The sequence below is a fragment of the Neobacillus sp. B24 genome (assembly GCF_055381825.1).
Genome location: NZ_AP035777.1, coordinates 1,816,685 through 2,047,370 on the forward strand (window position 1 = coordinate 1,816,685; position 230,686 = coordinate 2,047,370).

Annotated in this window: 230 protein-coding genes, 1 pseudogene and 1 other annotated feature (1 of these 232 only partly in view); of the genes and pseudogenes, 205 read left to right on the plus strand and 26 right to left on the minus strand. The window is 41.7% G+C overall.

Going from position 1 to position 230,686, the window contains the following annotated elements; all coding sequences use genetic code 11:
• The first annotated feature begins 60 nt into the window (after positions 1–60).
• From ACZ43M_RS09085 to ACZ43M_RS09100, 4 genes are read left to right on the plus strand one after another with little or no spacing between them, the layout of a single operon-like run.
• Positions 61–888 carry an electron transfer flavoprotein subunit beta/FixA family protein gene (locus ACZ43M_RS09085; RefSeq protein ID WP_464507084.1) on the plus strand — a complete coding sequence of 276 codons (828 nt, stop codon included), beginning with the start codon at positions 61–63 and terminating at the stop codon, positions 886–888.
• Between the two features lie 33 nt (positions 889–921).
• Positions 922–1,953 (plus strand): electron transfer flavoprotein subunit alpha/FixB family protein, encoded by a 1,032-nt coding sequence (locus tag ACZ43M_RS09090; RefSeq protein WP_464507085.1) that lies wholly within the window; start codon positions 922–924, stop codon positions 1,951–1,953.
• Entirely contained in the window at positions 1,946–3,241 is a 1,296-nt protein-coding gene (locus tag ACZ43M_RS09095) for an FAD-dependent oxidoreductase (RefSeq protein WP_464507086.1), read from the plus strand. Before ACZ43M_RS09090 ends, ACZ43M_RS09095 begins: the two co-directional genes overlap by 8 nt.
• Entirely contained in the window at positions 3,241–3,525 is a 285-nt protein-coding gene (locus tag ACZ43M_RS09100) for a ferredoxin family protein (RefSeq protein WP_098526926.1), read from the plus strand. The genes ACZ43M_RS09095 and ACZ43M_RS09100 overlap by 1 nt, the downstream gene beginning before the upstream one ends.
• Positions 3,526–3,646: 121 nt before the next feature.
• Here ACZ43M_RS09100 and ACZ43M_RS09105 read toward each other — a convergent pair whose 3' ends face one another.
• On the minus strand, positions 3,647–3,994 hold the full coding sequence (locus ACZ43M_RS09105; RefSeq protein ID WP_464507087.1) for a hypothetical protein: 348 nt from the start codon (positions 3,992–3,994) through the stop codon (positions 3,647–3,649).
• A 253-nt stretch (positions 3,995–4,247) separates the two neighbouring features.
• Here ACZ43M_RS09105 and ACZ43M_RS09110 point away from each other — a divergent pair, with 253 nt between their 5' ends.
• Both ACZ43M_RS09110 and ACZ43M_RS09115 read left to right on the plus strand, forming a co-directional pair.
• A complete protein-coding gene (locus ACZ43M_RS09110) occupies positions 4,248–4,682 on the plus strand; it encodes a MarR family winged helix-turn-helix transcriptional regulator (protein WP_464507088.1) in 435 nt (144 codons plus the stop codon).
• Between the two features lie 97 nt (positions 4,683–4,779).
• Positions 4,780–6,474, plus strand: a complete 1,695-nt coding sequence (locus ACZ43M_RS09115) for a M3 family oligoendopeptidase (RefSeq protein WP_464507089.1) — start codon at positions 4,780–4,782, stop codon at positions 6,472–6,474.
• A gap of 40 nt (positions 6,475–6,514) precedes the next feature.
• On the opposite strand, the gene ACZ43M_RS09120 is transcribed toward ACZ43M_RS09115, so the two are convergent.
• A complete protein-coding gene (locus ACZ43M_RS09120; RefSeq protein WP_464507090.1) occupies positions 6,515–8,674 on the minus strand; it encodes an ATP-dependent Clp protease ATP-binding subunit in 2,160 nt (719 codons plus the stop codon).
• A 179-nt stretch (positions 8,675–8,853) separates the two neighbouring features.
• Between ACZ43M_RS09120 and ACZ43M_RS09125 the strand changes: the two genes are divergently transcribed.
• Complete coding sequence (locus ACZ43M_RS09125) at positions 8,854–9,906, plus strand: YkvI family membrane protein (RefSeq protein ID WP_464507091.1); 1,053 nt, start codon at positions 8,854–8,856, stop codon at positions 9,904–9,906.
• Between the two features lie 27 nt (positions 9,907–9,933).
• Here ACZ43M_RS09125 and ACZ43M_RS09130 read toward each other — a convergent pair whose 3' ends face one another.
• A complete protein-coding gene (locus tag ACZ43M_RS09130; RefSeq protein ID WP_464507092.1) occupies positions 9,934–10,545 on the minus strand; it encodes a lysostaphin resistance A-like protein in 612 nt (203 codons plus the stop codon).
• A gap of 121 nt (positions 10,546–10,666) precedes the next feature.
• Between ACZ43M_RS09130 and ACZ43M_RS09135 the strand changes: the two genes are divergently transcribed.
• A complete protein-coding gene (locus ACZ43M_RS09135; RefSeq protein WP_464507093.1) occupies positions 10,667–10,786 on the plus strand; it encodes a DUF6254 family protein in 120 nt (39 codons plus the stop codon).
• A 44-nt stretch (positions 10,787–10,830) separates the two neighbouring features.
• On the opposite strand, the gene ACZ43M_RS09140 is transcribed toward ACZ43M_RS09135, so the two are convergent.
• Positions 10,831–11,016, minus strand: coding sequence for a YkvS family protein (locus ACZ43M_RS09140; RefSeq protein ID WP_464507094.1), 186 nt, complete (start codon positions 11,014–11,016; stop codon positions 10,831–10,833).
• Positions 11,017–11,243: 227 nt separating this feature from the next.
• On the opposite strand from ACZ43M_RS09140, the gene ACZ43M_RS09145 reads away from it, so the two are divergent.
• The 12 genes and pseudogenes from ACZ43M_RS09145 to ACZ43M_RS09200 all read left to right on the plus strand — a co-directional run bounded on the left by ACZ43M_RS09145 (position 11,244) and on the right by ACZ43M_RS09200 (position 20,111).
• Positions 11,244–11,438, plus strand: a complete 195-nt coding sequence (locus tag ACZ43M_RS09145) for a hypothetical protein (protein WP_464507095.1) — start codon at positions 11,244–11,246, stop codon at positions 11,436–11,438.
• 103 nt (positions 11,439–11,541) lie between these two features.
• Positions 11,542–12,489: an AAA family ATPase gene (locus ACZ43M_RS09150; protein WP_464507096.1), complete on the plus strand. Its 948-nt coding sequence runs from the start codon at positions 11,542–11,544 to the stop codon at positions 12,487–12,489.
• Entirely contained in the window at positions 12,486–13,682 is a 1,197-nt protein-coding gene (locus ACZ43M_RS09155) for a DUF58 domain-containing protein (protein WP_464507097.1), read from the plus strand. The genes ACZ43M_RS09150 and ACZ43M_RS09155 overlap by 4 nt, the downstream gene beginning before the upstream one ends.
• On the plus strand, positions 13,679–14,905 hold the full coding sequence (locus ACZ43M_RS09160; protein ID WP_464507098.1) for a hypothetical protein: 1,227 nt from the start codon (positions 13,679–13,681) through the stop codon (positions 14,903–14,905). Before ACZ43M_RS09155 ends, ACZ43M_RS09160 begins: the two co-directional genes overlap by 4 nt.
• A gap of 14 nt (positions 14,906–14,919) precedes the next feature.
• A pseudogene (locus ACZ43M_RS09165) lies at positions 14,920–15,036 on the plus strand (FGGY family carbohydrate kinase); the annotation flags it as partial.
• Between the two features lie 162 nt (positions 15,037–15,198).
• Positions 15,199–15,462: a phosphocarrier protein HPr gene (locus ACZ43M_RS09170; RefSeq protein WP_464507099.1), complete on the plus strand. Its 264-nt coding sequence runs from the start codon at positions 15,199–15,201 to the stop codon at positions 15,460–15,462.
• 3 nt (positions 15,463–15,465) lie between these two features.
• Positions 15,466–17,178, plus strand: a complete 1,713-nt coding sequence (gene ptsP / locus ACZ43M_RS09175) for a phosphoenolpyruvate--protein phosphotransferase (protein WP_464507100.1) — start codon at positions 15,466–15,468, stop codon at positions 17,176–17,178.
• Positions 17,179–17,389: 211 nt separating this feature from the next.
• Positions 17,390–17,536 (plus strand): hypothetical protein, encoded by a 147-nt coding sequence (locus ACZ43M_RS09180; RefSeq protein ID WP_464507101.1) that lies wholly within the window; start codon positions 17,390–17,392, stop codon positions 17,534–17,536.
• A 121-nt stretch (positions 17,537–17,657) separates the two neighbouring features.
• Positions 17,658–18,293, plus strand: coding sequence for an FMN-dependent NADH-azoreductase (locus ACZ43M_RS09185; protein ID WP_464507102.1), 636 nt, complete (start codon positions 17,658–17,660; stop codon positions 18,291–18,293).
• A gap of 108 nt (positions 18,294–18,401) precedes the next feature.
• Positions 18,402–18,872, plus strand: a complete 471-nt coding sequence (locus tag ACZ43M_RS09190) for a hypothetical protein (RefSeq protein ID WP_464507103.1) — start codon at positions 18,402–18,404, stop codon at positions 18,870–18,872.
• Between the two features lie 91 nt (positions 18,873–18,963).
• Positions 18,964–19,842, plus strand: coding sequence for an NAD(P)-dependent oxidoreductase (locus ACZ43M_RS09195; protein WP_464507104.1), 879 nt, complete (start codon positions 18,964–18,966; stop codon positions 19,840–19,842).
• 83 nt (positions 19,843–19,925) lie between these two features.
• The gene (locus ACZ43M_RS09200) at positions 19,926–20,111 is read left to right on the plus strand and encodes a hypothetical protein (RefSeq protein ID WP_464507105.1); all 186 of its coding nucleotides are present in this window, start codon (positions 19,926–19,928) and stop codon (positions 20,109–20,111) included.
• A gap of 21 nt (positions 20,112–20,132) precedes the next feature.
• On the opposite strand, the gene ACZ43M_RS09205 is transcribed toward ACZ43M_RS09200, so the two are convergent.
• The 3 genes from ACZ43M_RS09205 to ACZ43M_RS09215 form a co-directional block, all read right to left on the minus strand.
• A complete protein-coding gene (locus ACZ43M_RS09205; protein ID WP_464507106.1) occupies positions 20,133–21,296 on the minus strand; it encodes an aminotransferase A in 1,164 nt (387 codons plus the stop codon).
• A 62-nt stretch (positions 21,297–21,358) separates the two neighbouring features.
• Positions 21,359–21,862 carry a YkyB family protein gene (locus ACZ43M_RS09210; RefSeq protein ID WP_464507107.1) on the minus strand — a complete coding sequence of 168 codons (504 nt, stop codon included), beginning with the start codon at positions 21,860–21,862 and terminating at the stop codon, positions 21,359–21,361.
• Between the two features lie 130 nt (positions 21,863–21,992).
• Complete coding sequence (locus ACZ43M_RS09215) at positions 21,993–22,859, minus strand: metallophosphoesterase (RefSeq protein WP_464507108.1); 867 nt, start codon at positions 22,857–22,859, stop codon at positions 21,993–21,995.
• Positions 22,860–23,124: 265 nt separating this feature from the next.
• On the opposite strand from ACZ43M_RS09215, the gene ACZ43M_RS09220 reads away from it, so the two are divergent.
• From ACZ43M_RS09220 to ACZ43M_RS09265, 10 genes are all read left to right on the plus strand, one after another.
• Positions 23,125–24,336: an EAL-associated domain-containing protein gene (locus ACZ43M_RS09220; protein WP_464507109.1), complete on the plus strand. Its 1,212-nt coding sequence runs from the start codon at positions 23,125–23,127 to the stop codon at positions 24,334–24,336.
• Between the two features lie 234 nt (positions 24,337–24,570).
• A complete protein-coding gene (locus tag ACZ43M_RS09225; protein ID WP_213116496.1) occupies positions 24,571–24,807 on the plus strand; it encodes a YkuJ family protein in 237 nt (78 codons plus the stop codon).
• A gap of 104 nt (positions 24,808–24,911) precedes the next feature.
• On the plus strand, positions 24,912–25,355 hold the full coding sequence (gene cbpB, locus ACZ43M_RS09230) for a cyclic-di-AMP-binding protein CbpB (RefSeq protein ID WP_464507110.1): 444 nt from the start codon (positions 24,912–24,914) through the stop codon (positions 25,353–25,355).
• Between the two features lie 61 nt (positions 25,356–25,416).
• Positions 25,417–26,910, plus strand: coding sequence for an MDR family MFS transporter (locus ACZ43M_RS09235; RefSeq protein WP_464507111.1), 1,494 nt, complete (start codon positions 25,417–25,419; stop codon positions 26,908–26,910).
• A 34-nt stretch (positions 26,911–26,944) separates the two neighbouring features.
• Positions 26,945–27,823, plus strand: coding sequence for a LysR family transcriptional regulator (locus ACZ43M_RS09240; RefSeq protein WP_464507112.1), 879 nt, complete (start codon positions 26,945–26,947; stop codon positions 27,821–27,823).
• Between the two features lie 77 nt (positions 27,824–27,900).
• Positions 27,901–28,611 carry a 2,3,4,5-tetrahydropyridine-2,6-dicarboxylate N-acetyltransferase gene (gene dapD, locus ACZ43M_RS09245; protein WP_464507113.1) on the plus strand — a complete coding sequence of 237 codons (711 nt, stop codon included), beginning with the start codon at positions 27,901–27,903 and terminating at the stop codon, positions 28,609–28,611.
• A gap of 135 nt (positions 28,612–28,746) precedes the next feature.
• Positions 28,747–29,871, plus strand: a complete 1,125-nt coding sequence (locus tag ACZ43M_RS09250) for an N-acetyldiaminopimelate deacetylase (protein WP_464507114.1) — start codon at positions 28,747–28,749, stop codon at positions 29,869–29,871.
• Positions 29,872–29,902: 31 nt separating this feature from the next.
• Positions 29,903–30,358, plus strand: coding sequence for a TlpA family protein disulfide reductase (locus ACZ43M_RS09255; protein WP_464507115.1), 456 nt, complete (start codon positions 29,903–29,905; stop codon positions 30,356–30,358).
• Positions 30,359–30,510: 152 nt separating this feature from the next.
• Complete coding sequence (locus ACZ43M_RS09260; protein ID WP_464507116.1) at positions 30,511–31,416, plus strand: DUF4349 domain-containing protein; 906 nt, start codon at positions 30,511–30,513, stop codon at positions 31,414–31,416.
• Between the two features lie 82 nt (positions 31,417–31,498).
• Complete coding sequence (locus ACZ43M_RS09265; RefSeq protein WP_464507992.1) at positions 31,499–32,161, plus strand: potassium channel family protein; 663 nt, start codon at positions 31,499–31,501, stop codon at positions 32,159–32,161.
• A 33-nt stretch (positions 32,162–32,194) separates the two neighbouring features.
• Here the strand turns inward: ACZ43M_RS09265 and rnjA are convergent, their stop codons facing one another.
• The 3 genes from rnjA to def (ACZ43M_RS09280) all read right to left on the minus strand — a co-directional run bounded on the left by rnjA (position 32,195) and on the right by def (ACZ43M_RS09280) (position 35,079).
• Complete coding sequence (gene rnjA, locus ACZ43M_RS09270; protein WP_464507117.1) at positions 32,195–33,862, minus strand: ribonuclease J1; 1,668 nt, start codon at positions 33,860–33,862, stop codon at positions 32,195–32,197.
• Between the two features lie 6 nt (positions 33,863–33,868).
• Entirely contained in the window at positions 33,869–34,078 is a 210-nt protein-coding gene (locus ACZ43M_RS09275; RefSeq protein ID WP_464507118.1) for a DNA-dependent RNA polymerase subunit epsilon, read from the minus strand.
• A 446-nt stretch (positions 34,079–34,524) separates the two neighbouring features.
• Entirely contained in the window at positions 34,525–35,079 is a 555-nt protein-coding gene (gene def / locus ACZ43M_RS09280; RefSeq protein ID WP_464507993.1) for a peptide deformylase, read from the minus strand.
• Positions 35,080–35,209: 130 nt separating this feature from the next.
• Here def (ACZ43M_RS09280) and ACZ43M_RS09285 point away from each other — a divergent pair, with 130 nt between their 5' ends.
• From ACZ43M_RS09285 to ACZ43M_RS09310, 6 genes are all read left to right on the plus strand, one after another.
• Entirely contained in the window at positions 35,210–35,872 is a 663-nt protein-coding gene (locus ACZ43M_RS09285) for a YkyA family protein (RefSeq protein ID WP_464507119.1), read from the plus strand.
• A 370-nt stretch (positions 35,873–36,242) separates the two neighbouring features.
• Complete coding sequence (gene pdhA / locus ACZ43M_RS09290; RefSeq protein WP_464507120.1) at positions 36,243–37,358, plus strand: pyruvate dehydrogenase (acetyl-transferring) E1 component subunit alpha; 1,116 nt, start codon at positions 36,243–36,245, stop codon at positions 37,356–37,358.
• Positions 37,359–37,361: 3 nt separating this feature from the next.
• The gene (locus ACZ43M_RS09295; RefSeq protein WP_464507121.1) at positions 37,362–38,339 is read left to right on the plus strand and encodes an alpha-ketoacid dehydrogenase subunit beta; all 978 of its coding nucleotides are present in this window, start codon (positions 37,362–37,364) and stop codon (positions 38,337–38,339) included.
• Between the two features lie 69 nt (positions 38,340–38,408).
• Positions 38,409–39,719: a dihydrolipoamide acetyltransferase family protein gene (locus ACZ43M_RS09300; protein ID WP_464507122.1), complete on the plus strand. Its 1,311-nt coding sequence runs from the start codon at positions 38,409–38,411 to the stop codon at positions 39,717–39,719.
• A gap of 4 nt (positions 39,720–39,723) precedes the next feature.
• A complete protein-coding gene (gene lpdA / locus ACZ43M_RS09305; protein ID WP_464507123.1) occupies positions 39,724–41,139 on the plus strand; it encodes a dihydrolipoyl dehydrogenase in 1,416 nt (471 codons plus the stop codon).
• A 137-nt stretch (positions 41,140–41,276) separates the two neighbouring features.
• Positions 41,277–41,519 carry a hypothetical protein gene (locus ACZ43M_RS09310; protein ID WP_464507124.1) on the plus strand — a complete coding sequence of 81 codons (243 nt, stop codon included), beginning with the start codon at positions 41,277–41,279 and terminating at the stop codon, positions 41,517–41,519.
• A 21-nt stretch (positions 41,520–41,540) separates the two neighbouring features.
• Here the strand turns inward: ACZ43M_RS09310 and ACZ43M_RS09315 are convergent, their stop codons facing one another.
• The gene (locus ACZ43M_RS09315; RefSeq protein WP_464507125.1) at positions 41,541–41,975 is read right to left on the minus strand and encodes a DUF1885 family protein; all 435 of its coding nucleotides are present in this window, start codon (positions 41,973–41,975) and stop codon (positions 41,541–41,543) included.
• Between the two features lie 264 nt (positions 41,976–42,239).
• Here ACZ43M_RS09315 and ACZ43M_RS09320 point away from each other — a divergent pair, with 264 nt between their 5' ends.
• Positions 42,240–42,362 (plus strand): GapA-binding peptide SR1P, encoded by a 123-nt coding sequence (locus tag ACZ43M_RS09320; protein ID WP_464507126.1) that lies wholly within the window; start codon positions 42,240–42,242, stop codon positions 42,360–42,362.
• A gap of 59 nt (positions 42,363–42,421) precedes the next feature.
• Here the strand turns inward: ACZ43M_RS09320 and ACZ43M_RS09325 are convergent, their stop codons facing one another.
• Positions 42,422–43,894, minus strand: coding sequence for an aminotransferase class I/II-fold pyridoxal phosphate-dependent enzyme (locus tag ACZ43M_RS09325; RefSeq protein ID WP_464507127.1), 1,473 nt, complete (start codon positions 43,892–43,894; stop codon positions 42,422–42,424).
• A gap of 194 nt (positions 43,895–44,088) precedes the next feature.
• Here ACZ43M_RS09325 and ACZ43M_RS09330 point away from each other — a divergent pair, with 194 nt between their 5' ends.
• On the plus strand, positions 44,089–45,048 hold the full coding sequence (locus ACZ43M_RS09330) for an NAD(P)H-dependent flavin oxidoreductase (protein WP_464507128.1): 960 nt from the start codon (positions 44,089–44,091) through the stop codon (positions 45,046–45,048).
• Positions 45,049–45,273: 225 nt separating this feature from the next.
• Positions 45,274–45,549: a UPF0223 family protein gene (locus ACZ43M_RS09335; protein ID WP_464507129.1), complete on the plus strand. Its 276-nt coding sequence runs from the start codon at positions 45,274–45,276 to the stop codon at positions 45,547–45,549.
• Positions 45,550–46,505: 956 nt separating this feature from the next.
• Here the strand turns inward: ACZ43M_RS09335 and ACZ43M_RS09340 are convergent.
• On the minus strand, positions 46,506–47,138 hold the full coding sequence (locus ACZ43M_RS09340) for a YktB family protein (protein ID WP_464507130.1): 633 nt from the start codon (positions 47,136–47,138) through the stop codon (positions 46,506–46,508).
• Positions 47,139–47,306: 168 nt separating this feature from the next.
• On the opposite strand from ACZ43M_RS09340, the gene ACZ43M_RS09345 reads away from it, so the two are divergent.
• Together ACZ43M_RS09345 and ACZ43M_RS09350 are read left to right on the plus strand one after the other, a co-directional pair.
• Positions 47,307–47,501 (plus strand): hypothetical protein, encoded by a 195-nt coding sequence (locus ACZ43M_RS09345; RefSeq protein ID WP_464507131.1) that lies wholly within the window; start codon positions 47,307–47,309, stop codon positions 47,499–47,501.
• A gap of 265 nt (positions 47,502–47,766) precedes the next feature.
• Positions 47,767–48,564, plus strand: a complete 798-nt coding sequence (locus ACZ43M_RS09350; protein WP_464507132.1) for an inositol monophosphatase family protein — start codon at positions 47,767–47,769, stop codon at positions 48,562–48,564.
• Positions 48,565–48,592: 28 nt separating this feature from the next.
• Here the strand turns inward: ACZ43M_RS09350 and ACZ43M_RS09355 are convergent, their stop codons facing one another.
• Positions 48,593–48,778, minus strand: coding sequence for a YlaF family protein (locus tag ACZ43M_RS09355; RefSeq protein ID WP_464507133.1), 186 nt, complete (start codon positions 48,776–48,778; stop codon positions 48,593–48,595).
• Positions 48,779–48,914: 136 nt separating this feature from the next.
• On the opposite strand from ACZ43M_RS09355, the gene typA reads away from it, so the two are divergent.
• The 3 genes from typA to ACZ43M_RS09370 are packed head-to-tail and all read left to right on the plus strand — an operon-like array spanning position 48,915 to position 51,412.
• Positions 48,915–50,750 (plus strand): translational GTPase TypA, encoded by a 1,836-nt coding sequence (gene typA, locus ACZ43M_RS09360; protein WP_464507134.1) that lies wholly within the window; start codon positions 48,915–48,917, stop codon positions 50,748–50,750.
• 39 nt (positions 50,751–50,789) lie between these two features.
• Positions 50,790–51,104 carry a YlaH-like family protein gene (locus ACZ43M_RS09365; protein ID WP_464507135.1) on the plus strand — a complete coding sequence of 105 codons (315 nt, stop codon included), beginning with the start codon at positions 50,790–50,792 and terminating at the stop codon, positions 51,102–51,104.
• 14 nt (positions 51,105–51,118) lie between these two features.
• Positions 51,119–51,412, plus strand: a complete 294-nt coding sequence (locus tag ACZ43M_RS09370) for a hypothetical protein (protein WP_464507136.1) — start codon at positions 51,119–51,121, stop codon at positions 51,410–51,412.
• A 59-nt stretch (positions 51,413–51,471) separates the two neighbouring features.
• Here ACZ43M_RS09370 and ACZ43M_RS09375 read toward each other — a convergent pair whose 3' ends face one another.
• Positions 51,472–51,672 (minus strand): YlaI family protein, encoded by a 201-nt coding sequence (locus ACZ43M_RS09375; RefSeq protein ID WP_464507137.1) that lies wholly within the window; start codon positions 51,670–51,672, stop codon positions 51,472–51,474.
• A gap of 166 nt (positions 51,673–51,838) precedes the next feature.
• Between ACZ43M_RS09375 and ACZ43M_RS09380 the strand changes: the two genes are divergently transcribed.
• A complete protein-coding gene (locus ACZ43M_RS09380) occupies positions 51,839–52,294 on the plus strand; it encodes a pyridoxamine 5'-phosphate oxidase family protein (RefSeq protein WP_464507138.1) in 456 nt (151 codons plus the stop codon).
• A gap of 18 nt (positions 52,295–52,312) precedes the next feature.
• On the opposite strand, the gene ACZ43M_RS09385 is transcribed toward ACZ43M_RS09380, so the two are convergent.
• Complete coding sequence (locus ACZ43M_RS09385; protein WP_464507139.1) at positions 52,313–52,903, minus strand: YhcN/YlaJ family sporulation lipoprotein; 591 nt, start codon at positions 52,901–52,903, stop codon at positions 52,313–52,315.
• Between the two features lie 195 nt (positions 52,904–53,098).
• On the opposite strand from ACZ43M_RS09385, the gene ACZ43M_RS09390 reads away from it, so the two are divergent.
• Positions 53,099–54,427 (plus strand): PhoH family protein, encoded by a 1,329-nt coding sequence (locus ACZ43M_RS09390; RefSeq protein ID WP_464507140.1) that lies wholly within the window; start codon positions 53,099–53,101, stop codon positions 54,425–54,427.
• A gap of 52 nt (positions 54,428–54,479) precedes the next feature.
• Here the strand turns inward: ACZ43M_RS09390 and ACZ43M_RS09395 are convergent, their stop codons facing one another.
• The gene (locus ACZ43M_RS09395; protein ID WP_464507141.1) at positions 54,480–54,977 is read right to left on the minus strand and encodes a peptidyl-prolyl cis-trans isomerase; all 498 of its coding nucleotides are present in this window, start codon (positions 54,975–54,977) and stop codon (positions 54,480–54,482) included.
• 168 nt (positions 54,978–55,145) lie between these two features.
• Here ACZ43M_RS09395 and ACZ43M_RS09400 point away from each other — a divergent pair, with 168 nt between their 5' ends.
• The 3 genes from ACZ43M_RS09400 (at position 55,146) to pyc (ending at position 60,339) form a co-directional block, all read left to right on the plus strand.
• Positions 55,146–55,427 (plus strand): Fpa/YlaN family protein, encoded by a 282-nt coding sequence (locus ACZ43M_RS09400; RefSeq protein WP_464507994.1) that lies wholly within the window; start codon positions 55,146–55,148, stop codon positions 55,425–55,427.
• A gap of 195 nt (positions 55,428–55,622) precedes the next feature.
• Positions 55,623–56,828 (plus strand): FtsW/RodA/SpoVE family cell cycle protein, encoded by a 1,206-nt coding sequence (locus tag ACZ43M_RS09405; RefSeq protein WP_464507142.1) that lies wholly within the window; start codon positions 55,623–55,625, stop codon positions 56,826–56,828.
• Between the two features lie 67 nt (positions 56,829–56,895).
• Complete coding sequence (gene pyc / locus ACZ43M_RS09410; protein ID WP_464507143.1) at positions 56,896–60,339, plus strand: pyruvate carboxylase; 3,444 nt, start codon at positions 56,896–56,898, stop codon at positions 60,337–60,339.
• 39 nt (positions 60,340–60,378) lie between these two features.
• Here pyc and ACZ43M_RS09415 read toward each other — a convergent pair whose 3' ends face one another.
• Positions 60,379–61,290, minus strand: coding sequence for a COX15/CtaA family protein (locus tag ACZ43M_RS09415; protein ID WP_464507144.1), 912 nt, complete (start codon positions 61,288–61,290; stop codon positions 60,379–60,381).
• 559 nt (positions 61,291–61,849) lie between these two features.
• On the opposite strand from ACZ43M_RS09415, the gene cyoE reads away from it, so the two are divergent.
• The 7 genes from cyoE to ACZ43M_RS09450 all read left to right on the plus strand — a co-directional run bounded on the left by cyoE (position 61,850) and on the right by ACZ43M_RS09450 (position 68,440).
• Positions 61,850–62,776 carry a heme o synthase gene (gene cyoE / locus ACZ43M_RS09420; RefSeq protein ID WP_464507145.1) on the plus strand — a complete coding sequence of 309 codons (927 nt, stop codon included), beginning with the start codon at positions 61,850–61,852 and terminating at the stop codon, positions 62,774–62,776.
• Between the two features lie 97 nt (positions 62,777–62,873).
• Positions 62,874–63,932, plus strand: coding sequence for a cytochrome c oxidase subunit II (gene coxB / locus ACZ43M_RS09425; RefSeq protein WP_464507146.1), 1,059 nt, complete (start codon positions 62,874–62,876; stop codon positions 63,930–63,932).
• 31 nt (positions 63,933–63,963) lie between these two features.
• On the plus strand, positions 63,964–65,832 hold the full coding sequence (gene ctaD, locus ACZ43M_RS09430) for a cytochrome c oxidase subunit I (protein ID WP_464507147.1): 1,869 nt from the start codon (positions 63,964–63,966) through the stop codon (positions 65,830–65,832).
• Entirely contained in the window at positions 65,832–66,464 is a 633-nt protein-coding gene (locus ACZ43M_RS09435) for a cytochrome (ubi)quinol oxidase subunit III (protein ID WP_464507148.1), read from the plus strand. The genes ctaD and ACZ43M_RS09435 overlap by 1 nt, the downstream gene beginning before the upstream one ends.
• Positions 66,465–66,467: 3 nt before the next feature.
• Complete coding sequence (gene ctaF, locus ACZ43M_RS09440; protein WP_464507149.1) at positions 66,468–66,803, plus strand: cytochrome c oxidase subunit IVB; 336 nt, start codon at positions 66,468–66,470, stop codon at positions 66,801–66,803.
• Positions 66,804–66,969: 166 nt separating this feature from the next.
• Entirely contained in the window at positions 66,970–67,875 is a 906-nt protein-coding gene (gene ctaG / locus ACZ43M_RS09445) for a cytochrome c oxidase assembly factor CtaG (RefSeq protein ID WP_464507150.1), read from the plus strand.
• Between the two features lie 100 nt (positions 67,876–67,975).
• Positions 67,976–68,440, plus strand: a complete 465-nt coding sequence (locus ACZ43M_RS09450; protein WP_464507151.1) for a DUF420 domain-containing protein — start codon at positions 67,976–67,978, stop codon at positions 68,438–68,440.
• 51 nt (positions 68,441–68,491) lie between these two features.
• Here the strand turns inward: ACZ43M_RS09450 and ACZ43M_RS09455 are convergent, their stop codons facing one another.
• The gene (locus tag ACZ43M_RS09455; RefSeq protein WP_464507152.1) at positions 68,492–68,851 is read right to left on the minus strand and encodes a YugN family protein; all 360 of its coding nucleotides are present in this window, start codon (positions 68,849–68,851) and stop codon (positions 68,492–68,494) included.
• Between the two features lie 183 nt (positions 68,852–69,034).
• Here ACZ43M_RS09455 and ACZ43M_RS09460 point away from each other — a divergent pair, with 183 nt between their 5' ends.
• Both ACZ43M_RS09460 and ACZ43M_RS09465 read left to right on the plus strand, forming a co-directional pair.
• Complete coding sequence (locus ACZ43M_RS09460; protein WP_464507153.1) at positions 69,035–69,469, plus strand: CBS domain-containing protein; 435 nt, start codon at positions 69,035–69,037, stop codon at positions 69,467–69,469.
• 303 nt (positions 69,470–69,772) lie between these two features.
• Entirely contained in the window at positions 69,773–70,723 is a 951-nt protein-coding gene (locus tag ACZ43M_RS09465; RefSeq protein ID WP_464507154.1) for a CAP domain-containing protein, read from the plus strand.
• 30 nt (positions 70,724–70,753) lie between these two features.
• On the opposite strand, the gene ACZ43M_RS09470 is transcribed toward ACZ43M_RS09465, so the two are convergent.
• Entirely contained in the window at positions 70,754–71,116 is a 363-nt protein-coding gene (locus ACZ43M_RS09470) for a hypothetical protein (RefSeq protein WP_464507155.1), read from the minus strand.
• Between the two features lie 18 nt (positions 71,117–71,134).
• Positions 71,135–71,617: a PaaI family thioesterase gene (locus ACZ43M_RS09475; protein WP_464507156.1), complete on the minus strand. Its 483-nt coding sequence runs from the start codon at positions 71,615–71,617 to the stop codon at positions 71,135–71,137.
• A gap of 148 nt (positions 71,618–71,765) precedes the next feature.
• On the opposite strand from ACZ43M_RS09475, the gene ACZ43M_RS09480 reads away from it, so the two are divergent.
• The 7 genes from ACZ43M_RS09480 (at position 71,766) to coaD (ending at position 75,181) form a co-directional block, all read left to right on the plus strand.
• Entirely contained in the window at positions 71,766–72,170 is a 405-nt protein-coding gene (locus ACZ43M_RS09480) for a YlbD family protein (protein WP_464507157.1), read from the plus strand.
• A gap of 18 nt (positions 72,171–72,188) precedes the next feature.
• Positions 72,189–72,443 (plus strand): YlbE-like family protein, encoded by a 255-nt coding sequence (locus ACZ43M_RS09485; RefSeq protein ID WP_464507158.1) that lies wholly within the window; start codon positions 72,189–72,191, stop codon positions 72,441–72,443.
• A gap of 74 nt (positions 72,444–72,517) precedes the next feature.
• A complete protein-coding gene (locus tag ACZ43M_RS09490; RefSeq protein ID WP_464507159.1) occupies positions 72,518–72,889 on the plus strand; it encodes a hypothetical protein in 372 nt (123 codons plus the stop codon).
• A gap of 59 nt (positions 72,890–72,948) precedes the next feature.
• On the plus strand, positions 72,949–73,386 hold the full coding sequence (locus ACZ43M_RS09495; RefSeq protein WP_464507160.1) for a YlbF/YmcA family competence regulator: 438 nt from the start codon (positions 72,949–72,951) through the stop codon (positions 73,384–73,386).
• 116 nt (positions 73,387–73,502) lie between these two features.
• The gene (locus tag ACZ43M_RS09500; protein ID WP_464507161.1) at positions 73,503–73,778 is read left to right on the plus strand and encodes a YlbG family protein; all 276 of its coding nucleotides are present in this window, start codon (positions 73,503–73,505) and stop codon (positions 73,776–73,778) included.
• A 351-nt stretch (positions 73,779–74,129) separates the two neighbouring features.
• Positions 74,130–74,690 (plus strand): 16S rRNA (guanine(966)-N(2))-methyltransferase RsmD, encoded by a 561-nt coding sequence (gene rsmD, locus ACZ43M_RS09505; RefSeq protein ID WP_464507162.1) that lies wholly within the window; start codon positions 74,130–74,132, stop codon positions 74,688–74,690.
• A gap of 11 nt (positions 74,691–74,701) precedes the next feature.
• Positions 74,702–75,181 carry a pantetheine-phosphate adenylyltransferase gene (coaD, locus tag ACZ43M_RS09510; protein WP_464507163.1) on the plus strand — a complete coding sequence of 160 codons (480 nt, stop codon included), beginning with the start codon at positions 74,702–74,704 and terminating at the stop codon, positions 75,179–75,181.
• 30 nt (positions 75,182–75,211) lie between these two features.
• On the opposite strand, the gene ylbJ is transcribed toward coaD, so the two are convergent.
• Positions 75,212–76,435: a sporulation integral membrane protein YlbJ gene (ylbJ, locus tag ACZ43M_RS09515; RefSeq protein ID WP_464507164.1), complete on the minus strand. Its 1,224-nt coding sequence runs from the start codon at positions 76,433–76,435 to the stop codon at positions 75,212–75,214.
• Positions 76,436–76,629: 194 nt separating this feature from the next.
• Between ylbJ and ACZ43M_RS09520 the strand changes: the two genes are divergently transcribed.
• Positions 76,630–77,409, plus strand: coding sequence for a patatin-like phospholipase family protein (locus ACZ43M_RS09520; protein WP_464507165.1), 780 nt, complete (start codon positions 76,630–76,632; stop codon positions 77,407–77,409).
• Positions 77,410–77,415: 6 nt separating this feature from the next.
• Complete coding sequence (locus ACZ43M_RS09525) at positions 77,416–78,444, plus strand: SepM family pheromone-processing serine protease (RefSeq protein WP_464507166.1); 1,029 nt, start codon at positions 77,416–77,418, stop codon at positions 78,442–78,444.
• 20 nt (positions 78,445–78,464) lie between these two features.
• On the opposite strand, the gene ACZ43M_RS09530 is transcribed toward ACZ43M_RS09525, so the two are convergent.
• Positions 78,465–79,682, minus strand: coding sequence for a nucleotidyltransferase (locus tag ACZ43M_RS09530; protein ID WP_464507167.1), 1,218 nt, complete (start codon positions 79,680–79,682; stop codon positions 78,465–78,467).
• Between the two features lie 235 nt (positions 79,683–79,917).
• Here ACZ43M_RS09530 and ACZ43M_RS09535 point away from each other — a divergent pair, with 235 nt between their 5' ends.
• The 4 genes from ACZ43M_RS09535 to ACZ43M_RS09550 all read left to right on the plus strand — a co-directional run bounded on the left by ACZ43M_RS09535 (position 79,918) and on the right by ACZ43M_RS09550 (position 82,263).
• Positions 79,918–80,445, plus strand: coding sequence for a YceD family protein (locus ACZ43M_RS09535; RefSeq protein ID WP_464507168.1), 528 nt, complete (start codon positions 79,918–79,920; stop codon positions 80,443–80,445).
• A gap of 89 nt (positions 80,446–80,534) precedes the next feature.
• On the plus strand, positions 80,535–80,708 hold the full coding sequence (gene rpmF / locus ACZ43M_RS09540) for a 50S ribosomal protein L32 (RefSeq protein WP_066318102.1): 174 nt from the start codon (positions 80,535–80,537) through the stop codon (positions 80,706–80,708).
• A 77-nt stretch (positions 80,709–80,785) separates the two neighbouring features.
• Positions 80,786–81,553: an enoyl-CoA hydratase/isomerase family protein gene (locus ACZ43M_RS09545; RefSeq protein WP_464507169.1), complete on the plus strand. Its 768-nt coding sequence runs from the start codon at positions 80,786–80,788 to the stop codon at positions 81,551–81,553.
• A gap of 77 nt (positions 81,554–81,630) precedes the next feature.
• The gene (locus ACZ43M_RS09550) at positions 81,631–82,263 is read left to right on the plus strand and encodes an RsfA family transcriptional regulator (protein WP_464507170.1); all 633 of its coding nucleotides are present in this window, start codon (positions 81,631–81,633) and stop codon (positions 82,261–82,263) included.
• 45 nt (positions 82,264–82,308) lie between these two features.
• Here the strand turns inward: ACZ43M_RS09550 and ACZ43M_RS09555 are convergent, their stop codons facing one another.
• A complete protein-coding gene (locus ACZ43M_RS09555) occupies positions 82,309–82,782 on the minus strand; it encodes an N-acetyltransferase (RefSeq protein ID WP_464507171.1) in 474 nt (157 codons plus the stop codon).
• Between the two features lie 221 nt (positions 82,783–83,003).
• Between ACZ43M_RS09555 and ACZ43M_RS09560 the strand changes: the two genes are divergently transcribed.
• The 48 genes from ACZ43M_RS09560 (at position 83,004) to pyrE (ending at position 133,736) form a co-directional block, all read left to right on the plus strand.
• Positions 83,004–84,341 (plus strand): acetyl-CoA carboxylase biotin carboxylase subunit, encoded by a 1,338-nt coding sequence (locus ACZ43M_RS09560; protein WP_464507172.1) that lies wholly within the window; start codon positions 83,004–83,006, stop codon positions 84,339–84,341.
• 13 nt (positions 84,342–84,354) lie between these two features.
• A complete protein-coding gene (locus tag ACZ43M_RS09565) occupies positions 84,355–84,567 on the plus strand; it encodes a biotin/lipoyl-containing protein (RefSeq protein ID WP_464507995.1) in 213 nt (70 codons plus the stop codon).
• 11 nt (positions 84,568–84,578) lie between these two features.
• The gene (locus ACZ43M_RS09570) at positions 84,579–86,120 is read left to right on the plus strand and encodes an acyl-CoA carboxylase subunit beta (RefSeq protein ID WP_464507173.1); all 1,542 of its coding nucleotides are present in this window, start codon (positions 84,579–84,581) and stop codon (positions 86,118–86,120) included.
• A gap of 120 nt (positions 86,121–86,240) precedes the next feature.
• Complete coding sequence (locus ACZ43M_RS09575) at positions 86,241–87,146, plus strand: 2-dehydropantoate 2-reductase (RefSeq protein WP_464507174.1); 906 nt, start codon at positions 86,241–86,243, stop codon at positions 87,144–87,146.
• On the plus strand, positions 87,143–87,535 hold the full coding sequence (locus ACZ43M_RS09580; protein WP_464507175.1) for a DUF3397 domain-containing protein: 393 nt from the start codon (positions 87,143–87,145) through the stop codon (positions 87,533–87,535). Before ACZ43M_RS09575 ends, ACZ43M_RS09580 begins: the two co-directional genes overlap by 4 nt.
• Positions 87,536–87,621: 86 nt before the next feature.
• Entirely contained in the window at positions 87,622–89,256 is a 1,635-nt protein-coding gene (gene bshC / locus ACZ43M_RS09585) for a bacillithiol biosynthesis cysteine-adding enzyme BshC (protein WP_464507176.1), read from the plus strand.
• Positions 89,257–89,411: 155 nt separating this feature from the next.
• Positions 89,412–89,843, plus strand: coding sequence for a division/cell wall cluster transcriptional repressor MraZ (gene mraZ, locus ACZ43M_RS09590; RefSeq protein ID WP_464507177.1), 432 nt, complete (start codon positions 89,412–89,414; stop codon positions 89,841–89,843).
• Positions 89,844–89,912: 69 nt separating this feature from the next.
• Positions 89,913–90,845: a 16S rRNA (cytosine(1402)-N(4))-methyltransferase RsmH gene (gene rsmH / locus ACZ43M_RS09595; RefSeq protein ID WP_464507178.1), complete on the plus strand. Its 933-nt coding sequence runs from the start codon at positions 89,913–89,915 to the stop codon at positions 90,843–90,845.
• A gap of 33 nt (positions 90,846–90,878) precedes the next feature.
• Positions 90,879–91,238, plus strand: a complete 360-nt coding sequence (gene ftsL / locus ACZ43M_RS09600) for a cell division protein FtsL (protein ID WP_464507179.1) — start codon at positions 90,879–90,881, stop codon at positions 91,236–91,238.
• A complete protein-coding gene (locus ACZ43M_RS09605; RefSeq protein WP_464507180.1) occupies positions 91,235–93,469 on the plus strand; it encodes a penicillin-binding protein in 2,235 nt (744 codons plus the stop codon). Before ftsL ends, ACZ43M_RS09605 begins: the two co-directional genes overlap by 4 nt.
• Before the next feature lie 111 nt (positions 93,470–93,580).
• The gene (locus ACZ43M_RS09610; RefSeq protein WP_464507181.1) at positions 93,581–95,500 is read left to right on the plus strand and encodes a stage V sporulation protein D; all 1,920 of its coding nucleotides are present in this window, start codon (positions 93,581–93,583) and stop codon (positions 95,498–95,500) included.
• A gap of 176 nt (positions 95,501–95,676) precedes the next feature.
• Positions 95,677–97,137, plus strand: a complete 1,461-nt coding sequence (locus ACZ43M_RS09615) for a UDP-N-acetylmuramoyl-L-alanyl-D-glutamate--2,6-diaminopimelate ligase (protein WP_464507182.1) — start codon at positions 95,677–95,679, stop codon at positions 97,135–97,137.
• A 2-nt stretch (positions 97,138–97,139) separates the two neighbouring features.
• The gene (locus ACZ43M_RS09620) at positions 97,140–97,589 is read left to right on the plus strand and encodes a hypothetical protein (RefSeq protein WP_464507183.1); all 450 of its coding nucleotides are present in this window, start codon (positions 97,140–97,142) and stop codon (positions 97,587–97,589) included.
• Position 97,590: 1 nt separating this feature from the next.
• The gene (mraY, locus tag ACZ43M_RS09625) at positions 97,591–98,565 is read left to right on the plus strand and encodes a phospho-N-acetylmuramoyl-pentapeptide-transferase (RefSeq protein WP_464507184.1); all 975 of its coding nucleotides are present in this window, start codon (positions 97,591–97,593) and stop codon (positions 98,563–98,565) included.
• Positions 98,566–99,918 carry a UDP-N-acetylmuramoyl-L-alanine--D-glutamate ligase gene (murD, locus tag ACZ43M_RS09630; RefSeq protein WP_464507185.1) on the plus strand — a complete coding sequence of 451 codons (1,353 nt, stop codon included), beginning with the start codon at positions 98,566–98,568 and terminating at the stop codon, positions 99,916–99,918.
• Between the two features lie 73 nt (positions 99,919–99,991).
• Positions 99,992–101,092, plus strand: a complete 1,101-nt coding sequence (gene spoVE / locus ACZ43M_RS09635) for a stage V sporulation protein E (protein ID WP_464507186.1) — start codon at positions 99,992–99,994, stop codon at positions 101,090–101,092.
• Positions 101,093–101,248: 156 nt separating this feature from the next.
• Positions 101,249–102,352 carry an undecaprenyldiphospho-muramoylpentapeptide beta-N-acetylglucosaminyltransferase gene (murG, locus tag ACZ43M_RS09640; RefSeq protein ID WP_464507187.1) on the plus strand — a complete coding sequence of 368 codons (1,104 nt, stop codon included), beginning with the start codon at positions 101,249–101,251 and terminating at the stop codon, positions 102,350–102,352.
• 63 nt (positions 102,353–102,415) lie between these two features.
• Positions 102,416–103,324, plus strand: a complete 909-nt coding sequence (gene murB, locus ACZ43M_RS09645) for a UDP-N-acetylmuramate dehydrogenase (protein ID WP_464507188.1) — start codon at positions 102,416–102,418, stop codon at positions 103,322–103,324.
• Between the two features lie 243 nt (positions 103,325–103,567).
• Positions 103,568–104,359 (plus strand): cell division protein FtsQ/DivIB, encoded by a 792-nt coding sequence (locus ACZ43M_RS09650; protein WP_464507189.1) that lies wholly within the window; start codon positions 103,568–103,570, stop codon positions 104,357–104,359.
• Positions 104,334–105,044 carry a DUF881 domain-containing protein gene (locus ACZ43M_RS09655; RefSeq protein ID WP_464507190.1) on the plus strand — a complete coding sequence of 237 codons (711 nt, stop codon included), beginning with the start codon at positions 104,334–104,336 and terminating at the stop codon, positions 105,042–105,044. Before ACZ43M_RS09650 ends, ACZ43M_RS09655 begins: the two co-directional genes overlap by 26 nt.
• Before the next feature lie 40 nt (positions 105,045–105,084).
• A complete protein-coding gene (locus ACZ43M_RS09660) occupies positions 105,085–105,816 on the plus strand; it encodes a DUF881 domain-containing protein (protein WP_464507191.1) in 732 nt (243 codons plus the stop codon).
• Positions 105,816–106,178, plus strand: a complete 363-nt coding sequence (locus ACZ43M_RS09665) for a small basic family protein (RefSeq protein WP_464507192.1) — start codon at positions 105,816–105,818, stop codon at positions 106,176–106,178. Before ACZ43M_RS09660 ends, ACZ43M_RS09665 begins: the two co-directional genes overlap by 1 nt.
• Before the next feature lie 123 nt (positions 106,179–106,301).
• Positions 106,302–107,597, plus strand: a complete 1,296-nt coding sequence (gene ftsA, locus ACZ43M_RS09670) for a cell division protein FtsA (RefSeq protein WP_464507193.1) — start codon at positions 106,302–106,304, stop codon at positions 107,595–107,597.
• A gap of 42 nt (positions 107,598–107,639) precedes the next feature.
• Positions 107,640–108,788: a cell division protein FtsZ gene (gene ftsZ, locus ACZ43M_RS09675; protein ID WP_464507194.1), complete on the plus strand. Its 1,149-nt coding sequence runs from the start codon at positions 107,640–107,642 to the stop codon at positions 108,786–108,788.
• Between the two features lie 1,253 nt (positions 108,789–110,041).
• On the plus strand, positions 110,042–110,980 hold the full coding sequence (spoIIGA, locus tag ACZ43M_RS09680; protein WP_464507195.1) for a sigma-E processing peptidase SpoIIGA: 939 nt from the start codon (positions 110,042–110,044) through the stop codon (positions 110,978–110,980).
• Positions 110,981–111,025: 45 nt separating this feature from the next.
• The gene (gene sigE, locus ACZ43M_RS09685; protein WP_464507196.1) at positions 111,026–111,745 is read left to right on the plus strand and encodes an RNA polymerase sporulation sigma factor SigE; all 720 of its coding nucleotides are present in this window, start codon (positions 111,026–111,028) and stop codon (positions 111,743–111,745) included.
• Between the two features lie 168 nt (positions 111,746–111,913).
• On the plus strand, positions 111,914–112,693 hold the full coding sequence (gene sigG / locus ACZ43M_RS09690; protein WP_464507197.1) for an RNA polymerase sporulation sigma factor SigG: 780 nt from the start codon (positions 111,914–111,916) through the stop codon (positions 112,691–112,693).
• A 140-nt stretch (positions 112,694–112,833) separates the two neighbouring features.
• Positions 112,834–113,094 carry a YlmC/YmxH family sporulation protein gene (locus tag ACZ43M_RS09695; RefSeq protein WP_464507198.1) on the plus strand — a complete coding sequence of 87 codons (261 nt, stop codon included), beginning with the start codon at positions 112,834–112,836 and terminating at the stop codon, positions 113,092–113,094.
• A gap of 79 nt (positions 113,095–113,173) precedes the next feature.
• Positions 113,174–113,989: a peptidoglycan editing factor PgeF gene (gene pgeF / locus ACZ43M_RS09700; RefSeq protein ID WP_464507199.1), complete on the plus strand. Its 816-nt coding sequence runs from the start codon at positions 113,174–113,176 to the stop codon at positions 113,987–113,989.
• Between the two features lie 8 nt (positions 113,990–113,997).
• Entirely contained in the window at positions 113,998–114,675 is a 678-nt protein-coding gene (locus ACZ43M_RS09705; RefSeq protein WP_464507996.1) for a YggS family pyridoxal phosphate-dependent enzyme, read from the plus strand.
• An 11-nt stretch (positions 114,676–114,686) separates the two neighbouring features.
• Positions 114,687–115,142: a cell division protein SepF gene (locus tag ACZ43M_RS09710; protein WP_464507200.1), complete on the plus strand. Its 456-nt coding sequence runs from the start codon at positions 114,687–114,689 to the stop codon at positions 115,140–115,142.
• A gap of 29 nt (positions 115,143–115,171) precedes the next feature.
• Positions 115,172–115,435, plus strand: coding sequence for a YggT family protein (locus ACZ43M_RS09715; protein WP_464507201.1), 264 nt, complete (start codon positions 115,172–115,174; stop codon positions 115,433–115,435).
• Between the two features lie 29 nt (positions 115,436–115,464).
• Positions 115,465–116,238 carry a YlmH family RNA-binding protein gene (locus ACZ43M_RS09720; RefSeq protein WP_464507202.1) on the plus strand — a complete coding sequence of 258 codons (774 nt, stop codon included), beginning with the start codon at positions 115,465–115,467 and terminating at the stop codon, positions 116,236–116,238.
• A gap of 81 nt (positions 116,239–116,319) precedes the next feature.
• On the plus strand, positions 116,320–116,835 hold the full coding sequence (locus ACZ43M_RS09725) for a DivIVA domain-containing protein (RefSeq protein WP_464507203.1): 516 nt from the start codon (positions 116,320–116,322) through the stop codon (positions 116,833–116,835).
• 49 nt (positions 116,836–116,884) lie between these two features.
• Positions 116,885–117,129, plus strand: a binding site (T-box leader).
• Positions 117,130–117,202: 73 nt separating this feature from the next.
• Positions 117,203–119,974 carry an isoleucine--tRNA ligase gene (ileS, locus tag ACZ43M_RS09730; protein ID WP_464507204.1) on the plus strand — a complete coding sequence of 924 codons (2,772 nt, stop codon included), beginning with the start codon at positions 117,203–117,205 and terminating at the stop codon, positions 119,972–119,974.
• Positions 119,975–120,120: 146 nt separating this feature from the next.
• Positions 120,121–120,417 (plus strand): TraR/DksA C4-type zinc finger protein, encoded by a 297-nt coding sequence (locus ACZ43M_RS09735; RefSeq protein WP_464507205.1) that lies wholly within the window; start codon positions 120,121–120,123, stop codon positions 120,415–120,417.
• A gap of 76 nt (positions 120,418–120,493) precedes the next feature.
• Positions 120,494–120,985, plus strand: a complete 492-nt coding sequence (gene lspA, locus ACZ43M_RS09740; RefSeq protein ID WP_464507206.1) for a signal peptidase II — start codon at positions 120,494–120,496, stop codon at positions 120,983–120,985.
• Positions 120,957–121,868 carry an RluA family pseudouridine synthase gene (locus ACZ43M_RS09745; protein WP_464507207.1) on the plus strand — a complete coding sequence of 304 codons (912 nt, stop codon included), beginning with the start codon at positions 120,957–120,959 and terminating at the stop codon, positions 121,866–121,868. The genes lspA and ACZ43M_RS09745 overlap by 29 nt, the downstream gene beginning before the upstream one ends.
• A 161-nt stretch (positions 121,869–122,029) precedes the next feature.
• A complete protein-coding gene (pyrR, locus tag ACZ43M_RS09750; RefSeq protein WP_464507208.1) occupies positions 122,030–122,572 on the plus strand; it encodes a bifunctional pyr operon transcriptional regulator/uracil phosphoribosyltransferase PyrR in 543 nt (180 codons plus the stop codon).
• A 166-nt stretch (positions 122,573–122,738) separates the two neighbouring features.
• Positions 122,739–124,052 (plus strand): solute carrier family 23 protein, encoded by a 1,314-nt coding sequence (locus ACZ43M_RS09755; protein WP_464507209.1) that lies wholly within the window; start codon positions 122,739–122,741, stop codon positions 124,050–124,052.
• A 175-nt stretch (positions 124,053–124,227) separates the two neighbouring features.
• Positions 124,228–125,169, plus strand: a complete 942-nt coding sequence (locus ACZ43M_RS09760; protein WP_464507997.1) for an aspartate carbamoyltransferase catalytic subunit — start codon at positions 124,228–124,230, stop codon at positions 125,167–125,169.
• The gene (locus tag ACZ43M_RS09765; protein WP_464507210.1) at positions 125,129–126,415 is read left to right on the plus strand and encodes a dihydroorotase; all 1,287 of its coding nucleotides are present in this window, start codon (positions 125,129–125,131) and stop codon (positions 126,413–126,415) included. The genes ACZ43M_RS09760 and ACZ43M_RS09765 overlap by 41 nt, the downstream gene beginning before the upstream one ends.
• Positions 126,412–127,503: a carbamoyl phosphate synthase small subunit gene (locus ACZ43M_RS09770; RefSeq protein ID WP_464507211.1), complete on the plus strand. Its 1,092-nt coding sequence runs from the start codon at positions 126,412–126,414 to the stop codon at positions 127,501–127,503. Before ACZ43M_RS09765 ends, ACZ43M_RS09770 begins: the two co-directional genes overlap by 4 nt.
• Complete coding sequence (gene carB / locus ACZ43M_RS09775) at positions 127,496–130,702, plus strand: carbamoyl-phosphate synthase large subunit (protein WP_464507212.1); 3,207 nt, start codon at positions 127,496–127,498, stop codon at positions 130,700–130,702. Before ACZ43M_RS09770 ends, carB begins: the two co-directional genes overlap by 8 nt.
• A complete protein-coding gene (locus ACZ43M_RS09780) occupies positions 130,699–131,472 on the plus strand; it encodes a dihydroorotate dehydrogenase electron transfer subunit (protein ID WP_464507213.1) in 774 nt (257 codons plus the stop codon). The genes carB and ACZ43M_RS09780 overlap by 4 nt, the downstream gene beginning before the upstream one ends.
• A complete protein-coding gene (locus ACZ43M_RS09785; RefSeq protein WP_464507214.1) occupies positions 131,469–132,410 on the plus strand; it encodes a dihydroorotate dehydrogenase in 942 nt (313 codons plus the stop codon). Before ACZ43M_RS09780 ends, ACZ43M_RS09785 begins: the two co-directional genes overlap by 4 nt.
• Entirely contained in the window at positions 132,382–133,098 is a 717-nt protein-coding gene (gene pyrF, locus ACZ43M_RS09790) for an orotidine-5'-phosphate decarboxylase (RefSeq protein ID WP_464507215.1), read from the plus strand. Before ACZ43M_RS09785 ends, pyrF begins: the two co-directional genes overlap by 29 nt.
• Positions 133,095–133,736, plus strand: a complete 642-nt coding sequence (pyrE, locus tag ACZ43M_RS09795; RefSeq protein ID WP_464507216.1) for an orotate phosphoribosyltransferase — start codon at positions 133,095–133,097, stop codon at positions 133,734–133,736. Before pyrF ends, pyrE begins: the two co-directional genes overlap by 4 nt.
• Positions 133,737–133,937: 201 nt before the next feature.
• On the opposite strand, the gene ACZ43M_RS09800 is transcribed toward pyrE, so the two are convergent.
• Entirely contained in the window at positions 133,938–135,653 is a 1,716-nt protein-coding gene (locus ACZ43M_RS09800) for an Rqc2 family fibronectin-binding protein (protein ID WP_464507217.1), read from the minus strand.
• A gap of 170 nt (positions 135,654–135,823) precedes the next feature.
• Between ACZ43M_RS09800 and ACZ43M_RS09805 the strand changes: the two genes are divergently transcribed.
• From ACZ43M_RS09805 to spoVM, 17 genes are all read left to right on the plus strand, one after another.
• Positions 135,824–138,502 carry a calcium-translocating P-type ATPase, SERCA-type gene (locus ACZ43M_RS09805; RefSeq protein ID WP_464507218.1) on the plus strand — a complete coding sequence of 893 codons (2,679 nt, stop codon included), beginning with the start codon at positions 135,824–135,826 and terminating at the stop codon, positions 138,500–138,502.
• Between the two features lie 222 nt (positions 138,503–138,724).
• The gene (locus tag ACZ43M_RS09810) at positions 138,725–139,600 is read left to right on the plus strand and encodes a YicC/YloC family endoribonuclease (protein ID WP_464507219.1); all 876 of its coding nucleotides are present in this window, start codon (positions 138,725–138,727) and stop codon (positions 139,598–139,600) included.
• Positions 139,601–139,660: 60 nt separating this feature from the next.
• Positions 139,661–139,924, plus strand: a complete 264-nt coding sequence (gene remA / locus ACZ43M_RS09815) for an extracellular matrix/biofilm regulator RemA (protein ID WP_464507221.1) — start codon at positions 139,661–139,663, stop codon at positions 139,922–139,924.
• Positions 139,925–139,936: 12 nt separating this feature from the next.
• Positions 139,937–140,551 (plus strand): guanylate kinase, encoded by a 615-nt coding sequence (gene gmk / locus ACZ43M_RS09820; RefSeq protein WP_464507222.1) that lies wholly within the window; start codon positions 139,937–139,939, stop codon positions 140,549–140,551.
• A gap of 1 nt (position 140,552) precedes the next feature.
• Positions 140,553–140,771: a DNA-directed RNA polymerase subunit omega gene (gene rpoZ / locus ACZ43M_RS09825; protein ID WP_464507223.1), complete on the plus strand. Its 219-nt coding sequence runs from the start codon at positions 140,553–140,555 to the stop codon at positions 140,769–140,771.
• Between the two features lie 145 nt (positions 140,772–140,916).
• Positions 140,917–142,131, plus strand: a complete 1,215-nt coding sequence (gene coaBC / locus ACZ43M_RS09830) for a bifunctional phosphopantothenoylcysteine decarboxylase/phosphopantothenate--cysteine ligase CoaBC (protein WP_464507224.1) — start codon at positions 140,917–140,919, stop codon at positions 142,129–142,131.
• Positions 142,128–144,539, plus strand: coding sequence for a primosomal protein N' (gene priA, locus ACZ43M_RS09835; RefSeq protein ID WP_464507225.1), 2,412 nt, complete (start codon positions 142,128–142,130; stop codon positions 144,537–144,539). Before coaBC ends, priA begins: the two co-directional genes overlap by 4 nt.
• Positions 144,540–144,598: 59 nt before the next feature.
• Positions 144,599–145,081, plus strand: coding sequence for a peptide deformylase (gene def, locus ACZ43M_RS09840; protein ID WP_464507226.1), 483 nt, complete (start codon positions 144,599–144,601; stop codon positions 145,079–145,081).
• Positions 145,082–146,026, plus strand: coding sequence for a methionyl-tRNA formyltransferase (gene fmt / locus ACZ43M_RS09845; protein WP_464507227.1), 945 nt, complete (start codon positions 145,082–145,084; stop codon positions 146,024–146,026).
• Position 146,027: 1 nt separating this feature from the next.
• The gene (rsmB, locus tag ACZ43M_RS09850) at positions 146,028–147,392 is read left to right on the plus strand and encodes a 16S rRNA (cytosine(967)-C(5))-methyltransferase RsmB (protein ID WP_464507228.1); all 1,365 of its coding nucleotides are present in this window, start codon (positions 146,028–146,030) and stop codon (positions 147,390–147,392) included.
• A gap of 55 nt (positions 147,393–147,447) precedes the next feature.
• Complete coding sequence (rlmN, locus tag ACZ43M_RS09855) at positions 147,448–148,536, plus strand: dual-specificity RNA methyltransferase RlmN (RefSeq protein ID WP_464507229.1); 1,089 nt, start codon at positions 147,448–147,450, stop codon at positions 148,534–148,536.
• Between the two features lie 4 nt (positions 148,537–148,540).
• Complete coding sequence (locus ACZ43M_RS09860) at positions 148,541–149,293, plus strand: Stp1/IreP family PP2C-type Ser/Thr phosphatase (RefSeq protein ID WP_464507230.1); 753 nt, start codon at positions 148,541–148,543, stop codon at positions 149,291–149,293.
• A complete protein-coding gene (gene pknB, locus ACZ43M_RS09865) occupies positions 149,294–151,267 on the plus strand; it encodes a Stk1 family PASTA domain-containing Ser/Thr kinase (RefSeq protein WP_464507231.1) in 1,974 nt (657 codons plus the stop codon).
• A gap of 50 nt (positions 151,268–151,317) precedes the next feature.
• The gene (gene rsgA / locus ACZ43M_RS09870) at positions 151,318–152,199 is read left to right on the plus strand and encodes a ribosome small subunit-dependent GTPase A (RefSeq protein ID WP_464507232.1); all 882 of its coding nucleotides are present in this window, start codon (positions 151,318–151,320) and stop codon (positions 152,197–152,199) included.
• A 2-nt stretch (positions 152,200–152,201) separates the two neighbouring features.
• Positions 152,202–152,846 (plus strand): ribulose-phosphate 3-epimerase, encoded by a 645-nt coding sequence (gene rpe / locus ACZ43M_RS09875; RefSeq protein ID WP_464507998.1) that lies wholly within the window; start codon positions 152,202–152,204, stop codon positions 152,844–152,846.
• Between the two features lie 59 nt (positions 152,847–152,905).
• Positions 152,906–153,553, plus strand: a complete 648-nt coding sequence (locus ACZ43M_RS09880) for a thiamine diphosphokinase (RefSeq protein WP_464507233.1) — start codon at positions 152,906–152,908, stop codon at positions 153,551–153,553.
• Positions 153,554–153,663: 110 nt separating this feature from the next.
• Positions 153,664–153,747 carry a stage V sporulation protein SpoVM gene (gene spoVM / locus ACZ43M_RS09885; RefSeq protein WP_248733748.1) on the plus strand — a complete coding sequence of 28 codons (84 nt, stop codon included), beginning with the start codon at positions 153,664–153,666 and terminating at the stop codon, positions 153,745–153,747.
• A gap of 120 nt (positions 153,748–153,867) precedes the next feature.
• Here the strand turns inward: spoVM and rpmB are convergent, their stop codons facing one another.
• Positions 153,868–154,056 carry a 50S ribosomal protein L28 gene (gene rpmB, locus ACZ43M_RS09890; protein ID WP_007087786.1) on the minus strand — a complete coding sequence of 63 codons (189 nt, stop codon included), beginning with the start codon at positions 154,054–154,056 and terminating at the stop codon, positions 153,868–153,870.
• A gap of 291 nt (positions 154,057–154,347) precedes the next feature.
• Here rpmB and ACZ43M_RS09895 point away from each other — a divergent pair, with 291 nt between their 5' ends.
• The 69 genes from ACZ43M_RS09895 to ACZ43M_RS10235 form a co-directional block, all read left to right on the plus strand.
• A complete protein-coding gene (locus ACZ43M_RS09895; RefSeq protein WP_464507234.1) occupies positions 154,348–154,710 on the plus strand; it encodes an Asp23/Gls24 family envelope stress response protein in 363 nt (120 codons plus the stop codon).
• Positions 154,711–154,725: 15 nt separating this feature from the next.
• Complete coding sequence (locus ACZ43M_RS09900; RefSeq protein WP_464507235.1) at positions 154,726–156,405, plus strand: DAK2 domain-containing protein; 1,680 nt, start codon at positions 154,726–154,728, stop codon at positions 156,403–156,405.
• Positions 156,406–156,520: 115 nt separating this feature from the next.
• Positions 156,521–157,183, plus strand: coding sequence for an L-serine ammonia-lyase, iron-sulfur-dependent subunit beta (gene sdaAB, locus ACZ43M_RS09905; protein ID WP_464507236.1), 663 nt, complete (start codon positions 156,521–156,523; stop codon positions 157,181–157,183).
• 27 nt (positions 157,184–157,210) lie between these two features.
• Positions 157,211–158,095 carry an L-serine ammonia-lyase, iron-sulfur-dependent, subunit alpha gene (sdaAA, locus tag ACZ43M_RS09910; protein WP_464507237.1) on the plus strand — a complete coding sequence of 295 codons (885 nt, stop codon included), beginning with the start codon at positions 157,211–157,213 and terminating at the stop codon, positions 158,093–158,095.
• On the plus strand, positions 158,092–160,140 hold the full coding sequence (gene recG, locus ACZ43M_RS09915; RefSeq protein WP_464507238.1) for an ATP-dependent DNA helicase RecG: 2,049 nt from the start codon (positions 158,092–158,094) through the stop codon (positions 160,138–160,140). The genes sdaAA and recG overlap by 4 nt, the downstream gene beginning before the upstream one ends.
• Positions 160,141–160,245: 105 nt before the next feature.
• Positions 160,246–160,818: a transcription factor FapR gene (gene fapR / locus ACZ43M_RS09920; protein ID WP_464507239.1), complete on the plus strand. Its 573-nt coding sequence runs from the start codon at positions 160,246–160,248 to the stop codon at positions 160,816–160,818.
• A 7-nt stretch (positions 160,819–160,825) separates the two neighbouring features.
• Positions 160,826–161,830 (plus strand): phosphate acyltransferase PlsX, encoded by a 1,005-nt coding sequence (gene plsX, locus ACZ43M_RS09925; RefSeq protein ID WP_464507240.1) that lies wholly within the window; start codon positions 160,826–160,828, stop codon positions 161,828–161,830.
• Positions 161,831–161,842: 12 nt separating this feature from the next.
• A complete protein-coding gene (gene fabD / locus ACZ43M_RS09930) occupies positions 161,843–162,790 on the plus strand; it encodes an ACP S-malonyltransferase (protein ID WP_464507241.1) in 948 nt (315 codons plus the stop codon).
• A complete protein-coding gene (gene fabG / locus ACZ43M_RS09935; RefSeq protein WP_464507242.1) occupies positions 162,787–163,530 on the plus strand; it encodes a 3-oxoacyl-[acyl-carrier-protein] reductase in 744 nt (247 codons plus the stop codon). Before fabD ends, fabG begins: the two co-directional genes overlap by 4 nt.
• A 104-nt stretch (positions 163,531–163,634) precedes the next feature.
• A complete protein-coding gene (gene acpP, locus ACZ43M_RS09940; protein ID WP_464507243.1) occupies positions 163,635–163,868 on the plus strand; it encodes an acyl carrier protein in 234 nt (77 codons plus the stop codon).
• A 153-nt stretch (positions 163,869–164,021) separates the two neighbouring features.
• Complete coding sequence (gene rnc / locus ACZ43M_RS09945; protein ID WP_464507244.1) at positions 164,022–164,768, plus strand: ribonuclease III; 747 nt, start codon at positions 164,022–164,024, stop codon at positions 164,766–164,768.
• Between the two features lie 45 nt (positions 164,769–164,813).
• On the plus strand, positions 164,814–168,380 hold the full coding sequence (smc, locus tag ACZ43M_RS09950; protein ID WP_464507245.1) for a chromosome segregation protein SMC: 3,567 nt from the start codon (positions 164,814–164,816) through the stop codon (positions 168,378–168,380).
• 17 nt (positions 168,381–168,397) lie between these two features.
• Positions 168,398–169,384, plus strand: coding sequence for a signal recognition particle-docking protein FtsY (ftsY, locus tag ACZ43M_RS09955; RefSeq protein WP_464507246.1), 987 nt, complete (start codon positions 168,398–168,400; stop codon positions 169,382–169,384).
• Between the two features lie 190 nt (positions 169,385–169,574).
• Positions 169,575–171,944, plus strand: a complete 2,370-nt coding sequence (locus ACZ43M_RS09960; protein WP_464507247.1) for a hypothetical protein — start codon at positions 169,575–169,577, stop codon at positions 171,942–171,944.
• The gene (locus ACZ43M_RS09965; protein WP_464507248.1) at positions 171,941–172,876 is read left to right on the plus strand and encodes an ABC transporter ATP-binding protein; all 936 of its coding nucleotides are present in this window, start codon (positions 171,941–171,943) and stop codon (positions 172,874–172,876) included. Before ACZ43M_RS09960 ends, ACZ43M_RS09965 begins: the two co-directional genes overlap by 4 nt.
• Complete coding sequence (locus ACZ43M_RS09970; RefSeq protein WP_464507249.1) at positions 172,873–173,733, plus strand: ABC transporter permease; 861 nt, start codon at positions 172,873–172,875, stop codon at positions 173,731–173,733. Before ACZ43M_RS09965 ends, ACZ43M_RS09970 begins: the two co-directional genes overlap by 4 nt.
• Positions 173,734–173,738: 5 nt before the next feature.
• Positions 173,739–175,310 (plus strand): hypothetical protein, encoded by a 1,572-nt coding sequence (locus ACZ43M_RS09975; RefSeq protein WP_464507250.1) that lies wholly within the window; start codon positions 173,739–173,741, stop codon positions 175,308–175,310.
• Positions 175,311–175,315: 5 nt separating this feature from the next.
• Complete coding sequence (locus ACZ43M_RS09980; protein WP_464507251.1) at positions 175,316–176,323, plus strand: AAA family ATPase; 1,008 nt, start codon at positions 175,316–175,318, stop codon at positions 176,321–176,323.
• Positions 176,320–177,189, plus strand: a complete 870-nt coding sequence (locus ACZ43M_RS09985; protein ID WP_464507252.1) for a DUF58 domain-containing protein — start codon at positions 176,320–176,322, stop codon at positions 177,187–177,189. The genes ACZ43M_RS09980 and ACZ43M_RS09985 overlap by 4 nt, the downstream gene beginning before the upstream one ends.
• A 12-nt stretch (positions 177,190–177,201) precedes the next feature.
• Positions 177,202–178,983 carry a vWA domain-containing protein gene (locus ACZ43M_RS09990; RefSeq protein ID WP_464507253.1) on the plus strand — a complete coding sequence of 594 codons (1,782 nt, stop codon included), beginning with the start codon at positions 177,202–177,204 and terminating at the stop codon, positions 178,981–178,983.
• Positions 178,967–181,759, plus strand: coding sequence for a VWA domain-containing protein (locus ACZ43M_RS09995; RefSeq protein WP_464507254.1), 2,793 nt, complete (start codon positions 178,967–178,969; stop codon positions 181,757–181,759). The genes ACZ43M_RS09990 and ACZ43M_RS09995 overlap by 17 nt, the downstream gene beginning before the upstream one ends.
• Positions 181,760–181,897: 138 nt before the next feature.
• Positions 181,898–182,230 (plus strand): putative DNA-binding protein, encoded by a 333-nt coding sequence (locus ACZ43M_RS10000; protein WP_464507999.1) that lies wholly within the window; start codon positions 181,898–181,900, stop codon positions 182,228–182,230.
• Between the two features lie 12 nt (positions 182,231–182,242).
• Positions 182,243–183,595 carry a signal recognition particle protein gene (gene ffh, locus ACZ43M_RS10005; protein ID WP_464507255.1) on the plus strand — a complete coding sequence of 451 codons (1,353 nt, stop codon included), beginning with the start codon at positions 182,243–182,245 and terminating at the stop codon, positions 183,593–183,595.
• Positions 183,596–183,713: 118 nt separating this feature from the next.
• Positions 183,714–183,986: a 30S ribosomal protein S16 gene (gene rpsP, locus ACZ43M_RS10010; RefSeq protein ID WP_464507256.1), complete on the plus strand. Its 273-nt coding sequence runs from the start codon at positions 183,714–183,716 to the stop codon at positions 183,984–183,986.
• Between the two features lie 14 nt (positions 183,987–184,000).
• Positions 184,001–184,231, plus strand: coding sequence for a KH domain-containing protein (locus ACZ43M_RS10015; RefSeq protein ID WP_464507257.1), 231 nt, complete (start codon positions 184,001–184,003; stop codon positions 184,229–184,231).
• A gap of 128 nt (positions 184,232–184,359) precedes the next feature.
• A complete protein-coding gene (locus tag ACZ43M_RS10020) occupies positions 184,360–184,743 on the plus strand; it encodes a YlqD family protein (RefSeq protein ID WP_464507258.1) in 384 nt (127 codons plus the stop codon).
• Positions 184,744–184,754: 11 nt separating this feature from the next.
• Complete coding sequence (rimM, locus tag ACZ43M_RS10025) at positions 184,755–185,273, plus strand: ribosome maturation factor RimM (protein WP_464507259.1); 519 nt, start codon at positions 184,755–184,757, stop codon at positions 185,271–185,273.
• On the plus strand, positions 185,273–186,013 hold the full coding sequence (gene trmD / locus ACZ43M_RS10030; protein ID WP_464508000.1) for a tRNA (guanosine(37)-N1)-methyltransferase TrmD: 741 nt from the start codon (positions 185,273–185,275) through the stop codon (positions 186,011–186,013). Before rimM ends, trmD begins: the two co-directional genes overlap by 1 nt.
• Positions 186,014–186,155: 142 nt before the next feature.
• Complete coding sequence (gene rplS / locus ACZ43M_RS10035; protein ID WP_464507260.1) at positions 186,156–186,500, plus strand: 50S ribosomal protein L19; 345 nt, start codon at positions 186,156–186,158, stop codon at positions 186,498–186,500.
• A gap of 206 nt (positions 186,501–186,706) precedes the next feature.
• On the plus strand, positions 186,707–187,264 hold the full coding sequence (lepB, locus tag ACZ43M_RS10040) for a signal peptidase I (RefSeq protein WP_464507261.1): 558 nt from the start codon (positions 186,707–186,709) through the stop codon (positions 187,262–187,264).
• A gap of 64 nt (positions 187,265–187,328) precedes the next feature.
• A complete protein-coding gene (gene ylqF, locus ACZ43M_RS10045; RefSeq protein WP_464507262.1) occupies positions 187,329–188,201 on the plus strand; it encodes a ribosome biogenesis GTPase YlqF in 873 nt (290 codons plus the stop codon).
• 59 nt (positions 188,202–188,260) lie between these two features.
• A complete protein-coding gene (locus tag ACZ43M_RS10050) occupies positions 188,261–189,055 on the plus strand; it encodes a ribonuclease HII (RefSeq protein ID WP_464507263.1) in 795 nt (264 codons plus the stop codon).
• A 225-nt stretch (positions 189,056–189,280) separates the two neighbouring features.
• Positions 189,281–190,441, plus strand: coding sequence for an ADP-forming succinate--CoA ligase subunit beta (gene sucC, locus ACZ43M_RS10055; RefSeq protein WP_464507264.1), 1,161 nt, complete (start codon positions 189,281–189,283; stop codon positions 190,439–190,441).
• Positions 190,442–190,465: 24 nt separating this feature from the next.
• The gene (sucD, locus tag ACZ43M_RS10060) at positions 190,466–191,368 is read left to right on the plus strand and encodes a succinate--CoA ligase subunit alpha (RefSeq protein WP_464507265.1); all 903 of its coding nucleotides are present in this window, start codon (positions 190,466–190,468) and stop codon (positions 191,366–191,368) included.
• Between the two features lie 89 nt (positions 191,369–191,457).
• Complete coding sequence (gene dprA / locus ACZ43M_RS10065) at positions 191,458–192,336, plus strand: DNA-processing protein DprA (protein ID WP_464507266.1); 879 nt, start codon at positions 191,458–191,460, stop codon at positions 192,334–192,336.
• A gap of 328 nt (positions 192,337–192,664) precedes the next feature.
• Positions 192,665–194,743 (plus strand): type I DNA topoisomerase, encoded by a 2,079-nt coding sequence (topA, locus tag ACZ43M_RS10070; protein ID WP_464507267.1) that lies wholly within the window; start codon positions 192,665–192,667, stop codon positions 194,741–194,743.
• Positions 194,744–194,927: 184 nt separating this feature from the next.
• Positions 194,928–196,235 (plus strand): FADH(2)-oxidizing methylenetetrahydrofolate--tRNA-(uracil(54)-C(5))-methyltransferase TrmFO, encoded by a 1,308-nt coding sequence (gene trmFO / locus ACZ43M_RS10075; RefSeq protein WP_464507268.1) that lies wholly within the window; start codon positions 194,928–194,930, stop codon positions 196,233–196,235.
• Between the two features lie 320 nt (positions 196,236–196,555).
• Positions 196,556–197,098, plus strand: coding sequence for an ATP-dependent protease subunit HslV (gene hslV / locus ACZ43M_RS10080; RefSeq protein WP_464507269.1), 543 nt, complete (start codon positions 196,556–196,558; stop codon positions 197,096–197,098).
• Between the two features lie 14 nt (positions 197,099–197,112).
• Positions 197,113–198,516, plus strand: coding sequence for an HslU--HslV peptidase ATPase subunit (gene hslU / locus ACZ43M_RS10085; protein ID WP_464507270.1), 1,404 nt, complete (start codon positions 197,113–197,115; stop codon positions 198,514–198,516).
• 72 nt (positions 198,517–198,588) lie between these two features.
• Positions 198,589–199,368: a GTP-sensing pleiotropic transcriptional regulator CodY gene (gene codY, locus ACZ43M_RS10090; RefSeq protein ID WP_464507271.1), complete on the plus strand. Its 780-nt coding sequence runs from the start codon at positions 198,589–198,591 to the stop codon at positions 199,366–199,368.
• 196 nt (positions 199,369–199,564) lie between these two features.
• The gene (gene rpsB / locus ACZ43M_RS10095; RefSeq protein ID WP_464507272.1) at positions 199,565–200,269 is read left to right on the plus strand and encodes a 30S ribosomal protein S2; all 705 of its coding nucleotides are present in this window, start codon (positions 199,565–199,567) and stop codon (positions 200,267–200,269) included.
• 130 nt (positions 200,270–200,399) lie between these two features.
• On the plus strand, positions 200,400–201,284 hold the full coding sequence (gene tsf, locus ACZ43M_RS10100) for a translation elongation factor Ts (RefSeq protein WP_464507273.1): 885 nt from the start codon (positions 200,400–200,402) through the stop codon (positions 201,282–201,284).
• 115 nt (positions 201,285–201,399) lie between these two features.
• Positions 201,400–202,125: a UMP kinase gene (gene pyrH, locus ACZ43M_RS10105; protein WP_464507274.1), complete on the plus strand. Its 726-nt coding sequence runs from the start codon at positions 201,400–201,402 to the stop codon at positions 202,123–202,125.
• Positions 202,125–202,682: a ribosome recycling factor gene (gene frr / locus ACZ43M_RS10110; protein WP_464507275.1), complete on the plus strand. Its 558-nt coding sequence runs from the start codon at positions 202,125–202,127 to the stop codon at positions 202,680–202,682. Before pyrH ends, frr begins: the two co-directional genes overlap by 1 nt.
• A 259-nt stretch (positions 202,683–202,941) precedes the next feature.
• Positions 202,942–203,718 (plus strand): isoprenyl transferase, encoded by a 777-nt coding sequence (locus ACZ43M_RS10115; protein ID WP_464507276.1) that lies wholly within the window; start codon positions 202,942–202,944, stop codon positions 203,716–203,718.
• 33 nt (positions 203,719–203,751) lie between these two features.
• Positions 203,752–204,534: a phosphatidate cytidylyltransferase gene (locus ACZ43M_RS10120; protein WP_464507277.1), complete on the plus strand. Its 783-nt coding sequence runs from the start codon at positions 203,752–203,754 to the stop codon at positions 204,532–204,534.
• 31 nt (positions 204,535–204,565) lie between these two features.
• Complete coding sequence (gene dxr, locus ACZ43M_RS10125) at positions 204,566–205,708, plus strand: 1-deoxy-D-xylulose-5-phosphate reductoisomerase (RefSeq protein WP_464507278.1); 1,143 nt, start codon at positions 204,566–204,568, stop codon at positions 205,706–205,708.
• A 91-nt stretch (positions 205,709–205,799) separates the two neighbouring features.
• Positions 205,800–207,062 carry an RIP metalloprotease RseP gene (gene rseP, locus ACZ43M_RS10130; RefSeq protein ID WP_464507279.1) on the plus strand — a complete coding sequence of 421 codons (1,263 nt, stop codon included), beginning with the start codon at positions 205,800–205,802 and terminating at the stop codon, positions 207,060–207,062.
• A 280-nt stretch (positions 207,063–207,342) separates the two neighbouring features.
• A complete protein-coding gene (locus tag ACZ43M_RS10135) occupies positions 207,343–211,668 on the plus strand; it encodes a PolC-type DNA polymerase III (RefSeq protein WP_464507280.1) in 4,326 nt (1,441 codons plus the stop codon).
• Between the two features lie 195 nt (positions 211,669–211,863).
• Complete coding sequence (gene rimP / locus ACZ43M_RS10140) at positions 211,864–212,334, plus strand: ribosome maturation factor RimP (RefSeq protein ID WP_464507281.1); 471 nt, start codon at positions 211,864–211,866, stop codon at positions 212,332–212,334.
• Between the two features lie 31 nt (positions 212,335–212,365).
• Positions 212,366–213,487, plus strand: a complete 1,122-nt coding sequence (nusA, locus tag ACZ43M_RS10145) for a transcription termination factor NusA (RefSeq protein WP_464507282.1) — start codon at positions 212,366–212,368, stop codon at positions 213,485–213,487.
• 17 nt (positions 213,488–213,504) lie between these two features.
• Positions 213,505–213,789: an RNase P modulator RnpM gene (gene rnpM, locus ACZ43M_RS10150; protein WP_464507283.1), complete on the plus strand. Its 285-nt coding sequence runs from the start codon at positions 213,505–213,507 to the stop codon at positions 213,787–213,789.
• Entirely contained in the window at positions 213,786–214,088 is a 303-nt protein-coding gene (locus ACZ43M_RS10155) for a YlxQ family RNA-binding protein (protein WP_464507284.1), read from the plus strand. Before rnpM ends, ACZ43M_RS10155 begins: the two co-directional genes overlap by 4 nt.
• Positions 214,089–214,107: 19 nt before the next feature.
• Positions 214,108–216,420, plus strand: a complete 2,313-nt coding sequence (infB, locus tag ACZ43M_RS10160) for a translation initiation factor IF-2 (protein ID WP_464507285.1) — start codon at positions 214,108–214,110, stop codon at positions 216,418–216,420.
• Positions 216,417–216,698 carry a DUF503 domain-containing protein gene (locus tag ACZ43M_RS10165; protein WP_464507286.1) on the plus strand — a complete coding sequence of 94 codons (282 nt, stop codon included), beginning with the start codon at positions 216,417–216,419 and terminating at the stop codon, positions 216,696–216,698. Before infB ends, ACZ43M_RS10165 begins: the two co-directional genes overlap by 4 nt.
• A 15-nt stretch (positions 216,699–216,713) precedes the next feature.
• The gene (gene rbfA / locus ACZ43M_RS10170; RefSeq protein ID WP_464507287.1) at positions 216,714–217,085 is read left to right on the plus strand and encodes a 30S ribosome-binding factor RbfA; all 372 of its coding nucleotides are present in this window, start codon (positions 216,714–216,716) and stop codon (positions 217,083–217,085) included.
• 85 nt (positions 217,086–217,170) lie between these two features.
• Positions 217,171–218,091 (plus strand): tRNA pseudouridine(55) synthase TruB, encoded by a 921-nt coding sequence (gene truB / locus ACZ43M_RS10175; protein ID WP_464508001.1) that lies wholly within the window; start codon positions 217,171–217,173, stop codon positions 218,089–218,091.
• Positions 218,092–218,120: 29 nt separating this feature from the next.
• On the plus strand, positions 218,121–219,071 hold the full coding sequence (gene ribF, locus ACZ43M_RS10180) for a bifunctional riboflavin kinase/FAD synthetase (RefSeq protein ID WP_464507288.1): 951 nt from the start codon (positions 218,121–218,123) through the stop codon (positions 219,069–219,071).
• 170 nt (positions 219,072–219,241) lie between these two features.
• A complete protein-coding gene (gene rpsO, locus ACZ43M_RS10185) occupies positions 219,242–219,511 on the plus strand; it encodes a 30S ribosomal protein S15 (RefSeq protein ID WP_464507289.1) in 270 nt (89 codons plus the stop codon).
• A gap of 233 nt (positions 219,512–219,744) precedes the next feature.
• On the plus strand, positions 219,745–221,862 hold the full coding sequence (pnp, locus tag ACZ43M_RS10190) for a polyribonucleotide nucleotidyltransferase (RefSeq protein WP_464507290.1): 2,118 nt from the start codon (positions 219,745–219,747) through the stop codon (positions 221,860–221,862).
• A 247-nt stretch (positions 221,863–222,109) separates the two neighbouring features.
• Positions 222,110–223,057 (plus strand): polysaccharide deacetylase family protein, encoded by a 948-nt coding sequence (locus tag ACZ43M_RS10195; RefSeq protein ID WP_464507291.1) that lies wholly within the window; start codon positions 222,110–222,112, stop codon positions 223,055–223,057.
• A gap of 95 nt (positions 223,058–223,152) precedes the next feature.
• Positions 223,153–224,391 carry a M16 family metallopeptidase gene (locus ACZ43M_RS10200; RefSeq protein WP_464507292.1) on the plus strand — a complete coding sequence of 413 codons (1,239 nt, stop codon included), beginning with the start codon at positions 223,153–223,155 and terminating at the stop codon, positions 224,389–224,391.
• Positions 224,392–224,481: 90 nt separating this feature from the next.
• The gene (locus ACZ43M_RS10205; RefSeq protein WP_464507293.1) at positions 224,482–224,724 is read left to right on the plus strand and encodes a YlmC/YmxH family sporulation protein; all 243 of its coding nucleotides are present in this window, start codon (positions 224,482–224,484) and stop codon (positions 224,722–224,724) included.
• 157 nt (positions 224,725–224,881) lie between these two features.
• Positions 224,882–225,781 (plus strand): dipicolinic acid synthetase subunit A, encoded by a 900-nt coding sequence (gene dpaA, locus ACZ43M_RS10210; RefSeq protein ID WP_464507294.1) that lies wholly within the window; start codon positions 224,882–224,884, stop codon positions 225,779–225,781.
• Positions 225,781–226,380: a dipicolinate synthase subunit B gene (dpaB, locus tag ACZ43M_RS10215; protein WP_464507295.1), complete on the plus strand. Its 600-nt coding sequence runs from the start codon at positions 225,781–225,783 to the stop codon at positions 226,378–226,380. Before dpaA ends, dpaB begins: the two co-directional genes overlap by 1 nt.
• Before the next feature lie 184 nt (positions 226,381–226,564).
• Positions 226,565–227,614, plus strand: coding sequence for an aspartate-semialdehyde dehydrogenase (asd, locus tag ACZ43M_RS10220; RefSeq protein ID WP_464507296.1), 1,050 nt, complete (start codon positions 226,565–226,567; stop codon positions 227,612–227,614).
• Between the two features lie 30 nt (positions 227,615–227,644).
• Positions 227,645–228,889, plus strand: coding sequence for an aspartate kinase (gene dapG, locus ACZ43M_RS10225; protein WP_464507297.1), 1,245 nt, complete (start codon positions 227,645–227,647; stop codon positions 228,887–228,889).
• A gap of 57 nt (positions 228,890–228,946) precedes the next feature.
• The gene (gene dapA / locus ACZ43M_RS10230; protein ID WP_464507298.1) at positions 228,947–229,819 is read left to right on the plus strand and encodes a 4-hydroxy-tetrahydrodipicolinate synthase; all 873 of its coding nucleotides are present in this window, start codon (positions 228,947–228,949) and stop codon (positions 229,817–229,819) included.
• 159 nt (positions 229,820–229,978) lie between these two features.
• Positions 229,979–230,686 carry the 5' end (the start) of a ribonuclease J gene (locus tag ACZ43M_RS10235; protein WP_464507299.1) on the plus strand. 960 nt of this gene lie beyond the right edge of the window, so only the first 708 of its 1,668 coding nucleotides appear in the window; the start codon lies at positions 229,979–229,981; its stop codon lies beyond the right edge, outside the window.

The window sequence follows — 230,686 nt, forward strand, 5'->3', positions numbered from 1 at the left end:
TAAACCACTTAAGGCAAACGCTTACACTGTTCTTACATTATTGGAGGAGGGAAGTCCTACATGCACATTGTCGTATGTGTCAAGCAAGTTCCTGACACAAAAATCATTAAAATTAATCCAAAAACAAACACACTTGACCGCAGGAGTGCTCCAGCCATTTTAAATCCATATGACGCCCATGCTGTTCAGGAAGCTGTGAAAATTAAGGAAAAAACGGGTGGGACCATATCTGTGTTGTCCATGGGACCGCCGCAGGCAACCGCTGTTATTAAGAAGAGCATTGAAATTGGTGCGGACCGAGGCTATCTGATTACAGATCGTGCCTTTGCTGGAGCGGATACATTGGCTACAAGCTACGCCCTATCGAAGGCTTTGGAAAGAATCAATAAGGAAGAGCCAATCGATATGGTGATCTGCGGAAAACATGCTATTGATGGTGACACCGGACAAGTAGGGCCTGGAATTGCCAGAAGAATGGATATTCCTCCGGTTACAAACGTCATTGAGGTAACCGAAGTAGATGAGCAGGAGAGAACCGTGTTAATCAAGAGGAAGCTGACAAATGGTCATGAAATGATTCAATCAGAAATACCTTGTTTATTAACGGTAGAAAAAGAAATCAATGATATTGAATATTCACCGATGCCGAACATGATTAAAGCAGCAAAGTACGAACCGATTATATGGGCAGTCAGTGACCTAGAAGACGTAGACCGGAGTCAGCTTGGTCTCAAAGGTTCCCCAACTATTGTCGGGAAAATGTTTACACCGCCCCGCCCTGAAGGCGGCAAAAAGCTTGAAGGCTCCACCGATGATCAAGTCACTCAATTAATGGATATTTTGATGGAGAAAAAAGACCTATTTACATTACAGTCATCTACTAAATAACTACTTTATTCTTTGAAGCAGGGAGGGGCTTACGTGAATCTCGACGATTACCGTGGAGTTTGGGTATTTATTGAACAAAATGATGGGAAAATTGAAGGTGTATCACTTGAATTGCTCGGTGCAGGGAGAAAGCTTGCTGATAAGCTGCAGGTTCCGCTGGCAGGATTTTTACTTGGAAATGAAATTAAACCGTTAGCTAAACAGGTGATATCGTATGGTGCTAACGAAGTGTATGTAATCGATCATCCTGTACTTAAATTTTATCGGACAGAATCGTATATGAAGGGTGTTATGCTTCTGGCCCAAAAATACAAGCCGGAGATTATTCTTTATGGAGCAACCCCGAACGGAAAGGACTTAGCAAGTGCTGTCGCGACTGATCTGAACACAGGTTTAACTGCTGATACAACCATGCTTGATGTCGATTTCGAAAATAGATTGCTAGAGGCAAGCAGGCCAGCGTTCGGCGGCAATATTATGGCGACGATTCTCTGTAAAAAGCATCGCCCGCAAATGGCAACGGTACGGCCAAAGGTTATGAAGGCACTACAGCCGGAATCCGACAGATTAGGAAAAGTTATTGAAGAGACAATTTCGCTGCAGGAAGAAAATATGCGTACAAAAGTGCTTCAAATTGTGAACGACGTAACAAAAAAGGCCAACTTGGCCGATGCTCACGTCATTGTCTGTGGCGGAAAAGGAATGGGCGATTTGCAAGGCTTCCAGCTCATTCATGAACTCGCTGAAACAATTGGAGCAAGTGTTGGCGGTACGCGTGACGTGGTGGAAGCAGGCTGGCTGCCACATGAACAGCAGGTTGGCCAAACAGGGGAAACCGTTACGCCAAAGATTTACTTTGCCATTGGGATTTCGGGGGCGATCCAACACGTTGTCGGCATGAAAAACTCTGAATTAATTATCGCAATTAATAAAGATGCAACTGCACCAATTTTCGATGTGGCCACATATGGGATTGTCGGGGATGCTCAGGAAATACTTCCGAAACTAATCCAGCAATTCAACAAGCAAAAAGCTGAAAAAGGCGGTGAATTGAGCTATGCCTGAGAAATTTGATGTCATTGTGGTTGGGGCAGGACCTGCTGGTACATCTTGTGCGTATTCATGTGCTAAGGCTGGACTGGATGTTTTGCTCATTGAACGTGGAGAATACCCGGGAGCAAAAAACGTAATGGGTGGCGTTCTGTACCGTCAACAAATGGAAGAACTGATTCCTGAATTTTGGAAAGAAGCACCATTAGAGCGCCCGGTTGTGGAACAGCGGTTTTGGATGATGGATAAAGAATCTGTCGTTTCCTTCGGTTATAAAGGCCTTGAGTGGGCAGCGGAACCATACAATAACTTTACCGTCTTAAGAGCGCAGTTTGACCAGTGGTTTGCAAAGAAAGCGGTCGAAGCAGGGGCGCTTCTAATTAACGAAACGGTCGTTACGGAGTGTATCGTAGAAAATGGCAAGGTTGTCGGCGTTCGCACCGACAGACCGGATGGTGAGGTTTATGCAGATGTTGTCGTCCTCGCAGACGGGGTCAACTCACTGCTTTCCAAGCAACTTGGTTTTCATAAGGAATTCCGTCCTGATGAGGTAGCGTTAACAGTTATGGAAGTTATTAATCTGCCAAAAGAAAAGATTAATGACCGCTTTAATTTGCAGGATAATCATGGCTGTACAATTGAAATTTTTGGTGACTCCACCAAAGGTAACCTTGGAACCGCGTTTTTATATACAAACAAGGAAAGCTTAAATATCGGGGTGGGTACTACCCTTTCGAGCATGATCAAAGCGAAATTAAAGCCGTATGATTTATTGGACTACCTAAAAACACATCCGATGGTAAAACCATATTTGGAAGGCGGTGAATCTGCCGAGTATTTGGCTCACTTGATACCAGAGGGCGGGTATCACTCCGTACCAAAGGTAGCAGGAAATGGAGTACTCGTTATTGGAGACGCAGCACAGCTTGTTAATGCCATCCATCGTGAAGGGTCGAACATGGCAATGCACTCCGGCCTGCTCGCGGCTGAAACGGTAATCGAGGCGAAGAATCGCGGCGATTATAGCGAATCTAGTTTAAACAATTACCGTGAGGCACTTTACAACAGCTTCATTATTAAAGATTTGGAAAAATATAAAGATGCAGCACACACTTTTGAGAAATATCCGCAATACTTTAAGGAGTATCTCCCAATGATGAACCAGGCGGCCAGCAAATTCTTTACCGTTGATGGCACGCCTAAGCGGGATAAACAAAAGCAGATTATTAAGAGTATGACGTCACAAAGAGGCACACTTCGTGTGTTGCAAGATATTTATCGAGCTTGGAAGGCGGTGAAATAATGTCAACGAAGAATATTGAAGAAAAGCAGTATCTTCTAAGGTTCAAGTGTGATACGAAGTCCCATTTAACTGTTCTTGACCATGACATTTGCATGACGAAATGCCCGGATAAAATCTGTACCGTCTTTTGCCCGGCCGAGGTATATAAATGGGAAGGGACACGGATGCAGGTAGGCTACGAAGGGTGCCATGAATGCGGCAGCTGCCGGATCGGCTGTCCGTATCAAAATATTAAATGGGAATACCCTAAGGGAGGACACGGAATCGTCTTCCGGCTTGCTTAATATGAAAAGTGCTGTTCGCCAAATGGCAACAGCACTTTTTTTGTCTGGTTTAACCTATATGTATGTTTTTTCACAAGGGAATTTAAAAAAAGGTGAAGCAAGAAGGTAGTATTGAAGAGGTTTAACTGATTTTCTCTATTAAAGCAGCGGAGGAGAGTTCATCTACTTTGCTTGATGATGTTAACGAGGAGGCTAATTTCAACGCATGTTCCATTACCTCCATGTTGGCAGAGCAATAATAAGGCTTTCTCCAATTGAAATCACCTTCAACATCAGACGGGTAGATACTTACTTTCCAGTGGTAATAAATCTTTGCTTGCGGGAGTTGCACCCCTTCAACGGCAATCAGCCAGTGGGTTGATTTTGAACCAGGGTAATAAGCGTCTGTTTCCCTCAATGATTTCTGATCGTTACTGCCAATTGGTACTAAGGCGACTTGGTAAAAATCATGATAATTAGGGGTTTTCAATTTTTTCCCTCCCTTTTGTTTTCTATCTTTATTATATGAAACTTTGTCATCATATTTGAGTGATAAATGTTATAATTTTTCGAAAAAATGAGGCATCTTCATAGAATTGTCAAATTAAGAATTCAATTAATATAAAAAGGATGGGGGCTGCCCATCCTTTTTATGTGGAAAATTGACAGAATAACGATATTTTTTTATAATAATTTTGAAATCGAGATATTTAAGTACACAAAATATAAAAGGATGCGTTACTATGGATTCAACTGCAAAATCATTAAAGCTGTTTATTGTTCTTTCACGTGCCTTCAAAGCCATTAATGAGCATGTCAATAAAGTGATTCAGGCCAATGGATTAAATCCGACTGAATTTGCTGTTCTTGAGCTTCTCTATCATAAAGGTGACCAGCCGCTGCAGCAAATTGGCGCGAAAATTTTGCTGGCGAGCGGAAGCATTACCTATGTGGTTGATAAACTGGAACAAAAGGGATTACTGCAAAGAGTTGCCTGTCCCACCGATAGACGGGTAATCTATGCCTCCATTTCGGATGAGGGAAAAAAATTGATACAGGAAATCTTCCCTGAGCATGCTGAACAAATCGACAAGCTCATGTCAAGCCTTAACGATTCGGAGAAAGATACAGCAATAGATTTGCTAAAAAAGTTAGGATTACCTGCGGGAAAATTTTAAGAACGGCCAGTTGGCCGTTTTTTGTTTTTTGAATCAGGCTTGATAGTATATAATGAAATAGATTGAAATATTTGAAAAGCGAAGAGGGGGTTTATTAATGGGCTTTCAAGACTATACATATGTTCGTCCCAATCTAGAGGACGTGAAAGAAAAATTTGCATCTGCACTCCAACGCTTTAACAATGCCTCAACAGTTGAAGACCAGAGTAAGGCTATGGATGAGGTTAACCAGCTTCGAAATGACCTTGGTACGATGTTCAATCTTTGTCATATCCGTCATTCGATCGACACGAATGATGAATTTTATAAGAAAGAGCAGGATTACATGGATGACCTGGGACCGGAGGTTGAAGGGCTAGTGTCCCAATATTATCAAGCACTAGTGGATTCCAAGTTTCGCCCCCAATTAGAAGAAAAGTGGGGAACGCAACTATTTGCACTTGCTGAGGGACAGTTGAAAACCTTTAAACCGGAAATTGTACCTTTGCTGCAAAAAGAAAACAAATTAGTGACTGAATATACCAAGCTGATTGCCTCGGCAAAAATAAACTTTGAAGGGGAGGAGCGAACCCTTGCCCAAATCGATCCATTCATTGAATCACAAGATCGAGGAATACGGAAGGAGGCAGCACAGGCGAAATTTGGATTCTTTTCACAGCATGAAGCAGAGCTTGACCGAATCTATGATGATCTTGTCAAGGTTAGAACACAGATTGCCGCCAAGCTAGGCCTTAAGAATTTCGTTGAGCTTGCCTATTATCGGATGATGCGGACTGATTACAATGCAGAAATGGTCGCCAATTTCCGTCAGCAGGTAAAGGACTTTATTGTTCCAATCGCTTCGAAACTAAAAGAGCGTCAGCGGGAACGTCTGGGCCTGCAACAATTGAAGTATTATGATGAAAGCTTTGCGTTTCAAACTGGAAATGCCGTTCCAAAAGGAAGCCCAGAATGGATTATCGAGAACGGCCAAAAAATGTATCAGGATTTATCGGAGGAGACGGGAGAATTTTTCAACTTCATGCAGAAAAATAACCTGATGGACCTTGTGGCCAAAAAAGGGAAAGCAAGCGGAGGCTATTGCACATATATTGAAAACTACAAAGCTCCATTTATCTTTTCCAACTTTAATGGGACTTCCGGTGATATTGATGTGTTGACACATGAGGCTGGCCATGCCTTCCAGGTATACTCAAGCCGTCACTTTGAAATTCCGGAATATTATTGGCCTACCTATGAAGCGGCTGAAATTCACTCGATGAGTATGGAATTCTTTACCTGGCCATGGATGGAGCTCTTCTTTAAGGAAGATTCCGATAAATATAAGTTCTCCCACCTTAGCGAAGCGCTATTGTTCTTGCCTTATGGTGTCTCGGTCGATGAGTTCCAGCACTGGGTTTACGAAAATCCGGAGGCAACACCTACGGAAAGGAAAGCCAAGTGGCGGGATATTGAGAAAAAGTATCAGCCGCATAAGGACTATGATGGCTTTACCTATCTTGAAAACGGCGGCTTCTGGCAGCGACAAGGCCATATTTATAATTCACCGTTTTATTATATTGATTATACTTTGGCGCAAATTTGTGCATTTCAGTTCTGGAAACGGTCACGAGAAAACCGTGAAGAGGCTTGGGCGGATTATGTAAAACTTTGCAAGCTTGGCGGCAGCATGTCCTTTACAAAGCTTGCTAAAGAGGCAAATTTGATTTCGCCATTCGAAGACGGCTGCGTCGAATCAGTTGTTGGTGTAATTGAGGATTGGTTAAATTCAGTAAACGACAAGGATTTATAAAAAAGAGGCGAAGCCACGATATAACTGGCTTCGCTTTTTTTTACTTCACCGCTGCAGTTTCCGAGATCACTTTCAATTCGCCATCGATAACAGTGGCTGTTAATTTTTTGGCTTCTGGCTGCTCGAGGATATAATCAGTGATTTTATCTTCAAGCTGTTCCTGAATCATTCGGCGCAGCGGGCGCGCACCAAATGCAGGATGGTAGCCGAGCTGTGCCAATTTTTCTTTGGCAGGTTGTTCAATTGTTAATTCAATGTTTTGATCAGCCAATGTATCTTGAAGTTCACTAATCATCAAATCAACAATGGTCAAAATATGGTCTTTATCAAGTGAATTAAACTCAATTATACTATCAAAGCGGTTTAAGAATTCAGGCTTGAAGAAGCTTCCTAATGATTCAAGTATAGATGCTTCCTCGATGGCTTCGCTCGTATTAAATCCTACATGGATTGGCTTAAAGCCGATACCGGCATTGCTCGTCATGATGATGACAGTATCTTTAAAGCTTACTACTCTGCCTTGGCTGTCAGTCAGGCGGCCATCCTCTAGAATTTGCAGGAACATATGTGAAACGTCAGGATGGGCTTTTTCAATCTCATCTAATAAAATGATGCTATAAGGATTGCGGCGGACTTTTTCGGTTAATTGTCCTGCTTCTTCGTGGCCGACATAGCCTGGAGGTGAGCCAATCAATTTAGACACGCTGTGTTTTTCCATATATTCGCTCATATCTAGGCGAATCATCGACTCTTTTGTACCAAACAGTTCCTCTGCAAGTGTCTTCGTTAATTCTGTCTTACCAACACCGGTCGGACCAACAAACAGGAAGGATCCGATTGGGCGGTTTTTTGGTTTTAACCCCGCACGACTGCGACGGATTGCTTTTGCCACCTTGGCCACGGCTTTCTCTTGACCAATTACCTTTTTATTCAGGTTTTCTTCCAAGTGTTTCATTTTAAGCTGCTCATCTTCTTGCAGTTTGCCGACAGGAATACCTGTTTTTTGTTCAATAATCTCCTGAATGAGTGAAACAGTAACAATCGGTCTTTCGGCAGTTGATGCATTGTTTAATGATTTTTCAAGGTGTACTTCCTCATCACGAAGCTTTGCAGCCAGTTCATACTGCTCGCTTTTTAGGGCAGCCTCTTTTTCAGAAGCTATTTCCTTTAGACGAGTTTCAATTTGATCATTGGTCTTGTAGTCGGTAGCTAAATTTAATTTTGAACCCGCTTCATCCAGCAGATCAATCGCTTTATCGGGCAGAAAACGGTCTTGAATGTACCGCTGTGACAAGTTTACACATGCGCTGATAGCTTCATCTGAATAAACAACCTGATGGTAATCTTCATATTTCTTTTGAATTCCCTTCAAGATTGCAAGTGCAGCATCCATATCAGGTTCTTGAACCTGTACAGGCTGGAAGCGGCGTTCGAGTGCCGAATCCTTTTCGATTTGGCGATATTCCTTAAGGGTTGTGGCACCAACTACTTGAAGTTCGCCGCGGGCAAGCGCAGGCTTTAGAATATTCCCTGCATCCATTGAGCCTTCTGCTGAACCAGCCCCAACAAGCAGATGAATTTCGTCAATAAACAGGATGACGTTTTTACGTTCCTGTAATTCGGAAATCAATTGTTTCATTCTTTCCTCAAATTGGCCGCGAATACCGGTATTGGCTACGAGTGAGGCGACATCAAGAAGATAAACCTCTCTATTCAGCAGCTTTCCTGGCACATCACCCTCGGCAATTTTTAATGCCAGCCCCTCGACAATTGCTGTTTTCCCGACACCGGGTTCACCGATTAACACCGGATTATTTTTATTGCGGCGATTTAAAATTTCTATGACTCGTTTCACTTCTTCATCGCGGCCAATGACTGGGTCGATTAACCCGGCTTTGGCCATTTGGGTCAAGTTGCGGCCGAATTGGTCGATGAACCCGCCATGACCAGAGTTTGAATATTGTTGTTGCTGTGTAAAGGGTGCTTTTCCTGTTTGATCAAAAGAAGCATTTTTATTTGCAAACAAATCCTCGAAGTTGAAACCTTGAAATGGGTTCATATTCATTCCAAAGCTTGTTCCTAGTGCTTGTTTTTCTACTGAATAGCATTCATGGCAGAGGATTAAATCCGTACGTTGTCCATTAACATTCATTGATAGTTTTATATTGCCTTGATTTTGATTGCATCGTTGACAAAGCATAAATGAAAACCTCCTTGTTTTTTACTTTGACTTTGACTAACTTTGACCTTATGAGCATAGTATACTCTGACCTTCTTTGACTTTCAAGCCTTTTGCATGTAGAAATACTTTCCTTGACTGGTAAATGCTCGTCATTGTTTGTCCCTTTGCTCATATATTGATGATAAGGGGGAGATGATGTGAAAAAAAGCTGGAGTCAAGCCTTTCAAATTGCAGCGGTCTATGTTGGCACCGTTGTCGGGGCAGGATTTGCCACGGGAAAAGAAATCGTTGAATTTTTTTCGCGATTTGGTTTCTTTGGCTTCATTAGCATATTAATGAGCGGTTACATGTTTGTCATGATTGGTTCCAAATTGATGAGAATGGCCGCACAAATAAATGCAAAATCATATCAGGAATTTAATGAATACTTATTTGGAAAATGGGCTGGAAATGTCATAAATACGTTCATGTTGTTTATGCTGCTTGGGGTCAGTGCGGTTATGCTGTCCGGGGCCGGAGCGGTGTTCGAGGAGCAGCTTGGATTGCCGAAAAATGTAGGGGTATTCCTGACGATCTTCCTTTCCTTCATAGTGATGCTTGTTGGAACAAAAGGGCTTTTTGCCGTAAATACATTCGTTGTCCCGTTAATGATTGCTTTTAGTCTGATATTAATGTTTCTATCAGTCAAAATGCCGAACTTTTTGGAGCAATTTTTGTATATTCCTCATGCAAACGATGGTTGGAAAAGTGTCATCGCACCGTTCTCTTATGCGGCTCTTAATTTGGGACTGGCACAGGCTGTTTTGGTTCCAATTGCAACCGAGGTTAATGATGATTGGACGATTAAATGGGGGGGGATAATCGGCGGTCTGGCTCTGACGCTCATTCTGCTAGCCAGTCATTTTACTTTGATTATGCTGCCCAACCTTGAGTTATATGAAATACCGATGGCGATTATTATGAAGAACCTGGCTCCATTTTTTTACTGGTTTTTTGTTCTCATTATTTATGGGGAAATCTTCACATCGGTTATAGGCAATGTTTTTGGTCTTGATAGACAACTGAAGCAGTTTTGGCCATTGCCAACGGTTATTACGGTGACGGCAATCTTTGTTGTATCCTACTTAATAAGTTTGGTGAATTACAGCACATTACTTTCTTACTTATACCCATTATTTGGCTATATTTGTATGAGCTTTTTTATTTTACTTTGGATGAAACCCTTCACGCCCGGAGATAAAATAAAATAAGCAGCTGCTCTGAAGAGACACTGCTGCTTACCTAAATGGAGCGATAACAAAAATCATCAGATCAAAAATAATATGGGAAACAATGGCCAGCGGCATACTTTTCTTCCAATAATAAAGAGTCCCCCATACCAACCCTGACACAAGCGCGGCCAAAACTAATAGGAATGAACCGGAATAAATATGAACGGTGGCATAAAGAAGAGCTGCTGCTGCAATACTAACGGCAGGCTTGAAATAGTTCATTAATTTTTTTTGAATAAATCCGCGCCAGAACAGCTCTTCTCCCGGTGCCGCTACCAGAATAAGTGCGATATAGTGCCAAAATAAATGTGGGGCAAACCATTTATATAGACGATTAATGTCCTTTTGATGCGGTATGTTGAAAAGTTCAAAGCCTTTTATCCCTAGCCAAAAAAGGAAATATAGCAGGAAACCGGATATAGCTCCAATCAGGATATATTGACCAAAGGATGCTTCATCATCTACATCTCCCTGGAATTTGGAATATGCGATTAACGCAAGGATTGAACCAGTAAAGATATACCAAAATATTGCCCTATCGTGAAAGGAAAAGTAGATGAGAGCATGTGCGCATACCACCCCGAGTATCAGGCGGTAGTCTTTTACCAGGTTTTTCATGAGTTAACTCCTTTAAAAATATATAGCTAAAAAGGAAAAGAATACAATCTTCATTTTATCCAATTCCATCATAAGAATATCTAGTTTTGAAAAAAATAATCTCGAGAAAGGAGTGAAGGACATGACCAGGTCGAAAAGTCAAAAAGAGCGGCAATGGACTGTCAGGAAACAAGATCAAAATCCGCATGGTAAAGTGAAATCATTGAAACAGTTAGCGAAAGAAACGGATCAGGGCGAATAAATGAAAGAAAAGGCAGCGGAAAGCCTGCCTTTTCTTTCAGTCTATTAAACGCTTTCTTTTATGACCTTATAGTTTTTATGATTGACGACTGTCCGCTGATCCAGTTCCAAATCACGATAATTGTCCATATATGTCAGATCGACGATAACCGAATTTTCATTTACCTTTTCCACAATTCCTTGCAGTCCGCCGCGGAATTCGATGACATTTCCTACCTCTGCTTTTTTCAATCAGCCTCTCTCCTTTAGCTAGTAAACTAATAAAAAACTATTTAAGTAACAGTTTGCACTACTTTTCCAAATTCGTAAAGGATTTTATTTGACAATTTTGTTAACTTACTATCATTATATGAATACTGTCAAATAAAAGTAATGAAACCGCATACAAAAATAGAATTAAAAAGTTGACGTCTGAAATAACAAATACTTAAATAGTAAATGTAAAGGTGGTTACGGATATGATTGAAGAACACATTACTGAAATATTAGACAAGTTAATGACAGGCGAGCTTTCGGAATATTATGTACCGAAGGAAAATTTTATGGATTTTCGACAGGTCCTTGTTAAAAGAGAGGACTTTAAACATTTTCGCGGAATTGCCCAGCGTGATGGCAACGTTTTGTATCAGTATTTAGCAGAACCGCGAAGTTAACGCAAGAAACCCGAAAAGGGTTTCTTCTTTTTAATTTTGAAAAATGGTAATTTTTGATAAAATAGAAAAGGCTATAAAAAGAGAGAGACTGGGGGAAAGCAATATGGTAACAGAAAGTATTACAAAACTAAAACAAGAGATTAATAAAGTGATTGTCGGAAAGGAAATGGAAGTGGAATTAATGGCAATCGCTTTATTATTTAACGGACATATTTTGCTTGAAAGTGTGCCAGGAACCGGGAAAACAATGCTCGCAAAAAGTTTTGCCTCTGCTATCGGAGGGGTTTTTTCGAGAATTCAATTCACCCCTGACGTACTTCCTAGCGATGTGACCGGAATACAATTTTTCAATCCGAAAGTACAGGAATTCGAGCTTCGCCCAGGACCGATTATGGCTAATATTGTTTTGGCGGATGAAATAAATCGGGCAACTCCAAGGACACAGTCGAGTCTTTTGGAGGTAATGGAGGAACGCCAAGTAACCATAGACGGGATTACAGTACCATTAAAAGAGCCGTTCATGGTCATTGCTACGCAAAATCCCGTTGAATCACAGCAAGGTACGTTTTCATTGCCTGTTGCCCAAATGGACCGGTTTTTTATAAAACTTAAAGTGGGGTATCCAGTATTACAGGATGAAAAAAAAATCATGCAAATTCATCGTGGGGCAGGGCAGGTAAAACCCTTAACGAGAGTGTTTTCCCTTGAAGACGTTGAACAATTAAAATCCTCTGTAACCAGTACAACTATTTCGGATGATGTTGAGGATTATATCTTGGCCCTAGTTAGGAATACCCGAGAACATTCCAGCATTGAATTGGGTGTCAGCCCGCGAGGGACATTAGCGCTGATGAGAGCGTCTCAGGGCAAGGCTTTCCTGAACGGACGTACATATGTTACCCCGGACGATGTAAAAGCTGTCGCACCTTTTGTGCTCGGTCATCGACTTCTGCTGTCAATCGAAGGGGCTTTAACGAAAACGCCTGAATCCATTGTAGAAGAAATCCTCACAACGCTTCCAGTCCCGGTTGAAGCGGGGGCGCATGGATGATTTGGAATAAATATTGGGCAGAAGAGCGAAAATTACCGGGGATAAGTGTTCTTGCCATTGTCATGATTATCATCAGTCTTTATGTTCAATCAAAATTATTGTTCTTCCTGGGAATTTTATTTTTGATTATTGCCACTGCTAATCAGTTTTATTTTAAAAAAACGGGAGAACTTCTGTTTTTGGATTATCGACATGAAAAAGCCAGGTTTTTTATGGGTGAAATGGGGAAATGGACATTTAGTGTTCGTAATCAGGGATTTCCGATTTTAAGAGCCCAATTGCGTGTTTCCTTTGATCAATTTGTGGCACCGGATAGCAGTGAGAATGAATCAAGTCTTGGTTTGCATGAAATTTCAATTCCGATTTCAATCTATACGGGGCAAACGAAGGATATCAAAATTCCGTTTATAGCACAGCAACGGGGAATTGCCAAAATTCGCAGGTTGGAATTACTTATACCAAGCCTTATTGGATTTGGGGAAGTATCGCTGGAATACAAATATCCCATAAACCAGCAGGCGCTTGTCTACCCGAAGCCAATCCCTGTAAAAGGATTAATCCAGCAATTTTCCATGCTTCAAGGAAATAATACGGTATCATATTCTGTTTATGATAACCGTCTTGGCCCATTGGGAACAAGGGACTATGTTGCTTCCGACAGTTTTAACAGTATTCATTGGAAGGCCAGCGCCAGAAAACAAACTTTGCAGACAAAACTATATGAAAAAATTGCTGAAGCAGGTTGGATAGTTGCCCTGAACATTTCAAATGGCCATTCTATTTCTGGCAATCTTGAAAGTTTAATCAGCAGCATAACACAGTTTGCCTATTATGCGTTTCATAAGCATATTCCCTATGCGTTGTGTATTAATGTTCGCACTGCCGGAGTGACTCCATTTGTTTATTTGCCAAAAGGAGAAGGACAGGAACATTTGCAAAAGGTCTTGGAAACGTTGGCTTCGATAAACAAGCTAAACACCAGCATCCCGTATCACCAAATGTTGTCCTTCTTTAATCGGCATCTGGAAACCCAGCCTTTTTTCATTCATGCCGGGATTAGGACGAAGGAAACGAATCAGATGCTGGCCATTCAATACCAAAAAGGTGTCAATCTGTTCGAACTAAGGCTTGAAGATGATTATGGGGTACTGTCTAATTTGGGTATTCAAGATGAAAGAAGGAAGCTTCTATGACAAAACGTGTTGTTTCAGCCACATATCGTTTTATCTTGGAACTATTGGCCGGGGATCTATTACTATTTTTATTTTATATTCGTGGTGATACATTCCCGCCGATATTCCTGTTGACCCTGGTAGGTTCGGCGGGCTTTATCGTTTATTCTTTCCTGCTTGGCAGCCTTTCTAACAAAGGAAAATGGCTTTATTTGGTCATCGTTCTCCCACTGCTGATTTTTATTGGTAGTTGGGCCGGTCTGTCTGTCGCTTTGATATTCATATTGGGGTTGTATATATTTTGGCGGGGAATCTCCCTGAGCGAAGACCTCCCAACGGGATCACCAACATTATTATTGTTGTGGTCTTTTTCAATAGGAATCATCGCAATCATTTATTCAACGATGACCAAGTATACCTACCAGAATCAAATGATGACCATGTTGATCCTGTTAGTGTTTCTCACAATTGCCAAAGGTTATTTTAGTAATTGGGGTACGCTGGGAACTGATAAAAAAATTTTTTCGTTATTTTTCATAAAAGCCATCGTCGCATTAATCGGAATTGGAGCTATTCTTGCCTTTACATTAAAATACATCGGAGCCGCCTTTTTTGGTTTATTACAATTGACTGCCAAGCTTTTTTCCAGCTTGGCCCTGCCGGTTTTCAAGGTCATTGAATATTTGCTAGGCTTGATAGGGACGAGTGCCGTTGATATCAAATATGAGCCAGTGGAGCCCTTGAAAGGGGATAACAGTTACCAGGCCCCTTCTCATGGGTTTGGAGAATATATTTTTTGTCTTCTAATCGGATTGGCAGTGGCAGGATTTATTTATTACGTGATTAAACAGAAATTTAAACAGCATCAGATTGTCATCAATAACGCCAAGACAGCAGTAGAAATAACAACAGGAATGACAAACCAAAATCCTTCCACGTTCTATAAAAACTGGGGAAAACCACCAGAGGATCTCATTAGAAAAGAAATCTTCCAGTTGGAAAAGTATGCCCATAAATTGAAATTGGGGCGGCTTCCTAATGAGACCTTGGGGGAATGGGCGCACCGGGCTGGACTGTCCTTATCAGATGATAGTATAGGAATCTACCATAGGGTTCGCTATGGTGATGAAATCGGTTCAGGCGAGGAAATTTCGAAGATTAAAACAGAAATCGTCTTGGTGAAAAAGCAATTAAGGGAAATGAAACACAATCAGAAAAAAATCAGGAAAAATCAAAAACAATAAATGGGGGACCTTTTATGGAAAAATATATTTTATCCTTGGATCAAGGAACCACAAGTTCCCGGGCGATTATTTTTAATAAAAACGGTGAAATGGTGCACACCGCTCAAAAGGAGTTTACGCAAAAACCACCATTGTTTGGGACATGGAAACAGGCGAGCCCGTTTATAACGCGGTAATTCCCATTGATGAGGAGAATTTGTGAATATCAGCACAAAACATTTGATTAGAATTGCAGAAAATGCTATTCTACGGTTTGTATAATTATTTTTTTACCAGCAAAGGAGAAGAAAACAATGGCAGAAAAGCAATTTACAGTTATTGCAGATACAGGAATCCACGCAAGACCCGCAACACTACTCGTTCAAACAGCAAGCAGATTTGATGCTGATATTAATTTGGAATATAAAGGTAAAATTGTTAATTTAAAGTCTATTATGGGCGTTATGTCCCTAGGTATCGGTAAAGGGGCAGATATCAAAATTACTGCTGAGGGCGGAGATGCAGATGCTGCACTAAACAGCCTCGAAGAACTTATGAAAAAAGAAGGTTTGGCATAAATTATGACGTTTTTACATGGTATTGCGGCATCTAATGGAATAGCGATTGCAAAAGCATATCGCCTTGTGGAACCGGATTTATCATTTGAACAAAAAAAAGTGGAGGATTCCGCCGCTGAAGTTGCACGATTCCGCAGTGCAATGGAAAAAGCGAAATCTGAATTGGAAGTAATCCGCGATAGCGCCCAGGTTGAGCTGGGAGCAGATAAAGCCGCTATTTTTGAAGCGCATTTGCTCGTGTTAAGCGATCCAGAATTAAATAATCCGATTGAAGATAAAATTAAATCGGAGAATGTTAACGCAGAAGCTGCCCTTAAAGAAACAACTGATATGTTTGTCATGATGTTTGAGCAAATGGATAACGAATATATGAAAGAACGTGCTGCTGACATTCGTGATGTCACCAAACGTGTCTTGTCTCATTTATTAGGTGTACAGCTGCCAAACCCAAGCATGATTAGTGAAGAAGTGGTTATTGTTGCCGAAGACTTAACACCATCTGATACAGCGCAGTTAAACCGGGAATTCGTTAAAGGGTTTACAACAAATATTGGCGGTCGTACTTCACATTCAGCGATCATGGCTCGTTCCCTCGAAATTCCGGCAGTAGTTGGAACAAAGTCTGCTACTGAAGAAATTAACAACGGCGATTTGATCATCGTGGATGGACTTAAGGGTGAAGTACATATTAACCCAACTCCCGAGTTAGTAGCGGAGTATCGCAAAGTCCACGAACAATATGAACAACAAAAAGCAGAATGGGCCAAGCTTGTCAATGAACCAACGGTTTCAGCTGATGGTGTACATGTCGAACTGGCCGCCAACATTGGAACACCTAATGACCTAAAGGGTGTAACTGAAAACGGTGGCGAAGGCGTTGGACTTTACCGTACAGAATTCCTTTATATGGGCCGTGACCAACTGCCGACTGAAGACGAACAATTTGAAGCATACAAAGCGGTATTGGAAGGAATGGCCGGCAAACCTGTGGTCGTTCGGACACTTGATATTGGTGGAGATAAGGAACTACCATACCTTGACCTGCCAAAAGAAATGAATCCATTCCTAGGATTCAGAGCAATTCGCTTATGTTTGGAAGAACAAGATATTTTCCGGACCCAGCTTCGTGCCTTATTGCGTGCAAGCAGCTACGGAAATCTAAAAATCATGTTTCCAATGATTGCTACTTTGGATGAATTCAGAGCTGCAAAGGCCATTTTAGAAGAGGAAAAGCAAAAGCTAGTTTCTGAAGGCCAAACTGTGGCAGAAAAAATTGAACTCGGAATCATGGTAGAAATCCCATCAACCGCGATTCTTGCTGACCAATTTGCCAAAGAAGTAGATTTCTTCAGCATTGGAACAAATGATTTGATTCAATATACAATGGCAGCTGACCGGATGAACCAACGTGTTTCCTACCTCTATCAGCCATACAGCCCATCTATTCTTCGATTGGTGAAAATGGTCATCGATGCAGCACATGCAGAAGGAAAGTGGGCAGGCATGTGTGGTGAAATGGCCGGCGATGAAACGGCTATTCCAGTACTACTGGGCCTTGGCCTCGATGAGTTTTCAATGAGTGCCACGTCTATTTTGAAAGCACGTTCCTTAATCAAAGGCTTAAATAAAGCCGATATGGAAAAGCTGGCTCAGGAAGTTCTTAATATGCAAACAACCGATCAGGTAGTACAAGCAGTAAATACAGCGATTAAATAATCAACCATTAAACGAAAACCGACCAGTTCATCTGGCCGGTTTTTTTCTATTGAGAATTTTAAAAATATTGTTTTTCTTCTGGGTATTATGGATTATAATACTAGTAATAAGGAACTTGTCTATTAGGTAAAACTTAATAGCAGGTTCAGTAAGTAATTAGGTAATTTGTTGCATATACTAAAGGTGTTATTACAGCGGAGGAGGAAGGTTCATGGAGCAAAAACCAGTACATTACGACGGCAGTTCTCATCTTCAACAGGTGGAATCTCAAACAGAAAGTAATGAACCATTCTTAATGACAGACGAAATGAGACAAAATATCGGTAAAAATCCATATGCAATGGAACTAACAGAATAGTTAACACATTCAAATCACCTAGGGTTGTCGCCATGACAGCCCTTTTTTTATTGCTGGCGAGTAAATTATCTGTCGCTGAATCAAACTATAATGAAAACCAACTACAAGAAAGGTGATTGAATTGGCACAAGTATTGTATATTACTGCACACCCGCATGATGAAACGCAATCATATAGCATGGCTGTCTCCAAGGAATTTATCGAAACCTATAAACAAACCAATCCGAATGATGAAGTTATTCATTTGGACCTATACTCCGAAAATATCCCGCAAATTGATGCCGATGTATTCAGTGGATGGGGAAAGCTGCGATCCGGACAGGGATTTGATGAACTTTCATCAGAAGAAAAGGCAAAGGTCTCCCGGTTAAATGAACTAAGCGATCAATTTATCGCTGCTGATAAGTATGTATTTGTTACTCCATTATGGAATTTCTCCTTCCCGCCTGTAATGAAAGCGTACCTTGATGCGGTAGCTGTAGCAGGGAAAACATTTAGGTATACTGAACAAGGGCCAATTGGGCTTCTAACCAATAAAAAAGCATTACACATCCAGGCTCGGGGTGGATTCTATTCCGAAGGTCCTGCTGCCCAAATGGAAATGGGACATCGCTATATCGGCATTATGATGAGTTTCTTTGGGGTTCCGGCTTTTGAGGGGTTGTTTATAGAGGGACATAACGCTATGCCTGATAAAGCGGAAGAAATTAAAGAAAATGCAATTGCGCGGGCTAAAGATTTGGCACATACTTTTTAATCAATCAAAAGAGGCAAACCGCGTTTGCCTCTTTTAAATTCGTACATTCTTTTATGTTTACACCGCTTCATTTTGGGCAATGGTGGAAAATATAAAGGGGTGATGACGATGCAAAAGAAAATAAAGGTATTGGTTTTGATTATCGGATTGATTGGCGCAATTAGTACAACTGGATGCAGTATGCTGTTTTCCAATGAGTTAATTGCTAACCGCTATGCCGATGCGCTGTTAACGAAAAATAATGAAATCCAATTTCGTTTCCGGATTAACAATGAAATTCTTGATGGACGCCAGCTTTATAAGGTAAAGGTTACGATTCATGATGAGCGCCTGGCAACAGCAATCGGAAAACGGGAAATTGTCTATGGTGAAGAGCAAGTGCTAAATGGAGAATATTTGGACGTAAAAGGGAGAAAAGAAAAATTCATTTATATGGACCCCATCCCATTACTTCAGGATTTACACACCTACGAGATTGAAAAAATGATAGAGGAGAACAATGCAGTCTCCGTGGAAGTATTTAATAATAAAGAAGTATTCGGGCGAGCCTATTTAACGAATTTTTCTTCTGAGCTATAATCCGGGACAAAATATGTTCCGGTCTTTTTATTGTCAAAATAATAAATGACAGTGATAGAATAAAATTAACACATTAAAGGAGGAAATGAACTTGCTAACTTCAGAATCAACACTTATCGGGTTTATTGGAACCGGGGTAATGGGCAAAAGCATGGCTCGGCATTTGTTAAACGCTGGCTACCCTTTGGTTGTATATTCGAGGACAAAAGAAAAGGCAGCAGATTTATTGGCACAAGGAGCAGAATGGGCTGCGACTCCAATGGAAGTTGCCCGGAAGGCAAACGTTGTTTTCACAATGGTTGGCTATCCATCAGATGTTGTGGAAGTGTACCTGGGTGATAGCGGGTTGATTCAAAATGGAAAACCTGGAAGTTATTTTATTGATATGACTACCTCTTCACCGTCACTCGCGTCGAAAATCTACCAGGCTGCTAAAGAAAGAGGTATTTATGCCCTTGATGCGCCCGTTTCAGGCGGAGATATCGGCGCCAGGGAAGCGAAGCTTTCCATCATGGCTGGTGGTGACCATGAAGCATTCAATGCCGTTCTTCCGCTCTTGGAGCGGTTAGGAACAAATATCGTTTATCAGGGCAATGCTGGTGCCGGGCAGCATACTAAAATGAGTAATCAAATTGCCATTGCCTCCAATATGATTGGTGTGTGTGAGGCCATTATTTATGCCCAAAAAGCAGAGTTAAATCCGGAGACTGTTTTAAAAAGCATTACAACTGGGGCCGCAGGCAGCTGGTCACTCAGCAATCTAGCGCCAAGGATGCTGCAGGGTAACTTTGAACCTGGATTTTACATAAAGCATTTTATTAAGGACATGAAAATTGCCTTGGACGAAGCTCAACAGATGGGGATGGATGTACCTGGTCTTGCATTGGCGAAATCTCTTTATGAACGCTTGGCAGAACAAGGCGAGGAAAATAGCGGCACACAGGCACTATATAAATATTGGAAAAGCTGAGTGGATTACGCCACATACTGGCAGGCATAAATTCATTCCTTCTACCTTAAACTATTAGCGAATTATCTGTAGGAGGAATGTTTATGGCGAAACGAAACAAGAAAAATGATCCGCAGCAGAGAAACAAAAAAGGGTTTGATTCTGCTGTTATCGATTCTGAGTTCGCTCATGAAATGGGAGCGGCCGATACCAATAAAATTCACCATGATAAAGCCAAAAAGGTAAAGGCAGCAAAAAATAATGGAAAATATAAAGGTATGAACCCGTAAGTTAGAAAACCTCGCTTGTAATCAGCGAGGTTTTCGATATTGTACGAGAAATTGTTCGATACGGTCCATCCCTAATCTCAGGATGTCCATGGAACAAGCAAAGGATAATCGAACAAAGCCTTCGCCATATTCTGAAAATGCACTTCCTGGAACAACCGCAACCTTCGCTTCTGAAACTAGCTTTAGTGCGAAGTCAAAGCTGTTTAATGGTATGTCATGGGGTATTGGGACGAAGAAATAAAAGGCTCCATCCGGCATGATAACATCAAAACCCATTGCTTTCAAACGATCGTAGACAAAATCTCTTCTAGACTCATATTCTTTTTTCATAACAAGGGCATCGTCTATTCCTGTGGTTAAGGCCTCATAAGCGGCTTTTTGCGCAATCGAATTAGCACAGGACACATTGTATTGGTGTACCTTTAAAATGTGCTTGGCAACCGCTTCTGGTGCGAATAAGAAACCAATCCTCCAGCCAGTCATGGAATGGGATTTGGAAAGGCCGTTTATGACAATGGTTTTTTCCTTAAGAAAACTGGCAATAGATGTATGAACTCCATGATAGGTAAGTTCGCTATATATTTCATCTGCAAGGACAAAGATGTCTTTATCCTTTAAAAACTCTGCTATTTCTTTTAACTCATCCTCGGTAAGACTGACGCCGGTAGGATTTGATGGGTATGGCAAAACAATGCAGCGCGTTTTCTCTGTGATATACGGTTTAATTACATCCAAGGTAAATCGAAATCGATTGCCGCGAATATCAATATGTATCGGTTTTGCTCCCATCATCGTGATAATGGGCTCATAACCAGGGTAAATGGGCCCGGGCAGAAGGACTTCCACTCCTTCACTCAAGATGGTTCGAAAGGTGATGTCAATAGCCTCACTTGCCCCCATGGTCACAATCACTTCAGATTCAGGATGATAATGTAAATCATACTTTTTAGCCGCAAACTCACAGGCCGCCTTCCTTAATTCCAATGTACCTGCGTTATGGGTGTAGGTGGTGAAATCTGACTCAATGGCTGCGATGCCTGCTTGTTTTACATGTTCAGGGGTAGGGAAATCAGGTTGACCGATTGTCAGTGAAATTAGGTCTTTCACATCAGCAACCATATTAAAAAATTTTCGAATGCCAGAAATCTCAATTTCTTTGACACGTTGATTAAGAAGATGCTCCAATCAAATTCTTCCTTCCATAAATTTTTAAAAGCCAGGCAGCCCACCTGGCTTTGTTTTTTGTACTAAGAATAGCGTTCCCCTAGCCTTTTAAAGACTGGTTTTTGATAAGCCTGATGTTTTCTATGCTGGTTGTTAGGAGGGGCTCCTCCATCGGTTTCGGTAATACCAGTATAGGATTGCAGCAGCGATTTGGCTGCATTAAGGGGCATTGAGGTCTTGGGATTTCTGACTTTGCCATCCAATTTGCCTAAGTGTGGAAGAGTAGTAAAGTCGGTTTTAGTAGGAGGAATGTGAAAAAGATAGTCCCCGCATTTTACTAGGACATCCGATTGCTGTTGGCTGTTCCTAGGGTTTTGGGAAAAATGAAGACCTATTTTCTCGGCTTTTCCTTCATGAATCAATTTTTTTAAGGACTCTTGCTTTAATCTGTACAAAAATTTGGGATTAATTGCTGTCTTCGCATGGCGATTTACGATAAAGACAGCTTGTGCGAGGTTTTCGATGGTCAGGCTAGTTTTTTTAAGAGGGTAGTTCTGCTCGGGATTCAAAATAGGTTCTCCTTTCATTCCTTAAAAGACACTTTTATTATACCTTTTTTTTAGTAAAATAGAAATAATTCTCAAGTTTTTATTTATTATTTGGATAAAAGAGTATTTTATAAAACAAACTCCTTATCAGTTGATGGATAAGGAGTTTTTAACTTGATAAAGTAAAAACCGTCAGTTCTGGCTTGGAAAAAAACCGAAAGGGCAGTCCGGTTGTACCAATTCCTCGATTGACATACAGTATTAGCTCGTTATCGCCGCCAATGGTATAAAGTCCTTCCTGATAAATTTCTGCAAAGGGAGGGAGAATCAACGCCCCCATAAAAGGAAGCTTCACTTGGCCTCCATGACTGTGCCCGCTTAGCTGCCAATGTATCGGATATTGCAAGGCTGTTTGGGCGAAATCTGGTTCATGTGCCAAAAGAATACAGAATTGATTATCTGGAACGTTTTTTAATGCTGCGGACAAATCAGGCTTGCCTAGCATTAAGTCATCGATACCTGCAATAAAAATCCTGCTTCCGTCAGCTAATTTAGTGAAGGATGCGTTATTTAACAAGACTGTAAAGCCGGCGGCCTCCATAATATTTCGATATATTTCGGTCCCGTATCCTCCGTGGTCATGATTCCCATAAATGCAGTATTTGCCTAGTGGGGCGTGCAGGTTTTTGATTATTCCGGTCAAGTTGTTAATCTCTTTATACATGTTTGGTTCATCCATTAAATCTCCGGTAAATAGAATCATATCAGGCTGCTCAGCATTGATTATATCGACCAATTTTTTAAATTGATTAAGATTGTATTGAAAACCTAGATGGGTATCGCTGAATTGAATAATTTTCTTATTGTGAAACCCGGCCGGAATTAATGGATGCCGGATTTCCTGCCTGGTAATCCCCAGTAACGACGGCTCGATGCGGTTTGCATAAACATAGCCTCCTGCTCCTAACCCAAGAATGGTAAGGATTGAACCTGTTATTCGTTTTAAAAACGTCCTCCGGGTTTGATTTTTTAACATCCGCTTCTACCAACCTATTTATTATTAATTGAGTCGCATTTGTATTTTCATGAAAAATGGTCCATATTGCAAGCAAACAAGCTTTAATAAGTTTTTATTCAAGGAAAATAAATAAATGCCTAAAAATGTTTACAACTTAATTTAATACGGTGTAGGTGTGGTTAATTGTTTATGTGCACATATCATGGTATTCTATTGGCAAAGAACGAGCGGCAGCTTTATGGCGTATGGTATTATCAGAAAACATTTTATTGGGAGGTACTTGATGGATGCCTTGGAAATTCTTTCGAATTTAACAAACGTGTTTCCGTATTTCCAGCCTATTTTTAGTGCCGATGAACAGCGGATAATTGCCTATGAGGTATTGGGAAGATATAAAACAGACGAGGAGGTCATTAGTCTCGGACCTTTCTTTCATGATGACCAAATACCTGATGAATATAAATTTGAGGTCGATTTATTAATCGTGCAAAAAGCATTGGAAAAAGTATTGGAACTTGATGGAAAAATCAGTATTTTTTTTAATCGGAATGCCGAACTGCTCATGTACGAACATGGCGAACCATTTCTACAGGAACTGCTTGCCTTTGAAAAAAAAGGCATAGAGCTGAACCGAATTGTCCTTGAAGTTTCCGATCAACATTATAAAGGCGACATCGACCAATTTGATAATTTGCTGCAATATTATCGTACCTACGGGATTAAAATTGCAATTTCCAAGTTGGATAGTGAAAGCCCTTTTTTTGAACGTTTTGCTCAGCTAGAACCTGATATTTTGAAAATTAATTTAGAAGCTCTAAAGTCTACGGCAAAGGGTGTTAATTTTAATGACGTCCTATTTTCACTGTCTGTGTTGGCTAGAAAAATTGGCGCAACGCTTTTATTTGAAAACATTGAAATGAGCTATCAGCTGCAGTTTGCTTGGAAAAATGGCGGCCGCTATTATCAGGGCTACTACTTGCATCCCCCAGCTAGTGAATTTATCGATGCTGATTTTTTAAAGTATCGGCTGAAGGAAAAGTTTCATGATTTTATTTCCTACGAAAAACGAAAATTAGAAGCAGTTTTTACCACTGCTGAATATTTTCATGTCAAGGTACAGGAAATCATCCATAAAAACAAAAAGCTTGGCCTTGAGGAGCTGTTGAAGATAATTGGAAAGGAAATGGATGAGGCTGCGTTTCGGATATATGTATGCGATGAAAATGGGTTCCAAATATCGGCCAATCTGTTCAAAGTCGGTAATGACTGGGCAACTCAACCCGAATACTTACATAAAAATTGGAGTTGGCGCCCATATTTTTTAGAAAATATAATTAAGATGAGAAATGAGCGCAAAGGGATCTTGTCTGATTTGTATCGCGATATCGAAACAGGGGAGAATATTCGGACCTTTTCAATACCGATGAATAACAGCGATTATTTATTTATTGATATTTCTTATAAATATTTGTTTGAACATGACCAATTATTATAAGAGAACACCAGGATGGTCCCGAGTTATCGGGATAACTAAATTATCCGGGTAAAAATTTTAGCGTTTTTAAATTTTTGCTTGGACAAATATGGTTGATTATTTTATTCTTTTAATATTGGCATATAAAATATAGTTAAAATTTGTTCATATGGAAAAATCCATCCGGATAGAAACATGCCAAATGCGAAACCTAACAAATAGAAGTTGTTTGTGTTGGAAAGGAGAAAAAAGCTTATGTCACAGCTTCAAGGTATATTAACACGTTTAAAAAACCTTCAAGAACAATCGGCGAGTGGTGAGCCAGCTCAGCGTTATTTCGAGGTAAACGGAGAAAGAAAGTGTCAAGTCACTTTCCATCCAAAAACTGAAACGTTTGAACTAGAAGTATATTTCGAAAAGGAAAAGCCAAAACGGTATCAATTTGATAATATTGATATGATTACAATTGAGATTTTTGATTTGATTCAATAGGACCGTGTATGGTCCTTTTTTTTATGAACCGCCCCAAAATTTATCCAGCCCTGCAAAAACTATGATAGAATAGGGATGAGAAAAACATACAAGGGGTTTTCGTGATGATTAATCTTCCCAGTGGGGAATTTTTAGAGTTAACAATAAAAGATTTTATGATTCCATCAGAACGGGTTGCCCATGTGCAAGTCGGCAACAGTCTCGAACATGCCTTATTGGTTCTTACTAAAAGCGGTTATACAGCGATACCTGTACTCGATCCTTTATACAAGCTCCATGGGTTAATCAGTACCCCGATTATAATGGATTCGATTCTTGGACTTGAACGAATTGAATTTGAAAAGCTGGAAGAAAAACGGGTAGAAGAGGTTATGAAAAGATCCATTCCGCGAGTTAAGCTTTCTACGTCTTTCCCGGATTGTCTTGAGTTATTGGTCAACCATCCATTTCTTTGCGTTGAAACCGAGGATGGGTACTTTGCCGGAATATTGCCAAGAAGCACGATATTAAGCCAATTAAATATGGTGGTTAAAAGGTTTAAGCGATAACAAAACAGGAGCTCCCGTCAAGGGGGCTGTATTTTTTGATAACGATAAAGGGGCTAAAGAAATGGGCGAAGCAAACTCCTTCGGGATGAGGCAGACAAAAAAACCGCTAGTGTTAGCCTCTGTCATGTTAGCCATGTTTATGGGAGCAATCGAGGCTACAATTGTTTCCACAGCGATGCCGGCGATTGTGGCTGATTTGGGCGGATTCACCTTATACAGCTGGGTATTTTCCGCATATTTGCTCATGAATTCGGTAACTGTGTTAATCTACGGAAAATTATCGGATCTATTTGGACGAAAGCCAATCCTGACGATTGGCATTATCTTCTTTCTCATCGGTTCCATTCTATGCGGATTTGCAACCTCAATGAAAATGCTGATTATTTTTCGCCTGATTCAGGGATTTGGCGCAGGTGCAGTTACCCCAATCGCAACCACAATTGTCGGTGATATTTATACAGCCGAAGAAAGGGCAAAGATCCAAGGCTACCTTTCAAGTGTATGGGGAATTTCTGCAATAACCGGACCGGCAGTCGGCGGTCTGCTTGTTCAGTATGCCAGCTGGAAATATGTTTTTTGGATTAATGTACCCTTGGGTATTTTATCGCTGGCAGGTTTATGGTTTTTCTTGCATGAAAACGTAACAAAAAAGAAACACAGTATCGATTACATAGGAGCAGTTCTATTAACGATTACGATTTCTTTGTTCATGTACGTTTTAGTAGAAGGCGGCATCGGCTGGCCTTGGGGCTCTTGGCAGTTAAATTCGATGATTGCTGTGGCTATATTTACCTTGATTGCCTTTGTACTGCAAGAAGGCCGTGCTGCTGAACCGATGATGCCATTTTCGATTTGGAAAGAACGGTCCATTTTCATAGCGAATATTACTTCATTGACAACTGGAATTATGCTGATTGGCATATCGAGCTTTCTGCCTACTTTTGTCCAGGGCGTAATGGAGCAAACACCTATTGTAGCCGGATTTAGTTTGACAACGATGTCGATTGGCTGGCCAATTGCCTCCACACTCGCCGGCAGAATGCTGATTACGATTGGCTATCGAAGAACATCAATGATTGGCGGACTATTTCTAATTTTGGGCAGTATTACCTTTGTCACGATGCAGGCTTCCTCCGGACCAATCTGGGCGGCCGTTGGCTCATTTTTAGTCGGGGCAGGGATGGGGCTGACATCGACCGCGTTTATCGTATCGATTCAAAGTACGGTCAGCTGGGAACAGCGAGGGATTGCTACAGCAGCGAATATGTTTATGCGAAATCTCGGTAACACGATCGGAGCGGCCCTGCTGGGCGGAATTTTGAATAATCGCCTGAATCATTATTTGCGTGAAAGATCACAATCGCTAACGGCGGACGATGCTAATATGCTATTAAAGCCTGATGAACGTAAAGAGCTGCTAGAGTCAGTCAGGACGATTTTACAGGATGGATTGACAATTTCCTTACATTCCGTATATTATGTTGTCCTTACCTTTGCGATTGTAAGTATGCTGTTGATATTTTTTATACCTAGAAAGAAACAAAGCTCTGCCTAACTTGCAGGGCTTTGTTTAAAGGAGGACCACAAAAATGTCATCCATATCAGAATTTCAATTACTATCGGTCTTGGCCCAAGAAATGAACATGAGAAAAGCGTCTGAACGGCTGTTTGTTTCCCAGCCGGCATTGTCACAGCGCTTGCAGACGATTGAAAAGGACTGGGGAACCAAATTATTTATCCGCTCGCAAAAAGGCCTCGCCTTAACTCCTGCCGGCGAGCAGGTGATTGAGTTTGTAAATGAAGTGCTGAAAAAACAGGAAAAAGTCAGAGAGAGTATCTATTCCTTGCAGACGGGTGTATCAGGTACATTAAAAATCGCAGTTGCTTCTATAGTGGGCCAAAATTGGCTTCCACAGGTGTTAAAAAAATTCATAGATAAGTATCCCCAAGTTAAAATATCGCTTGTGACAGGGTGGAGTAGTGAAATCTTAAATTGTCTGTATGACGATCAGGTGCATATCGGGATCATTCGCGGTACACCGGATTGGAAAGGGGTAAAAGTGCATCTGTTTGATGATCCGTTATATTTGGTTGACAGGGAAATTACCAGCCCTGATCAAATCCTGGAAACGGACCGCCCATTTATTCAATTTAAAAGTGACTCCAACTACTATCAGGAAATCCAAGATTGGTGGATGAAGAAATTTAAAACCTCGCCAAGAAGAACAGTTGTTGTTGATCAAATTGAAACCTGCAAACAAATGGCTTTTAACGGAATTGGCTATGCCATTTTACCTGGGATTACCCTTACCAAAGCAGAGCTGGATATCTTCAAAGTTCCCTTGCTGAATGAATCCGGGGAACCGCTAAAACGCGATACATGGCTGCTGGGTTATGAATCTGCATTTCAATTAAAGCAGGTTCAGGCCTTCGTTGATGTCATGAACGAATATATAACTCAATCATAGAAATAAAGAGTTATTTTTCTTGTTTTCAGCTCTTTTGTTTGCTAAAGTATTTTTAGTACATAAAGGGGGCAAGCGTAATGAAAATGATGGATGCACATGAAATTATTTCTTTTATTCAAAATAGTAAAAAGGCCACTCCGGTAAAAGTATACGTAAAAGGTGATTTGGCAGGTCTTGATTTCGGGGCTAATAGCAAAACATTTATCAATGGCAATGCTGGAGTTGTTTTTGGTGAATGGGCTGAAATCAATGCAGTCCTAGAAGCAAACCCTTCAAAAATTGAAGATTTTGTTGTTGAGAATGATCGCCGTAATTCAGCGATTCCTTTATTGGATATGAAGCATATCAATGCCAGAATTGAACCGGGTGCGATTATCCGTGACCAAGTGGAAATCGGTGATAATGCAGTCATCATGATGGGGGCTGTCATTAATATTGGTGCAGTAATCGGCGAAAAATCGATGATTGATATGGGCGCTGTACTCGGCGGCAGAGCAACTGTCGGTAAGAATTGCCATATTGGTGCAGGAACTGTTTTAGCAGGCGTTATTGAGCCGCCATCTGCCAAGCCAGTCGTAGTGGAAGATGATGTGTTAATTGGAGCTAATGCTGTTGTCCTTGAAGGTGTTACAGTCGGCAAAGGGTCTGTAGTAGCGGCAGGGGCAGTTGTTACACAGGATGTAGCACCATATACAGTGGTTGCAGGTACACCAGCCAGAAAAATTAAAGATATTGATGAGAAAACAAAATCAAAGACGGAAATTATGCAAGAGTTACGTCAACTATAAGATGGAAGAAACAAGCGTGGAGGTGCTCCACGCTTGTTTTACAGAAAAGCGGAAGCGCCTTGGTCAGCCCCGACAAGCTTAAGACCTCGAGGGGCTAGGCGCTGGAGCTAGACTATTAAAAGGAGAGCTAAATAAATGAATTCCTTAATAAAAATCCGCCGCGACCTTCATCAAATCCCGGAACTCGGATTCCAGGAATATAAAACACAAGCCTATTTATTGGATTATCTTCAATCCTTGCCTCAGGACCGTCTTGTCATAAAACAGTGGAAAACGGGCTTACTGGTCAAAGTGCATGGCCAAAATCCGCAAAAAGCGATCGGTTATCGAACAGATATTGACGGGCTGCCAATTGAAGAAGAAACAGGGCTGTCATTTAGTTCAACACATGAATCGAGAATGCATGCCTGCGGCCATGATGTACATATGAGTATTGCGCTTGGGGTACTGACGCATTTTGTCCAAAAGCCAATTGATGATGACTTACTGTTTGTGTTTCAGCCTGCCGAAGAAGGTCCCGGCGGTGCAGAACCAATGATGAACTCAACAGAATTTCAGGAGTGGAAGCCAGACTTGATACTGGCGCTTCATATTGCCCCGGAATATCCGGTTGGGACTATCGCGACCAAGGAAGGTTTATTATTCGCTAATACTTCTGAGTTATTTATAGATTTAAAAGGAAAGGGTGGACATGCAGCCTACCCGCATCAAACAAACGATATGGTCATAGCGGCCTGTACCCTTGTCAATCAACTGCAAACGATTATTTCACGGAATGTAAATCCGCTTGATAGTGCTGTCATTACAATTGGCAAAATTACTGGTGGAACGGTCCAAAATATCATTGCTGAAAAAGCAAGGCTGGAAGGGACGATTCGAACACTATCGCCACAGTCGATGGAAAAGGTTAAACATCGAATAGAGTCGCTCGTAAAAGGTATTGAAACAGGTTTTGAATGTGAAGCTGTCATTGATTATGGCGCCATGTATCATCAAGTATACAATACCGTGGAAATCGCGAGGGAGTTTATTGAATTTAATCGCAAGGACCCTGAAATTGAGGTAGTTGAATGTAGCGAAGCAATGACGGGAGAGGACTTTGGGTATATGCTTAAGGAAATTCCCGGAATTATGTTTTGGCTTGGCGTCGATTCCCCCTTCGGACTTCATCATGCCAAGCTAGAGCCAAATGAGGCTGCCATTGATGTAGCACTGAGGGTCATGACCAATTACATTTCGTATAAGGGAAAACGGTCGTAACATACCATTTTAATAAGGAGGACCGATCTCGATGAAATTACGTGAGCGATTGCCGGAAATGAGCGGAGCTGTAGAATGGCTGAATGGCCAAGTCTCAAGAGAAGAATTGATTGGCGAAAAACCAACACTAATTCATTTTTGGTCCATCAGCTGCCATCTGTGTAAAGTGGCAATGCCGCAAATCAATCATTTCCGGGATGCTTTTCAAGGCAAATTAAATGTTGTTGGCATTCATATGCCAAGATCAGAGAATGACCTAAACATTGAGGAGATTAAGCAGGTTGCGGCCGAAAATGGCATGTCCCATCCGATTTTAGTAGATAGCAATCATACTTTAACGGATGCCTTCCAAAATCAATATGTTCCAGCCTACTATGTTTTCGATAGGGATGGGAAGCTCCGTCACTTTCAAATAGGCGGAAGCGGCATGAAAATGCTCGAAAAACGGGTCAATCGTGTACTCGATGAAATTGGAAAATCAGAATAAAACACTCTATTAAGCTGCTCATTTTAGTACTTTGGGCAGCTTTTATTTTTTAAAAGCCTTACTTTGTAACCTTCACTCTTTTAAACCGTCGGTATTAGTAAATAAAGATTTTATTAAGAGAAAAAGGGGTGTTGGTGGTGGGGGTAAATAAATTGAAAAAGTTGTCCCTTCTTATTTTCGTATCACTATTTGTTGGCTTAGCTGGCTGCAGCAGTGCAGGTGGCAAGGATGAAGGTGCGAAAATGAGTGTCGAGAATAACAGTGGAATGGATTCAGCCAAATCTGGCACCAAAGAGAAAAGCGCATTATCCAACAGCGAAGGGGACCAGGCGAAAGGTAATGAAGTCGTCTTAAAACAGGTGCAAAATAAGATGGTCATATATCAGGCTGACCTTCAGCTAAGGGTAAAAAAATTCGACCAGACTGTCAAAACTCTTGAAGAACAGGTTTCTAAGTATGGCGGCTATATCGCTGAATCAAATGTTACACGGGAAGGTGATGAGGTGCTTAGTGGCACCCTGATGATTCGACTACCGCAGCAGCATTTTCAGGAATTTTTGCATGATGCTGAAGGGGAAGCGGCTCAAGTGTTGCAGCGAAATATTACCGGTCAAGACGTAACAGAGGAATATGTCGACCTTGAATCAAGATTAAAATCGAAACGTGTTGTGGAGGAACGGCTGCTTTCGTTTATGAAGGAAGCAACTAAAACAGAAGATTTATTAAAAATTTCCGCAGATTTAGGTGTGGTCCAAGAGGAAATTGAAACAATACAAGGAAAGATGAAGTTTCTTGAAAATCAAACTTCTTTTTCTACAGTGAGAATGAAGCTTTATGAAAATAAAGTTGTTGTTCCAAATATCGAAAAAGATCAACTAAATACATGGGAAAAAACAAAAAAACAATTCATGAGTAGTACGAATCTGTTATTATCATTCCTCTCTGGTATAGTTGTATTTACGGTAGGTAATTTGCCAATAATACTAATTCTCGTTCTATTAACCGGAGCTGGCCTTTTTATCTATAAAAAGAAAAAGGCTCGCCAATCGAGTGAGTAAATAGCGAAATCTCACTCTATATTAAAAGTCCGAACGATGTTAAAATAAGACAAGTTAGAAATAGATTTTCCTGGGGGAGTTTATTGTGAAGAAAAGTTTTGCGGTAATTGGTCTTGGGCGATTTGGAGGGAGCATTTGTCGTACTCTAACCGATGAAGGTATGGAAGTGCTGGCAATTGATGTAAATGAGGAACGTGTCAATGAATTTGCCATGATAGCCTCACATGCTGCGGTTGGCGATACAACCGATGAAGCGGTCCTGAAAAGTCTAGGGATTCGGAATTTTGATCATGTTATTGTTGCGATTGGTGACGATATTCAATCAAGCATTTTGACAACCTTAATTCTTAAAGAATTAGGTGTCGCCCGAATTACAGCAAAGGCTCAAAATGATTATCATGAAAAGGTACTTAGGAAAATTGGCGCTGATTTTGTTGTCCATCCTGAGAGAGATATGGGGAAAAGAATCGCGAATAATATGACATCAAGTAACGTCGTGGATTACCTGGAATTATCTGACGAGCATAGTATCGTCGAAATTGTTGCAAATGAGAAGCTCGGCAGCCACACCATTATGGATTTGGATATTCGCAAGAAATACGGCCTAAATATTGTAGCAATAAAAAGAGGGGAAGATATCATCGTCTCACCTCAGGCAACAGAAATGATTCATATCAATGATGTATTAATTGTCATCGGCACTGATCAGGATATTGACCGATTTGAGAAGAAGGTTTTGGAATAAACACAAAAAAGAGAAGCAACTGCTTCTCTTTTTTTATACTTCCATGATAATTGGCAAAATCATTGGTCTGCGTTTTGTTTTTTCATAGAGGAATGGTGCCAAAGTATCGGTAATTTCATTTTTAATTTCGGACCATTGACTGGTTTTCCGCTCCATGATTTTATTTAAGTGCTTAGTAATCAGCGTTTGAGCATCGTTGATTAAATCACCAGACTCACGCATATAGACAAAACCGCGAGAAATTAAATCCGGTCCGGAAGCAATTTTAAATTCCTTCATGTTAATGCTGACTACAACAACGACTAAGCCCTCTTCTGAAAGAATTCGGCGGTCTCGCAAGACGATGTTTCCGATATCACCTACACCGCTTCCGTCGATATAGACATTCCCGGATGGAATCTTTCCGGCAATTTGTGCGGAATTTTCCGAAAGCGCAAGAACCTCGCCATTATCCATAATGAAACAGTTTTCTTCTTCAACACCGCAATCCACAGCAAGTTTAGCGTGCATTTTCTGCATGCGGTACTCACCATGAATCGGCATAAAGAATTTCGGTTTAATTAACCGGAGCATGAGCTTTTGTTCTTCTTGACCACCGTGGCCGGAAGTGTGAATATTGCTCAATTTACCGTGAATAACCTCGGCGCCTGCTTTATACAGCATGTTAATGGTTCTGCTCACACTTATGGTATTTCCCGGAATTGGTGATGAGGAGAATACCACCGTATCCCCAGGAATGATTTGAATCTGCCTGTGGGTGCCATTTGCAATCCTTGACAGGGCCGCCATCGGTTCACCCTGACTGCCTGTACAAAGAATGGTTACCTTATCCGCTGGCAAACGGTTGATTTGCCCTGCATCCACAAACGTATCCTTTGGAGCTCTGATATAGCCTAAATCTAAACCAATATTGATGGCAGCTTCCATACTTCTGCCGAATACCGCAACCTTCCGCCCGCTTGTCACAGCAGCTTCTGTTACCTGCTGCAACCGGTGGATATTTGATGCAAAGGTAGCAAATATAATCCGTCCATCAACTTTTCGAAAAATATCGTCAATACTTTCCCCAACCCGTCGTTCAGACATTGTAAAATCAGGTATTTCACTGTTTGTGCTGTCAGAAAGTAGACAAAGTACGCCTTCTTTACCGATTTCAGCCATTTTAGTCAGGTTAGCGGGTTCACCTACTGGGGTAAAATCAAATTTAAAGTCACCTGTATGAACAACTTGCCCTGGAGGTGTTTTTACAACAATTCCGTAAGAATCCGGGATGCTATGTGTGGTTCGGAAAAAAGTTACCGAGGTTTTCCGGAATTTAATGATGTCATCTTCTTTGATTTCAATTAACTTGGCATTTCGAAGCAATCCATGTTCTTCAAGTTTGTTTTTAATTAGTCCAAGAGCAAGCTTTCCGCCGTAGATAGGAATATTCACTTCCCGCAGCAAATACGGAATTCCGCCTATGTGATCCTCGTGACCATGGGTTATGAATAACCCCTTTATTTTTTCCTCGTTTTTAACTAAATAGCTATAATCCGGAATGACATAATCGATACCTAAAAGTTCGTCCTCGGGAAATTTAACTCCGGCATCAATTAAGATAATTTCATCCTGGAATTGAACGCCATACGTGTTTTTGCCGATTTCGCCCAGTCCTCCAAGGGCAAAAACAGCGGTTTGATCATTTTTTACAAATTTCATAAATTATCATTTCTCCAATACTTTATAGTTTTCATTTTGTTGTTCATACTCCAAATGGGCTCCTTTTACTGGTTGAATATATTCAACGTTTAACTTGCGTTCAGCAACTTTAGAGTAAACTTCCCGTACTGTTTCTGCTTCAATAAAAATAGTTTTCGTATTTTCCCGTACAGGAACCTCGCTAATGCTTTGTTGGAAATAGACTTTGAATATCATGACTTTCGCTCCTTAAGTAACATAACTTTTTCTATTATATAAAACATTTTCATCTTTTTCATTTATTTTCTAGGTTTCGTGTTAAAAACTATGTAAAAAGAATCTATTTCTCCAATTTACAATAAGGAAGGAGCCCTTCGCAAGTTTGAAGGGCTCAAATGTTTAGGCAATGGATTTTTTTCTGAGCAAATCTTTCCACTGTTTTAAGAGCTTCTTTCTTAGCTTCTTCAACATAGTGGATCATCTCCTTACTACTTATTGTAATATATCCTTGTCCAATGTAAAGCAGCTCTTGACAGATAATTGAATTTTTTTATTTTATTTGTTTTTTACTATTATTATATGGTGAAAATGTGGAATTTCTCATGGATAATCATGGAATCTGCCTATATTGGAGATATTAAATTTTCCAACAAAAAAATCCGGTACAGTTTGAACCGGATTTATTATCGTTCGATAGCTATTGCACCTTCTATTGGCTTGAACGGGTCTTGTTTGTCAATATGGTCATAAAACATGATGCCATTTAAATGATCGATCTCATGCTGAAAACATATTGCCGCCAAGCCTTTCAATCGGAGCTTTACTTCCTCACCGTCTAAATTGACCCCCTTGACAGTAATTCGAGCATGCCTTGGTACAAAACCTGGAAAGGCTTCATCTACGGACAGACAGCCTTCGCCCGATTGTAAATATGCTTTTTCCACCGAATGGCTAACAATTTTGGGATTGAATAAGGCATGGCTGTACAACGTGCCTTTGTCATCTGTCAGATGGACAGCAATCATCCGTTTTGAAACATTAATTTGTGGTGCTGCGAGGCCGATTCCTGGACGCAGGCCATATTCTGCGGCCATTTCGCTATTTTGGCTATTGATGACATATTCTAAAAGGCTTGCGAGCACTTTTTTCTCCTCTTCGGTAGGAGGCATCATAACTTCCGCAGCGACTTTCCTAAGCGTAGGATGGCCATCCCGAATGATATCATCCATCGTTAACATCATTTTTCACTCCTAAATACGAATAAGTTATTGCAAACATTAGTTTAACAAACAATCAAAAAAATGTTAATTGTTTATTGTCAAACCAACCTGGTACCGATATAGTAGTAGTTGATTAGGAGGGGGTTTTGTGAAGTTCATTGAAAAAAAACGACTACTATTGTTTGCTTTCATTTTGATTATCGCTTTAGCAGGATGTGCTGCCAAACAAAACGACCCCGTGGAGAAAATGTATGGTATTTTGGAGAATGTTGTCTCTAAAGAAAAGGCATTTGAGAAGCAGCAGGAACCACTAGTTGCTTTGGAGAAGAAAGAAAAGAGCTTATATGATCAAATCCTAAAACTAGGAATGAAAGAGCATGATCAAATTGTACAACTTGCTGATGAGGCGTTAGCTTCCGCAGATGAACGCAAAAATCATTTTGAAACCGAAACGGAAAGTTTGAAACAATCAGAAACCCAATTCCGAAAAGTCGAAAGCTTGAAAAATAAATTCAAAGACCAACAGTTGCGAAAGCTTGCTGACGAACTCTATGTAATGATGATGAATAGATATAGGTCCCATGACGAATTGTACAAGCTATATACTAAAGCAATACAGAATGACAAAGAGTTATATGGGATGTTTAAAAATAAGGATGTTCCCCTCGAAGACCTTGAAAATCAGGTAAAAAAAGTGAATGAATGCTACCAGAATGTATATGCTGAGAATGAGAAATTTAATAAATATACTGAAGGATACAATGATAAAAAGCTCTCCTTTTATAAAAAAGCGGGGTTGAAACCCAACTAAATAACCATGATTAAAACCGGTCAAGAAAAGACCGGTTTTTTCTATATTATAACAATTGCCACTTTGTGTTGAATTTTATATAACAGTTCACTTCGAATTAATGGTACAGAAATATACTTTCGTTGAAAAATTAATAATATATTGATGTTGTAAAATTATAAAGCATAGTATTTGACGAGTAATTATGAATGATGTAAACTCGAATAGGAGCTAAGGGATTGTATTAGTATTATTTTTTAAAGTACTGATACAGAACGAAAAACTACAATCAATTATGGCTTGCGCTTGTAATTTTTAATTTTGGGCAAGCTAACTTAGTGGATTTATTAAAAATTTTCTAATGATAAACAGAAAGGAAGATGTGACGAAGATGGCTTCGAAAACTCAAAACGCCCCGTTGGATGCAACAAAGGGACTTCAAGCAGTTCAAGAGCAGTTTCAAACATTGCAAATCTTAAATGAAGAAGGGGAAGTCGTTAATGAAGCGGCTATGCCTCAATTAACCGATGAACAGCTTCAAGAATTAATGCGCCGCATGGTATACACAAGAATTCTTGACCAAAGATCGATTTCCTTGAACCGTCAAGGCCGTTTAGGCTTCTACGCTCCAACAGCAGGTCAGGAGGCATCACAATTAGCCTCGCAATTTGCTCTTGAGAAAGAAGATTTTATTTTACCTGGGTATCGCGACGTGCCGCAGTTAATTTGGCATGGTCTGCCTTTGTATCAAGCATTCTTGTTTTCTCGTGGACATTTTCAAGGTAACCAGATTCCAGAAGGAGTCAATGTTTTATCACCGCAAATCATTATCGGTGCTCAGTACGTTCAAACAGCTGGTGTTGCATTAGGACTTAAGAAGAACGGTACTAAAGCAGTTGCGATTACCTATACAGGTGATGGCGGTGCTTCACAGGGCGATTTCTATGAAGGAATTAACTTTGCGGGTGCTTTCAAAGCTCCGGCGATTTTCATGGTTCAGAATAACCGGTTCGCGATATCAACACCTGTAGAAAAACAATCTGCAGCAAAAACAATTGCCCAAAAAGCAGTTGCAGCAGGTATTCCTGGTATTCAGGTTGATGGTATGGACCCTCTGGCTGTTTATGCAGCAGTTCGAGATGCACGCGAACGCGCCATCAATGGTGAAGGGCCAACATTAATTGAAACATTAACATATCGTTATGGTCCACATACAATGGCCGGTGATGACCCAACTCGTTACCGAACTGCAGATCTTGATAATGAATGGGAAAAGAAAGACCCGCTTGTACGTTTCCGTAAATTCCTTGAGAAGAAGGGCTTATGGAGCGAAGAAAAGGAAAACGAAGTAATCGAACAGGCAAAAGAAGATATTAAAGAAGCTATCAAAAAAGCAGATGGTGCTCCTAAACAAAAGGTTACTGATTTAATGTCTATTATGTTCGAGGAGCTTCCTCATAACTTAAAAGAACAATATGAAATTTATCAAGCAAAGGAGTCGAAGTAAGTCATGGCTCAAATGACAATGATTCAAGCAATAACTGATGCATTGCGTACGGAATTAAAAAAGGATCCAAATACTTTAGTTTTCGGTGAAGATGTTGGCGTAAATGGCGGTGTATTCCGTGCCACTGAAGGCCTGCAGAAGGAATTTGGCGAAGACCGTGTTTTTGATACACCACTTGCAGAATCCGGAATTGGCGGTTTATCAATCGGTCTTGCCCTGACTGGATTTAGACCGATTCCTGAAATACAATTCTTTGGTTTCGTTTTTGAAGTCTTTGATTCAATTGCCGGTCAAATGTCTCGGATGCGCTACCGTTCAGGTGGACGCTACACTATGCCGATTACTGTTCGTTCTCCATTTGGCGGCGGTGTTCATACTCCAGAGCTTCACTCTGATAGCTTAGAAGGGCTAATGGCACAAACTCCAGGTTTAAAAGTTGTTGTTCCGTCAACACCATATGATGCAAAAGGCTTATTACTGTCATCAATTCGTGATAATGATCCAGTTGTTTTCCTTGAGCATCTAAAATTATACCGTGCCTTCCGTCAGGAAGTACCGGAAGAAGAATATACGATTCCGCTTGGAGTAGCAGACGTAAAACGTGAAGGAACTGATTTATCTATTATTACTTACGGAGCAATGGTACATGAATCTCTAAAAGCAGCAGATGAATTGGCAAAAGAAGGTTTCTCTGTTGAGGTAGTTGATTTGCGTACTATTAGTCCACTTGATATCGATACGATTATTGCTTCAGTTGAAAAAACAGGCCGGGCGATCGTTGTTCAAGAAGCACAAAAAATGGCAGGCGTAGCGGCAAATGTTGTTGCCGAAATTAATGATCGTGCTATTTTAAGCTTGGAAGCACCAGTATTGCGTGTTGCAGCACCAGATACAGTGTATCCTTTCTCTCAGGCTGAATCTGTATGGCTTCCAAACTTCAAAGATGTTATTGAAACAGCGAAAAAAGTATTAACGTTCTAATATATTACAACTGGCGATAGATGCTAGTTCAGAGACTAAAACGATTATGATATAGGAGGCTGAATCTCAGTGTCATTCCAATTTAAAATGCCTGATATTGGTGAAGGTATTCACGAAGGTGAAATAGTCAAATGGTTCATTAAGGCGGGCGATAAAGTCCAGGAAGATGATGTCCTTTGTGAAATACAAAATGATAAAGCGGTAGTAGAAATTCCTTCTCCAGTTGAAGGAACGGTAATAGAAGTACTAATTGGTGAAGGAACTGTTGCTACAGTAGGACAAGTGTTAGTAACCTTTGATGCCCCTGGGTATGAAGATTTACAATTTAAAGGCGACCATGGTGATGATGAGGCTCCTGCTCCAGCTCCCGAAGCAAAACAAGAAGCAGCACCTGCGGAAGCAGCACCCGCAGCAGCAGCTCCTGCGGCACCGCCACAAGTAGAAGTGGACCAGAATCGCCGTGTCATTGCGATGCCTTCTGTTCGTAAATATGCACGTGAAAAAGGCGTTGACATTCGTCAAGTTGCAGGTTCCGGTGATAATGGCCGTGTACTTAAAAATGATATTGATGCGTTCTTAAGCGGTGGGGCAGCAGCTCCTGCAGCAGCAGCCCAAGTACCTGCTGAGGAAGCAGCAGCACCACAAGCAGCTGCACCAGCACCAATTCCACAAGGTGAATATCCGGAAACACGTGAAAAAATGAGCGGTATCCGTAAGGCTATTGCCAAAGCCATGGTTAACTCTAAACATACTGCTCCACACGTTACCCTTATGGACGAAGTCGATGTAACCAAACTTGTGACACATCGTAAAAAGTTCAAAGAAGTGGCTGCCGCAAAAGGCATCAAGCTTACCTTCTTGCCTTATATCGTAAAAGCATTAACTAGCGCATTAAGAGAGTTCCCGGCACTAAACACGTCTCTAGATGATGCTACAAGTGAGATTATCCATAAGCATTACTACAATATTGGGATTGCAGCCGACACAGAAAAAGGATTATTGGTTCCTGTTGTCAAAGATGCTGATCGTAAATCAGTCTTCACCATTTCCAATGAAATTAATGAATTAGCTGGTAAAGCACGTGATGGCAAGCTTGCTCCAAATGAAATGAAGGGTGCTTCTTGCACGATTTCCAATATTGGTTCTGCAGGCGGACAATGGTTTACACCGGTTATTAACCATCCAGAAGTTGCGATTCTTGGTGTAGGCCGTATTGCTGAAAAACCAATTGTTCGTGATGGTGAAATTGTGGCTGCACCTGTATTGGCATTGTCATTAAGCTTTGACCACCGTATGATTGATGGTGCAACAGCCCAAAATGCGTTAAATCATATCAAGCGATTGTTGAACGATCCTGAACTATTGCTAATGGAGGCGTAAAAAAATGGTTGTTGGAGATTTTCCAATTGAAACAGATACTATAGTAATAGGTGCGGGCCCCGGCGGATACGTCGCGGCGATCCGTGCCGCCCAGTTGGGACAAAAGGTAACGATCGTTGAAAAAGAATATATAGGCGGCGTTTGTTTGAATGTCGGCTGTATACCTTCTAAAGCATTAATTGCTGCAGGACATCGTTATGAGAATGCGTTGCATTCTGAATCTATGGGTATAACTACAGAAAATGTAAAAGTTGATTTTTCGAAGGTTCAGGATTTTAAAGCTGGAATCGTAAAAAAATTAACCGGCGGTGTTGAAGGGCTTTTGAAAGGCAATAAAGTCAATATCGTCCGCGGTGAAGCCTATTTTGTTGATGCCAATACACTTCGTGTAATGGATGAAAATTCAGCACAAACCTACACTTTTAAGAATGCGATTATTGCGACCGGTTCACGTCCGATTGAATTGCCTACTTTTAAATATTCTAAGCGTGTTCTTAACTCTACAGGAGCACTAAATTTAACAGAAATCCCTAAAAAAATTGTCGTCATTGGCGGCGGTGTAATCGGGATTGAACTTGGTGGATCATATGCAAACTTTGGCAGCCAAGTAACAATCCTTGAGGGTGCTGAGGAAATTCTCGGCATGGGCGTTTTTGATAAACAAATGGCAGCCCTCGTTAAGCGCAACATGAAGAAAAAAGGTGCTGAATTCTATACGAAGGCAATGGCCAAAGGTGTAGAAGAAACAGAAACCGGCGTTACTGTCACATTTGAAGTAAAAGGTGAAGAACAGAAAATAGAAGCAGATTATGTATTTGTCATGGTTGGGCGTCGTCCAAACACTGATGAAATGGGACTTGAGCAGGCTGGAATTAAGCTGACTGACCGCGGTTTGATTGAAATTGACAAACAATGCCGGACAAATGTTAGCAATATTTATGCAATTGGTGATGTTGTAGCAGGACCACAATTGGCCCACAAGGCGTCATACGAGGCGAAAATTGCCGCAGAAGCAATAGCTGGACATGCCTCTGAAATTGATTATCTTGGTATTCCTGCTGTTGTTTTCTCAGAACCTGAGTTAGCATCAGTTGGCTACACTGAAGCCCAAGCGAAAGAAGAAGGAATTGAGGCTGTTGCCGCTAAATTCCCATTTGCCGCTAATGGCCGTGCCTTATCTCTAGAAAGTTCAGATGGCTTCTTGCGATTAATTACACGTAAGGAAGACGGTCTGGTAATTGGTGCTCAAATTGCCGGAGCAAATGCTTCAGATATGATTGCCGAGCTTGGTTTGGCAATTGAAGCCGGTATGACGGCTGAAGATCTGGCGATGACAATCCATGCTCACCCAACTCTTGGTGAAATCACCATGGAGGCGGCAGAGGTTGCTCTTGGAAGCCCGATTCATATTTTAAAATAAAATGTAAAAAAGTCCTTTCCAAAATCGGAGAGGACTTTTTTGACATTTAAATGGAAAAGTTTAAGGTTATTTCTTATACTTAAATTGAATAACGTCTAATATATTATGTTAAATAATGTTTTGGCGTGGTGATAAGGATGAGGGTCTATGTCGTCATAATCCTGCAATTTATGATATGGAGCGGTTATACGCTGATAGAATGGTTGTCAAAACATGATCAGCTTCTCTTCAAAGTCATCATGTTTTTTGTGTTCTTTTATTTGGCATATGTTATTGGTTCCAAAGTGACAAAATCAGGTTCCAAATCATTATTTATTACAACTTTAAGCCTGTTAATCTACACGTCAATCCACTTTACCATGGCCAGGTTTATCAATTAAAAAAAGCCCCGTACGGAGCTTTTATTTTCTAGGATAGTAGTACATGATTCTTCCATTGAATAGGTGAAGTTCACCTTGAAGCTTTTTGGCGAGGAATTTGCAAAACTCGTTTGCTTTTCCTTTGTCTCCGTAAGTAGATTGTTCAGGCAAAGTCACTTGAACATACATTTGTTCCTGTTCTTCTTCATCTTCGGTAAGGATAGTTTCTGTGTCAACACCAATTAAAATGGCAAAATAACGGTCATGATTGGAATGCAAATAAAACCATTTGTCCCTTCCTTCTTCCGTATCTTTGATTTCATAAGGGAAGGCAGCATCATCGAATTCCCAATTTAATTGGTTCCCGGTTTTCCCTGTTATATCTTTATAATATCGAAATAATTCCTTAACCTCATCAATTGTAACAGTTTGTTTTGCAGATGAAGGCACAAGTTTAATAAATGCGTTCGAAGCCATCATCATTCCCCCTTCTTATCCAGTAATCTTCTCCTTATTCTAGCATTGAACAAAAACGAAAGACAATGATTATCATTATTTTAGATTGTTATTTTAGTAAGGATATAACCACAAGGCCAATAGGCCTTTTATTTGTTTTGAAAATATTTAATGTGACATACAAATTGGGCTTGAAAAATTAAATGTGTTATATTATTATTGTCTAAAGGATGTTAAAACGTTTTCATTAATGTGGTTATTCCAAACGAAAAGGGGATTGAACAGATGGGTACTCTTGTATGCCAAAACTGTAACTCAACTATTGACCATTTTGAAGATGAAAAGGTAACTGTGCTTTATTCAAAATGCAATTGCTGCAACGACCATCAACATGATGAAGAATTATAAATAAATATAACTTATTAAATAGAAAACAGGATTCCCCAAACCAGGAATCCTGTCTTTTTTTACTGTATTGCTTTATATTCTTTAATGACATGAATCATCTTTAGATCATCGTCTTCAGGGCCTTGAACAGGCAAGCCTGCATCAATATTTTTCTGAATATAGTGGAGATTCTCTTCTGTAATAATCTCACCAGGAATGAGAATTGGTATTCCTGGGGGATATACCATCACAAATTCTGCGATGATTCTGCCCTCGGATTCTGCAAACGGAATTACTTCAGTTTCAGCGTAGAAAGCATCCCTTGGAGTTAATGCAAGCACTGGAATCTCCGGAAGCAAAACCTCTACTGGTTCAATCTTTTCAGCGCGATGCTCAAATTCACGGGATAATTCCTTTAGTGCATTTACCAACAGATTGGCTTCATGTTGGGTGTCACCAAACGTGATAATACAGAGGATATTATACAAATCAGATAATTCCACTTCAATATTATGTTTCTCTCTCAGCCACTTTTCCACCTCGAAACCGGTAAGCCCCAAATCTTTTACTGAGATAATTAACTTAGTCGGGTCATAATCAAAAATGGCTTTGGCATCTAAAATTTCTGAGCCGGCGCAATAAAGATGGTCAATCTCATTGATCTGCTTACGAATAGATTGGGCTAGGTCGATGGTTTTATCAATCAATTCCCGGCCTTTAAGCACCAACTGTTTGCGAGCTACATCAAGGGAAGCAAGTAATAAATAGGATGTAGAAGTCGTTGTCAGCATGCTGAGAATCGATTGAATATGCTTGACTGATACAAGTCCTTCTCTAACATTTAAAATGGAACTTTGGGTCATTGATCCACCAAGCTTGTGAACGCTGGTTGCGGCCATATCGGCACCTGCCTGCATGGCTGATAGAGGCAGGTCTTCATGGAAATGAATATGAACCCCATGAGCCTCATCAACAAGAACAGGAACATGATAGGAATGCGCAATATCAACTATCTTTTTTAAATCTGCCGAAATACCAAAGTAGGTTGGATTAATAACCAATACCCCTTTAGCGTCGGGATGCTGTTCAAGTGCTCTTTCCACAGAATCCGGTGTAATCCCATGGGAAATTCCAAGTTTCATGTCGATTTCCGGATGAATGAATACAGGAATGGCTCCAGAAAAGACGATAGCTGACATGACTGATTTATGAACATTTCTCGGTACGATGATCTTATCACCAGGCCCGCAAACGGTCATGACCATCGTCATTATGGCACCGCTCGTCCCCTGAACCGAGAAAAAGGTAAAGTCCGCGCCAAAGGCTTCAGCAGCAAGGTCCTGAGCTTGTTTAATCATTCCTTTTGGGTGATGAAGATCATCGAGTGGACCAATATTTATCAGGTCGATTGATAGTGCATTATCACCAATAAATTGACGGAATTCCGGATCCATTCCAGCCCCTTTTTTATGTCCGGGAATATGGAATTGAATGGGATTTTTTTTTGCATGAGATAATAACCCGCTAAACAGCGGCGTTTGATGTTGTGACAATTTATAACCACACCTCTTATACACAAATTCAAAAATACAAAAAGTCATAAAACAAATGAATTATAGCACTAAACAAAGCTATTGCATAGGTTTATTAGCTCAGGTTTACAATTTAATTTAGTTTCCCATTAATACAGGAAAATTACCCTTTTTAACCGAAATTATAAATACGAAGAAAGGGGAGGTATATAGTAATGAAATGGACCACACGAGTGACTGATATCTTAGACATTAAATATCCAATTATCCAGGGGGGCTTGGCTTATTTGGCCTATTCGGAGCTGGCTGCTGCTGTTTCCAACGCAGGGGGGCTTGGTCAAATTACAGCCATGTCACTAGGCAGCCCGGAATTACTTAGAGAGGAAATAAAAAAGGTCAAAAAATTAACTGACAAGCCGTTCGGCGTAAATTTTGCCATTGGACAGCATGGCCGGACCTTCGCTGATTTTTTGCAGGTAGCAATCGAAGAGGAAGTAGCGGTCGTGTCGATGACAGGTGGAAATCCAGCACCAATCTTTGCCCAGTTGGAAGGGACACCGATAAAAAAACTTGTGCTTGTTGCGGCACGAAGACAAGCCGTGAAAGCGGAGGAACTTGGCGCGGATGCCGTTATGGTAGTGGGGCAGGAGGGAGGAGGCCATCTTGGCCGGGACGATATTGGCACTATGGTGTTAATTCCGCAAGTCGTTGATGCGGTATCCATTCCTGTCATCGCCTCCGGAGGAATCGGAGACGGCCGAGGACTTATGGCAGCGCTTAGTTTAGGTGCTGAAGGAATTGAAATGGGAACGAGATTTATTGCAACCAAAGAATGCGTTCATGCCCATGAAGGATATAAAAAGATGTTGGTTGAAGGTACTGAATCGGATACAGTGGTAATCAAACGGACCCTAGGCGCTCCTGCGCGTGCACTTGCCAATAGCTGGACAGATAAAATCCTTGAACTGGAAAAAAACAATAATGGCTACGAGGGACTAAAGGACTTTATTAGCGGTGAAGCAAATAAACGCTACATATATGACGGGTCATTCCAGGAGGGTTTTGCCTGGGCAGGGCAGGTAATGGGGCTAATAAGAGATGTCCCAACTGTTGCTCAATTATTCGACAGGATGATAAACGAAGCGGAACAAATCCGTGCAAAATGGGGACATTAACAAGAAAAGCGGAAGCGCCTTCGGAACAAGCACAGCTTGTTCCTGCGAAGCTTATTCTCTTAGAAACTTCCATTAGTGGCTAGGGGCGACAAGCGTAAGACAAGCCGGCGAGAAGGCTGTTTTTTAGCCTTCTTGACGGATTGGCTTATGACCTCGAGCCCCTAGGCGCTGGAGCTGGACATGTGGTATTATATTCTTTAGCTTAAATGTTTAGAGGGTGAAGAAATGGAATACCAATATCCAATGGATTACAGATGGTCCACAGATGAGATCATTGATGTGATTAAATTCTTTGAGTCAGTTGAGAAAGCCTATGAAAACGGAATTGGCCGCGACGATCTCATGCAGGCGTACCAAAGGTTTAAAGATATCGTTCCCAGTAAAGCTGAGGAAAAAACACTTTGCGGTGAATTTGAAGAAATGAGCGGCTACTCATCGTACCGGACAATTAAAAAAGCAAAAGAAGCAGCTTCCGGGGATCGAATAAAAATGAATAAATAAGCTCCTATTTAAGTTAGCTTCAGATTGTCGAGAAAGGGTATACTTCTCGGCAATTTTTTTGTTAAAATTGGAAATTGAATTGCTGATTTTATTAAAATTGCCTCTAAGGAATCTGTTGATTTCCGCAGGCGGTTCAGGAGACTTTTCAGCGAGTTCCGCCCCCTGTCCCGTATTCCCGCAAGAGTCTTCGCACCTTCCGCTCCAAACAACAGGGGGAACTCTTTAGAATTGCATCAACACACATTTGTTGCATGGCAAATTTTCTTAACACCGATAATAAAAATCAATTCTTATAACTCATATGTATCGCACTCTTTTTTAGAAACCTTATAATAAGAGCCTCACAACGCGTTTAAATAGATTTTTTCCCAGACAGGTCGTGAGAGGTGCATTCATAACGCATGAGCAAAGATCTTTTTCTCAATCAAGTTATGAAAAGTGCATTCATAATGCGTGAGCATATGTTTTTTTCTTAAACACGTCATGAGAGGTGCATTCATAACGCGTGAGCATAAATTTTATCTTCAAACACGTCATTAAGGATATATTCATGAATAGATTCTTTCCTCTAACACGTCATAAGGAGGTAGTTTTAAAACACGGGTAAGCAAAAATTTAATGTGTTTTTGAGGGAATTTTAAATCAAGTGCATTGATTTATCCAATGAAACTTCTTAATATATTTTTGTTGTGTGCAGGATTCCAAGTAAAACACTGTTGATTTGCGCGGAAGGCACGTAGACTCCTGCGGGAGTACGGGGCAGGGGAGACCCCGCAGGCGCTTCAGCGCCGAGGAGGCTTCCCGTCACGCCCGCAGAAAGCGAAGTGCTTGGAGCGCAAATCAACAGACAAGTAGCATAGATAATGTATAAACAAATAAAAAACTAACTTGGGTAACAAAAAAAGGCTGTCAAAGTTTTCGACAGCCAGTGCTCCCATATTTAGGGAGCTTTCTTGTTATTTAATATTTGCGGCAAGTTTATAAAGCGGGGCAACTTTGGTAAACACCTCATTGATTTGTTCCAAGAGACCGGCTCCGCCCAGTTGGATGACTTGGTCGCGGTCAATGGTATAACCGCAGAGCAACTCCGCTTTTTTTATCGTCTGCAGGCGGTTAAATAATGTCAATAAATCATTCTTTTTCAACTGGCAGTGTTGAATTGTATCCGGTTTTGTATGGTCAACACTCCAGACGAAATCTTTGGGAATTTCCTTATGTATTTTAGCGGCCTTCTTTACCAATCTTTCCCCTATTTCCTGTTTTTGTGGTGCTTCATAAATGACAGCAAACCATATAAACAGATGAGTATTCCAAAGGCCAATTTGAAAATGCGGCAGCATTTTATACCCTCTTGGATTATTAGCGAATGCCACCCACGTATCCTTAGGCGGGTTGACTGTCCGTCTCGCATGTTTAGCGACATGAACAAACATTTCATCTCCAGCTGCAGCTGCCAAGAAAGGCGCATAGTATTGTCCCAAACTCTCCAGTTTAGGACGAATTGTATCTTTGAGAGCCTCCATCCTTTCGTCCAAACCATCTATTAGAAAGACATCAAAATCTTCTTGTGTAAATCCTTGAAATTCCATTTACATACCCTCCAGCAAACCAATTCTCCATTATTGTAGCATATTGGCGGGATCCTTTAAAATTTGCCGCCTCTATGGGTTAGTGCACATATTTGTTCCCACCTCATAAATCTCCTCATAGTATACAGTAAAAAGTAATTTGAAAATTCACCAGGGGGAGGAGAAAACGTGAAACAATTGATGAACACTTCGCTAAAAAAAATTGGAGATAGACAAAGAACTGCAGTACTTAGATTGGAAATGGATTATGAATTGGCCGTGTTATTTGAGGCAATTGAAGACAAAGATGACAAGAAAATTAAAGATTGTAAGCAGAAACTGGAAAAAATCCGTCTAGAATTGCTGCGGCTAAAAGCATTTTAAGCATATAGTATGAAAACCTAAGGGGATCCAAAAAAGAATGAAGCCATTGTTGTATTTATTAATATAAAACGAACTCCAAATAAGCAGGGGGAGTTCGTTTATTATTGCGTATACATAAATCCAATTAAGAAATGTTAAGTGGTCTTAAAGTTGAAGGAAAGCCGTAATTTGATTAAGCTTAAGATACATGAAAAAAATACTCATGCTTCATACTAGATACATTGAAAAAACTTGTCTCGGCAAATGCGCTTTGGAGGAGGGCAATATGAATTGGGAAACCGTTTATTTCCATGCTAAGCAATGGGTAAAAGAAGCTGGCGAAAATATCCGTAACTCCTTTGATCAAACATTAAATATAGAAACGAAGACAAATCAAAATGATCTCGTTACCAACATTGACAAAGAAACAGAACAATTTTTTATAAAAAAGATTAAAGAAATGTATCCCGACCATAAAATCATGGGCGAAGAAGGTTTTGGTGATCAATTAGACAGCGTTGAGGGTGTTATTTGGTTTATTGATCCGATTGATGGAACGATGAATTTTATCCATCAGCAGCGAAATTTTGCCATCTCCATCGGGGTGTATGAGGATGGAATAGGAAAGATAGGGCTTGTATATGATGTTGTCCATGATGAGCTATACCATGCTTATCGAGGACACGGGGCTTATCTCAATGAAAAACCGATCCCCCCGCTAAAAGAGGTTTCTATAAGCGAATCCATTATTGCGTTGAATGCCACCTGGGTTATGCCCAATCATCGAATCGACCACAACTTAATGATATCGCTCGTACGAGACGCGAGGGGAACCAGGTCATATGGCACGGCAGCATTAGAAATCATATTTGTTGCCACCGGCAGGGTGGACGCTTATATCTCTTTGCGTTTATCTCCGTGGGATTATGCAGGAGGCGCTGTCTTGATACATGAACTTGGTGGAATCATTACCAATTTAAGAGGAGAGAAGCTAGATCTACTCTCCAAAGATTCTTTGTTTGTTGCTAAACCTGGTTTACATGGAACCATTTTGGCGGAGTATTTAAAAAATGGAAAATGGTAAGAAGCCTGCTCTTCGAACAGGCTTCTTTTTATAGTTCACCATTTTCTCGCATTCTTTTTTTGGTTGTAAAACCAAGCCCCATAACGACAATAATCCCGATAATGCAGCCAATCGCTCCGATTAAGCTCTTTTCAGCAATTGCTATACCGATTCCCATAATACACGCTGCGGCTAATACAGCATACACAAGGAGTGTCCACTTTACTTGTTTCATTTTTATACCCCTTACATTAAAGATATTTTCATTTTACATAAAATACTTTTAGGTTTCCACTTTCATTGTGGTATAATGTTTTAGTTGTAAATGAGAAACTATAACTAACTTTATGAAATATAGGAGTGGACCTTATTTGAAAATAAGAAACGATATTCGAAATATAGCTATTATTGCTCACGTTGACCATGGTAAAACAACCTTGGTTGACCAATTGTTAAAGCAGGCCGGAACCTTCCGTTCCAATGAACATGTGGAAGAACGGGCTATGGATTCCAATGATTTGGAGCGGGAACGCGGGATTACCATCCTTGCGAAGAACACAGCAATCCAATATAAAGATACCCGAATTAATATCTTGGACACCCCTGGACACGCAGACTTTGGCGGTGAAGTAGAGCGGATTATGAAAATGGTTGATGGGGTTCTTCTTGTTGTTGACGCATACGAAGGCTGCATGCCGCAAACTCGTTTCGTCCTGAAGAAAGCATTGGAGCAAAAATTAACTCCAATTGTAGTCGTCAATAAAATTGATCGTGACTTTGCCCGCCCGGAAGCGGTAGTGGATGAGGTAATAGACTTATTTATTGAACTTGATGCAACAGAAGACCAGTTAGAGTTCCCAGTTATTTATGCATCAGCAATCAATGGTACAGCAAGTTTGAATCCAGAAAAACAAGATGAAAACATGCAAGCATTGTATGACTCGATTATTGAACACATCCCGGCTCCGGTGGACAATCATGATGAACCACTGCAATTCCAGGTTGCCCTTCTTGACTATAATGACTATGTGGGCAGAATTGGAATCGGCAGGGTATTCCGTGGCACTATGCACGTTGGTCAGCAGGTAGCTCTTATGAAGCTGGATGGCTCTACAAAGCAATTCCGTGTTACGAAAATCTTTGGCTTCTTTGGATTAAAGCGTCAAGAAATTCAAGAAGCAAAGGCTGGAGATTTAATCGCGCTTTCCGGAATGGAAGATATTAACGTTGGTGAAACGGTATGTCCAGTGGAACATCAAGAAGCACTGCCTGTCCTAAGAATTGACGAGCCAACCTTGCAAATGACCTTTGCTGTTAATAACAGTCCATTCGCTGGTCGTGAAGGCAAATATTTAACATCAAGAAAAATTGAAGAAAGACTTCAAGCCCAATTACAAACCGATGTCAGCTTGCGTGTCGAAAATACCGACTCACCAGATGCCTGGATTGTGTCCGGCCGTGGTGAACTGCACCTTTCGATCCTTATTGAGAATATGCGCCGCGAAGGCTACGAACTTCAAGTTTCAAAACCGGAAGTAATCGTGAAGGAAATTGATGGTGTTCGTTGTGAGCCTATAGAACGGGTTCAAATTGATGTTCCGGAAGAACATACTGGTTCTGTTATGGAATCGCTGGGAGCGCGCAAAGGTGAGCTTCTTGACATGATTAATAATGGTTCAGGTCAAGTAAGATTAATCTTTAACGTCCCTGCTCGCGGATTAATTGGCTACACAACTGAGTTCTTAACATTAACACGTGGTTATGGCATTATTAATCATACATTTGACAGCTATCAGCCGATGGCTCAAGGACAGGTGGGCGGAAGACATCAGGGCGTTCTAGTTTCAATGGAATCTGGAAAAGCTTCAACATATGGTATAATGCAGGTAGAAGATAGAGGAACCATTTTCGTTGAACCAGGAACGGAAATTTACGAGGGTATGATTGTTGGTGAACATACTCGGGAAAATGACCTGACTGTCAACATTACGAAAGTGAAACATGCTACTAACGTCCGTTCAGCCAACAAAGACCAAACATCCGTGATTAAAAAGCCAAGAATTATGTCTTTGGAGGAGTCGTTGGAATACTTGAATGATGATGAGTATTGTGAAGTTACACCACAGTCCATCCGCCTTCGTAAGAAAATATTGGATAAGAATGAACGTGAACGAATGGCGAAAAAGAAAAAATATGCCGAAATTTAATTATTGATGTGAAATGCAGCAATTTAGGGAGGTTTAACCGTGGGGGTAGAAGAGAGGCTTTCATTCTTTGCCGCGCTTTATCAGGTAGCGGATCAACCCAAGCTTGGAATGTGGCTGCTATATTTGACGATTGTAGGTTTATCAGTTCTTGTTTATAAGCTTGGATTCGCCAAAAAATTGCCACTTGGAAAATCAATTATTATTTACGCATTTTTATGTATTGGTTCCACCATGCTGACGTTTTTAGGCATCTTTTTGCCAGTTGCCGAAGGACTGGTTGTTGCTGCATTGATATTGATCATTTATAAAATCCGCCTATATAATTCAAAAAAGGCGGAAACAGAGGCAAAGTAACGGGGGTTTTGAAAATGCGGTCGTTCCAGGATGTGCTATATAATTGGCTTACGATTAAGGTTGTTTGCGATGCCCGACCGAATGATACCGCGGCGCAGGAAACATGTGCCCATTTTGAAGAGGTATTGACAAACGAATATGAGGTTTCAAATCTTGAAATCACTACAGATGATGTTATGTATTATGTTTCCTGCCAAATGGGAGAAGAGTTAAAGAAGAACCGGTTTCCACGGGAATTAATTGAGGTAATGTTAAATCAGATTAATCTTGAGCCGGAAAAATACGAGAACTATCCAATAAAAGAATGAAAAAAGAGGCTGTGATTCCACAGCCTCTTTCTTGTTTAAAATTACAGATTAGGGTTTAATCACCAGTCATCACCATTTGTCTTTGGCCGATAAAGGCGAAAATTACCTGATTCCAAGCGAATGTTCGTTTTTTCTTTTATTCGTTCGCTGCATGACTGACACATATATGTATGGATCGGACGATTTCGGAGGCGTTTGGCAATCAGTGATTCATCCTCGATACTTTCTATTTTATCGCATAGTACGCATTTTACTCTCATTTAGGGCACCTCGTTAATTAAACTGATACTTATATTGTTATTATAGTATATCATGCAACTGGGATGAAGAATAATGAGATGTTTAATTTGCTGAAACAATGGCATAGTAGTAATATGAGGATATCTGTTTTTACAGAAGTACATAGGAAATAAAGGGGTTGTAACCGTGGCTAATCAAGTAGAACCAAGATTATTAAAGCCATTATATGATGAACTGCAAAAGGAGCGGTTTGTAACGCTGGCAACGATAGATTATGAAACAGGCGGACCAAATGTCAGCGCGGTCTCCTGGGTGTTGGCAAAAGATGAGGAGACTATCTATATAGCAGTGGATAATCGATCACGTATTCTTGAGAATATTAACAACAACAGTCAGGTTGTTATTAATATCATAGCGAATGAATCAATATATTCTATTTCAGGAAACGCAAAGCTAAAACAGGAACGGCTTCAGGATGTACCATTAAAGCTTGGGTTAGTTGAAGTCAACATTAAAGAAGTAAGGGATGTCATGTTCTATGGTTCAAAAATTGTAACAGAAGTTCAATATGACAAAACGTATGATAAAAATGCTGCCGAGAAGTTAGACAGGCAGGTAATGGACGCCATGAGAAAAGCTTAGTGTAGGACACTAAGCTTTTTATTTATGGTGATTGGACTGATCTTTCTGTTCCTTCTCTAATTTCTTTTCTTCATTTGCCGGCAGCTTTTTCTCCGGTTTTTCTGTAGCATTTTTTGGACTTGGTGTGATTAAATCTCCAGGTATTTGCGGCATTACCCGCCCGGAAATTTCGGCCAATTCCTCCATGATGCCGCTCAATGGTCTTCCATTTTTAATATCCTTATTCATTTCTTTTAAGCGCTGGGTTGTATCGACATCCGCCACTACTACGGCATTTGCACCGTAAGGGTCCTTTTTTAAGCTTTCGGCAACAGTATATTTTATCGTCCCTACTTGGGAGCGGTCGATCTTGGAATTAACGTCAATGCCGACAATTGCATATTTCCCGAGAACGACGGCGGTTGCATCATTGACATTGGGCACGCTGGCAGCAAGTTCAACAAGATGCTTGGAGATTTGCTGGCCGGACTTGCGATCGACATTGTCAATATAGCTGTTTTTCACTTTTACTAATGATTGATTTGCCTGATCGGCCGCTTCATTATTTTTATTAGTATTACAACCTGTCAGCACCAGAAAAATCCCTGCTGTCATGAAAATCTTTTTCATAAAACCCCTCCATCAACCATAATCAAAAGCCGAAACAATCTGTGACAATCGGTAGGAATCTTAAGCTTCGCTCTTAACATTATTGTGCGGAATTCCTTCTATCTTTATTCCAATAAACATATATTTTACCAAAGTCTATTGGCTTGTTTAGTAACATTAAAAACCCCTACACCAAGTAAAGCAGGAGGCGTCGCTTTGAGTAAAATATACGTGTTAGATACAAACGTCTTATTACAAGACCCGTATTCCATTTTCTCCTTTCAAGATAATGAGGTAGTAATTCCTGCTGTAGTTCTCGAAGAAGTGGACTCAAAGAAAAGATATATGGACGAAATAGGCAGAAATGCCAGACATGTATCAAGATTAATTGATGGTCTAAGGGCCTCGGGGAAGCTTCATGAACAAGTTCCGCTCGAAAACGGAGGAACAATCAGAATTGAATTAAATCACCGATCTTTTCATGAACTTCAAGATATTTTCATTGAAAAAACGAATGATAACCGTATCTTGGCGGTGGCAAAAAATCTATTTTTGGAAGAGCAGACAAAAGAAAATGGAAAGCCAGTCATTCTTGTAAGTAAGGATGCCTTGGTAAGAGTGAAAGCAGATGCGATTGGAATGGCTGCTGAGGATTTTTTAAGCGACCGCGTGGTTGAAATAGACTCTATCTATACCGGATTTCAGGAAGTATACGTGCCAATTGACCTGTTAAGCCGTTATTATGAGAAAGGAGAGTTATTTCTCTCAGAAATACCTAATTATACCTTTTATCCCAACCAATTTCTCATCATGAAAGATGTACTTGGCAGCTCCGCTTCCGCGATTGGAATTGTCAATAAACCTGGTACAAAAGTGACTAAACTGGCTGTGAGTCAAGAGCATGTTTGGGGAATTCATCCGCGAAACGTCCAACAGACAATGGCAATTGAATTATTGCTTAGAAAAGATATTCCGCTTGTAACCTTAATCGGCAAAGCAGGCACAGGAAAAACATTGCTTGCCCTCGCAGCCGGGCTGTTGCAGACAGAGGATTTCCATGAATTTAAAAAGCTGCTGGTGGCGAGACCAATTGTTCCAGTTGGCAAAGACTTAGGGTTCCTGCCTGGTGAAAAACAAGAGAAGCTAAGGCCTTGGATGCAGCCGATATTTGATAACCTGGAATATTTGTTTAATACGAAGAAGCCTGGTGAATTAGATGCGATTTTGGCGGGAATGGGGTCCATTGAGGTAGAGGCTTTAACTTATATCCGCGGCAGGAGCTTGCCTAAGCAATTTATCATTATTGACGAGGCACAAAATTTGACGAAACATGAAGTGAAAACGATTTTAACTAGGGTAGGAGAGGACAGCAAAATAGTCTTAATGGGTGACCCGGAACAAATTGATCATCCATACCTTGATGCCTACAATAATGGGCTGACCTATGTGGTGGAAAAATTTAAGGATCAGGTTATTTCCGGACATGTTAAACTGTTGAAGGGAGAAAGATCTGGACTGGCAAGACTTGCTGCTGATTTGCTTTAGTTGGTTCTACACAAAAAAACGGGCAAGTGCCCGTTTTTGCTTGTAAAAATTTTTATTTAACTGTAAAACCTTTGACTTGCTTAATTGGGTTTTCACGGTTAGAACCATCACCAAAATACACGTGAACAGGTCCGTCTTCAGTTAATGGTTTGCCTTTATCGGAGTATGCTAAAATTAGCTCTGATGCTTCATCCAGTGAAAGCTCATAATCGCCGTTTTGACTGTGGATGATTACCTCATTTGCCTCACTGTCTGGCTCGGAATTAGTAAGAAAAGGTTTAAAGGGCATGCCAAATGTTCCGGTAAGCATTTTTTGCTTTTCATAAATCCGCTCGGTTTTTAACGTCGGCGGAAACACGGCACCCTCCATGATTTCCCGATCCCAATGCTTGGAAACAGCTTTGGTATACTCTTCAAGCTGGTCATGTTCTATCCTATTGGCTGAAAAATAAGTAGTTAAATCAATTCTGCGGTCGTCGAAAATCCATACACTTGGATCAAGTGTAATGGAATATTTAACTTTTCCTGTAATCATCATAATATTTTCCATTGGTTATTCCTCCTAATCTGCCTACCATTTAGTATAGCTTTTTTCGGTGCAAATGTCATAAACCTGACCACTTCTGTAATAAACCTCATAGTTCTTGCAATTTTCCGGCTTTGGCGGTAAAATTTAAAAGATAGGTTGTATAATCGCTCTGAACTGGGGGGATAAATGTTGGCGTCTGAAATGATCGTGAATCATCAGGAAAAAGCCTTTGCCTTATTACAGGCAGACGCTGAAAAAATCTTAAAGCTTATTAAAGTGCAAATGGATAATCTCACGATGCCTCAATGTCCTCTATATGAAGAGGTGTTGGATACACAAATGTTCGGTTTATCGAGAGAGATAGACTTTGCTGTCCGTTTAGGCTTAATTGATAGTAAGGATGGAAAAGCGATTTTAGATAAATTAGAGAGAGAATTATCGGCATTGCATGATGCATCATTAAGAAAATAACGACAAAAAACTCAAACAATTGTTATTGATTGTTTGAGTTTTTTATTATAGAATAAATGAAATATTTTTTGCCTGACTTTTTCAGAATATTCTTTTTTAAAATCTTGTAACAAATTAACTTTTTAGAGTCATCGCCTATATTTTCTATTATAATAGAATAATATAAAACCAATTTTGAAATAGAGGACGTCTTAAATGGGTAAAAAAATATTAAAATCGTATGATTATTCTCTCATTATCACGATAATCCTTTTGTGTTGCTTTGGTTTAGTTATGATCTATAGCTCTAGCATTGCATGGACTGTTCAAAAGTATCATTGGCCGAGTGATTACTTTTACCAAAAACAAAAGATATGGCTGATATTATTTACATTCGTTTTTGTGGTTGCAGCGCTTGTTCCCTATAAGATAATGAAATTTACCAAGGTTATGGTATTGATTGTCCTAATATCGCTTGGACTGCTAGTGGGATTATTCTGGTTCGGTGATGTCACTAACGGGGCAAGAAGCTGGTATTTGATTGGTTCATTTAAATTTCAGCCTTCTGAATTTGTTAAACTGGCTATTATCATCTATTTGGCTGCCGTTTATGCCAAAAAGCAATCTTATATAAATCATTTTAATAAAGGAGTAATGCCTCCTATTATTTTCCTATTTATTGTCTGCTTTTTGATTATCCTGCAACCAGACTATGGAACTGCGAGTATAATTGCTTTTATTGCAGGGATGGTTATTTTCTGTTCCGGGATGAGCTTTAAAACAATAGGGAAGCTTTTGTTCATGGCGCTAATTATTTTAATCCCCTTAGTATTTGCAGCCCAGGGCTACATATTTTCTGAAAAACGGCTTGCTCGATTTCAAGTATTGGAAAATCCGTTTGCAGAGCAATATGTACAGAAAGCGGGCTATCACTTGGCAAATTCCTACATTGCTATTGGTTCCGGTGGGATAAACGGTTTGGGATTGGGGAAAAGCATCCAAAAGCTTGGTTACCTGCCTGAAGCGCATACTGACTTTATTATGGCTGTTATCGCCGAGGAGCTGGGAATATGGGGAGTTGGGTTTGTTATTCTTTTGCTTGCTTATATTGTTTTGCGGGGAATTTACATTGGCCTGCAGTGCAAGGACCCATTTGGCAGCCTGCTGGCGATTGGTATATCAAGCATGATTGGAATTCAATCTTTTATCAATCTCGCCGGCGTATCTGGCTTGATTCCGCTTACAGGTGTGCCGCTCCCTTTTATAAGCTATGGAGGTTCTTCTCTATTAATGCTGGCCGCAGCATCAGGGATTCTAGTCAATGTTTCCATGTTTGTTAAATATGAAAGTAAATACAAACATACTCAAGAACTGCCTGACAAAAGGCCTGTTACCAAAGATGGCAAGGTGTTTTATATTTAATAAAACGCGGGGGCGACATGTGCCTCCCGCGTTTTTAAAAATACATAGAAACTGAGGTGTTTATTAGGTGGCAAAACAAATCAATAAAGTATTGGTAGCTAACAGGGGAGAAATCGCCATCAGGGTTTTTCGCGCTTGTACTGAACTGAATATTCGGACTGTTGCGATATATTCAAAAGAGGATTCAGGTTCTTACCACCGCTATAAAGCGGATGAAGCCTACTTGGTGGGAGAAGGAAAAAAACCAATCGATGCTTATTTGGATATCGATGGAATTATTGAGATTGCTAAAAAGAGTGGGGCGGATGCGATTCATCCCGGCTATGGTTTCCTTTCAGAAAACATTCATTTTGCGAGACGCTGTGAACAAGAGGGGATTATTTTTATTGGCCCAACTTCTAAACACTTGGATATGTTTGGTGACAAGGTTAAGGCAAGACAGCAGGCTGAACTCGCCGGTATTCCGGTTATTCCAGGCTCGGATGGGCCAGTGGGACAACTTCAGGAAGTCTTGGATTTTGCCGAAGTCCATGGTTATCCACTGATTATAAAAGCGGCACTTGGCGGAGGCGGCCGCGGCATGAGAATAGTCAGAAGCCAAGAAGAGGTCAAAGAAGCATTCGAACGGGCAAAATCAGAAGCAAAGGCAGCCTTCGGAAGTGATGAGGTATATCTTGAAAAGTTAATCGAGAACCCAAAGCATATCGAGGTGCAAATTATTGGCGACAGAAGCGGCAATATTGTCCATCTATATGATCGGGACTGTTCGGTGCAGCGCCGCCACCAAAAGGTGGTTGAAATCGCTCCAAGTGTGTCGCTTTCAGACGACTTAAGAGAACAGATTTGCGATGCGGCAGTAAAATTGATGAAAAACGTTGACTACTTTAATGCCGGGACTGTCGAATTTTTAGTCTCAAAAAATGAATTTTATTTTATTGAGGTAAATCCAAGGGTCCAAGTTGAACATACAGTTACCGAAATGGTAACCGGTATTGATATCGTTCAGACACAAATTCTAGTTTCTGAAGGTCACGAACTGCATGGTCCGATTATCGGAATTCCGGGCCAAGATAGTATCCAGCTCTACGGATTTGCAATTCAATCTCGGGTAACAACTGAAGACCCGCTCAATAATTTTATGCCAGATACAGGGAAAATTATGGCTTACCGTTCTGGAGGAGGGTTTGGTGTCAGACTTGATGCCGGTAACGGGTTTCAAGGTGCAGTTATCACCCCCTACTACGACTCCCTGCTTGTTAAATTGTCCACTTGGGCATTGACATTCGAGCAAGCTGCAGCCAAAATGGTCAGGAACTTGCAGGAATTCAGAATTAGAGGAATCAAAACCAATATCCCGTTTTTGGAAAATGTCGTTAAGCATCCAAAGTTTTTAAACGGGGAGTATGACACATCGTTTATTGACAACACTCCGGAGTTGTTTTTGTTTCCAGTTCGAAAAGACCGCGGAACAAAAATGCTATCTTATATCGGAACTGTAACAGTAAACGGTTTTCCTGGGATTGATAAAAAGAAACGGCCGGTATTTTCCAGGCCTAGGAACCCTTCAATTCCATTTGATCTTTCTTATAAGCAGGGGACAAAACAAATTTTGGATCAACATGGTGCCGAAGGACTGGTAAATTGGGTTAAGGACCAAAAGCAGGTCTTGTTAACAGATACTACGTTTAGGGATGCACATCAATCACTGCTCGCCACGAGAATGCGGACAACGGATATCGCCCATATTGCAGAACCAACAGCAAAGTTAATTCCGGAATTGTTTTCATTTGAAATGTGGGGTGGAGCAACCTTTGATGTGGCCTATCGCTTTTTAAAAGAAGATCCATGGGAAAGACTTTTGACATTAAGAAAAAAGATACCGAATGTCATGTTTCAAATGTTAATCCGTGGAGCCAATGCAGTTGGTTATAAAAACTATCCTGATAATTTAATAAAGGAATTTGTCTCCCAATCATCTTCGGCAGGGATCGATGTCTTTCGTATTTTCGACAGTTTGAACTGGGTTAAAGGGATGGAAGTTGCGATTCAAGCGGTAAGAGAAACCGGAAAAATTGCTGAGGCGGCCATTTGCTACACCGGTGACATTTTGGACCCGTCAAAATCGAAATACAATCTTGAATACTATAAAAATCTTGCCAAAGAACTTGAACTTCAGGGGGCTCACATTCTTGGCATTAAGGATATGGCCGGGTTGTTGAAGCCGGAAGCAGCATACCGATTGATTTCCGAATTAAAAGCAACCGTTGATATACCAATTCATTTGCATACCCACGATACAAGCGGTAATGGAATATATACTTATGCCAGAGCAATTGACGGCGGCGTGGATATCGTGGATGTAGCCCTTAGCTCAATGTCAGGTTTAACCTCCCAGCCGAGTGCAAATTCACTATATTACGCTCTCGAAGGGACAAATCGCAAACCGGCTGTAGATATCAATGCGCTTGAAAAACTATCTCATTATTGGGAAGATGTCCGGAAATATTATCAAGACTTTGAGTCTGGCATGATGTCACCGCATTCTGAGATTTATCAGCATGAAATGCCAGGGGGGCAATATAGCAATCTGCAGCAGCAGGCAAAGGCTGTTGGCTTGGGCGACCGGTGGGATGAAGTCAAGGAAATGTATTCAAGGGTCAATCAAATGTTTGGTGACATTGTCAAAGTGACACCTTCCTCCAAAGTTGTTGGTGATATGGCTCTGTTCATGGTTCAAAATGATTTAACTGAGGAAGAAGTATTAGTAAGAGGGACAACACTTGATTTCCCGGATTCTGTTGTTGAATTATTTGAGGGATACCTCGGGCAGCCGCACGGTGGTTTCCCAGAAGAACTGCAAAAGGTGATATTAAAGGGGAAAAAACCACTTGAGGTTCGCCCTGGTGAATTACTTGAATCGGTAGATTTTGAAAAGCTCAAGCAAGAGCTGTTTGATGAACTTGGCAGACAAGTAACCACATTTGAGATTATTTCTTATGCATTGTATCCAAAAGTTTTCTTGGAATATCTGAAAACAGCTGAAGCTTTTGGTGATATTTCTGTTCTCGATACGCCAACCTTCCTGTATGGAATGCGTTTGGGAGAAGAAATAGAAGTTGAAATTGAAACGGGTAAAACCCTGATTGTGAAGCTCGTTTCCATTGGTCAACCACAAGCAGATGGTACCAGAGTTGTTTATTTTGAGTTAAACGGGCAGCCGCGTGAAGTAGTTGTGAAGGATGAAAGTATTAAAGCGACAGTCGTTTCAAGACTTAAAGGCGATCACAAGAATGAAAGTCACATTTCCGCTTCCATGCCTGGTACTGTGATTAAGGTATTGGTAGAAAAAGGAGAGCGGGTTGAGCGTGGCGATCATTTAATGATTACTGAGGCCATGAAAATGGAAACAACCGTCCAGGCACCATTCGCTGGCGTCGTAAAGGATATTTATGTGAAAAGCGGTGAAGCGATCCAAACGGGTGATCTATTACTGGAACTGAAAAAAGGTTAACCAAAAAACAAGGCTGACTTGTTAAAGTCAGCCTCGTTTTTATTTACTATGATTCTTTCTGGACCGTGAATATAATAGAATAAAATAGCTTAACACCCCGAACAGGCAGGTAATAAAGAAGGCATGAAGCAAGGCGATGTAAAGGTTTAACCTGGTGAAAATGATAAATGCGCCTGCAATTACCTGGAGAGAGACAAGAACAAAAGCGATAATCCAGCCCCAATAGAGAACCCTTTGATTTTTGTAATGACGAATAGCTAAAATGGTTATGTAACCAATCCAGAGGAATATCAGCCCTGCGGCAGTACGATGTCCCATTTGCACCCATTCATATAAATTAGTCGGAAGTCCCGGAGAATCGTTTAAGCATAACGGCCAATCGCGGCAAATAAGACTGGATTTTGTATGCCGTACCAATGCACCTGTATAAATCACAAGATAGCTATAGATGGTTACTGCAATGATATGAAAACCCATGCGCTTGTCGATATAAAGTTTTTCTGCCTCAAACTTCTTGTCAATTTCAAAAATAAGCAATGTCAATAACAATACAGCGGCAAATGATATAAGTGAAATCCCAAAATGTAAGGCAAGTACAAAGCTGGATTGCCCCCACATAACTGCAGCCGCTCCGACGAGCCCCTGTAAAACTAAAAAGAATAATGACAGAAACGAAAGAAATTTAGTTTCTCTTATATGCCCAATCGCCTTCCATGCCCATATGGACAGGACTAATACCATAAACCCGACCGCACCCGAGACCAATCGATGAGCTAACTCGATAATTAATTCCGGAGTAATCTCTGTAGGGAGAAATTTACCGTTGCATAATGGCCAAGATCTTCCGCACCCCATCCCGGAGCCAGTCTTTGTTACCAAGGCGCCGCCTAGTAAAATTAGTATCATTCCGATGGTAGTGGCAACTGCCAGCCACTTCAAAGAACGTCGCAAGAAATTCACCTCTTAAAGTTCAATAATTTGTCAAAAAAAATAGTTGACAGTATAATGATTAAAAAAAGAAGAAAGATAAAAAGTACCCTATACATCATAACGAATTCTGCCGAAAAAGAACAGAATTTCGGACTAAGAACTTGGGGATTTTTATAAAAAGACAAAGCTCTTGAATAATATTCGTTTTTCACTATTATTATAGTGAAAAACGTAGAAACCTCGATTGCAATGCCTTAATGACATAAAGTAAGAATCATTTCTGTATTCCTTAATATATTACTTAGAGAATAGGAACGGGCTATGCTGCAAATAAGAATGACTAAATACATAGAAATTTTTCACATTTTATCTTAAATTGTACTTATTTTTATTTAAAAAATATTATAAAATAGAATAAAATTATGATAAAAATCACGTTTTCACAATTTGGTCAAAAATTATTCAAAAAAAATTCACAAAAACTTCGCAAAGTGTGATTTAATATACAGAGAAAGTGTTGTTTAAATCACGTTATTTTTATTGGAAAACGCTGGGTTTTTAGATTAGGAGGAGAAATTGAATGTCTAATTCAAAGGCTGCTATAGAAAAAGGTGTGACAAGCCTGGATTCTGTTGCAGTAAAGTCTTCTGCGTGGAGTGACTTTATGGCCCTAATTAAAATAGGGATCGTAAATTCAAACGTGATTACTACTTTTACCGGTTTATGGCTTGCCCTCCATTTCACAGGACAGAGCTTTTTAAATAATTTAGATATTATTTTTTATACTGTGGCAGGTTCATCACTGATAATAGCTGGTTCTTGTGCGATTAATAACTACGTAGACCGGGATATTGACCATTTAATGGAGCGGACAAAAGCAAGACCTACCGTCACAGGAAAGGTAATCCCTGCGAAAGTTCTTGGCTTGGGTATTTTCCTTATCGGGCTGGGAACACTGTGTTTATTCTTAACTACCGTAACTGCAACAGTAATTGGGCTGCTTGGAGTTTTTAGTTATGTAGTTCTTTATACGCTATGGTCAAAGCGTCAATTAGTCTCAAACACGATTATTGGCAGTTTCTCAGGAGCTGTACCACCGCTGATTGGCTGGGCAGCAGTGGATGCAAATCTAGATATGATGGCTTGGGTTTTGTTTGTACTTATGTTTGTATGGCAGCCGCCGCACTTCTATGCACTAGCAATGAGAAGGGTAAATGAATACAGAGCAGCAGGTATTCCGATGCTGCCAGTTGTAAAGGGCTTTAAAGCCACCAAAAGAAGCATTTTACTTTGGGTAATTGCTCTCCTGCCAATCCCATTTTTTCTACAACAATTGGGAATCCCATTTCTAATTCTTGCTACCGTATTAAACATCGGCTGGCTTGCATTAGGGATTTATGGATATAAGATCAAAGATGACATTAAGTGGGCAAAACTAATGTTTGTTTATTCCATTCAATACTTAACTATTATTTTTGTGGCGATGGTTGTTGTTACATTAATTTAGTTTTGTATCTTGAGGCTTAAGACTGCCTCGCTCTACATACTTCTTTGGTCCAACATTTATATTATCAATTTAACACGAAAGAGGGGTTTGATTAAGCATGAAAAGGTTTGCAAAATGGCGTTTGATTTCGCTGTTTGCGATTTTGGCGCTTGTACTTTCCGGTTGTGGCGAACCGTTCCTTTCCTCATTAAAGCCTGCCGGTGAAGTTGCTAAAATTCAGTACGATTTGATGGCGTTAAGTACGTACATTATGGTTGGAGTTATTTTAGTTGTTTCAATTATTTTCGTCATTGTTTTCTTACGTTTTAGGAGAAAAGATGACCGAATTCCAAAACAGGTGGAAGGAAGTCATAAATTAGAAATTATCTGGACGGTTATTCCAATCCTTTTACTTTTGCTTTTAGCTGTTCCGACAGTTTCAGCAACTTTTAAGCTTGCTGATGTTAAAGAAATGGATAAGGAGAAGTCAGATGCACTTGTCATTAAAGTCCGCTCTCATTTATATTGGTGGGATTTTGAATATCCAAAACAGAAGATTGTTACAAGTCAGGATTTAGTTGTACCAACAAATGAAAAGGTTTATTTTGATTTAAAATCCCTGGATGTGAAACACTCATTTTGGATTCCTGCTGTAGGCGGTAAAATGGACACGAATACAGAAAACGTAAATAAATTCTGGCTTGTGTTTGACGAGAAAAAAGCCAATGAAGCCGGTGATCTTTTTTACGGAAAGTGTGCTGAGCTTTGTGGCCCGTCTCACGCTTTGATGGACTTCAAAGTAAAAGCCATGCCTCGTGATGAATTTGACTCATGGGTAAAAGATATGCAATCTGTTAAGGAGCCGCAAAAAGCAAAAACTGATGTGGCTGCACAAGGACAGGAGCTATTCAATCAAAGCTGTATCGGTTGTCATGCTGTTACACCTTCTAACCAAATGCCTGATACTGCAAGGATGGCTCCAAACTTATCAAACTTTGGTGAAAGATCCCGTGTTGCTGGTATATTGGATCATAATAAAACGGAACTAAAGAATTGGATCCGTGATCCTGAAAAATATAAACCAGGCAACACAATGACTGATAAGTATCCGGAATTTGATGAAAAACAATTAGAAGCCCTTGCTGAATACTTAATGGGCTTAAAAGTTCAGGACTAAGTGGGGAAATGGTTGAAAGGGAGGTAAAATAGTGAGTACCTTGGCTCAAAAGAAGGGGTTTGGGGCGACTATATGGGACTTTTTAACAACAGTTGACCATAAAAAGATCGCAATCCTATATCTCTTAGCAGGTGGATTTTTCTTCGTAGTGGGTGGTATCGAGGCTGTCTTAATTAGAATTCAGCTTGCGGTACCAAATAATGATTTTGTCAGTGCTGGTACGTTTAATGAAATCATCACCATGCACGGAACAACGATGATTTTCTTGGCGGCCATGCCGATTTTATTAGGATTTATGAATGCGGTAATGCCGCTGCAAATTGGTGCACGTGACGTAGCGTTTCCGTTTGTAAATGCACTTGGCTTCTGGTTATTCTTTTTTGGTGGAGTATTCCTAAACCTTTCATGGTTTATGGGCGGCGCGCCTGATGCTGGATGGACTTCCTATGCGTCACTTGCGATTCACTCAAAAGGGCATGGAATCGACTTCTATGTGCTGGGCTTGCAGATTTCAGGTATTGGGACATTAATTGGTGGTATTAACTTCCTAGTGACCATTATTAACATGCGTGCTCCAGGTATGACCTATATGAGAATGCCGTTATTTACATGGACAACTTTTGTGGCATCAGCTTTGATTTTATTTGCATTCCCTCCGTTAACTGTAGGTCTTGTTTTGATGATGTTTGACCGCATGTTTGGATCGAATTTCTTTGTTGTTGCCAATGGAGGTAACACTGTAATCTGGGAGCATTTATTCTGGATTTTTGGACACCCTGAGGTTTATATCTTGGTGCTTCCGGCATTTGGGATTTTCTCGGAAATTTTCTCTACTTTTTCAAGGAAACGTTTATTCGGTTACTCTTCGATGGTATTTGCGACAGTGCTAATCGGTTTCTTAGGCTTCATGGTTTGGGCTCACCACATGTTTACAACTGGTTTAGGCCCAGTGGCCAATGCAATCTTTGCCGTAGCAACAATGGCGATTGGTGTTCCGACGGGGATTAAAATTTTCAACTGGCTATTCACCATGTGGGGAGGCAGTGTGAAATTTACCACCCCGATGTATTGGGCCTTTGCGTTTATTCCTTCATTCGTTATCGGAGGGGTAACCGGGGTAATGCTTGCATCTGCTGCAGCAGACTACCAGTACCATGACAGTTATTTCGTTGTTGCTCACTTCCACTACGTTATCGTTGGTGGTGTAGTATTTGGAATTTTTGCGGCAGTTCATTACTGGTGGCCAAAAATGTTCGGTACGATGTTAAACGAAACCCTCGGAAAAATAACTTTTTGGTTATTCTTTACAGGTTTCCATTTGACATTCTTTATTCAACACTTCCTTGGACTGTGGGGAATGCCGCGCCGAGTATTTACGTACCTGCCAGGTCAAGGTTTTGACACTTCCAATATGATCAGCTCTGTTGGGGCATTATTTATGTCACTTGGTGTTATTGTTCTTGTCATTAACGTTATCATGACATCTGTGAAAAATGTTAAGGTTGGCGATGACCCTTGGGGAGATGGAAGAACACTTGAATGGGCCATTCCATCACCACCGCCATTCTACAACTTCAAGCAACTTCCGCTTGTACGTGGTCTGGATGCTTTATGGTTAGAAAAAACAGAAGGCAAGAAAGGCATGACACCTGCTGAGCCGCTAGGGGATATTCATATGCCGAATTCTTCCTTTATTCCATTTGTCATTGCATTTGGGTTATTCGTTGCTGCTTTCGGTGCCTTATATAATGGCGAAAAATCATGGGCAGTACCAGTAATCATTGTCGGTTTACTGATTACCTTTGGTTCCATGTTCGTGCGTTCTGTAAAAGACGACCATGGATTCCACATTCATAAAGAAGAATTAATGGATGATAATGATAAGGGGGTTAAGGCATAATGCACGCTGAAGAAAAATTAACCTATGAAACATGGCCTGCAGAGCCAGAAAAATCGACCCTTGAAGCGAAAAATAAATTTTTAGGTTTCTGGTTATTCTTAGGGGGAGAGACTGTGTTGTTCGCCTCTCTCTTTGCCACCTACCTGGCATTAAAGGATAAGGTGCCAAACCCGGCTGAAGCCGCTTTGGCCAAGGACTTGTTTGAGCTTCCACTTACATTTGTTGCGACGATGCTGTTATTAACCAGCTCGTTAACAAGTGTATATGCAATGTATCATATGAAAAACTTTAATTCACAAAAAATGAACCTCTGGCTTGGTATCACAGTCTTGCTTGGAGCCGGCTTCCTAGCATTAGAGGTTTACGAGTTTACCCATTATGTACATGAGTATCATCATACCTTTACGAGCAGTGCCTTTGGTTCCGCGTTTTACACGTTAGTCGGTTTCCATGGTGGTCACGTTACCTTTGGTCTTCTTTGGATCCTAACGCTGATACTTCGCAATTATAAGCGTGGATTGGATTTGTACAATGCTCCAAAGTTTTATGTGGCCAGCCTTTATTGGCACTTTATCGATGTTGTTTGGGTATTTATCTTTACTGTAGTTTATTTAATGGGAATGGTGGGATAAACGATGACAAATCAACAATTAAATTCTGGTAACCCAAGAGTTGATCTTGAATATCGCCGCCGCAAGAGTGCAGAAGAAATGAAATACCAAGTAGTTTCATTTGCACTAATGATTTTCTTAACATTGGTAGCCTTCGCGGCTGTTGCGGTTGAGGGATTTACTGCTTGGTTTACGCTTCCATTTATTCTTTTGTTGGCATTCATCCAAGTAGTGTTTCAGCTTTATTACTTCATGCATATGAGCCATAAAGGCCATGAAGCCCCTTCGTTATTCCTATATTCAGGGTTATTCGTTGGATTAGTGACGGTGCTGGTATTTATGACGATTATCTGGTGGTAATTAGAAAAGTGATGCATGACTTTAATTTTTGGGGAAATCGGTTTGTGCCGATTTCCCTTTTTTAAAAACACGGAAAAACCGGAAAGGTTCATTTCTTTGCTTCTTATATCGGCCAAGGATATAATAAAGACAATAATTCTTTCTATTAATAATGAGGTGATATATAGTGCTGACGTTAGATATTTTCGGATTCAAAGCACTTTGGAGCCCATACTTTTTACTATTTATGGTTGCTGTGACCGCAGGCTATTTTTTGCTTACCACAAAGTATCGACACCTGTTTCCTGGCAGCGAAAAATTAACAAAACAACAGGCTTCTTTGTTTTTGCTATCAATGGTTCTTGTTTACGCGATTAAAGGCTCCCCGCTCGATGTTATGGCACATTTGATGTTTTATGTTCATATGATTCAAATGGTTGCACTGGTCTTATTAATCCCGCCGCTATTTATTTTTGCCATCCCAGACTGGGTATGGAGAAAACTTTTTGAGGTTAGATTGATCAATACCCTGTTTAATTTTTTTACAAAACCGCTTATTGCTTTGATTGTATTTAATGGTTTATTTTCGTTTTACCATGTGCCGTTAATTTTTGACCATGTGATGCAAAACTTTTGGATTCATACTTTATACTCCTTTGTGTTGTTTGTAGTGGCAGTCTTTATGTGGTGGCCGCTCTTGAATCGGCTTTCTGAACACCAGACCTTGAACGGTCTCAAAAAAGTAGGATACCTTTTTGCAGACGGCATCTTGATAACACCAGCTTGTGCTTTGATTATCTTTGCTGATACTTCGCTGTACTCAACGTATTCAGACCCCGCTGTATGGGGGAATGTGATGAGTTTATGCGTAGGCAGTGCGAACTTTGCCAGCTTGAACTTAAGCGGCCCTGAGCTTTTTAGTTCAATGTCCTTGGTTCATGACCAACAGCTTGGCGGTGTATTAATGAAAGTCATGCAAGAAGTTATTTATGGATTTATCCTGGCGCGGGTCTTTTTTGAATGGTACCGTAAGGATCAGGCTGAATCTGAACAGGCTATGACTCAAACCTTAAATCCATCACCTGTAAAATAATCTCCCTAAGTTCAGGGAGATTTTCTTATGTATTGTTTGAAAAAAAAGGACTGTTACTCTACTATAATGGTAGAATACATGGAAAAAGAGAGGACTATTAATGGATTCATTACCGATTTTGCCTACAATTAGTACTACTTTTATTGTTTTAAGCGGGATAACGGTTGCAATTGGCTGGTGGCAGATAAAACAGAGGAAAATTGAAACACATAAAAAGACGATGCTGTTAGCTGCTATTTTCGCCCTTATCTTCTTTATCATTTACGCATCCAGAACAGTGTTTATCGGCAATACAGCATTTGGCGGACCTGATGATATAAAAATTTACTATACCGTATTTTTAATTTTTCATATCACATTAGCGACGCTTGGAGCAGGATTAGGAGTATTGTCATTATTATCAGGGTATAAAAACAAGCTGTCACTTCACCGGAAACTCGGGCCTTTTACCAGTATCGTCTGGTTTTTTACTGCGATTACCGGTGTGGCAGTATATTTGTTACTGTATGTTTTTTATCATGGCGGGGAAACGACATCGATGATCAAAGCAATACTAGGATTTTAATTTTAAGGTTAAAGAAAGGACACATGAACTGCTCATGTGTCCTTTACAATGTTATTCAGCAAATTTGCTGATTTCTGCTTTAACTTCTTCAATGATCTTTTTACACTGATTTACAAGTGATGCCGGGAAGTTTTCGCCTTCACCGTACTCAACTCCGTGTGGATAATAGTGCTTGCCAAGCAGCGGAGTCAGTAATTGAATACTTGCTTTAAAAGTATCGACATCCCCTTCAACCGCATAGCCCTGAATACGAAGGTAGAATATCCCTTCTCTCATTTCAAATTTGCGGTCGTATGTAACCCGTTCATAGTCCCACTGTCCGGCGCGAACCAATTTGTGGGCTTCCATGACCTCATCCAATCGGTTAAGTTCTGCCTTCATTTTTTCAATTCCGGTATTTTCAAATTTCATGATAAACTCCCTCCTAAAACGCTGCCATACCCCTGTGTTTAGTTTATGGTTTTATAGCATTATGAATTCATTTTAATAATAGATGAAAAAGTAATAACTTGCAATGAATTCAATTAACGAATAATTCATCATAAATGGGAAAATTCTATAGTTGAGTATAGTAATTTTCCCGGAGGCGATAAAATGGAAAAAATTCGTGATATTATGACCGATGACGTAGAATGCTGCACATTATTAGATAATGTTTATGAAGTAGCAGTAAAAATGAAAGAGCTAAATGTTGGCGCTATTCCGATTGTGGATCAGGATAAATTAGTAGGGATGATTACCGACCGGGATATCGTAGTACGAGGAGTAGCGGAAAAGCACCCTGGATCAACAAAAGTGGAAGATATTATGAGTGATAAACTGATTACCGTTTCCCCTGATAAAACCAGTAGAGAGGCAGCAAAGTTAATGGCAGAGCATCAAATACGCCGTCTTCCCGTTGTTGAAAACGGTAAACTTATAGGAATAGTTTCACTTGGTGATTTTGCGATACGTGAATTAACCGATGATCAGGCAAAGCAGGCACTCACGGAAATTTCTGAACAAAATCATAATGGGGTACAACATTAAAATTATTATACTTCAACAAGCAATTCTCCTTTTAAACAGGTACGCAAAAGTACCTGTTTTATTTATCTAGCGCCTAATTATCTGATATTTTGGATAACAGCTATTTCTTAATTCATTGTAAATGATATAATTATTTTATCGATACATATAATGATAGAGAATTTTTAGAGAGGGGGTAAACCTCTGCGAGCCCTATTTAGAATTTTGATCCTTTCCGCTGTCATCCTGACTATAGGATTTTATGCTGGAATAAATGAAAAGAATCAAGAGGGGGTATTAATTAAGGAAGATCATACATCCGAAATGGAACAGACTTGGTCTAATAAGAAAGATGAAAGCCAAAATAGAAAAATTTCCGAAAAGCCTGTAGAAGGTATGGCGCTTTTAATCGGAAGAAGTCTTACAGAACTGCTTAATGAATTTGGTCCGCCGCAACGGATTGATGAAACTCTGTATGGTTACCAATGGTATATTTATAATTTGGATCATAGCCGTTATGCCCAAATTGGGGTGGAAAATAACCAGGTAGTTACTATATTTGCGCTTGGTGAAAGTTTAAATGTTGCACCGTTTGAAATTGGCCAGCCGGTAGAGGAGATCTTTAATACGCAATTTATCGATACTAATATTAATCTTGAATACAATGGGAATTCTTATCGTTTTGAGTTGAATGATACTGATCTAAATCTTCGGCCAATTGTACAATTAGGCGATATTTACGTTCAGCTTTATATAGACAAGTTTACTGGGACGCTTTCAAGTGTACGTTTTTTAACAGCCGATACATTGATAAAACAAAGGCCGTACGAGCTGGTTTATCGTGGGGAGTTAATTGAATCGGCGGTACCGACGGAGGAAATGTGGAAATCCATTGAAACTGGGGCAGAACAGGAGATATTTGAAATTACCAATGTGTTAAGGACACGGCATCAATTATCACCGCTGCAATGGGACGAGGATACGGCTGAAGTCGCCCTTGGACATAGTCAAGATATGGCTGAAAACAATGACTTTTCCCATACATCGAAGAAATTTGGGAGCCTTTCCGACCGCTTAAATCGGGCGGAGGTTGCCTATGAATCGGCCGGCGAGAATATTGCCGCTAATTATACTGATGCACCAGCAGTGGTGGAGGGCTGGCTAAATAGTAAAGGCCATCGGGATTCGCTATTAAATGAGGACTTTACTCATTTGGGAGTAGGAGTCTATCAAAAGTATTACACTCAAAATTTTATAAAAAAAACAGAAGAGTAGGGGAACAGAAATCTGTTCCCCTGTTTTTAGTTATTCCATTTTTTTAGTTTCGTAATGATTAAATAAAAATGTATTAGCTTCCCATCTTCCAAAAACCGTGATTATGTCGCCAACAGTAAAGTTGTCCGGCTTTAAATCTTTCGTTAAAGGAACTATTTTTTTTACCGTTATTGATTTAGCGTCAGCTTGTATCACAAGCGTGTGAATATAAAGGTAACGGTTATAATAAAAACGCTGCTTTTCGGCATAAATACTTTTTATAACCCCTTTTAATACGGCCTCATGCTTAATTTCACCAGAAGCTAGCCATTCTTTGTCATGCTCTTTCATTTCTTTTTTGGTAAGCCAATAAAAATAAATGCAAACAATTGGGATTAAAATGGCAGTGACCATTTTATTAATCCTCCTATATCATTTTGGAATGGTAAAAAACGTACCTGTGGCATAGGCGATTTTTTTCCCATCACTTCGGTAAGCTTCTCCGGAGACGACTATCGTTTTTGTTCCCTGATGAATGATTTCAGCCCTGCAGTGCAAATGATCACCAATACCCGGTGCAATATAATGGATATTTAATTGATTGGTGACTGCACCGAATCCTTCAGGCAGAATATAATTTGCCAATGAGCCCATTGCGGTATCAAGGAGGGTTGCAGTAATCCCGCCGTGAACAATATTTAAGTTATTGTTGATTGCTGGGTTTATTGGAATAGTAATTTCACAGGACTGCTTGTCTATTTTTCTCTTCATATGAAGCAGTCCGCCTATGTAGGCTTCGCTGTTTCCCTTGATTTTTTTTTGTACACCTTGTAACAGATAGGACAACACTTGTAAATCTGTCTCAGAGCCATTTTCGATACATGAATCCAAAAGTTGTCTTAACTCATCGCTCATTTTTATATACCTCTTTCATTTCATCTTCATAAAACATCTTACCATTTACAATTGTTTTAATAAATATTTAAACGTGCTTTACAGGTTTCACCTTTTTTAATTTGCGTCATATTTTAATATGGGATGAAATTGGGCTGAGGTGAGAACAATGACAACAAAAAATTTGCATCCTTCCGTTCAGAAGTTTAAAGAGTTCGTTAAAAACAATCCAAAAATCATACAAGAAGTAAGAAAAGGTAATGCCACTTGGCAAGAACTATACGAGGACTGGTATTTACTTGGGGAGGAAGATAAACGCTGGGACGCTATTGGAGAGGTGAAGGCGGATCAATCGAAAACCGAAGATGATGCCAAGGGGGACTTTATGTCCAATATTATGGGGATGTTCAAGAAAATGGATCCTAATCAAATGCAAACATACCTTCAAAATGCCAGCGAGGCGGTTTCGGCGATTCAGGGGTTGCTAACGCAATTTCAAGGAGGGAATACTGCTAATACACCAACAAAAAGGCCGGAGGGGCCACCGCATCCATTCTCCTTTAGACAAGATTAATTAAGAGGGGCAATAAAGATGAGAAAAGATATTCTTGATTATTTGGAAGGACAACGGGATTTAAAAAAGTTTATTCGCGAACAACCGATATGGTATCGAAAGTTGTCCAGAAACCCATATGACTTACAAGCACTTGAGGTTGCTTCATTGCATCATTACAAAAAAACGATTCCGCACCAGGTTGAGAAGTTTTCTTACGGTGTTCAAATGGCCTCGATGATGTATTCCATGTTTATGGCCATGAAGAATCAGAATAACGGAGGGCACATTTGATATATGTGGCCTTTTTTATTGTAAATAAAAAATAATGAACAGACTAACAATACAATCATAAAGGAGTGGTACGCATGAAAAAAATACTGCCAATTGGTTTAATAGTAGTAATGACTTGCCTGTTTTCAGACGGGCTTTCTTTAAACGTGGAAGCAAACACAAAGGAATTCCCCTCTTTTTATGTAAACCACAAAACAAAGGACAGGTCCGTTTTAGTGGAATGTATTGTTAGCGGAATTAGCTTCCGTAAAGGAGAAGGTCCTGGGCAAAGGACCGGTAAAATCATTATTTGGATAGATGAGCAAAGGAAGCAAGAGGCAGACCAAGCGGTTTTTATTATTAAAGGACTTTCCCCGGGCAGTCATAAAATTGCTCTGGATGTAGTGAATTTACATAATAAACCATATGGGTTAAGGAAAGAATTTATGGTAAATATCCCTAAGTAAACGGAAATTTTCGCTTTCTACCAATTTTCATGTTAAAATAGCAGTGGAGGTGGGCGATTTTGCTTGCTACATTAGAAAGCGTTGAAATACTTGAGTATGCCGAAGATTTGGCGAAGATGGTATTGGAATCGGACGTAGCCGAACAATACCGGAAAAGTTTAAAAAAATTGCAATCAAGCCGTGAGGCTCAAAATAAAATAAAACGTTTTGTCAGCCTTAAGGAGCTTTATGAGGAGGTTCAAAGGTTTGGCAAATATCATCCCGATTATAAACGAGTTATGATGCAGATTCGTGAATTTAAGCGGGAGATGGATATGGACCCTCATGTGGCAGAATTTAAATTAGCGGAAAATGATTTGCAAAGCTTATTGGATGAGATAAGTCTACTAATTGGCGGTGCTGTTTCTAAACAAATAAAAGTTCCCACCGGCAACCCCTTCTTTGACAAAGGTCATGGAAGCGGCTGCGGCAGCGGAGGAAGCTGCGGGTGTGGATGAATGAAATCAGCTTATTCCAAGCTGATTTTTTTAATCTCTGCAAGTTTAAATTGAAATAGTATCTTTTCATATGCTAGACTTATGTAAAATGATGGTTTTATTAAGGGGAAAATCGTATGTTTATTCAAAGACAAGGATTAGTCGTTTGGCTTTATTCGTTAAAACAAGCGAAAATGCTAAGACGCTTTGGTAACGTTCATTATGTATCCAAACGATTAAAATACGTTGTTCTATATTGTAACCAGGATGATGTTGCCGAAATTATCGAAAAGCTGAATTCTTTTTCATTTGTCAAAAAGGTTGAACCTTCATATAAACCGTTCCTAAAAATGGAATATGAGAATTCAGCACCGGATAAAGCCAAGGAATATGACTATAAGATGGGTATCTAAAGGTGAGGAGGAAATCCTCACCTTTTGTTATGCAAAAATAAAAAAGCCCTGCAGACTAATCCGCAGGGTCCTTCTAATTCCCAAAAAAGGATAGAAGGCAAAGGGAGAGGAGAAACCGGAGGAAGAACTTATGGGGAAACGTAAGTCTTCTCCGCGGTTGGCAACAACATCCTCGAATTGATGTTGTTACTTTCATTATTTCCACAACAAACAAGCTTATACGTCTTTTTTTAAAATTTCCATATTAGGGTTGAGTGTTCCTATCCAACCTTATAAGTTTGTCTATATTTTATAAATTATGATAGGATGTATAATGAAAATTTACTTTTGTGAAAAATGTGGTGATTTGTAGTGAGAGTGGTTTCAGGAGTCCATAAGGGAAAACCCCTTAAAGCAGTACCGGGAACATCAACGAGGCCGACAACTGACAAAGTAAAAGAAGCCATTTTTAATATGATTGGTCCATATTTTGATGGCGGTATTGGGTTGGACCTGTTTGCTGGCAGCGGCGGATTGGGGATTGAAGCCTTGAGCAGGGGATTAGATAAAGTTATTTTTATCGATCGGGACGGCAAGGCGATTGGAATCATTCGAGAAAATATCAGTTCATGCAAATTGGAACAACAAAGCGAAATTTATCGAAATGATGCCGACCGTGCCATTAAAGCGTTAATGAAACGGGATATAGTGTTTGATTATGTTTTTTTGGACCCGCCTTATAAAAAACAACAGCTAGTCACCTTAATGGAGAAAATGGATGAGTCCAAATTAGTAACCTCAAACAGTATAGTTGTCTGTGAACATAGTTTTGACGTAGAATTACCTCAAAGTGTTGGAAATTTCACACAAAAAAGGCATGAAAAATATGGCATCATTGCTGTTACAATTTATTCAAGATTAAACGAAAATTAGGGGGAGTCGTTATGACAAGTATCGCTGTCTGTCCGGGAAGTTTTGATCCAATTACATACGGCCACTTGGATATTATTCGCAGGGGGGCCAAGGTTTTTGATAAGGTGCATGTTGTGGTGTTAAATAACTCATCCAAAAACCCGTTGTTTACGGTTGAGGAGAGAATTCAGCTTATTCAAGAGGTAACACAGGATATTCCAAACGTGATGGTCGATGAGTTTTCTGGCCTGTTGGTGGACTATGCAAAAAGTGTTAATGCGACAGTGATTCTTCGCGGCTTACGGGCTGTTTCTGACTTTGAATATGAAATGCAAATCACGTCCATGAACAGATATTTAAATGACCACGTTGAGACCTTTTTTATGATGACTAACAACCAATATTCTTTCTTAAGCTCAAGCATTGTAAAAGAAGCGGCAAAATATAAAGGAAACATCTCCGGCCTCGTACCGCCGGCAGTAGAAAAAGAACTTCAAAAAAAGTTCAGTTAAATATAAATAGAAAAGAGCTGGCAATGAACGCTAGCTCTTTTTGATATTTATAGGTGGATTATTTCTAATCCGGAAAAATAAAATGATGACATATACCATTAAAGAAAAAATCGTGATGAGCGGGCCAAGATCGCTGAGGTTGTGGTAGATATCTCTTGCTCCGTCTCCAAAAACCGGAAGGGCATCTGCTTGTTGTTCGTTGTTATACCGGACATAAAGCGGATTCCACAGGATAAGTGCAAACAAACCAGCAAATACCCCTTGCAGGATACGAGCGAAGAAAAACGGCTTAAAGCGAATATCCGTCTGCGCCAAGATGCTTGCCACCTGAGCTTGAACACTAAAACCATTGAAACCAAGGATAAGACTTGTTATAACTGCCTGCTGTAACAAGGATGCATCTTCAACACGACTAATTAAATCACTCCCCAAGGTGATTTCAAATAGTCCTGAAATAAACGGGATACTTAACATTTCCGGGAATGAAAATACGGATAGTAAGACTTCAACAGAACTTGCCAATGCTTCGGTAATATGAAGCAGGTATAAAAGTTTGTTAATGACCGAGAAGAGGATGATAAACCCGCCAACCATTAATAAGGTTTGAATTGATGAACTGACCGCATCACCTAATAGCTTGCCGATTGGCCGGTTGTCTTTTAATCTTGTTCTATGCAGAGCCGACAGGGCTTCCTTGATTTTTATTTTATTTCCTTGTCCAACAGCTTTATCAGGTGATTCCTTTCCATAAAAACGCATACTAATTCCAACACAGATATTGCCTAAGTAATGGGCAGCAGCTAAAAGGACGCCTAATTGAGCATTATGGAAAAAGCCTACTGCTACTGCTCCGAAAATAAACAACGGATTGGAGGAGTTCGTAAACGCAACGAGTCTCTCTGCCTCAATTTGCGTCAGGTTGCCTTCCTGTCTCATTCTAGCAGTGAATTTTGCGCCAGCGGGATATCCGGAAGCCCAGCCCATTGCCCAGACAAATCCCCCGACTCCCGGCACTTTAAAAATCGGCCTCATAAAAGGTTCTAGAAGAACACCGATGAACCTGACTACACCAAAACCGATTAACATTTCGGAGACAATGAAAAAAGGTAACAGGGATGGAAAAACGATTTTCCACCACATATTGAGTCCGCGGATCGAGGCTTCAAGGGATTCCTCAGGAAAAGCAATGAGGGAAACTGCCAATAATGTCCCGATTACAGCTAAAAATATCGTTTTGAGCTTTGAAAGAAACACGAAAAAGGGATCCCACCTCTCTTGTTGTAATGATTGGGAATTCGATCATTTCAATGTTAAAATAGAAATTATTCGTTCAATCAACCTTGTCCCTACATAAAATAAATATACTCATAGAATATTGAATTAGACCATAAGATTGAACGAGATTTATGACATAAATCCGATTTATGAACCGATGGGAGGTACTTGTTATGGAGCAGCCCAAAATTGGCTTGGCACTAGGAGCCGGCGGTGCGCGAGGGTTTGCCCATCTGGGTGTTATCAAGGTGTTTAAGGATGCAGGGATCCCAATCGATATAATAGCCGGCAGCAGCATGGGCGCGCTTGTCGCCAGTTTTTACGGGGCAGGCATAGACCTCGACCGCTTATATAAATTCTCATTGGCCTTTAGAAGAAAATACTTTTTGGATTTTACCGTTCCTAAAATGGGATTTATTGCAGGAAAGAAAGTAAAAGATTTTATTAGAATGTTTACTCATGGGAAAAACATTGAGGATTTGCAGATTCCAATTGGAATTGTCGCCACTGACTTATTGACAGGGGAAAAGGTGGTTTTTAAACAGGGGCCTATAGCCGAAGCCGTCAGGGCTAGTATTTCTATTCCTGGTATATTTGTTCCGGAAAAATATAATGGAAGAATTCTTATTGACGGCGGCGTGTCCGACCGGGTACCAATCTCCGTAGCGAAGGAAATGGGAGCAGATATTATTATTGCTGTTGATGTTTCCAGAGTGAAACGAAATGCGGAAATCACCTCCATCTACGATGTGATTATGCAAAGCATTGATATTATGCAAACTGAAGTGATTAATTACAGGGAAATGGCTGCCGATATTATCATCCGTCCGCCTGTCGAGCAATATAGTTCCCGGGCATTTACGAATATAGAGGAAATTATCACAATCGGAGAGGAAGAAGCCAAAAAGCACATAAAGCAAATACAATTGGCAATTAACCGGTGGAAGAGGTGACCGAGGATGCGAAAAAAAGTATATATTGGCGCTGTACTAATTATGCTCATTCTTTTAATTGGCGGGATGTATTATACATTGCCGTACTATGTTTCGAAGCCGGGAATGGCCAAGGAGCTTTCGCCAATCATTAAGGTTGAAAACGGCTATAAGGAACAAGGCGATTTTATGTTGACAACCGTTAGAATGGGCAAAGCCAACATTTATTCCTATCTCGAAGCTAAACTGAGAAAGTATGAAGAAATTTATCCGCAGCATATGATCTTAAGTAAAAAAGAGACAGAGGAAGAATACAATGTTAGACAGCTTCATTTAATGGCATCATCAAAGCTGAATGCCATTGAAGTGGCTTATCGAAAAGCAGAATTGCCGGTACAGTATGATTATAAAGGGATATATGTGATGGGGATAATGGAAGGTATGCCGGCTGCGGGGAAACTAGAGGCTGGAGATCGTGTTTATAAAGTGGATGATCAACACTTTCCATCTTCAAAGGAATTTATTGATTATATTGGGAATAAACGTAAGGGTGATAAGGTTACATTAACGTACTCAAGAGATGATGTTGAGGACAGTGTTACCCTGGCTTTGCAGCCCTTTAAAGAAGATCCTAACAAGGTCGGAATTGGCATATCCTTAGTCGACGATAAAGAGATTGTCGTTGACCCAAAAGTAAATATCAAAACGGACGATATTGGCGGGCCTTCGGCGGGACTCATGTTTTCTCTGGAGATTTACAATCAGCTAACAAAAGAGGATTTAACAAAAGGGTACGAAATAGCAGGGACTGGAACGATTGAACCTGATGGGCAGGTTGGCCCCATCGGCGGCATTGAGCAGAAAATCGTCGCTGCAGACAAGGCAGGCGCCGAGATTTTCTTTGCACCTAATGAAAAAGGAGCTAAAAATTCAAATTACCGGGATGCAGTTAAAACAAGACGGGATATCGATACCAAAATGAAGATTGTTCCGATTGATACCTTTGATGAAGCGGTTATTTACCTTGAAAAATTACCTAAGAAAAAAGACAGATGATACATGAGTATCATCTGTTCTTATTTGGCAAGAAAAATCGGCGGGTGGCTGTATTCCTGCTGCAGTAAACTTTTTGATTGGGCAAAAGGAACAGCCAAGTTATATATTCGTGCTGCTCTAATATCCAGTTGGATTTCTTCATGCTTATAGGAGGACAATGTGGAAACAAGCGGCAGGTCAAAATGCTTTTTCCTCTTATTTAAATAGTCTCTACCGTTGGAAGACATCCCCAGAAGGCGTAAATAAGCTGGGGTGTCAGCAAATCCGGGCATCTCCGTTTTTTTTGCGTTTGTCAGAATATGAACGCAAACTCTTTGCAATCTTGTCCAAGTATATCGCTTCGTCTTCAGGTTTTCCATAAATTCAAGGAAGCTTGAGGCTTCCATTGCTGCTTGTATTAATCTGTTTTCTAGACCTTCTTCCACCTCATAAATTTTCCGCAATTCTTCAGGAGTGGTTTGCAGCAAGCGGTATTGCAAATAGTTCCAGTAATTTTCCCACGAGTGAAACAGACCATAAAGCTGAAAATATTCGTCTAGGAGCCTTTGTGTTGGTTCAGGGACGTATTGGCTAATATCCCGCTGGTCTTTTTCGTTTGAGAAAATTGCTTTTCTAATGCTTGTGGCACTGGCAATCGTTTCAGAAGCAAAGTGCTCATCATGATAGTCCGCATTTTTTCTAGAAACTGTTAAAGGTTTAATGGGACTTTTCTGCACTTTGAGCGCTTTTATGTAATGAAAACCAAGAATGTTATTGGGCTTTGCCAAATCGAGAAACTGCTCCGAGTCAGGCAATTGTTCAAAAGCCAAGGCAGCTGCCTTGGGATAGCTGACCCCTGTACCAATAAACCTTTTAATACTTTCACTATACGTTTCTTGCTCTGCTTCAAGATATTGAATGGTTTCCAAGAAAGTATCGATGTCCCCGCTCTCACTGCCAAAACACAGGGTATCGCAGCCTGCAGCAGTTAAGATTGAAACAGCACCATTTGCGAAAGTTTCCGCTTGCTGAACTGCAAAGCCGTAGGGCAGTTCAATAACAATATCTGCGCCATTCATTAGGGCCATTCTTGTCCTGTACCATTTTGAAATGAGGGCAGGTTCGCCGCGCTGTAAAAAGTTACCGCTCATGACCGCGATGACAATATCAGCATTTGCTGCCGCTTTTGAAGCTTGCAAGTGAAAAGCATGTCCATTGTGAAATGGATTGTATTCAACGATAACACCAACCGCTTTCATTTCAATCTCCTTAAGTAAAAATGATTATTATCCATTATAGCAAAATTTTAAAGAAACCAATCTGAAAATATGATATGATTGAAAAGATGTTTGCAAAAAGTTATTATGGACACACTAGTATGGAAAAAATTTTTCAAACATTACCAAAAAATCACCCGCCAGGGTGTAAAGAAAAAATATTGACAAAAATTTTATCGAAGGCTATAATTACCTTTGTTGCCTTGGGGTGATTCATTTGAAATGGACATTAACTCAATTACAAAAATATCGAAACAAGGAATTTTTAATCAATGAAACCGTTCGGTTTGATGAGATTAAACAGGCTGATCCAACTATCCGTGATGTATCGCCAATGGTATTGACGGTGCGCGGAGATATTGGATCGACGAGAATAACGTTTCACTTATCCATCGAAGGGTATTTGGTTTTACCTTGTTCTCGTACATTAGTAGATGTGAAGTATCCAATTAATGTCGAAACAACTGAAACATTCCTTTTGCAAGATTCGACATACCAAGCTGAAGAGGAAGCGCATCAGGTAAAGGGCGATGTCATTGATTTAACACCAATTATTCGCGAAATTCTTTTACTTGAAGTTCCAATCCAAGTCTTTTGTGACGATTTGGACGCTGAAGGTGCCGCACCTCAATCGGGTAAGGATTGGGAAGTTGTGCAGGAGGAAGCAGAGTCCGTCAAAGTCGACCCAAGACTCGCAGGGCTTGCCAAGTTTTTTGACAAAGACAATTCATCTTCCGATTCTTAATCGGAAAATTACAAGTAACCAAAGTAAAGAACTGTCTGACTTTTGGCGCGGACTCGCGTCTACGGTTTTCTTATAAGGAGGTGGGAAGAATGGCTGTACCTTTTAGAAGAACTTCTAAAACTGCGAAAAGAAAGCGTCGTACTCATTTTAAGTTAAACGTTCCTGGTATGGTAGCATGCCCAAACTGTGGTGAAATGAAATTGGCTCACCGCGTATGTAAAGCTTGCGGAACATACAAAGGAAAAGATGTAGTTAACGACTAATACTACTTAGATAAAAAGCACAAGGAGCAGCTGCCCTTGTGCTTTTGTCATATTTACATAATAAAGGAGGATGGGGAATGTCATTTTCAATCGAGTATCGGGATAAAGGGTATTTATTATTTACAATTAAAAGAAATGAAAAGCGGAATGCCATCAATTATGAGGTAATGGAGGGTCTGACAGAAGCAATTGAGAGAGTAGGGCAGTCTGATGTGAAGGCTCTTGTCATTACAGGCGAAGGCGACCGTGCTTTTTGTTCGGGCGGGGACCTATCGGTTTTCCACCTGCTGCAAACGAAGGAAGAGGCTTACCCGATGCTGTCAAAAATGGCTGCCATCCTATATTCACTATTAACGTTACCAATCCCGACGATTGCCTTGTTGAATGGAACGGCGATTGGCGGCGGCTGTGAGCTTGCGGCAGCCTGTGATTTTCGTGTAGCGCGACAGGGGATTAAAGCTGGTTTTGTTCAAGGCAAACAAGCGATCACAACGGGATGGGGCGGAGGCGCTATTTTGGCGGAAAAATTATCCCCGGCCTTCGCGATGAAGCTATTAATGGATTCCGAACTGCAGCCTGTTGAAGATTTACAGCATGGGGGATTTATTGATAGCTTATACGCTGACGCTTCTTTGCCAGCATGCGAGGTATTCATGGATAAAATGCTTCTAAAGGAGAGGAGCGTTTTAACTGCCTATAAAAACATCCTGATAAGAAAATGGCATGAGACAAAACTACGTGAAAGAATACAAGAAGAAGTGGAGACTTGTTCCGCTTTGTGGGAAAGCGAAGCTCATCATGAGCAGGTTAAAAAATTTATGATGAAAACGGGTAATAAACAGTAAAAAAGACTGCTCTTGTCTCAGTCTATCTTTTCTAGTAGATGCATATGTTTATAAAAACACTACTAGGAGGGGATATAATGTCACCAACCCGGCAAGATGCCTGGACTCAAGACGAGGATTTGCTGCTTGCAGAAGTGATTTTACGGCATATTCGTGAAGGTGGTACCCAGTTACAGGCCTTTGAGGAAGTAGGCAAACAATTATCAAGGACGCCGGCTGCCTGTGGCTTTCGTTGGAACTCGTTTGTAAGGAAACAGTATAAATCGGGAATTGAACTTGCGAAGAAACAGCGAAAAGAATTGAAAAAGCAGCCAGTATCACAGGAAGAACCCAAGAAACAGGAACCGGCTATAGCCGAAAGAAGCACTTCGAATCAAGCTGAATCCGAAATCGTAAGTACCATCACATTCCCTTCATTAATTCAGTATTTGGAAGAATTGTTTAAAAGAGCAGAACGTTCATCTAGCATTGAGGGGGACAGGGATCGTTCGCTTGAAAGAATCAAAGAACTAGAAAAACAAACATACTACTTGGCCGCTGAAAATGAAAGACTCTCAAAAAGTTTACATGCGATTGAGGAGGATTACCGTTCCTTAATGGAAATCATGGAAAAAGCCCGTAAAATGGTGGTGCTGAAGGATGAGGACCGACAACAAAAGGTAAAATTCCAGATGGATAAAAACGGAAATCTCGAAAGAGTGGAAAAGTAGAAACGAAAAAGCGGACGATAATGTCCGCTTTTTTCAATTTAATATTTAGCTATGCTGTGCTTCTACGCCTTCAGGATACCAAACTAAAGGGTTCTCGCCACGATCGCGTTCCATATCATAATCCACGCTGGTGAAGCCCATTCTTTCCCAGAAATCACGGGATTGAACTCGCGGGTTTGTCTTTATGGGCAGACCAAAGCTCTTGGCAAACTGTACTAACTGCTTTCCAAAGCCGCGTCCTTGATAATCGGGAAGAACTTCCAGCTTCCATATCTCCACATAATTTTGTGGCGGATAAAAATAGCGATCGAACTTGGCGTCAATTTGATACAAACTCATTCTGGCAATCAGCTTGTCTCCAAAATAAATTCCATAGAATGGCGAATCGTTGTCATTATCGACCATATTTGCTTCAAGATCTTCTAACATGGAAAGTTCCTGCAGCCCATATTCTTTAAACTTTTTAAATTCCTCAAGAGTTTTAAAATTTATTTTTAACTTTTCCACTTTAGTCGCCATATGTCTGCCTCCTGGAATGTTAATGATTTTCGTATAAATTCGTTTCTTAAAGAATAACATGGAATGAATAATTTTTAGATTATTCAAATCAATTAATATCATTATATAACATAATAACAAAAATTTCTTCTGTTAAACATCGGAAGCGTTTTCAAAATTTGCAGGAAATTCCGTGAATCATGTAGAAACATATTTATTAGCAATACAAAGGGGGTAGAGATGTGCATAAAATTTTAATAGCCAATCGGGGAGAAATCGCACTGCGGATTATTAAAACCTGCCAAGAAATGGGTATTGAAACTATTGCTGTATATTCTGAAGCCGACAGAGATATGCCATTCGTAAAGGCTGCCACAAAAGCGGTTTGCATTGGGGAACCACCTGTTAATAAATCTTATTTGCAGGTTGAAAAAATAATTACAGTTGCTTTAGAGGAAAATGTCGATGCTGTCCATCCTGGCTATGGCTTTTTATCGGAAAATGCCGAATTCGCCAGACGAATAACACAAGAAGGAATTCAGTTCATTGGACCCAATCCAGAAACCATTGAATTAATGGGCGATAAAATAATTGCACGCCAAACGATGGAAAAAGCTGGCGTTCCGGTTGTACCCGGCAGCGGAAATGGATTGAAAACGATTGAAGAGGCATGTAAACTTGCTGAGGAAATTGGCTATCCGGTCATGTTGAAGGCTAGTGGCGGTGGCGGAGGAATTGGTATGGTTTTAGTTGAAAATGAGCAAGCACTCGTTAAGTCCTTTGACTCGACCAAATCCCGTGCCAAGGCGTATTTCGGATCAGATGAAGTGTTTATTGAAAAATATATATCGTCTGCCAGGCATGTGGAGATTCAAGTGTTTGGGGATGGTTTCGGGAATGTTGTCCATCTGTTTGAACGTGATTGTTCGATTCAACGCAGACATCAGAAGGTTGTCGAAGAGTCTCCGTCACCATTTTTATCAGATTCTGCCCGGCAGAAAATGTTTGAAACGGCCGTCCAGGCGGCAAAGGCTGTAAATTATAATAATGCGGGTACAATCGAATTCATTGTCGATGATGATGAAAAATTCTATTTCTTGGAAATGAACACAAGGCTTCAGGTAGAGCATCCAGTTACAGAAATGATCAGCGGTCTTGATCTAGTAAAATGGCAGATTCTTGTGGCACAAGGACATACTCTGCCGCTGTTGCAGTCTGAAATACAGTCCTCTGGCCACGCAATTGAATTTCGGCTTTACGCGGAGGACCCGATAAGGTTTCTTCCATCCCCAGGGAAAATTACCGCGTTAAAGTGGGGGCAAGAAGAGGGGATCCGCATTGATTCCGGATATGAAGAAGGCGGCACCGTCACCCCATTTTATGACCCAATGATTGCTAAATGTATCGTTTACGGAGCCACCCGGCAAGACTCCATTGCAAAGGCAGCGGCCTTTTTTAAGAAAACAAAAATTGAAGGAATTAAAACAAATGCCCCGTTGTTCCTAAACATACTCGAAAATGAGGATTTTCAAAACGGGAACTATACAACAAGTTTCTTAACTAAAACATTAGTAAAATAAGGAGTGTTTAATGATGAAAGAGATTACAGCATCGATGGCAGGAACAGTTTTAAATGTTTTCGCCGCAGCTGGTGACCAAGTAAACGCTGGACAAGAAGTATTAATGCTTGAATCAATGAAAATGGAGATTCCAATTGAAAGTGGTGTTGAAGGTGTTGTAAAGGAAGTAAAAGTAAGCATTGGTGATTTCGTGAACGAAGGCGATGTCCTGCTTGTTCTGGTTTAAGGGGGAGAACGATGGCAACAACAAACACTTATAATGACCAATTAAACCAATTTCGAAAACAAATAGAAGCCGGTGGGCATCCGAAATATCACGAAAAAGCAAAAGAGCAAAAAAAGCTGTTTGTCCGTGAGCGTTTATCGTTATTATTTGATAACGGCAAATATGAGGAAGATGGTAAATTTGCCAATTTTGCTGCAGGAGATTTACCTGCCGACGGTGTGGTGACGGCAATTGGAAAGATTAATGGCCAGACCGTATGTGTGATGGCCAATGATTCTACTATCAAGGCAGGTTCCTGGGGAGCTCGAACGGTTGAGAAAATCATCCGAATTCAAGAAACTGCCGAAAAATTAAAAGTGCCGTTATTTTATCTGGTTGACTCTGCAGGAGCCAGAATTACTGACCAATTGGATATGTTCCCAAATCGCCGCGGGGCGGGAAGAATTTTTTATAATCAAGTTAAGCTTTCTGGGATGATACCTCAAGTTTGTATTCTTTTCGGACCTTCAGCGGCAGGTGGAGCCTATATTCCTGCTTTTTGTGATATCGTAATCATGGTTGATCAAAATGCCTCTATGTATTTAGGGTCGCCGCGGATGGCAGAGAAGGTAATCGGTGAAAAAGTGAGCTTAGAGGAAATGGGCGGCGCCCGGATGCATTGCACTGTCAGCGGCTGTGGCGATGTATTGGCCTTTAACGAAGAAGAGGCGATTGATTCTGCCAAAAAATATTTAGGCTATTTTCCGGCAAGCTTTAAAGATCAGCCGAATAGAATTGAGGGAATTCCAGCGAAAGCTGGCCGCGATCTTGAAGCGATTATCCCGGAAAATCAAAATGCTCCCTTTGATATGTATGAGTGTATTGACAACTTGGTAGATACTGATAGTTTTTACGAAATAAAAAAATTATTTGCTCCGGAATTGATTACTGGTCTTGCCAGAATGGATGGAAGGGCGGTTGGCATTATTGCCAACCAGCCGAAAGTAAAAGGCGGGGTACTATTTGTGGATTCTGCTGATAAGGCAGCAAAATTTATCCAGCTTTGCGATGCTTTCCATATCCCGTTATTATTCCTTGCTGATGTTCCTGGCTTTATGATTGGCACTAAAGTTGAACGGGCTGGAATTATTCGCCATGGGGCTAAATTAATTGCAGCAATGAGTTCGGCAACCGTTCCGAAGATTTCGGTTATTGTCCGCAAAGCTTATGGTGCCGGGCTATATGCAATGGCAGGCCCAGCTTTTGAGCCGGATTGCTGTATTGCCCTGCCGACAGCACAAATTGCCGTGATGGGTCCTGAAGCTGCTGTTAACGCAGTGTACTCCAATAAGATAAACGAAATCGCTGACCCGAAAGAAAGACTGGCCTTTGTTCAGGAAAAACATAAGGAATATAAGGAGAGTATCGACATCTATAAGCTAGCTTCAGAGATGATTATCGATGAAATTGTCGCTCCATCTGAATTGCGGGAAGTATTAATTGAGCGCTTTTCCTATTATGAAACAAAGGAATTACAATTCAGCGTCAGAAAGCATCCGGTATATCCTGTCTAGATGTTGGCAAAATCCCTTGTCGTTTTTGAGCGATAAGGGATTTTTTTCGATTTATATGCTTACTAGTAGTCTCATTTTTGGTAAAATTACGGGTAAATGGTACAAAAAGAAGGGGTTATTATGAAGATCGGTATTATTGGGGCGGGATCGATCGGATTGTTATTTGCAGCTAATTTGGCCAAGCACTTTGAAGTGTCACTTTACACTAGAACAGCGGAGCAGGCAACCCAAATTAATCAAAATGGAATATTGGTACTTAAAGGTTCTGAACCAAGTGTCGTAACCCTTGGAAATGCTTTGCCGTTTTCAGAGTGGAGTGGTGCTGAAGAGTTAACGATTGTTACAGTAAAACAATATCAGTTGCCTGCTATTATTGAAACAATCAACAGTTTCCCACCAACAGGGAGTCTATTATTTTTACAAAATGGTATGGGACATTTAAACATGCTGCAACGCTTAACGACAAAAAATATATTTGTCGGAAGTGTTGAGCATGGTGCTCTAAGAGAAAATTTACATACAGTTAGGCATAATGGTGCAGGGAATACGAATGTTGCGGTGTTTAAGGGTGATTCCACCATCCTGAAGAAATTTCTTACCTCCACTCCAGAGGATTTTCCATTCTACCTTCAGGATAATTATTATAGGATGCTGCTGAAAAAACTGATTGTCAATGCAGTCATCAATCCTTTAACTGCCATTCTTGGCGTGAAAAATGGCTGCCTCGTAGAAAACGCCTTCTATTTACAGACAGTGTCCACCCTGTGTGCAGAAATCGCCTCCATCCTAAAGCTTGATTCAAACGAGAGGTACCTGGAGCTAGTAATCGAAGTTTGTCATAAGACAGCTGAAAATCGCTCTTCAATGCTGAAGGATATTGAAGCGAGAAGACTGACGGAAGTGGACGCCATTTTGGGATACTTACTACATGAAGCAAAAGAACAGCGAATGCCGGCGCCAATTATCACCAGCCTATATTACCTTATTAAAGGGAAGGAACAGGACGAGAGGGGAATAGAGACTTGAGTACGATATTTTCAAACATACTGGCGCTTCTGTTTATCATGCCTTTTGCAGGTTTCCTTGCAGTATTTTTTATTGGCAGGTTTGTTACGAAAAACTCCCGGAGATCCGTTCATTATGCCCTGGATTTTTCTACAGTCCTGTTTATTTTTTCTGTTCATTTTTTATTAAAAACAATCTGGGAAAACTCATTTTTTTGGTTAATAATACTAGTATTGATTGTGACGGCGATGGTATTTGTCATTGTCCATTGGAAAGTAAAAGAGGAAATTAACTTAAAAAAGGTGCTGAAGGGATTTTGGCGGTTTAATTTTTTACTATTTTCTCTGGTATATATTGTGTTAACATTATATGGTTTGATTTACCGTGCACTAACGTTTACGTTATCTTAAAATTCTAAAGCAAAGTTTTTTAAGAATTGAATGATGAATGGTATACTTTAGGAATGAATCCGGGTAACGAGAAAGGAAGTACATAAATGGAGATGTTAAATCTCTCTTTGCCGGCAACCAATCGGTTTGCTTCAAGCTATTTGCAACAATCGGCAGAAGTCATGTCGTTTTTTCATTATCGTTTTAATGAAATGGACGAAGATAGAGAAAGACTTGCTGAACTTAAAAACAGGAGCTTTCCCCGTGAAAGTTTGGCTGATTATATCGAACGCTTTATGGAGCGTCTTCCGTGTACTGACGCAGTCAAGGCGTCAATCACTAAACTGAAACAACAGGACACCGCTGTCGTCATTGGTGGTCAACAGGCTGGCATTTTGACTGGACCACTTTACTCCATCCATAAAGTAATTTCAATCATAAAGTTAGCCCAAGAAAAGGAAAAACAGTTAGGCATTCCTGTTGTCCCTGTGTTTTGGATTGCTGGGGAAGATCATGATTTTCAAGAGGTTAATCATGTGTTTGTCCCGATGGCTGGAAAAATGGATAAATGGACGTATCCACAAAAGCTGGTTCAAAAGAAAATGGTATCAGATGTCGTGCTTGACAGCAGTATTTGCCTTGCTTGGGTTGAGAATCTGATTGAGAATTTCGGAGAAACTGAGCACACCAATGAACTTCTGGAATTTGCAAGAAGCCAAATCAACAAGTCCACTACTTTTGTTGATTTCTTTGCCAACATTATTATGGAACTGTTTAAAGACCACGGACTATTGCTGGTGGATTCGGGTGACCCTCGGTTCCGACTGCTGCAAAAGGAATTTTTCAACGAACAAATTGTTAACCATGAGGCTATAACGTTTTCTCTGCGTGAGCAGCAAAAGGAAATCGAAAATAATGGCTTCCCAATTACAATCGAAGGATCAGAACAAGCAGCCAACTTATTTTATTACGATCAAAAGCTGAACGAGCGAATTCTTCTTGAATTTGACCCGAAAACTGACCAGTTTGTGGGGAAAAGTGGCAGAGTTGCCTTTACAAAACAGGAATTGCTGGAGATTGCCACCGCTAATCCTGAAAAATTAAGTAATAATGTGGTGACAAGACCACTAATGCAAGAATGGCTTTTCCCGACGTTAGCCTTTATTGCTGGTCCAGGAGAAATTGCTTATTGGGCCGAACTAAAGCTTGTATTTGAACATTTTCAAATCAAGATGCCGCCGATTGTTCCGCGGCTAAATATTACTTTTCTCGACCGGTCAGTCGAAACAGATTTGACTGAATTGGGGTTAAATCTTGCCCATGTCTTGCAGAGAGGGTGCTCGCAGGAAAAACAACAATTTATCGATGGTATTAAAGATAAAGAAGTTGAAGCGTTATTTCATCAAGTTAAGGAACAGCTTTTGGGTCAATACCGGATGATTGAGGAAAAAACAAACGGGTTAGACACCGGGCTTGTTCCGTTGGTAAAGAAAAATGAAAAGATTGTTATGAAGGAAATAAACTTCATGGAGTCAAAGCTCCAGGAATCAGTCCGGCAAAAACACGATGTAGTATTAAACAAGTTTGCCCGTATCGACCTTGCCCTTAGACCTGATGGTTCTCCGCAGGAACGAGTGTGGAATGTATTTTATTATTTAAACCAATGTGGCTTGAATTTCATAAATGACCTGATGACATTAAATTTCGAGTTTGATGGCACACACAAGGTAATTAAGCTATAGAAAAACTTCACTATTGCAGTGGAGTTTTTCTTTTTTTATGCAAAAATTTAACAATAAAAAAGGATATTAAAGAATTTAAGACGAATAGATAAAAAATAGGTGGTGGAAAGTGGGGGATTGTGGTACATTTTTAATAGAAAGTGGGGGTAGTGGGTATGTTCATGGGTGAATACCATCATAACATCGATAATAAAGGCCGGATTATTGTGCCCTCCAAATTCCGTGATGATCTAGGTGACATGTTTATCATCACTAGGGGATTGGATCAATGTTTGTTTGGCTACCCATTATCGGAATGGCAGCTTATTGAGGAAAAGTTAAAAGGTCTGCCGCTGACAAAAAAAGATGCCCGCGCCTTTACAAGATTCTTCTTTTCAGGTGCAACAGAGAGTGAACTTGATAAACAAGGAAGAATTAATATCCCTGCACCACTTTTGCAATATGCAAAGTTGGAAAAAGAATGTGTAATCTTGGGTGTTTCCAATCGAATTGAAATTTGGAGCAAACAGATTTGGGAAGACTATTTTTCACAGTCTGAAGATTCTTTTGCGGAAATAGCAGAAAATATGATTGGCTTTGATATATAATGGATAAGTTATATTGATATATTTTCTGTAAGATTACATTTTTCGATTGATTGGAAAAGGTGGTACGTCATGTTTAAACATACAACTGTGTTATTAGAGGAAGCTGTAAATGGATTAAATATTAAGTCAGATGGAATTTACGTTGATTGCACTTTGGGTGGAGCCGGACACAGTTCTGTGATTCTTTCCAGACTCGGAGAAAATGGTAAATTGTATGCATTTGACCAGGATGAGACAGCCATCGCTAACGCCCGTGAAAAATTAGCCCAATATGGGGACCGCTTAACAATTATTAAAAGTAATTTTTTATATGTAAAAGAGGAGCTTGAAAAACTTGGGATTAAAAAAGTCGATGGTGTCTTGTACGACCTCGGCGTATCCTCCCCGCAGCTAGATACTCCTGAAAGAGGCTTTAGCTACCATCATGATGCACCACTAGACATGAGAATGGATCAGGATGCCGAAATCTCTGCGTACGATGTGATTAATCATTGGTCCTATGAAGATTTGGTTCGCATCTTTTTTCGATATGGCGAGGAGAAGTTCTCGAAGCAAATTGCCAGGAAGATTGAAGCTGCAAGAATGAAAAAGCCGATCGAGACGACAGCGGAATTGGTGGATTTAATTAAGGATGCCATTCCTGCACCAGCAAGGAGAAAAGGCGGACACCCTGCCAAGCGGGTATTTCAAGCGATCCGCATTGCCGTCAATGATGAACTGGGCGTGTTTGAAAAGTCCTTGCAGCAAGCGATTGAGTTGTTAAATCCAGGCGGACGAATTAGCTGCATTACCTTTCATTCGCTTGAAGATCGTATTTGTAAGGCAGCATTTAAAAAAGCGGGGGAAACACCAAATCTGCCGCCAGGGCTGCCAATCATTCCGGATGAGTACAAGCCAGTCATAAAAATTATTACTAGAAAACCAATTCTTCCTTCTGAGGAAGAGCTGGAACAGAACAATCGGGCACGCTCTGCAAAGCTAAGGATTGCAGAAAAAATATAGATTATAATTAAATTTTTATTCGGAGGGGAAAGAATGAGTAATCTTGCCAGGAATTTCGAGGAGCAGCAAAGGGTTGAACAAACAGTCCGTCACAGGAGCGAAATAAAGATAAGAAAATCCTGGCTGACTCCAGGAGAAAAAATTATTGGAGTAGCATTCGCCGGACTTATTTGTTTTGGTGCCGTTCACCTCATATCAAATCAGGCGCAAATTTATGAAATCAATCACGATATTCAGGCCGTTGAAACACAGGTTAAGGAACAGCAGAAGGTCAATAGCGATTTGGAAGTTCAAGTCAGTGAATTAAGCACGTACGAACGAATTTATGAAAAAGCCAAACAGATGGGTCTTGTTTTAAACGAAAATAACGTCAAGGTAGTGCAGGAGAGATGAACAAGAAACAGCCATATATGAATGCAGGAGCAGCGATATTGTTTGTAATATTCGGCCTGCTCTTTTTTGTCTTACTGGTTAGATATTTTTCCATCCAGATAAGCGGTGAGGTCGGAGGACAGCCTCTTGCTGCCAAGGCTCAGCAAAAATATAGCCGGGAAGGGACCCTTCAGGCTGCGAGAGGCAATATTTTGGACCGCAATGGTGAAGTGATTGCTGAGGATACAGCTGCATACAAACTTGTTGCTATCCTCGACAAAAAAATGACAACCGATGCAAAGAAACCGCGCCATGTTAAGAATCCGGAAAAAACCGCTAAAGAGCTTGCGAAATATATAAAAATGGATGAATCCGAGATTTATAGCATCTTAACGAAAAAAGGCAAGTTTCAGGTGGAATTCGGTAAAGCGGGGCGGGACATCACCCATGAAACAAAGCAAAAAATCGAAAAATTAAAATTACCCGGAATCGTTTTTATCCGTGATGCCAAACGTTTTTACCCAAATGGAATTTTTGCTTCTCATGTCGTGGGCTATGCCGACAGGATTGAACAGGAGGACAGCACTTATAAAACAGAGGGGAAAATGGGCGTTGAGGAAGCATTTAACAAAGAATTGACCGGAACAAATGGGAAAATCAATTATGAGAGTGATCTATGGGGGTACATTCTCCCTGACGGAAAGCAAAAAGTTACCCCAGCCCAAAATGGTGACGATATTTATTTAACGATTGATAAAAAGATTCAAACCTTTTTAGAGGATGCATTGGACAAGGCGGCGGCAGATTATAATCCCAAAAAAATCATTGCTATTGTTGCCGACCCGAAAACGGGTGATATTTTGGCGATGGGGCAGCGTCCGAGCTTTCATCCGACTACAAAGGAAGGCATTAAGGACAGTTGGCATAATGAAGCCATCGAAACATCTTTTGAACCAGGTTCGACGATGAAAATATTTACGCTAGCAGCAGCAGTTCAGGAAGGGGTCTTTAATCCGAATGAAGTTTATCAATCGGGTTCCTATCGGGTAACGGAGAGAAGTCAGGCAATCCATGACCATAATGGCTATGGCTGGGGGCCGATCACTTTCCTTGAAGGGGTGCAGCGGTCTTCAAACGTTGCCTTCGCAAAAATTGCCAATGAAAAACTTGGCTTTGAAAAATTCAGAGAATACTTGACTAAATTTGGGTTTGATAAACCAACCGGGATTGAATTACCTGATGAAACCAGCGGAAAGATCAGATATACTTACCCAATTGAAAAAATCACAACCGCCTATGGGCAGGGGACGGCCATTACGCCAATTCAACAAATTCAGGCGGCGACCGCTATCGCCAATAATGGAAAAATGGTAAGGCCTCATGTGATTAAGAAAATTATCGACCATGATTCAGGTGAAACGGTAAAGAAGACGGATGTTGAGGTTGTGTCTCAGCCTATTTCCGCCGATACCGCGAAGACTGTCCGTGAATATCTGGAAACAGTTGTAACCGCACCAAAAGGAACCGGAGGCCGTTATCGGATTGAGGGCTATAGTGTAGCCGGAAAAACGGGTACTGCCAATATCCCGGGACCTGGAGGCTACCTAAGAGGCGTTAACAATTATATGTTTTCATTTTTAGGAATGGCTCCAGCAGAGGACCCCAAGCTGATTGTGTATGTGGCTGTTCAACAGCCAGAGCTTGAGGGAGCCGACACTGGAATTGGTGCCATCCCTGTATCCGCTGTATTTAATCCGGTTATGCAAAATAGCCTGCACTATTTGAACATCCAGCCATCCGTTGTGGAAAAAACAGCCGTAAATAAGTTAGGAAAATGGACGGGGCACCAGGTAAATGATGTGGTCAAAACTTTATCAAATAAAGGAATTGAGGCGGTAGTACTTGGTAATGGAACCGAAATAACAGAGCAGCTCCCTAAAGCGGGGACCACCTTGTTGGAGGGGGAAAAGGTCATTCTGAAAACAAATGGGGAACTGACAGCTCCGGATATGACAGGCTGGTCGTTAAGGGATGTTATGAAGGTTGCCAAAATTACCGGGTTAAAACTGAATGCCAAGGGTAAAGGCTATGTAGTTCAGCAAAATATTAAACCGCAAGCCTTGCTGAATAATGGGGATTTCCTGATTGTTGATATGAAAACACCGGAGGAACAGTGGACCGATGAAAAAACGGCCGAAGACGAAGCAGTGAATACCGAAGGTGATAATACTGAAGTGGAAGTACAGGATTAGAAAAGAGGCCGCATGCCGCCTCTTTTTTTTTGCCTAATACCGGATGCGTTCTAACAGTGGTGGTACAAGCATATAAATAAACGATGAATCAAAGGAGGCTTGTCACTAAATATGCGCGTATCCAATGTTACCGTCCGTAAACGGTTATTAGTTGCACTAGTCGTAGGAATTCTCATTTTTTTGGTCATTGACGTTCGGCTTGGCTATGTACAGTTTGTCCTTGGTGATATGTTGACCGACCGAGCCAAGGATTCTTGGAGCCGAAATATACCATTTGAACCAGAGCGCGGGGAAATCGTCGACCGGAATGGAGTTGCATTAGCCACCAATATTAGTGCGCCGACCGTATGGGTTATACCAAGACAAATTAAGGACCCTGCGCGGACGGCGGAAAAGCTTGCAAGTGTGCTGAATATGTCCAAAGAAAAGGCCTATCGGGATATTACCAAAAAAGAGTCGATTGTCCGCATCAATGAAGGACGGAAAATCTCACACGAAAAGGCCAAGGCAATAAGGGCACTTGGTCTTGAAGGAGTTTATATCGGAGAGGATTCTAAACGTCATTACCCCTTTAACAGTTATCTATCGCATGTACTTGGGTTTGCCGGAGTGGACAACCAAGGGTTAATGGGTTTGGAAAAGTATTATGACAAGGAACTGAACGGTGAACGTGGCTCGGTTAAGTTCTATGCTAATGCCAAAGGCGAACGAATGAATGATATGGCGGATGATTATGAGCGCCCCGTAAAAGGACTTGAATTAAAACTGACGATTGATACCAAAATTCAAACGATAATGGAACGGGAATTGGATATTGCTGAGGCAAAATATAACCCGGACGGGCTAATCGCCATTGCTATGAATCCGAATAACGGAGAAATCTTGGGGATGTCAAGCCGGCCGACGTTTGACCCGACCAATTTTCGCAATGTCCCGCAGGAGGTTTATAACCGAAATCTTCCGGTATGGATGACCTACGAACCCGGATCGACCTTCAAGATAATCACCCTGGCGGCTGCGTTGAATGAAGGGAAAGTTGACTTGGAGAAAGAGCATTTCCATGATTCCGGATCTGTGCAAGTGGCCGGAGCAAGGTTAAAATGCTGGAAACGCGGCGGTCATGGCAGCCAGTCTTTCCTTGAGGTTGTCCAAAACTCATGCAACCCGGGCTTTGTGGAGTTAGGAGAACGGCTTGGGAAGGAGAAGCTGTTTAAATATATTAAGGACTTTGGATTTGGACAAAAAACCGGTATTGACCTTCAGGGAGAGGGTACAGGCATCCTATTTAATTTGGACAGGGTCGGTCCGGTGGAGCAGGCGACGACAGCATTTGGACAAGGCGTCTCGGTAACGCCAATACAGCAGGTAGCCGCTGTATCTGCTGCTGTAAATGGTGGAATTTTATATAAACCATATATTGCAAAAGAGTTAATTGACCCGATCACAAAAGAGGTCGTTATGAGAAATACCCCTGAGGAAAAGAGAAGAGTCGTTACCGAAGAAACTTCAAAAGAAATCCGTCATGCATTAGAAAGCGTTGTCGCCCAAGGAACGGGGGGGCGGGCGTTTGTAGATTCTTACCGAGTTGGCGGGAAGACAGGAACAGCGCAAAAGGCCGTAGGCGGACGTTATTTGGAAAATAACTTTATCGTTTCATTTATTGGTTTTGCACCGGCCGACGACCCGCAAATAGTCGTATATGTTGCCGTTGATAATCCAAAGGGAGTCACAGCGTTTGGGGGAACCGTCAGTGCGCCAATCGTAGGAAATATTATCAAGGATGGCTTAAGCGCCATGGGCGTGGCTCCAAGAAAAGGTCAAATCGAAAAAGAAATTAAATGGCCTGACACACCACCGATTGAATTGCCTGATTTTGTCGGTATGACAAAACAGGAACTTAATGAGCAGATGTTCAATTTGAGAGTTGATGCCAGCGGCGAGGGGGATATTGTTGTCAGACAGTCTCCAGCACCAGGGACAAAGGTAAAAGAGGGGTCAAAAATCAGACTTTATTTCAGTAAGGGAGATTAACAGGATAATCAATAAAAAGCTCGCCATTTTGGCGAGTTTTCTTTACAATTGACCATGGGCAAAATAGCAAAAAAACATTTTTTCATGTAAAATAAGATGGTACTTCTGCCGAATGAATTGTAATAGGTGAATTCTGGCAATTACATGTAAGGTATCTGAGAGGATTTGAGATTAACATGAAGCTACAAAGGCTCATTGAGCATTTGCATCTTTTAACCCCGTATATGGGAGAAAATCCGGACATTACCTCGATTGAAAATGATAATCGCAAGGTAACACCGGGAAGTTTATTTATTTGTATTAAGGGCTACACAGTAGACGGCCATGATTTTGCCGGGGCCGCTGTTCAAAATGGTGCTGTGGCAATTCTTGCTGAACGGCCGCTTCCACTGGATGTTCCGGTTATAATCGTTAACGACACAGCGAGAGCCATGGCTGTGCTTGGTGACGCTTTCTATGGGCAGCCTACCAGGAAGCTGCATTTAATTGGAATTACCGGTACAAACGGAAAAACAACGACAAGCCATATGATTGAAAAAATATTTTCTGATTATGGGCGCAAAACCGGTTTAATTGGAACGATGTATACCAAAATAGCCAATCAGACTTTCGAAACGAAAAATACTACTCCCGAAAGCCTGACGCTGCAAAAGACATTTGGACAAATGGTCAATGATGGAGTTGATACCTGTGTGATGGAAGTATCTTCACATGCCCTTGATTTGGGGCGGGTTCATGGGTGTGATTTTGATGTAGCGGTTTTCACCAATTTGACCCAAGACCATCTTGATTACCATAAAACGATGGAAGAATACAGACGGGCTAAAAGCCTTTTATTTGCCCAACTCGGAAATACTTATAATCATGAACGTCCCAAGTTTGCCGTATTAAATGCTGATGACCCTGCAACAACTGTTTTTAAACGATCAACAGCAGCATGTGTTATCACATATGGAATCGATTCCCCCGCCGATATTCAGGCGAAAAATATCAAGATGACGGCTTCGGGTACAGAATTTGATCTGATGATTGGGGAGGAGACACATTCGCTCCAAATTCAAATGATTGGTAAATTCAGTGTTTATAATACATTGGCGGCAATTGCTGCATCCATCGTGTCAGGTATAAAGGTGACCGATGTTATTAACTCGCTGGAAACTTTGCCAGGGGTGGCAGGGAGAATGGAACTTGTCCGTGCCGGCCAGGATTATACTGTAATAGTGGATTATGCGCATACTCCGGACAGCCTTGAAAATGTGTTAAAAACAATTCGGCATTTTGCCCAAAAAAGGATTTTTGTCATTGTTGGCTGCGGCGGTGACCGTGACCGAACAAAACGGCCATTAATGGCGCAAATAGCTTGCCAATATGGAACAAATCCAATATTCACCTCTGATAACCCAAGAAGCGAAGACCCAAATGCAATCATTAAGGAAATGGAAGCAGGGGTTCAGGGCGAAAATTATCAGGTTATTCAAGACCGCAGGGAAGCCATTCATTATGCCATCGGGCAGGCATCAACTGAAGATGTCATCTTAATTGCCGGGAAGGGCCATGAAACATACCAGATTATTGGCAGTGTTGTTCATGATTTTGATGATCGACTGGTTGCCGCGGAAGCAATTAAGGAGAGATAGGCATGCTGTTATGCTTTAACGATTTGGCCGATATTTTACCGGAAAAACAGGGAATAACTGTTGATATGGACTTTTATACGGTTAGCGATCGGGCTGATGAAAAACAACCAAAAGGATTGTATGTGCCCCTGGGAGAGGAATCCGGTGAGCTGTCAAACGCAATTGCCAATGGTGCCATTGCTGTTATTTGGGATAAATCCAAAGGGCTGCCACGGTATACACCGAATCATTTTCCCGTCTTTTTTACAAGGGATCCCCATGAGGCGATAATCAAACTAATTACGTGTTACTGTGAAAAATTAAATGGAGAACAAGATCGGGTTATGGAAATGACAAACTTTAAAATTTCAAATAAAAAGCTTCTTAATAAAAATAACGAAACATATGATATTGCTGTAATGCTAAAACAATTGAGAGAAATGCAAGAAAACAAAACTGAAAGGAGGGGATAATATGCTAGAGCAAGTTATATTTTTCACAATAATCATGGCTTTTCTCATCTCGGTCCTGCTTTCTCCAGTTTTTATTCCCTTCTTGCGAAGGTTGAAATTTGGACAAAGTATTCGGGAGGAAGGTCCCAAATCACATCAAAAGAAATCTGGTACACCAACAATGGGTGGTATCATGATTTTATTTTCCATTGTGATTACCACAATGGTCATGACGGGGAAATTTGCTGAACCAACCGTTAAAACTTACTTGCTGCTGTTGGTAACGCTGGGATTTGGCTTGCTCGGATTTTTGGATGATTTTATCAAGGTAGCTCTAAAGCGAAACCTTGGGTTAACTTCTAAACAAAAGCTGCTCGGACAAATCATTATTTCTGTTATTTTTTATTTGGTTTATAAACAAAATGATTTCTCTACTGAGATCGGTATTCCGTTTACCGACACGACCATCGATTTGGGCTGGTTTTTTGTTTTGTTCATTGTGTTCTGGCTTGTCGGCTTTTCTAATGCAGTTAATCTGACAGATGGGCTTGATGGCTTAGTTTCAGGTACCGCAGCGATAGCCTTTGGAGCCTTTGCTGTTCTAGCATGGAATCAATCACAGATGGAGATTGCGATTTTTTCTGTAGCGATAGTCGGAGCGGTGCTTGGGTTCTTGGTGTTTAATGCCCATCCGGCTAAAGTGTTTATGGGTGATACCGGATCGCTGGCATTAGGGGGAGCAATCGCGGCAATCTCAATCATGACAAAACTGGAAGTGCTGCTTTTGATTATTGGCGGCGTGTTTGTGATTGAAACCTTGTCGGTCATTCTTCAGGTTGCCTCCTTTAAAACTACCGGGAAACGGATCTTTAGAATGAGCCCATTGCATCATCATTATGAGTTGGTAGGCTGGTCGGAATGGCGGGTTGTCGTTACTTTTTGGAGCGTGGGCTTACTGTTAGCAGTTCTTGGAATCTATATAGAGGTGTGGTTGTAATTGAAGCAGATTAATTTGTACTGTCATAAAAAAATTCTTGTCCTTGGTTTGGCCAAAAGCGGTGTAACTGCGGCGGCTCTTTTACATAAGCTTGGAGCGTTTGTTACAGTTAACGACCAAAAACCGTTTTCGGAAAATCCTGAAGCTCAAGGGTTATTGGAACAAGGAATTAAAGTCATATGTGGTGAACATCCGGTCGAACTCTTAGATGAAGGGTTTGAACTAATTGTAAAAAATCCCGGGATACCTTATAACAACCCAATGATTGAAGGGGCAATGGAACGCGGAATCCCAGTCATAACTGAAGTGGAGCTTGCATACCAAATTTCAGAGGCACCATTTGTCGGAATTACCGGGACTAATGGGAAAACAACAACAACGACGCTTGTTTATGAAATGTTAAAAGCGGGTGAAAAACAGCCGTTGATTGCCGGTAATATTGGCACGGTAGCTTCAGGTGTTGCTCAAGAGGCAACTAGTGAAAATACGATTGTCATTGAATTATCATCCTTCCAGTTGATGGGGATCGAAACGTTTAATCCGAAAATCGCCATTATTACCAACCTTTATGATGCCCATTTGGATTATCATGGGACAAGAGAAGAATATAAGGCTGCAAAAGCAAACATTACAAAATACCAAACAGAGCAGGACTACTTAATTATCAATGCCGACCAGGAAGATACCATGGATATTGCCCGGCATTCCCGGGCTAAAATTATTCCTTTTTCAACAACTAGGGAACTTGTGGAAGGCGCTTATATCCGCGATGGCTGGATTTGCTTTAATGATGAACAAGTAATGGAAATCGCGCAAATTGCTCTTCCAGGCCGCCACAACCTTGAAAATATTCTATCCGCTATGGCAGCTGCGAAACTATCCGGCGCTCCAAACAGCGCAATTGTTGCCGTGCTTAAAACGTTTACTGGTGTCAGGCACCGTTTGCAGTATGTCGCAGATGTTAATGGCAGGAAGTTTTATAATGATTCAAAGGCTACGAATATATTGGCAACGATTAATGCGCTTGCCGCGTTTAATGCTCCGGTTATTTTATTGGCGGGCGGGCTTGATCGCGGAAATGAGTTTGACGAGCTAATTCCGTATTTGAAGAATGTAAAAGCGTTGATTACGTTTGGGCAAACAGCCCCTAAATTGGAGCGGGTAGGCAAGGAAGCGGGAATAAAACAACATCAGCGTGTCGATAATGTTGACAAGGCCGTACCTGTCGCATTTGAACTCTCTGAACCGGGTGATGTTATTTTGCTATCTCCTGCTTGTGCTAGTTGGGATCAATACAAAACTTTTGAAGTCAGAGGAGACATTTTTATCGAGGCGGTGCATAAGCTTAAGTAGGGGCTTGTCCCGCGGGAAGCAAAAATGCGGCGGTCACTTAAGCCCTAAAACTAGAAGCCTGAGGTGTATAGTGGTGCCGACAAAAAGAACAACTCCCGACTTTATTTTAATGATTGTAACATTTACACTGCTGACTGTTGGACTGATTATGGTTTATAGCGCCAGTGCGATATGGGCTGAATATAAATTTGAGGATTCCTTTTTCTTTGCCAAACGGCAAACCCTATTTGCAGGCGTTGGTGTGTTGGCGATGTTTTTTATCATGAACATAAATTATTGGACATGGCGAACCTGGTCCAAAACAATCTTAATTGTTTGTTTTGTGTTATTGATATTGGTGTTAATCCCAGGAATCGGAAACGTCCGCAACGGATCCCGCAGCTGGATTGGTGTGGGAGCCTTTTCAATCCAGCCGTCAGAGTTTATGAAACTGGCAATGATTGCGTTCTTGGCCAAATTCTTATCTGATAATCAGAAACTGATTACATCCTTTAAAAAAGGGCTGGTTCCATCCTTGGGGCTTGCATTTGTAGCCTTTGCCATGATTATGCTTCAGCCGGATTTAGGGACAGGAACAGTCATGATAGGCACCTGTGTTGTCATGATTTTTATCGCGGGGGCACGAGTTAGTCACTTTGTATTCCTGGGGCTCCTCGGTGTCGCCGGTTTTGTCGGCTTGATTGCTTCTGCTCCATATCGGATTAAGCGAATTACCTCGTTTTTGGACCCATGGTCCGACCCATTGGGAAGCGGGTTTCAAATTATTCAATCACTTTATGCAATTGGTCCTGGCGGGTTGTTTGGGCTTGGTCTAGGCGAGAGCAGGCAAAAGTTCTTCTACCTTCCGGAACCACAAACTGACTTTATCTTTGCGATTCTTTCGGAAGAATTAGGCTTTATCGGCGGCTCTTTTATCATCCTGTTATTTGCCCTATTACTATGGCGCGGTATCCGAATAGCCCTGGGCGCTCCCGATTTATATGGCAGCTTCCTCGCAGTTGGAATCATCGCCATGGTCGCAATTCAGGTCATGATTAATATTGGCGTTGTCACAGGGTTAATGCCTGTAACCGGTATTACCTTACCATTTTTAAGTTATGGCGGTTCTTCACTGACATTAATGTTAATGGCAATTGGAGTTCTTCTGAATATAAGCCGTTATTCGAGGTATTAACCACTGCCCTGTTTCTCTGACAGGGCCTTTTTGCGTGGAATATATGTGGAATATCTTGCATAATGGATTACAATTAGATAACATTATTTTTTCATTCGCTTTTTTTAAATAATTTTTGTAGTAGAATGTGTTTAGCAACAGTTTTGGGGTGAGAAGATGAAGATAGCCGTAAGCGGCGGGGGAACCGGCGGTCATATTTATCCGGCACTTGCACTTATTAGAGAGATACAGAAACGAGATAAAGATGCAAAATTTTTATACATAGGTACCTTAAATGGGTTGGAAAGTAAGATTGTTCCAAAAGAAAATATTCCTTTTACCTCTATTCATATTACAGGGTTTAAACGTAAACTTTCGTTTGAGAATGTAAAAACTGTCCTGAGATTTATCAAAGGCGTCAGGGATAGCAGGAAAATTTTAAAAGAGTTTAAACCTGATATTGTCGTAGGGACCGGAGGATACGTTTGTGGACCCGTTGTTTATGCGGCGGCTAAACTGGGGATACCGTCGATTATTCACGAGCAGAACAGTGTTCCGGGCCTGACGAATAAGTTCTTAAGCAGATATGTAAAAAGAATCGCTATTTGTTTTGATGAGGCTAAAGAGTTTTTTTCACAAGAAAAAGTCATTTTTACTGGAAACCCTAGGGCATCGGAGGTTTTGGGGCAAGACGGAATCAAGGGGCGGTTGTCGGTAGGACTTAGTACTACATTGCCTACTGTTTTAATATTTGGCGGCAGCCGTGGTGCTAGGCCGATCAATGAAGCGGTAATTAAATCGCTCCCTGAATTGGCCGGGAAACCCTATCAAGTTTTATATGTAACGGGCGATGTCCATTATGACGAGGTAAGCAAAGAGGTCGAGCTTGTCGGCAATCCTAAAAATGTCGTAATCAAACCATTTATTCATAATATGCCTGAGGTTCTTGCCGGAATGGATTTAGTCGTCTCAAGGGCAGGGGCGACCACACTGGCAGAAATTACGTCACTTGGAATCCCGAGTATCCTAATCCCGAGTCCGTATGTGACTAACAACCATCAGGAAAAAAATGCGAGTTCCTTGAGTGAACATGGTGCAGCCAAGGTTTTACTTGAAAAGGATTTAACCTGTAACAGCTTGGTGGCAAACATTGACAAAATCCTGTTAAATAGGGAAACACTTAAAGAAATGAAAGGTAATTCACAAAAAATAGGGGTCCCTGATTCAGCTGCAAGAATGTACAACATAATGAAGGAGCTTATTAGAGAAAAACAAAGGTAGCCCAATCGGAGTTTCAGCATAAACTAAAACTATACGCAAGTTTGGAAAGTAAGGTGATCACAAATGGACGTTATTATACAGGAACTAGAAAAGTTAAACATTGGTAAAGTTAAACAAAATGAACTTCTAGCTCATCATACGACCATTAAAATTGGCGGGCCGGCTGATCTTTTTATTGAACCGAGCACGGTAGAAAATTTAATCAAAACAATGGAGTTCATAAAAGCGCATAATTTAAATTGGCGGGCGATTGGCAGGGGGTCCAATCTGTTGGTTTCAGATAAAGGGATTGAAGGGGTCGTAATTAAACTAGGGGCAGGCATCAATCACCTTGAAGTTAATGGAACGGAAATTCTTGTCGGCGGCGGTTATTCACTTGTCAGTTTATCAACCGGGATCAGCAGGAAAGGACTTTCCGGTCTGGAATTTGCCAGCGGCATTCCAGGTTCAGTTGGCGGTGCTGTCTATATGAATGCCGGAGCACATGGATCGGATATAAGCAAGATTCTAACAAAGGCCCATATTTTATTTGAGGATGGAACGATGGAATGGCTGTCGAATGAAGAAATGGAGTTTTCTTACAGGACCTCTGTCCTGCAGAAGAAACGCCCTGGAATTGTTGTGGAAGCGGTGTTCCAGCTTGAAGAGGGTGACAAGGCTGCCATCGTGGAGAGAATGCAAAAAAACAAAGATTATCGCAAGGAAACGCAGCCATGGAATTACCCTTGTGCAGGCAGCATTTTCCGAAACCCACTGCCGAACTATGCAGGAAAATTAATTGAAGTAGCCGGTCTAAAAGGCTTCAGTATTGGGGGAGCAAAGATCTCCGAGCTTCATGGCAATTTCATTGTCAACGCTGGCAATGCCACTGCCGGGGATGTCCTTTCCTTAATCCAGCATGTTAAGGATACGATTTTCAGTTTATATCAAGTAAAAATGGAAACAGAAGTTGAAATTATCGGGAGAAAATAAGGGTTTAGCACTCGCCCTGCTGGGTTATGGGGTGGTGCTGAATTCCAAAATTTATCCTGTCAATTCATACAGAAATCCCTTACGAATGACAAATTTTGTGTTATAATAACTGATAATTAACAGATGGAAGAATACTGAAGAAAATGAATGACGGCATGAGCTTTCGTGCCGTTGTTTCGCTTTAATCGGGACATGTTTTTGTATGGATTTGGAAATCCCGCAGTATATTTGGAGGAAAGATGAATGGATAAGAGTAAGGTCGTGGCTTTAGAGGACCGAATTCCAAAATTAAAGGAGCAAAGACGTCGTAAAGCAAATAAACGGCTTATATTGCTGCTGTTCTTGTTTTTTACGATGATTGTCCTTATTGCTTATACGCAATCACCTCTAAGCCATGTAAAGAACATTTCAGTTATAGGTAATGAACTTTATTCTAGTACTGAAATTATCAAGCAAAGTGGTCTTTCTTCCAAAACAAATATATGGGAAGTCAGAAAAAGTACATTGTCTTCCAAATTACAAGAGCTTCCTGAAATTAACAGTATTGATGTGAAATTAAAATGGCCGAACAGTGTTGAAATACAAGTTAAAGAACACAGACGAATTGCCTACCTAAAAAAAGACAATGGGTTCCATCCTGTAATGGAGAACGGTCACATTTTAATGGATAAAGAAACAGACGGCATTCCTGCTAATGCTCCTATTCTATTTGATTTCAAAAAAGGCAAAGCCTTAAACGAACTGGTGAAAGGCATGGAGGCTCTTCCAATTGAGATATTAAACTCGATATCGGAGATTCATTATACGCCAAAGAAGGCAGATAAGTATCATATCTCGTTATTTATGAACGATGGATTTGAGGTTAGTGCCACATTAAGAACTTTCTCGGAAAAAATGGTCCATTATCCTTCGATTATCAGCCAATTAGATCCTAATAAAAAAGGGATAATTGATCTTGAGGTAGGTTCATATTTTAAGGCTTTCGAGACGGAAGTGGAGGAAACACAAGTTGAAGATTCTGAAGGTGAAGGGTAATCATGTTATTCTGTCCCTTGTCTGCCTCGTTCTGGGGTTTATCATGGCCTTTTCCTATCATTTAACGCAAATGGAGAATAAGGAGGAAAAGCCAAAGCTTTCAGACAATCAATACAAAAAAACGCTGGCACTCCGTGACCAGCTAATTGCCCAAGAAGAAATTAATCGAAACCTTCAGAAGGAATTGAACGAAAAACAGGAAAAAGTTCAAAAAAATGAAAAAGGGCTCGCGAAAGAGACGCAAGTTTTTCAAGAGCTTGCCGAGGAAACCGAAAAATACCGGATGTTCCTAGGAAAGGTGAAGGTTAAGGGCAAAGGGGTAAAGATTACGCTCTCCGACGGTGCTTACGATCCTAAGGAAGACAATGTAAATAACTATCTAGTTCATGAACATCATGTTTATAAAGTGGTCAATGAACTGTACATATCTGGAGCTGCAGCCGTTGCTATAAATGGTCAAAGACTTACGAGCCATTCCTATATTGTCTGTACCGGCCCGGTCATAACTGTCGATGGAACCCCGTACCCTGCACCATTTGAGATTACGGCAATTGGTGATCCGGACGTCCTATCCTCCTCAATAAACTTGACCGGGGGAGTAAAGGACCAGCTTGTAAATGACAACATTGTTTTTGCATTGGAAAAAGACAACGAATTAGTATTAAACCCGATTTTGGGAAACTGATAGCGTCCACAAGGATAATTTAAAAGGTTGGGTGAAAATAGTGGACAAGCCAAAATTGAAGATTAGTTTTTCCATCATTGCAGCTGTAGTAGGGTTTATGATTGCGATTCAATTTCAAACCGTGAAAAAACCAATTGAACGGGATACAAGAGACATATGGCAGCTCAGAGAAGCGCTGCTCAAAGAAAAGGAACTGCAATCAAAGCTGTTGATGGAGGTCCGTTCCATTGATGATAAACTGGCAGCCTATGAATCTACACGTACACAAAGTAAGGAACAAGCATTAAGAGATTCATTTCAGGAATTAAAAGTAGAGGCGGGGTTGACAAAGGTTTCCGGTCCAGGAATTACACTTGTGATTGAACCTGTTATAGAGGATATACAGCTAGGGAGCCCAAAAGCAAAAACTGTTTCCCCTGATTTGCTGCAAAGGTTGTTGAACGAACTGAATATGTATGATGCTAGATACACAGCAATTGATGGTCAGCGAATTATCAATACTTCTGTGATCCGGGATATTAATAATGTAACGAAAGTTGACGGCCATACGATTAAAGACCTGCCAATTGAGGTGAAAGTGGTCACAAATGATATAAGCAGTGCTGAAAAATTGTATAACCGGATGAAAGTATCGAAAGCCAGGGATGAATTTTTTACGGAAAGTTTAAGACTCAATATCTCCGCGCCAGATCACAATATTACGATACCGGCTTATGATAACCCGATTCGGATTCGTTATTTGGAGCCGGTTACAGAAGGGGGCGCTTCCTAATGTGGCTTCCAGTACTAGGATTAATTATTGGCATCATACTAGGGTTAATGACAGAAATACGAATCCCGGAGGAATATGCTAATTATTTGTCGATTGCTCTCTTGGCAGCGCTCGACACTTTATTTGGGGGAATTCGGGCTTATTTGCAAAATATTTATGATGAAAAGGTATTTGTTTCTGGTTTCTTTTTTAATATAATACTTGCTGCAAGTTTAGCTTTTCTCGGTGTCCATCTTGGTGTAGACTTGTATTTAGCAGCAGTATTTGCGTTTGGAGTTAGATTATTTCAAAATATTGCCGTAATCAGGCGAATATTATTGACAAAATGGACAACAAACAAAGAAAAAATAGAAAAAAGTTGAAATTTTTTAAAGGGAATCATTCAGTTATGACGAATAATCTTATAAGATATGATTATAAGAAATTCTATTAGACAAACTGAATTGTTGTTCGACATAAAGGGATATTAAAGGAGGTGCCAGAGAATGAACAGCAATGAAATATATGTAAGTCTTGACATCGGTACATCCAGTGTAAAAGTAATCATTGGTGAAATGGTCAATGACTCTGGAAAAGGCTCATTAAATATAATTGGTGTAGGTAATGTAGAATCTGAAGGCTTGCGAAAAGGATCCATTGTCGACATGGATGACACCGTTCATTCGATTAAGAGGGCAATTGAGCAGGCTGAGAGAATGGTAGGGATGGAGATTCACGAAGTTGTGGTCGGGATTCCAGGCCATAATGTCATGCTTCAGCCATGTCATGGAATTGTTGCCGTATCTGGTCAAAATCGCGAGATTACGAATGATGACGTCATTCGTGTGATTGAGGCAGCCTATGCGGGCTCAATTCCTCCTGAAAGAGTGAATATGGGAGTCATCCAAAGGCAATTTATCCTGGATGGGAAAGACGAAATCAACGACCCGCGCGGGATGATTGGTGTTCGCCTAGAAATGGAAGGGACACTCGTAACGGGTTCCAATTCCGTCCTGGCGAATATTATCCGTTGCGTCGAACGGGCAGGACTCAACTTTTCTGACATCATTCTACAGCCGCTTGCGGCCGGAGATTTTGCATTGTCAAGGGATGAAAAGAATCTTGGCGTTGCCCTGATTGATATTGGCGGGGGATCGACCACGATATCCGTATTTGAAGAGGGATATTTAAAAGCAACAAGTGTCATACCGGTTGGCGGTGATTTGATTACAAATGACCTTTCCAAGGTATTGCACACATCAACAGAGGATGCCGAGAATATTAAAGTGAAATATGGACATGCGTTTTACGACCATGCTTCAGAAGATGAGTTTTTTAGTGTACCTATTATTGGCAGCGATCAACATCAGCAATTCAATCAGCTTTATGTTTCTGAAATCATCGAAGCGAGGATGGAAGAAATCTTTGAATTAATCGCGAAAGAACTGAAACGATTAGGCGTCACCGACCTGCCTGGCGGTTTCGTGTTAACAGGTGGAACTGCCAATATGCAAGGGTTGTTAGAGCTTGCGCAGGATATGTTTAAGAATCCAGTCCGCATTGCACGTCCCGACTATATTGGTGTTAGAGAACCTCAATATACAACAGCAGTTGGCTTGATTAAATATGCTTACAAGAATGCTAGATTGCCAGGCAGCACGGCAAGCGCATCCACATCTGTATCTGAGCCAGTTGAAAAGAGGGCGCCAAAACAACACCAGCCTAAAACAAAAGTGGAAAAGCATCCAGATGAAAAAATGTCATCAAAGGTAAAAAAATTCCTTGGATACTTTTTCGAATAGCTTGAATCGAAAAGGAATATCGACGAATTAGGAGGATTTTTCATGTTAGAGTTTGATACAAATTTAGATTCTCTTGCCACAATAAAGGTAATCGGAGTCGGCGGCGGCGGAAATAATGCGGTAAATCGAATGATCGAGCACGGTGTTCAAGGGGTAGAATTCATTGCTGTAAATACCGATGCGCAAGCATTAAATCTGTCCAAGGCAGAAGTTAAAATGCAAATTGGCTCAAAATTAACCCGTGGTCTTGGCGCAGGTGCCAACCCAGAAGTGGGTAAAAAAGCGGCTGAAGAAAGCAAGGAACAACTTGAAGAAGCATTACGCGGGGCTGACATGGTGTTCGTCACTGCCGGTATGGGTGGCGGTACAGGTACAGGTGCAGCACCAGTTATTGCTCAAATTGCCCGCGATCTAGGAGCGTTAACTGTCGGTGTGGTAACCCGTCCATTTACGTTTGAAGGCAAAAAGCGTGCAACTCAAGCTTCCGGCGGAATTTCATCGATGAAGGAAGCTGTCGATACATTAATTGTGATTCCTAATGACCGTTTGCTTGAAATAGTCGACAAGAGCACACCAATGCTTGAGGCATTTCGCGAAGCGGACAATGTCCTGCGCCAAGGTGTATCAGGCATTTCCGATTTAATTGCGGTGCCAGGTCTTATTAACCTTGACTTTGCCGATGTTAAAACCATTATGTCCAATAAAGGTTCAGCATTAATGGGAATCGGTGTTTCTTCAGGTGAAAATCGTGCAACAGAGGCAGCTAAGAAAGCGATTAGTTCTCCTTTACTCGAAACCTCAATTGACGGGGCACAGGGTGTGTTAATGAATATTACAGGTGGAACGAACCTAAGCCTTTATGAAGTTCAGGAGGCTGCTGATATCGTTGCTTCTGCATCAGATCAGGAAGTTAATATGATTTTCGGTTCGGTTATCAATGAAAATCTGAAAGATGAGATTGTCGTAACCGTTATTGCCACTGGCTTTAAAGAAGAGGTTATCCAACAGAAGCCAACTCGTCCAACTTTCGGCCAAGTTAAACCTCAAGGTAACGCAATTAAAAGGGAACAAAAGCGTGAAGAGCCACAGCAGCAGGCACCACAGCAAGAGCCTGTACGCACTAACAACACGTATCAAGAAGATACACTGGACATCCCAACCTTCTTAAGAAATCGAAACAGAAGACGCTAATAAGTTGATAAATAGTAAAAGGGAAGGTACAGCTACTGTCTGTACCTTCCCTTTTTATATACTACTAAATACTGTATTTGTTAATAAAATACTAAATCATAGTCCATGCCACTGGTCTGTTGATGTGCGCTCCAGGCGCTTCGCTTTCCGCGGGCGTGCCGGGGAGCCACCTCGGCGCTAAAGCGCCTGCGGGGTCTCCCCAGCCCCTCACTCCCGCAGGAGTCTTTGCGCCTTCCGCGCAAATCAACAGAGATTGTATTAACTAATTATATCCACACTACGAAGGGTAAAAACGTAGGACCTCTTCTCATGACGTGCCTGAGGAAAAAATCCAGTTAAACGCGTTATGAAACCGTCTCTCATGACGTGCCCGAGGAAAAAATCCAGTCAAACGCGTTATGAACCGTCTCTCATGACGTGTCTGAGGAAAAAATCCAGTCAAACACGTTATGAAACCGTCTCTCATGACGTGTCTAAGGAAAAAACCTAGTCAAACACGTTATGAAACGTTCTCTCATGACGTGTCTGAGGGAAAAATCTAGTCAAACGCGTTATGAAACCGTCTCTCATGACGTGTCTGAGGAAAAAATCTAGTCAAACACGTTATGAAACCGTCTCTTATGACGTATCTGAGGAAAATATCCAACCAAACGTGTTATGAAGACCTCTTATATAACTTGTCTGAGGAAAAATTCCATTCCCATAGGTTAGATGAATGATTCATATGAAGTAAAAGGTGATTCACAAAAATAAATATGATCAAGTTACGAGGTGGAAAATCCTTGTATGATTCTTGTCATATTTAAACAGGCAGGAAAAAGAGTTTGTTGCCATACATTAGGTTGATTTACTCCCTGTTGATTGGAGCGGAAGGTGCGCAGACTCCTGCGGGAGTACGGGACAGGGGAGACCCCGCAGGCGCTCGCGCCGAGGGGCTCCCCGAACCGCCCGCGGAAAGCGAAGCACCTGGAGCGGAAATCAACAGGCCCATTAGCAGAAACAATGATTTATTATAGGATTAAAATCAAGTATAAAAATACTGAGAAAAATACTTTCCCGGCAATCAAAGGTACAACCAATCACTGGTTGTACCTTTTTATTTTAGAAAAATTTTACTGACAAAATACTGTTTAAATAGGGAAAATTTCTGATTTTTTGATTACACAAAGTGACACACTTCCGCCATGCAAGTACGTTATACTTTTCTCTAAACAGAATAATAGAAAGAGGCTTAATAAAGGAGGAAGCTTTCTTTGATTGTTTATTTGGATGTGATTTGGGCGCTTAATCTGCTCTTTGATAGTCTTCTCCTTTATTTAACAGGTATCATTCTAAAGAGAAGGGTCCGTTTGTGGAGAATCTTTGTCGGGGGATTTATTGGTTCATTGATTATTTTATTATCCTTCACGTCAATAAATGCTATTTCCGGCCATCCGCTCTCAAAACTGTTATTTTCTATCATTATGGTGTTGATTGCCTTCGGATATAAGCGATTATCATTTTTTATAAAGGCATTAATGACCTTTTATGTAGCCACATTTTTAATTGGCGGCGCTCTAATGGGGGTTCACTTTTTTATACAGTATGACCCTAAATTAACAATGGATGTTCTTAGGTCAAGTGTGATGGGATTTGGTGATCCAATCAGCTGGATGTTCGTTTTAATAGGGTTCCCCGTTGCCTGGCATTTTTCAAGGAAAAATATTGAATCAATGGAAATGACCAAAATCCAATATGATCAGATTGTGACCGTTACAGTAAAAATTGAGGGCGAAACATTAAGGTTGAAAGGACTAATCGACAGTGGCAATCAACTGTATGACCCATTATCGAAACAGCCAGTTATGTTTGTTTCCATTAAGGCTCAATTCGACTCCTTGTCTAAACCCATTCAACAATTGGCCAGCAACCCTGACCCGTTAGCAATCGGAAGTGATGAATTTCCTGAAGCTTGGCAGCATCGGATGAGAATTGTGCCCTATAAGGTGGTCGGCCAAGGGTCTCAGCTCATTGTCGCCGTCAAACCAGACAGTATCATGATTGAGCATCATGGCAGCCTTTATCTTTTTGAAAAGGGACTTGTATCCTTTACCATGCAGGAACTCTCGGCCGATGATACATTTCATTGTATCGTCCATCCGAAAATGCTTACAGGACCAAAGCAAGACAGTGGTTCCGTGAAGGTAAGTTAATAATACTATACTCAGAAAAACATATTTTTAGAAGGAGGAAAACAAATGAAAAAGTGGAAACTTCGCTTATCCTATTATTGGTATAAGTTCTTGATAAAATTGGGCCTAAAAACAGATGAAGTTTATTATATTGGTGGAAGTGAAGCCCTGCCGCCTCCTTTAAACAAAGACGAGGAAGAAATGCTGTTAAAGAAGCTTCCAGGCGGTGATAAAGCGGCAAGATCCATCTTAATCGAACGCAACCTCCGCCTCGTCGTTTATATTGCTAGGAAGTTCGAAAACACGGGCATTAATATAGAGGATTTAATAAGCATTGGGACAATCGGCCTAATCAAAGCGGTTAATACTTTTAACCCGGAAAAGAAAATCAAACTTGCTACATACGCATCAAGATGTATTGAGAATGAAATTCTAATGTACTTAAGGCGGAATAATAAAATCAGATCGGAAGTCTCATTTGATGAACCGCTCAATATTGACTGGGACGGTAATGAATTATTGTTATCAGATGTTTTGGGAACAGATGACGATATTATTACAAAGGATTTGGAAGCGAATGTCGATCGCAAGCTGCTCACCAAGGCACTCCATCAGCTGACAGAACGTGAAAAGCAAATTATGGAGCTAAGATTTGGCCTGACAAACGGGGAGGAAAAAACCCAGAAGGATGTTGCCGATATGCTCGGAATATCGCAATCCTATATTTCTAGGTTAGAAAAAAGAATCATAAAAAGATTAAGGAAAGAATTTAATAAGATGGTATAAGCCCAAAAAAAAGAAATTTTTTTCCATTCAAAAAACCCAATTATTTCAAAGTGTAACTGGTTGAAATAGAATGCACGTTCCCTTTTCAAGACTAGGGCATGTGCATATTTTTCCTGCTCAAGGAGATACTGTTTTTTGTACAGCAGCTCTCTCGAGGAGGGAAAAGAATTGACTCGAAATAAAGTTGAAATTTGCGGTGTAGACACATCAAAACTTCCCGTACTTAAGAACGAAGAAATGAGAGTACTCTTTAAGCAAATGCAAGAAGGCGATATAAGTGCCAGAGAAAAGCTTGTTAATGGCAATTTACGCCTTGTATTGAGTGTGATTCAACGGTTTAATAACCGTGGCGAATTCGTTGATGACCTGTTTCAGGTTGGCTGTATTGGACTAATGAAATCAATTGATAACTTTGATTTAGGTCAAAATGTAAAGTTCTCCACCTATGCCGTACCGATGATTATCGGTGAAATTCGACGATACCTGCGTGATAATAACCCGATTCGCGTATCCCGTTCATTAAGGGATATTGCTTATAAGGCGCTTCAGGTTAGAGAACGGTTGATGAGTGAAACATCAAGAGAACCAACTGCAGAAGAAATCGCCAAGGTTCTGGAGGTGCCGCACGAAGAAATTGTATTTGCGCTGGATGCAATTCAGGATCCTGTATCCTTGTTTGAGCCAATCTATAATGATGGCGGCGATCCAATTTATGTGATGGACCAATTAAGTGATGAAAAGAATAAAGATATTCATTGGATTGAAGAAATTGCCCTAAAAGAGGGCATGCGAAGATTAAACGAACGGGAAAAATTAATTCTAAGAAAGCGATTCTTCCAAGGAAAAACGCAAATGGAGGTTGCCGATGAAATTGGCATATCCCAAGCTCAGGTGTCAAGACTGGAAAAAGCGGCAATCCGGCAAATGAACAAAAATATTCAAAGCTAATAGCTGTCCATTAAGGACAGCTATTTTTATTGGAAAACGTAATAGGAATATAGCTGTCTGTAATTGGAGCGGAAATCACCGTCTAAATTGCTATCCTTATTCATATATTCTTTATAGTACTGTTACGAGGAGGAATATAAATGGTGAGAATTTCCGAGTTTCAGATAAAAGATGTCGTAAACGTTTCGGATGGCAAACGGCTTGGCAATATTGGAGATATCGAGATAAATTTAACCACTGGAAAAATTGAAGCTGTCGTCATCTCGGGTAATGGCAGGGTACTTGGCTTTTTTGGAAAAGACGATGAAATAGTGATTCCCTGGAAAAACATAATTAAAATTGGCCAGGATGTCATTTTGGTTAGGCACAAGGTAGATGAAAGAATCCCGGAGGAAGTGTAAGTTTCGATAAATTAGACCCCTCACTATGACCATTTCGTGTTTTCATGGTAAACTATAGAAAAACATTTGAGGTAGAGAAATGGAACCCTTTGTTTTAAACAATGAATCATTATTAACAATTGACGACTGGATGAAACACTTTCCAGGGTTGGTTGCCGGTATTACCTCCAAGCATGGGGGGATAAGCAAAAGCAGTTTTGATTCTCTAAATATGGGCTTTCATGTGGGGGATGATAAAGCTGATGTTTGTACAAATCGGGAAACTGTCGCCGAACTTTTGGAGTTCCCTCTGGAGTTTTGGGTCGGAGCAGAGCAGACTCATGAAATTAAGATCAGAAAAATATCAAAAGCAGATCGTGGTAGGGGTTCCAATTCATATGACCAAGCTTTTAAAGGGACGGATGGATTTTATACAAATGAAGCCGGGGTTCTGTTGACCCTTTGTTTTGCCGATTGTGTCCCGCTTTTTTTCATTGCACCCGGGTCGAGGATGATTGGGGCTGGCCATGCAGGTTGGAAGGGAACTGTTAGGCAAATTGCCCGGGAGATGATTATGGCATGGGAACAGGAAGGAATAGGGCCTGAGGAGATTTTTGTCGCTATTGGGCCATCAATCTGCAAAAAATGTTATATTGTGGATAATCATGTCATTAACTTGGTGGAAAATATACTAGAAGATGTCGATAGAAAACCATATAATTTAATTAGTGGAAATCAATATAGTTTAGACTTGCGAGATGCTAATGTGCAAATACTTCTAAAGGCTGGAGTACCAGAAAAAAACATTGTCGTAACAGATTTATGCACAAGCTGCGACGAACAGTTTTTTTCTCATCGCCGTGACCATGGAAGTACTGGAAGAATGTTAAGCTTTATTGGTTGGAAGGAGATTTGAGAAAGAAAATGAAAGTGGCAGCAAAGCTAGAACAAGTAAGACAGCAAATTGAGGAGTCATGCCGGAAGGCTGGACGGAATCCTGAGGAAGTGACAGTTATTGCTGTTACCAAATATGTAAGTACCGATAGGGCTGTCGAGGCCTTGGAGGCAGGCATTACGAATCTTGGCGAAAATCGTGATGAAGGATTGCTGGAAAAATGGCAGGTACTAGCGGACAAGCCTGTATGGCATTTTATCGGAACACTGCAAAGTAGAAAGGTAAAAAACATTATTGATAAAGTGGAGTATATACATTCCTTGGACCGACTGTCATTGGCAGAAGAAATTAACAAACGTGCTGGTCACGTCACGAACTGTTTGATTCAAGTAAACGTCTCTGGAGAAGAATCGAAGCATGGGGTAGCACCCGATAAAGTCATCGACTTTATTGAATCACTTCGTTACTATCAAAATATAAGGGTCGCAGGTTTAATGACGATGGCGCCATTAACTGACGATGAAGAGTTACTTAGAAACTGCTTCCGCGGATTAAAAAAATTACGTGACCAAATTCAATCACTACAATATGAATTTGCTCCATGTACCGAGCTGTCAATGGGGATGTCAAATGATTTTGCAATTGCAATCGAAGAGGGAGCAACGATGGTAAGAATCGGTACAGCACTAGTTGGTGAAGATGATTAGGGGAGAAGAAGATGACACTAAAATCAAAATTAAAAACCTTTTTCTTTTTAGATGATGATTTCGATGATAACCGTGATGATTATGTTCCAGCTCAACCAGCTCAAGAACCAATCAAACAAAAAAGACAGGCGGTAAAGAGCCAGAATGTAGTCAGTCTGCAAAGCGTTCAAAAAACGGCGAATCCAGCAAACACTGGTACTGCCGCAAAGGCATCAAAGGTTATCTTAGTAGAACCGAATTCCAGTTCCGAAGTCACCGAGATTGCCGAGCATTTGAAGAGCCGCCGCGCAGTTGTTGTCAATCTACAGCGGATTGAACATCAGGAAGGCAGACAAATTGTCGACTTTTTAAGTGGGGTTGTTTATGCTCTCGGTGGTGACATGCAAAAAATTGGCGCCAGTATTTTCCTATGTACTCCTGATAATGTAGAGGTGTCTGGGAACATTTCGGAGCTTTTTCCGGAATAACAGAATCAGAATAAGAGGTGATAAAATAAATGGATATCATTTTTGGGTTATTGCAAAGGCTTATTCAAATATACTCATGGGCATTAATTATCTACATTTTGATGTCTTGGTTTCCGAATGCCAGAGAATCATCAATTGGCCAATTTCTTTCGAGAATTTGCGAGCCATATTTGGAGCCGTTCAGAAGGTTTATTCCGCCGCTTGGCATGATTGATATTTCTCCGATTGTAGCGTTTCTTGTCCTTAACTTTGCCCAAAGCGGCTTGCATAGTGTCTATCTTTGGCTAGCTTAATACTGATTGATTAGGTTGTGTTTGCCCCGATGAATATTTATCAGCATTTCCGCCCCGAAGAACGGGAATATATTGACCAGGTGTTACATTGGAAGAACTCTGTCGAAACCCGGTACGCTCCTAAACTGACGGATTTTCTTGATCCTAGAGAACAGCAGATTTTAAAAATCCTTGTTGGTGAGAATGGAGACGTGAAATATTCCCTTTTTGGCGGAAGTCATCATGCAGAAAGAAAAAGAGCCTTGCTGTTTCCTGACTATATGGCTCCAACTGACGAAGATTTTCAAATTGCCTTATTTGAAATCTCGTATCCAAAGAAATTTGTCACGATTGAGCATCGTCAGGTGCTTGGAACGCTGATGTCGCTTGGATTAAAACGAGGAAAATTCGGTGATATATTGATGAACGATCAACAGGGCCAATTCTTTGCAGCCAGGGAAGTTGGAGATTACATAAAAAGTAACGTTGAATCGATAGGCAAAGCAGGGGTGAAATTGACCGAAATAAACGCTGAGCAGGCGATTTCTTTAGAAGAACATTGGGAGGAAACTGATTTAACAGTATCATCCTTACGTTTGGATGCTGTTATTTCTGGTGCTTGCAATCTATCAAGACAAAAATCCCTAAGCTTTATCCAAGCCGGCCTGGTCAAAGTTAACTGGACGGCAATTGAAAATCCTGCCTTCCAATGTGAAGCCGGGGATATAATCTCAGTTCGGGGCTATGGAAGGGTAAAACTCATTGGGCTGGATGGAAAAACAAAAAAAGAAAAATGGCGAATCACGGTTGGGAAAATAAAATAATTAATTTTTATGCAGGAAATTCGAAAAACTTGTCGAATACTTCCTATTACATAGCAGTACAGATTGTATGGAGGTGGCATTATGCCGTTAACACCGTTGGATATTCACAATAAGGAATTTAATAAGGGATTTAGAGGGTATGACGAGGATGAAGTTAATGAATTTCTTGATCAAGTAATCAAGGATTATGAATTGGTCCTTCGCGAGAAAAAGGAATTGGAAGAGCGCCTGCACGATATGCAAGAGCGTTTAGGGCATTTTACCACGATTGAGGAAACATTGAACAAATCGATTGTGATTGCACAAGAAGCCGGGGAAGAGGTAAAACGGAACGCTCAAAAGGAAGCAAAGCTGATTGTTAAGGAAGCGGAGAAAAATGCCGACCGGATTGTGAATGAATCCCTTTCTAAAGCAAGAAGAGTTGCATTAGAAATTGAAGATTTAAAGAAACAGTCGAAGATTTTCCGTACCCGTTTTAAAATGCTGATTGAAGCCCAGCTGGATATGTTGAATACAGATGATTGGGATCACCTGTTGGAATATGAAGTGGATGCAACAGAATTAAAACTGCACGAAGAAGAAGATTCATTAGCTTGACGAATACCGCTATAATAGCATATAATTTCTTAACAGCTATATAGAATGAACATTGACGATGACAGGGACAGTACAATTTTTCATAAAAGCTTTATTAGCGAGCTGGGGAGGGTGCAAGCCCGGCAGAGCGGAGAAATTGGAACATCACCCTTGAGTTCTATGGTTGAACATCCGTTGTTGGAAAGAGTAAACCAAGCGTGGGATTCACGTTACGAATTGACGAAGAGGATAGAATCTTGGAATGATTCTATTTATCAGGGTGGTACCGCGGGAATAAACCTTCTCGTCCCTATTTGGGATGAGAAGGTTTTTTTATTGAAAAAAATGGTCATTCTGTTCAATAGAAAGGTAATGGAGGATAGGAAAAATGGAATATAAAGATACGTTGTTAATGCCGAAAACGGAGTTTCCGATGCGTGGCAATCTGCCGCAAAGAGAACCTGATGTTCAGGCAAAATGGGAAGAAATGAATATTTACCAAAAGGTCCAGGAGCGGACGAAAGGGCGTCCGCTGTTTGTCCTGCATGATGGCCCGCCTTATGCGAATGGCGATATCCATATTGGTCATGCTTTAAACAAAATTTTGAAGGATTTTATTGTCCGTTATAAATCGATGAGCGGTTTTCAAGCGCCTTATGTTCCAGGGTGGGATACACATGGATTGCCAATAGAACAAGCTTTAACGAACAAAGGGGTCAAACGAAAGGAAATGACTGTAGCGGATTTCCGCAAGCTCTGTACGGAATATGCTTTGGAACAAATCGATAATCAACGAACCCAATTCAAACGGCTTGGTGTCCGTGGTGATTGGGTCAATCCTTATATTACTCTTAAACCGGAATATGAGGCACAGCAAATTAAGGTTTTCGGAGAAATGGCGAAAAAGGGCTATATTTATAAAGGCCTTAAGCCGGTTTATTGGTCCCCATCAAGTGAATCAGCCCTTGCTGAAGCGGAAATTGAATATCAAGATAAACGCTCAGCGTCTATTTATGTAGGTTTTCAGGTAAAGGACGGCAAAGATGTCCTTGATCAAGACACGCAAATTGTCATTTGGACAACAACTCCATGGACAATTCCGGCAAACCTCGGCATTTCAGTGCACCCAGACCTTACCTATGTGGTGGTTTCTGTAAATGGTCAGAAATATGTCGTTGCCGAGGCATTATTGGAAGCTGTAACGAAGGAAGTCGGCTGGGAACAGCCAACTGTAGTTAAAAAGGTAAAGGGATCACAGCTGGAATACATTGTAGCCACACACCCTCTTTACAAGCGTGATTCACTTGTCATGCTCGGTGAGCATGTTACAACCGATGCTGGTACGGGCTGCGTTCATACAGCTCCAGGGCACGGGGAAGATGACTTCCATGTTGGTCAAAAATACGGCTTGGATGTCCTGAACCCTGTTGACGATAAGGGCTATATGACCAGTGAAGCTCCGGGATTTGAAGGGATATTTTATGATGAGGCGAATAAACCAATCACACAGGCATTGGAAGAAGCAGGCGCCTTACTAAAGTTATCCTTTATTACCCACTCTTATCCACATGATTGGAGAACGAAAAAACCGGTTATTTTCCGGGCTACTGCTCAGTGGTTTGCATCGATTAAAGATTTCCGGAATGAACTTTTGGATGCAATCAAAGAAACTAAATTTGTTCCTGCTTGGGGAGAAACCCGCCTGTTTAACATGGTTCGCGACCGCGGTGATTGGTGTATTTCGCGCCAGCGGGTTTGGGGCGTGCCAATCCCAGTATTTTATGCGGAAAACGGTGAAGAAATTATTACCGATGAAACGATTAATCATGTTTCAGAACTATTCCGTCAATTTGGTTCTAATGTTTGGTTTGAACGGGAAGCAAAAGACCTGCTTCCAGAAGGCTTCACCCATCACGGAAGTCCAAATGGAATTTTCACGAAGGAAACAGATATTATGGATGTTTGGTTTGACTCCGGTTCCTCGCATCAAGCGGTCTTGCTTGAAAGAGAAGATCTCGTACGTCCGGCCGATTTATACTTAGAAGGTTCAGACCAATATCGCGGCTGGTTTAACTCTTCCTTATCGACAGCAGTCGCTGTAACGGGCACCGCTCCATATAAAGGCGTGCTAAGCCATGGTTTCGTGCTTGATGGTGAAGGCAGAAAAATGAGTAAATCATTAGGTAATGTTGTCGTGCCAGCGAAGGTTATGAATCAATTAGGGGCGGATATACTGCGTCTTTGGGTGGCTTCAGTTGATTATCAAGCCGATGTTCGCGTTTCAGATGCCATTCTGAAGCAAGTAGCGGAAGTATACCGCAAAATCCGCAATACCTTCCGTTTCTTATTAGGGAATTTGGCTGATTTTGACCCGGCTGTAAATAAAGTTGCATATGAAAACTTGCGTGAAGTCGATCAATTTATGCTGGTGAAATTAAATAAGCTGGTAAAAAATGTCCGTCATGGTTACGAACATTATGAGTTTGCCGGCATTTACCACGCGATTAATAATTTCTGCACCCTTGATCTAAGTGCTTTCTATCTTGATTTTGCCAAGGATGTCCTATATATTGAAGCACATGACCACCATGAGCGCCGGGCAATTCAAACAGTGCTTTACGAGTCGTTGGTTGCTTTGACAAAATTGGTGTCGCCAATTCTATCTCATACAGCTGATGAAGTATGGCAGTACATTCCGAAGGTTCAGGAGGAAAGTGTTCAGTTGACAGATATGCCTGAATACCAGGAACTTGATGGAGCCGAGGCACTGGAAGAAAAATGGTCTGCATTTATGAGGCTTCGCGATGATGTCTTAAAAGCACTGGAAGAGGCACGTAACGCCAAAGTGATTGGCAAATCATTAACCGCGAAGGTTACCTTATATGTAAACGATAAGACCAAAGCCTTGTTGGATTCCATTGACGAAAATCTGAACCAGTTATTTATCGTATCTGCATTTGAGGTTGCCGGAACGTATGAAAAGCCTCCTGAAAATGCAGTTAAACTGGATACCGCCGCAATTGTCGTAACAAAAGCGGATGGAGAGATATGCGAACGCTGCTGGGTTGTTACACCTGAGGTTGGTCAAGATTCGGAGCATCCAACCCTTTGCCCTCGATGTGCACATGTCGTGAAAGAAAATTACACACACTTGGCATAAGGTTTTTTAGACCCTGTACACACGTACAGGGTTTTAATTTTTTCCTGCATAGTCAATAGTTGACCGTGATGTTAAATGTTGCACCGTGTCGCCATAAAGGACCGGGATATAATATAACAAATGACAAAACGGAGGTAGTTAACACTATGAATGCCATGCAGGAAAAGATGTTTCTCGAACTCCGTCTAACGAAGACTGAAATCGAACATTCATTAAAAGACAAATCTAAACAAGATTGGCTTACAAAGATTCTTAAAGAGGAACTTACTGATGTTGATGAAGCCATCCGGAAAATGGAAGCCGGTAAGTATGGTGAATGTGAAATTTCAGGAGAATTAATACCCGAAGATTTATTGATGTTGATCCCCACCATTCGTTGCAAAAAGGATTCAGATCTATTAGAGAATTACTACAAAAAACCAATCTCTTCATCATTTTTATAATGTTAATTGTCCTAACGCGATTAAGTGTGCTAAAATTCTAAAGAAGTATGAGTGTTAGTTGTGGAGGTATTTCTTAGTGTTTTATTATTTAATCGCGGTTTTTATTATCCTTTTGGATCAAGTTACAAAATGGTTAATAGTAAAAAACATGTTTCTTGGGGAAAGTATTCCGATTATTGATGGAGTCCTATATATAACTTCCCACCGGAACCGGGGGGCAGCATGGGGAATTCTCCAAGGGCAGATGTGGCTGTTTTATTTGATCACCATTATTGTCATTGCCGGGATTGTGTATTATATACATAAAGCGGCCAAAGATAAATGGTTGTTGGGAGTCTCCCTAGCCTTTATGCTGGGTGGAGCAATCGGAAATTTTATTGACCGGGTTATGCGCAAAGAAGTCGTTGACTTTATTCATACGTATATTTTTAGCTATAATTTCCCTGTATTTAACATCGCAGACTCCGCTTTAGTTATTGGTGTTGTACTGCTGATGATACAAATGCTGCTTGAAGAGAGAGAATCAAAGGAGAAATCTTATGGAGAAAATGGTACACACCATTCTTGAACAACAAAAAGGTGACAGAATTGATAAGGTCCTATCAGGCCTAAATGAAGAATGGTCACGCACCCAAGTACAGCAATGGATTAAGGATGGAAATGTACTTGTAAATGGGCAAATTGTAAAAACCAATTATAAATGCAGCCTGAATGATCAAATTGAAATTACGATACCGGACCCGGAAGTACTGGATGTAATTCCAGAGGAAATGAACCTGGATATTTATTATGAAGATCATGATGTCCTGGTTGTCAATAAACCAAAAGGAATGGTCGTTCATCCTGCTCCCGGCCATTTGTACGGAACGCTTGTAAATGGACTGATGGCTCACTGCAAGGATTTGTCCGGCATCAACGGAGTGTTAAGGCCTGGAATAGTTCATCGAATTGATAAAGATACCTCAGGACTGTTAATGGTGGCCAAAAATGATATGGCCCATGAAAGCCTTGTTAATCAATTGGTCGAAAAAACAGTTACCCGTAAGTACAAAGCGATTGTTCATGGCGTTATACCTCATGATGTCGGCACGATTGATGCTCCGCTTGGGAGGGACCAAAAGGATCGGCAAAGCATGGCCGTTGTTGATAATGGCAAGCATGCTGTTACCCATTTTCGTGTGCTGGAACGTTTTAACGATTTTACTTTTATCGAGTGTCAGCTGGAAACAGGGAGAACCCATCAAATTCGTGTCCATATGAAATATATCGGCTACCCGCTCGCCGGGGATCCAAAGTATGGTCCGAAAAAAACACTGGGTTTTAACGGGCAGGTGCTGCATGCGGGTGTCCTTGGATTTACCCATCCGAGAACCGGCGAATACTTAGAATTTGAAGCACCGCTGCCTGCCGATTATGAACAGTTGTTGAATCAATTGCGAAATAATCGTTGACACGAGAAAACAGATAAAGTAAGATAGCTATAGTCAAATATGCCTTTAATTCAGTCCCGTGAGGCTGAGAAGGGTCGGTTAATATGTAAGGATACCTTTAACTGTACACCTCTCGCCGAAATCGGTGAGAGGTTTTATTTTTATTAAAAGCAGGTGAAGAAATGAGCCAAAAAGCGTTAGTTCTTGATGAGCAGGCAATCAGCAGAGCGTTGACCAGGATTGCTCATCAAATTATCGAAAAAAATAAAGGAATCGAAGAATGTGTACTCGTCGGTATTCGCACAAGAGGCATCCATATTGCAAGACGTCTTGCTTCTAAAATTGAGGAGATTGAAGGAAGTCCAATTGGGGTAGGAGAACTCGATATTACGCTATACCGGGATGACCTGACGAAGAAAACGGAAAACCAAGAACCTCTCGTAAAGGGATCTGATATTCCGTTTGATATTAATGAAAAAAAGGTGATCCTTGTCGACGACGTGTTATATACAGGAAGAACTGTGAGAGCGGGGCTTGATGCGCTAATTGACCTAGGTCGTCCAGCAGCCATCCAGCTTGCAGTCCTTGTTGATCGCGGCCATCGTGAGCTGCCAATTAGAGCAGATTATGTCGGAAAAAACATTCCAACATCAAGCAGTGAGAAGATTGTTGTAGAACTGGCTGAAGTTGACAAGTTAGACCAAGTAAGCATTTATGACAAGTAAATAGAAGCCCTTTTTAAAAGCAGTCCAGTGAGGCTGACAAAGGGGAAAAGGCTATCTCAATTTTTTGGCCATTCCACCCTCTTTGTCCCTCTGTGGCATTGAGGGTTTTTTTATGGATAGTTGAGAACAATAAAGAAAAAATATTTTAAATTCAGAGGAGATTATCATGAGCAATAAACCAATCCTAGACGTAAATGAAATGCCAAAACCAACGCAATGGTTGACATTAAGCTTGCAGCACTTATTCGCGATGTTCGGGGCGACCATCCTAGTCCCATATCTCGTCGGACTTGATCCGGCAATTGCCTTGATCTCAAGCGGTTTGGGTACATTGGCATTTTTATTAATAACAAAAATGCAGGTTCCCGCCTATCTTGGTTCTTCCTTTGCCTTCATCACACCGGTGATTGCCGCCAAAGCGGCCGGAGGCCCTGGAGGGGCGATGATTGGAACGTTCATGGCCGGACTTGTTTATGGAATTATCGCCCTGATTATTAGCAAAGCAGGCTACCGCTGGATTATGAATTTGCTTCCGCCGGTAGTGGTTGGGCCGATTATTATCATCATTGGCTTATCTGTAGCGCCAACAGCAGTTGACATGGCGATGAATAACTCGGCAGGAAAATACAGCATGCTCCATTTCTCGGTGGCATTAGTTACTTTAGCGGCAACGATTATCTTCTCGATTTATGCTAAAAAAATCTTCAGCATTATCCCGATTCTTGCCGGTATCGTCGTCGGTTACATTTATGCTTTGATTGTGGGGATTGTTGATTTTAAGCCAGTAATCGATGCAAATTGGTTTGAGATGCCAAACTTCGTTATTCCGTTTGTCAGCTATAAGGTTCAATTTAGCTGGGATATCTTCTGGCTGATGGTACCTGTTGCAATTGTAACGATTTCTGAACATATTGGACACCAGTTAATTCTGAGTAAAGTAGTTGGCCGGGACTATATTAAAGAACCAGGCCTGCACCGTTCGATTTTGGGTGATGGTACGGCAACCTTGATTTCCGCTTTGGTCGGTGGACCGCCAAAGACAACCTATGGTGAAAATATTGGTGTACTGGCAATTACCCGGGTTTATAGCGTGTATGTCCTCGCAGGAGCAGCAGTACTGGCCATTGTGTTCGGGTTTGTTGGCAAAATAACTGCCTTAATTCATTCCATCCCGACGCCTGTAATGGGCGGTGTGTCAATCCTCCTATTTGGAATCATTGCTTCTTCAGGACTCCGAATGCTCGTTGACAGCAAAATTGATTTCGATGATAAACGAAACCTTGTTATTGCATCGGTCATTCTTATCATCGGACTTGGCGGGGCAATCGTAAAACTGCCGTTTAAAGATATTGTAATCCAGGGAATGGCTTTAGCTGCGATTATCGGTGTAGTGTTAAACCTCATTCTTCCTGGGCGTCCAGCAGTTAATGACAATATGTTCGAAAATGAAGAAGCGGAAAAAAATCGAAAAACAGCTTAATAACACGATAAGAACGACCTTTTAAATGAAGTCCAGAGAGGCTTATAAGGGTGTAGGAATCGAAGTGTTGAATGGAACCATTCCAAACTTCTGATTACTTGTGATCAATTTTTACACCCTGGTCTGGTTAGATCAGGGTATTTTTTTTACTTACATAAAGGTGGGGAAAAGGATGCTGAATCATTTATTAACGACGAATGAGTTAAAGGCTGAAGAGATATACCGAATCCTCGATGATGCCCAAAACTTTGCCAATGGAATGACCTGGCGCCCGGAGAGTAAAATGTTTGCCGCTAATCTCTTTTTTGAAAATAGCACGAGAACGAAGTGCAGTTTTGAAGTTGCACAGAGAAAATTGGGTTTGGGTGTAATTCCGTTTGAAGTCCAAACTTCAAGCGTGCAAAAGGGTGAGACGCTTTATGATACGGTGAAGACACTCGAAGCCATTGGCGTCAATACGATTGTTATTCGTCACAGCCAAGATCGCTATTTTGACGAGTTGATTGAGAAAATAAATATTCCACTGATTAATGGAGGAGATGGCTGCGGCCATCATCCGACACAATCCCTCCTTGACCTCTTAACCATCAAACAAGAATTTGGCACATTTTCTGGATTGAAAATTGCCATCATCGGGGATATCAGACATAGCAGGGTCGCCCGTTCCAATGCCGATGCCTTGACACGGCTAGGCGGTGATGTCATCTTCTCAGGTCCTGAAGAATGGTTTGACAGCCACAGTCTGCATACATCCCGTTTTATTCCAATTGATGAAGCGACTAGAGAAGCTGATGTTGTGATGCTGCTCCGCGTTCAGCATGAGCGGCATCAAAAGAAGGGAAGCTATACAGCAGCCCAATACCACCAAAAATTCGGCTTGACATTAGAGCGGGAAAGAAGCATGAAGCCGCGCAGCATTATTATGCATCCTGCCCCGGTTAATCGAAATGTTGAAATTGCCGATAGCCTAGTAGAATGCAAGCGTTCGAGAATCTTTAAGCAAATGGAAAATGGCGTGTTTGTCAGAATGGCTGTCCTAAAAAGAGCATTAGAAAGTATAAACGGAGGGGTTACAAATGAAACTACTTATTCAGAACGCCAATTATATAGCGTATGACGGACAACAGAAACAGTCTGATATTTTAATAGAAAATGGAATCATCACTAAAATCGATAAAAAAATTGAAAGTAACGTGGACCACAAAATGGATGCAGCAGGATTATTAGTTTCACCAGGTTTTATCGACCTTCACGTTCACCTCCGCGAACCCGGCGGCGAGAAAAAAGAAACCATCGCCACCGGTACAATGGCCGCGGCGAGAGGCGGGTTTACCACTATTGCCAACATGCCAAATACTCGTCCTGTGCCTGACAGCGAAACCACAATGGACGACTTACAAAAAAGGATTAGAGAGACTGCAAATGTCCGGGTCCTTCCGTATGCCTCGATTACGACGAGACAATTGGGTCAGGAATTGACAGACTTTGCCGCGTTAAAGGCAGCAGGGGCATTTGCGTTTACTGAAGATGGTGTCGGGGTTCAGTCAGCGGGGATGATGCTCCAAGCAATGAAAAGAGCTGCCCAACTAGATATGGCCATTGTTGCTCACTGTGAGGATAATACCTTAATCAATAAAGGCTGTGTCCATGAGGGCTCATTTTCTAAACAAAATGGCTTAAACGGAATTCCTTCGGTGTGTGAAGCGGTGCAAATTGCCCGTGATGTCTTACTTGCAGAGGCAGCAGGCTGCCACTATCATGTATGCCATGTCAGTACGAAAGAGTCCGTCAGAGTTATCAGAGACGCAAAACGTGCGGGTATTAAGGTCACTGCCGAAGTCACCCCCCACCACTTGTTATTAACGCAAGACGATATCCCGGGACTTGATGCAAATTTTAAAATGAATCCGCCATTGCGTGATGCTGCCGATCGTGAAGCGTTAATCCAAGGTCTTCTCGATGGAACGCTAGATTTTATCGCCACCGACCACGCACCGCACACAGAGGCAGAGAAAAGCGAAGGGATGGAACTTGCCCCATTCGGAATCGTTGGATTGGAAACAGCCTTCCCGCTGCTATATACACATCTTGTCTTGAAAAATATTATCTCTTTGGAGCAGTTACTATATTACCTAACTCAGAAGCCGGCGGCCGCCTTCAACTTGCCATATGGAAAAATCGCTGAAGGGGCACCAGCCGATCTTGTATTGTTAAACCTGCATGAAGAACGGAAAATTGACCCTAAGGAATTTTTATCAAAAGGAAAAAATACCCCATTTGCTGGCTGGAACTGCAAAGGCTGGCCGGTACTGACCATCGCGGCAGGGGACGTAGTTTGGGAAAAAGGAAGTGTGACAGCATGAAAGCACAGTTGATTTTGGAAGATGGAACAATTTTTATTGGTGAAGGATTTGGAAGTCACATGGATACCATCGGTGAGGTGGTGTTTAATACAGGAATGACGGGATATCAGGAAATTTTGTCAGACCCATCCTACTGCGGACAAATCGTCATGCTTACATATCCGCTAATCGGAAATTACGGGATTAACCGGGATGATTTTGAATCCATTAATCCGGCAGTAAAAGGGTTCATTGTCAAGGAAGTCTGTGATTATCCGTCAAACTGGAGAAGTGAATTCACAATTGATGAGTATTTTAAAATGAAAAATATCCCTGGTATCGCCGGAATTGATACCCGCAAATTAACGAGAATCATTCGCCAGTACGGCACATTAAAGGGAGCCATTTGCAGCATTGACAATGATCGTGATGAAGTCATGAGGAAATTACGCCAGACAAGGCTGCCAATTGATCAAGTCCGCAGAGTATCAACGAAAAATCCATACCCAAGTCCGGGCCGCGGCAAAAGGATTGTTGTCGTTGATTTTGGCATGAAGCACGGAATCCTCCGGGAACTCAATAATCGCGGCTGTGATGTCATTGTGGTTCCGTACCATATGACAGCAGATGAAATCATGAAGTTGCGTCCGGACGGCGTGATGCTGACCAATGGCCCTGGGGACCCAAAAGATGTTCCGGAAGGGGTCCAAATGATTAAAGAAATACTCGGTAGAGTTCCTTTATTCGGCATCTGCCTTGGCCACCAATTATTTGCCCTAGCTTGCGGAGCCGACACCCAGCGGATGAAATTCGGCCACCGCGGTTCAAATCATCCGGTAAAAGATTTGGCCACCGGAAAAATTGCGATTACGTCGCAAAACCACGGTTATACCGTTGATGGGAAATCAATTTCTAATACGCGGCTGCAAATCACCCATATTGCTATAAACGATGAGACTGTTGAAGGGTTAAAGCACTTAGACTATCCTGCCTTTACGGTTCAATATCACCCGGAGGCCTCTCCAGGTCCGGAGGATGCCAACAGTTTATTTGATAGATTCCTAGCGATGATTGAAGCACAAAAACAGGAGGTTTCTTCCCATGCCTAAACGTACAGATATTAACTCCATCCTGGTAATCGGTTCAGGCCCAATTGTCATCGGCCAAGCGGCAGAATTTGATTATGCCGGAACCCAGGCCTGTCTTGCACTGAAAGAAGAAGGCTACCGTGTCATTCTTGTAAACTCGAACCCAGCGACAATCATGACAGATACCGAAATTGCCGATGCAGTCTATATAGAACCACTGACAGTCGAATTTGTCAGCCGGATTATCCGTAGGGAGCGTCCCGACGCACTTGTCGCAACTCTAGGCGGCCAAACAGGATTAAACCTTGCTGTTGAACTAAATAAGTCAGGTGTCCTTGAGGAGTGCGGTGTTGAAATTCTTGGAACCAAGCTGTCTGCCATTCACCAAGCGGAAGACAGGGAATTATTCCGAGATTTAATGAATGAGCTAAATGAGCCTGTTCCTGAAAGTGAGATTGTCCATGAATTAGAGGAGGCAGTTGCATTCGTTGAAAAAATTGGCTTTCCGGTCATCGTCCGTCCGGCGTTTACATTGGGTGGAACAGGCGGCGGCATCTGCGAGACTATGGAGGAACTCCAGGAAATTGTGACCAGCGGCTTGAAAAACAGCCCTGTTCATCAATGTTTGCTTGAAAAAAGCATCGCAGGCTACAAGGAAATTGAATATGAAGTTATGCGCGATTCAGGCGATAATGCGATTGTCGTTTGTAATATGGAAAACATTGACCCGGTTGGGGTCCACACCGGTGATTCTATAGTTGTCGCTCCGAGCCAAACCCTGAGCGACCGAGAATATCAATTGCTGCGAAATGTATCCTTGAAAATCATTCGTGCCCTTGGAATCGAAGGCGGCTGTAACGTCCAGCTGGCATTGGATCCCTATAGCTTCGATTACTATATTATCGAAGTCAATCCGCGCGTAAGCCGTTCCTCAGCACTGGCATCAAAAGCAACCGGATACCCAATTGCCAAGCTTGCCGCCAAAATTGCTGTAGGACTGACACTGGATGAAATGATGAACCCGGTCACTGGCAAAACCTATGCCAGCTTTGAACCGGCCCTTGATTACGTCGTTACTAAAATCCCAAGATGGCCGTTTGATAAATTTGAATCCGGCAACCGCTCGCTTGGAACGCAAATGAAGGCAACCGGTGAAGTAATGGCCATCGGCCGTAATTTTGAAGAGTCGCTGCTAAAAGCGATTCGCTCATTGGAAGCGGGGGTCTATCACTTTGAATTAAACGATGCTGCTGAAATTGATAACGAACTATTGGAGAAACGAATTCATAAAGCAGGCGACGAGCGTCTGTTCTATATTGCCGAAGCATTGAAACGCGGGTTTACAATTGAGGATATCCATGAGTGGAGCAAAATCGACCTGTTTTTCCTGAAGAAGATGGAAGGCATTATTGAACTCGAGACAAGGCTTTGTCAACATCCATTTCATGGGGAGCTTCTGCTGGAGGCGAAGCAAAAAGGGTTTACCGATAGAAAAATTGCCGAGCTGTGGGAGAGCACAGAATCCGAAATCCATTACCTCCGAAAGCAAAAAGGGATGCTTCCGGTATATAAAATGGTTGATACTTGTGCTGCCGAGTTTGAATCAGAAACGCCATATTACTACGGCACCTATGAAGAAGAGAATGAGTCGATTGTTACGAACCGCGACAGTGTGATTGTCCTCGGTTCCGGTCCAATTAGAATTGGCCAGGGGATTGAGTTTGATTATGCAACGGTTCACTCAGTAAAAGCGATAAAAGAAGCAGGCTATGAGGCTATTATCATCAACAATAATCCCGAGACGGTTTCAACCGACTTTAGCATCTCCGACAAGCTATATTTTGAACCGCTGACCATCGAAGATGTTATGCACATCATTGAACTGGAACAGCCGGTCGGAGTGGTCGTTCAATTTGGCGGCCAAACAGCGATTAACCTCGCTGCTGGTCTAGCCCAAAATGGCGTTAAAATCCTTGGAACCAGTCTAGAAGACCTGGACCGTTCCGAAGATCGGGATAAATTTGAACATACATTGCAGCAGTTAAATATTCCGCAGCCGCTTGGAAAAACAGCGTTATCGGTCGATGAGGCAGTACTGATTGCTGAAGAGATTGGTTATCCGGTGTTAATCCGACCATCTTACGTGCTTGGCGGCCGGGCGATGGAAATTGTATATCAGAAGGAAGAATTGCTGCGATATATGGAACACGCGGTCAGAATTAATCCAGAGCATCCCGTTCTGATTGACCGTTACTTAACAGGCAAAGAGATTGAAGTTGATGCAATTTCTGATGGAGAAAATGTTCTGATTCCAGGAATCTTGGAGCATATCGAACGAGCCGGAGTCCATTCAGGCGATTCGATTGCTGTTTACCCGCCGCAAACACTGTCTGCGGAAGTAATACAAAAGCTTGTGAATTATACAGAAAAATTAGCCATTGGGCTAAAAATTGTCGGTCTGTTAAATATTCAATATGTCGTCACCGGAAACGAAGTGTTCGTTCTCGAAGTAAATCCACGATCGAGCCGGACCGTCCCATTTTTAAGTAAAATCACCAACGTTCCAATGGCAAAAATCGCAACAAAGGCCATCCTGGGTCGCTCACTGCCGGAACAAGGCTATCCAACTGGTCTAGTGCCGGAAAAGACGGGAGTTTTTGTAAAGGTGCCGGTATTTTCGTTTGCCAAGCTTCGGAGTGTTGACATCAGCCTGGGACCTGAAATGAAATCGACCGGTGAGGTAATGGGGAAGGATATAACACTTGAAAAGGCGCTTTACAAAGGCCTGGTTGCGTCCGGGATGAATATTCAAAAGTTCGGCACGGTTTTATTCACAGTCGCCGACAAAGATAAAGCAGAATGCATAAGGCTGGCCAAAAGATTTGCAGCAGGCGGCTACCGTTTAATGGCAACAAGTGGTACGGCAGCCGTCCTCCAAGCCGAAGGACTTCAAGTAAAGGTTGTAGAAAAAATTGGCTGTGAAGGAACGACGTTATTGGATGTCATTCACCAGGGTGAGGCACAATTGATCATCAATACATTAACAAAAGGTAAACAGCCACAGCGGGACGGGTTCAGAATTCGCCGTGAGGCTGTTGAAAATGGTGTCCCATGCTTAACTTCGCTTGATACCGCCAATGCGATCCTGAACATTATTGAATCAATGAATTTTTCTGCTGAGCCAATGGCAGCGGCAGAAAAGGAGGCAGTTTTGGCATGATTAGAAAAGAGTTAGGAACAGTAATCAGCCAAAAGGAAATTGCCCCAGATATTTTTGAATTAACACTACAAGCCCAATTGGTCAGTGAGATACAAGCACCAGGTCAGTTTGTCCATATTCGCGTTGGAAAGGGCTGGGATCCGCTGCTCAGGAGACCAATCAGCATTGCTTCGTTCAATAAAGCACAACAGCGATTTACAATGATTTACCGCAGGGAGGGGAAAGGCACCACGCTGATGTCAGAAATGGTGCCAGGTATGAAGCTTGATATCCTCGGCCCGCTGGGAAATGGTTTTCCGGTTGATGAAGTTTTCACGGGGGATACTGCTCTGCTCGTCGGCGGAGGCATCGGTGTCCCGCCACTTTACGAACTTTCTAAACAATTATCGTCAAAGGGTGTAAAAGTGGTCCACGTCCTCGGGTTTCAAACGGAAAGTGCTGTCTTTTATGAGAATGAATTTTCACATACTGGAGAGACATATGTTGCCACAGTTGACGGTTCCTACGGGACAAAAGGCTTTGTCACCGATGTGATGGCGGGCTTTCAGTTTGATAGTATTTATGCATGCGGACCGACACCAATGTTAAAAGCATTGGAGGACCGCTACTCGGATAAAAAGATGTTTTTATCATTGGAAGAGCGGATGGGCTGCGGGATTGGCGCCTGCTTTGCCTGTGTCTGTAAGAAAGCGGATGACTCTACAGGTGTTGCCTATAAGAAAGTCTGCAGTGATGGGCCGGTATTTCGGGCCGGGGAGGTAGTATTATGAGCACTTTAAATATTGACTTGCCAGGCTTATCGTTGAAAAATCCAATCATGCCGGCATCGGGCTGTTTCGGTTTTGGCCGTGAATACAGCCAGTTTTATGATTTAAGTGTCCTTGGCGCGATTATGATTAAAGCCACAACAGTGGAACCAAGGTTTGGCAATCCAACCCCAAGAGTGGCGGAAACATCGGCAGGAATGCTGAATGCAATTGGACTGCAAAATCCCGGTCTTGAAAAAGTACTCGCTGAAGAACTTCCATGGCTGGAGCAGTATGACGTACCGATCATTGCAAATGTCGCTGGTTCCTCAGAAGAAGACTATGTAGCGGTCGCCAGGGAAATGGCTCTAGCGCCAAATGTTCAAGCACTTGAACTAAATATTTCCTGCCCAAATGTCAAAACAGGCGGGATTGCTTTTGGGACGATTCCTGAAGTGGCCAAGGTATTGACCAGAAAAGTGAAGGAAGCATCCGAGGTACCGGTTTACGTGAAGTTGTCTCCGAATGTCACCAATATCGTTGAAATGGCTAAGGCTGTTGAAGCCGGCGGTGCAGACGGAATTACGATGATTAATACGCTTGTTGGGATGAGGCTCGATTTGAAAACAGGCAAGCCGATTCTGGCCAATCGTACTGGAGGTCTGTCTGGCCCAGCTGTTAAGCCGGTAGCCATTCGAATGATTTATGAAGTGAGTCAAGCAGTGGATTTACCCATTATCGGCATGGGCGGGATTACGTCGGCTGAAGATGTGATTGAGTTCTTTTATGCCGGAGCGAGTGCAGTTGCGATAGGGACGGCTAACTTTGTAGATCCGTTTGTTTGTCCAACTATTATTAATGAATTGCCACAATTGCTGCACCAATTAGGGTTTGAACATATCAGAGAATGTACGGGAAGGAGCTGGAAGCAGCATGGACAATTCGCTTATCATCGCGCTTGATTTTCCTGGAATAAGGGAAGTTGAGCAATTTTTGCAGCGTTTTTCCGGTGAAACCTTGTTCGTAAAGGTTGGAATGGAGCTTTTTTATCAGGAAGGACCCTCGATCATTGAAAGGTTAAAAGATTCAGGGCATCACATTTTTCTGGATTTAAAGCTTCATGATATCCCAAACACGGTATATGGTGCCATGAAGGGGCTTGCTCGTTTGGAATGTGACCTTGTCAATGTCCATGCAGCGGGTGGAAAAGAGATGATGGAGGCGGCACTAGAAGGGCTTCAGGCAGGAACACAATCCGGACGCAATCGACCAGATTGCATCGCGGTTACGCAATTAACCAGTACCTCACAGGAACAGATGAGAGCGGAGCAGTTGATTCCAGTTTCATTGCAGGAATCGGTCCTGCATTATGCTGCACTGACAAAGGCAGCCGGCTTGGATGGAGTCGTATGTTCAGCCTGGGAGGCAGGAGCTATTCTAGAGCAGGCAGGAGCCAGTTTTTTAACAGTTTGTCCGGGAATCCGAATGGCTGCTGATGCTGCTGGTGATCAAAAACGTGTTGTTACACCAGAGTTTGCCAGAAAGGCAGGAGTAGGTTCGATTGTGGTTGGACGATCGATAACAAGGGCCGCTGACCCGCTGGCAGCCTATCAAAAATGGACGGAAGCATGGAAGGGAGAAAGAGCATGAAATACAAAATTGCAGAAAAACTTTTAGAAATAAACGCTGTAGCACTTAGACCGCAGGACCCGTTTACATGGACATCTGGACTACGCTCACCAATTTATTGTGATAATCGATTGACCTTATCCTATCCTGAAGTGCGCCGGGAGATTGCAAATGGTTTGCAGAAACTGATTGAAGAAAAATTTGGCGGAGTGCAAGTTGTTGCCGGGACGGCTACTGCCGGGATTCCGCATGCGGCCTGGGTAAGTGAGTTGATGGACCTGCCAATGTGTTATGTTCGCTCCAAAGCCAAAGGTCATGGTAAAGGCAATCAAATTGAGGGCAGAGTGGATCCGGGGCAGAAGGTCGTCGTTATAGAGGATTTAATCTCAACCGGAGGAAGTGTCATCACTGCGGTTCAGGCACTGCGCGAAGCAGGTTGTGACGTGCTCGGGGTTGTATCGATTTTCACATATGGTCTGGAGAAGGGGAAAGCTGCCTTTGCCGCGGAAGAAATCTTGAGCTGCTCTTTAACAGATTTCCCAGCATTAGTTGAGGCAGCGGTTGAAAAAGGGTATATTAGTGCGGACGACCAGGAGAGTCTGCTGACTTGGAGTGTGGATCCAGGGGAGTGGAGCAAGCGATTCGAAGTGGTTTTGTAGAATTGTTCGGTGATTTTGTAGAATTATCCTAAAAACACGTAGAATAAAAGGATTTGACGTAGAATTAACATAGTACATTGTAGAATAAACTATCAATCTTGTAGAATTAACCATAAATCACGTAGAATGACTCCAATATTTTCCACATTCCCGCGTAAATCGAAAAAGCCTCGGCGCTAAACCGGGGCTTTTCTCATCAAATCATCCATTTTTCTTCAATTTCAATACCATTTCCTCGTCCGGTGTAACATATACCGTCTGCTGATTGTCATAAATCACAAATCCAGGCTTGGCCCCATTTGGTTTCTTTACATGGCGTACTTTTGTAAAGTCAACCGGTACCGAACTGGAATTTCGCGCCTTGCTAAAATAGGCTGCCAGCATGGCCGCTTCCAAAATCGTCTGCTCACCTGGCTCTTTGCTGCGAATAACCACGTGCGAACCGGGAATGTCTTTCGTATGCAGCCATATTTCATCCCGGGCGGCCAGTTTATTGGTCAAATAATCATTTTGTTTATTATTTTTGCCAACAATGATCTCTGTGCCATCGGAGGCAATAAAGAAATCGAGCACCGGTTTTGCGTTCTGCAGCTTTTTGCCATTGCGTTTTTGGCGCTCGCGAATATAGCCGCCCTCAACAAGCTCCTCGCGTATTTCCTGAACATCCTTCGGCGAGGCAGTTTGAACCTGCTGCAGCAAAGTTTCAAAATAGGCGACCTCTTCCCGTGCTTTTTCAATCTGTTCCATGACAATTGAAACAGAGTTTTTCGCCTTTTGGTACCTGGAGAAATATTTCTGGGCATTATCGGACGGTGTTTTCCTTGGGTCAAGCGGAATCACAATACTGCCGCCTGCCTCATCATAATAATCAAGCACTTGTATTTCCTTCATGCCTTTTTTAGCCGCATATAAATTGGCGGTTAGAAGTTCACCATAACGCTGAAATTGCTCAGCCTGCTCAGCATCCTGCAATGTCGCCTCAAGCTTTTCAATTTTCTTTTCATTTTTTTCTTTTTCATTGGCGATCAGCCGTTCAATATCATGCCCCTGCTGCTTAACCCGGTCTCGTTCGGCCTTGCCAAAATAAAAGCGGTCAAGCAGTTCGCTTAAACTTGCAAAACAACGGACTTCACCGTTAATGTGCTGAAGCGGGAACAAATAAAACACTTCTTTCCCGCCAGAAGACATAATAGCCGGTGCTAAGTCATTAGCTGCAATCCGATTAACTAACGTGACAAACGCTTCTGGTATCGTCGTCCTGTTTGCCAATCCGCTTTGAAACAGTACTTCTTTAGCAAACAGCGGCGAGGTTCCGGCAAATTGTTCAACCAACTGGCGGTCAATCCGCCCGGCGTTGTAATCAATTTTTCGTAAAACATCCTCGACTGTCGCCGAGAATGGATTTTGTTTATGCTGCTCAGGCGGAAAAATATAGGGATGACCAGGCAATATCGCCCGGTGGCTGTTGACGGCAAACGACACATGCTTAATGCTGTCAAGAATAAGGTTGCGCGTTTTATCAATAAGCACGATATTGCTATGACGGCCCATGATCTCGATGATTAACTGCTTATAGGATACATCACCGATTTCATTACGGCCCTTAACCTCCAGAATAATCATCCGCTCTGTTTCGACTTGGTATAAATCCTCGATAATATGACCCTCAATATGTTTTCTGAGCAGCATGCAAAACATCGGTGGTTCACTTGGGTTTTCATAAGCCTCGTTTGTCAGCTGGGCTCTGGCATAACTGGAATGGGCCGATAACAGAAGTTTATGATTAATCCCGCCGGCCCGAATCGTTAAGATTATTTCATTTTTATAGGGCTGATGTACCTTATTAATTCGTCCGCCTTTAAGAGAACGGGAAAGTTCAACAGCCATTGCTTTTGTGAATAAACCATCAAATGACATAAAAAACATCCTTTACTAAAAAAAACTATGACTTCATTATATCCTACTTTTTGATTATCTGTCGGAAATTACTATCCAATAATTCTCTCCTGTAGCATTTTTTTGGACGACCCCGAATAAGCTTTCTTAGAGCAAGTCTGAATGATTAAAGGGGGAAGTGAGATGGTCGGATGAAGTTCCATGAGATGGAGATAAAACAAGTAGAAAAGGCCTTAGAAACCGACTTTTCGAATGGGTTATCACAAAATGAAGCGAACAAGAAATTAAAACAACATGGGTTTAATGAACTGGAAGAAGGAGAAAAGCAATCAGCCTTACTGTTATTTTTCAGCCAGTTTAAAGATTTTATGGTTTTGGTGCTGCTTGCTGCAACTTTAATATCCGGACTGCTGGGTGAATATATCGATGCGATTGCGATTATTGCGATTGTCATAATAAATGGGATTCTTGGTTTTTATCAGGAACGGCGTGCGGAAAAATCCCTGCAGGCTTTGAAGGAATTGTCGGCCCCGCAGGTAAATGTCTTAAGGGACGGCCAGTGGTTAAAGATTCCTTCCAAGGAAATCGTCATCGGAGATATTTTAAAGTTTTCAAGTGGTGACCGGATTGGTGCCGACGTTCGGGTGATACAATCAAATAGTTTAGAAATTGAGGAATCGGCATTGACGGGTGAATCGGTCCCGGTCGCCAAACATAATGATCCGCTCTCCCATGCTAATCCAGGCATTGGCGATATGGAAAATACCGCATTCATGGGAACGATGATTACGAGAGGCAGCGGGATGGGTGTCGTGATTGCAACAGGGATGAAAACGGCGATGGGTCAAATTGCTGGGCTTCTCCAGAGTGCAGAAGCACAGGAAACACCGTTGCAGCGACGGCTTGCCCAATTAGGAAAAATATTAATTACTGTTGCATTGCTGTTGACCGTTTTAGTCGTAGTCGTTGGTGTAATCCAAGGACATGACATTTATACAATGTTCCTTGCTGGAGTTTCCCTAGCGGTTGCCGCGATACCTGAAGGGCTTCCGGCAATTGTTACCGTTGCCCTGTCCTTAGGTGTGCAAAAGATGATTAGGCAAAATGCAATTGTCCGAAAACTGCCGGCTGTTGAAACACTCGGCTGTGCCTCGGTTATTTGCTCCGACAAGACTGGAACAATGACGCAAAATAAAATGACCGTAACACACCTGTGGAGCGGCGGCCAGACATGGACTGTAGATGGGGTCGGCTACCAGCCAAAGGGCGATTTTTATCGCAACGACCAAAGGGTTCAGCCTCGGGATGAAAAAGCCTTGCAGCAAATGCTTATTTTCGGGATGATCTGCAACCATTCAGATTTGAATCTTAAAGATGATGAGTATATCCTTGACGGGGATCCAACTGAAGGGGCGTTGCTTGTTAGTGCGATGAAGGCCGGGTTTAACAGGCCAAAATTATTGGAAGAGTTTACGATTATTAAGGAATTTCCGTTTGATTCTGCCCGGAAAATGATGAGCATCCACGTCAAAGACAAAAATGGCCGGCATTTTATTGTAACAAAAGGGGCTCCGGATGTTATTTTGGGAATTAGTGAAACGATTCTTTGGGATGGACGGAACCAATATTTAAATAAGGAAACAGGAGCGAAAGTTCAAAATGCAATCGACAATCTTGCTTCACAGGCACTTAGGACAATTGCCATTGCTTTTAAGCCGATATCTTCGAATACTGTTATTTTTAGCGAGCAGGAAGCGGAAAGCAAATTAACTTTTATTGGTGTACAGGGCATGATTGACCCGCCAAGATCGGAAGTGAAGGCTGCTGTTCAGGAATGTAAAGAAGCAGGAATTAAAACGGTTATGATTACCGGAGACCATGTGATTACTGCTAAGGCCATCGCTGCCCAGCTGGGAATTTTAACGAAGAAAAGCAAAGTCCTTGATGGCAAGGCATTGTCGGAAATGTCAGTATCTGACCTTGAAGAAGTAGTCGAGGATGTGTCTGTTTTTGCCAGGGTTTCGCCTGAACATAAGCTGAAAATTGTCAATGCCCTGCAAAATCGCGGCCATATTGTTGCCATGACGGGTGACGGCGTGAATGATGCACCCGCAATAAAGGCGGCTGATATCGGTGTTGCGATGGGAATTACCGGTACTGATGTTGCTAAAGAAGCATCTGCGCTCGTGCTGCTCGACGATAATTTTGCCACGATTAAAGCCGCGATCAAAGAAGGCAGAAATATCTATGAAAATATCCGTAAATTTGTCCGGTATTTGCTGGCATCGAATGTCGGTGAAATATTGGTTATGTTGTTCGCAATGCTGCTTGCCCTGCCGCTGCCGCTCGTTCCAATTCAAATTCTTTGGGTAAACTTGGTGACAGACGGACTCCCGGCAATGGCACTAGGGCTTGACCGGCCAGAAGAAAACGTGATGAAACGAGGACCTAGAAGTCCGAATGAAGGAGTATTTTCCCGTGGACTTGGCTGGAAAGTAATATCACGTGGTTTCTTAATCGGACTTGTTACCCTAATGGCGTTTATGATTGTCTATCAAAATGCCCCTTCGCAGCTTGAATATGCCCAAACAATCGCGTTTGCCACACTGGTTATGGCACAGCTAATCCATGTATTTGACTGCCGCAGTGAAAAATCAGTGTTGTCGAGAAATCCGTTTGGCAATCAGTACTTGGTATGGGCGGTTATTTCTTCACTGCTGTTAATGCTTGTCGTCATCTATTATCCGCCGCTGCAGCCGGTGTTCCATACCCTTCCGATTGCGGCCAAAGATTGGCTGTTAATTGTCGGGCTATCTGCAATACCAACTTTTTTACTAGCCGGCTCATTTTTATTAAGAAAATCGAAATAAAGTGTGTTATAATCCAAAAGGTAATAGAATCCAATCTATTGCCTTTTGGTTTTTTTTCATTTAATTTAGTTGCTGCGCGCCTAGTTCTTCGGATTATAAGCCGTAGAGGAAGCAAGTACGAAGAAGCTAGGTGCTCCACGGCTAGCGCCATTCCGCAAGGCTGCAAGGGAGTATTTCAGGTAGCAGCCTCGCTGAACATTTTAATGAATGGATGTGCAATAAATGGTTTTTAGTATGACAGGCTTTGGACGGGCAAGGGCACAATCACAATCTTGCAGCGTCAATGTGGAAATTAAAACAGTGAATCATCGTTTTAGTGAATACAATATCCGCATGCCCAGACAGCTATTAAAAATAGAAGATAAAATTAAAAAAGCACTTAATGAACATATTGGGCGTGGTAGAATTGAAGTTTTTATCAGTTTGGAGGGACAAGGTGTTACTTCCCGCAAGCTTCAGGTGGACTGGAACTTAATCCAGGAATACTTTCAATTCATTAAAGAAGCGCAAAATAAATACGGGATTGAAGGCAGTATTACGCTTGAGGATTTGCTGGGACGGTCTGACCTTGTACATATTGAAGAAAGCGAAACTGATAATGCGGAACTTGACCAGTTAGTTCTAGCTGCAGTAGAGGAAGCTGTTATTCAGCTCAAGCAAATGCGCCTGGCCGAAGGTCTAGAATTAAAGCGGGACTTGCTTGACATCATTGCTGAAATACAAAATCATTTGGCCGATCTGCAAACATATGCCCCTTCTGTCGTTCAGTTATATAAAGATCGATTAACTAAGAGAATGCAAGAATTTGCGAATGGACAAGTAGATGAAACAAGATTGGTTACAGAGGTCGCGATTTTTTCTGAAAAGGCCGATATTAATGAGGAAATTACCCGCTTAAAGAGTCATATTGGGCAATTTGTCCAGACGCTGAATGAACTTGATCCAATAGGCAGAAAGCTGGACTTTCTTATTCAGGAAATGAACCGTGAGACCAACACAATCGGCTCCAAGGCCAATGACGCTAATATTGCCAGAATCGTGGTGGAAATTAAAAGTTTACTTGAGAAGGTAAAGGAGCAGGTTCAAAATATCGAGTAAAGCCCGTTTAGAAAAGGTTTTACACGGTCAAAATATATTATTGATGATTGGATGATGATCATGGCAATAAAATTAATAAATATTGGATTTGGCAATATTGTTTCCGCTAATCGGATTATTTCCATTGTTAGTCCTGAATCGGCGCCGATCAAGCGAATCATTCAGGATGCCAGGGATCGGGGCTCACTAATTGATGCAACATATGGCAGGCGGACTCGCGCGGTAATCGTAATGGATTCAGACCATGTGATTCTGTCGGCGGTACAGCCGGAAACGGTTGCTCATCGCTTAACGGACCGCGAGGACACTATTGATGAAGGGTAGGATTTAAAAAATATGCAAGAAAAAGGATTGCTGATTGTATTGTCCGGACCATCGGGAGTCGGAAAAGGAACGGTTCGGAAGGAAATTTTTTCGCAACCCGATACCGCATTTGAATATTCGATTTCAGTAACGACACGAAAGCCGCGGACCGGTGAAGTGGACGGGGTCGATTACTTTTTTAGAACAAGAGAAGAATTTGAGAATTTGATCGAAAATGGCAAGCTCTTGGAATATGCGGAATTTGTCGATAATTATTATGGAACACCTGTTGACTATGTCCGCCAAACTCTCGATAACGGCAAGGACGTATTTCTTGAAATTGAAGTTAAGGGTGCCCGGCAGGTACGTGAAAAATTCCCTGAGGGCTTATTTATTTTCCTTATGCCGCCTAGCCTTACTGAATTGAAAAATCGGATTGTGACCAGAGGAACTGAAACGGACGATATCATTCATAATCGGATGCTGACGGCTCGTGAAGAAATCGAAATGATGGAATTATATGATTATGTAGTGGAAAATGATCAGGTAGAGCTCGCCTGTGAGCGGATTAAAGCGATTGTAACTGCAGAGCATTGCCGCCGGGAACGAGTAGAAGGCCGTTATAAAAAATTGCTGGAGGTAGAATAATATGTTATATCCTTCTATTGATTCATTACTTGAAAAAATCGATTCAAAATACTCACTAGTATCTGTTGCTGCCAAACGCGCTCGCGTAATGTCACAGGTGAAAGATGAAAGATTGCCAAAATATGTTTCCCATAAACATGTCGGCAAGGCGCTTGAGGAAATCTACAGCGGCGAATTGACCTATCGAATTTCAAAAAAAGCTGAACAATCTGCTGAATAACAAGCGTAAAAAGGACTGACGATTGTCAGCCCTTTTTTATTGCCTTTAAAAGATTCTGTCGATATTGGGTAGGAAAAAGGTGAAAAAATGCTTGTATTACAGCATAATAGAAGAAAGAAAATCTGTTCGAAAGCGGGGAATTTGTATGATAAACGATAAAAGGATCCTGTTATGTGTTACGGGTGGAATCGCCGTTTATAAGGCTGCAGCCCTGACAAGTAAGCTAGTCCAAGCGGGTGCCCAGGTAAAAGTCATCTTGAGTGACTCCGCAGCAAAATTTGTCACCCCGTTGACATTTCAGGCATTATCACGTAATGAAGTATACACTGATACATTCGATGAGAAACACCCAAAGGTAATTGCCCATATTGACCTGGCGGACTGGGCGGACTTAGTTCTGGTTGCACCGGCCACAGCCAATACCATTGCGAAATTGGCGGGGGGAATTGCCGATAACATGATTACAACTACCCTTCTTGCGACAACTGCCCCGGTATGGATTGCTCCGGCAATGAATGTACATATGTATGACCATCCTGCCGTTAAAAAGAACCTGTCGACATTAACCGAATATGGCTGCCAATTTATCGAGCCGAGCGAAGGCTACCTTGCCTGTGGTTACATTGGAAAAGGTAGGTTGGAAGAGCCAGAGAAAATTGTGGCACTAATCCAAGACTACTTTACAAGCAGTGAAGTGAAACCGCTGGCAGGAAAAACGATCTTGCTCACAGCGGGACCAACAAAGGAAAAGATTGACCCTGTCCGGTTTATTTCCAATCACTCAAGTGGAAAAATGGGTTATGCACTGGCTGAGGAGGCAAAAAAACAGGGGGCCCGCGTTGTTCTGGTCTCTGGTCCTGTCGGACTTCCAGCACCTGCGGGAGTTGAATTGATTAAAGTAGAGAGTGCCGAAGATATGTATCAAGCGGTATTGGAACGTTTTGATGGCGCGGATGTTGTGATCAAAACAGCAGCGGTCGCTGATTATCGCCCGAAAGTCGCCCATGACCAGAAGGTGAAAAAACAGGCAGGCGACACACTGCTTGAGTTGGAAAGAACAAAAGATATTTTGTTCGAGCTGGGGCAACGGAAGAAACACCAATTATTAATTGGTTTTGCAGCGGAAACCAACAAAGTCGAAGAATATGCCAAGAAAAAGCTATTTACGAAAAATGCCGATATGATTGTCGCTAACAATGTAAAATCGGAAGGAGCCGGTTTTGGCACGGATACAAACATTGTAACGATGTTTAAACGGGATGGTTCAAAAGCGGAATTACCGTTAATGTCAAAAACTGCCGTTGCCGGGAAAATTCTCGAAGAAATTGCGTCTTTACTAAAGGAAATGAATAAAGAATGAAAATTGCCAGTGTGATAGTGGATGTACCGACAAAACAAACGGATAAATCGTTTGATTATCTGATTCCTAAAAAGTGGCAAGATGTTATTCAGCCGGGAATGAGAGTCATCGTCCCATTCGGTCCAAGAAATATTCAAGGCTTTGTGACGGGGCTAAAGACAGAGTCTGATTTTAAACAACTGCGGGAAATCATAGAGCCAATGGACCTTGAACCGGTTTTAAATCATGAATTGCTCCAGCTTGGCGATTGGCTGACTGACCACACGCTTTGTTTTAAAATTTTTGCCTATCAAGTCATGCTTCCGGCAGCTTTGAAGGCAAAATACGAAAAAAAAGTTCGGCTGGCGGACGGAGTGCAGCCAGGGCAATTGCCGGAATCATTATGGCCATATTTTGAGAACGGGAAGACCCTTGACTGGGAATCTGCCTTGACCCATAATATTGTGTCACTGCTGCAGCGGCAGGCAGCTGAGGGATTGCTGGAAGTAATCTATGAGGTAAAAGACAAGGTTAGAAAAAAGCTGGTCAAATTCGTTCGTCCGCTTGTCGGTGCGGGGCAAATCAACAAAGAACTGGAGCGGCTGCCGGCCAATGCGGAAAAACAAAAACAAGTATTGCAATTTTTCTTGGAACATGAACAGCCAATTGAATTAAGGCAGTTAACGGCTAAGTTAAAGGTGTCCTCCGCTGTGGTTAAAGCGCTTGTGGATAAACAGCTTGTTGCTGAATTGGATATGGAAGTCTACCGCGACCCATACCAACACCGAGAGTTCGAAAGAACAACGCCATTGCCATTAACCCAGGCCCAAACCACAGCCATTAAACCAATATTAAATGCTATTGAAAAAAGTGAGCATGAAGTTTTTTTGCTTTATGGGGTAACAGGTAGCGGAAAGACCGAGATTTATCTACAATCGATTCAAGAAGTCATCGATAAGGGTCAAGAAGCGATCGTCCTTGTTCCAGAAATTTCACTGACGCCGCAGATGGTAAACCGGTTTAAGGGGAGATTCGGTGATTTAGTTGCCGTACTGCACAGCGGATTGTCTGCGGGTGAAAAATATGATGAATGGCGTAAAATTCAGCGTAAACAGGTTAAGGTCGTGGTTGGTGCCAGGTCTGCCATTTTCGCTCCATTTGAAAATATCGGCATTATTATTATTGATGAAGAGCATGAAACAAGCTACAAGCAGGAGGATATGCCTCGTTATCATGCCCGTGATGTCGCGATCAGAAGGGCCCAAACCAATCACTGTTCGGTTGTGCTTGGCAGTGCCACACCATCGCTGGAATCATTTGCCAGAGCCCAAAAGAATGTTTACCACTTGCTGAACCTGCCAACCCGGATGAATAATCAGGCTCTCCCTGCGGTCGAAATTATCGACATGCGTGAGGAACTGAGGTCGGGAAACCGCTCGATGTTTTCGAGAAAACTGTTTGAAATGCTGCAGGACCGGATTGCCAAAAAGCAGCAGGCTGTGTTGTTTTTAAATAAACGGGGTCATTCTTCGTTTGTTATGTGCAGGGATTGCGGGTATGTGGTAAACTGCCCAAATTGCGATATTTCTCTGACCTATCACAGGGCAGGCGCTCAAATGAAATGCCATTATTGCGGTTTTGAAGCGGTGGTACCAAGAGTCTGTCCCGAGTGTGCAAGTGAGTATATCCGTTATTTTGGAACGGGGACACAAAAGGTTGAGGAGGAGCTTGGAAAAGTCCTCCCTGAAGCAAGAGTCATTCGCATGGATGTTGATACAACAGGGCGGAAAGGGGCGCATGAGCGGCTGTTAAAGGATTTTCAGGAAGGGAAAGCCGATATTCTCCTCGGGACGCAAATGATTGCCAAGGGACTCGATTTCCCCAACATCACACTCGTTGGTGTGTTATCTGCCGATACAATGCTGCATTTGCCGGATTTTCGCTCGTCTGAAAAAACGTTTCAATTATTAACACAGGTTAGCGGCAGGGCAGGACGGCATCAATTACCCGGAGAGGTCATAATTCAAACCTATACCCCTGAGCATTACAGTATCGAACTTGCCGGCCAGCAGGATTTCGACCAATTTTACCAGCGGGAAATGCTGGTCCGGAAGATGCGCCACTATCCTCCATTTTATTACTTGGCATTAATTACCATTAGCCATGAACAGTTGTTGACGGTCGTGTCGGCAACGGAAAAAGTTGCAAACTATGTGCGAACCCAACTCTCAAATGAAGCGGTAATCCTTGGCCCGGCAGTATCGCCAATCGCGAGGATTAATAATAGATACCGTTATCAATGTCTGATAAAATACAAACGGGAACCCAACTTGACCAGGACGTTAAAAACAATCTTGGATCAGTACCAAAAAGAAGCGAAAAATGGACTATTGGTATCGGTTGACGTTAATCCGTTTATCCTGATGTAATCTGGTAAAAATGATTAATATATATTAAATGGGAACGAGATTGAAACGGAGGAACTAATTTGGCAATTAGAAAAATAGTAAACTACCCAGCAGAGATTCTCGAGACAAAATGTAAAGAGGTAGAAGTGTTTAATCGAAAACTGGCCAAAACCCTTGATGATATGTACGATACGATGATTGAATATGACGGGGTCGGGCTTGCTGCCCCGCAAATTGGACTTGATGCACGGGTGGCCATTGTCGATATTGATGATGAATTCGGTACAATTGAAATGATTAATCCCATCATTCTCGAAACCTCAGGAGAGCAAACCGGTCCGGAAGGCTGCTTAAGCTTTCCCGGGTTATTTGGAGAGGTATCGAGACCTAATTACGTAAAGTTCGAAGCATTTGACCGCAAAGGCAAAAAATACATTCTTGAAGCAGAAGGGTTTCTTGCCCGGGCCATCCAGCACGAAATTGATCACTTGGACGGGATTCTATTTACATCAAAGGTGACAAGGTACATGGAGGAAGATGAGTTAAAAGGAGAAGAAGCGTAAATGACGAAAATTGTGTTTATGGGCACGCCTGATTTTTCAGTGCCAATCTTAAGGAGAATCATCGAAGACGGTTACGAGGTGATTGGCGTCGTAACCCAGCCTGACCGGCCGGTTGGCAGGAAAAAGGTATTAACGCCTCCTCCTGTTAAGGTTGAAGCGGAAAGACAGGGGATTCCTGTACTGCAGCCTGAAAAAATCAGGAACCCGGAAGAACTTGAGAAAATCCTTGCATTAAAGCCGGATTTAATTGTAACCGCAGCATTTGGACAAATCCTGCCGAAACAACTGCTAGAAGCTCCTGCACACGGCTGCATTAATGTTCATGCTTCTCTTCTTCCCGAATTGCGCGGCGGTGCCCCGATTCATTATGCAATTATCCAAGGTAAACCAAAAACAGGAATCACCATTATGTATATGGTCGAAAAATTGGATGCAGGTGACATGCTGGCAAAGGTGGAAGTTGACATAGCAGAAGACGATAACGTCGGGACACTTCACGATAAGCTTAGCGCAGCAGGGGCAATACTGTTATCAAATACTTTACCACAACTGCTTTCCGGCAAGCTCAAACCGATACCGCAAAATGACGGTGAAGCAACACTAGCTCCAAACATTAAACGGGAGCAGGAGAAAATAAATTGGGAGAGTCCAGGAGAGGCAATTTATAATCATATCCGCGGCTTAAATCCGTGGCCGGTAGCTTTTTCAACATTGGACGGTCAGGTAATAAAAATATGGCGGGCTGAAAAAGTTAAGGCAATGAAACACGAAACGCCTGGAACTGTCATAAAAATTGAACAGGATGGCATCATTGTCAGCAGCGGCAATGAAACTGCGATAAAAATTACCGAACTGCAGCCTGCTGGGAAAACGAAAATGACTGGTGAACAATTTTTAAGGGGAGCAGGATCCAAATTATCAGCAGGCAGTAAACTAGGAGAATGACATGACGACAAAAGCAAAAAAGAATGTACGAGAAACTGCATTGGATCTATTGACAGCTATTGAAAAGAATCAGTCCTACAGCAATTTACTCCTGAACAGCACTATTGAAAAAAACGAATTGTCACCTGTCGATGTAGGTTTATTAACCGAACTAACGTATGGGACATTGCAAAGAAGAATGGCCTTGGATTACTTTCTAAAACCCTTTGTTAAAGACAATAAAAAGCTTGCCGATTGGATTCTTCATTTACTAAGACTTACTTTATACCAAATGGTGTATCTTGATCGAATTCCTGATCGCGCCGCTATCTATGAAGCAGTAGAAATTGCAAAAAAACGCGGTCATAAAGGGATTGCCGGGTTGGTCAACGGCGTACTGCGAAGCATTCAAAGAGAAGGGCTTCCATTGTTAGCAGATGTTAAGGACCCGATTGAAAGATTATCACTGCAAACAAGCCACCCGTTATGGCTAGTTACGAGATGGGTCAACCAATTTGGATATGATAGAACAAAAGAAATGTGTGAGATGAACCTAACCGCACCGCTGCAAACTGCGCGGGTAAATCTTTCGAAGATATCAAGAGATGAGTGTGTTGAAATTTTAGAACAAGAAGGTTTTCAAATCGAAAAAAGCCCGATTATCCCTGAGGCAATCAGAGTACTCAAGGGGAACCTGGCATCGAGTATGGCTTTTAACTATGGTATGATTACCATCCAAGATGAAAGCTCGATGCTGGCGGCCTATGCATTAGGTGCACAAAAAAACGAATTTGTTCTAGATGCCTGTGCTGCCCCTGGCGGTAAAAGCACACATATTGCTGAGAAAATGGAAAATACAGGTGAAGTGATTTCTGTTGACCTTCACCAGCACAAAGTAAAGTTAATCAATGAAAATGCCCGGCGATTAGGGCTTTCAAATATAAAAACGAATGTATCTGATTCAAGGCTGTTACCTAAAAAGTTTAAAGATGAAACATTCCACCGAATTCTGCTTGATGCACCATGTTCAGGCCTCGGAGTGATGAGAAGAAAGCCTGATATGAAATATACGAAAACAGAACAGGATATTTCGCGTTTAAGCAGTATTCAACAAGACCTATTGAGGTCTGTTGCTCCTCTTATTAAAAAAGGAGGCACCCTTGTCTACAGTACATGTACAGTAGACAAAGAGGAAAATGAATATACGGTAAAAACATTCTTGGAAAACAATCCAGAATTCGAACCAGATTTATCATTTAAAAATCGGATGCCGGAGGGTGTTCAACCTCTGATAAGTGGTAATGAATTACAAATATTCCCTCAAGATTTCGGTTCAGACGGCTTTTATATTGCAGTTTTAAAAAGAAAAGCGGAAGTGCACGTTTAGCGAAGGACACTAGACGCTGTGCGCTGTAGCTAGACAATAAGGAAGGTGTAATAAGTTGGAACAATTAAATACAACTGGGACAAAGACAACATTGGAAAACAAGAAATCAATCTATTCACTAAAATTGAATGAACTAAAAGAGTGGCTAAAGGAGCATGATGAAAAGCCGTTCCGGGCCGAGCAGATTTTTGATTGGCTTTATAAAAAACGGGCTGTGACGTTTGAGGATATGAGCAATCTATCTAAGAACCTAAGGGATCAACTGGCGGAGCATTTCCAAATTACCACGTTAAATACGGTCATTCAACAAACCTCTTCTGACGGGACAATTAAGTTTTTATTTGAACTGCATGATGGCTATTCGATAGAGACCGTTCTTATGCGTCATGATTACGGTAATTCCGTATGTGTTACGACCCAAGTGGGCTGCAGAATTGGCTGTACCTTTTGCGCGTCAACACTTGGCGGATTGAAGCGTCATTTGGAAGCAGGGGAAATTGTTGCGCAAGTCGTCAAAGTACAGAAGGCGCTTGATGAAACCGATGAGCGCGTCAGCTCAGTTGTAATCATGGGAATTGGCGAACCGTTCGATAATTTCGATAACATGATGTCCTTCCTAAAAATAATTAATCATGAAAAAGGATTGAATATCGGAGCCCGTCACATCACCGTTTCGACAAGTGGGATCATTCCAAAAATCTATCAATTTGCCGATGAAAATATGCAGATTAATTTTGCCATTTCTCTACACGCTCCTAATACCGAATTGCGTTCAAGGCTTATGCCAATAAACAAAGCCTATAAACTTAATGACTTAATCAAAGCAGTGCGGTATTATATCGATAAGACAGGGCGCCGCGTCAGCTTTGAATACGGCCTATTTGGCGGGGTAAACGATTCAGTAGAGCATGCGGAGGAATTGGCTAACCTAGTCAAAGACATAAAATGCCATGTCAATTTAATTCCGGTAAACTATGTTCCAGAACGGGATTATGTTCGTACCCCGAGAGATAAAATTTTTGCCTTTGAAAAAACATTAAAAGAACATGGAATCAATGTAACCATCCGCCGGGAGCACGGTCATGATATAGATGCGGCTTGTGGACAGCTTCGTGCAAAGGAGCGGAAAGAGGAGACGATGTAATCGTATGGAAGCAGTATTTTTAACAGATAGAGGCAAAGTTCGTGTTCACAATGAAGATGCCGGCGGGGTTTTTCAAAACCTCGATGGCAACCTCCTTGCTGTCATTGCTGATGGCATGGGGGGCCATCGTGCAGGTGATGTGGCAAGTGACATGACTTTGACTCAATTAAAAAAGGCGTGGGAAGCTTCCCAGGGGATCGCAACGGCAGATGCTGCCGAGAAATGGTTAATGGAACATATTTCGATTGTTAACGGACTTTTGTTTCAACATGCCGCTACCCATTCCGAATGTTTTGGGATGGGCACGACAATCGTGGCCGCCATCACAACCGATACGTTTGCCACCTTTGCACACATCGGGGACAGCCGTGGCTATTTATTAAATGAATCAGGCTTCAAACAAATCACCGAAGACCACTCCCTTGTCAATGAATTGGTACGTACCGGGCAAATTTCCAAGGAAGACGCTGAGCATCATCCGCGTAAAAACGTACTACTTAGGTCATTAGGCACTGAAAAAATGGTGGAAATGGATTTAAAAACGATTATGTTTGAAGAAGGGGATATCCTTCTGTTGTGCTCTGACGGTTTATCCAATAAAGTCAGTGAAACAGAAATGAAGGAAATTCTATTAAATGAAGATCACCTTGAACAAAAAGCCACTTCCTTCATCACACTTGCCAATCATTACGGTGGAGAAGATAATATTACGCTCGCGATTGTAAAGTTTTCCGAAACCAGTGAGGGTGATAGTTAGATGATGATAGGGAAAAGATTAAGTGGACGCTACAAGATATTAGACATGGTCGGCGGCGGCGGGATGGCCAATGTTTATTTGGCACATGATATGATTCTTGACCGTGATGTGGCCGTTAAAATGTTAAGGCTCGACTTTGTCAATGATGAAGAGTTTATCCGGAGATTTCACCGGGAGGCCCAATCGGCAACCAGCCTGGCCCACCCAAATATTGTTAATATCTATGATGTTGGGGAAGAAAACGATCTTTATTATATTGTAATGGAGTATGTTGCCGGTACAACTTTGAAACAATACATACAGCAAAATTCACCCCTTCGGGTCGAGGAAGCTATCGGGATTATGAGAGAATTGACCTCAGCCATTTCCCATGCACATCATAATCATATTATTCATCGTGATATTAAACCGCAAAACATTTTGATTGATCCTGACGGGACTGTGAAAATTACCGATTTTGGAATCGCCATGGCTTTGACTGCGACAAGTATTACGCAAACTAATTCTGTTCTCGGTTCAGTTCATTATTTGTCACCGGAACAAGCCCGTGGCGGGATGGCCAATCGAAAATCGGACATTTACTCGCTGGGAATCGTTATGTTTGAATTATTGACTGGAAGGCTTCCATTTTCGGGAGAATCGGCTGTTTCGATTGCCCTAAAGCATTTGCAATCGGAAACGCCTTCAGTCAGAAGATGGAATCCGAATATACCACAAAGCGTGGAGAATATCGTTTTAAAAGCAACCGCAAAAGACCCATTCCATCGTTATAATAGTGTCGATGAAATGGAAGAGGACCTGCGGACTGCTCTTGATTCTGAACGAATGAATGAACCGAAATTTGTCATCCCGGTAGATGACGAGGCAACAAAGGCCATCCCGGTTATTACCAATGATAAACCGCTAAAGAATCTTGACGAAACCTTGGTTCATAGCAATGAAAAGACCGATTCAACAGCAAATTCAACTAATAAAGGGAAAGATCCGAAGAAAAAGCGAAAAAAATGGCCGATTGTTTTGATTTCCACACTTCTGTTGGTTATTTTGCTTGGATTATCTGCTTTTTTTCTCCCCGGAATGTTGGAGGCAAAGGAAATCAAGATTACCGATGTCAGCGGTATGAATGAAGATGATGCGGTTTCCAAATTGAAGCTTCAAGGCTTGGGAATCGATAAAAAGGTTAGAATTAACGATGAAAAAATAAAAAAAGGACAGGTAATCAAGACCAATCCTGAAGCGGGATCAACTGTTAAGGAGCATGCAAAGGTTACCCTCTACATTAGTTTGGGCAAGGAAAAAGTAGAACTGGGAGATTATATTGGTCAACAATATGAGAGTGTCTTACAGTTATTGACTGACCAAGGTTATAAAAATATTAAAAAGACTGAAGTATACGATGAAAGCGAACCCGGAACGATTATCAGTCAAACACCGGAAAGTGGAGAAAAATTGGTTCCTGAAGATACAGTGTTAGAGTTTGAGGTTAGTAAAGGCCCAGAAAAAATTGTTTTAATGGATTTAACACAATATAGTGTGAAAGCTGCTCAAGACTATGCTGCTTCAGTTGGTTTATCGTTAGATGCTTCCCAGGAACAATATAGCGAAACCATTCCAAACGGGATGATTATTTCGCAAGAACCAAAACAAGGAACAGAAATGCAAAAAGGCGGTAAGGTTACCGTGATTGTCTCAAAAGGGAAAGAAGAAAAGCCGCCGAAGGAACTAACAAGAGAAGTAACCATTGATTTCGTCCCGCCTATACCAGGGCAGCCAGGACAAAAACAAGAGGTTATCATTTATATTGACGATATGGACCATAATCCGACTGTGCCGGCGGATAGATTTTTTATTACAGAAACAAGCAGAAGACAAATTAAATTGATCATTGCCGAGGGGAAAACGGCCAGCTATCAGGTATTTCGTGATACAGAGGTCATAGCCACAGAATCATTTAATTATAACGATGTAGAATAATTTTTGTAATAACTTTTAATAAACTGATGAATTAGGCAAGGAGGGCTGCTATGCCTGAAGGGAAAATAGTCAAAGCGTTAAGTGGATTTTATTATGTTATTACTAATAATGAGTTAATCCAGTGCCGGGGACGAGGGGTGTTCCGAAAAAATAAAATTACCCCGCTCGTTGGCGATGAGGTGGTTTTTCAAGCCGAAAATGACCAAGAGGGTTATATTCTCGAGGTGAAGGAACGCAGGAATGAATTAGTACGCCCGCCGATTGCGAATGTTGACCAGGCAATTTTAGTCTTTTCCGCTGTGGAACCGGAGTTTAGCACCGTCCTGTTAGACCGGTTTCTTGTCTTGGTTGAATTCAATCATATCGAGCCGCTCATTTGCATTACTAAGATGGATTTGACGAATGAAACGCAGTATCAAAAGATTGTGGAATATGCAGGCCATTACCAGGCCGCTGGATACGAAGTCATTCTCACCTCTTCCGAAACGGAAACCGGTATTGAACAGTTAAAACCGCACCTTGAAAATAAGATATCGGTGTTTGCCGGCCAATCCGGAGTGGGGAAATCCTCGCTTCTGAATGCGCTCAGACCCGATCTCGAATTGAAAACAAATGATATTTCCTCGCATTTGGGGAGAGGTAAGCATACAACAAGGCATGTGGAACTGATTGAAATTGGAAATGGACTTGTTGCCGATACACCTGGCTTCAGTTCATTGGAATTTACCAATATTGAAGCCGAGGATTTAACATCTTGCTTCCCGGAACTTTCGACAGCAAGTGAGAACTGCAAATTTCGCGGATGCCTTCATGTAAGTGAACCGAAGTGCGGGGTTAAAGCGGAAGTGGAAGCAGGGGGAATTCCTGCGTATCGCTATCAGCACTATATTGATTTTCTACAGGAAATAAAAGATAGAAAGCCGAGGTATTAATGATGGTAAAAATAGCACCTTCCATCCTTTCTGCCAATTTTGCCAAATTGGGAGAAGAAATTACGGCCGTTGAAAAAGGGGGAGCCGATTATATTCATGTAGATGTAATGGACGGCCACTTTGTACCAAATATTACAATTGGTCCGTTAATCGTTGAGGCTATTCGGCCTGTTACAAAGCTGCCGCTAGATGTCCATCTCATGATTGAAAATCCTGACCAATATATTGAAGCATTTGCCAAAGCGGGGGCTGATTATATTACGGTCCATGTGGAAGCATGCCGGCACTTGCACCGGACAATTCAAAATATCAAATCGTTTGGGATTAAGGCAGGGGTTGTCCTAAATCCGGCTACACCGATTGAAACCATCCAGCATGTAATCAAAGACATTGATATGGTCCTGCTGATGTCTGTCAATCCAGGTTTTGGAGGCCAAAAATTCATTCCTGAGGTCCTGCCAAAAATTAAAATGGTTAAAGAATTGGCTGAGGAGAAAGGCGTCAGTTTGGAAATAGAAGTGGATGGCGGAGTAAATCCGGAAACAGCAAAGATGTGCATTGAAGCAGGTGCCAACGTGCTTGTTGCCGGATCGGCCATTTATAATGAACAAGATTATGCTAAGGCAATTTCGTTGATTAGAGGGTAATGGAGGGGCTGTCTCATCGGAGATAGTCTCTCTTTGGTATGAAAAGGAGATAATACAAGATGGTAATCAATATTCTTGCCGGAGGTCCAGAGGGACTTCTGCCCCAGTTAACAGAATTTAACCGGGAAAATGTAATCTGGGTTGGTGTTGACAGAGGTGTTTTCCATTTATTATCAAGAAACATCGTACCGGTCATCGGTTTTGGCGATTTTGATTCCGTTTCAGAAAAAGAGCTGGAATTTATCCAAGGAAAAATCGCCAATTTGAATCGATTTAAGCCGGAAAAGGATGAAACAGATACGGAATTAGCTTTAAATTGGGCCATTGAGCAAAACCCATCAGAAATTCGCTTATTTGGGGCAACCGGCGGAAGGTTGGATCATTTGCTTGCCAACGTCCAATTGCTGGTTAAGCCCTTAAGTCAAGGAAGTTCAATAAAGATTAGTATTATTGACAGAAACAACATTGTCTACTTGGCAGGACCGGGGACTCACACCATTAAAAAAATTCCTGAAAAAAAATACATATCTTTCGTTCCGTTAACGCTTGATGTTGCTAATCTTACACTTGATGGCTTCAAATTTCCTTTGCAAAATCGTCATATTTCAGTCGGTTCCACACTATGTATTAGTAATGAACTTATTAATCAATATGGTACTTTTTCATTTTCCGAAGGCATATTAATAGTGATAAGAAGTCACGATTAATAGGCCCTGCAAATTGTGCCCGATTTCGTTCGTTTGAATAGTATGGTAAGGGCGGCGAAAGAGGTTAGTGGATAAGATGGGAGACGGCGAGATTTTTGAGGAGGGACAGTATGAAATTTTATACGATTAAACTGCCAAAATTTTTGGGCGGGCTTGTGCGGGCTATGATAGGTGTATTTAAGAAAAACGAATAAATATATTTCATGTTTGAAGCACCCATACATTTGGGTGCTTTTATTTTTTACAGTTTGGGCAAAATAAAAAAATAGGGCAGAAATAAAATGAGCATCCGGCTATCGGATGCCCATTTAATATTAAACGCGTTCTACTTTACCAGATCTTAACGCTCTTGCAGAAACCCAAACGCGCTTTGGCTTTCCGTCAACAAGAATACGTACTTTTTGTAGGTTGGCACCCCATGTGCGCTTGTTTGCGTTCATAGCGTGAGAACGTGCGTTACCAGTTGTGGTTTTCTTTCCAGTTACTACACATTTACGTGGCATAATAATTTCCCTCCTTAACTACCAAAAGCTTTACCAGCAATCCTAAAGATATACATCGGGATTTATAAATGGTCAAGCTGAAATTTTCTAGTCTTAAGATACCTTAATAATTTAACATACAACGAAATTGAATGCAATACTTGTATTTAAAGGTTTCAAGAAAAAAACCTTGACAACCTTTCAATAAAAATGCTGTTATAGATAACAGGCAAGTATGACTTTCAATCTTGAAGGTACTATAGTAAAATGACTGTAGTTAAGGAGCAATTTTCCAAAGAGGGGGAACGATTCATGTCCATTGAATTAAAAACCAAGTACGGACAAATTGATATTTCTAACGAAGTAATCGCAACCATCGCTGGCGGCGCGGCCATTGAATGCTATGGTATTGTAGGCATGGCTTCCAAGAATCAAATCAAAGACGGTCTTACTGAAATTCTGCGCCGGGAAAACTTTACCCGCGGCGTAATTGTACGTCAGGAAGATGAGGCAATACATATTGATATGTACATTATTGTCAGCTATGGAACGAAAATTTCCGAAATTGCTCACAACGTCCAATCCAAGGTGAAATATACCCTTGATAAGACTGTTGGACTTGCCGTCGACTCGGTAAATATTTACGTTCAGGGAGTTCGTGTGACGAACCCGTAGTGAGGAGGAAAGTTTGTGTCAATAACTGCATTGGATGGAAAACGTTTTGCCGAAATGGTCATTTCTGGTGCCAATAATTTGGCGGCAAATGCCAAAATGGTCGATGCGCTAAACGTTTTTCCTGTGCCGGATGGCGATACTGGAACAAATATGAATTTATCCATGACTTCCGGAGCCAAAGAAGTAAAAAATAACGTTCAGGACCATATTGGAAAAGTTGGTCAAGCCCTTTCCAAAGGTCTATTAATGGGCGCGCGGGGAAATTCGGGTGTTATTCTATCTCAATTATTCCGCGGTTTTTCCAAAGCAATTGAGGCGAAAGCTCAAATAAACGCCAAAGAATTTGCATCAGCACTTGAAGCAGGGGTGGAAACGGCTTATAAAGCTGTGATGAAGCCTGTTGAAGGGACAATTTTAACAGTTGCCAAGGATGCATCAAAAAAAGGCGTTCAGGCTGCGCAAAAATCGAATGATATCATAGAGGTCTTGACAGAAGTTTTAAAAGAGGCAAAAGCCTCATTAAAGCGGACGCCTGATTTGCTGCCGGTATTAAAAGAAGTCGGTGTTGTGGACAGCGGCGGTCAAGGGCTTGTATGTGTTTACGAAGGCTTCCTTGCCCAATTAAAAGGTGAGACTCTTCCTGATTCACCTGAGTCGCTGCCGTCAATGGATGAACTGGTCAATGCCGAGCACCATAAGAGTGTGCAAGGCCATATCAACACTGAAGATATTGTTTTCGGATATTGTACAGAGTTTATGGTCCGGTTTGAAGCTGACAAATTGGCTAAAAACCAATTTAATGAAACGAACTTCCGGAATGACTTGGACAAAATGGGCGATTCTTTATTGGTCATTGCCGATGATGATGTGGTTAAGGTGCATATCCATTCCGAACAGCCAGGAGAAGTGTTAACATATGGTCAACGTTATGGCAATTTGATTAATATGAAAATCGAGAATATGCGTTTGCAGCATTCCAATATTGTCGGTGAAACAAAGACACCTCTTGTTACCAAACCAGAAACACCGAAGGAAAAACAAGAATTTGGGATCGTTACCGTTTCAATGGGAGAGGGAATTGCCGATCTATTCAAGAGTATTGGCGCCCACTCGGTCATCGAAGGCGGACAAACGATGAACCCAAGCACCGAGGATATTGTGAAGGCAGTCAAGCAAGTCAATGCGAAAAAGATCTTCATTTTACCAAATAACAAAAATATCATTATGGCTGCACAGCAGGCTGCCGATGTCGCGGATGAAGAAATAGTGGTCATCCCGTCCAAAACAGTTCCACAAGGACTTTCAGCATTGCTTGCTTTTAATCCTTCTGCTGATGTTGAAGGAAATCAAACAGCGATGATAGAAGCGTTAAATCATGTGAAAACAGGTCAAATTACCTTCGCGGTCCGCGATACTCAAATCGATGGATTGGAAATTGAGAAAGATGATTTCATGGGCATTGAAGAAGGTAAAATTGTCGTAAAAAATAAAAACAAACTAACAGCCGCTGAAGAACTCTTATCACAAATGATTGATGAGGATTCTGAAATTTTAACGATTATTTACGGTGAAGATGTAACACAAGAGGAAGTTGCTGCGTTAACTGAGTTTGTTGAAGAACAATTCGGTGATGTGGAAATTGAAGTACATAATGGCAAACAGCCATTATATTCATTTATCTTTTCAATTGAATAAACAACCGCTAAAATAGAAGGGGTGCCCAATTTGGGCGACCCTTCTTTTCTTTTGTACGAAATATGGTTCAAATACAAAGTTTATTAAATAAATTGGTGGTAAGGGGGAGAATAAGGTGAAATATAGAAGTGTTTTCGATATTATTGGTCCGGTCATGATTGGTCCTTCGAGTTCACATACAGCTGGAGCAGCAAGAATTGGCCGCGTTGCCAGAAGCCTGTTTGGCCGCGAGCCAAAATGGGCTAATATTTCATTATACGGTTCTTTTGCCAAAACATATAAAGGCCATGGAACAGATGTAGCCATCGTTGGCGGATTGTTGGATTTTGATACAGATGATAAACGAATCATTAATGCGCTCGACATTGCTGGCGAACGGGGAATGAAAATAGAATTTATTGAAGAGGAAGCGGTCCCTGACCACCCGAACACCGCAAGGGTCTTCATTGGCGACCATAACGGCGAGCTTGAATTAGTCGGGATTTCGATAGGAGGCGGAAAAATTGAAATTACCGAATTAAATGGCTTTATGTTAAAGCTGTCTGGAAACCATCCGGCCATCCTTGTTGTCCATAACGACCGCTTTGGTGCGATTGCCAGTGTTGCCAATACATTAGCCAAATATGAAATCAACATTGGCCATATGGAGGTTTCTCGGAAGGAAGTCGGGAAAATGGCACTGATGACCATTGAAGTTGATGAAAATGTTGATGACAAGCTGCTCGAGGAACTTGAAAAGCTTCCGAATATCCTTAAAGTAACAAAAATTGTTGACTAAATGTCATAGTCAAAAGGGGGGAATACAATGTTTAGAAATGTAGCGGAATTAGTGGAAATGGCTGTCAGCCAAAATAAAAAGATCTCTGAAATTATGATTGAGCAGGAAGTTACCGTAACAGGACGTTCGCGCGATGAGGTTCTCTCCTTTATGGATCGCAATTTAAAAGTCATGGAAGAGGCTGTCGAACGGGGAATTAAAGGCGTTAAATCACACTCCGGATTGACTGGTGGAGATGCTGTGCTGCTGCAGAAATATATCGAAAAGGGAAACTTTTTATCAGGTGAAACGATTCTTGATGCGGTAAGTAAAGCGGTAGCGACAAATGAAGTGAATGCCGCGATGGGAACGATTTGCGCTACACCGACAGCAGGATCGGCAGGTGTTGTACCGGGAACATTATTTGCTGTTAAAAATAAACTTAAGCCTACAAGAGAGCAAATGATTTCATTTTTATTTACAGCAGGTGCCTTTGGGTTTGTGGTTGCAAACAATGCTTCTATTTCCGGTGCCGCCGGCGGATGTCAAGCGGAGGTCGGTTCTGCTGCGGGAATGGCTGCCGCCGCGATCGTGGAAATGGCTGGTGGTACGCCGCAGCAGTGTGCTGAGGCGATGGCTATTACGCTAAAAAATATGCTTGGGCTTGTTTGCGATCCTGTCGCTGGTCTGGTTGAAGTCCCTTGTGTCAAGCGAAACGCGATGGGCGCCGCCAATGCCATGGTCGCTGCGGATATGGCATTGGCAGGAATCACCAGCCGCATCCCATGTGATGAGGTTATTGAGGCGATGTATAAAATCGGTCAAACCATGCCAACTGCATTAAGAGAAACAGCAGGAGGAGGGTTGGCGGCTACACCGACTGGACGCAGGCTTGAAGCGAAAATATTTGGAATGCCGCTGAAAGAAAAGTGAGCGAGATCCTTAATCAATCAGTAACCGTATTAAAGGGCATAGGGGAAGAAACGGCGGAAAGCTTGTCCGAAATGAATATAGGAAATGTTCGGGATTTATTGGAATATTTCCCATACCGTTATGAGGATTACCGGTTACGGGACCTTACAGAAGTACAACATGATGAGAAAGTTACTGTGGAAGGGAAGGTTCACAGCGAGCCTTCTCTCTCCTATTATGGCCGAAAGAAATCCAAACTGACCCTTCGGCTGTTTGTTGGTGCCTATTTGATTAAGGTCGTCTTTTTCAACCAGCCCTATTTAAAAAGTAAACTCAATATGAATGAAATCATCACCGTAACGGGGAAATGGGATGCTCACCGCCAAACCATCACGGCGAATGAGGTTCAGCTTGGGACGAATGCTAAAGTGAACGAGTTTGAACCGGTGTACTCGTTAAGGGGAAAAATAACCACAAAGGGAATGCGTAAATTTATCAGTCTCGCTTTCCAACAATATGGTAATTTAATAGAAGAAACACTGCCTGACCACTTATTGCAGAAATACCGCCTGCTCAACCGAAAGGACGCAATCAGGGCGATGCATTTTCCTGGCAGTCAGGAGGACGTGAAACAAGCTCGCCGTCGGTTTGTGTATGAGGAATTTCTGCTGTTTCAATTAAAAATGCAGGCATTGAGGAAATTTGAGCGGGAGCAATCACATGGAATCAGCCAAAACTATGATCTTGGCAAAGTAAAAGATTTTATTAATGGCTTACACTTTCCCTTAACCAATGCGCAAAAACGGGTCGTAAATGAAATTCTATCAGACCTTAAATCAACCTATCGGATGAATCGTTTGTTGCAAGGGGATGTTGGTTCAGGCAAAACGGTGGTGGCGGCAATCGGTTTATATGCCAGTGTGACTGCCGGATTTCAGGGTGCCTTAATGGTCCCAACTGAAATTCTCGCCGAGCAGCATGCGTACTCGTTGAAGCAATTATTTGCTCCATTTCAGGTTAAGTGCGAGCTGCTAACCAGTTCTGTCAAAGGGAAGCGCCGTCGAGAAATTCTTCAAGCACTTGCGGATGGGAGTATTGATATTTTAGTTGGAACTCATGCTCTTATCCAAGAGGAAGTGGTATTCAAACGGCTAGGTTTTGTGATTACCGATGAGCAGCATCGTTTCGGTGTTGAACAGCGAAGGATCTTGCGAGAAAAAGGCGAGAATCCTGATGTCTTGTTTATGACGGCAACCCCTATCCCACGAACACTGGCCATTACGGTTTTCGGGGAAATGGATGTTTCCGTTATCGATGAAATGCCTGCCGGCAGAAAGACGATTGAGACTTATTGGGCAAAACCGGAAATGCTTGATCGTGTGTTGGGCTTTGTTGAAAAAGAATTGGTCAAAGGGCATCAAGCCTATGTGATTTGCCCGTTAATCGAGGAATCGGACAAGCTCGATGTCCAGAACGCAATTGATGTACACACGACGTTAAGCCACTATTTTCAAAATCGTTATAAGGTAGGTTTGATGCACGGACGGCTCAATTCCGATGAAAAAGACGCGGTCATGAAAGCCTATAGTGCCAATGAGGTCCAGGTGCTTGTGTCAACTACGGTCGTTGAGGTAGGCGTGAACGTCCCTAATGCCACGATTATGGTCATCTATGATGCTGAGCGTTTTGGCTTATCCCAGCTCCATCAGCTTCGCGGCCGCGTTGGCCGGGGCAGTGACCAATCCTACTGTATTTTGCTTGCCAGTCCCAAATCCGAGGTCGGCCAGGAACGTATGAGAATTATGACCGAAACCAACGATGGCTTTGTCCTTAGTGAAAAGGATTTGGAACTTCGTGGACCGGGTGACTTTTTTGGCAAAAAGCAAAGCGGAATTCCAGAGTTTAAAGTGGCCGATATGGTCCATGATTACCGGGCGTTGGAAACAGCCAGAAGTGATGCCGCGGTGTTGATTGCGTCGGCAGCCTTTTGGACCTCACCTGACTATCAATATTTAAGAAACCAGCTCGAAATGTCGGGCGTATTAGAAGGAGAAAAATTGGATTAGTAATAGAAAAGCAGATTGCAGTCATAAAGATAATCCTTGCAATCTGCTTTTTTAACTTTTATACTACTCTTAGTACCTAGTCATAATACTCGGACGGTGTAAAGAATGAGACGAAGCAAAAAAGAACGTCAACAGTTATTAACCTCTACCATTGCTGATAATCCGTTTATCACGGATGAGGAACTGGCGGAAAGATTTCAGGTCAGTGTCCAAACAATCCGGCTTGACCGGTTAGAGTTATCGATTCCGGAGCTGCGTGAACGGATTAAGACGGTTGCGGAGAAGCGGTTTGAAGATGAAGTCCGCTCGCTTCCGCTAGATGAGGTTATCGGGGAAATAATTGATATTGAGCTGGATCAAAGTGCCATCTCGATATTTGATGTGAAAGCAGAACATGTTTTTAAACGAAATCAAATTGCTCGCGGGCATCATGTGTTTGCCCAGGCCAATTCTTTGGCTGTGGCCGTGATCAATGATGAGTTGGCATTGACGGCGAAAGCCAATATTCAGTTTAAGCGCTCGGTTAAATTAAACGAACGAGTTGTCGCCAAAGCACGGGTGACAAAAATTGATGAACAAGTTGGACGGACTTTTGTCGAGGTTAACAGTTTTGTGAATAATGAACTGGTTTTTTTCGGACAATTTGAAATGTACCGTTCGAAAAATAATAAAGGATGAGACATACATGAAACTAGCAATTGACGCAATGGGCGGCGACCACGCTCCGAAGGAAATCGTTCTGGGTGCCATGAAGGCAGTGGAAGCCTATCCTGATTTACATATCACGCTTGTAGGTGACGAAGCCAAAATAAACGAAACCTTGACTAGTCACGATAGAATTTCCATTATACATACAACAGAGGTCATTCTTGGAAGTGATGAACCGGTAAGGGCGGTCCGGAGAAAAAAGACGGCTTCGATGGTGCTTGCTGCCCAGCAAGTAGCTGATGGTGCTGCCGATGCGTGCCTGTCGGCTGGGAATACCGGCGCATTAATGGCAGCAGGTTTGTTCGTAGTTGGCAGAGTCGAGGGGATTGATCGCCCGGCATTAGCGCCAACCTTACCAACCATCGGCGGTGAAGGCTTTTTACTTTTAGATGTTGGGGCCAACGCTGACGCCAAACCGGAACATTTGCTGCAGTACGCCATTATGGGGTCAATCTACTGTGAAAAGGTAAGAAATATCTCAAAACCAAGGGTTGGACTCCTTAATATCGGAACCGAAGAAAAGAAAGGCAATGAACTGACACGCCATGCGTTTGACCTGCTTAAGAATGCGAATCTAAATTTTGTCGGCAATGTTGAGGCACGAGATTTACTCGATGGTGTTGCCGATGTTGTGGTAACCGATGGTTTTACCGGTAACATGGTATTAAAAACAATTGAAGGGACAGCCCTTTCGATGTTCAAGATGTTAAAAACTTCATTAATGAGCAGCTTTACCAGTAAGCTTGCTGCCGGTGTATTAAAGCCAAATCTCATGAGGTTAAAGGGTAAGCTGGATTATTCAGAATACGGCGGTGCCGGGTTATTCGGTCTCAAAGCACCGGTAATCAAAGCCCATGGTTCCTCAAATGCGCAATCAATTTTTAGTGCGATTCGCCAGACCAGAGAAATGGTCGCAGGTCATGTTGTTACTCTTATTAAGCAGACAATGGAAGCAGCCAAGATTGAAAAAATTGAACAGTAAGGGGAGAGAGCAGTGGGAAAAATCGCATTTGTGTTTCCCGGACAAGGTTCACAGACAGTGGGAATGGGCAAAGACTTGGCCGATAAATATCCGGAAGTAAAGGGATACTTTCAGCAAGCCGATGACAAGCTTCAGTTTCCGTTAAGTCAATTAATTTTTGCCGGGCCGAAAGACGAGCTGACTTTAACCTTCAATACCCAGCCGGCATTACTAACAACAAGTATTGCTATCTTAAAATTCTTCCAAAAGTCAGGGGTTACAGCCGATTATGTTGCGGGTCACAGCCTCGGAGAATATACCGCGCTTGTAGCTGCGGGTGTTCTAAACTTTGAGGATGGGGTCTATGCCGTCAGGAAACGTGGAGAATTCATGGAGAATGCCGTGCCGAATGGTGAAGGTTCAATGGCGGCAGTATTAGGTCTTGACCGGGACAAATTAGCGGCAGTATGCCAAGAGGTAACAGAATCAGGTCACGTTGTTGCATTGGCAAATCTGAATTGTCCAGGACAAATTGTTATTTCCGGTACAAAACAAGGGGTTGAATTAGCAGGAGGGAAAGCAAAGGAAGCAGGGGCAAAACGGGTCCTGCCGCTTGAAGTCAGTGGACCGTTCCATTCCCCGTTAATGAAACCAGCAGCAGGACAGCTCCGTCAAGTGTTGGATGGAATCAACGTGAACGATGGGAGGATTCCTGTGGTCGTCAATGTCAGCGCAGAGCCAATTACCTCTGCTGCTGATATCAAGGATAAATTAATTCAACAATTGTATTCCCCGGTACTGTGGGAGGATTCTGTCCATAAAATGATCGACTTGGGTGTCGATACTTTTATTGAAATTGGACCGGGTAAAGTACTATCAGGCTTAATTAAAAAAATTGATAAAACGGTAAAAACTTATACTGTTTCAGATGAAGAAACTGCACTTTCTGTTATGGATTCGCTAAAGGAGGAAAAGCTATGAACTTAGAAGGGAAAGCAGCTCTTGTAACGGGTGCCTCCAGAGGGATTGGCAGGGAGATTGCGCTTGAGCTTGCCAGACAAGGAGCAAATGTGGCGGTAAACTTTGCTGGAAGTGAAGCAAAAGCAAATGAAGTGGTTGATGAAATCAAGGCTCTCGGCAGAGATGCATTCACCGTTAAATGCAATGTAGCCAATCCTGATGAAGTATCAGAAATGGTAAAAGCAGCGATTGAGCGTTTTGGCCGACTTGATATTGTCGTAAATAATGCTGGTATTACCAGAGATAATTTATTGATGAGAATGAAAGAGCAGGAATGGGATGATGTCATCAATACCAACCTGAAAGGGGTATTCCTGGTAACCAAGGCAGTAACAAGACAAATGATGAAGCAGCGTGTCGGCAGAATCATCAATATCGCTTCAATCGTCGGTGTAAGCGGGAATCCTGGACAGGCAAACTATGTGGCTGCCAAGGCTGGAGTCATTGGTCTAACGAAAACAACCGCCAAAGAACTGGCATCAAGAAATATTACTGTAAATGCGATTGCACCCGGTTTCATTACAACAGATATGACTGATACCTTACCGGAAGATGTTAAAGTAGAGATGCTAAAGCAGATTCCGCTGGCAAGATTGGGCGAGCCTAAAGATATTGCGAAAATGGCAGCTTTCCTTGCCTCGGATGATGCATCGTATATTACCGGGCAAACATTGCATATTGATGGTGGAATGGTAATGTAAACAGAAAAGCGAAAAGCGCCTTGACCAAGACGCTGAAGCTGGACATCACTGTTTATTAATTTGCTAAAATACTCTATAATGACTTGAGGGGAGGTGAAGTGAGCATGGCAGAAGTATTAGAACGTGTGACAAAAATCATCGTGGATCGTTTAGGGGTTGATGAATCTCAAGTTAAACTTGAAGCTTCCTTTAAAGATGATTTAGGTGCCGATTCCCTTGACGTAGTAGAACTTGTTATGGAATTGGAAGATGAATTCGATATGGAAATTTCCGACGAAGATGCTGAAAAGATTGGTACAGTTGGCGACGCTGTTAACTACATACAAAGTCAAAAATAATCTTGTTGGAATAATTCTCGAAAGCTCCGTTTTCAAACGGGGCTTTTTTAAGGTAGAATAGAACTTGGCGCTCCATTCGAGAGCCAAGTTTCTTTGCGTTAGAACAAGGTTATACTCTTAATAATGTAAATCAGATACAAGGTGGAGAATTTTATGCGCAAGAATGGAAATGAAAAGGATTTAAATTATCGCGCAAAAGATAAACAATTCAAGGATTTTCAACATGCAATTGAGATACTGTTTGATAATGAAAAATTGTTGAGACAAGCTTTTACACATTCATCCTATGTGAATGAGCATCGCCGAAAACCTTTTGAAGATAATGAACGGCTCGAATTTTTAGGGGATGCTGTCCTCGAACTGACCATCTCACAATTCCTGTTTAAAAAGTATCCAACAATGACAGAAGGGGAATTAACAAAGCTGAGAGCGGCTATTGTATGCGAACCTGCACTCGTTGATTTCGCCAATGAATTGGGATTTGGACAATTAATCCTGCTTGGCAGAGGAGAAGAAATGACAGGCGGAAGAGAACGTCCTGCCTTACTGGCTGATGTATTTGAGGCATTTATTGGCGCCTTATATTTGGATAAAGGTATTGAAATGGTCATTAAGTTTCTTGAAAAGGTCATATTCCCTAAAATAGATGCCGGTGCTTTTTCTCATGTGATGGATTTTAAAAGTCAATTGCAGGAACTTATTCAGCGTGATGGAACCGGAGTAATAGAATACAGTGTCCTGCAGGAAAAAGGTCCTGCCCATAACAAAGAATTTGTTTCCAAAGTAACGTTAAATGGGGATGAATTGGGGGTAGGCACAGGCAGGTCGAAAAAGGAAGCAGAACAGCATGCGGCGCAAATGGCGTTGGATGTATTAAAAAATAAACAGCCTAGAAATTGACAAAATGGAACTGGAGAAATCCCGGGCAATTAGGGAGGATAAACAATGTTTTTAAAACGGTTGGATATTATTGGCTTCAAATCTTTTGCGGAGAGGATCAGTGTTGATTTTGTCCCAGGAGTAACGGCAGTAGTCGGGCCAAACGGGAGCGGTAAGAGTAATATAACAGATGCCATCCGCTGGGTATTGGGCGAGCAATCCGCCAAATCACTGCGTGGCAGTAAAATGGAGGATATTATCTTTGCTGGCAGTGATAGCAGGAAGGCGCTCAACTATGCTGAAGTGACATTGACTTTGGATAATCAGGAACAGGGGCTTGCCATTGATTACAATGAAGTCAGTGTCACCAGAAGGGTTTCACGCTCGGGAGATAGTGATTATTTTATTAATAAACAGTCTTGCCGTTTAAAGGACATCATTGATTTATTTATGGATTCCGGACTTGGCAGAGAAGCATTTTCAATTATTAGCCAGGGGAAAGTCGAAGAAATTTTAAATAGTAAGGCGGAGGATCGTCGGACTATTTTCGAAGAAGCCGCCGGGGTATTAAAATATAAAAATCGTAAGAAGAAGGCGGAGCAAAAGCTTGCAGAGACGCAAGACAACTTAAATCGTGTTCATGATATTCTCCATGAACTTGAAGGTCAGGTTGAACCGTTAAAAATGCAGGCTTCGATGGCCCGGGACTACTTAGAAAAAAAGGAAGAACTCGAGAAATTTGAAGTTGCCCTGACAGTATATGAAATTGAAGACCTGCATCAAAAATGGGAAGCTCTATCAAAACAGTTTGAAGAGCATCAACGGGAAGAACTGAGACTATCATCTGACCTACAACTGAAAGAGGCAATAATCATCGAAACACGCGATGGGATTGCCGCTTTGGATGAATCAATCACTGATCTGCAGAATGTTTTGCTTCATGCCAGCGAGGAATTGGAAAAGCTTGAGGGTCGTAAGGAAGTTTTAAAGGAACGGAAGAAAAATGCAGCTCAAAACAAGGAACAGTTAATTCAATCGATTGCTGAATTAACCGACAGAATATGTCAGCTTGAGAAAAATCGCGAAGCACAACAACAATCTGTAGAAGTGCTGCAAAAGCAGGTAGACTCTCTTCAGTTAGAGTTAAAGGAGAAACAAGATAAGCTATTATTATTTACCGAGAATTTGGATGAAAAAATCGAAAATCTAAAAAGTGAATATATTGATATACTCAATGATCAAGCGAGCACGAAAAATGAATTGAAGCATATCGACGAACAGCTGGAGCAGCAGGAGCGGAGAAGTTCCCGGCTTGATGGGGAAAATGAAAAATACCTAAATGAACGAGGGTCAGTGCAAGCCAATAAGCGAAAAGTGCAAAAGGCACTGGAAGATATTCAAACCAAGCTGGCGGAACAAGTTGTGACTTATCGTGAGCAGCAACGAAAGCTTGAGACTTTAAAAAATAATTATCAAAAGCAAGAAAAAACGTTATACCAAGCTTATCAGCTAATCCAACAGGCAAAGTCAAGAAAAGAAATGCTTGAGGAGATGGAAGAGGATTATTCCGGGTTTTTCCAAGGAGTAAAAGAAGTTTTAAAAATGCGCGGGACAAAGCTTCACGGCATTGAGGGTGCAGTTGCTGAATTGGTCACTGTGCCAAAGCAATATGAAGCAGCTATGGAAACGGCGTTCGGCGGTGCCCTGCAGCATATTGTTGTGGATATGGAGGAAAATGCCCGAAAGGCAATCCAATACTTAAAACAGCATTCCTATGGCCGGGCTACTTTCCTGCCGCTTAGTGTCATAAAGGGGCGGCCGTTGTCTTCCGCTCAAGCTTCATTAATTGGGAACCATCCATCATTGGTTGGAACTGCAGTCAGTTTGATTGGATTTGACCCCAAATACACTGAAGTCATGAACAACCTTCTCGGAAATGTTGTGATTACGAAGGATTTAAAGGGTGCCAATGAAATGGCAAAGCTCCTGCAATATCGAGTTCGCCTTGTAACCCTTGATGGTGATGTTGTGAACCCGGGTGGTTCAATGACCGGGGGTGCGGTGAAACAAAAGTCCTCTTCACTGTTATCAAGAAAAGGGGAACTGGAGGATTTAAAAGCAAAGCTTAGCATCATGGAGGAACAAACGACGAGCTTGGAGCAAAACGTTAAACTTCTTAAAGAAGAGGTCACTACAGCCGAAGCATTTATTGAGGAAGTCAGAAAGACCGGTGAAGATTTGCGGCTTTCGGAACAGTCCATCAAAGGCGAGCTTCGCGGTGCAGAGCTGGAAGAAAAAAATCTCAATGATCGCCTGGCCATTTATGATTTGGAAAAAGAACAAATTGGAGCTGAACGAGCCAAGCTTCTGCAAAGAAAGACGGAAAATACACAGGCGTTGGAAGCTTCCAAGGTGACAATTGCTGAACTGGACCGGCAAATTAACGCCCTCTCACAACAGAAGTCCAAAGATTTAACATCGAAGGAAAGTATTACAGCTGATATCAATGAACTAAAGATCGAGTTTGCTTCGAAAAATGAACAGCTGGCAAATGCCAAGGAGCGGTTCGGGCTGACAAACCAGGATCTCGAGGAAAGCAAGCAAAAGCTGGCTCTACAGGAAGAAGACTTAGGGCTGTTAACCTCGGAAATGACCAATAGCTCTACTGGAGAAGAACAGCTTGAGGAAGCCGCCAAGCGAAAGCAACAAGATAAAGCTGCTACATTAAAGCTAATTTCCGTAAGGCGGGAGGAACGCCTAGGGCTCCAAGGACAATTGGAAGATAATGAGCTTGAAGTGAAAGAATTAAAACGGCTTCATAAGGGCATCACAGTTGTCTTAAAGGATGAGGAAGTAAAAATGACCCGCCTAGATGTGGAATTGGAAAACCGATTGACCCATCTTCGCGAAGAATATTTACTCACCTACGAAGGTGCTAAAGAGCAGTACCCGCTTACTGTATCGGTTGATGAGGCCCGCAAAAAGGTGAAATTAATCAAGCTGGCGATTGATGAACTTGGCAATGTCAATCTTGGGGCAATTGAGGAATATGATCGGGTTTCCGAACGATATGAGTTTTTAAACGAGCAAAAAGGAGATCTTCAGGAAGCGAAGGATACGCTGTTTAAGGTCATTGAAGAAATGGATGAAGAAATGAAAAAACGTTTCAAACAGACCTTTGATGGCATCCGTGAGCATTTTGAGCCGGTGTTTCGGGCGCTATTCGGCGGCGGCCGGGCCGACTTAATTCTGACCCAACCGGAAGACTTATTAAACACAGGTGTTGAAATCGTAGCCCAGCCCCCTGGGAAGAAGCTGCAGAATCTTGGGCTTTTATCAGGCGGGGAACGAGCGTTAACGGCAATTGCCCTGTTATTCTCCATCTTAAAGGTGCGGCCCGTGCCATTTTGCATTCTTGATGAGGTTGAGGCTGCGCTTGATGAAGCGAATGTTTACCGCTTCAGTCAATATCTCAAGCGCTACAGCACGGAAACACAATTTATTGTCATTACTCACCGCAAAGGCACGATGGAAGAGGCTGATGTCCTCTACGGGGTGACCATGCAGGAGTCGGGAGTATCCAAGCTTGTATCGGTTCGTCTCGAAGATACGAAGGAACTTGTTGAATTATAGGCAAAGGAAGTGTAAGGATGAGCTTTTTTAAAAAATTAAAAGAAAAAATCACCAAGTCGACGGACTCGGTTACCGACAAGTTTAAAGAGGGGCTTACAAAAACCCGTGACAACTTTTCCGGAAAAGTGAATGACTTGATTGCTAGATACCGTAAAGTCGATGAGGAATTCTTCGAAGAACTAGAAGAAATTTTAATTCAGGCCGATGTCGGTTTCGACACGGTCATGGAATTAATCGATGAATTAAAACTGGAAGTTAAGCGACGCAATATCCAAGACCCGGCTGATGTTCAAAGCGTGATCTCCGAAAAGCTCGTGGATATTTATAATGCAGGTGAGGAGCTATCATCACAGTTGAATATTCAGCAAGATGCCTTAACTGTTATTCTTTTTGTCGGAGTCAATGGTGTCGGAAAGACAACAACCATTGGGAAACTTGCTCATAAATTTAAGAGCGATGGTAAAACTGTCTTACTTGCCGCAGGCGATACGTTCCGTGCCGGAGCAATCGACCAGCTTGAAGTATGGGGGAATAGAGTCGGTGTAGAGACAATCAAGCAAGCTGAAGGCTCCGATCCAGCAGCAGTGATGTTTGATGCGATTCAGGCAGCCAAATCCCGGAATGCCGACATTTTGTTATGTGATACGGCAGGAAGATTGCAAAACAAGGTCAATTTGATGAAGGAGCTGGAAAAGGTCAAACGGGTCATTGAACGAGAAGTGCCCGGTGCGCCGCATGAAGTGTTGCTCGTCCTGGATGCAACAACTGGACAAAATGCCCTGATTCAGGCGAAAACTTTTAAAGAAGCAACCAATGTCAGCGGCATTGTATTATCAAAGCTAGATGGTACGGCCAAGGGCGGTATTGTTCTTGCCATCCGTAACGAACTGAAGATACCTGTCAAGTTTGTCGGGCTTGGTGAAAAAATGGATGACCTCCAAGAATTCGATGCCGAAAAATACGTGTACGGACTATTTGCAGATCAGGTAGAGAAAAGCGAATAATAGCTAGCTACGAAAACAGCAGCCATAGGCCTGCTGTTTTTTTGTAAAATAGATTGCATTTTATTGGAAGAAGTGTAAAAATACACTAAAGGGAGTTGTGGCAATTTTATTAAATTTTTTCGGAAAATTGTAGTGTAATAGACTAATTTATTCGTCTATTATATTGGATGGTTTTTAAGGGGGAATTAGTTTGCTAAAAAGACAAATAGCAATTGCTTTAGTACTGTTTCTGTCACTCATCGGATTTATGGTACAGGATGCAGATGCAGCAGGAAGTGACCTAAAAATCTCCGTTAAAGAGGGATTTGATGGCAAAATCAAAAGCGGCCGAGGCTTCCCAGTACAAGTGACCGTTGAAAACAGCGGTGATGATTTTTCAGGTGATATACTCTTTAATTTCTCTGCTTCTCATAATTCTAGCGGGGCAAAGGCATTGTCCATTGATGTGCCAAAAGGGAGCAAAAAAACGTATTCGTTGTCATTACCTGCCTATTCAGAGGAGTACTACAACAGCAATCAAATAAAACAATCGATTTTCCTATATAAGGGAAGTTGGAAGGATAATAAGGAGACAACGTTTGCTGGCAAAAAGGTTCTGCAGCCAAAATATGTCGACCCGGCGACCAGAACAATGGGATTATTAAGTGAAAATGCCGACCGTTTAAAGGAATTAAAGGTGCTGACGTCAGGTAGTAAAATCGAACCGATTGTCTTGTCAGAAGAGATGCTTCCACATGACGAACTTGGCCTTGATACCCTTGATTACATAGTGATTGATGAGTTTGCTGTTGCAAAGCTCAAAAAAACACAGCAGCAGGCATTGTTGAATTGGGTTAAAAATGGCGGCAGATTAATTGTTGGCGCTGCTCCCAATGCAGTGGGTACCTATGGGCTGCTATATGAGCAACTGCCGATGAAGCCTGAGCGTGAGGTGCAGGGTGACACTCAGTTTCTGCAAGTTTCATCTGAGAGTATTGAATTCAAGGGGTTGCCGGTCTTTGTTGGTGAGTTGGTACCGGGGGCTGAAACAGCTATAACCAGCGGCGAGTTGCCGATGATTGTTCATAAAGGGTATGGAGCCGGTGAAATTTGGCAAACTGCCTTTTCGTTGGGGGATGAACCATTGGCGTCATGGAACTATTATGGACGGTGGTTTACAGCGAGCCCGATGCTGAACGTACAGATGAACAATCAATCACCTAAAATGATGTACCAAAATCAGTTTGAGATGATCTTTAATGAATTTGCCGAGGTTAATCAATATTTTGCTTCCTCGCAATTTTCAGCAGGGGCAATCGGTTTATTTTTATTGATTTACCTGCTCCTGTTATCTCCAATTCTTTATATTTTGCTGAAACGTCTTGATAAACGTGAGCATGCTTGGTGGGTAATCATTGTATTTGCGCTTCTATCATCGACAGGAATATTTGCGCTTGGAGCAAAGGACCGAATTGCCAAACCGCAAATCAATCAAACCGGAATCTACCAGGCCGATAATGGCCATTTAACCGGACTTGAGGCAGTTACGTTTCTTTCCAATACCGGCGGCGACTATGAGCTCGCCTTTTCAAAAGGGACTATCTTTGGTGTTCCTGGCTCATCCACGATGTCTGCGGGTGATGGTAAGCGCTATGCGATAGTGGAAACTACCAGGAAGGAAAGCAAAGTAACATTTCCAAGTGTAGAATATTGGTCCACTAGAACCTATTTTGGCTCTGCTAATAAGCAAACTGACGGTAAATTTAAGATGAACTTAAAACTGGAAAATAAGCAGCTTACTGGAACCATAGTCAATCAGTTCCCTTACGATTTTGAAGAATTATTCATTTGGTCAGGGACAAAAAAGCATAGCCTTGGTTCGTTAAAAAGCGGTGAAACTTTAACGGTAAATGAAACATTGCAGCAAGACTATCTTGCCGGTCCGTACAGTCAACAATTCCAGTATATGATGCCGACTTCACAAAGTGATATTGAGAAACTAAAAATGGAAAGAATGGAATACGGGGCAGTTGAATTTCTTTATAATGCTGCTTCACAGGGGAACAAGCCAATTCTATATGGTTTTACAAAAGGCTCGGTAATTGACGCGGATATTAAGGGGAAAAAGGAAACTAAAAATGGCTTAAATTTAATTTATCAACCAATGGATATTCAAATGGAACTGGCAGGCGCTTTTACAATTAAAGATGATATGCTTCGCCGTTCTATCAATGTCATCCGAGGAGGTCTCTTTAATGATATGGGCGGAATGCTGCCCGAAATGGAGATGGATGATGGGGAATATGAGTATGTCCTCGAGCTACCAGAACAGTTTACTAAAAATAAGCCAGCGCTCCATGAAATGGGTATTACTTGGTTTGGCAGCAATGCAGCCTACTCAATTAAAAACAATCAAACAGGTGAATATATGCCATTGCCTGATATGAAAACGACGATTACTGCACAATTGGAGCAATATATTTCAAACGAAGGGATAATCGTCATCAAATTGATTAAAACAGGACAAGGTGACCCTCGGGTAAGGATGCCGGTGCTGAGTATTAAGGGGGAAATCAAATGATTGAAATCATTGATTTAACAAAGAAATATGGGAAATTTACAGCATTGGACCATTTAAATCTGACGATAGAAAAAGGCAGTGTTTTTGGGTTTGTCGGGCAAAATGGTGCCGGCAAATCAACGACTTTTTCCATACTAGCAACACTGCTTTCCCCTACATCGGGAACGGCCTACATTAATGGCTATAATATTTCGAAAGAGCCAAAGATGGTTCGCAGCCAGATTGGCTATATGCCTGATTTTTTCGGTGTTTACGACCAGTTAAAAACGGTGGAATACTTGGATTTTTATGGAGCCAGTTATGGACTTAGCCTTAATGAGCGAAAGAAATTGATTCCCCAGCTTTTGGAATTGGTCAATTTAGCCCATAAACAGGATTCTTATGTTGATGTTCTATCAAGAGGGATGAAACAAAGGCTCTGCCTCGCCAGATCATTGATTCATGACCCAGAGGTGTTAATTCTAGATGAACCCGCCTCCGGCCTTGATCCGAGAGCGCGAGTGGAAATGCGGGAAATACTAAAAGAATTAAAGAATATGGGAAAAACGATTCTTATTTCATCACATATACTGCCAGAGCTGGCAGAGATGTGCGATAGTATAGGGATTATTGATCAAGGTCATTTGGTCGCGGAAGGATCGGTTGCAGAAATCCAGCACCGTCTGAAAGGTGAAAAGTTGATCATTACCAAGCTTAATGGCGGAGTGGAACGGGCTATTCAGTTTTTTGATGACCAGCCCCTGGTCAGTCAACTAACAAGGCGGGAGGATGGTGATTCCCTGCAATTTATGTTTAAGGGAAATGCCGAAGAACAAGTACAACTACTAAAAGCTGCGCTGATGCAGAATATCGCTATTGTCAGCTTTTCGGAAATGGAAACCAATTTGGAAGATGTCTTTATGGAGATAACGAAAGGAGTGGAGCTTTCATGAGAAATTTATTGCTTAACCCCGTCATGAATAAGGAATTTAAGCTAAGGTTCCGCTCTTTTAAAAGCTTTCTTGGGCTTGCCTTTTACTTGCTTGCCCTTTCCATCCTGATTGTCGGGTTTATTTACTTGCAAACACAAAATTCACCGATGCAATTATTCCGTCCGGACCAAAGCCGGGAGATGTTTATGCTTCTGGCGTTCATCCAACTGGGGTTAATTCTGTTTATTACGCCTGGTTTAACGGCTGGGGTCATTAGCGGGGAGCGGGAAAAGCAAACATTAAATATTTTATTGACAACGAATCAAAGTTCAACCAGCATCATCATGGGAAAGTTGATTTCTTCCATCTCTTTTCTATTGTTGATGATTATCGCAAGCTTACCAATTTACAGTATTGTTTTCCTCTTTGGAGGTATTTCTCCGGGGCAGGTTTTACTGATTCTAGTTTTTTATATTTTTACCATCCTAGTGTTTGGCAGTATCGGAATCTTTTTCTCGACCATTGTAAGAAGAACAATCATCGCCATGGTAAGTACATACGGTGTTGCGTTGTTTCTAATTGCAGGAACTGCCTTTTTGTTTACCATCTCAATGGCGGTCAACAATATCGGAGGGACAACACCGACAAATAATCCCATCCCGTATTTCTTTGCCATGCTGAATCCGGGGTTTATTCTGTTTGGCTTTTTGCAGCCAAATGCCTTGAATGAATTATCCAATCAAATTGGGTTTGGAATTCAGGTTCCGTTGTGGGCTGCCTATTTAATCTCTTATACAATAATTTTTCTTGTTATGACCATTGTTAGTATCCGCAAGCTTCGGCCAAATATGAAAGTCAAATCGGAAAGTGCAGGATGAGTGCAATGGAGGAACAAAAACAGTTTTTTGGGCTGTTGAAACCGGTGCGGCGCCAACTTTTTCTCCAGAAAAGTGGTGTTGAATTCCAATATTGGCTGACAGCATCGACAGCCTTTGCTTTGTTAATCCTACTCACGGCAAGGATGATGGTGTTTCCCTTCTATCATTTGTTTATTCTGCTGGGCTGTTCTCTCCTGCTCACCTTCTATGGATTCCGTATCTGGCGGAAAATGCCAGGCTGGAGAGAGGCTGCCCTATTGTTTAATTCATACGTTCCAGACGACCGAGTGCTTACGGCGCTATCCTTTATCAATAGAGACGGTATTCTTGAAAAATTACAGCTCAATGAAGCAGTGACGTATATGAAACGGGAACAGCACATGGTCCTGACAAGAAAGAAAAGCTTTCTAATGCCAAAATGGCTTCTATTGGCAGTTTTGTTCGGGAGTGCTTCCGCCCTGCTTCTCTCGCTTCCAAATCACCACCTCGAAATGGCGGCAAAAAAGGAAAGTGAAATAAAGGTAATGAAAAAGGTCAAGAAGGAATTGGCTGAAAAAATGGCACAGGAGAAAAATAGCGAAAAGAAAAAAGCGCTGGAACAAGCCCAGAAAATAATCACAAAGAATCCCGACCCGCAAAAAGCACTTGAAAGACTGACTAAGCAGAAGAAAGAATTGGAATTAAAAGCATTGCAGCAACAAGAAAAATTAGAAAATCTTAAGGCCTGGCAGCAAGGACTACAAAACAATAACTTGGCTAATCTGGCTGCTGCTTTGGACGAAAAGGATTTAAAAAAGCTCAGCCGTAAATTAGAAGAATTAAACAAAAACTATGATTCGTTGACGGAAGGTCAAAAACAGGCGATTGCAAAAATGTCTGGAACAAATAAAAAACTTTCTGAGCAGGAGTTGGCAAAGCTTGTCCAAAAGATCTCTGGGGGATTAAGCGCTGAAACCAGCCAATTCCAGTTAGCCGCGGCACAAGATGCAATCGGAGAGGTTGAAAACAGCCTTAAAAGTGAACTGGCTGACAATGGACTTCCATCAGATCAACTCGCTTCTAATCAATCGTCAGGGAAGAACTCACCCGGGCCAACAAGTAAAAATGGCCAGCACGAAAAGGGTGCCATTGGAACCAATCCGGGCGGGCAAGGATCCAATAATGGTTCCCAATCCGGACCAGGGAGCAGTCAGCAGTCTGGAAAGGGTGCAGGAACTGGCGGTAATGGCAATGGGAGCGGGACAGGTCCTGGTACAGGAATTGGGCAAGGCACAGGGACAGGAACGGGCGGTGGTGCCGGTCTCGGTACAGGATCGCGTCAGCTCTTGACGATTCCAGAAAAGCAAACAGGGAATACCAATCTTGAAACCGATACAGGCTCGCTTTCAGGTGGCAGCCCTGCCCAGCAATATCAGGGGAATGGACCGGTATTACCGGGGCAGCTTCGTCCTTATCAGGAAGTGTATGGCAATTACTTGGATGCATACAGAAATAGTCAAGAACGTGTAAAACTTCCAGCTGATTTGGAGGAGATTGTCAAAAATTATTTTCTATCGCTGGATCCAAATAGGGAGTGACGAATTTGTCTCAAATAAAGGAGAAAGAAAATCAATTTATTACTGCAGCACAGCAATTAAATAGCGTAAAACAAGAGTTGAAGAGTTTTATTGTTGGCCAGGACGAGGTAATCGATCAAGTACTTTGGTGTATTTTTTCCGGGGGGCATGCTTTGCTTGAGGGATTGCCGGGGCTCGGCAAAACGATGCTGATCCGCTCCATTTCTGAATGCCTTGAATTATCGTTTCGACGAATTCAATTCACTCCTGATTTAATGCCGTCCGATATTACCGGAACAATGCTTCTTCAGCCAGGGAACGACGGAAGGCAGGAATTTGCTTTTCATGAAGGCCCGCTGTTTGCCAATATTATTTTGGGTGATGAAATAAACAGGGCCACGCCAAAAACACAAAGTGCTTTGCTCGAAGCAATGGCTGAACAAACGGTTACCGTGATGGGGAACACAAAAAGGCTTGCCAGACCATTCTTCGTGCTGGCCACACAAAACCCGATTGATATGGAAGGAACGTACCCGCTTCCGGAAGCGCAAATGGACCGGTTTATTTGTAAGATACATGTCGATTATCCCTCGAAGGAGGAATTAAAAGAAATTGCCTTAAGAACAACAGGCACAGTAACTCCGAAATTATCCAAAGTATTAGGAATTAATGACGTTTTGCTGATTCAACAGCTTTCCAAAGAAATCCTTATTTCTGATGACATCCTAAATACGGCAGTCAACATAATTGCTGCGACTCACCCTGGTGCAGAGGAAGCTCCGGAGAGGGTAAAACAATATGTACAGTTCGGCAGCGGACCGCGAGGCTTGCAAAGCCTGCTGCAAATGGCGAAAACACGGGCATTATTTTCCGGCAGATACCATGTCGCCATCGGAGACATTAAACGGACGGCTATTCCTGTTTTAAGACATCGTCTTCTATTAAACTTTGAAGGAGAGGCGAGCGGTGTTTCTGCCGATGAACTGATTGCAGACATAGTTGAGACCGCAGGCAAGGATGGGGGCAGTCGATGACATCGTCACGTTCAGCACTTCTTTCAAGGCTGGAACAGCTTAAGTTCACCGCAAAAACAAGGCGCCGCGGCAGTCAAAATGGCAGAAGAACAGCAGCAAAATTTGGTTCTTCCCTTGAGTTCTCCGATTTTCGCCTTTATCAACCGGGAGATGATGTGCGGCAAATAGATTGGAATATCTATGGCCGGACCCAGAAGCACTATATCAAGCGCTTTTTAGATGAACAGGAGCTGGCGATTACGGTTTTTTTGGACACATCGAACTCAATGCAGGCAATCGAAACAAAGTGGCAAAGGGCGAAAGACTTGGCAGCGGCCTTCAGTTACATTGCTTTACACGCCGATGACCGCCTCTCGTTTATTCCCGTGTCTTCGCTTCAAGCAAACAAGGTTACTAGGAAGGGTTCTGTTTATGGGAAGAGTGTCTATCATCAAATTCACCAGCTGCCCAAACAGCATTCTGAAGGAACATTTACGGAAAACTTTCCGAAAAACGTGTTAAAAAATAACCAACTTGCCGTTGTGATTACCGACGGACTTGAGCCAATTCCTTACTTTGAAGCATTGTTTCATAAGATTGCCGCTTCAAAACAGGAAGTAAGATTGATTCAGCTAGTAAGCAGACAAGAACTGAAGCCCGCTTATTCGGGCGATATGAAATTGATTGATAGTGAAACAAATGAAGCTGTCAATGTGACGGTTAATGAACAAATTATTGAAAAATATCAAAAACGGTTACTGCAGCATAACGGCCAGCTTGAGAAATTATGCCAACGGTTTGGGTTCCAATACTTGCAAACAACAGATGATGCCGATTTGTTGAGATTTCTTTTTCATGAATGCATGGCGAAAAAAGTGCTTTGTTAATGAGGTGATAAGATGAATTTTGCCAATCCGATATATTTTAGCCTCCTTGCTGGGATCGCCTTTGTCGTCATTTTATACTTTTTTCGCAAGCAGTATCAGGCTGTGATGAACCCCTCAAACCTTTTGTGGCAGCAGGCAATGAATGAAATGAAAGCCAGCCCCTGGCTCCAAAAACTACAGCAAAACCTGTTGTTTTGGCTGCAAATTGCCGCCTTAACACTATTAATGCTGTCTTTGGCCAAGCCGGTATGGTTTTCGAAAGGAGTGAAGGGGGAGCAGATCATTTGGATTGTTGACACCTCAGCGACAATGTCGGCAGTAGGTGAAAAGTCCTCTGCCCTTGATGAAGCCAAACAAATAATGAAGAAGATGGCCGGCACCCTCAACTCACAGGAGGTCACGATCATCAAAGCCGGGGAGAAACCTGCCATCTTGTTAAATCGGGAAATGAATCCGGCTGTGATTGGGCAGGCAGTTGATAAACTTGCAGTTACCTATGAACATGAGAATATTATCAAAGCCGTCAGGTTAGCGGAATCATTGGTGACAAAGCAAGAAACAGTTATTAGTATCTTTTCAGACTCTGTCAAAGAGGAAGATTTGGAGACAAGCAATGATGGAGTAGCTTATGAAATTCATAATAGCGGTGTTAAAGAGGATAATATCGCTGTTTTATCATTTGGGGTTGCAAAAAAAGAAACGGGGATTTCCGCGCTTGCCGTTTTGGAAAACCAGGGAAAAGAGCCAAAAACCTTTCCTTTTCATGTGACAAGTGAGGGTACAGTGATATTCGAAGAACAGGTAACAGTGCCCCAAGGTGAACAAGTTGTCGTCAACATCCCTGAGCTGCCGAAACGAAAATACTACCAGGCAAATATTGAGCCAAATGACCATTATGTGATTGATAATCAACAAACTGCAGTTTCCTTTAACTTGAGCCCTGATGTATTTGCGGTAGGAGAAGTCAACCCCTTTTTCATAAAAGGGCTAGAGACGTTGGGAATTAAGGTAACCCAGCTTGACCTCTCAAAGGAGACGCTTCTTCCGGAATCAGTGGTCATTATTGCTGAAGGGCTGAAGGTCGAACAATTGCCTAATTTGCCGGTCATTTATATTAACAAACCAAAAGAAACTGAAAGATTAATTGAATTGAAGGAGCCAATTGTTGCCCTTGACTCACCGCTAACAGAGTATGTTGATAGCAGCAAAACCTACATAAAATACGCCGCCAGCCCGATTGAGGGAAAATGGGATACCGTTATGTCTAGCGGCGGCCATCACTTAATTCAAACCGGGAGTATCAATGGACAGCCTGCGATTCTACTAAATTTTTCTCTTGAACATACTGATTGGCCGCTGCAGCCCGGTTTTCCCATCTTTTTATTTAACAGTTACCAGTGGCTGGCCAAACAAACAGGCTTTCTTGGCTATTTTCGACCGGGAGAGGCAAAGCGCCTCCAACTAGGGGAAGAGCAGGACGATCTGGAAGTTTTTAATGATGATGGAAAAAGCCTTACTTCCTTTCATCTCAACAAAGAAAATTTTATCGCCCCTGTAAAGCCGGGAATATATCAGGCAGTGGCCGATGGGCAAATTTCCTATTTCTCTGTCCTGCTTGACGACCGTGAAAAAAAGCTAAAAAACGAGCCATCATTTTCACTTAATAGCACAAAACCCGAAGTGAAAAAACAAGCGGTAACAACAAATGATTCTATCTGGTTTTGGCTGGCAGCTATTGCTCTAGTCGTACTTGGCTTTGAATGGGAGGTGTATCGCCGTGGATTTAGAACTTAGATACCCATTCTTGTTAATCTTATTGGTGCCCGCTTCCCTTTTGATTTATCTGTTTGCAAAACAATTATTTACATCTCGTAAACCAGAAAAATGGGTAATTCTCAGCATAAGGTGTATCATATTTTTCCTGCTCATTGCAGCTTTGACGATTCCGCAGATACTTCTGCCGATAAAAGCGGAACGCATCCTTTTTCTTGTCGACCGCTCGGCCAGTTTCGAAGACAATCAAGATGCCATCCTTGATTGGTTGGATAAAAGCGTGAGAACAAAGAAAGACGAGCAAATGTTTTCAGTTGTCTCCTTTGGTGATGGAGCAGTGGTTGATCAGTCCTTTTCCAATAAGAAAACGTCCATTGGTGAATTGAATGGAAAAATAAATAATGCCGATACCAATTTGGAAGAGGGTATAGGCTTTGCTTCTTCTTTACTGAGTACAGAACAGGGCGGGCGGATTGTCCTGTTGACTGATGGAAACGAAACTTCAGGGACTGGCAAAGAAGCAGCCAAGCTATTGAAAAATCAGAAATTTGAGCTTGATTATGTCAAATTCAACCAATCATTTCGTGAAGATGCGGCCATAACAAAGCTTGATGTGCCCCCATCCCTTTATGCGGGGGAACAGGTCAATATTACAGTCGGAGTCATCAGCAATGCCGAAAAGACAGCTAATTTGCGGATTTCTTTGAACGATCAGGATATCCTCCAGAAACAGATTACTGTGAAGGAGGGACAAAACGAGTATTCTTTTACTTATGGGATCAAGGAACCGGGAATGGCTGTTTTTAAGGCTGAGTTGGCCGCCGATAACGATGCCTTTATTGAAAATAATTCGCTCAATGCCGTAACAAATGTCAAGGGAACACCAAGAATCCTAGTTGTTCAGGGGAATCAGGATGATAATCTGACTGCGATTCTTCAATCTGCGGGATATATTGCCGATGAGCTTATTCCCGAGAAACTCCCAACCACATTAGCAGGCATGCTCCAATATCAATCGATTATTTTTAACAATGTACCGGGAACAAAGGTTAGCGAACAGCAAATGAACTTAATCGAAAAAGCCGTTAAGGAATTTGGCACCGGGTTTCTTATGCTTGGCGGTGAGGATAGTTTTGGTCTTGGCGGCTATTTTAAAACGCCGATTGAAAAACTGCTGCCTGTCGATATGGATATTAACGGGAAGAAAGAACTGCCCTCGCTTGGGTTAGTCATTGTGATTGACCGTTCCGGGAGCATGAGCGGAAATAAATTGACATTGGCCAAGGAAGCGGCGGCCAGGTCTGTCGATTTGCTAAGGGAAAAAGATACTTTGGGCTTTATCGCCTTTGATGACCGCCCGTGGGATATCGTAGAAACCGCTCCACTTGAGAATAAGAAAAAAGTGATTGAAAAAATTCGATCTGTCTCAGTTGGAGGAGGGACCAATATTTATCCAGCCCTTGAAAAGGCCTTTCAGGAATTGCAGGATTTAAAGCTGCAGCGAAAGCATATTATTCTGTTAACAGATGGCCAGTCAGCAACTGGCGGGAATTACGAAACACTTATTGAAGAGGGGAAACAAAAAAATATAACCTTATCGACAGTTGCCTTGGGTTCTGACGCGGATCGCACACTTCTGGAGAATTTGGCAGAGCAGGGAAGCGGACGGTTTTATGATGTAACGGATGCCTCCGTTATCCCGAGCATCCTTTCCAGGGAAACGGTCATGACGACCAGAACCTATATTGAAGACAATCCCTTTTATCCAATATTACAACCCTATCCGGAATGGACAACGTTCTTTCAAAATGGGATTCCAAGGATGAATGCCTATATTGCTGTAACGGCAAAAGACCGGGCCAATGTTCCGCTAATCAGTGAAAAGAAAGATCCGGTACTCGCAGAGTGGCAATATGGATTAGGGTCAACGCTTGCCTTTACCTCCGATATGACAGGCAAATGGTCAGGGGATTGGGCCCAGTGGACAGAGTGGCCGAAATTTATCAATCAATTGGTATCAAAATCGCTCCCTCAATATGAGAGTGAACCGTTTAGGTACACAGTTGGAAAGGAAAGCGGATATACTGTCATTAACTTAAAAGGGACACAAGGTGAACCTCTTCCATTACAGGTATCGGTGGTATCTCAGACTGGTGCTGCAATGGATACCAGTGTTAAGCCTACAGCACCTGGGGAATACCAAGTTACTTTCCCAAATAAACCAGGAATGTATTTTTTAAGAGCCAAACAAACTTCCGAAAATGGACAGGATCGCCTTTTTCAAACTGGTTTCTCTGTACCCTATTCTGATGAATACTTGTTAAAAGGAGCAAATCATGTACTGTTGAAGGAGCTGGCAGAGATCGCTGGCGGCAAACAGCTTACATCACCAAAGCAGGCATTCCGTCCCTTAAATGAACAGCCCAAGCGGAAGGTCCCAATTAGTGAAGGGCTGCTGCTTGCCGCTTTTCTATTGCTAGTGTTGGAGATTATGATTCGTAGGCTTGGATTTAAGCCATTTTATCCACTCCTTTCCATTGTCAAAAAAGCCGTGAGGCATAAAGAGAAACCGGAGACTGCCGTGGATGAGCGGCTTGCAAACGTCAAAAACAAAATAAGGGTCGGACCGGAGAAACACATAGTCAAAAATGAAGAAACCATTCAAACTATAATATCTGAATCACCAATTCAAAGGGTGACTCCAACAGAAAAGAACAAAAGCATCCCAGTTGTTTCACCTGAGGAAAAAGAGGCTCGAATGCAGCGGTTACTTGATGCGAAGAAAAGAAAACAGTAAAATAGAATGGCAGATTAGGGTTGTCAGAAATGAATCATTCTGTACAGTGTAAAGATATTTTCTTGACAGCAAGAGACAGACTAGGTAAACTACATTGTAAAGGCTTTTTCCTTAACAAGTAAGGAGGGGTGTCCCATGATGCTTGATAAGACAACGCGAATGAACTATTTATATGATTTTTATCATTCGCTATTAACCCCAAAACAGCAAAGCTACATGTCTCTATATTATCTGGATGATTACTCGCTGGGTGAAATTGCCGAAGAGTATGACATCAGCCGCCAGGCCGTTTATGATAATATAAGACGGACAGAGGCGATGCTCGAAGAATATGAGGAAAAGCTATTATTATTTCAAAAATTTCAAGAGCGTTCCCGGCTATTGCGTGATTTAAAGGATATGCTGAGTGGGGATTCCCCCGCAAAGCAGGCAATCCTTAAAATCGTTACCGAACTTGAAAATTTGGATTAGGAGGCGGCATGAATGGCATTTGAAGGATTGGCCGACCGACTGCAGAATACAATTCAGAAAATCCGCGGCAAAGGCAAAGTCTCTGAAGCGGATGTCAAAGAAATGATGCGTGAAGTACGTCTTGCCTTGCTAGAAGCAGACGTTAACTTCAAGGTCGTAAAAGAGTTTGTCAAAAAAGTCAGCGAACGTGCCGTTGGGCAGGAAGTGCTTAAAAGTTTAACTCCAGGCCAGCAAATCATTAAAATTGTTAATGAAGAACTGACGGAGTTAATGGGCGGAGAGCAGAGCAAAATTGCCGTTGCAGGCCGCCCGCCAACTGTCATCATGATGGTTGGACTTCAAGGTGCAGGTAAAACAACGACATCCGGAAAGCTGGCAAATTTGCTGCGGAAGAAGTATAACCGAAAACCAATGCTCGTTGCTGCCGATATTTATCGTCCTGCTGCAATAAAGCAGTTGGAAACACTCGGAAAGCAGCTAGGGATGCCGGTATTTTCTCTTGGTGACCAGGTTAGCCCGGTGGAAATTGCCAAGCAGGCAATCGCCAAAGCCAAGGAAGAACATCATGATTATGTCCTGATTGATACCGCTGGCCGTCTTCATGTTGATGAAGCCTTGATGAACGAGCTGAAGGATATCAAGGAATTGACCAAACCTGATGAAATTTTCCTCGTTGTCGATGCAATGACCGGTCAAGATGCCGTAAATGTTGCGCAAAGCTTTAATGAACAGCTTGGCTTAACTGGGGTTGTCTTGACAAAGCTTGACGGTGACACCCGAGGCGGGGCAGCGTTATCGATTCGTTCAGTTACGCAAACGCCGATTAAATTTATCGGTATGGGTGAAAAAATGGATGCGCTTGAGCCGTTTCATCCGGAACGGATGGCCTCAAGAATTCTCGGCATGGGGGATGTGCTGACTTTAATTGAAAAAGCACAAGCCAATATCGATGAAGAGAAGGCAAAAGAACTCGAGAAAAAAATGCGGACAGCATCCTTTACACTGGATGATTTTCTTGATCAACTTGGACAAGTCCGTAATCTTGGTCCACTTGATGAATTGTTGAAAATGATGCCTGGGGCCAATAAAATTAAGGGCTTGAACAATATTCAAATTGATGAGAAGCAAATTTCCCATGTGGAAGCCATCATCAGATCGATGACCAAAGAGGAAAAGAGCCACCCTGAAATTATGAATTCAGGCCGGAAGCGCAGGATTGCCAAAGGCAGCGGCCGTACTGTAGCCGAAGTAAACCGTTTGCTGAAGCAGTTTGAAGACATGAAAAAAATGATGAAGCAAATGAGCGGCATGCAGCAAAAGGCCAAGAAAAAAGGCGGATTTAAATTTCCATTTAAACCTTTCTAACAGGTTTTGGTTTGTTTAATTTTGGGAATGCTTGTATGTAAAGAAAAAACACTTTACAAACTAAAAAACAATTGGTATTATACTATCTTGTGTGAAACTATTCGGAGGTGCTTATATAATGGCAGTAAAAATTCGTTTAAAGCGTATGGGAGCAAATAAATCTCCTTTCTATCGTATTGTTGTAGCTGATTCTCGTTCACCACGTGATGGACGTTTTATTGAAACTGTAGGAACTTACAATCCAGTTGCAGAGCCAGCTAAAGTTGAAATCAACGAAGAATTAGCTCTTAAATGGTTACAAGACGGCGCGAAGCCATCTGATACAGTACGTAACCTGTTCTCTAAGCAAGGCATTATGGAAAAATTCCACAATGCTAAATTAAGCAAGTAATTGCGTAAACTGCGATGAAACAACTAATACAAACGATTGTTAAGCCACTTGTTGATTTTCCTGAAGATGTCCAAGTTGAGGCTATTGAGGATGAATCACGAATCACTTACCATTTGACAGTTAATAAAACGGATATTGGAAAAGTGATCGGCAAACAAGGGCGTGTTGCAAAGGCCATTAGGACTGTTGTCTATGCAGCAGGATCATCACAACAAAAGAAAATTTTCTTGGAAATTGGTGAATAGCTTTTTGCATCATAGAAAAGCTGAAGCGCCTTGAACAGGCGCTGAAGCTAGCCATAGAGTAAAGGGGGGAATAATTATCCTCCCTTTTTTGCTATCAGGAAAGCAACTCTTTATTAGGAGGCAATGATATGCAGCTGATTCAAACTGTTGTGGTGAAGCAAATACTAACGGAAAACAGCAAGCAGGAGCTTTTGATGCAATTTCAGGACCGAAAGTTACAATTTCAAAAGGAATGCGACCAGCTCCAGTTCGAACTAAAACGATTGGAAAGGTCGAAAACCTATTCTCAGTCGGCCCTCATCAAACATTTTGAAAAAGAAATCGAAATGCGCCGCGAAAAAATAAAGCTTCTCGAGTTTCAAATTGAACAATTACATATCCTACCGATAGGCAGTGAATTAAAAGAAAAGGAAGTACAAGCATTGGTGGAGGTTCAAGTGGGTGATACCTGGAGTGCCTCAGAACAGCACACCATTATTATTAAAGATGGCATAATCGAGGAAATCAGATAGTAGGTGAAATTATGGAAAAATGGTTTAATGTCGGAAAGATTGTCAATACCCATGGTATAAAAGGAGAGGTCCGGGTGATTTCCCGGACGGATTTCCCGGAACAGCGGTATAAAACCGGGAATAAATTGTTTTTATTTCTACCGCAGTCCGACATTCCTATTGAATTGACGGTCAAGAGTCACCGCACCCATAAAAATTTTGACTTGCTTATTTTTGATGGGTACGAAAATATCAACCTGGTGGAAAAATTCCGTGATGGGCTATTAAAAGTTCCTGAATCACAGTTAGCCCAGCTTGAGGAAGAAGAATTTTATTATTATGAGATCATCGGCTGCCTTGTAGCGACAACCTCTGGTGAAGAGTTAGGCAAAATTACCGAAATTCTATCACCGGGTGCCAACGATGTCTGGGTCATAAAGGGCAGGGGCGGAAAAGAGATTCTAATCCCTTATATCCATGATGTGGTGAAAAAGGTAGACGTGAAGGAAAAAGTCGTATTAATTGAGCCGATGGAAGGGCTCCTGTCATGATGAGGATTGATGTTCTTACCTTGTTCCCGGAAATGTTTGCTGGTGTGCTAAGGTCTTCCATTTTGGGCAAAGCAGCCGAAAAAACAGCCGTGAACTACAATGTGGTCAATTTTCGTGAATTTGCTGACAACAAGCATGCCACAGTCGATGATTATCCGTACGGCGGCGGCGCAGGAATGGTATTAAAGCCACAGCCGATTTTTGATGCTGTTGCCAAGCTGCGGGAGCAGGCAAGAACTAAAAATCCGAAGGTCATTCTTCTTTGCCCTCAAGGTGAGCGGTATGACCAAAGGAAAGCGGAAGAATTGGCCCAGGAAGACCATTTGATTTTTATTTGCGGTCACTATGAGGGCTATGATGAACGAATTAGAGAAAATATTGTAACCGATGAAATCTCCATTGGCGACTACGTTTTGACTGGCGGCGAACTCGGTGCCATGGTGGTTATTGACAGTGTAGTCCGGCTGCTGCCTCAAGTACTGGGGAATCAGGAGTCCCATATGAAGGACTCTTTCAGTACCGGAATGCTTGAGCACCCACATTATACAAGACCAGCAGATTTCCGCGGGATGAAGGTGCCGGACGTGCTATTATCGGGTAATCACAAATTAATAGAAGAATGGCGGAATAAAGAGGCATTGCGCCGGACGCTAGTGAGAAGACCTGATTTATTGGAAAAAATTGAGCTAACGTCAGAGCAGAAAAAATGGCTCCAGGAAGTGAAAAAAGAGTCCAGGTAGTATTGCGGCCAAATCATAATTATGGTATGATACTTCTTGTGACTTGAACTGACTAGTTTAGTTTTGGTTGGATAACGATGTTCCGCTGCAATTTATAGATTCACTGTTATGCAAGAGCATCTGTTGGAAGGAGTTGAAAACGATGCATAAAATTATTGAAGAAATCACAAAAGAACAACTTCGTTCTGATCTTCCTTCGTTCCGTCCTGGTGATACTGTACGTGTACACGTAAAAGTTATCGAGGGTACTCGTGAGCGTATTCAGTTATTCGAAGGTGTAGTGATTAAGCGTCGTGGTGGTGGTATTAGCGAAACTTTCACAGTTCGTAAAGTTTCTTACGGAGTAGGCGTTGAGCGTACATTCCCAGTACACACACCAAAAATTGCGAAGCTTGATGTAGTTCGCCGCGGTAAAGTTCGCCGTGCTAAACTTTACTACTTGCGTGAACTTCGTGGTAAAAAAGCTCGTATTAAAGAAATCCGCTAATATGAAAAAAGAGAGCTTGCATGGCAAGCTCTTTTTTCATACATAACAAACATTCATTTTGAAAAAAACTAAGCCGTAAACTTGCCGTATTGTTAACAAATGATTAAAGTTTTATGAAAATCATAATCCCATCGTGTTTAATATGTTTCACTTATGTAAAATAGACTTTATAATAGATTTTTTTGCAGGATTGGTGGGGACTTGGAATGGCTAAAAAGAAAAATGAGTTATGGGAATGGACGAAAGCACTGTTAATCGCAGTGGCACTAGCGGCAGTAATCCGTTATTTCTTATTTGCGCCAATAGTGGTGGATGGATTATCGATGATGCCGACATTAAAAGATCAGGACCGAATGATCGTTAATAAATTTAATTATAAAATTAGCGAGCCAAAGCGGTTTGATATTATCGTGTTTCATGCTCCGGAACATAAGGACTACATCAAGCGGGTCATTGGGCTTCCAGGCGATACAATTGAATATAAAAATGATACCTTGTATGTGAATGGCAAAGCTTATAAAGAACCTTATTTGGAGGAATATAAGCAACAGGTGGAAGATGGACCGCTGACGGATGATTTTACACTCGTAGAGAAAATCGGCCGCAAAACAGTTCCAGAAGGAGAGCTGTTTGTTATGGGCGATAACCGCCGCTTCAGCAAGGACAGCCGCCACATCGGTACAATTCCGATGGAAAAGGTGATCGGCAATACAAGCATTGTGTATTGGCCAATCAAGGATGCCCATATAGTTAAGGCAAAATAGAATTCTTTTATCCAGCTTCAGGGGCTGAACAAGGCGCTTACGCTTTTAAGGGAGGTGACTCTTCATGACGATCCAATGGTTTCCTGGCCATATGGCCAAGGCTCGCAGAGAGGTCACAGAAAAATTAAAGTTAGTCGATATTATTTTTGAATTGGTGGATGCAAGAATCCCCTATTCCTCAAGAAATCCAATGATTGATGAAATCATTCAGCACAAGCCAAGGCTTGTCTTGTTAAATAAAGCGGATATGGCGGATAAAGAGGTAACGAGAAAATGGATTGCCTTTTTTGCTGATCAAGGAATTAAGGCTTTGGCGATTAATTCTCACGCTGGAGAAGGTATGAAAGAAATTACCCAAGCCGCGAAGGAAATCCTGAAGGAGAAGTTTGACCGTTTAAAGGCCAGAGGGGTGAAGCCTAGAGCAATCCGGGCAATGATTGTCGGGATACCAAATGCCGGCAAATCCACCTTAATTAACCGCTTAGCGAAAAAGAATATTGCCAGAACGGGTAATACACCTGGTGTAACCAAGGCCCAGCAATGGATAAAAGTAGGGAAAGAAATGGAACTGCTTGATACACCCGGAATACTATGGCCCAAATTTGAGGACCAAGAGGTTGGGGTTAAACTCGCCATAACGGGAGCAATTAAAGATACATTATTAAATCTTCAGGACTTAACAGTATATTCGCTAAGATTTCTCGAACGTGAGTACCCTGAACGGCTGCAAGACAGGTACAAGCTGTCGCAATTACCGGAAGATGTTGTTGCCATGTTTGACCATATTGGGACGCTAAGAGGCTGCCTGATGGGCGGTGGTATGGTTGATTATGATAAAGTGGCAGAACTGGTTATCAGGGAAATCCGCTCCGAAAAATTTGGTCCGTTATCGTTTGAAAAACCAGAGGACTTTAAAACTGAGAATGATCAAGAATAAATAACTGCCTTCCTTTCTGGAGGGCTTTCCTTTTTAATAAATAGGTTAGGTGAGTAAAAATGGAGAAACTGGCAATTGCCGAAATAGAAAGAATCTTGGCAGATATAACTGACCAAGCCAACCCGTTTATCCTCCAACTGGAACAAGATGAGCGGAAAGGGGTTCAAGCCAGTCTGGCAAAATGGAAAAGAAAGCGGGAACAAGAGAGAAAGCTTAAAGATAAATTTTTCGAAATGACGGTATTTGAACAGAAATACCGCGCTCAAGGTTTCCAAGCCATAGCCGGGGTCGATGAAGTGGGGCGGGGTCCGCTTGCGGGTCCAGTTGTTGCTGCAGCAGTAATATTACCTGAGGATTTTTACCTGCCGGGGCTGAATGATTCAAAACAGCTGTCTGAAAAAAAACGCCAGGAATTTGCTGATATTATCCATAATGAGGCAGCAGCCGTAGGTTTGTCGATGATCCACGCCGATGAAATCGATGAGATTAACATTTATCAGGCAGCAAAAAAGGCAATGAATCTGGCGATTGCTTCATTAAACCAAACTCCCGACGCGGTCTTAATAGATGCCATGAAACTGGAGCTGCCGTTTGCTTCGGAATCCATCATCAAAGGTGACGCCAAAAGTATCTCGATCGCCGCCGCTTCCATTGTTGCCAAGGTTGCGAGGGATGAGTGGATGAAGGAGCTCGCTGGTCAGTTTCCTGCTTATGGTTTCGCCCAAAATATGGGCTATGGAACAAAGGAACATACGGAGGCTATTCAAAAATTTGGTGTGACCCCTTATCACCGAAAAACATTTTCTCCGATAAAAGAGCTTTTATATGGAGATTTATTTAGCCAATTTACATAAATATTTTCCAATTATCCCAATATAAAACAGGCGAAAGCCTGTTTTTATTATATGACCAAAACAAATCTTTGGACAATATAGTAAAATATTAGAAATGATAGACTCCCTTCTCTATATTAAAAATATATAAATATAATTATTGCTTAATGGTGGACAAGGTTTCTGTCATTATATAAAATGAAAACGGAGTCAATTTTTTGAACAGTTTGATTAGGAGGATGGGAAATGAATATCCATGAGTATCAGGGGAAAGAAATCCTCAGAAAATATGGGGTAGCGGTTCCAAATGGAAAAGTGGCTTTTACTGTTGAAGAAGCAGTGGAAGCGGCGAAAGAGCTTGGCACGCAGGTATGTGTGGTAAAAGCACAAATCCACGCTGGCGGACGGGGAAAAGCCGGTGGTGTTAAGGTTGCGAAAAACCTGGATGAGGTTCGTACATATGCAAGCGAAATTCTTGGCAAAACTTTGGTTACCCACCAAACAGGTCCAGAGGGGAAAGAAGTAAAGCGTCTTTTGATTGAAGAAGGCTGCGATATTAAGAAAGAATACTATATTGGTTTAGTATTGGACCGTGCTACTTCCCGCGTTGTTTTAATGGGCTCTGAAGAAGGCGGAACTGAAATTGAAGAAGTTGCGGCAAACACACCGGAGAAAATTTTCAAAGAAGAAATCGATCCAGTTCTTGGTTTAATGCCATACCAAGCACGTCGTTTAGCCTTCAATATCAATATTCCGAAAGAATTGGTCAATCAAGCTGTTAAATTCATGACCGGCCTATACACTGCCTATATTGAGAAAGATTGCTCCATTGCTGAAATCAACCCATTGGTTGTAACTGGTGATGGCAAAGTGATGGCCCTAGATGCCAAATTAAACTTCGATTCCAATGCATTATATCGCCAAAAGGATGTTTTGGAGTACCGTGATTTGGAAGAGGAAGATCCAAAAGAATTTGAAGCTTCCAAATATGATCTTAGCTACATCGCTTTAGATGGAAATATTGGCTGTATGGTAAACGGTGCCGGCTTGGCAATGGCAACAATGGACATTGTTAAGCACTACGGCGGCGACCCTGCTAACTTCCTTGATGTTGGGGGCGGTGCTACAGCAGAAAAAGTTACAGAAGCTTTTAAAATTATCCTTTCTGATCCAAACGTAAAAGGTATTTTTGTTAATATCTTCGGCGGAATCATGAAATGTGATGTCATTGCCGAGGGTGTTGTCGAGGCAGCAAAACAAGTTGGCCTTACCATTCCACTTGTTGTCCGCCTAGAAGGAACGAATGTTGACTTGGGCAAGAAGATCCTTGCTGAATCCGGTCTAAACATTGTTGCTGCTGAATCAATGGCTGACGGTGCACAGAAAATCGTCGAATTAGTAAAATAGGATCGAAAAGAAAGGGGAATTAACGTGAGCGTTTTTATTAATAAGGATACAAAAGTTATTGTTCAAGGGATAACTGGCGGAACTGCCCGTTTTCATACAAAGCAAATGCTGGAATATGGTACAAAAATTGTCGGTGGAACTTCACCAGGTAAAGGCGGCCAAGAAGTAGAAGGAGTGCCAGTTTTCAATACAGTGAGAGAAGCTGTTGACACAACAGGTGCTAACGCTTCTGTTATCTACGTTCCGGCTCCGTTTGCTGCGGATTCCATTATCGAGGCAGTTGATGCCAAATTGGATCTTGTTATTTGTATTACTGAGCATATTCCTGTTTTGGATATGGTTAAGGTTAAGCGTTACATGGAAGGTAAAAAGACCAGATTGGTCGGTCCAAACTGCCCTGGCGTCATCACAGCCGATGAATGTAAAATCGGGATTATGCCTGGTTACATCCATACAAAAGGCCATGTTGGGGTTGTTTCCCGTTCTGGTACCTTAACATACGAAGCGGTTCATCAATTAACCCAAGCAGGTATCGGTCAAACGACAGCCGTTGGTATCGGCGGTGACCCGGTAAACGGCACAAACTTTATCGATGTGTTAAAAGCATTTAACGAAGACCCTGAAACCTATGCTGTGATCATGATTGGTGAAATCGGCGGAACTGCGGAAGAAGAAGCAGCCGAGTGGGTGAAGGCAAATATGACGAAGCCTGTTGTTGGCTTTATTGGCGGTCGCACTGCACCTCCAGGAAAGCGTATGGGACATGCTGGCGCGATTATTTCCGGCGGGAAAGGTACAGCAGACGAAAAAATCCGTGTCATGAATGAGTGCGGCATTAAAGTGGCTGAGACACCTTCGGTAATGGGCGAAACTTTGATCGAAGTTTTGAAAGAAAAAGGCTTATACGAAAAGTGCAAAACACACTAAAATAGTATTTCACAGCTAATGATGATTCAGATAGTCCCTCATATTTTGAGGGGCTATTTCTATATAAAATTTAAAGGAGGAAACCTGCTGTGAATGAATTTAATGAAAAATTAATTGCCATGCTTCATTACCCTAATATCTCTTGGAGTACTGTGTTTCAAATACTGAAACGAGACCCCACACTGCAATCCTTGCACCCCTATCAATCTTCGGAACAGCTAAAAATGGTCTTTCCCTCTACTAGTAACCTTGCACCACAACCTTCCATACAATCCTTTTATCCCGAAATTATTCATGAGCAAATACGCCAATACAAAACAAATGATATTTCGGTGATCACAATTTTTGATGAACACTATCCCAAATATTTAAAGGAAATTTATCAACCCCCATGGGCCTTGTTTGCCAAAGGAGATATATCGCTGCTTGAAAAAGAACCAAAACTGGCCGTTGTCGGATCTCGACAGCCAACCCAATACGGTAAAAACGCGATCCGCTTTTTATTCCCGGAACTAATCCAAAGTGGTATCATCATTGTCAGTGGGTTAGCGACGGGAATCGACGCTCTCTCCCATGAATGTGCAATGCAAAATAATGGCCAGACAATCGCAGTGATTGCCGGCGGTTTATATCATATATATCCTAAAGAGAATTTAAAACTGGCAATGCAAATGATGAAAACCCAGCTGATTGTCTCTGAATATCCACCGGATACCATGCCGCAACGGTGGCATTTTCCGGCACGGAATCGAATTATTAGCGGAATGGCGCGGGGAACCTTTGTTATAGAAGCAAAAAGGAAAAGCGGTTCACTGATTACGGCTAATTTTGCTGTAAATGAAGGGCGCGAAGTTTTTTCACTGCCGGGAAGCATCTTTAACCCTTGTTCAGTTGGGGCGAATGACTTAATTCAGCAGGGGGCAAAACTCGTAACAAACGCAGAGGATATTTTGTGTGAAATTAGATGAAACTTAATTTTATAGAAAAATTTTAAAGTTTTTGCAGGGTTTTTTGAATAAATGAAGAAAAAATAGCTTAAAATGGTTGAAATTATTTCTAATTTGTATTACATTTTCCAACAGTAGCTCGAAAAACGTATTTATGAAAATTTTAATAATAAGTATGTAACTAACCTATAATTGAAAAAATTTGGGATATGGGAGTTTAGACAAGTATTTCTTCAAATATTGATATATAAGTAATATGTAGAAAACTTCTAAATGGTAAGCATCTTAGGAACAGGCTTTTGCCAGGATTCGGGGCGCTTTCACACTTCCCTCTTAAGGAGGACTTTGAATGTCAGACTATCTAGTAATCGTAGAGTCGCCAGCAAAAGCGAAAACGATTGAACGATATTTGGGAAAAAAATATAAAGTAAAAGCATCGATGGGACATGTTCGGGATTTGCCACGCAGTCAGACAGGTGTAGACGTGGATAATAACTTTGAACCAAAGTACATTACGATTCGTGGTAAAGGTCCTGTACTAAAAGAATTAAAAACAGCTGCCAAAAAGGCAAAAAAAGTTTATCTCGCAGCTGACCCCGACCGCGAAGGGGAGGCAATTGCCTGGCATTTGGCACACAGCCTTGATGTCGATATTCATTCAGATTGCCGAGTTGTCTTTAATGAGATTACGAAGGATGCGATAAAGGAATCGTTTAAACAGCCCCGTCCCATTAATATGGACCTGGTAGATGCCCAGCAGGCACGCAGAATCCTTGATCGGCTCGTCGGATATAATATTAGCCCGCTGCTATGGAAAAAGGTAAAAAAGGGCCTCAGTGCAGGTAGAGTTCAATCTGTGGCTGTCAAATTAATCATTGATCGGGAAAAAGAAATTCAAGCCTTTATCCCAGAGGAATATTGGAGTATTGAAGCTGAATTTTTAAAAGGAAACGAGCAGTTTAAAGGCAGCTTTCATTTATTGGCTGGACAGGAAAAAAAGGAACTTCGTTCAGAGCAAGAGGTAAAGAATGTATTACAGCAAATGGATGGCAATAAATTTAAAGTCATTTCTGTAACAAAGAGAGAACGGAGAAGAAATCCTGCTCCGCCGTTTACGACTTCCTCACTGCAGCAAGAAGCGGCCAGAAAACTGAACTTCCGTGCCAAGAAAACAATGATGCTCGCTCAGCAGCTGTATGAAGGGATTGAGCTTGGTAAGGAAGGCACAGTAGGTTTGATTACTTATATGAGAACGGATTCAACCCGGATTTCTGAAGTGGCACAAACCGAGGCAGCCGACTATATTAAAAGCGCCTATGGTGAAAAGTTTTTAAAAGTCGAGCAACGAAAAGAGAAAAAACAGACCAATGCTCAAGACGCCCACGAGGGTGTTCGACCGACCAGCGCATATAGAGACCCAGGTAGTTTAAAAGAATATTTATCCAGAGACCAGCTCAGGCTGTATAAATTAATTTGGGAGCGATTTTTAGCAAGTCAGATGGCGCAGGCTGTCATGGATACGATGAGTGTCGATTTGCAAAACGGAAATGCCATATTTCGTGCAAACGGTTCGAAAATAAAGTTCCCTGGCTTTATGAAGCTTTACGTTGAGGGTTCGGATGACCAGGTAGAAGAAGCAGACAAAATGCTCCCTGACCTAAATGAAGGGGACGAAGTATTCCAGAAAGATATTGACTATAAGCAGCACTTTACTCAGCCGCCGCCAAGATATACCGAAGCAAGATTGGTTAAGACGCTGGAGGAACTGGGAATTGGCAGACCATCTACCTATGCGCCAACTTTGGATACAATTCAAAAGCGCAGTTACGTGGCCTTGGATAATAAACGCTTTGTACCAACGGAGCTTGGGGAGATCATCAATGATATAATGTCGGAGTTTTTCCCAGAAATTATTGATGTGGAATTCACTGCAAAAATGGAACAAGGACTCGATTATGTTGAGGAAGGGAAGACATCTTGGGTCCGGGTTATTGATGAATTTTACAAGGATTTCAAAATCCATTTGGAAAAAGCTGAGAAAGAAATGCAGGAAGTGGAAATTAAAGACGAGCCTGCAGGCGAGGATTGCGAGAATTGTGGGAGCCCGATGGTGTTCAAAATGGGCCGATACGGTAAATTTATGGCCTGCAGCAATTTCCCGGATTGCCGAAATACGAAGCCAATTGTGAAAGAAATAGGGGTTACCTGCCCTACTTGTAAGGAAGGTACGATCGTAGAGCGAAAGAGCAAGAAACAGCGATTGTTTTACGGCTGCAGCCGATTCCCTGAATGTGATTTTCTTTCCTGGGATAAACCGCTGCCGAGAAGCTGTCCGAAATGCGAAGGTCTCTTAGTTGAAAAGAAATTGAAAAAAGGAGTTCAGGTGCAATGCGTTTCGTGTGACTATAAAGAGGAACCGCAAAGCTAAAGAGTGGGTACTGCTCACTCTTTTTATTTATTTCGCCAAACATAAAACTTTTTTCTATTTGAATCGTATAGTAAAATGCAAGATGGACTTAAATGTGGGAAAGAGTAATAAGAAAAGCGGAAGCGCCTTGGTCAGTGGCGCTGCAGCTGGACAATATGATAGGTTGAGTTTTAGGAGGTTCAACATGAAAGATGTAACAGTAAACGTAATCGGTGCTGGTCTTGCCGGCAGTGAAGCCGCCTGGCAAATTGCCAAACGCGGCGTTAAAGTCCGTCTATATGAAATGCGGCCGGTCAAACAAACACCGGCACATCATACTGATAAATTTGCCGAACTGGTTTGCAGCAATTCGCTTAGAGCCAATACACTCACAAATGCAGTCGGTGTTTTAAAAGAAGAAATGAGACAACTTGATTCGGTGATTATTGCAGCAGCCGATGCCTGTGCCGTTCCGGCAGGCGGAGCACTTGCCGTAGATCGTCACGAATTTGCCGCCAAGGTAACTGAGCTGGTCAAAAATCATGAGAATGTCACGGTTATCAATGAAGAGGTAACAGAAATTCCCGAAGGGCCCACCGTTATTGCAACTGGTCCGTTAACGAGTCCTGATCTATCAGCCCAGCTAAAAGGTCTTACAGGCGAGGATTATCTTTATTTTTATGATGCAGCAGCTCCTATTATCGAAAAAGAAAGCATCGATATGGACAAGGTATATTTAAAATCCCGTTATGATAAGGGAGAAGCGGCTTACTTAAATTGTCCGATGACCGAAGAGGAGTTTAACAGATTTTATGAGGCACTTATTGCTGCAGAAACTGTTCCATTAAAGGAATTTGAAAAAGAAATTTTCTTTGAAGGCTGTATGCCGATTGAAGTGATGGCGGCAAGGGGTAAGAAAACTATGTTGTTCGGTCCATTAAAGCCAGTTGGCCTCGAGGATCCAAAAACAGGCAAGCGTCCGTTTGCTGTTGTCCAGCTTCGTCAGGATGATGCGGCAGGAACCTTGTACAATATTGTAGGATTTCAGACGCACTTGAAGTGGGGACCACAAAAAGAAGTGCTTCAATTAATCCCAGGGCTTGAAAATGCCGAGATTGTCCGTTATGGTGTCATGCACCGAAATACTTTTATCAATTCGCCGAAAGTGCTAAAGGCAACCTATCAATTTAGAAATCGGGAAGATTTGTTCTTCGCCGGACAAATGACCGGAGTAGAGGGGTATGTGGAATCTGCAGCGAGCGGCCTAATTGCCGGGTTGAATGCGGCACGATTGGTGCAAGGGCAAGAAACAGTGGAGTTTCCTGCTGAAACAGCCATTGGCAGCATGGCTCGATATATTACCACTGCCAATCCTGCTAATTTCCAGCCAATGAACGCCAATTTTGGCTTGTTTCCTGAATTACCTGTTAAGATTAAAGGGAAACAGGAACGGAATTTGCAGCATGCTAACCGTGCGTTAGAAACAATTCAGAACTTTGTGAAGGTTTTGTAAAATTTATTGCAAGGGCTATTGAATTATGATACGATTTAGTAGCCCGTGCGAGTGAAAATTTGAGCAAATGTGAATGTTTTATTAAACTTGGGTGGCTTCTATTTACAAAAGGGACTGTACCACTCAAAATACAAATGAACATTGTTAACATGGTATCAGTGATTTCAATTTGTTCATGGTTGAACAAACGCTATAAGAAAAATGGTGTACCGCTTATCAGCCTAGGGAATAAATAATGACAGTTTTCATAACTTTTTGTAGACGGATATTTTTTTACATATCTAACGAAACAGAAATACTCCAAAGGGAGGATAAGTCTTATGGAACAATTTCATGCTACCACGATTTTTGCGATCCATCATAATGGACAGTGTGCGATGTCGGGTGATGGGCAAGTGACAATGGGCAACGCAGTTGTGATGAAACACACAGCAAGAAAAGTAAGAAAAATATTTAATGGTAGAGTATTAGCTGGTTTTGCTGGTTCCGTCGCCGATGCTTTCACGCTTTTTGAATTGTTTGAAGGGAAATTGGAGGAATTTAATGGCAATCTCCAAAGAGCGGCGGTAGAGCTTGCGAAAGAGTGGCGTAGTGATAAGGTCCTTAGAAAGCTGGAAGCCATGCTGATAGTGATGAACCGTGAGAGTTTATTATTGGTATCAGGCACGGGTGAAGTAATTGAACCGGATGATGGAATTCTGGCGATTGGCTCAGGCGGAAATTATGCTTTGGCGGCAGGGCGATCACTTAAACAATATGCGGGAGACCACTTAACGGCCAAAGAAATTGCCAAGGCATCATTGGAGATTGCTGCGGATATCTGCGTCTATACAAACCACAATATTATCGTTGAAGAGATTTAGGGAGGAGAAAAACAATGGCACGAACAACCAATCTAACCCCCCGGCAAATTGTCGAGAAACTCGATCAATATATTATTGGACAAAAGGACGCCAAGAAAGCGGTTGCGGTAGCACTCAGGAATCGGTACAGACGAGACCGGCTCAATGAAAAACTGCGTGATGAAATTATCCCGAAAAATATTTTAATGATTGGTCCTACTGGTGTCGGAAAAACGGAAATCGCCAGAAGAATTGCCAAAATTGTTGGCGCGCCGTTTATTAAGGTAGAAGCAACCAAGTTTACTGAGGTCGGCTATGTTGGCCGAGATGTTGAATCCATGGTACGGGATCTCGCGGAAACAGCGGTTCGTCTTGTAAAAGAGGAGCGCATGCAAAGCGTCAAGGAGCGGGCAGAGGAAAATGCCAACAGCAGGCTGGTTGAGTTATTGGCCCCATCGGCAAAAAAAACAACTGCCTATAAAAATCCGCTCGAGATGTTATTTGGCGGCGGAAATCAGAATCAAGACCAAGATACGCAGCAAGAGGATTACTCTGTTCATGAAAAACGCAAAATCGTCAGAGAACAACTGGCTCTTGGCCAATTGGAAGAGCAAATGGTGACGGTTGAAGTCGAAGAGCAAGCCCCATCTATGTTTGATATGCTTCAAGGATCTGGTATGGAGCAAATGGGAATGAACATGCAGGATGCTTTGGGAAGTTTGATGCCTAAGAAGCGTAAAAAAAGAAAGCTCACCGTCCGAGAAGCGAGAAAAGTGTTAACCAATGAGGAAGCGGCAAAGCTGATTGATATGGACGAAGTTACGGCCGAAGCGGTTTATCGCGCTGAACAGAATGGAATCATCTTTATTGATGAAATTGATAAAATTGCCAGCCGCAATTCGGGCGGGGCTTCTGCTGATGTGTCAAGGGAAGGTGTCCAACGTGACATTTTACCGGTTGTTGAAGGATCAACAGTCGTCACGAAATACGGTCCGGTAAAGACTGACCATGTTTTATTTATTGCCGCAGGTGCCTTTCATATGGCAAAACCTTCAGACCTTATTCCAGAATTGCAAGGACGCTTTCCAATTAGAGTGGAGCTCACCAAGCTGACTGTTGATGACTTTTTCAGGATTTTAATTGAACCTGACAATGCATTAATTAAGCAATACCAGGCATTATTGGAAACAGAAGGTATACAAATTGAATTTTCTGACGATGCTATTCGTAGGATTGCCGAAGTGGCATTTGAAGTTAATCAAAATACCGATAATATTGGGGCGAGACGCCTTCATACGATATTGGAAAAATTGCTGGAGGACCTATCCTTCGAAGCGCCTGATATCACAATGGAGAAGATTACGATTACGCCGCAATATGTGGATGAAAAGCTAGGAGCAATTTCTAAAAATAAAGACTTAAGCCAATTCATCCTTTAGGATACCTAAAACGAAGTAAGAGAAACAAAAAAAATTTAATAATGGTTGCAGTTAATTAGGAGGAAGAAACAGATGGATTTACTATCAAAAACAAGAAGAATTAATACGTTATTACAAAAGGCAGCAGGGAAGCCAGTAAACTTTAAAGAAATGGCTGAAACCTTGAGCGGAACGATTGAAGCAAATGTGTACATCGTAAGCCGCCGCGGAAAGCTTTTGGGATTCTCCATTTATCAGCAAATCGAGAATGAACGTATGAAGAAAATGTTTGAAGATCGCCAATTTCCTGAAGAATATACCAATAGTTTATTTAATATTACTGAGACATCTTCGAACCTTGATATCGAAAGTCAATATACCGCTTTCCCTGTAGAGAACAGAGATTTATTCCATGAAGGTTTAACAACAATTGTTCCGATAATCGGCGGCGGTGAACGTCTAGGTACCTTAATCCTTGCTCGTCTTCACGAACAGTTCCTTGATGATGATCTCATTCTTGGCGAATATGGAGCAACTGTTGTTGGTATGGAAATCCTGCGTGAAAAGTCTGAGGAAATTGAAGAAGAAGCAAGAAGTAAAGCAGTTGTTCAAATGGCAATCAGTTCATTGTCTTATAGTGAATTGGAAGCAATTGAGCATATCTTTGAAGAACTAAACGGTCATGAAGGTCTATTGGTCGCTTCAAAAATTGCTGATCGCGTTGGAATTACCCGTTCCGTTATTGTAAACGCCTTAAGAAAGCTTGAAAGTGCCGGAGTTATTGAATCTCGTTCCCTTGGTATGAAAGGAACTTATATCAAGGTTCTTAATGACAAGTTCCTTGTTGAACTAGAAAAACTGAAATCTCATTAAAGAAAATGAAAATTCCCAGCAACTGTTGGGAATTTTTTTTTCGAAACTAAACCTTGATTGTTTATAGTCCATATGCTATAGTATTTCATGGTGTTAATACACACGCTTGTTGATTTAAACAGATGGTGCTAATACTTTAGTTTCTGTTTAAAAATGAGATGAGCGGAGGAAAATAAAACCATTAGGAGGAAAAATCATGTCAGTCATTTCAATGAAACAATTGCTTGAAGCTGGTGTTCATTTCGGACACCAAACTCGCCGTTGGAACCCTAAGATGAAGAAATATATCTTCACTGAGCGTAACGGCATCTACATTATCGATCTTCAAAAAACAGTTAAGAAGGTTGAAGAAGCTTACAACTGGGTAAAGGAACTTGCTGCTAACGGTGGTACAGTCCTTTTCGTTGGTACAAAGAAACAAGCTCAGGATTCTGTTAAAGAAGAAGCAGAACGTTCTGGTATGTACTATGTGAACCAACGCTGGTTAGGCGGAACATTAACAAACTTCGAAACAATCCAAAAGCGTATCGGCCGCTTGAAAGATATTGAAAGAATGGCTGAAGACGGAACTTTTGAAGTGTTACCGAAGAAAGAAGTTGTTCAATTAAAGAAAGAACAAGAACGCCTTGAAAAGTTCCTTGGCGGAATTAAAGATATGAAGCAGCTTCCAGATGCATTGTTCATCATCGACCCTCGTAAAGAGCGTATCGCAGTTGCAGAAGCTAAGAAATTGAACATTCCTATCGTAGGTATTGTTGATACTAACTGTGATCCAGATGAAATCGATGTAGTAATCCCTGCAAACGATGATGCTATTCGTGCGGTTAAACTTTTAACTGGTAAAATGGCTGATGCGATCCTTGAAGCAAAACAAGGTGAAGAAGTAGCTGTAGAAGCATAATAGCATGAACAATAAAAAGGTGATAAGAGGGAGACCCTTTATCACCTTTTTTTAAAGATTTAAAGTTTTTTCTTTACAATCATTGGTAAAGATAGAAGTACATAGTAAAATTAAGGAGGAAGACGAAATTATGGCAATTACTGCTCAAATGGTTAAAGAATTACGTGAAAAAACTGGCGCGGGTATGATGGATTGTAAAAAGGCGTTAACTGAAACTGATGGGGACATGGACAAGGCAATTGATTTCTTACGCGAAAAGGGTATTGCAAAAGCAGCTAAGAAAGGTGATCGTATTGCTGCTGAAGGATTAACTTCTATTCTTGCAGACGGCAATAATGCAGTTATTTTGGAGGTTAACTCAGAAACTGACTTCGTTGCCAAGAACGAAGGCTTCCAAACCCTTGTTAAAGAAATTGCAACCCATCTATTAAACAACAAACCAGCAACTGTTGAAGAAGCATTGGCACAAAGAATGGATAATGGCGCTACAGTTGAAGCACATATTAATGCAGCAATCGCAAAAATTGGCGAAAAGTTATCGCTGCGCCGCTTTGCAGTTTTATCAAAAACTGATAATGATGCATTCGGTGCATACCTTCACATGGGCGGCCGTATTTCCGTGTTAACAGTTCTTGAGGGTACTACTGATTCCGATGCAGCGAAAGATGTGTCTATGCATATCGCAGCGTTAAATCCAAAATATGTTTCCCGTGACCAAGTTTCACAGGAAGAAGTGGCGCACGAGCGTGAAATTCTGACTCAGCAAGCATTAAATGAAGGCAAGCCGGCAAATATCGTTGAAAAAATGGTTGAAGGCCGTCTTGGCAAATACTTTGAAGATGTTTGTGTTCTTGACCAAGCGTTCGTTAAAAACCCAGACCAAAAGGTACGTCAATTTGTTGAATCCAAAGGTGCTACTGTTCGTGAATTTATTCGTTACGAAGTAGGCGAAGGAATCGAAAAGCGCGAAGATAATTTTGCTGAAGAAGTTATGAACCAAGTAAATAAGAAATAGTCAATTATTCTTGGCCTGCTAAACTTGTTAATTAATTGATTTTGAATAGGGGACACTGTGTGTTCCCTATTTTTCAAGGTTATGAAATGATCATTTTATTTTTACGGAGGTTTATATGAACGGTCCTAAGTACAATCGTGTTGTGTTAAAATTAAGCGGAGAAGCCTTAGCTGGTGAATCTGGCTTTGGAATTAAACCCTCTGTAATCAAATCGATTGCCATTCAAGTTAAAGAAATTGCTGAGCTTGGAGTAGAGGTAGCCGTTGTTGTAGGCGGCGGTAATATTTGGCGCGGCAAAATCGGCAGTGAAATGGGGATGGACCGGGCAACAGCTGATTATATGGGAATGTTGGCAACAGTGATGAACTCCTTGTCACTTCAGGATAGTTTGGAGCAATTGGGAGTTGAATCACGTGTTCAGACATCTATTGAAATGCGCCAGGTTGCAGAACCATACATAAGACGCCGGGCAATCAGACACTTAGAAAAGAAACGTGTTGTTATCTTTGCTGCAGGTACCGGAAATCCATACTTCTCAACAGATACAACAGCAGCATTAAGAGCCGCTGAAATTGATGCCGAAGTAATATTGATGGCCAAAAATAATGTTGACGGCGTTTATTCCGCCGATCCGAGAATTGACGAAAATGCTACTAAATACGATGACTTATCATTCTTGGATGTCCTCAAGGAAGGGCTGGCAGTAATGGATTCAACTGCATCCTCCTTATGTATGGATAATGATATCCCGCTTATCGTCTTCTCCATCATGGAGCAAGGAAATATCAAGAGGGCAGTAATGGGTGAGAAAATTGGAACTATCGTTAGGGGGAAGAAATAATGGCAAAGCAAGTCATCAATTCTTGTAAAGAGAGAATGACAAAGGGAATTCAATCCTATACTCGTGAACTTGCCAGCATCCGTGCAGGAAGGGCAAGTGCATCATTATTGGATCGCATTACAGTTGATTATTACGGTGCACCAACACCAGTAAATCAAATGGCTTCCATTTCAACACCAGAAGCACGTCTTCTAGTCATTCAGCCATACGACAAAACCATCTTGGGCGATATTGAAAAAGCAATTTTAAAGTCTGATTTGGGGCTAAATCCGACAAATGATGGTACGGTCATCAGACTTGCCATTCCTCAATTGACGGAAGAACGACGTAGAGAACTGGTTAAGCTCGTGAAAAAGGAATCAGAAGAAGCAAAGGTTGCGATTCGCAATATTCGCCGGGATGCCAACGATGAGCTGAAAAAGCTTGAAAAAAATGGTGAAATCACAGAGGATGCACTTCGAGGCTTTTCTGATGATATTCAAAAGCTTACCGATGAACACATCCAAAAAATCGACCAAATTACCAAAGACAAAGAAAAAGAAATTATGGAAGTATAATTTAGCTTCAAAGACCCTCTTTTTAGGGGGTTTTTTCACTATAATAAGGTATTTTTGTATGTAAGACATAGATTCATAAAAGTTATCTGAACATTATTCTTATTTCCTCAATTTTTACATAATATTTTTAAAGAGATATCTTCATTCTTTTTTGGTATGATAAAGGCATGTTATCTTTCAACATTACATACGATGACGGGTTGTCAAGAGAATCATCTATAATCGGAGGAAATGAACAATTAATTGGAGGAGCAATAGTATGTTAAACAAAATTAAAATCTGGAAGAACCAAAATAACTCTTCCACACTCCGAGATAAAATAGAAGAAATAAAAAAACTGCCTGTTCCTGAACATGTTGCCATTATTATGGATGGTAATGGACGGTGGGCGAAAAAAAGAGCGCTGCCGCGAATTGCCGGTCATTATGAAGGTATGAAGGTTGTTCGCAAAACCACGATGCTTGCTAATGACCTTGGAATAAAGGTATTAACTTTATATGCGTTTTCAACTGAGAATTGGAAACGGCCAAAAAATGAAGTGGATTATCTGATGAAACTTCCAGAGGAATTTTTAAGTTCGTATCTTCCGGAATTAGTTGCAAACAATGTTCAAGTGAAAATGATGGGCTATAAGGACCAGCTTCCGGACCACACACTAAGGGCAATTGAAAATGCGATGGAGCAAACGAAGAATAATACGGGACTAGTGTTAAACTTCGCCCTAAATTATGGAAGCCGGGCTGAAATCCTCGATGCCGTCAATCAAGTCTTAAATGAATATAAAAGTGGTATACTGAAAGAAACAGAAATTGACGAACAGCTATTTTCCTCCTATCTTATGACTTCTCATTTTGCAGATCCTGACTTGTTAATTCGGACAAGTGGCGAAATTCGCTTGAGTAATTTTATGCTCTGGCAATTAGCATACTCGGAGTTCTGGTTTACGGATGTCTTATGGCCTGATTTTAGCGATAAACATTTGATTGAAGCGATTGAGGGTTATCAAAAGCGCCAACGGCGATTTGGGGGAATATAACTAAGCTGCATAAAAAGGTGTTGAATAGTACTAATGAAGCAAAGAATCATTACAGGAGTCGTAGCAGCGGCACTCTTTTTACCAATCGTTTTTTATGGAGGACTTCCATTTGTATTATTAACTTATGCGTTGGCCACGGTTGGACTTTATGAATTATTAAGGATGAAGGGGCTTAATCTCCTTTCACCATATGGAATTCTCTCACTTATCTTTCTTTGGGTGATTCTATTTCCATATGAAGAGATCATATCTGATTTTTATTATTCTAAAACAGAAATCGGTATCGTGTTTATTCTTTTGTTATTAACCTATACCGTCATTACCAAAAATCGTTTTACGTTCGAAGATGCAGCATTCTCTATACTGTCCGCCATTTATGTCGGGATTGGTTTCTTTTTCTTAATGGAAGCCCGCACAGCAGGTATTGTTTATATTTTTTACTCCCTGTTTATTATCTGGGCAACCGACTCAGGAGCCTATTTTATTGGGAAAGCGATGGGTAAGAAAAAACTGTGGCCGGAAATCAGCCCGAATAAAACGGTTGAAGGGTCGCTTGGCGGCGTAATATGTGCCGTCGTTGTGGCGATTTTCTTTGGAATCTTTTCCGAGTTTAATGCTTCGCTAATCACGATCATGGGAATCACCGTTATATTGTCTGTTTTTGGACAAATTGGCGACCTCGTTCAGTCAGCTTATAAACGGCACTTTGGTGTAAAGGATTCCGGAAATATTTTACCTGGTCATGGAGGAATCCTCGACCGGTTTGACAGCTTGCTATTTGTGTTGCCATTACTGCACTTATTCCACCTGTGGTAATGTGCTGTTTATATACAGGAGTTGAAGTTTTTTGAAAACAATTAGTTTACTTGGGGCAACCGGTTCGATTGGCACCCAAACATTGGATATTATTCGCGAGCACCCAGCTGAATTTGCGTTAAGTGCAATTTCAGTCGGTAAAAATATGGAGTTAACTCGAAAAATTATTAATGAATTTCACCCAGAGCTTGTTTCTGTACAAACTATCCAAGACTATAATACATTAAAAGCAGAATTCCCTTACACCAAATTTACATTTGGGGAAGAAGGGCTAATTGAAACAGCAGTTTATGAAAAAGCTGATATCCTCGTCAATGCAGTTCTTGGCAGCGTCGGTCTAAACCCAACCTTACAAGCTATTGAAACTGGCAAGACAATCGCGATTGCCAATAAAGAAACGTTGGTTACCGCTGGACATTTGGTCATGGAGGCAGCAGCGAGGAATCAAGTAGCGCTCCTTCCTGTTGATAGTGAGCATTCTGCGATTTTTCAGGCATTGCAGGGTGAAAAGGAGAAGAATATTGAGAGGTTGATTCTCACTGCATCAGGAGGCAGTTTCCGCGATCGTACCCGACAAGAGCTTGTTGACGTGACAGTGGAAGAAGCGTTAAATCATCCCAATTGGTCAATGGGTGCTAAAATCACGATTGACTCAGCTACAATGATGAATAAGGGTTTGGAAGTAATCGAGGCGCATTGGTTGTTTGGAATGCCATATGAAAAAATCGATGTACTCCTTCACAAGGAAAGCATTATACATTCAATGGTTGAATTCCACGATTCAAGCATTATCGCCCAATTGGGTACACCTGATATGAGGGTGCCAATCCAATTTGCCCTCACTTATCCTGATAGATTGCCACTGCCATCTGGCAACCGCTTAAATTTGGCAAGGGTTGGCAAGCTGCATTTTCAAGATATGGATATGGAGAGGTTTCGCTGTCTTGAGTTTGCCTATACTGCCGGAAAACAAGGCGGAACAATGCCTACGGTTTTAAATGCGGCGAACGAAGCGGCAGTTGCAGCATTCCTGGAAGGCAAAATTCGTTTTCTGCAGATTGAAGATTTAATCGAGAAGGCATTAAGTGTTCATCAAACGATTGAACATCCAAGTCTGGCAGTCATTCATGAGGTTGACAAGGAAACTAGACAGTATGTACGTTCACTTTTATAAAAGCGGAAGCGCCTTGACCATGCACTGGAGCTGGAAGGTTAGCGAAGTCAGAATGTATTAACTAAACCCTACAAAAAGGTGGTTTTGAGTTTTGAGTACAGTTATTGCCTTTATTGTGATTTTTGGCGCACTCGTCTTCTTTCATGAATTGGGTCACTTAATATTTGCAAAAAGAGCGGGCATTCTCTGTCGCGAGTTTGCGATTGGGATGGGGCCAAAGGTTTTCTCTTATCATAAAAATGAAACAACCTATACCATTCGGCTGCTCCCAATCGGCGGGTATGTCAGGATGGCAGGCGAAGATGCAGAAACGGTAGAAATCAAGCCTGGTTACCGGATTGGTCTGTTATTTGATAACCAAGAACAAGTAACAAAAATCATTATCAATAATAAAGAAAAATTTCGCGATTGCCGAATTGTTGAAGTGGAATATGCCGATATTGAAAAGGACCTGATCATTAAGGGCTATCCCGAAGATGATGGAGACAACCTTCATACGTTTTCGATTCATCCAAAGGCAGTAATCGTCGAAAATGGGGTTGAATCACAAATTGCACCGCTTGACCGTCAATTTGGCTCCAAGACATTGGGGCAAAGATTCATGGCTATTTTTGCCGGTCCGATGATGAACTTTATCCTTGCCTTTGTTGTGTTCATTATCATTGCCTTACTCCAAGGTGTTCCAACAAACGAACCGAAACTAGGCGAGATTACCCCTGATGGCGCCGCAAAGGTGGCCGGGTTAAAGAAGGGTGATATCGTTCAAAGCATCAATGGCTCGGAAATTTCCAGTTGGACAGATGTCGTTGAAATCATTCGCGAAAATCCAAACGAGAAACTGGAGTTTGTGATTACTCGGAATGGAGCAGAAAAAGAAATCCAAGTAACGCCAAATGAAAAAACAGTTGAAGGCCAGAAAATGGGGATCATTGGGGTATACAGTCCTGTGGAGAAATCACCGGTTCAGGCTGTAACTGCCGGAGCAAAAGAAACCTATTTTTGGACAACGCAAATTTTTGTCATGCTTGGTAAGCTGGTTACCGGACAATTCTCGATTGATGCCTTATCTGGACCGGTTGGCATTTATGTTTCTACGGACGAGGTTGCCAAATCAGGCATTTATTACTTAATGAAGTGGGCAGGAATCCTCAGCATCAACTTGGGAATTATGAATCTACTGCCAATCCCTGCACTTGACGGCGGCCGACTCATGTTCTTTGCCGTAGAGGCTGTTAGAGGGAAACCGATCGACCGTCAAAAGGAAGGGATGGTCCATTTCATCGGTTTTGCTTTATTGATGCTGCTCATGCTGGTAGTGACCTGGAATGACATTCAAAGATTTTTCTTAAAATAAACATCGTGGGACCGTTATAACGGTCCCTTATTTTTTTTTGGATAAAGTTTTCTGTCGAACATTCCCGAATCTTATCGTATCATATGGTATAATTATGTTTTGAATCAGTAAAAGATAGAGACTTTTTCCCGCCTTAACGGGCAGTAAGATTCCGAGCATACAAAGGGGAAATTGGGATAACAACTGCCCGTAAAGGCCCGATTGGTTCAACTAACCATCAGTGGGGATAGTGCACCCCACTGATGGAAGTTTCACTTTATATAGATAGGAGAGATGTCGGTTGAGCGAACATGCCTTAGGCAAAAATGAGCGATTCCAACTCTTACTCCAGCAGCTCCAATTAACTGAAGATGCTGTTGTAGTGTATTTCAACAATGCACAAATTGACAGACTATTAGTTGAAAAAAAAGCCAGGAAATGGCATTTTCAATTTTTATTAGAAAATATCCTTCCATTTAATGTGTTTACCCGGTTTAGCACCCAGCTTGAAAGAAGCTTCTCCAATATCGCAACTGTGTCATTCACTATAAAGGCGGCTAATCAAGCAAATGCACCGGAATATTTCCGTGAATATTGGAATTACTGCGTCCGGCAAATTGATGGAATTTCACCGCCATTGTTAAAGCTGTTAAATGAACAGGAGCCTGAAGTGAATGGAAATAAAATAACCGTTTCGGTCAGAAACGAAGCCGAGGGGCTTACATTAAAACAAAAATACAGCCCGATTATTTCCGAGATTTATCAATCTATTGGGTTTCCTCCGCCAGCATTTGAAACAGTGGTAAACGCGGAAGCAAAAAATGAAGAGTACGAGCAATTTTTACAAGCTAAACAGAAGGAAGACCAGGAACGGGCACTGCTCGCTATGGTGGAAATGCAGAAGAAGGAAGCCGAGAAGGACCAGGCTAGTGGTTCAGTTCCTGAAGGACCGCTTAGTATTGGCCTTACCATTAAAGATGACAGCGAGCTTCGCAGTTTAGTTGATATCGTCGATGAGGAAAGACGGGTTGTTGTCGAAGGCTATATCTTTGATGCCGAGATCCGTGAGTTGCGAAGCGGACGCTCATTATTGACCTTTAAAATGACCGATTATACAAGCTCGATTATGGTGAAAATGTTTTCTCGCGATAAAGAAGATGCGGCTCTCTTCCAACTCGTGAAAAAAGGTATGTGGGTAAAGGTCCGCGGCAGCATTCAAAATGATACGTTTGTCCGCGACCTCGTGATGATTTGTAATGATATTAACGAAATTAAGCCAGTTCAGCGTAAGGATACTTCTCCTGAAAATGAAAAGCGGGTCGAGCTGCATTTGCATACGCCAATGAGTCAGATGGATGCTGTTACCCCGGTTAGTGCGCTTGTTGCCCAGGCGAAAAAATGGGGCCATAAGGCGATCGCCGTTACGGACCATGCGGGTGCCCAATCGTTCCCAGAGGCTTTTGGTGCCGGAAAGAAAAATGACATTAAAATTCTTTATGGGGTTGAAGCGAATCTCGTTGATGATGGGGTGCCAATCACCTATAATAACGCCCATCGCTTGCTTGCAGAGGATACCTATGTTGTGTTCGACGTTGAAACAACCGGACTTTCTGCTGTTTATGATACGATAATCGAACTTGCCGCAGTCAAAATAAAGGACGGGGAAATCATTGACCGCTTTGAGTCATTTGCCAATCCGCACCAGCGCTTATCAGCAACGATTATCAACCTGACTAGCATTACCGATGATATGTTGAAGGATGCTCCGGAAGTGGCCGAGGTCCTTCAAAAGTTCCATACTTGGGCCGGGGATGCTGTCTTGGTTGCCCATAATGCCTCTTTCGATATGGGCTTCCTAAATGTAGGGTACAAGAAAATCGGATTGGAAAAAGCAAAGAACCCGGTAATTGATACGCTTGAACTTGGGCGTTTTCTTTATCCGGAAATGAAAAACCACCGATTGAATACATTGGCCAAAAAGTTTGATATCGATCTGACCCAGCACCACCGTGCCATTTATGATACGGAAGCCACGGGATATCTGTTATTGAAAATGCTGAAGGATGCAGCAGAAAAAGGCATCACCTACCATGATGAATTTAATGATCACATGGGAAAAGGGAATGCCTATCAACGGGCCCGTCCGTATCACTGTACTTTGTTAGCTCAAACTGAAGCAGGATTGAAAAACTTATTTAAACTGATTTCCATTTCCCACATTCAATATTTCTACCGAGTGCCACGAATCCCGCGCTCATTGCTGCAAAAATACCGTGAAGGCATTCTAGTCGGTTCAGCGTGTGATAAAGGAGAAGTATTTGAAGGGATGATGCAAAAGTCTCCTGATGAAGTAGAAGCGATAGCTCAGTTTTATGATTATATTGAAGTCATGCCGAAAGCTGTATACGCACCGCTAATTGAAATGGAACTGGTTCGCAGCGAAAAAGCTTTAGAACAAATTATCAGTAATATTGCAGCCTTGGGTGACAAACTGGGAATACCGGTCGTTGCAACGGGTAATGTTCACTATCTAAATGAAAACGACAAGATTTACCGGAAAATCCTCGTGAATTCTCAGGGCGGTGCGAATCCACTTAATCGTCATAAGCTGCCGGATGTTCACTTTAGAACAACAAACGAAATGCTTGATGCTTTCTCTTTCCTAGGCAAAGAGAAAGCGAAAGAGATTGTTGTCACTAATACAAACAAAATAGCCGACATGATTGATGAGATTAAGCCAATCAAGGACGATTTATATACGCCAAGAATTGAAGGTGCCGAGGATGAGATGCGGGAAATGAGCTATGCCATGGCTCGCAAAATTTACGGCGAACCGCTTCCGGAAATCGTTGAGGCTCGTTTGGAAAAAGAATTAAAGAGTATTATCGGGCACGGGTTTGCCGTTATTTACTTGATTTCTCACAAGCTCGTTAAAAAGTCATTAGACGATGGCTATCTTGTCGGCTCACGGGGATCGGTAGGTTCATCCTTTGTCGCGACGATGACTGAGATTACCGAGGTTAACCCGCTGCCGCCGCATTATATCTGCCCAACCTGCAAACATTCGGAGTTTTTCAATGACGGATCCATTGGTTCGGGGTACGATTTGCCTGACAAAGATTGTCCAAATTGCGGAGGAAAATACCGCAAGGATGGTCACGACATTCCGTTTGAAACCTTCCTTGGTTTTAAGGGCGACAAGGTCCCGGATATTGACCTCAACTTTTCCGGTGAGTATCAGCCGCGGGCCCACAATTATACGAAGGTATTGTTTGGTGAAGATAATGTCTTCAGGGCCGGTACAATTGGTACAGTTGCCGACAAAACAGCATTTGGTTATGTTAAAGCCTATCAGTCGGATAACAATCTTCAGATTCGCAACGCCGAAGTAGAGCGCCTTGCTTCTGGCTGCACCGGTGTGAAACGGACGACAGGCCAGCACCCAGGCGGAATCATAGTTATTCCTGATTACATGGACGTTTATGATTTTACGCCGATCCAATTTCCGGCCGATGATCGAAACTCGGAATGGAAAACAACTCATTTTGATTTCCACTCCATCCATGATAACGTCTTAAAGCTTGATATCCTCGGACACGACGATCCGACGGTGATCCGGATGCTTCAGGATTTGAGCGGGATTGACCCGAAAACTATTCCGACGGATGACCCGGAGGTTATGAAAATTTTCAGCGGCACGGAATCACTCGGGGTAACCGAAGAACAAATCATGTGTAAAACCGGAACGCTCGGGATACCTGAATTCGGTACTCGTTTTGTTAGACAAATGCTTGAGGACACAAAGCCGACAACCTTTTCCGAACTCGTACAGATTTCTGGTCTGTCTCACGGTACCGATGTATGGCTGGGGAATGCACAAGAACTGATTCACCAGAAGATTTGTAATCTGAGCGAAGTAATCGGCTGTCGTGATGATATCATGGTGTATTTGATTTATCAGGGCCTCGATCCATCTTTTGCTTTTAAAATTATGGAGTCGGTGCGTAAGGGTAAAGGCCTTACGGAAGAAATGGAAGCAGAAATGCGTCGAAACGAAGTGCCAGAGTGGTATATCGATTCCTGCAAAAAAATAAAATACATGTTCCCTAAAGCGCATGCTGCTGCCTATGTATTAATGGCTGTCAGGATTGCCTATTTTAAAGTGCATTTGCCGCTGCTTTACTATGCTGCCTACTTTACAGTGCGCGCTGAGGATTTCGATATTGAAACGATGTCACGTGGGTCTGAGGCGATTCGTGCCAAGATTGAGGAAATTAATGCAAAAGGTCTGGAAGCTTCAAACAAAGAGAAAAACTTGTTGACAGTGCTAGAGCTTGCGCTAGAAATGTCTGAGAGAGGTTATTCCTTCCAGAACTATGATCTTTATAAATCGGATGCCTCCGAATTTAGGATTGATGGAGATTCTTTAATTCCTCCGTTTAATTCGATTCCAGGCCTTGGAACAAATGCTGCTGTCAATATTGTGAGAGCAAGAGAAGATGGCGAGTTTTTATCAAAAGAAGACCTTCAGCAAAGAGGAAAAGTATCAAAGACGATTCTGGAATATTTGGATAAGCAAGGTTGTTTAGCTGCTCTTCCAGAGCAGAACCAGCTTTCCTTATTTTAGTATGAAATCCTTATAATACCGTGGTTTAATTTGCATATAGATATTGATTATGTTATAGTTTTATTGGAAATACTAAGACATACTCTCGTGTAAAAGAGTGGGGATCCTCCCACTCTTTCGTGTTGTTACAGTAGTTTTTATGTATTTTTTATAATCGGCTGCTACATAGAAATGAAGTGGAAAAGGAGGTATAGCATGAGCAAAATAACGGAAGTTGTTGAAGAGCTGGCTGCACCCATTTTTCAGGAACTTGGTTTGGAGCTCGTAGAAATCGAGTATGTGAAAGAAGGAAAAAGCTGGTTTCTTCGCGTATATATCGATAAGGACACCGGAGTCGATATCGAGGACTGTGGCCTGGTAAGTGAACGGCTCAGCGAAAAATTGGATGAAGTGGATCCCATTCCACATAACTATTTTCTTGAAGTTTCATCTCCAGGGGCCGAGCGTCCGTTAAAAAAAGATAAAGATTTCGAAAAGGCAATCGGAAAAAACGTGTTTATCAAAACCTACGAACCAATTGATGGTGAAAAAAGCTTTGAGGGCACGCTGCAAGCATTTGATGGAAAAACAGTGAAATTGGAAGTGAAAATTAAAACCCGTACCAAAACCATTGAAATTCCTTATGAAAAGGTAGCAAATGCTCGATTGGCTGTGACTTTTTCGTAGAAATTATAGAAGAAAAGGGGGATACAAAGAAATGAGCAGCGAACTATTAGATGCTCTTATTGTACTGGAAAGAGAAAAAGGTATTTCCAGAGATGTTTTAATTGAAGCCATGGAAGCAGCTTTAATCTCGGCTTATCGACGAAATTTTAATCAGGCGCAGAACGTAAGAATTGACCTGAACCTGGAGACAGGTTCCATGCGTGTATTTGCCCGCAAAGAGGTAGTCGATGAGGTATTCGATCCACGCCTTGAAATTTCATTGGACGATGCGAGAAGAATTAATCCAAACTATCAAGTCGAAGATATTGTCGAGCTGGAAGTAACACCAAAGGACTTTGGCCGGATTGCTGCACAAACGGCAAAACAGGTGGTCACCCAGCGTGTCAGAGAAGCAGAAAGAGGCATAATCTATTCCGAATTTATTGATCGTGAAGAAGATATTATGACCGGTATTGTTCAACGCCTTGATGCTAAATTTATTTATGTCAGCCTTGGAAAAATTGAAGCATTGCTGCCAATTAATGAGCAAATGCCAAATGAACGATATAAGCCGCATGATCGGATCAAGGTGTTTATTACAAAAGTTGAAAAAACAACAAAGGGTCCGCAAATCTTTGTTTCCAGAACCCATCCTGGTCTATTAAAGAGACTATTTGAAATTGAAGTTCCTGAAATATACGATGGAACTGTTGAAATCAAGTCCGTTGCTCGAGAAGCAGGGGACCGTTCCAAAATTTCTGTTCATTCCGATAATCCGGAAGTGGATCCGGTTGGTTCCTGTGTCGGTCCAAAAGGCGCCCGGGTTCAGGCAGTAGTCAATGAATTAAAGGGCGAGAAAATTGATATTGTCAAGTGGTCAGACGATCCAGTTGTTTTTGTTGCCAATGCGCTTAGCCCTTCAAAAGTTGTTGATGTCATGGTGAATGAAGCTGACAAAGCAACAACTGTAGTCGTTCCTGATTATCAGTTATCTTTAGCGATTGGAAAACGAGGACAGAATGCTCGATTAGCAGCAAAATTGACCGGCTGGAAGATTGATATCAAATCAGAATCGGAAGCCCGTGAACTCGGAATCTTTCCACGTGAGGAAACCATTAGACTTTTTGATGATAAAGATGATAATGACTTCGATTATGAGGAAGAACTTGAATAAATAAGGGGTGAATGATGATGAACAGCAAGAGAAAAGTTCCTATGCGCAAATGTGTGGCAACCGGTGAATTGAAACCGAAAAAAGAACTCGTTCGCATCGTTCGCTCAAAAGAGGGTGAAGTATCCGTTGACTTGACCGGAAAAAAATCCGGCAGGGGTGCATACCTTTCAAAGGATAAAGAAGCCATCCTCTTGGCAAAGAAAAAGAATATCTTGGCCAACCATTTAGAGGTTTCAATCGCTGATGCACTGTATGATGAACTACTAGGGTTGGTAGAGAAGGAGAACGGGTCGTCCAAATGAAACAAAATCAATGGATGTCATTTCTTGGATTGGCCAATCGAGCAGGAAGAACTATTTCAGGTGAGGAGCTAACCGTAAAGCAAATCCAAAAGGGAAATGCGAAGCTTGTTTTATTATCCGCAGATGCATCTCAAAATACAACGAAAAAAATTACTGATAAGTGTAATTCGTATGAGGTTCAGATTAAAATAGTGGAAAATCGTTATCTTCTTGGCCAGGCAATTGGCAAGGAAGCCCGCGTTGTTGTAGCTGTTTTGGATGATGGATTCGCCAAGAAATTGAAACAATTGCTCGATTAAATCTTGCGGGGGTGAAAGAATGAGTAAAATGCGTGTTTATGAATATGCAAAAAAACATAACATTTCGAGTAAGGAAATTATTACGAAATTAAAAGAGATGAATATAGAAGTATCAAACCATATGGCAACATTAGAAGCTTCAGATCTAAAAAAGCTTGACGCTCTATACAATAAGAAAGAAACTAACGGGGCACAGCAAAAGTCTTCTAATGCTTCAGGGCAAAAACGTTCCAATAATAATAACAATAATAACAACAATAATAATAATAGGCCTGCCCAGCAAAATACTGCCAAAAAGCCACAAGCACAGCCAAAGACTACTCCAAAAGCGTTCGAGGAAGATGACGAAGTCGCTGTCCCAAATAAAGTGAAAGTGGCAGTCGCGCCGAAAGCCAAAGAAGGCAAAAAGCACGAACAGGAGTACCAGTCAAAAGAAAATAAAGCTTTCACACCTGGAAAAGGAAAGCAAAGGCCCCAAAATCAACAACAAAATCGGAATCGAAATCATAATCAAAATAGGAAGAAAAATCATGCACCTGTCCAGCAACAGGCACCGCAAAAGAAAAAAGAAAAGGAACTTCCTGCAAAGATTACGTTTAGTGAATCTTTAACAGTTGCAGAACTGGCAAAGAAGCTGCACCGGGAGCCTTCTGAAATTATTAAAAAGCTGTTTTTATTAGGTGTTATGGCAACAATTAACCAAGAGCTTGATAAAGATGCAATTGAATTAATTGCCGGTGAATATGGTGTAGAAGTAGAAGAAGAAATTAAAGTGGATACCACTGATTTGGAAACCTATTTCACGGAAGATGCGCCTGAAGCTCAAGTTGAGCGTCCTGCTGTTGTAACCATCATGGGCCACGTTGACCATGGTAAAACCACCTTGCTTGACTCGATTCGTAACACGAAGGTGACAGAAGGAGAGGCCGGTGGGATTACCCAGCATATCGGGGCATACCAAGTAGTTGAAAAAGGCAAGAAGATTACGTTCCTTGATACACCAGGACACGCTGCGTTTACTACGATGCGTGCTCGTGGTGCACAGATTACGGACATTACGATTCTCGTGGTTGCCGCTGATGATGGTGTTATGCCGCAAACAGTGGAAGCAATCAACCATGCTAAAGCTGCGGAAGTTCCAATAATCGTTGCAGTTAATAAAATGGATAAAGAAGCAGCCAATCCTGACCGTGTCATGCAGGAACTGACTGAACACGGACTGGTAGCAGAAGCATGGGGCGGAGATACCATCTTTGTTCCGATTTCCGCAAAGACCGGAGAAGGAATTGACAGCTTGCTTGAAATGATTTTACTCGTGAGTGAAGTGGAAGAATATAAAGCCAATCCGAAGCGTAATGCAGCAGGAACTGTCATTGAGGCTAGACTGGATAAAGGCCGCGGTTCTGTGGCAACACTTCTTGTGCAAAATGGAACATTGAAGATAGGCGATCCAATTGTTGTCGGAAATACATTTGGCCGAGTTCGTGCTATGGTCAATGATATCGGACGCCGCGTGAAGGATGCTGGTCCATCCACGCCGGTCGAAATTACCGGTTTAAACGATGTACCGCAAGCAGGTGACCGGTTTGTCGTTTTTGATGATGAAAAAACGGCCCGCCACATTGGGGAAGTCCGTGCCCAGCATGCATTAGCTGCCCAGCGCGGTGAAAAATCCCGCGTCAGCCTTGATAATCTATTTGAACAATTAAAGCAGGGTGAAATGAAGGATTTAAATATCATCATTAAGGCGGATGTACAAGGTTCAGCCGAAGCACTTGCCGCTTCCTTGCTTAAAATAGATGTAGAAGGTGTAAACATTAAAATCATCCATAACGGAACAGGTGCAATCAATGAATCCGATATCAGTCTGGCATCGGCATCAAACGCGATTGTAATTGGTTTTAATGTTCGTCCAGATGCAAACGCCAAACGTGCTGCTGAAGCGGAAGATGTAGATGTTCGCTTACACAGGATTATTTATAAGGTAATTGAGGAAATTGAAGCTGCGATGAAAGGGATGCTTGATCCAGAATTTGAAGAAAAAATTATTGGTCAAGCTGAAGTTCGACAGACATTCAAAGTGTCCAAGGTTGGAACAATTGCTGGTTCCTATGTAACTGACGGTAAGATTACCCGCGATAGCGGTGTTCGTGTAATCCGTGATGGGATTGTAATCTTTGAAGGAACAATCGATGCCCTAAAACGCTTTAAAGATGATGCCAAAGAAGTAGCCCAAGGCTATGAATGTGGAATTACCATTAAAAACTTTAATGACATGAAAGAAGGAGATGTCATTGAAGCGTATGTAATGGAAGAAGTGGAACGTAAATGATCATCGGCGCTGCCGAGTGTGAATTCCTCATATACGATGCCCATTCTTTAAAAGAAAAACGAGCTGTTCTGCAGCGGGTAATGACACGGTTAAAGCAAAAATTTAATGTGTCAGTTGCCGAGGTTGATTATCAGGATGTTTGGCAAAGGACTAAAATTGCCATTGTCGCCGTTACTAGTGCGAAAGTGGCAACCGAGCAAGAGCTAAACAATGCCTTGAAATTTTTGGAGTCATTTCCTGAAATAGAAAGAACAATCACCGAGATTGAATGGCTATGAAGAGGTGAAAATGAGATGAGCCACAGACCAAATCGTGTTGGTGAACAAATGAAAAAAGAGCTAACGGAAATCATTGGCCGTAAAATCAAAGATCCCCGGATCGGCTTTGTAACAGTAACCGATGTTCAAGTAACGGGGGATTTGCAGCAAGCCAAAGTGTATATTTCCGTATTGGGTGACGATGAGCAAAAGGAGAACACGCTGAAGGGCCTGGCCAAGGCAAAAGGATTTATCCGTTCCGAAATTGGCCACCGGATTCGACTCCGCAAAACACCCGAAATCATCTTTGAATTTGATGAATCTATCGATTATGGAAATCGTATCGAAACTCTTCTGCACGAACTCCATACGGATGATCAACACATGGAGCGGAACGAAGAGGAGTAATATTGTGGTAATACCCCAAATGGAGGGGAAATGGATAGACAAAAGTCTATCCATTTTTTTCGGAAATGAAGGGAAGTTGGATGAAATGGAAGGGATACTACCCTTATATAAACCTGCCGGATTAACCAGTCACGATTGTGTTTTTAAATTAAGAAAAATTCTAAAGACTAAAAAAGTTGGCCATACTGGTACGCTTGATCCCGATGTGACAGGGGTTCTTCCTATTTGTATAGGAAGAGCGACCAAAGTGGCGGAGTATATTACCGATGCCGGAAAGGCTTATGAAGGAGAGGTCACGCTCGGTTTTTCTACGACTACAGAAGATGCTTCCGGTGAAGTAGTGAAGAAAAAAGAAGTCGACCGGCCAATTTCACGTGAAGAAATACTGAGTGTCCTAAAATCTTTAACAGGGGAAATCAGTCAGACCCCACCGATGTATTCAGCGGTTAAAGTCGGAGGGGTACGCCTGTATGAATATGCCAGAAAAGGCATTGAGGTTGAACGGCCAACTAGAATAGTAACGATTTATGGTATTGAATTGGTGGATGAAAGAAGTGAGTTTACCGGAGAAGAAATTCGCTTCAAGTTCCGTGTTAGCTGCAGTAAAGGGACATATATTCGTACATTGGCAGTCATGATTGGAGAAGCGCTTGGATTCCCTGCCCATATGTCCAATTTGACAAGAATTCAATCGGCGACCTATACATTGGATGATTGCTTGACTTTTGCTGAAATTGAAGAACTGATGACTGAAGGGGAAATTTCGAGTGTATTAAGACCGTTGGAGTCCGCACTTTCTCATTTGCCGAAATTGCTTATTAATGATAAAGTATCAGAGAAAGTGAAAAATGGAGCACTTCTACCCATACCTGAACAGTTTAATAGCTATACCGGGCCAATTGTTGCTGAAACCAAGGATGGAATGGCACTTGCGGTTTATTCAAAGCATCCTGGTAAACCGGGCTTGCTTAAACCTGATAAGGTATTAAGAAATAATCAGATATAAGGTTCCAGTATAGAAAAGGTGAGTTTCATTTGAAAGTTCAAAAGTTAAAGTTTCCACTAGACACCGAGCATGATTATCCCCCATTAGCAATGGCGCTTGGATATTTTGATGGGGTTCACCGCGGACACCAGCAGGTTATTTTGGAGGCAAAAAGACAAGCGCTTGCTCTTGGCATCAAAAGTGCCGTAATGACATTTGATCCTCATCCATCTGTTGTATTGGGGAAAAGCAATACCAATGTCCAATTTATCACGCCTTTAGCTGAGAAAATAAAGATTATCGAAGAACTTGGAATCGATTATCTTTTTATTGTTCATTTTACAGTTGAATTTGCCTCGCTGCTTCCGCAAGAGTTTGTTGATCAATATGTCATCGGGCTTAATGCGAAACATGTAGTCGCGGGCTTTGATTTTACCTATGGACGGATGGGAAAAGGAACAATGGAAACCTTACCATTCCATTCCCGTGAGCAATTTACTTTTACTGTCGTCCCCAAATTCACAGAAAGTGACGAAAAAGTCAGTTCGACCAGAATTCGCACCTTAATTAAAGAGGGGAAAATGAACGAACTGCCTTCATTGTTAGGTAGATACTACACCACTTCGGGGCTCGTCGTCCACGGCGATAAGCGCGGGAGAACCATTGGGTTCCCTACTGCTAATATTGATACAAATAGCGACTATATCATTCCGCCAGTCGGGGTTTATGCTGTCAAAATGAAAGTGAATAATTGCTGGTATAATGGTGTTTGCAACGTTGGCTATAAACCTACTTTTAATAATGAATTAGTAAAGCAAACTGTAGAGGTTCATCTATTTGATTTTGCGCAGGATATTTATGGGGCAGAGGTTGTCGTCGAATGGCATATGTACCTGCGAAAAGAGCAAAAGTTCTCAGGGATAGACGAGCTTGTGACTCAAATTAATAAAGATAAGGAACATTCCATTGCCTATTTTCAGAAAAACCGACAAACGATCTGAACTTTGCCGATCAAATAGGTTTTTCTACAATATCTAGGGCGATAAAACTTGCATTTTGCAATAAAACGTTGTATTCTTAAATACGTATTAAAAATAACCTTTGCTTGGCAAGACGAGTCACCGACGCTTGCTCGGTAACAGGGGATTAGGAAATTAGGAGGTGAATACGGATGGCAATCACTCAAGAACGCAAAAATGAAATCATCAACGAGTTCAAAACTCATGAGAACGATACTGGATCTGCAGAGGTTCAAATCGCTGTCCTTACTGAGCAAATTAACAAACTCAACGATCATTTACGCACTCACAAAAAAGATCACCACTCACGTCGCGGTCTTTTGAAAATGGTCGGTAAACGTCGTAATCTTTTGACTTACCTTCGTAACAAAGATGTTCAACGTTACCGTGTGTTAATCAATAAGCTTGGTCTACGTCGTTAGTATTTCAGAAGCGGGATTTTTCCCGCTTTTTTGTTAGTTATAAAACTATTTGTTTTTTTTGCATCATACATATTTTTAAGTTAACACTTTTTTGTGCATACTAATACTAATTTAAATGAAAACATAGGCTTTTCAAGCCATTATTCATATATTTATCTTTAGAAAGATGATTATTGCGACTGTTTTGTTCGCATCATCCTCCTAAGTGATTTAGATAGAGAGGGGCAATAAATATGGACCAAGAGAAACATGTGTATTCCATAGAATGGGCTGGCCGCAAACTGACGGTCGAAATCGGACAACTTGCTAAGCAGGCAAATGGTGCCGTAATGGTCCGCTATGGAGATACAGCAGTATTAAGTACTGCAACTGCATCAAAGGAACCAAAAAACTTAGACTTTTTCCCATTAACTGTTAACTACGAAGAACGGCTGTACGCAGTCGGTAAAATTCCAGGCGGCTTTATTAAACGTGAAGGACGCCCGAGTGAAAAGGCGATTTTGGCCAGCCGTCTAATTGACCGGCCAATTAGACCGCTTTTTGCAGATGGCTTTCGAAATGATGTCCAAGTGATTAGCATTGTCATGAGTGTGGACCAAGATTGTTCGACAGAAATGGCGGCTATGTTTGGTTCGTCTTTAGCTCTTAGCACTTCAGATATTCCATTTGAAGGTCCAATTGCTGGAGTAGTTGTTGGCCGGATTGATAATGAGTTTGTGATTAATCCAACTGTGGAACAGGCAGAAAAAAGTGATATCCATCTGACAGTTGCTGGAACAAAAGATGCCATTAATATGGTTGAAGCGGGTGCTCTCGAAGTACCAGAGGAAATTATGCTTGAGGCCATTATGTTTGGTCATGATGAAATCAAACGCCTGATTGAATTCCAAGAAAAAATAGTTGCCGAAATTGGCAAGCCAAAGAGAGAAATTACGCTATTTGAATTAGATAAAGAACTTGAAGCTGAAGTCAGAGGCATGTGTGAAGAAGATTTAATTGCTGCTATTCAGGTTCAAGAAAAACATGCCCGTGAGGATGCTATTAAAAACGTTAAAGAGCGCGTGTTATTAAAATATCAGGAGCAAGAAGCGAATGATGACGATCTTAAACAGATTAAACAGATTTTGGACAAGATGGTCAAAGCGGAAGTACGCCGTTTAATTACGGTTGAAAAGGTTCGCCCGGATGGCCGGAAAATTGATGAAATTCGCCCATTGTCGTCACAGGTTGGCATCTTGCCGCGTACTCATGGTTCAGGATTGTTTACCCGCGGTCAAACCCAGGCGTTAAGCATTTGTACACTAGGTGCTATGGGAGATGTTCAAATCCTTGATGGACTTGGAATTGAAGAAGAAAAACGCTTTATGCATCATTATAATTTCCCTTCTTTTAGTGTTGGGGAAACAGGTCCAATTCGTGGACCTGGCCGCCGTGAAATTGGCCATGGTGCATTAGGGGAACGTGCCCTAGAACCAGTTATACCATCCGAAAAAGATTTCCCATATACAATCCGCCTAGTATCCGAAGTTTTGGAATCAAACGGTTCCACTTCACAGGCTAGTATTTGTGCTAGTACATTGGCAATGATGGATGCAGGGGTGCCAATTACAGCACCGGTTGCCGGAATTGCCATGGGTCTTGTAAAATCGGGTGAATATTATACTGTGTTAACCGATATCCAAGGAATGGAAGATCACCTTGGCGATATGGACTTCAAAGTAGCTGGTACGTCAAAAGGTGTAACAGCCCTGCAAATGGACATTAAAATTGAGGGTCTTTCTCGTGAAATTTTAGAGGAAGCTTTACAGCAGGCCAAAGTGGGCAGAATGCAAATTTTGAACTCGATGCTGGCAACACTTAATGAACCTAGAGCAGAGCTATCTAAGTTTGCTCCAAAAATCTTGACAATGACCATTAACCCGGATAAAATCCGTGATGTTATTGGACCAAGCGGTAAGCAAATCAATAAGATTATTGAGGAAACTGGCGTAAAAATTGATATCGAACAAGACGGTACCATTTTTATTGCATCCAGTGACCCTGAAATGAACCAAAAAGCGAAAAAAATCATCGAAGATCTTGTCCGCGAGGTAGTCGTAGGACAATTGTATCTTGGAAAAGTAAAACGAATTGAGAAATTCGGAGCCTTCGTCGAGATTTTTGCCGGCAAAGATGGACTAGTCCATATTTCCGAACTGGCTGAAGAAAGAGTTGGAAAAGTCGAAGATGTCCTCAAAATTGGCGATGAAATTCTTGTGAAAGTAACCGAAATTGATAAACAAGGCCGTGTTAACCTATCCCGCAAAGCCGTTCTTAAAGAGCAGCGAGAAAAAGCGGAACAAAATCAATAACCAGCCTTAGCATTAAAAAGTCAGGGGCATAAGCTGTCCCTGACTTTTTTCACATTCTTTGAAATTTGAAACTGTATAGCTCCATCGCCTAGGGGCTCGGGGTCATAAGCCAATCCGTCAAGAAGGCTAAAAAACAGCCTTCCTGCCGGCTCGTCTTATGCCTGTCGCCCCTGATCAAGGCGCTTCCGCTTTATGTTCTACCTTGTCCCTTAGATACATAATCTGTATAGAAGAGGGGGAAAGGTAAATGAAAAGGGTAAGTTTAATTTTAATCATATGCTTAGCTGCCTGGGTAGCCGTAAACAATCCGTTTGTAAACAAATATCTTAGTACGCTAAAGCCTGCTGAACAACCCGCCTTAAAAGAGACGGATGAGCTTTATCAAGAGATTGTTAAACAATCTTCTACATATGAACAACCTGCTTCTGATGCCAAAATAGACCGAGTATGGAAGGCGATGCCTGGGTACAACGGGGTTAAGATTGACGTTGAAGCTTCCTATAAAAATATGAAAGCAAAAGGGGCTTTTGACGAAAAGAAACTCGTCTATTCGCAAATCAAACCGAAGGTCAGTCTAAATGATCTGCCGCCCTCACCCATTTATAGAGGGCATCCCGATAAGCCAATGGTTAGTTTTATCATAAATGTTGCATGGGGCAATGAGTATATATCGGACATGCTGGCGACCTTGAAAAAACATAACGTCTCAGCTAGTTTTTTTCTGGAAGGCAATTGGGTTAAAAAAAATCCTGAACTGGCAAAAATGATCGTAAGTGCCGGTCATGAGGTGGGCAACCATTCGTATTCCCATCCTGACATGGCCAAGCTCACTGCAGCACAGGCTAGAGAACAAATGGTAAAAACAAATGAAATTATAGAAGCGGTCACTGAAAAGAAAGTGGAATGGTTCGGACCGCCAAGCGGCAGTTACCGGGATGAAACCGTTAAAATCGCATCAGAACTAAATATGAAAACCGTATTGTGGACAGTGGATACCGTTGATTGGAAAAAACCGACACCGGATGTCTTAATAAACCGAGTAATTTCAAAAATTGATAATGGTTCCATGGTGTTAATGCATCCAACTGACTCCACTGCAAAATCGCTGGACCGACTAATTACATTAATTAAGCAGAAAAACCTAAAAATTGGCACAGTATCCCAATTGATGAACGAAGAAAGAATCATAAAATAATCGGGTCAAAGACCTAATAGTTGGATAAAATAGCTATTATAGGTATAATTATCTATTGGAAGAAGCATCTGTTGTTTGAAGACAGGAGGAAGTCGATGATAAACAAATATACATGCCAAAATGGAGTAAGAATTGTATTAGAACAAATTCCTACCGTTCGCTCGGTCGCAATTGGGATTTGGATTGGAACGGGGTCAAGAAATGAAAATCCGCAAACAAATGGAATTTCCCATTTCCTGGAGCATATGTTCTTCAAAGGTACAAAGACCAGAAGTGCCAAGGAAATTGCTGAATCCTTTGATAGCATTGGCGGACAGGTAAATGCATTTACATCCAAGGAATATACTTGTTATTACGCCAAGGTTCTCGATAATCATTCTAAATTCGCTTTGGACGTCCTTGCTGATATGTTCTTTAACTCAACCTTCGTGGAAGAGGAATTAAAGAAAGAAAAAAATGTTGTCCTTGAAGAAATTAAAATGTATGAGGACACACCAGATGACATCGTTCACGATTTGCTTAGCCGGGCAGTTTACGAAGATCATCCACTCGGTTATCCGATTTTGGGAACGGATGAAACATTAAATACTTTTTCCGGGCAATCCCTTAAAGATTATATCCATGAACGCTATACTCCTGAGAATGTAGTTGTTTCCATTGCTGGGAATGTGCCGGAAACCTTTATTAAAGAGGTTGAAACCTATTTTGGTTCTTATAGCGGTGGCAGTAATGAGGAATTTGAGAATATCCCAGGGTTTCATTCCAATCGGATTTCCCGTAAAAAGGAAACAGAGCAAGCCCATCTTTGTATTGGATTTGAAGGGTTAAAGGTGGGACATGAGGATATTTACAGCCTGATTACCTTAAATAATATTCTTGGCGGCAGCATGAGCTCCAGATTATTTCAAGAGGTTAGGGAGCAGCGCGGTTTGGCTTATTCGGTCTTTTCCTACCACTCTGCCTATCAGGATAGCGGGATCGTTACGATCTATGGCGGAACAGGGGCGAAGCAGCTGGATGTTTTATTTGAAACGATTCAGGAAACGCTCGATAAATTAAAACAAACGGGAATTACCGACAAAGAATTGACGAACAGCAAAGAGCAGCTAAAAGGCAGCTTAATGCTAAGTCTCGAAAGCACAAACAGCCGGATGAGCCGTAACGGCAAAAATGAGCTGTTATTAAAACGCCATCGTTCTCTTGATGAAATCATTGAACAAATTGACCAAGTCACTAAAGCAGGCGTGGACGAAATGGCACGAAGTATCTTTACAGATAAATTCTCTGTTTCATTAATCAGTCCAGACGGAGAATTCCCAAATAAATTAATCTAAACAGTTCGGTTTCCGAACTGTTTTTTCATTAGTCTAAATAGGGACTTCCTTCTATAAACTATTAGAAAAGGGTAGAGAGGAGTTCCAGGTATGAGGCTGAGCGAGTTAAGCGGGAAGGAAATAGTCGATGTGAAAAAGGCTGAGCGGCTTGGTGTGCTGGGCCAGACCGATTTGGAAATCAATGAAGCAACCGGACAAATCCAAGCTTTATTGATCCCTTCGGTAAAATGGTTCGGGTTCCGTAAACAAGGGGAAGAAATTCGGGTTCCGTGGCAGCATATCAAAAAAATAGGTTCAGATATGATTATTATCGATGTCCAAGAAGAGGAATAAATACTTTGAAAGCTCAAGCAAATCGATTTGCTTGGGCTTTTTTTATTTCTCGCAGTTGGAATACTCACCGAATGAATCATCATTACATAAGATGTTGAAGTGAAAAGAGGAAAGAGAAGCGCGAAAGGATCTTTAAAAAAAGAAGGTGAATGTTTTCATGCTGACAGGGATACAGCTAGCCGTTATTGGTGGAGATGCCAGACAGCTGGAAATTATCCGAAAGTTAACCGAATTGGATGCAAGATTGTCACTAATTGGTTTCGAGCAGCTTGACCACGCCTTCACCGGTGCAGTCAAGGAAAAGCTGGATGAGGTTGATTTTTCGAATATAGATGCCATTATTTTGCCAGTAGCCGGCACGAATTTAGAAGGGCAAGTAGAGACGATTTTCTCTAATGAGAAAGTGGTCTTAACAGAAGATATTCTTTCAAAGACACCCGAACATTGCACGATCTATTCAGGAATAACCAATTCCTATTTAAACGGAATTGTAAATCAGTCCAAGAGACAACTTGTTCAGTTGTTTGCAAGAGATGATGTGGCCATTTATAACTCCATTCCTACAGTGGAAGGAACGATTATGATGGCCATCCAGCATACGGACTTTACCATTCATGGCTCCAATGTTACCGTGCTCGGGTTGGGGCGCTGCGGTATGAGTATTGCAAGAGCTTTTCATGCCTTAGGTGCAAGAGTAAAGGTTGGGGCAAGAAAGAGTGAGCATCTTGCCAGAATCACTGAAATGGGGCTTACACCGTTTCAACTAGACAATACAGAAAAAGAGGTAACAAACACAGATATTTTAATTAATACAATTCCCTTATTGATTGTGACTCCCTCGGTTATTGCCAAACTCCCAACCCATACCCTCGTGATCGATATTGCGTCAAAACCTGGAGGAACCGATTTCCGTTATGCGGAGAAACGTGGGATTAAAGCGCTGCTGGCGCCAAGCTTGCCGGGGATTGTCGCGCCGAAAACGGCCGGGCAAATTTTAGCAGATGTTCTGACACAATTACTCCATGAGTCCCATCAGAATAGAAAGGGGAATGCGTAATGAATTTGAAAGGGAAAAGAATTGGATTTGGCCTTACTGGGTCACATTGTACGTATGACGCCGTGTTTCCAGAAATCGAAAAGCTGGTTCAAGCGGGTGCCGAAGTGGTTCCGATTGTCACCTTTACTGTAAAAAATACAGATACCCGGTTTGGGAAGGGAGAGGACTGGGTTGAGCGGATTGAGGATTTAACTGGTCATAAGGTCATTGATTCGATTGTTAAAGCTGAACCATTAGGACCTAAAATGCCATTGGACTGCATGATCATTGCTCCATTAACGGGTGTGTCGATGAGCAAATTTGCCAATGCCATGAATGACAGTCCCGTGTTAATGGCGGCAAAAGCAACCTTACGAAACTTAAAACCGGTTGTTCTCGGGATATCTACCAATGATGCTCTCGGTTTAAATGGCGTGAATTTAATGAGATTAATGGCGACAAAACATATTTACTTTATCCCATATGGGCAGGATGATCCGATTAAAAAGCCAAATTCAATGGTAGCGAGAATGACAATGCTGCAGGAAACAGTGGAAGCGGCAATGGAAGGCAGACAGCTTCAGCCAGTATTAGTAGAAAGGTACAAAGACGCTGACTAATTTTATGACCCCAAGGTGAAAAAAGGTTATTTCTTTCCGGGATTATGATAAAATAAAATAATCATTTATCAGTGGGTTGTTTCCTTAACCCACTGATGTGGTTTACCAATATATTAATAATGATACTGGAAAAATAGCTGTTATAGGGAATAACCGGCCAGTGTATTTGAAAGGGGAACAAAAGATGAATCAGCAAAATGGATTTCATGTGGCAGTTGTAGGTGCAACAGGAGCGGTTGGACAACAAATGATCCAAACATTAGTCAAGGAGAATTTTCCAATCAGCAAACTTACTTTACTTTCTTCGGCTCGTTCTGCAGGGAAAATCCTTGAAGTAAATGGCCAGGAATATACCGTTCAGGAAGCAACACCAGATAGCTTTGAAGGTGTAGATATTGCCTTATTCAGTGCCGGTGGAAGTGTTTCAAAGGAACTTGCTCTTGAAGCGGTTAAACGCGGAGCCATTGTTGTGGACAACACAAGTGCATTCCGAATGGATACGGATATTCCTTTAGTGGTTCCAGAGGTGAATGAAGCAGATTTACATCAACATAATGGTATCATTGCCAATCCAAATTGCTCTACCATCCAAATGGTTGTTGCGCTTGAACCAATTCGTCAAAAATACGGTTTGAAAAAGGTCATTGTTTCAACCTATCAGGCAGTATCCGGTGCTGGTGCAGCAGCGGTGGAAGAATTAATGGGGCAGACAAAGGCAATCATAAATGGCGAGTCCTATGAAACAAATATTCTGCCAGTAAAATCAGATAAAAAGCATTATCAAATAGCGTTCAATGCGATTCCGCAAATTGATAAATTCCAAGAAAATGGATATACATTTGAAGAAATGAAAATGATCAATGAAACAAAGAAAATTATGCATATGCCAGATTTACGGGTATCCGCTACTTGCGTTCGTTTACCTGTTGCAGTTGGCCATTCGGAATCGGTATACTTTGAAATTGAATCAGATAACGTGAGTGCAGCCGAAATTAAAGCGCTGCTCAAGGATGCTCCGGGTGTGATTTTACAGGACGACCCTGAAAATCAAATTTACCCAATGCCGGCAGATTGTGTTGGGAAAAATGATGTCTTCGTAGGAAGAATTAGAAATGATATTGATGAACCACGAGGTTTTCATATGTGGGTTGTTTCCGATAACCTACTTAAAGGGGCAGCCTGGAATTCAGTACAAATAGCGGAAAGATTAGTGAATTTAGGTATAGTAAAATAAAAGCCAAAAAAGGCAGGTTTTGGTGTCACCATGAAAATCATCGTTCAAAAATTTGGCGGTACATCTGTCAAAGATGAAGAAAGCAGAATACAAGCACAAGGACATATTGAGAAGGCGTTGGGTGAAGGCTATAAGGTGGTAGTTGTCGTATCGGCAATGGGGAGAAATGGCGACCCGTATGCAACGGATACACTCCTATCACTAATTGGCGGAAATGTAAGCCAGCTTTCTAAACGGGAATTCGATATTTTAATGTCTTGTGGCGAAGTCATTTCAAGTATTGTATTTACAAACATGCTTGTCGAAAGCGGGATCAATGCTGCAGCATTAACAGGCGCGCAAGCTGGATTTAGAACAAATAACGATCATACAAATGCAAAAATTATTGAAATGAAATGTGACCGGCTTTTGAGAGAGCTTGAGAATCACGATGTTGTGGTTGTAGCGGGCTTTCAAGGGGCGGCTAAAAATGGCGATGTCACAACTATTGGCCGTGGGGGCAGTGATACATCAGCAGCAGCTCTTGGAGCAGCCCTTAATGCCGAATGGATAGATATTTTTACCGATGTGGAAGGAATCATGACGGCTGACCCGCGCATTGCGGAAAATGCCAGACCACTTTCTGTTGTAACCTATACAGAGGTTTGCAATATGGCCTACCAGGGGGCAAAGGTCATTCATCCAAGAGCCGTTGAAATTGCGATGCAGGCTAAGGTTCCAATTCGCATTCGCTCGACCTATTCTGATTCCCTTGGAACATTGGTCACGTCCATTAACAAACATAATCGTGGAAGTGATATTAAAGAACGATTGGTAACAGGTATCGCTCATGTTTCCAATGTCACACAAATTAAAGTCTTTGCCAAAAAAGACCAGTATTACTTGCAAGCTGAGGTTTTTAAAGCGATGGCTAATGAGAAAATCAGTGTTGATTTTATCAATATTTCACCAAACGGAGTCGTTTACACGGTTACCGATGAAATGTCGGATAAAGCAATACGCGTGTTAAATCAACTGGGACATGACCCCGTGGTAGAACGGCATTGTGCCAAAGTATCGGTGGTCGGTGCGGGAATCGCGGGTGTGCCGGGGGTTACTTCCAAAATCGTAACAGCTCTTTCCGATCAAGGAATCCGCATTTTACAATCGGCAGACAGCCATACCACGATCTGGGTCCTTGTGAAACAAGATGATTTGGTAAAATCGGTTAATGCTTTACATGACGCGTTTCATTTAGAAGAAGAATCGCTTGAATTAAATGCAACAGATTTCTAAAAGACCAATAGGCATTTGCTTTAAAAAAATGCATCTGTTTTTGAAAGGAGTAAGACAATGGTTCACTTCGGGAGAGTAGCAACGGCGATGGTCACCCCTTTTGATAATAAAGGGCATATAGACTTTGCAAAGACCACGAAGTTGGTAAATTATTTAATTGAAAATGGTACGGATTCGCTTGTTGTTGCGGGGACCACAGGAGAATCACCGACATTATCGAAGGAAGAGAAGTTGGCATTATTTGATCATGTCGTTAAGGCTGTAAACAAAAGAATCCCTGTTATTGCCGGGACGGGCAGCAACAACACCTATGCCTCGATTGAATTAACGAAAAAGGCGGAGCAGCTTGGTGTTGACGGTATTATGGTTGTTGCGCCATATTACAATAAGCCTAACCAGGAGGGTCTTTACCAGCATTTTAAAGCAGTCGCAGAGGCTGCATCCCTTCCGGTTATGGTCTATAACATCCCGAGTCGGTCAGCGGTTAATATTGCTCCTGAAACGATTATTCGACTTTCCAAAGTTCCGAATATTGTTGCGGTAAAAGAAGCGAGCGGTAATCTAAATGCAATGGCACACATTATTGCTAATACGGATGATGATTTTGTCCTTTACAGCGGTGATGATAGCGTCACACTTCCTATCCTTGCAATCGGGGGAGCAGGAGTGGTTTCCGTTGCTTCACATGTTATCGGGAATGAAATGCAGGAGATGGTTAAGGCATTTTTTGATGGGGAAACAAAAAATGCGGCCGCCTTGCATCGAAAGGTGCTTCCGATTATGGAAGGGCTATTTAAAGCACCAAGCCCAGCACCAGTTAAAACTGCTTTGCAATTGAAGGGTTTGGATGTCGGTTCTGTCAGACTGCCGCTAGTAGGATTGACAGAGCAGGAACGTTCTACCTTAGCTTCAGTTTTAAATAGTTTGTAATATTCAAGAAAACCAGCCAGCGCTGGTTTTCTTTTTTTGATTGTAAAGGTTTTCCTATTTAAAGTATAATAAACATAACTGATTTTGATGATCGGCGACAGAATAGCCAGAGCCTTGGTTTCTGGCTGGATTGTAATTCAACTTAGGAGGAAAGTGATCGTGATAAAGAAAAAAAATCAATCCATCAAGGTTATCCCACTTGGTGGTGTAGGAGAAATCGGAAAAAATATGTATCTTGTAGAAGTGGACAAGGACATATTGATTATTGATGCCGGCTTAATGTTCCCCGAGGAAGAAATGTTGGGCATTGATATGGTTATTCCAGATCTTACCTACTTAAAAGAAAATAAGGATCGGGTCAAAGCTATTTTTCTAACTCATGGACATGAAGATCATATTGGTGCGCTTTCCTATGTTTTGCGTCAGACAGATGTTCCTGTTTACGGAACAAAGTTGACTCTGGCACTTGCGGGTGCAAAGCTTAAGGAACAGGATTATTCAAAAAGACCAACTTTTATAGAAGTAGATTCCGATACAGTTGTGGAATTGGATTCTGTTCATGTAAGCTTTTTCAGAACCAATCATAGTATTCCTGATTCAGTTGGAGTATGCATACATACTTCCGAAGGAGTCATTGTTTACACCGGTGACTTTAAATTTGATCAGGCAGCGACAAAACTGTACAAGCCGGAAATTGGGAAAATGGCTGCGATTGGTGAGCAGGGAGTTTTATGCTTATTGTCCGATAGTACAGAAGCCGAAAAGCCTGGGTACACCACCTCAGAGGCAATTGTAGAACGTGAAATGTCAAATGCCTTCTATAATGCACAGGGAAGAATTATTGCTGCCTGTTTTGCTTCAGATATT

Bases quoted from the DNA above. Each gene is read 5' to 3' on its own strand.
- ACZ43M_RS09085 (WP_464507084.1), top strand. From the start codon at position 61: ATGCACATTGTCGTATGTGTCAAGCAAGTTCCTGACACAAAAATCATT.
- ACZ43M_RS09095 (WP_464507086.1), top strand. From the start codon at position 1,946: ATGCCTGAGAAATTTGATGTCATTGTGGTTGGGGCAGGACCTGCTGGT.
- ACZ43M_RS09100 (WP_098526926.1), top strand. From the start codon at position 3,241: ATGTCAACGAAGAATATTGAAGAAAAGCAGTATCTTCTAAGGTTCAAG.
- ACZ43M_RS09110 (WP_464507088.1), top strand. From the start codon at position 4,248: ATGGATTCAACTGCAAAATCATTAAAGCTGTTTATTGTTCTTTCACGT.
- ACZ43M_RS09115 (WP_464507089.1), top strand. From the start codon at position 4,780: ATGGGCTTTCAAGACTATACATATGTTCGTCCCAATCTAGAGGACGTG.
- ACZ43M_RS09120 (WP_464507090.1), bottom strand. From the start codon at position 8,674: ATGCTTTGTCAACGATGCAATCAAAATCAAGGCAATATAAAACTATCA.
- ACZ43M_RS09130 (WP_464507092.1), bottom strand. From the start codon at position 10,545: ATGAAAAACCTGGTAAAAGACTACCGCCTGATACTCGGGGTGGTATGC.
- ACZ43M_RS09135 (WP_464507093.1), top strand. From the start codon at position 10,667: ATGACCAGGTCGAAAAGTCAAAAAGAGCGGCAATGGACTGTCAGGAAA.
- ACZ43M_RS09145 (WP_464507095.1), top strand. From the start codon at position 11,244: ATGATTGAAGAACACATTACTGAAATATTAGACAAGTTAATGACAGGC.
- ACZ43M_RS09150 (WP_464507096.1), top strand. From the start codon at position 11,542: ATGGTAACAGAAAGTATTACAAAACTAAAACAAGAGATTAATAAAGTG.
- ACZ43M_RS09155 (WP_464507097.1), top strand. From the start codon at position 12,486: ATGATTTGGAATAAATATTGGGCAGAAGAGCGAAAATTACCGGGGATA.
- ACZ43M_RS09160 (WP_464507098.1), top strand. From the start codon at position 13,679: ATGACAAAACGTGTTGTTTCAGCCACATATCGTTTTATCTTGGAACTA.
- ACZ43M_RS09170 (WP_464507099.1), top strand. From the start codon at position 15,199: ATGGCAGAAAAGCAATTTACAGTTATTGCAGATACAGGAATCCACGCA.
- ptsP (WP_464507100.1), top strand. From the start codon at position 15,466: ATGACGTTTTTACATGGTATTGCGGCATCTAATGGAATAGCGATTGCA.
- ACZ43M_RS09180 (WP_464507101.1), top strand. From the start codon at position 17,390: ATGGAGCAAAAACCAGTACATTACGACGGCAGTTCTCATCTTCAACAG.
- ACZ43M_RS09190 (WP_464507103.1), top strand. From the start codon at position 18,402: ATGCAAAAGAAAATAAAGGTATTGGTTTTGATTATCGGATTGATTGGC.
- ACZ43M_RS09200 (WP_464507105.1), top strand. From the start codon at position 19,926: ATGGCGAAACGAAACAAGAAAAATGATCCGCAGCAGAGAAACAAAAAA.
- ACZ43M_RS09210 (WP_464507107.1), bottom strand. From the start codon at position 21,862: ATGAAAGGAGAACCTATTTTGAATCCCGAGCAGAACTACCCTCTTAAA.
- ACZ43M_RS09215 (WP_464507108.1), bottom strand. From the start codon at position 22,859: ATGTTAAAAAATCAAACCCGGAGGACGTTTTTAAAACGAATAACAGGT.
- ACZ43M_RS09220 (WP_464507109.1), top strand. From the start codon at position 23,125: ATGGATGCCTTGGAAATTCTTTCGAATTTAACAAACGTGTTTCCGTAT.
- ACZ43M_RS09225 (WP_213116496.1), top strand. From the start codon at position 24,571: ATGTCACAGCTTCAAGGTATATTAACACGTTTAAAAAACCTTCAAGAA.
- cbpB (WP_464507110.1), top strand. From the start codon at position 24,912: ATGATTAATCTTCCCAGTGGGGAATTTTTAGAGTTAACAATAAAAGAT.
- ACZ43M_RS09235 (WP_464507111.1), top strand. From the start codon at position 25,417: ATGGGCGAAGCAAACTCCTTCGGGATGAGGCAGACAAAAAAACCGCTA.
- ACZ43M_RS09240 (WP_464507112.1), top strand. From the start codon at position 26,945: ATGTCATCCATATCAGAATTTCAATTACTATCGGTCTTGGCCCAAGAA.
- dapD (WP_464507113.1), top strand. From the start codon at position 27,901: ATGAAAATGATGGATGCACATGAAATTATTTCTTTTATTCAAAATAGT.
- ACZ43M_RS09250 (WP_464507114.1), top strand. From the start codon at position 28,747: ATGAATTCCTTAATAAAAATCCGCCGCGACCTTCATCAAATCCCGGAA.
- ACZ43M_RS09255 (WP_464507115.1), top strand. From the start codon at position 29,903: ATGAAATTACGTGAGCGATTGCCGGAAATGAGCGGAGCTGTAGAATGG.
- rnjA (WP_464507117.1), bottom strand. From the start codon at position 33,862: ATGAAATTTGTAAAAAATGATCAAACCGCTGTTTTTGCCCTTGGAGGA.
- ACZ43M_RS09275 (WP_464507118.1), bottom strand. From the start codon at position 34,078: ATGATATTCAAAGTCTATTTCCAACAAAGCATTAGCGAGGTTCCTGTA.
- def (WP_464507993.1), bottom strand. From the start codon at position 35,079: ATGTTAACGATGGATGATATCATTCGGGATGGCCATCCTACGCTTAGG.
- pdhA (WP_464507120.1), top strand. From the start codon at position 36,243: ATGGCTTCGAAAACTCAAAACGCCCCGTTGGATGCAACAAAGGGACTT.
- ACZ43M_RS09295 (WP_464507121.1), top strand. From the start codon at position 37,362: ATGGCTCAAATGACAATGATTCAAGCAATAACTGATGCATTGCGTACG.
- lpdA (WP_464507123.1), top strand. From the start codon at position 39,724: ATGGTTGTTGGAGATTTTCCAATTGAAACAGATACTATAGTAATAGGT.
- ACZ43M_RS09310 (WP_464507124.1), top strand. From the start codon at position 41,277: ATGAGGGTCTATGTCGTCATAATCCTGCAATTTATGATATGGAGCGGT.
- ACZ43M_RS09315 (WP_464507125.1), bottom strand. From the start codon at position 41,975: ATGGCTTCGAACGCATTTATTAAACTTGTGCCTTCATCTGCAAAACAA.
- ACZ43M_RS09320 (WP_464507126.1), top strand. From the start codon at position 42,240: ATGGGTACTCTTGTATGCCAAAACTGTAACTCAACTATTGACCATTTT.
- ACZ43M_RS09330 (WP_464507128.1), top strand. From the start codon at position 44,089: ATGAAATGGACCACACGAGTGACTGATATCTTAGACATTAAATATCCA.
- ACZ43M_RS09335 (WP_464507129.1), top strand. From the start codon at position 45,274: ATGGAATACCAATATCCAATGGATTACAGATGGTCCACAGATGAGATC.
- ACZ43M_RS09340 (WP_464507130.1), bottom strand. From the start codon at position 47,138: ATGGAATTTCAAGGATTTACACAAGAAGATTTTGATGTCTTTCTAATA.
- ACZ43M_RS09350 (WP_464507132.1), top strand. From the start codon at position 47,767: ATGAATTGGGAAACCGTTTATTTCCATGCTAAGCAATGGGTAAAAGAA.
- ACZ43M_RS09355 (WP_464507133.1), bottom strand. From the start codon at position 48,778: ATGAAACAAGTAAAGTGGACACTCCTTGTGTATGCTGTATTAGCCGCA.
- ACZ43M_RS09370 (WP_464507136.1), top strand. From the start codon at position 51,119: ATGCGGTCGTTCCAGGATGTGCTATATAATTGGCTTACGATTAAGGTT.
- ACZ43M_RS09375 (WP_464507137.1), bottom strand. From the start codon at position 51,672: ATGAGAGTAAAATGCGTACTATGCGATAAAATAGAAAGTATCGAGGAT.
- ACZ43M_RS09385 (WP_464507139.1), bottom strand. From the start codon at position 52,903: ATGAAAAAGATTTTCATGACAGCAGGGATTTTTCTGGTGCTGACAGGT.
- ACZ43M_RS09395 (WP_464507141.1), bottom strand. From the start codon at position 54,977: ATGGAAAATATTATGATGATTACAGGAAAAGTTAAATATTCCATTACA.
- ACZ43M_RS09405 (WP_464507142.1), top strand. From the start codon at position 55,623: ATGGGTAAAAAAATATTAAAATCGTATGATTATTCTCTCATTATCACG.
- cyoE (WP_464507145.1), top strand. From the start codon at position 61,850: ATGTCTAATTCAAAGGCTGCTATAGAAAAAGGTGTGACAAGCCTGGAT.
- coxB (WP_464507146.1), top strand. From the start codon at position 62,874: ATGAAAAGGTTTGCAAAATGGCGTTTGATTTCGCTGTTTGCGATTTTG.
- ACZ43M_RS09435 (WP_464507148.1), top strand. From the start codon at position 65,832: ATGCACGCTGAAGAAAAATTAACCTATGAAACATGGCCTGCAGAGCCA.
- ctaF (WP_464507149.1), top strand. From the start codon at position 66,468: ATGACAAATCAACAATTAAATTCTGGTAACCCAAGAGTTGATCTTGAA.
- ACZ43M_RS09450 (WP_464507151.1), top strand. From the start codon at position 67,976: ATGGATTCATTACCGATTTTGCCTACAATTAGTACTACTTTTATTGTT.
- ACZ43M_RS09455 (WP_464507152.1), bottom strand. From the start codon at position 68,851: ATGAAATTTGAAAATACCGGAATTGAAAAAATGAAGGCAGAACTTAAC.
- ACZ43M_RS09460 (WP_464507153.1), top strand. From the start codon at position 69,035: ATGGAAAAAATTCGTGATATTATGACCGATGACGTAGAATGCTGCACA.
- ACZ43M_RS09465 (WP_464507154.1), top strand. From the start codon at position 69,773: ATGGAACAGACTTGGTCTAATAAGAAAGATGAAAGCCAAAATAGAAAA.
- ACZ43M_RS09470 (WP_464507155.1), bottom strand. From the start codon at position 71,116: ATGGTCACTGCCATTTTAATCCCAATTGTTTGCATTTATTTTTATTGG.
- ACZ43M_RS09475 (WP_464507156.1), bottom strand. From the start codon at position 71,617: ATGAGCGATGAGTTAAGACAACTTTTGGATTCATGTATCGAAAATGGC.
- ACZ43M_RS09480 (WP_464507157.1), top strand. From the start codon at position 71,766: ATGACAACAAAAAATTTGCATCCTTCCGTTCAGAAGTTTAAAGAGTTC.
- ACZ43M_RS09485 (WP_464507158.1), top strand. From the start codon at position 72,189: ATGAGAAAAGATATTCTTGATTATTTGGAAGGACAACGGGATTTAAAA.
- ACZ43M_RS09490 (WP_464507159.1), top strand. From the start codon at position 72,518: ATGAAAAAAATACTGCCAATTGGTTTAATAGTAGTAATGACTTGCCTG.
- ACZ43M_RS09500 (WP_464507161.1), top strand. From the start codon at position 73,503: ATGTTTATTCAAAGACAAGGATTAGTCGTTTGGCTTTATTCGTTAAAA.
- coaD (WP_464507163.1), top strand. From the start codon at position 74,702: ATGACAAGTATCGCTGTCTGTCCGGGAAGTTTTGATCCAATTACATAC.
- ACZ43M_RS09520 (WP_464507165.1), top strand. From the start codon at position 76,630: ATGGAGCAGCCCAAAATTGGCTTGGCACTAGGAGCCGGCGGTGCGCGA.
- ACZ43M_RS09525 (WP_464507166.1), top strand. From the start codon at position 77,416: ATGCGAAAAAAAGTATATATTGGCGCTGTACTAATTATGCTCATTCTT.
- ACZ43M_RS09530 (WP_464507167.1), bottom strand. From the start codon at position 79,682: ATGAAAGCGGTTGGTGTTATCGTTGAATACAATCCATTTCACAATGGA.
- rpmF (WP_066318102.1), top strand. From the start codon at position 80,535: ATGGCTGTACCTTTTAGAAGAACTTCTAAAACTGCGAAAAGAAAGCGT.
- ACZ43M_RS09545 (WP_464507169.1), top strand. From the start codon at position 80,786: ATGTCATTTTCAATCGAGTATCGGGATAAAGGGTATTTATTATTTACA.
- ACZ43M_RS09550 (WP_464507170.1), top strand. From the start codon at position 81,631: ATGTCACCAACCCGGCAAGATGCCTGGACTCAAGACGAGGATTTGCTG.
- ACZ43M_RS09555 (WP_464507171.1), bottom strand. From the start codon at position 82,782: ATGGCGACTAAAGTGGAAAAGTTAAAAATAAATTTTAAAACTCTTGAG.
- ACZ43M_RS09565 (WP_464507995.1), top strand. From the start codon at position 84,355: ATGAAAGAGATTACAGCATCGATGGCAGGAACAGTTTTAAATGTTTTC.
- ACZ43M_RS09570 (WP_464507173.1), top strand. From the start codon at position 84,579: ATGGCAACAACAAACACTTATAATGACCAATTAAACCAATTTCGAAAA.
- ACZ43M_RS09575 (WP_464507174.1), top strand. From the start codon at position 86,241: ATGAAGATCGGTATTATTGGGGCGGGATCGATCGGATTGTTATTTGCA.
- bshC (WP_464507176.1), top strand. From the start codon at position 87,622: ATGGAGATGTTAAATCTCTCTTTGCCGGCAACCAATCGGTTTGCTTCA.
- mraZ (WP_464507177.1), top strand. From the start codon at position 89,412: ATGTTCATGGGTGAATACCATCATAACATCGATAATAAAGGCCGGATT.
- rsmH (WP_464507178.1), top strand. From the start codon at position 89,913: ATGTTTAAACATACAACTGTGTTATTAGAGGAAGCTGTAAATGGATTA.
- ftsL (WP_464507179.1), top strand. From the start codon at position 90,879: ATGAGTAATCTTGCCAGGAATTTCGAGGAGCAGCAAAGGGTTGAACAA.
- ACZ43M_RS09605 (WP_464507180.1), top strand. From the start codon at position 91,235: ATGAACAAGAAACAGCCATATATGAATGCAGGAGCAGCGATATTGTTT.
- ACZ43M_RS09610 (WP_464507181.1), top strand. From the start codon at position 93,581: ATGCGCGTATCCAATGTTACCGTCCGTAAACGGTTATTAGTTGCACTA.
- ACZ43M_RS09615 (WP_464507182.1), top strand. From the start codon at position 95,677: ATGAAGCTACAAAGGCTCATTGAGCATTTGCATCTTTTAACCCCGTAT.
- ACZ43M_RS09620 (WP_464507183.1), top strand. From the start codon at position 97,140: ATGCTGTTATGCTTTAACGATTTGGCCGATATTTTACCGGAAAAACAG.
- mraY (WP_464507184.1), top strand. From the start codon at position 97,591: ATGCTAGAGCAAGTTATATTTTTCACAATAATCATGGCTTTTCTCATC.
- murG (WP_464507187.1), top strand. From the start codon at position 101,249: ATGAAGATAGCCGTAAGCGGCGGGGGAACCGGCGGTCATATTTATCCG.
- murB (WP_464507188.1), top strand. From the start codon at position 102,416: ATGGACGTTATTATACAGGAACTAGAAAAGTTAAACATTGGTAAAGTT.
- ACZ43M_RS09650 (WP_464507189.1), top strand. From the start codon at position 103,568: ATGGATAAGAGTAAGGTCGTGGCTTTAGAGGACCGAATTCCAAAATTA.
- ACZ43M_RS09665 (WP_464507192.1), top strand. From the start codon at position 105,816: ATGTGGCTTCCAGTACTAGGATTAATTATTGGCATCATACTAGGGTTA.
- ftsA (WP_464507193.1), top strand. From the start codon at position 106,302: ATGAACAGCAATGAAATATATGTAAGTCTTGACATCGGTACATCCAGT.
- ftsZ (WP_464507194.1), top strand. From the start codon at position 107,640: ATGTTAGAGTTTGATACAAATTTAGATTCTCTTGCCACAATAAAGGTA.
- sigE (WP_464507196.1), top strand. From the start codon at position 111,026: ATGAAAAAGTGGAAACTTCGCTTATCCTATTATTGGTATAAGTTCTTG.
- ACZ43M_RS09695 (WP_464507198.1), top strand. From the start codon at position 112,834: ATGGTGAGAATTTCCGAGTTTCAGATAAAAGATGTCGTAAACGTTTCG.
- pgeF (WP_464507199.1), top strand. From the start codon at position 113,174: ATGGAACCCTTTGTTTTAAACAATGAATCATTATTAACAATTGACGAC.
- ACZ43M_RS09705 (WP_464507996.1), top strand. From the start codon at position 113,998: ATGAAAGTGGCAGCAAAGCTAGAACAAGTAAGACAGCAAATTGAGGAG.
- ACZ43M_RS09710 (WP_464507200.1), top strand. From the start codon at position 114,687: ATGACACTAAAATCAAAATTAAAAACCTTTTTCTTTTTAGATGATGAT.
- ACZ43M_RS09715 (WP_464507201.1), top strand. From the start codon at position 115,172: ATGGATATCATTTTTGGGTTATTGCAAAGGCTTATTCAAATATACTCA.
- ACZ43M_RS09720 (WP_464507202.1), top strand. From the start codon at position 115,465: ATGAATATTTATCAGCATTTCCGCCCCGAAGAACGGGAATATATTGAC.
- ACZ43M_RS09725 (WP_464507203.1), top strand. From the start codon at position 116,320: ATGCCGTTAACACCGTTGGATATTCACAATAAGGAATTTAATAAGGGA.
- ileS (WP_464507204.1), top strand. From the start codon at position 117,203: ATGGAATATAAAGATACGTTGTTAATGCCGAAAACGGAGTTTCCGATG.
- ACZ43M_RS09735 (WP_464507205.1), top strand. From the start codon at position 120,121: ATGAATGCCATGCAGGAAAAGATGTTTCTCGAACTCCGTCTAACGAAG.
- ACZ43M_RS09745 (WP_464507207.1), top strand. From the start codon at position 120,957: ATGGAGAAAATGGTACACACCATTCTTGAACAACAAAAAGGTGACAGA.
- pyrR (WP_464507208.1), top strand. From the start codon at position 122,030: ATGAGCCAAAAAGCGTTAGTTCTTGATGAGCAGGCAATCAGCAGAGCG.
- ACZ43M_RS09755 (WP_464507209.1), top strand. From the start codon at position 122,739: ATGAGCAATAAACCAATCCTAGACGTAAATGAAATGCCAAAACCAACG.
- ACZ43M_RS09765 (WP_464507210.1), top strand. From the start codon at position 125,129: ATGAAACTACTTATTCAGAACGCCAATTATATAGCGTATGACGGACAA.
- ACZ43M_RS09770 (WP_464507211.1), top strand. From the start codon at position 126,412: ATGAAAGCACAGTTGATTTTGGAAGATGGAACAATTTTTATTGGTGAA.
- carB (WP_464507212.1), top strand. From the start codon at position 127,496: ATGCCTAAACGTACAGATATTAACTCCATCCTGGTAATCGGTTCAGGC.
- ACZ43M_RS09780 (WP_464507213.1), top strand. From the start codon at position 130,699: ATGATTAGAAAAGAGTTAGGAACAGTAATCAGCCAAAAGGAAATTGCC.
- ACZ43M_RS09785 (WP_464507214.1), top strand. From the start codon at position 131,469: ATGAGCACTTTAAATATTGACTTGCCAGGCTTATCGTTGAAAAATCCA.
- pyrF (WP_464507215.1), top strand. From the start codon at position 132,382: ATGGACAATTCGCTTATCATCGCGCTTGATTTTCCTGGAATAAGGGAA.
- pyrE (WP_464507216.1), top strand. From the start codon at position 133,095: ATGAAATACAAAATTGCAGAAAAACTTTTAGAAATAAACGCTGTAGCA.
- ACZ43M_RS09800 (WP_464507217.1), bottom strand. From the start codon at position 135,653: ATGTCATTTGATGGTTTATTCACAAAAGCAATGGCTGTTGAACTTTCC.
- ACZ43M_RS09805 (WP_464507218.1), top strand. From the start codon at position 135,824: ATGAAGTTCCATGAGATGGAGATAAAACAAGTAGAAAAGGCCTTAGAA.
- ACZ43M_RS09810 (WP_464507219.1), top strand. From the start codon at position 138,725: ATGGTTTTTAGTATGACAGGCTTTGGACGGGCAAGGGCACAATCACAA.
- remA (WP_464507221.1), top strand. From the start codon at position 139,661: ATGGCAATAAAATTAATAAATATTGGATTTGGCAATATTGTTTCCGCT.
- gmk (WP_464507222.1), top strand. From the start codon at position 139,937: ATGCAAGAAAAAGGATTGCTGATTGTATTGTCCGGACCATCGGGAGTC.
- rpoZ (WP_464507223.1), top strand. From the start codon at position 140,553: ATGTTATATCCTTCTATTGATTCATTACTTGAAAAAATCGATTCAAAA.
- coaBC (WP_464507224.1), top strand. From the start codon at position 140,917: ATGATAAACGATAAAAGGATCCTGTTATGTGTTACGGGTGGAATCGCC.
- priA (WP_464507225.1), top strand. From the start codon at position 142,128: ATGAAAATTGCCAGTGTGATAGTGGATGTACCGACAAAACAAACGGAT.
- fmt (WP_464507227.1), top strand. From the start codon at position 145,082: ATGACGAAAATTGTGTTTATGGGCACGCCTGATTTTTCAGTGCCAATC.
- rsmB (WP_464507228.1), top strand. From the start codon at position 146,028: ATGACGACAAAAGCAAAAAAGAATGTACGAGAAACTGCATTGGATCTA.
- ACZ43M_RS09860 (WP_464507230.1), top strand. From the start codon at position 148,541: ATGGAAGCAGTATTTTTAACAGATAGAGGCAAAGTTCGTGTTCACAAT.
- pknB (WP_464507231.1), top strand. From the start codon at position 149,294: ATGATGATAGGGAAAAGATTAAGTGGACGCTACAAGATATTAGACATG.
- rsgA (WP_464507232.1), top strand. From the start codon at position 151,318: ATGCCTGAAGGGAAAATAGTCAAAGCGTTAAGTGGATTTTATTATGTT.
- rpe (WP_464507998.1), top strand. From the start codon at position 152,202: ATGGTAAAAATAGCACCTTCCATCCTTTCTGCCAATTTTGCCAAATTG.
- ACZ43M_RS09880 (WP_464507233.1), top strand. From the start codon at position 152,906: ATGGTAATCAATATTCTTGCCGGAGGTCCAGAGGGACTTCTGCCCCAG.
- spoVM (WP_248733748.1), top strand. From the start codon at position 153,664: ATGAAATTTTATACGATTAAACTGCCAAAATTTTTGGGCGGGCTTGTG.
- rpmB (WP_007087786.1), bottom strand. From the start codon at position 154,056: ATGCCACGTAAATGTGTAGTAACTGGAAAGAAAACCACAACTGGTAAC.
- ACZ43M_RS09895 (WP_464507234.1), top strand. From the start codon at position 154,348: ATGTCCATTGAATTAAAAACCAAGTACGGACAAATTGATATTTCTAAC.
- sdaAA (WP_464507237.1), top strand. From the start codon at position 157,211: ATGTTTAGAAATGTAGCGGAATTAGTGGAAATGGCTGTCAGCCAAAAT.
- fapR (WP_464507239.1), top strand. From the start codon at position 160,246: ATGAGACGAAGCAAAAAAGAACGTCAACAGTTATTAACCTCTACCATT.
- plsX (WP_464507240.1), top strand. From the start codon at position 160,826: ATGAAACTAGCAATTGACGCAATGGGCGGCGACCACGCTCCGAAGGAA.
- fabG (WP_464507242.1), top strand. From the start codon at position 162,787: ATGAACTTAGAAGGGAAAGCAGCTCTTGTAACGGGTGCCTCCAGAGGG.
- acpP (WP_464507243.1), top strand. From the start codon at position 163,635: ATGGCAGAAGTATTAGAACGTGTGACAAAAATCATCGTGGATCGTTTA.
- rnc (WP_464507244.1), top strand. From the start codon at position 164,022: ATGCGCAAGAATGGAAATGAAAAGGATTTAAATTATCGCGCAAAAGAT.
- smc (WP_464507245.1), top strand. From the start codon at position 164,814: ATGTTTTTAAAACGGTTGGATATTATTGGCTTCAAATCTTTTGCGGAG.
- ftsY (WP_464507246.1), top strand. From the start codon at position 168,398: ATGAGCTTTTTTAAAAAATTAAAAGAAAAAATCACCAAGTCGACGGAC.
- ACZ43M_RS09965 (WP_464507248.1), top strand. From the start codon at position 171,941: ATGATTGAAATCATTGATTTAACAAAGAAATATGGGAAATTTACAGCA.
- ACZ43M_RS09970 (WP_464507249.1), top strand. From the start codon at position 172,873: ATGAGAAATTTATTGCTTAACCCCGTCATGAATAAGGAATTTAAGCTA.
- ACZ43M_RS09975 (WP_464507250.1), top strand. From the start codon at position 173,739: ATGGAGGAACAAAAACAGTTTTTTGGGCTGTTGAAACCGGTGCGGCGC.
- ACZ43M_RS09985 (WP_464507252.1), top strand. From the start codon at position 176,320: ATGACATCGTCACGTTCAGCACTTCTTTCAAGGCTGGAACAGCTTAAG.
- ACZ43M_RS09990 (WP_464507253.1), top strand. From the start codon at position 177,202: ATGAATTTTGCCAATCCGATATATTTTAGCCTCCTTGCTGGGATCGCC.
- ACZ43M_RS10000 (WP_464507999.1), top strand. From the start codon at position 181,898: ATGCTTGATAAGACAACGCGAATGAACTATTTATATGATTTTTATCAT.
- ffh (WP_464507255.1), top strand. From the start codon at position 182,243: ATGGCATTTGAAGGATTGGCCGACCGACTGCAGAATACAATTCAGAAA.
- rpsP (WP_464507256.1), top strand. From the start codon at position 183,714: ATGGCAGTAAAAATTCGTTTAAAGCGTATGGGAGCAAATAAATCTCCT.
- ACZ43M_RS10015 (WP_464507257.1), top strand. From the start codon at position 184,001: ATGAAACAACTAATACAAACGATTGTTAAGCCACTTGTTGATTTTCCT.
- ACZ43M_RS10020 (WP_464507258.1), top strand. From the start codon at position 184,360: ATGCAGCTGATTCAAACTGTTGTGGTGAAGCAAATACTAACGGAAAAC.
- rimM (WP_464507259.1), top strand. From the start codon at position 184,755: ATGGAAAAATGGTTTAATGTCGGAAAGATTGTCAATACCCATGGTATA.
- trmD (WP_464508000.1), top strand. From the start codon at position 185,273: ATGAGGATTGATGTTCTTACCTTGTTCCCGGAAATGTTTGCTGGTGTG.
- rplS (WP_464507260.1), top strand. From the start codon at position 186,156: ATGCATAAAATTATTGAAGAAATCACAAAAGAACAACTTCGTTCTGAT.
- lepB (WP_464507261.1), top strand. From the start codon at position 186,707: ATGGCTAAAAAGAAAAATGAGTTATGGGAATGGACGAAAGCACTGTTA.
- ylqF (WP_464507262.1), top strand. From the start codon at position 187,329: ATGACGATCCAATGGTTTCCTGGCCATATGGCCAAGGCTCGCAGAGAG.
- ACZ43M_RS10050 (WP_464507263.1), top strand. From the start codon at position 188,261: ATGGAGAAACTGGCAATTGCCGAAATAGAAAGAATCTTGGCAGATATA.
- sucC (WP_464507264.1), top strand. From the start codon at position 189,281: ATGAATATCCATGAGTATCAGGGGAAAGAAATCCTCAGAAAATATGGG.
- topA (WP_464507267.1), top strand. From the start codon at position 192,665: ATGTCAGACTATCTAGTAATCGTAGAGTCGCCAGCAAAAGCGAAAACG.
- trmFO (WP_464507268.1), top strand. From the start codon at position 194,928: ATGAAAGATGTAACAGTAAACGTAATCGGTGCTGGTCTTGCCGGCAGT.
- hslV (WP_464507269.1), top strand. From the start codon at position 196,556: ATGGAACAATTTCATGCTACCACGATTTTTGCGATCCATCATAATGGA.
- hslU (WP_464507270.1), top strand. From the start codon at position 197,113: ATGGCACGAACAACCAATCTAACCCCCCGGCAAATTGTCGAGAAACTC.
- codY (WP_464507271.1), top strand. From the start codon at position 198,589: ATGGATTTACTATCAAAAACAAGAAGAATTAATACGTTATTACAAAAG.
- rpsB (WP_464507272.1), top strand. From the start codon at position 199,565: ATGTCAGTCATTTCAATGAAACAATTGCTTGAAGCTGGTGTTCATTTC.
- tsf (WP_464507273.1), top strand. From the start codon at position 200,400: ATGGCAATTACTGCTCAAATGGTTAAAGAATTACGTGAAAAAACTGGC.
- pyrH (WP_464507274.1), top strand. From the start codon at position 201,400: ATGAACGGTCCTAAGTACAATCGTGTTGTGTTAAAATTAAGCGGAGAA.
- frr (WP_464507275.1), top strand. From the start codon at position 202,125: ATGGCAAAGCAAGTCATCAATTCTTGTAAAGAGAGAATGACAAAGGGA.
- ACZ43M_RS10115 (WP_464507276.1), top strand. From the start codon at position 202,942: ATGTTAAACAAAATTAAAATCTGGAAGAACCAAAATAACTCTTCCACA.
- ACZ43M_RS10120 (WP_464507277.1), top strand. From the start codon at position 203,752: ATGAAGCAAAGAATCATTACAGGAGTCGTAGCAGCGGCACTCTTTTTA.
- rimP (WP_464507281.1), top strand. From the start codon at position 211,864: ATGAGCAAAATAACGGAAGTTGTTGAAGAGCTGGCTGCACCCATTTTT.
- nusA (WP_464507282.1), top strand. From the start codon at position 212,366: ATGAGCAGCGAACTATTAGATGCTCTTATTGTACTGGAAAGAGAAAAA.
- rnpM (WP_464507283.1), top strand. From the start codon at position 213,505: ATGAACAGCAAGAGAAAAGTTCCTATGCGCAAATGTGTGGCAACCGGT.
- ACZ43M_RS10155 (WP_464507284.1), top strand. From the start codon at position 213,786: ATGAAACAAAATCAATGGATGTCATTTCTTGGATTGGCCAATCGAGCA.
- infB (WP_464507285.1), top strand. From the start codon at position 214,108: ATGAGTAAAATGCGTGTTTATGAATATGCAAAAAAACATAACATTTCG.
- ACZ43M_RS10165 (WP_464507286.1), top strand. From the start codon at position 216,417: ATGATCATCGGCGCTGCCGAGTGTGAATTCCTCATATACGATGCCCAT.
- rbfA (WP_464507287.1), top strand. From the start codon at position 216,714: ATGAGCCACAGACCAAATCGTGTTGGTGAACAAATGAAAAAAGAGCTA.
- truB (WP_464508001.1), top strand. From the start codon at position 217,171: ATGGAAGGGATACTACCCTTATATAAACCTGCCGGATTAACCAGTCAC.
- rpsO (WP_464507289.1), top strand. From the start codon at position 219,242: ATGGCAATCACTCAAGAACGCAAAAATGAAATCATCAACGAGTTCAAA.
- pnp (WP_464507290.1), top strand. From the start codon at position 219,745: ATGGACCAAGAGAAACATGTGTATTCCATAGAATGGGCTGGCCGCAAA.
- ACZ43M_RS10195 (WP_464507291.1), top strand. From the start codon at position 222,110: ATGAAAAGGGTAAGTTTAATTTTAATCATATGCTTAGCTGCCTGGGTA.
- ACZ43M_RS10200 (WP_464507292.1), top strand. From the start codon at position 223,153: ATGATAAACAAATATACATGCCAAAATGGAGTAAGAATTGTATTAGAA.
- ACZ43M_RS10205 (WP_464507293.1), top strand. From the start codon at position 224,482: ATGAGGCTGAGCGAGTTAAGCGGGAAGGAAATAGTCGATGTGAAAAAG.
- dpaA (WP_464507294.1), top strand. From the start codon at position 224,882: ATGCTGACAGGGATACAGCTAGCCGTTATTGGTGGAGATGCCAGACAG.
- dpaB (WP_464507295.1), top strand. From the start codon at position 225,781: ATGAATTTGAAAGGGAAAAGAATTGGATTTGGCCTTACTGGGTCACAT.
- asd (WP_464507296.1), top strand. From the start codon at position 226,565: ATGAATCAGCAAAATGGATTTCATGTGGCAGTTGTAGGTGCAACAGGA.
- dapG (WP_464507297.1), top strand. From the start codon at position 227,645: ATGAAAATCATCGTTCAAAAATTTGGCGGTACATCTGTCAAAGATGAA.
- dapA (WP_464507298.1), top strand. From the start codon at position 228,947: ATGGTTCACTTCGGGAGAGTAGCAACGGCGATGGTCACCCCTTTTGAT.